This window comes from Lactococcus sp. LG606 (assembly GCF_017309645.1).
GTDB lineage: Bacteria > Bacillota > Bacilli > Lactobacillales > Streptococcaceae > Lactococcus > Lactococcus petauri.
The window spans coordinates 922,745-1,153,430 of the sequence record NZ_CP071301.1; the positions used below are offsets into that span (position 1 = coordinate 922,745).

Below are 230,686 nucleotides of genomic sequence, written 5' to 3' on the forward strand. Positions count from 1 at the left end.
TGGCACAGTAAACTTAAAGCCTTTTTCTGTCCCTTGGTTGCCCATGGATAAGCTTACCACTGGAACTTGGGGGAAACCTGCATCGACAAGTGCCTTACGAAGTAAAGGAATATAGTTTGTTGCGCGACATCCACCACCTGTTTGGGTCATCATGACGGATGTATTGTTTACATCGTATTCGCCAGATTGGAGAGCTTCGATGAGTTGACCAATCGTTATGATTGCAGGGTAGCAAGAATCATTATTCACAAATTTTAGTCCGTTGTTCACCGAGCTTTGGGTTTCTGGCAAAACAACTACATTGTAACCTGAAGCTGCAAAAGCGTTCTCAAGCAAGCCTTCTTGGTGAATTGGCGACAACATTGGCATGAGAAGCGTGTGTTTTTTAGCCATTTCTTTTGTAAAAACCGGATGTGTCTCAACAATTTCTTTGATTTGAATATTTTCTTCAACACCATGTCGATGACGTTCTGAAACTGCTGCCTTGAGAGAACGTAAACGAATACGCACTGCTCCCATATTTGAGCCTTCATCAATCTTAAGGACTGTATAGAGTTTATTATGGTTGCGCATAATTTCTTCGACTTGGTCTGTTGTCACTGCATCCAAACCACAACCAAATGAATTCAATTGTACTAATTCCAAATTTTTATTTTTACACACTACTTGCGCTGCAGCATAAAGGCGTGAGTGGTAAACCCATTGATTAACAACGCGCAGCCCAGCAACTTCTTCAAGATGTGCAATGCTGTCCTCTGTAAGGACGTGGAAACCTTCTTGCGTAATAATGTCAGCAATGCCATGATTAATCTCTGGATCCAAATGATAAGGACGACCTGAGAGAACTATAGCTTTTTCCTTGTTAAGGTTAATCTGCATGAGCAACTCTTCTGCCTTATCCCGAATGTCTTGCTTGAAGTTCTCCATCTCTTCAAAACCGTGGAAAACTGCAGCCTTCACTTCAGATAAATCCACTTTGAAACCCTGCCCAAGCAAAGCTTTATGGACATTGACAGCTACACCTTCCTGATCAGCTAGATTAATAAATGGATGAAGGTATTTAACTTTACCTTCTCGAATTTCATCAATATTGTTACGAATCACTTCGGGATAAGACTGAACAATCGGACAGTTATAATTATTTTCTGCTTGAGCCTGTTCTTTTTGTTCATAAAGCACTGAAGGATAAAAGATAGCCGGAACATCCTTTTGAATCAAGGACATAATGTGTCCATGTGATAGCTTGGCAGGATAACAAACTGTATCAGAAGGAATTGTTTCAATTCCTTTTTCAAAAAGTTCTTTATCAGACTTAGGGGATAATACTACTCTGAAACCTAGATCCGTTAACATGGTATGCCAGAGCGGGTAATTTTCATACATATTTAGGACACGCGGAATCCCTATTTCTCCACGGGTTTGTTTTTTCTTGGTTAAGCTCCGGTATTTGAAAAGTTTCTTGTATTTATAGTCGACAAGATTAACCTTTTTATCACGTTTGTCAACTTTTACTTGTGTTGCTTTTTCTGCGCCTCGCTCACAGCGGTTTCCTGTAACAAACTTACTGCCATCATTAAAGACGGTCAACGTCATTTTACACTGATTTTCGCAAAGGCCACAAACCATAAATTCTTTTTGTGTGCTGAATGCTTCCAAATCGTGCAAGTTCAGAATTCTTGATTTTTGCCCATACTCCTCCTTTTCTAGCGAAATTAAAGCACAGCCATAAGCGCCCATAAGTCCTGCTATAGAGGGACGGACAACTTCACGTTCGGAGATTTTTTCGAAAGCACGAAGTACAGCTTCATTATAGAAAGTCCCACCTTGAACGACAATCTTTGTTCCTAATTCTTCAGGACGTTTAACTTTAATTACTTTATAGAGGGCATTTTTGATGACAGAGTAACTTAAACCAGCAGAGATATCTCCTACAGTCGCACCTTCTTTTTGGACTTGCTTCACTTTCGAATTCATAAAGACTGTGCAACGTGAGCCCAGATTTACAGGATGTTTTGCTAATAGTGCAATTTCAGCAAAGTCACGCACATCGTATTTCAAAGAATGAGCGAAAGTTTCAATGAAAGAACCACAACCAGAAGAACAAGCTTCGTTTAAAGATATTGAACTTAAAGCACCATCGGTGATCCGCATAGCTTTCATGTCTTGGCCACCAATATCTAAAATAAAGTCCACACCGGGATTAAAATAGTCCGCTGCCTTATAGTGCGCCATCGTTTCAACTTCCCCGTAATCGACTCGGAGTGCAGCTTTAATCAGGTGTTCACCATAGCCGGTCACAGTAGATTTGGCAATATAAACATCTTTTGGCAGTAAACGATAGACTTCTTTTAAGACGTCAATGACTGACTCTAAAGGTTCACCATTATTTGAACCATAATGATCAAAAAGAATATGACCCTCACCATCAATGAGCACAATTTTTGTTGTGGTTGATCCAGCATCAATCCCTAAAAAAGTTGCTCCTTGATGTTCAGAGAGCTTTTTATAGCTTGCTTTTGCCTTAGCATGTCGTGCTCGAAAATCTGCTAACTCTTGTTCATTTTCAAAAAGACGATCCAACGTATCCTGTGGAATCAAGCTGTCGCTATTGTCACTTTCTAGATTATCAATTAAAGTACGAATCGTACTTGTTCTTGTTTCCTCAGCAAGAGCAGCACCCATCGCCACAAAAAGTTGAGGATTTTCCGGAAAAATAACATCCTCTTCTGCAATGTCCAAAGTTTCAATAAAACGTTTGCGCAATTCGCTCATAAAATAGAGCGGTCCACCGAGAAAAGCGATTTTTCCCGTAATCTTACGACCGGAAGCTAACCCAGCAATCGTTTGATTCACCACGGCTTGGAAGATTGAAGCAGCTATATCTTCTTTGCGTACTCCTTCATTGAGAAGGGGCTGAACATCTGTTTTGGCAAAAACTCCACAACGGCTAGCAATGGGGTATATTTTCTCATAGTCTTTAGCTAATGTATTGACACCCGCAGCATCTACTTTGAGTAAAGCCGCCATCTGGTCAATAAAAGCTCCTGTCCCACCAGCACAAGTCCCATTCATACGTAGTTCTTGGGTACCTGCGTCAAAAAAGGTCATCTTGGCATCTTCACCCCCAAGTTCAATCATGACATCTGTTTCAGGAATAAATTTCTCGATAGTAATCGAGCTAGCAATAACTTCTTGGATAAAAGGGACATCAATTACATCTGCAAGTCCCATTCCCCCAGAGCCTGTGATTGCTAAGGTAAGTGAACACTCGCCTCTCTCTTCCAACAATTCTTTTAATACTTTTATCGTTGCCGTTTTTACATCTGAAAAATGACGTTCATATCGGCTAAAAAGGAGCTGATATTCCTCATCAAAAACAACGAGTTTTACTGTAGTAGAGCCGACATCAATCCCAGCCTTATAACTTTTCATAGTATTTTTTCCTTCTCTATTTGACAGGCTGTTGCTTATCTTATTCATTGTCTATTTTATCATTTATTCCTCATTTTTCAACCGTCAAGTTACAAGTTAATGTCATTTAAACAACATTTAAAAGTTGCGTGTCGTTTATGTCAAAAATGTTTTACATAGCTTAAATCGGTAGAATTTATCATAAAGGACTATAATAAACAACAGATACTACTATTATGTTGTTTAACCTACAAGTAAAGGGGGAATGTATTAATATGGCTAAAATAAATGATTTACGTGTCTTAAGAACACGAAAAATGATTACACAAGCTTTCTTTTCTTTGTTAAGAAATAAAAAATTTGAAAAAATTTCCATTCAAGAAATTGCAGATGCTGCAATGATAAATCGTGCAACTTTTTATGCACATTATGCCGACAAGCAAGATCTTTATGACAGTTTAATTGATACTTTTATCATGGATTTTATCAAAATTTTAGATGAACAAAATCCTGTAGATGGAACTGATGTTTATGTCAATGATATTGAAGAGATGTTGGCGCGCTTCTACGACTTTGTACGTCAAAATCCAGAAGTAGCACAAATTGTGATGGATAAATCACAGGACCAAACGATTATTAATCGTTTTATCGAGATATTAACCGAACGTTATACCGAACTTTTCGATAAGCTGGAAATTCGGGAACACGATGTATTAGTTCCAAGTGATTTTGTCATCAGCTATATTACTTCTATCTTAGCAGGCACACTTAAATGGTGGGTTTCTTCACCGAGTACCATGAAACCGAGTGATTTTGCACATCTTATCGTTAAATTAATTTCAAATGGTCACTTGACAGTTTTAGGTGTAAATATAAAATCATAATATTCGGCTGTAAGTATTTTTGTTTTATAGTGCAGATATAGTTTTCTCCCTTCTGCTACTTCTGATATAATTAAGATAATGAGAAGTATACAAGGAGCTCTACATGCAAGCAAAATACATTATGTCAATTGACCAAGGGACAACAAGTTCTCGCGCGATAATCTTTAACAAGCAAGGACAGCACGTCGGCAGTTCACAAAAAGAGTTACAGCAGCATTTTCCTCAAGCTGGATGGGTTGAACATGATGCCAATGAGATTTGGAATTCGGTACAATCTGTTGTCTCCGAAGCACTTATCCAATCAGGCATCAAACCTGCAGAAGTCGGAGCGATTGGTATTACCAATCAACGTGAAACTACCGTTGTATGGGATAAAAAAACAGGCATGCCCATTTATAATGCAATCGTCTGGCAATCTAGACAATCGGCGGCCATAGCTGATACTTTGAAAAAAAACGGCCATTCTGAACTTATCCACCAAAAAACTGGTCTTGTTATTGACTCTTACTTTTCAGCCACTAAAATACGTTGGATTTTAGATAGGGTTGACGGCGCGCAGGAACGCGCTGAACGTGGTGAATTGCTCTTTGGTACTATTGACAGTTGGTTAGTCTGGAAATTAACCGATGGTGAAACGCATGTAACAGACTATTCTAATGCAAGCCGGACCATGCTTTTTAACATCCATAATCTCCAATGGGACCAGGATATTCTCGACCTCTTGAATATTCCGGCAGCTATGCTTCCTCGCCCCGTTTCTAATTCTGAATGCTACGGTATGACCAAGCCCTATCATTTCTTTGGCTCAGAAATAGCTATTGCAGGGATGGCTGGAGATCAACAAGCGGCTTTATTTGGCCAAATGGCTTTTGAACCGGGAATGATTAAAAGTACTTATGGTACTGGTGCCTTCATCGTCATGAACACAGGTCAAGAGGCACAACTATCCAATGATCTTTTAACCACGATTGGTTACAGTATTAATGGTCAAGTTACCTACGCTCTTGAAGGGTCCGTTTTTGTTGCTGGCTCTTCTGTCCAATGGCTCCGTGATAGTCTGAAAATGATTGATAACAGTAAAGAATCTGAAGCAGCGGCTTTGGCTTCTAACAATAATGATGAAGTCTATGTTGTACCTGCTTTTGTGGGTTTAGGTGCTCCGTATTGGGATCAGGATGCTCGTGGGGCTATCTTTGGCATTACACGAGGAACCAGCAATAACGATATTATCAAAGCTACCTTACAAGGTATTGCTTATCAAGTCAAGGACATTATTGATGCGATGCAAGAAGATTCAGGAATTGATATTCCATTACTGAAAGTTGACGGAGGTGCAGCTAATAATAGCTATTTAATGCAGTTCCAAGCGGATACCCTTAATATTCCCGTCCAAAAAGCCAAGGATCTTGAAACTACAGCTCTTGGTGCAGCTTTCTTGGCTGGTTTAGCAGTTGGTTTTTGGAAAGACATTGATGAAATAAAAAGCTCTTATTCAGAAGGGCAAAGCTTCCAACCTCAAATGGATGAAAAACGACGACAAACACTTCATCAGGGTTGGAAAAAAGCTGTCGAAGCAACACGTGTTTTTAAATAAAAAAAAGATCCAGAATTCTGGACCTTTTTTTATTTATATTATTTGCTCAACAAGGCCGCTGCTGCTTCATCTGCAATAACAACAACATCAGCATGTTTTTGCAAGATAGATGCTGGCATATCTTCAGTGATTTCACCTTCAACCATTCCTTTAATTGCTTCTGCTTTTGATTCGCCATAAGCCATCAATACGATTGATTTAGCTGCCATGATTGAAGCGATACCCATAGAAATCGCTTGACGTGGCACATCTTCTTCGTTTTCAAAGAAACGTGCATTTGCTTTAATTGTACTTTCTTGGAGATCGACAACGTGTGTTGTTTCTTCAAATGAAGTTCCAGGTTCGTTGAAACCAATGTGTCCGTTTTGACCAATTCCAAGAATTTGGAAATCAATCGGGTGTTCAGCAATGATTTGGTCATAAGCTTTTGTTTCTGCTTCCAAATCTGCCGCCTTACCATTTGGCAAGAAGTTTTCTTTGAACGGTTTTTCATTGAAAAGGTGTTTGCTCATAAAGTAACGGTAAGATTGTTCATCTGAACCATCAAGTCCAACATACTCGTCCAAGTTTACTGAAGTCATATCTGAAAAATCAAGATTTGATTTAACGATTTGGTTGTAGAATTCTACTGGAGTTGAACCTGTAGCAAGTCCAAGTGTTTTTGCTCCATTATCCATTGCTTCTTTGAGTAAGTCAAAGCCGATTTTTGCACCTTCAAGTTGGTTTTTTACTGTGATAACTTTCATAAGAGAGTCTCCTTTTTCAAATTGGTATATACACATTATAACGCTTATTCATTTTCTTGTCAATAGGAAAGTTCAATTTTCACCCAATTTTTATCATGAAATTATAAATAAAAACGGCTAGCTGCCGTCTTTATTTTCCTTATTATTTTAAAGTATTTTCAAATTTATTTTTGACCTTGTGTAGCGTTTCTTGGGTAACAAGTTGGGTCTTGTTTCCTGAGATTTTAGTCGCATGGACGTTTATTTTACTTACTTTAAGCGCCTTTTTATAGTGTTTAACAATATTCATAAAATCTGGAAAGCTGATGTTAGTATTGACAACCTCAGGAAAACTTTTCAGAATCGCTAAAGAGTGTCGCGCAAGGACGGAAGGCTTTTTCAAATTCTCAAATGTAGAAATAGCTACATCTTGTAGTCTATCTGTATAGCCCTTCTGATCGTTAGAGTTAAGCAAGCTGAGATAAGCTGAAACTTCATCTGCTGTTTTTAACTGGACAGAACCTTGCTCAAATTTGAAGCCTTTGGATACAAAAGCTGCTGTATTCTGCACAACGATTCCCCCACTAGCCTCGACCAGTTTTCCCATGTTATCAAAGTTGATTTCCACTACTTTATTAGTTTCTGTACCAAAGGTCTCATTAAACTTCTTACTGACTGCTTCTGCTCCACCCTGAGTATAACTTTGATAGAGCGTTGTTTGATCTGGAAAAACTAAAAGAGGTTGGACATTGATCAGACTTGTTTTTTTGAGCTTCGCATTTGTAGAAGTAAGGCTGGAAGTCATAAGCACTTTCTCATTATCTACATGAGCTGTTCCAAGAATTAAAGTCGTAAATGTTTCTCCTTTCTTTAAGTTTACCGGATGTGCTTCTGCAAGATGCAAAGTATTAGCCTTATCGATAGCTGTTTTTGAACTTTGATAGAAGAATACTCCTAAGCCAGTAAAAATAAATATCAAGACAAGTAAAGTAATACCGATAACTTTAGGAAACTTACTCTTTTTTTTAGTAGTTATTTTTCCCCTTGACCGTCTATAAGTTTCTTCTCCCATAACTCTCTCCTTATTTAAGAATGATAAAATCATTAACTGAGCGTTGATCCTGACTCAGGTATACTACTTCACCTTTAAAGGCCATTTGACTTGATCCGCCGCCATCCATAACAACTGCGTTTTTTAAATCCAATTCTTTAAACTTATCCATAATTTGATCGAATCCTGTACTTGTATCCGAAATAATAAGGTAAAGATTATTGTGAGCATCATTGGCTATGAAAGAGTGAATCATCCAATTCACTGAACCATCATTTTTTTGAATTTCACCATCACGGATTAATACCGAACCAAAACTGAAACTCATTTGCCCACCATTTTCAATGATTGTTGAGGCGGGTACAGAAGAGTCATAGGTTTGACTACTACCGTCGTTATTGATAACAAAGGCAGTGTTAGCTCTCTTATCTGAACCCCAATCCTTAAAAAGTTTTCCATTGTTCATCTGAAAGCCTGTGATGTGCATAGTACTCATATTAAATCCAGAAGCATTCATGATTAAAGCCTCAGGGTATTTTTGCATAATTTCTTGCAAGGTAAAAGCCGGAGCATCAACCGAAGTTGCCGTTTTTAATACTTCGACATTGTTGGCTTTATAAATTTTAAAACTGCCCGATGAAAGATCAGTAAACTTCTTGCACCCCTCTTTCGAGTTTAGTTTTATCGTGCGGGCTTCTCCTGTATCTTTGACAATACTTTCAGAAGACTTGACTGCTTCTTTCGAACTGTTGGAGGCAATATAACCTGACTCTTGATCAGTATGTTGTACACTTTGAGCTTGACCATGGGGTTCTTCTTGTTTTTTAGGAGTCATAATTATAAATGCAGACCAGCCTACAATTAGTAGAAGGCCAAAGCTAATAAACCAACCTAACTTCTTTCGTTTTTTTATCGTTTTCATATCTCTACTTCCCTCATATTTTTCTCTACTGTTTTTTCAGTCATAAGATCTTCAATCACCTTAAGCACACGTTCTGTCGCTTTGCCATCACAATAGTTGTAGGTTTTCTTGAAAAAGAGAGCTCTTTCCTTTTGGTAGGATGTGCTATCCGTTGCCTGGAGCGCTTGGATAAGTTCACCTTCATTAAAAGTAACCTCTCCGGGAAATTCTTGCAAGTAATCGATTGTTAAACCTGGTTTTTTAGAGTAGCTTTTAAAGTCGGGCACATAAGCGATGATGGGTTTATCAAAGACCATCCAATCCACTGCAATAGCCGAATAATCGGTTATCAAAACATCCGTGACGCAGAAAATCGAGGAGATCGGTTCTTCTTCGATGAAAAGGACATGAGGATTATTCTCATAAGCCGAACCCGAAATAAGTGGATGCGCCTTGTAGATAATGACATAATCTTCACCCAAGGCTTGGTGCACGCGCGCCAAATCAATCTTGGCTTCTTTAAAATATGTACTGATCCGTCCACGAAATGTTGGGGCATAAGTAATGACTTTTTTATTAGCCAAAACAGGATACTTTTCAAGAAGTCGTACTTTGGTGTCTTGAACAAAATGGTCATCGAAGATTTTGTCATTGTTAGGAATACCTGTAACAAGGACGTTTTCTTCAGGAAGATTGAAAGCTTGTGCATACACTCTTTTATAAAAATCTGAGTTAGCAATAGCATAATCATAGTTTTTAATTTCATAATCCCTTTGGACACAGTTGCCAAAATTTTTTAGGGCTGCTGTGGCATGCCAAAGCTCTAGAACTTTGACTTCTTTACGATGGGGAAATTTAGAAATGACAAAGTTGTTATAGTCAATAATCACCAGTTTCGAACTTTGAAGGACGAAAAGTTGCTGAATACAAGCCAGTCCATACTGGAGTTGTCCTAGAAAAGTGGGCTGGAACTTGAAAAGCAAAGTTTTTATCTCGTACTCTTGCTTGGTGCTTAACTTATCATGCAAAATTTTGAAATCCTTGGACAGATTTTCATGCTCAAGTGAAATGAAAGTGATACGGTTTTGATGGACACGACAGAGAAAAGTGAAGGGGTAGAAGAGTGCCAAAATGAAGGTTAACACGATGGATTTAAGTTTCATTAAAAACCTCACTTACAATTTTTTCACAAGCACTACCATCATTCCACGGATTAAATCTCTCGTTAAAAGCGCGCAGCCTTTGGTAGTCAAAACAATCATCTTTAATCATTTTTAGAAGTTCTTCTTCTGTTTTTACGACATCATTAGGTAAATCATCAGGGACTCTGAGATAAAATCCTCGTAATTCTTCAGCATAATATTCAAGATCGTACATATAAAAGTAAATCGGTCTTCCAAGTTGTGCATAATCAAAGAACACACTTGAATAGTCTGTAATCAGGGCATCACTCACCAAGTAAGCCTCGTTAATATCCTGATTTGGATCCATGAAAAACACAAAATTATTTAAATAACGAGGGATATGGTAAGTGCTACAAATCAAGTAATGCGGTTTAAACAAAACAATGTAGCCTTCTCCAAGCGCCCTTTTCCATTTGTAAAAATCGACCTTTAATTCAAAGGTGTAGCCTGTATTACTATAAGCATTATCTCGCCATGTTGGAGCATAAAGAATTATTTTTTTATTTGTTGGCAAATGATACTTCCTCTTTAATTCTGCGATCTTTACAGGATCTGGATGCACCAAACAATCAACACGCGGGTAACCAATATGGAGCATTTTTGGCTGCGGAAAAGCGAATGCCGTTTCAAATACCTGAGCCGAGAAGGGACTAGAAGCGATAAGATAATCCCAATGCCTCCGGTCCTTATCATAGGACTTTACCATCTGTTTGTAGCTTTGTTTGCTTCGATAATAAGTTGAACCATTATCTATGATGTCATGCCCTAATCGCTTCAAGGGAACGCCATGCCAAGTTTGTAAGTAAACTTGGTCTGACTTCTTATAATAATAAGGTGCCATTTTGGAGTTGAAGATCCAATATTTGGCTTTAGAAAGATAGTAATAATATTGAAGCGAGTTAAATTTTACCGTTTTTGCTCCTGCTATGACTTGTTTTTTTTGGAAAGCCCAGATGAGTTGATAATCAGAAAACTGTTCCGAATCTCTCATATATTCAAACAGATAGCGTGGATTATCCGAGTAGGATTTCCCATTAAATGAGGTCAACAAAATAATCTTTGAATTTGTCTTAAAAACTACTCCTAAAATAAACAGAAAGGGGTACATTATTGTTCTTATAAAAAATAGTCTTAGTCTCGCTAATAAAATCAATATTGTCCCTTTCATTACATTCTAAATAAATTTTTTACCTACTATTTTAACTAACTGACTCATTGATAAGTTTGTAGAGAAATCTTCTGAAATTCCATCAATTACTTTGTGAAAAGTATCCGCATTTTTTACTTTACTTAAAGCTTTTAATAAAGCATTGATATCTGTTTGTTCCGTTTTTCCTAAAATTGCTAAGCTTTTAGTTATAGATCTTTCACTTAAAGTTATTAAACTACATACCTCAGGTAGTTTTTCTACTTTAGAAAATTTTTTACCTTGAAAAATATACACACTACTATCAATTTTCAAATATAAGTCGGTTGCCTTTCGATCATTAGGATAATTATTTTGGCTTTGCTTGAATAAATAATCAACTTGTTTCAATAGTTTTATTAATTTAAGCGGATTAATAACAAATCCTAACTTTGAGAGAATCTTTTTTATATCGTTCATTTATTCTTTAATATTAGAAATATACATCTTCCCTAAATCTTGTTTGATACTTGAAGATGAAGTTTTACCACGTGGGAAATACATGATTTTCAGCTCAGGAAATTGCTCCTTCAAGAAGTCAAATTTTCCTTTCCAATCATCACCCATGACAAAAATATCCACCTCAAACATATCGATATAGAGCGCTTTGTCCTCCCAAGATTGCTCAGGCACCACAAGGTCAACATAACGGATAGACTCCAAAATATACTTACGGGTTGCATATTCTTGATAAGCTTTTTTCCCTTTTTGAGCATTGAATTCATCTGTCGAAAGCATGACGATAAGCTTATCGCCAAGGTTCTTGGCATTGCGTAACATGTCTACATGGCTTTCGTGGAGAATGTCAAAGGTACCTGCAACGAGGATGCGTTTTTCTTTGTTCATTTCTTTACCTACCATTATTTTGATTTCCGTCTTAATAATTTTTTTAAAAGAGGTATAAATTGAAATTCCTCTTCCCAACTTCTCACTGCTTCGTCAATTCTTTTCGAATTTTCACCATCATAAAAAGTAAAGTATTTCATATGGTAGCTCAATATTTCTGGTGTATCATTCTTAACAATAAAAGCTTTTATTTTTTGTAATAAACTATCTGCGTCAAATACAACTATTTTTGATAAATCTTTCTCCATATTTAGATAACTTCCTTGAAGGTTTAAATACTCCTCTTGGTCAAATTGGAATAAAAGTATTGGAATATTATAATAAAGCGAATCCCACATAATACTACTATAGTCTGTGATAACTAGTTCACTTGATCGTAATTCCTCATCTAATGGATGTTCATCTTGATATAACACTTTTATATGATCACTACTTGATGTAAAATACTTTTCGAATTGAATGAATTTAGGGTGCATCATAAAATGTAAAAAATAATCATATTTACATAAAATATCTTCTAAAATCTCAGAATGAATTAAATTATAATACTCTTTATAAAAATTACTTTTCAAAAATTCTTCGTGTGATAAAAGTTCTAAGTGTGTACGCCACGTGGGCATAATGAATATTTTTTTTTGTTTCTTTATTTGTTTTCCGTTGTCCCAGCGTGCTAAACCTGTAACTGCAACTTGTTTTTCATCGTAACCTAAATGATCTAAAACTATATTCTTTTCAACAAATGAACTGGTAATAAATAAATCTGCATGATTTAGTTTATTATTAGCGAAGAAAGTTCGATCCACTTTCTTTAAGCCTAAAACGCCATGTTGTAAAAACACAAATGGCTTCTTGTTCAAGAAAAAGCGTGCAATACTTTGATTGTGTCTCCATGCATAAGCATGTCCCTTAGACTCTGAAGCAATAAAATATTTTGAAATAACAATCAAAAGAATGTGTTTAACACTCATAAAATAAACTATATTTTTTCTGAATGGAGACAAACTTGATATGTCAGGTGAGTCTTTTTTTATAATATAGAATAGTTTATTTTTTCTATTATTTTGCACATAAGTAAAATAATAGAAGGAATTATCACGCGCGTAATTAGAGAATTTTTCGTATATAAGCTTTGAATCCTTATAATACCAGTAAACAAAGGGCACTAAAAGCAAAGCAACTACTTCTTTTAATTTATACCTAATTGCATCATATTCATCAGTTTCTCGTATCTGTAAAGCTAAATATCCTCCAACTGCAAAATATGCTGTGATTAAATATTTTTTTCTAACATTTATTACTGTTTGATATTTCAAATGTAACCAATTTATCGCTTGACGTTGTAATCTCGAATGATTACAGATCCTCTGATATTGTTGCTCTCCATTTTCATTTTGGTATTCTAGGTAAAGATCATAATAGAGACTAAAAGGAGATATTGCTTTAAGCGGTAACAGAAAAACTACTTCTGTATCCGTTAAGGAACTTGCTGATACAGTAAACGAATATTGTTCATCTTTTCGAGACTTCACATATAATAAAGTTTTGCTTAGTTCTTTGGGCACTTTAACCTTGATTTTAACTTGTGTTTTTAAAACTTTAATAGTTTTTACTGTTATTTTAGTCATTAATAAATATATATTATTTCCTCTACTTTAAAATATCTCTTACAATTTTTGAGTTAAAATATCAGCAATATTTTTTGAGGCATTACCATCTCCATAAGGATTACTTGCATGACTCATCTTTTCATACTCATTTCTGTCTTCAAGCAAAGTTTTAAACTCTCTATAAATCGTTTCTTCTTCAGTACCTACAAGTTTTAAAGTACCTGCTTTAATTCCTTCAGGACGTTCAGTAGTATCACGCATTACTAAAACAGGTTTGCCCAAGGATGGTGCCTCTTCTTGAATTCCACCACTATCAGTCAAAATCATATAACTTCTCGCAAGAAAATTATGAAAGTCAATAACCTCTAAAGGTTCAATCAAACGAATTCTATCATTATCTCCTAAAATATTTTTAGCAGTAGCTCTAACTTTAGGATTTAGATGAATTGGATAAATGACTTTTACATCACCATGTTCTTCAACAATACGACGAATTGCTCGGAACATTTGTTCCATTGGTTTTCCCAAATTTTCTCTACGATGTGCTGTGATCATTATTAACCGACTATTTTCTACCCATTCTAATTGTTGGTGTTTATAATCTTTAATTACTGTTGTGGCTAGGGCATCAATAGCTGTATTTCCGGTCACATAAATATCAGAACTATTTTTTCCTTCTCTAAGTAGATTTTGCCTAGAAATCTCTGTAGGCGCAAAATGGAATTTCGCGGTTAAACCTACAGCTTGGCGATTAAACTCTTCTGGAAATGGAGAATAAATATCGTAAGTTCGTAAACCAGCTTCAACATGGCCAACTGGAATTTGGAGATAAAAGCCAGCTAAAGATGCAGCAAATGTACTGGTTGTATCACCATGTACCAATAATACATCCGGTTTTTCCTCTTCTAAGATTGGTTTTATTTTCATTACAATAGCTGAAGTTACATCAAATAAAGTTTGATTATTTTTCATTATCTCCAAATCATAATCTGGTTTTATATCAAAAACGTGTAAAACTTGATCTAACATCTCCCTATGTTGCCCTGTCACACAGACTTTAACATCAAAATTAGGACGACTTTTTAGCTCATTAACCAAAGGACACATCTTAATTGCTTCGGGTCTTGTGCCAAATATTAGCATTATTTTTTTCATTTTTTCTCCTTATTCTTTATTGTTTTCTACTTTCCTAAATATAAAAATGTCTTAGACTCCAACTGAAAAAGATTTTTATCTTTTGTTCGTTTATTGGAAAGAATACTTTTTAATAAATTTTCAATGAATTCCACATTATCCATTACCATTGGTGAGTGCTTTTTCTTTTCAACATTAATTATTAGAGTAGATGAAACGCCACAATTAACTATTTTTTCTGAAAATTGTTTTGTTTCTTTAAATTGTTCATCTGTCACACCCGTATAAAAGAAAATTGTTTTCTTTCGTATTATATTTAGAGGATGAATAAAATTATTGATATCATTCATAGTGCTCTCATTTATATTGTCCTGATTTTCTGCATAAATGAGCGGTTTAAGCATTGAAAGATGTTTATTAATATATTCTGTAATATTTATTTGAGGGACCAAGCTAAAAATTTTATCTATATAAGGACTTAATAAACCATGAACCAAAGCTCCTGTACCTCCTTTACTACTTCCAAAAGATATCACCATCTGATAATTTTTCTTACTTACAATACTTTTGATTTCTTTTTGTATATCATCTATAATATTTTTTCCAAAATCACTGATGTACCAGCCATATATGCCAGAATAGTGGTCTTCAATATAATAGAAATCTGCCTCTTCTATTTTTTTAGTCCAATTAAACCAATTATGTTTCTCATGGTAGCGTCCAATTTCCTCATCGGTTACCTCTTTATTGATATAAGATGTTATAGCTTCTTGTGGAACTCTTCCAGCAGATTGAAACACTATTATTAATTTATCTGAATCATTATCTACATATTTACCAGACATGATTTCCCTCCAAATCTTAAATAATTTTTTCTGTTTTTAAGTAATCTACAATTCGTTCTGTATTCTTATTATCGGAAAAATTATTTATTTTTTTATATTTATCTATGAAAGCTTCCTCCAATTGAAACCCTCTTCTCTCTGCATTAAGTACTGTTTCAATAAGTCCTTGTTCAGTGTAGGCTATTGGACCTGGAGCTGTATCTTCATTTAAGGACGGCTGTGCCTGATACTTCTCTATCAGCATATCCTTTTCTTTCCACCAAAAAATAGGATAAGCACCACGATTGATAGCATCATAAATCGCACTAGAATAGTCAGATATAAATATTTTTGAAACTGTTAATGCCTCTGAAGGATTCGTACAGATATTTTCTTTATAATTTGGAAAATGATCCACGATATAATCAGCAAATTTATTATGTGGTACAATTAATAGTTTTTCTAGTAAATTATTTTCCTCAAAGGCTCTAATGACTGAGATAATGTCCCGATAATAACTGGTTTCTTCTAACCTATTTTCATAAACTAAATGTTCTTCCCAATATCTATAAGTTGGCATATATGAGTAAAATTTCAGATCATTAATGACTGGATAATCAAAAGTCGCCAACCCACTTAGGAGAAGATCATCAGGTTGATATCCCACTTTATAAAATTCTTTTGCTTCTAATTTCGAACTAATAACAACTTTTTTTAAATTTATCTTTATATTCTTTTTATGAAAACCAGCAGCCATTGGATTTTCAATTGGCTTGGCAAACATAATCCCATGTTGCAAAAATATCAAGGGCGTTTTTGTAATTTTGCTTCTTAGTTTATTAATAAATATTCTGTCGTTAATAAGATGATTTGAAAATTCTGTGCTAATAAAGTGGTCAGCATTATATATCAAGCTGTAGTGCTTTAAAGAATATTTTTTTACTAATTTGTTGCCATATTTCTCTTTAAGCAGTGGGAAGTCTTTACTTCTTTTATCTAATATAAAATAGTTTTTCGAAAGAGTATTCTCTGCCAAGACTTTATCAAAAACCTTAATTGCAGATTCATCTGCTTTTTTTGAGAATTTTTCAAAATATAAATTTATCGGAGCTCTATCTCCTTTTTTTCTTGTAAGACTTGCAATATTCTGTTTCAGTATGTTTGAAAGCGAATATTCTTCTGAAAAAGGTAATATTGTACAACTTGTCCCTTCACCCACATTTCCTCTGAATATTACGATATTGCTATTAATTTTTTTTCGTGCAAAAACTTCAAAATCTTCTTTTAAATAATTCTTCATATAAAGGGGATATAGTTTTTCTACTTCATTACCTAAATAAAGTCCTCTATGAATTTCTTCTGTATCTGTTAAAAATTCTATTGGTATTTTTGCAAAGGCAAAACTTTTTCCTCTACCAGTAGATAATCTTCGAAAACTGGAAATAGGTTTATCATTCCCTTTAATATAAATATAATCGTACTCCCCTGTAAACTGCCTATATGTATTACTATATTTTCCGTATATAATAACTGTATCCTTCACAAAAGATACCTTAAGATCTGATTTGATACCATAAGCCTTCTTTGGACAACAGGTTAAATAGTTTTTTCCTTTATAGGAATATATATAGAAGAATGTTTTGTTGATTTTTAACTTAAGAACTATCCCTATTGGAAGCTTTGCTTTAGAGCCTCTAACTTTTATACCATGGTCTTTTTCAGCTTTTCTAAAATCAAAATTATAATTTTCGTTTTCATACATAAATTCAATATTTGATCTATTATTAATAGTTACCTTTTGAAACCTTGCATCTATCTCTTCAAGAAATATTTTTGATATAGATAACTTCTCTTTATTAGGATAGTAAGTAATAAAAATAGCTTTATTATTATATTTTATTGAACCCAGGATTTTTTTATTTTTTATCGGAAGCTTCATTTTATACCATTCATTTTGCTGCTTCCTTGAAAGGAGTCCGTTCACTCTCTTTCCTAATAATCGCTTTCTACCTTCGTGAATATAAAGCGTCATTGAAGCAATACCTGTTTTATTTATTGTAAGATGTTTATCATAAATTTCAATGTGTCTATCAAAAAAGTGATTTTTATCTCTAATTTTTTGTTGTACAGATATTAATTGTTTTTGTTGTTCAATAACATAAAAAAAGTGAGTAGAGTTAAAGGAAACTTGTGCTATTATTTTTTCATTTTTATAGAGAGGCCCCTCTCTGAAAGGAGCTTCTCTAAATTTAAAATAACTTAAATTACCTTCACTACTAATAATTGATATTCCTTTACCTTCATCTTCTATCTGATAATCATAACCTAATTTGCTATTAATAAATAATACTTCCACTGTTTACTCTTTTCTAATCCTTAGTTTATAAATAATCTGAAATTCTATCTCGAATCTTCATATGCATATTGGCTCCTATTATTAGTAAAATTATTAGCAACAAAATAAAGCCCACATTATACATCCCTTTTTCCCAAAACCACGCTCTCCCAAATGCTATATCCCTAAACCCTTCTATTAGATAATAAAAAGGATTAATCAATTGCGATTGAATCAAAAATTGAGGAATAATTTTAAAATGATCCAATGAAAAAATGACACCTGATCCATACATTAAAAATCTAAAGATATAATTCAAAAAGAATTTAAAATCAGGAAATACAACTTCGATTGAAGAACATAAAAGTGACATTGCTAAGGAAAAAATAATCAACATGGGGAAGTAATATAATAATTGCAACCAATACATGGATGGATAGTAGCCTGAAAACATTGCAATAATTAATCCCATTCCCACCATGATGTATAATTCTGTTAAAAAGCCAAACATTGATGCTGTAGGCATAATACTTACAGGGAATTTCATTTTCGCAGTCGTTTTAAATTGTGTAGAAACACTCTTTGCTCCAGTTACAATAACATGCTGTATAAAAGAGTACACGCCCATACCAATAAACATCCAAGGCAGTGGGGGAAGACCATCTGGAGCTGAGCGGTTCATCAATACACCAAAAATAATATAGTTGATAGCAAGTTGTACTAGAGGATCCAAGATTTCCCATATGCGTCCAAACTTATTTTGCATCGACGTGCTTTTGGTACTGTATTTTGATAAATTGATAGCTATAGGAAAATATTTAATCTGCTCTCTAAGGTAAAGAATTGCATCTTTCATTATTGAATTACCCCTTCATCTGGTTGCTCTGTGGTTGCATCGGCTGCTGTTGTTGGTAAATTTATAGTTTGACCTGGTTGGATAATATTAAAATCAATTCCTGGATTAAGCGCTTGAATTGCATCCACAGTTAAGCCTTTACTTTCAGCGATACTTCCTAGCGATTCCCCCGCTTGAATCATATATGTTGTTTCCTCTGATGAACTTGTCGCTGTGTCTGCCTCGCTTGTACTTGCAACAGTTTCACTTGTGCTTAATTCCGGAGTAGATTGAGAAGTAGCATCTTCATTTTCTGAGCTTGAAGAAACATCTATAGAACTCACTGTTGTTTTATTCCTTTGTTTATTTTTACTAGATACATCCTTCGGTTTAAAAATGTTTTGTGAGAAAAATTTTACGGGGTGTTGGACTGATTTTTTCAATGTCGTGTTACTCAAAGAGACGAGAGTAATCCAGAGAAAAACCAGCATACAAAGTGCCACTACTATTTTTGAGAAGAAAGATAGTTTGTGATTGTCTTTCTTCTTTTGCAAACTTTGGGTCACTTCACGATTAACACGACGACTTTTCGAAGAACTTTGACTAATAATTTCTTTTTTTAACTCCTCAACAGAGTAATCAAATTGGGCTTGACGTTGTTCTTGTTTATAAGCTTCTTGTTCTTTTTTTGATAAGGATTTAAACCAACGGACAAACTTTTCATACTCTGGTATAACTTCCTCTGGTGTTCCATATGCCTTGACTTCTCCGTAATTCAACCAAATAACGCGATCACTCCACTCTTTAACCGTGCGCATATCATGTGAAACCATCAAGATTGTTTTCCCTTGGTCTCGAAATTCAAACATTTTCTTTTTCGATTTGTCCACAAAGGTTTTATCACCAACAGAAAGTCCTTCATCAATAATCATAATGTCAGGATCTTGATGTACCATGATAGAAAAACCCAGTTTTGCCTTCATACCTGAGGAATACGTTTTAACGGGTTGGTCAATAAAAGGTCCAATTTCAGAAAAATCAATAATATCCTGCATTTTGGCTTTTATTTCCTTATTTTTCATACCGACCATCAAGCCCTTCAGACGGATATTTTCACGTCCAGAAAGATTGTTTTGCATGCCTGCATTAGCTGCAATAATCGAAACGTCACCATTAATTTCAACTTGTCCTGTAGTTTGCGCAATTTGACCGCTAATGATATTAGAAAGTGTTGATTTTCCTGCACCATTCAGCCCAATGACTCCGACACATTCTCCTTCATGTATTTCAAAGCTTACATTACGTAAAGCCCAAAAATCTTTCTGACTTTTTTCATTTGCTCCTATTAAAGATTTTGCCTTGTTCCGTGTATCTTTCACCGGCAGCATCTCAAATTTCTTCGACAAATACTCGGCTTTTATTTTGCTGTTCTTCACGTGTACTTTTTTCTCCTTTGACATTTCTGTCCTACAATTTCAAAAACATCTCTTTAAATAGCAGAAATCAAATACGTTAAAAACGTATTTTCTTCGTATAAATTTTAATGATTTTCTGTCTTACCTAAAATAATTTCATCGTAGGTAATATTAAATAATGCGAGAATTCTTTCTAACTTTTTTTTAGAGATCCGAGAAGAATCTTTCTCTAAATCGTCAAGCTCACTGACAGTCAAATTCAATTTACTTGCAAGTAATTCCTTTGACAAACCTTCTTTTTCTCTCCAACCTTTTAAAGAATTCTGTTGCATAAAAACCTCATTTCTTAATTTGAACATAAATGAACACAATTATTTTAATTATAATACGTTATAAATGAATAATCAAGGCAAACCCGCACTATTTTTCTTGATTGCGTTTGTGTTTAACGCTATAATAAATACATGGATACTCAAGAACATCGCGCTATTATCGCAACTAATATTAAAAAGTATCTTCAGATGAGCGGTATAAAGCAGAAAGATTTCGCTTCTAAAATCGGGATAGTTCCTTCTACTTTATCAGATTACCTTAATATGCGAATCACACCTTCACAAGGTGTAATTCAAAAAATGGCCGATATTTTGGGAGTTGAAAAATCTGATATTGATACTACCTACAAAAACAAACTCTCTCTTAACCTTGATCGCCTGATTGACGAGGCTCTTTTCTATAAAAAAGAAATAATTGAAGAGAAAGATCGAGTATTCTTAAAAAGGACACTCGATGCTTATTTTTACTCTAAAAACAAGGATTAAACTGGGGAAATAAAAAACTATCTCAACAGGGTAGCTTTTTTTATTTACACCATTATATAATGTCTCATTAATTTATTTTTGCGGAATAATTGTACAAAGTGATAGAAGTAAATAACTTTACTCTAAAAAGAAGCAAGATTAATCTAAGCTTTTCATTTGTGATATAATATTATTGTTATCTGTTCTCTACTTTTCATAGGAAGAGATTGGAAATCTATATTATAAATTTTTATATTAGGGGTCATCATTACACGATAAAGTTCTTCTTCTTTCGAAAAAGTATCTTTTTCATAGGGATCCAATAATATAGGAAAATTAAAAATTTAAGAAAGCAGTAGAAAATATATTTTGAACATTAATGATTTTGATTTTAACTTACCAGAAGAACTTATCGCCCAAACACCTCTTGAAAAGCGTTCTGAGTCAAAGCTTTTAGTCTTGGATAAAGAAAGCCATTCTATGGAAGATAAACACTTCTATGATATTGTGGATGAGCTTAATCCTGGTGATGCCCTTGTTCTCAATAATACACGTGTCCTTCCTGCACGCCTCTATGGTGTTAAGCCAGAAACTCAAGGACATGTCGAGCTTCTCCTTCTTAAGAACACTGAAGGTGATCGGTGGGAAACTTTAGCTAAGCCAGCAAAACGGATGCGCATTGGTCAAGAACTTTCTTTTGGTGATGGACGTTTAAAAGCAACGGTTGTTGAAGAATTGGAACATGGCGGACGTATCGTTGAATTTAGTTACGATGGTATCTTCCTAGAAGTTTTAGAAAGCTTAGGCGAAATGCCACTTCCACCTTATATTCATGAAAAACTAGAAGATCAAGAACGTTATCAAACCGTCTTTGCAAAAGAAAACGGATCGGCTGCAGCACCAACTGCCGGCTTGCACTACACACCTGAGCTATTAGACAAGATTCGTGCTAAGGGTGTTCATATTGTGGAACTTACTTTACATGTCGGTTTGGGTACTTTCCGACCAGTGAGCGTTGATAATATTGAAGAACATCATATGCATAGTGAGTTCTATCAATTGTCTGAAGAAGCTGCGGCAACACTTCGTGCTGTTAAAGCCTCTGGTCATCGGGTAATTGCTTGTGGTACAACCTCTATCCGTACATTAGAAACGATTGGAACAAAATTTGATGGAGATATTCAAGCAGATTCTGGCTGGACAGATATCTTTATCAAACCTGGCTATCATTGGAAAGTCGTTGATGCTTTCAACACTAACTTCCACTTGCCAAAATCAACACTTGTTATGTTGGTTGCTGCTTTTGCGGGGCAAGATTTTATCCTTGAAGCTTACCAACATGCAATTGATGAGCACTATCGCTTCTTCAGCTTTGGCGATGCGATGTTCGTAAAATAAATGAGTTTTCTTAATTTAGCACTCACTAAGGATTTTATTTCTGTGCTTTCAGATGGGCAAATTACCGAAAATGATCAAGCTATTCGTACGCATTTTAAAAAATTTTATGTGAGTCCCAATGGCTTTTTAGTCGGGATTACAGGTTTTCATAAGATAAGTGAAGAAATTCTGGTGCAAATCCATTATCAACCGCAACTCATGCCCTTAGAAGCTCAGGAATTTCTTCTCAGCGCATTGCTCCGCTATAAGGACAAACGCTACGGTTTAACTAAAAAAGTAGCTTACAATGCTGTAATTGCCTTCTTTAGTAATGGACAGCCACAAGCAAGAACCTATCATATTGAAGAAGGAATACTTTCAACGAAGGACTATCTTGGTTCAAGTTTAATTTCCTTTCCTCCTGATGATATTGACTTTGATCCTAATAAGCTGGTTAGCACTTATCTAAAAGATGGGCAATCTCTCCTACCTAAGATACAGTTGTTGCAGCGTAACGCCCTTTACCGGATTGCAGAAAACTCAAAGACTGTCAATAAAACAGTCTTCCAAGAAGTAATAAAAAAAGAGACTTATAGCTGAGTCTCTTTTTTTATTTTACCCATATCCAAGGGATAATATGCCAAATAAATCCCAATAAGATTGAGAACATAATAATAAACAAGATATAAACAAAATACTCCATACCTTCTTCTACTTTTTTCCAAAACTTTTTCATTTTGTTCGTTCCAATTCTCTATTTACTTCTAGATAAATCCCTGGTCTGTAGCTAGTTCTAACCGTCGGTACTCTCTTGGGAAGAATTGACGTAAATCATCCATGTTATAACCAACTTGGACTTTATTCTCATCTAAAACTATCGGTGAACGAAGTAGGTACGCATTCCGAGATAAGTATTCTAGACCTTCGTCCAGATTCATTTCTAAAAGCATTTCTAAACTATTCTGTGTCTGTGGATTACTCATGCTCGACCGTTTAGTAATCGTCTCAATTCCTCCATCCATATAAGACAAAATTTTTTGCAAGTCTTGCTTAGAAATTTCACCAATTCTTTTCATATCTACATTTATTTTATACTTTTCAAACCACGACTTTGCTTTTTGGCTAGAACCGCAGCCTTGTCTATAGTAAAATTTAATCATACTTTCCTCCTGTATTCTTTAAATAAGAAAATAGGAAGTGACTTATTCTTCTGTACAATGAGACTCTTCCGATATTTTTGAGTTATTTTATTTCTCATAATAAAAATTATATATTAATTCCATGAGAAAATAAGATAAAGCTTGGCAAATACAAAGCACCTTTCTTTATCTAAAAAAAACTTTCCAATAATTTGGAAAGCTTTTTATAAATTATTATTTGGAAAAATAAGGATTGGTTTTAAAAAGAACATCGAGAAGTGCAACACTAACTGCTGCTACAATCATCGCCTTAATAATTGCTCCTAAAATAAAAGGAGCAAAACCAATACCAAAGGCTGTTCCCCAAGGTGCACCAATAAAGAATTTCAGCCATACGGTACCAAGTACAAGAATCAAAAACTGAGCTAGAAGATTTGTCAATAAAATAGAGAAAAATTTGCGTTGAGTCTTCTGTAAAAAGTACGAAAGGAGAGGTGCTACGAGTACAAAGGAGAATAAAAATCCACCTGTTGGACCAAATAAAGCGCCAATTCCTGATGCTCCTCCTGCATAAACGGGCAAACCAACTGCTCCTAAAACGAGGTAAATCAGTAATGCAGAAAAGCTCTCACGAGGCTGTAGCAGCGTTGCAATAAGCCCAATAGCTAAAGTTTGAAGTGTTATGGGTACAATCCCCACAGGTATAGCCAAAGGAGAAAGTACTGCAATAATCGCGGCTCCTAAAGCGATCAGAGTAATAGAATATGTTTTAGAAATTTTCATAAAAATGTCCTTTTTGTTTTATAGATAAAATTATATCAACTTTTATAAAAGAATACAATCTTAAACTTTATGATTTATTAAAAAAACAGCCTTTTCAGCTGTTTTTTAATTTTAATATTTATCCATCATATCCATAAAGTCATCAAATAAATAACTTGCATCATGTGGGCCGGGCGCCGCATCTGGGTGAAATTGTACCGAAAAGGCTGGATAGCGTTTGTGGCGTACTCCTTCAATGGATGCATCGTTTATTTCTACATGTGTAACCAAAAGATCTTCTGGTAGATCATCTGCGGACACAGCATAACCATGGTTTTGGCTCGTAAAGTCAATTCGACCTGTTGCAATTTCTCTGACAGCATGGTTAAAGCCACGATGCCCAAATTTCATCTTGTAAGTTGTTGCGCCATTTGCTAGACTGAAGAGTTGGTGCCCCAAACAAATTCCAAAAATCGGAACTTTACCTTGAATCTGTTGAATCATTGTGACAGCTTGTGGTACATCTGTTGGATCCCCAGGTCCATTAGTGAGCATGACGCCATCTGGATTCATCTCTAAAATTTCTTCTGCAGTCGTACTATGAGGTACGACAGTAATGTCGCAATGTCTTTTTGATAATTCACGTAGAATTGAATGTTTAAGACCAAAGTCAACAACGACTACTTTTCTTCCCGTATTTGGGGAAGAGTATGCTGTTAAAGTGCTGCTTTTTTCCACTTGATTATTAGGTAAAACCGTTGCTTTAAGTTGACTCATTTGGTGCTCTATTTCATCTTTAGCATTAACCAAAGCTGCCTTCATAATGCCATGTTGACGTATAATTTTCGTAAGAGCTCGTGTATCAATACCTGAAATACCTGGGATATTTTTAGCTTCTAAGAATTCATCCAGTGACATCTGCATACGCCAGTTTGATGGACGGCGTGCTGCTTCACTCACCACGACTGCTTTACAGCTTGGATGAATTGATTCGTAGTCGTCTCGATTAACTCCATAATTTCCAACCAATGGATAAGTAAAGGTCAAGATTTGTCCATTATAAGATTGGTCAGTGATGGATTCTTGATAACCGGTCATTCCAGTACTAAAAACAAGTTCTCCAGTGATATCTGTATTGGCACCAATTGCTTGCCCTTCAAAAATGGTTCCATCTTCTAATATTAACAGTCGCTTCATAGATTCCTCCAATAATTCTTCGCTTAGTCGCGTAATACTGCTTCTAAAATAGCCATACGAGTGTAAACACCGTTGGTCATTTGTTGGACGATACGGCTTTTCGCACATTCTACTAAGCTATCCGCAATTTCAACATCACGATTTACTGGCGCAGGGTGCATAATAATAGCTGTATCACGCAGTTTTTCGGCACGATCTACGGTTAAACCATAGCGTTCATGATAATCTTCTTTGGAAATAATATCTCCAGCTGTATGGCGTTCGTATTGAACACGGAGTAACATATGCACATCAAGTTCTGGGAGGATATCATCTAGATGCGCATAACTACCATAAGCACCGAATTCTTCTTCCTTGTACCATTTTTCAGGTCCAGTGAAATAGATTTGAGCCCCTAATTTCTGAAGCATCATCATATTTGATTTGGCAACACGAGAATGAGTTAAATCACCAGAGATGGCAATTTTTAAACCTTCAAATTTCCCAAATTCTTCGTAAATCGTCATCAAATCCAGCAAACATTGGCTTGGATGTTGTCCACTTCCATCACCACCATTTACAATGGCACAATGGATATTATCTGAATTGATCAACTGATCGTAGTAATGTTCCTCAGAAGAGCGAATCACACAAACTTCAACGCCAAGTGCGTCTAAAGTTAAAATTGTATCGTACAGTGTCTCACCTTTGCTCAACGCACTTGTTCCAACATCAAATTCAAGCACATCTAAGCCTAATTTACGTTCAGCGATATGAAAAGAGTTATGTGTTCGTGTGCTGTTTTCAAAGAACAGATTAGAAGTGAAAATTTGACGATTATTTTCAAATTTTGCTGTTCCCTTCTTAAACTCGGAAGCACGTTTAATCAAAGCCATAACTTCTTCTGTTGACAACACTTCCATGCTTGTTAAATGTGACAAGCTTACTAAACCATTTGTTACTGACATTATAGGTCTCCTTTACCCTAATCATGCTCTCTCTGTAGCATGATTTTTAAAAATGTTAATGAACGACTGTGATTTGTCCTTTGATGAGCAAATCGCTATATTAAGCTTCCTCTGGTAAAACCAGATTAAGCACAATACCAATAATTGTTGCAATAGCTACAGATGAAATTTGTAGATTTTGCGTGATATCAAGAACCATACCTCCGATACCAATAACCAGTACGACACTTGAAATTAACAAGTTACGTTTGATATCAAAGTTGATTTTATTTTCAACAATAATTTTCAAACCACTCGCTGCAATAACTCCGAAGAGGGCGATGGAAGCTCCACCGATAACTGGGCTTGGGATTGAAGTTAGCAAGGCTGTCAATTTCCCAATGAAGCTGACTACTACCGCAAGAACAGCGGCGCCAGCGATAACATAGATCGAATGTATCTTCGTAATAGCCATAACACCGATATTTTCACCATATGAAGTTACTGGGGGTGCACCGATGAATGAAGCAATAACTTGTGCTACACCATCACCTGCCAAAGTTCGGTCAAGTCCTGGCTCTTTAAAATAATCCTTGCCGGTCAAGGAATTCAAGACCATGATGTGTCCAAAGTGCTCTGTCATTGTAACAAAGGCAATGGGTGCCATCGTCAAGATTGCTGAAGGATAAAAGGCCCATTTATAACTTAAAAACGGAATTTCCATTGTAGGAAGTGAGAGCCAGCTTGCTTGGGAAACATTTGAAAAGTCCACAATACTTTGACCAGTTACTTTCCCAATGATGATGGCTGCGATATATCCGGTGACAATACCGAGCAAAATCGGAACTACAGATAGGAAGCTTTTACCATAGATACTGAAAATAACGATTGCCATGACAGTAATCATAGAAATAGCTAAGAAAGGCAAACTATATCCTGTCATTGCTCCTGGATTAGTATACATAGAGTCATTGATAGCTACAGGCGCCAAGGAAAGACCGATGACCATAACGATTGGACCCACAACGATAGGTGGTAAAACTCGGTCAATCCAGCCTTGCCCAGCAAAACGAACAATAATGGCAACAAGTAAGTAAACTAAACCACCGGTTAAAGCCCCTTGAGCAATTGCTGGCATTCCACCTTGCTTCATCAGAAGTTGCATTGCCCCAATGTAAGCAAAACTTGAACCCATATAAGCTGGGACTTTAAACCGTGTCACCGACATATGTGCTAAAGTTCCTAAACCAGAACTAAGCAAGGCAATTGCAGGATCAATACCTACGAGGATTGGAACTAAAACCGTTGAGCCAAACATGGCAAAAAGATGTTGGAAAGAAAGGCCAAACCATTGACCGCCTTTCGGTTTTTCGTCAACTTTTAAAAGAATATCTGTATTACTGGACACAATTAAGCCTCTTCTTTCTTAATTAAGATGCTATCTTCACCATCAACTTCTGACATGTTGACGATAATTTCTTCACCTTGGGACGTGGGAATATTTTTTCCAACATAATCCGCACGAATCGGTAATTCACGATGGCCACGATCCACTAAGACTGCTAACTGAACACGCGCAGGGCGTCCACGGTCAACTAGCCCATCAATTGCTGCACGAATCGTACGACCAGTATAGAGTACGTCGTCTACTAAGACAATGTCTTTCCCTGTAATATCAACGTTAATTTCTGTTGTATCTTCTGTCGCTTTCTTATCATCACGGAATGGACGTGTATCAAGTTCGCCTAAAGGCATATCGATATTTTCCAACTGGGCCAAGCGCTCTTGGATTCGTTGAGCCAAGTACACACCGCGTGTCTTAATTCCGATAAGAACAAGTTTATCCAATTCTTTGTTTCGTTCAATAATTTCATAAGTAATACGTGTAATCGCACGTTTCATTGTGATTTCATCAATGATTTCTTTTTTTGCCATAAAACACTCCAATATAGAAAAATTCCCTAGTCCAAGGGCTAGGGAAGGTATCAGAAAATACTCTATAATATACTTTAATTAAGTTCATTCAAGATTCTGACCTTGCCTGCCTCTCTGGACACACTTAAAGGTTATAGTGATTATAGCAAATCCTTGATTTTTTTGCAAGAATTTACGACAGTACCCCCTTTAAAAAATAAAATTATTATCAATATACAGAATATTTCCATACTTCGAGTAAATATTTTTGACAAATTAAAGACTTTAATATATTCTTGTACATAAGCTAAAAAACATTTTAACCCAGTAGGAAATAGTTTTCTTGTTCAGAAAGTCGGTGGTTGCTGCGAACCGATCAGAACTATTTGTTGAATTACACTAAAATGAGCTGAGAAAAAATAATAATTGAAATTATAAAGAAAAACACTCGCTGTTTTAAAAATAAGGTGGTACCGTGGAGAAATTCGCCCTTAGCTTCTTAAGCTGAGGGTGATTTTTTTATTTCAAAAGGAGTAAAGATATGAGCTCACAGAACATAAGTTATTTATCCTGTGGAGGAATTATCCGATATTGTTTAACAAAAGTTCATAAACAATTACAAAACACAAGTTAATCTACAAGGAAAAATATATGAAAAAAATAAAACAACCCAGCATGATGGAAGCCTGTCTCATGCTTACTTTAGTCATCGCAACAATTGCCATTTCCGTAATTGGCTTTAAGATTGCACCAAATATTGCCATTTTGTTTGCTATCGGTATTGTCATGATTTACATGTCTGCGAAACGTATGCCCTTTGATGCAATTCATGATGGCATAATCTCCGGAATAAAACCCGGCATCATTCCAATATTTATCTTTATTTTGGTGGGCTCCTTAATCGCTGTATGGATTCAAGCTGGAATCATACCAACTCTGATGGTTCTTGGTTTTAATATTATCAGTGTCAAATGGTTCGTACCTTCAGTCTTCATTGTCTGTGCGATTGTAGGGAGTGCCGTCGGAAGTGCCTTTACCGTGATGTCAACTATCGGTATTGCTTTCTTTGGTATCGGTGCAACGCTCGGACTCAATCCTGCTCTCATCATAGGGGCTATTGTCTCTGGTGCTGTTTTCGGAGATAAAATGTCTCCACTTTCAGAATCAACAAACCTTACTGCTGCTGTTGTGGATGCGGATTTATTTAAGCACATCAAAAATCTTATGTGGTCGACACTTCCAGCATTTGTGGTTTCTTTAGTCTTATTTGCTATGTTAGGTGTCAGCAATCAAGCAACCAGTTTAGATAAGATTGCTGAAGTCACAAAAGTTCTACATGCTAATTTTTCAATTTCGGGCTGGGCCTTCATTCCTATCCTCCTCATGTTTATTTGTGCTTGGAAAAAAATCCCCGCTATCCTTACTATTCTTTTGAATATTGGTATCGCTTTAGTAATGATATTTATTCAGAATCCACATACAAAAGTTACTGATCTCGGTTTATTGATTGATTCTGGTTTTAAATCAGCAACAGGAAATCAAGAAATTGACCTCCTACTTTCACGTGGCGGAATTGAAAGCATGATGCCAACAGTATCACTCATCATTCTTACCTTATCTCTTGGCGGTCTCCTCATGAAAACAGGACTTGTTTCGACAGTCATGGACCGGGTTGCACATAAGCTTGCCTCATCAAAGAGTTTGATCACAACGACCTTGTTTACTAGTATCGGTGTAAATATCTTTATTGGTGAGCAATTCCTTTCGGTAATTCTTCCTGGTAACGCGTTTAAAGAGGTCTACAAAAAAGCCAATCTTGACCCCGTTGTCTTGGGACGTACGCTTGAGGATGGCGGAACAGTCATCAACTACCTTATTCCTTGGGGAATTGCAGGGAGTTTCGTTGCCAGTACTTTCGGCGTACCAACTCTGACTTACTTACCTTTTGTCTTCTTTAGTTTGTTCTCCCCTGTCTTTTCTCTTATCAGCGCTTTTACTGGCCTTGGGGTTAAAAAGATTTCCAGTATGAAAACAAAAGATGTTGTTTCTACAGCGCAAAGTTTGTAATAAAAAGCCATTAGAGAACTTCTAATGGCTTTTTTTCTTATACAAACACATTTAATATAAGTGCTCCAACGAGCCCAACAATGGCAATTAATGTTTCTAAAAGCGACCATGTTAACAGCGTTTCTTTGACTGTAAGATTGAAATATTCTTTAAACATCCAGAAACCTGCGTCATTGACATGACTAAAGAAAAGTGAGCCTGCTCCTGTAGCGATAACTAACAAAGCCGGATTTGTACCTGTAGCTGCCATTAAAGGTAAAACGAGTCCAGCTGCAGTTAAGGCTGCAACTGTGGCAGAACCCAAAGCTAAACGTAGAACAACAGCAATTAACCAAGCTAAAATCAAGGGTGACAGACGACTACCTTGGAAGATTTGAGCAACTGAGTCACCCACACCACCATCAATAAGGACTTGTTTAAAGGCCCCACCACCACCAATAATTAGGAGCATCATGGCAATCTGTTTAATAGAAGCTTCTGCTGATGCCATTAAACGTTTCATTGGAATCTTACGGAAAATACCCATTGTAAAGATAGCGATAAGTAGTGAAAGAAGCATTGCCACATCCGGGCTACCAATAAAAGCAACTATATTATCTAGCGCACTTGGATTTTTTGGTGTTTTGCCTCCATGTGCCACCATCACGTATAAAGTAGAAATGGCCATTAAAAGAACTGGCATAAGTGAGGTAAGCGTTGCTGACAAGAAAGAGGGTGTTTCTTCAAGTCTGAACTCTTTATATTCTCCAACTGTTGACAGATTGCCTTTTCTTGAAAAAGCATCCGGCACCATCTTTTTCGCAAATTTTGTAAAGAGAGGTCCTGCGATGAGAACTGTAGGTACGGCAATAATAAAGCCATAAAGAAGAACTAAGCCCATATTTGCCCCATAAACACCTGCAATGGCTGTAGGTCCAGGGTGAGGGGGGAGGAATCCATGGGCAACAGACAGAGCTGCAACCATCGGAATACCCAAATAGAGGATTGGAATAGCGAGTTCTGCAGCAATCGCAAAGATAATTGGAATTAAAAGAACCATACCGACTTCAAAGAAAAGTGCGATTCCAATGATAAAGGAAGCTAAAACAACAGCAAGCTGAATCCTTTTATTCCCAAATTTGTCAATCAGCGTGTGCGCAATACGATAGGCACCGCCGGCATCTGAGACCAAGCGGCCAAGCATGGCTCCAAACCCAAAGATAATTCCTAAATGACCGAGCTGCCCGCCAATCCCTGTTTCGATAGAAGTTGGAATCTTTGCTAAATCAATCCCAAGAAGCATCGCAACAATAAAGGAAACGATAACCAGAGAGACAAAAGTATTCAACTTAGCTTTCCCAATCAAGAAAAGCAAGATCAATACTCCGACCAAAACGATAAGTAAATCCATAAAAATCTCCTAACTTTTATTTACGCTGATAGTCAGCTATAGCCTTATAACTTTCTTCAAAACTACGGGCCAATTGTACAAAAATGATTGATAATTCTCTATAAGCTTTAAAATTCTTACTGTTAGGCTTGTAGGTTGCATTAGATCCGATCATTTGCTCAACAACACCCAAATCATCAATCAATCCTAAGGCTTTTTCTGCCATTACCACAGCTGCTAAACAGCCTGCTTCCTTGCTTTCTGGCACATTAATTGGTTGTTCAAAAATATCAGCTAAAATTTGTGTCCATAACTCTGAACTGACAAATCCGCCTGTTGCTTGGATTTGCTTTAAATCTCCTGTCACTTCAATCAAACTTAGAGCCACCATGTAAAGATTGAACATTACACCCTCTAAAACGGCGCGGGCCATATGATCCCGATTATGTCCATGGTTTAAGCCAAAGAAGGAGCCTCTGGCATTAGCATCCCAAAGAGGAGCACGTTCCCCGCCCAAATAAGGATGGAAAAGCAGACCTTCTGCTCCCGCCTCTATCTGCGCGGCAATCTCAGTAATTTCGTCAAAGTTTAATTCCTCATCGAAAATTTGATCCCTCACCCAACGGAAAACATCGCCACCAGAGTTAACTGGACCTCCAACTACCCAATGTTCCTTATCCAAAGCATAGGTAAAAGTCCGTGCTTTAGCATCGACACGTGGCTTATCTGTTACCACACGAATCGCGCCTGAAGTCCCAATAGTAATTGCAGCTACTCCTGGTTTAATGGCGTTAACACCAAGATTAGAAAGTGGACCATCTCCTGCGCCCCAGACAAACTTAGTTGTCTCAGGAATGCCCATCTTCTTGGCAAATTCTGAAGGCATTCCCTCTTCAATCTCATAAGGTTCAACGACTTGTGGAAGTTGCTGTTGGGAAACTTTCACGAGTTTTAGAACTTCCTTGTCCCAGTTCAACTCATGAATATTAAAAATTCCTGTTCCAGTTGCAACCGACAAGTCCATCTTGTTCGTTTTAAAGAGACGATAGAAAATATAACCTTTCAAGTCAAGATAGTGCGTTGCATTTTCAAAAACTTCTGGGCGTTCACTTGCTAGCCATAAAAGTTTTGAGAGTGGCGCCATCGGATGAATCGGTGTTCCTGTTCGTTGATAAATTTCAAAACCTTGTCCTGAAGACTTCAGTTCATCTGTAAAAGCAACTGCTCGTGTATCTGCCCACGTAATCACTCTTGTCAAAGGTTGCCACTCTTGGTCAAAAGCAATAAGCGAGTGCAGTTGTGTACTGAAAGATACAGCTAAGAGCTCATCTTCCTCTTCTAGATGAATTGAAACCTCACGAATAGTAATCAAAACAGCTTCGAAAATGTCTTCCAGGGATTCTTCTGCCATTCCTGTCGAATCCCGATGAAGTTTATAGCCATGACTGCTACTAGCCACGATTTCTCCGTCTTTTTTAAAGAGAACTGCCTTGGTTGCAGTCGTCCCTAGGTCAAGACCAATCAAATATTCCATTTTTTCTCCTTACTTTTCTACTACTGCATGTCCACCAAAGCCATTGCGCAAGGCAGCAACAACTTTCCCTGTCATTGTATCTTCTTGTAAACTACGATTTCGCATCATGAGTGAGAGAGCAATGATTGGGGCAGGGACTTCTAAATCTAGACTTTCTTCCACTGTCCATTTTCCTTCACCCGAAGCTGCAACTTTTCCTGCAATATCTTCTAATTTTGGATCTTGAGCAAACTGTGCTTCAGCCAATTCCATCAACCAGCTACGAATAACCGAACCATGATTCCATAGTTTTGCTACCGCCTCGTAATCATAATCATAAGGTGAAGCTTCCAAAATTTCAAAGCCTTCAGCAATAGCCTGCATCATGCCATATTCAATCCCATTGTGAATCATTTTGAGATAATGCCCGCTCCCTAATTTTCCAGTATAGAGATAACCGTTCTCTTGCGCCAAGGCTTTAAATAGTGGTTCAAGAACTTTCCAAGATGCCTCGTCATCTCCACCAATCATAAAATTTCCGCCAGAACGTGCACCAGCCATTCCTCCCGAAGTTCCAACATCGAAAAAGTGAATCCCCTTCTTTTTAAGTTCTTCATTTTGCTTCAAGTTGTCTTTATAATTAGAATTTCCGCCATCAATAAGAATGTCGCCCGCAGAGAGTTGTTCAGAAAGCTGTTCAATTGTTGAATTTGTCGCTTCTCCGGCTGGCAACATTACCCATACTATCTTAGGACTTGGAAGTTTACTTAAAAGATTTTCCAAGCTATGAGCTGCGGTTATTTTTTCAGAATATTTTTCTGCTTCATGCGCAATCGCTTCATTTTGATCAAAAGCCACCACTTCGATACCATGATCCACAGCATTTTGTACTAAGTTGTAGCCCATTTTTCCAAGACCGATCATTCCAAATTTCATTATATCTACTCTCCTTAAATTATCTGTCAATATTTTGATAACGCTTTCTTTTATTATAAGTAATTATTTTTCATTTGTCAATAATTTAAATGTAAATGTTTTTCTGTTAAAAGATGCACAAAAAAACCTTACTCCGATTGAAGTAAGGTGGTTTGTAATTTATTTAAGTTTAGCAACAAAGGCTTCATAAGGTTTGAGGACAATTTCTTCCACATTATCAATAGCCTCAGAATAGTTATGAATTACTTCCTCTTTTACTTCATATGAGGAAGAAAATTGATTTTCCTTAGTACTGAAATTAGCCACAATTAACCAGTTTTCACCTTTGTAAGATCGAATATAAGCAAAAACTTCTTCTGCTGTATTTTTAATTAGCTTGAACTCGCCCCAGACGATGATCGGGTTTTCTTTACGTAAAGCAACCAACTTTTGATAAGTGTAAAAGATGGAATTTTCATCCTCTAAGGCTGCCTCTACATTAATTTTTTCATAGTTAGGGTTAATGGCTAACCAAGGATGGCCTGCACTAAATCCAGCTGATTTTTCATTGCTCCATTGCATCGGTGTACGTGCATTGTCACGTCCCTTTGCGTTGATTGAATGAAGAATATCCTTCTTACTGTAACCTTCCTCCAATCTCTCAAAATACATATTTCGACTTTCAATATCATCAATTTGTTCAATATCATTTACAGGTTTATTGGTCATGCCAATTTCTTCTCCTTGATAAATGTACGGAGTTCCTTTCATCATATGTAGGAGAATAGCTAGCATTTTAGCCGATTCTACACGGTATTCTTTATCATTACCCCAACGTGAGACAATCCTTGGCAGATCATGGTTATTCCAAAAGAGTGAATTCCAGCCTTCATTTCCTAATTCTGTTTGCCATTTACTAAAGACCTCCTTTAATTTTGGAATCTCTAGTGGCATCAAATCCCACTTGGTTTTTCCTTCAGCTTCATCTAAACCGATATGTTCAAATTGGAATACCATCGAGAGCTCTTTATTGGCTGGGTTAGAATATTGTTTCGCAATTTCAGGTGTTGCGCCCCAAGTTTCTCCTACAGTCAGCAGATTTTTATCACCAAAAGTCGCCTGATTCATCTCCTTCAAATAATCGTGTAATTTTGGTCCATTTCCTGTAATACCTTGATTTGGTTGCTTCCCAATCAAATCGATGACATCCATACGGAAACCTCCGATACCTTTATCTATCCAAAAGTTCATCATCTCATAAATGGCTTGGCGGAGTTTTTCATTTTCCCAATTGAGATCCGGTTGCTTCTTGCTGAACAAATGCAAATAGTATTGCTCTACAACTTCATCCCATTGCCAAGCAGGGCCTCCGAAGATTGACTTCAAATCATTAGGCAAACTGCCATCAGATGGTGCATCTCTCCAGATATAATAGTCGTGGTAGTTATTTTCTTTAGATTTTCTTGCTTCAATAAACCATGGATGCTCATCGCTGGTATGATTAACAACTAGATCCATAATAATTTTGATACCACGTTTATCTGCTTCAGAAATAAGTATTTCCATGTCTCTCATTGTGCCAAATTCGTCCATAATAGACTCATAATCTGAAATATCATAACCATTATCATCATTGGGAGACTGATAAACAGGACTAAGCCAAATACCACCAATACCTAGCTCAGCAAGATAATCTAAACGCGAAATAATACCTTTAATATCGCCTATACCATCTCCATTACTGTCTTGAAAACTTCTCGGATAAATCTGATACATCACAATTTCTTGCCACCAATTTTGTTGATTCATTATTTATTTCCTCTTTTTTCATTTTTTACGCAAGCGGTTGCTTAAAAATATGATAGCATTTTTAAACAAAATGAGCAACAAAAAGGTAAAGAATTTTTTGATCACATGAGGTATCATTTCTTCAAAGCTAATAAATGTGCGTATTCTAAATCATATTTTACTAAATCAAGTCCGAAAATTTTTTCTTGCTTTTCTAAATCATAGACAAGAAGATTTTTCCAAGTTAAAATCCAAACTTTACCATCTTTATCAAAGTCGACATTAATTAGCATATCTTCTGTAGAATAGTTCTCCATGAGTGATTCATCAAGTACTAACCGATGAATTTTTTGGCTATCTATGTCGTAGAAACTTATTATCATTGAGGTATCAAAACTGTCATTCGCATGACTAATGGCTAAAATTTTTTCATCACTGGATACTGCTATTTTATGTGGTTCATCTTGCCCCAAGCTAACTTCCTTGCGTGCCAAACTCTCTTTATCAAGGATAACCAATTTATCTTGTGGAGTGGGTTCATAAGGATTACTCTTCAAGCGATTCCCTCTATTGGTCAGGTAAAATTTATTTCCTATTAGTTTTATATCCATAAAGCCTTCTGAGTTTGCTACGTTAGGACTTGTATTGGTGATTAACCTTTCATCTACTTTCGTTAAATTGTTTTTATCAAAAGTCACAAGATTGTTGTATGTATACTTTTCCCCCTCATTCGTCACATTATTCAAAACATAAAGATATTGCTCATCGGTTGCTGCAGCAGGCATCACGTTGTCAGCTGTATCTGGGAATTTATACTGTTTTTTTAGTGTTTTCGACTTATCATATTTATGAATAGATCCTCCCTTATATTGACTGGTCATAGGATAGTAAAAATTTCCATCAAATCCCGCACCTGTGATTGGCCCTTCAGGATATTCTGCTTTTGATAATCTTCCTTTTTCAAGATCTAAGCTCACGACGTTTTGTGGTCCCCTTGGAAAAGGGCCAGGTGTGAAATCTTCAAAAACGAAGAAATGGTTATTTTTCGAATCTGGTTGGAGATTATGGGTTGCAGTATCTTCTCCTAGCTTTACTTTGTCTTCTGAGCGTTTCTTTGCCCCTTCATCACTCTTCTCAAAACCCACAATCTTTTTAGACGACATAATATAAAAATCAATTTTTTTACTTGTTTTAAAGCTTTGATTACCTTTAGGGATACCTCTATAGACTAAAAAAACGGCACCAAGTGAGAAGAAAACAGCTGCTATAATGAGTAATATTATTTTTTTCATAGTGTGATAGACATCCTTATTTGGCACGATAAATCAACTGAACTTTATTATTATAAAGCAGCTCCGAAGGATGAATGGCTCTAGCACCAGGAATATCGTAAGCAGAGGTATTGAGATTAACCTTAGCAACATCCATATAGGCTGCCCAAACCAGCTGCGAGCAGTAAAAGCTGTTTCTGTTATTGGTACGATAGAAGTTATAGTTATAAGGCTTGCCTACCTATCTTCCCGCCCAATGACCTGCATACCAATCTTGTGAGACAGATGTTGACTTTACACCTGTTTGCCAGACGTTATGGTTGCCTACTTTTCCACGCCCTTCAAAGTTATATTGAAGCTTAACCCCTGTTTTTGGGGAAGATTCTGCAGTAACCCATGATTTTTGTGGCGCTACTATTCCCGCATGCCAGCTTCCAGAAATTCCATTGTTTGTCACAGCGATAACGCCATCACGCCAGGTCCATCTGCCATGTCGCGCACGTGTTCGCTCTGTCTTATCCGGAACTACTGGTAAGTTATCAATTTTTTCCATGATTTTATTTTTCTTCATTTCTTGATCGACCAGCTTCAAATACATTACTTCTAGTTCTTTTTCCATTTTTCTTGTTTCTTGAACATCTGCTGAGCGGCTACTCCTTTCTAATTTTTTGACATGTTCTGCCATCCTTGCTTTCAAGTCTTCCAAGGATTCGGCTTGGACTTGGCCCACTCCCCTAAGGTTAATAAAACAAAACTCATCAGTCCGACTGATACTTGTTTTTTATTTTTCATCATAAATTTCCTCTTTTCCAATAATTTTTTCTTTCATCTTAACATAGATTTAACACCTATAATCTTTCTGTTTTATAAAGAAAAATTAAATCAAAGAAATAAATAGAAAGCTCTCGAAATGCTTTAAGCTTTCGCAATCAACACAAAGAAATCTCAATAAAATAGAAAAACTCCTGAACTATTAAGTTCAGAAGTCAATTTCAAATTGCCAAAAGAAATTTTTATCTAAGATCAAAAAAAGTCGCTTAAGCGACTTTTCTGGAGATTTTCTTACAAATCGTTGATGTCGAAGTCTTCACCAAGGAAGTCTGCGAGTGAGAAACCTTCTTGAGTTTCTGGAAGATCGTAGCTTGGTTTAGCTGCTTTACGTGGAGCACGTGGTTTACGGTCACGTTTTTCGCCATCTTCGTTATTACGAGCTGGGCGAGCTGGAGCTTCTTCCAATGCTTTGATTGAAAGTGAGATACGTTCTTCTTCAGGTTTCACGTCGAGAACTTTTACGTTCACAACTTGACCAACTTTAAGTACGTCTTTTGGATTTTCAACACGTTCCCAAGAGATTTGTGAAACGTGAACAAGTCCTTCAACGCCTGGGAAGAGTTCAACGAATGCACCAAAGTCAGTGAGACGTTTAACAGTTCCTTCAACAGTTGAGCCAACTGGTGCTTTTTCTTCAACTTGTTCCCATGGGCCAGCTTGTGTAGCTTTAAGAGAAAGTGAAAGACGACCAGCTTCTTCATCAAGTTTCAAGATTTTAACTTCAACTTTATCACCAGGTTTTACAACGTCTGATGGACGTTTAACACGGTTGTGGCTAAGTTCTGAAACGTGAACAAGTCCGTCAATACCACCAAGGTCAACGAATGCACCGAAGTTAGTAACACGTGAAACAGTACCTTCAACGATATCGCCTTCGTTCAATTGAGCAAAAGCTTCTTTACGCATTTCGATAGTTTCAGCTTCAACTACAGCACGACGGCTAAGGATGAAGCGGTTTTCAGAAGCGTTGATTTCGATAATTTTAGCTTCAATTTCTTGACCAACAAATTTCTTAGTATCTTTAACGAAGTATGTATCAATCATAGACGCTGGGATAAATCCACGAACACCGTTATAGTCTACTGAAAGTCCGCCCTTAACGTCTTTAGTAACTTTAACTGTAAGGATTTCGCCTTCTTTACCTTCAAGTTCAGTCCAAGCTTTACGAGCTTCAAGACGTTTCAATGAAAGAAGGTATACATTTGCACCTTCAGCATCTTTACCAACGATTTGTTTAATAACAAGCAAATCAAGAATATCACCAGGTTTTACGAATGTATTGATATCAGCATCACGGTCGTTTGTGATTTCGCGAAGTGTAAGGACACCTTCAACACCTGTACCAACGATAGCAACTGTTGCTTGCCCGTTTTCGATAGTAAGGATTTCACCCTTTACGACGTCACGTACTTTAACGTCCTCAACGCTGTTTAACAATGTTTCAAATTCATTCATTTGTAAAAAAATTCCTCCAACAATTTGACTGTCTACAGTCTTATGACTTAGTATATCACAACTATGAGAGAAATGAAAGCTTTTTAATACTTTTTTTCTTCTTTTTTATAAAGAATACCTTTAAATAGTCTAAAAGTTTATTTCGACTTGTCTTTACAGTATTTATCGCTAAAAAAATTAAGCCATTACAGCTTAATTTTCGTGATAGAAAACGTTTTCTTTTATTTGCTCTGAAGGGAGTACTGTTTGCGCAAATAAGAGACGATTTTTACTTGTATCACTCGGATCTGCTATATCTGAAACGACAACCGTGCCATCTTCTTGAAGCGTAGGAATCGGTTTTCCTGCTGGATAAAAATATAGTTTTGCCGAATGCCTATTGTCCGTCATAATATAAGGAATTCCGTAGTCATCATAACCATCTTTTATCATATAATATTCACGCTACCAAAAAGAAATCGTGACCCATCGATTTCGTAATTCACACCACGCTCACTTTCCCATTTACCTTGTATACTTGAGTAATCTCCTTGAGCTATCTGCGCAACGAGTTGATTTGTGGTTCCTTCTTGATCAAAACTTGGTCTCAACCATGGAAGTGTGATATTGTCAGCTAATAGTTTGCTTTGTTCTTTGTAATTTGTACTCCAAATAAATGCGAGACTCGTTAACAATACTAAAGCAAGTAAAACAAGATTTCCTTTTCCAATTTTTTTCATATCCCCACCATTAAATAAGTTTTTGATTATAAATAAATTATAACAAATTTAAAATTTAATAAAAAATAAAACGTGGGTTTCCCCACGTTTCTCTTATTTTATTGGTATTGCATAATTTGGCCGTTTTTATAAGCAAAGTCAATCAAGGCCCCGCCGAGACACTCTTCACCGTCATAAAAAACAACAGCTTGTCCTGGAGTGATAGCACGTACAGGTTCATCAAATTTGACAGCAACTTTATCTCCCTTAACAGAGATTGTTACTCCTGTATCTTCTTGACGATAGCGGAACTTGGCTGTACAATGCATTTCAAATTCTTCTGGCATTGGACGAGTAAAGCTCAATTCACTGGCAGTTAAATTATCAGAATACAAATGTTCATGATGGAAACCTTGTCCAACATAGAGTGTATTTGTACTAAGATCTTTCCCTACTACAAACCACGGATCACTTGTAGTTTGACCATGTTGTCCACCAATTCCCAAACCACCACGTTGACCAATGGTATAATACATGAGACCGGCATGCGTACCCATTTCTACACCATCTAGTGTCATCATTTTACCTGAAGTGGCTGGAAGATAGTTTGTTAAAAATTCTTTAAAATTCTTTTCACCGATGAAACAGATTCCTGTTGAGTCTTTCTTCTTCGCTGTTGCAAGTCCAGCACGTTCGGCAATGGCGCGTACTTCCGGTTTTTCCAAATGACCAAGTGGAAACATTGTTTTCTTCAATTGGTCTTGTGACAATTGGCTTAGGAAATAAGTTTGGTCTTTATTATTATCCACGCCACGAAGCATATGAACTGTGCCATCTTCGTCTGTTGTTACACGCGCATAGTGGCCTGTTGCTACGTAATCAGCCCCGAGTTCCATTGCGTAATCAAGAAATGCTTTAAACTTAATTTCTTTATTACACATAACATCGGGGTTAGGTGTCCGACCTGCACGATATTCCGCCAAGAAATACTCGAATACACGGTCCCAATATTCTTTTTCAAAGTTGACAGAATAGTAAGGAATACCGATTTGATCCGCTACTGCTGCTACATCTTTGTAGTCTTCTGTAGCAGTACATACACCATTTTCGTCAGTATCATCCCAGTTTTTCATGAAAACACCAACGACATCGTAACCTTGTTCTTTCAGCATTAAAGCTGTAACTGAACTATCGACGCCACCAGACATACCGACAACGACTCTTGTTTTTGAATTATCCATTATTTGTTCACCATCTCTTTCTATTTTTATTAGATTTCCTATTTTTCTTTAGAAAAACAAAAAAGCTTACATTCAGTTGAAGGCTGAAGTAAATAATAGGTAACGATTTATTATACCAGTTTTTTCCAGAAATAAATAGACTGTGAAATGCTATAATAGAAATATGATTGAACACACAGATAATCCTTTAATTTTTAACATGGAAATCAATAAAAATAAATACGCAAACCTTGCTGAAACAAAGCGAGTTTGTCCTTTTTGCGATACACCCAATCTCAAAGATATTTTGGACAGACAAGGGCACAAAATTTGGCTTAAAAACAAATTTCCCACTGTCGAAAATTCTTTGATGACTGTGATTATTGAGTCAGATAAACACCTCGGAGATGTCTCTACCTACTCTGTTCAAGAAAATAGAGAAGTCTTTCGGTTTGCTTTTGAATGTTGGCAGAAGCTATTGGATAATCCCCAATATAAATCAGTACTTATGTTTAAAAACTTTGGCTCCCATTCTGGCGGAACATTACGTCATCCACACATGCAGATTGTTGGTTTGGAAGAGGCCGATGGTTATGAACATATCTCTCCTGAAAATTTTGAAGGTGTAACACTTAAAGAAAATAGTGTCGATATTACAATCTCTACTCGTCCGATTATGGGATTTGTAGAATTTAATGTTATCATTTCCCAACTTGAATATATCGATCATTTGGCGGATAAGGTTCAGCTTATTACACAGTATTTACTGAATGACTATATGAACGGACGCTGTGATTCTTACAATCTTTTTTTCTACAAAATGCCGGACAGCCAGCGTTATATTTGTAAGATTGTACCACGGTTTATCACTTCTCCTTACTACATCGGCTATAAAATACCTCAGGTCAACAAAGACAATCGCTTAGAAGAAATCGCAAAAGAGTTAAAAACAAAGCTGGACTAGTCCAGTTTTTCTTTTATAAATAAGAAATTAGGTTATAATAAGTGTATGTTTGATTTTATCAAGAAAAATATTTGGCTAATGCTCGGAAGTTTTATCCTCCCTGCTGGACTACTTGCGGTAGCTTTTGCCTTCCTCGGTATTTATTGGGGAAGTGACACTTCTATCCTCGCTGGTGATGCATATCATCAATATGTTGCTATTCACACGCTTTATCGGGATATTCTTCATAATAGTAACTTAGGCTTTCTCTATACTTTCACGAATGGTTTGGGGCTTAACCTTTATGCTTTCTCTGCTTACTACATGGGAAGTTTCTTCATGCCCCTTACTTATTTTTTCAATGTTCATACTATGCCAGATGCACTTTATCTGATTACACTTTTAAAGTTTGGAACGATTGGTCTCTCAAGTTTTGTTGCATTGAAAAACATGTATAAATCCATCCCCTCTCTTATCACGATGGCATTATCCACATCTTTCACCCTGATGAGCTTCTTAACGAGTCAAGTTGAAATTATCATGTGGCTCGATGTTTTCATCTGGCTTCCTCTCATCATGTGGGGCTTGCACGGACTTCAAGATTTCGGCAAGCGTAAACTGTATTACATCAGCTTAAGCCTTCTATTCATCCAAAATTACTATTTTGGCTTTATGGTTGCAATTTTCTTAGTGTTATATTTTATAGCACGTTCAACATTTACCAAGTGGTCATGGAAAAAGTTTTTTGATTTTGCGATTACTTCTATATTGTCTGCTGTAACAAGTTTAGTTATGCTTCTTCCAATGTATCTTGATTTGAAAGCAAATAATACTCAAGCTGTTTCCCAGATTAATGATTTTTGGACACAAAATTCTGCCGTTTTTGATCTTTTTTCTAAAAACTTTGTGGGAGCCTATGATACAACACAGTATAATGCTGTCCCAATGATTTATTTAGGACTCATCCCCTTCCTTCTTGCTCTTACTTTCTTCTTCCTTCCTCAAGTGAAATGGCGGACCAAAATAGCCTTCGGTGCCCTACTGGGATTTCTGACTGTCTCTTTTTATCTGCAAGTTTTAGATTTGGCGTGGCAAGGGATGCATTCTCCAAACATGTTTTTACATCGTTACGCTTTCCTTTTCTCCCTTCTCATTTTACTTATGGCCTGTGAAGTTCTCACGCGCTTCAAGTCTTTAAAACTTTGGATGACTATAGTCCCCTTTGTGCTGCTTTCCCTTGGTTTTATTGCTGCTGCTTTACTCGGAGATTATGCTTATCTCGATACGCTACAGCTTGCTCTGACTCTGCTCTTTGCCTTGGCTTATTTCTTGGTTCTTCTTACCTTCTTTAAAAAATGGCTCCCTTGGAAAGTTTTAGTTGCCATCCTTGCTTTGTTCATGTGTGCAGAAGCAGGTTTAAATGGATACTACCAGCTTGCAGGAGTTAAGAAAGAATGGAATTTTGCAAGCCGAGCTTACTACAATACCCAAACAAAATTCATTCAACCTCTCGTCCAAAATGTAGTCGAACGTTCTGTAGATACCTTTGTGCGTACAGAAAACACGGTCCCCGATACGGCAAATGATGGTATGAAATATAATTATAATGCCTTATCGCAGTTTTCTTCTGTCCGTAATAGTAATTCAAGCCGGGTCTTAGGACTTTTAGGGTTTCATACAGACAGCACCTTCCTTAATCTCCGCTACCCTGAAAACACGTTACTCATGGATTCGCTTCTTTCCATTAATTATAATATCAATCAATTTCAACCTGAGAAATACGGTTTTAAGCAAATAAAACCTTCTTTATTTGAGAATCACAATGCACAATCGGTTGGAATATTTGTAAAAGATGGTTACCAAGATGCAGCTCTGAGCAGTTCAGAAAGAGCAACAATCAGTAATCAAGAAGCCTTTCTCCATCAATTGACGCATAGTAAAGAAAAATATTTCACGCAGATTTACCCAGACTCAGAAAACAGTAACAGTACGATAAACGGTGGGAAAGAACAAGTTACACTGATTCGTAAAGTCGAAGAAGACGGCGGCGTCTCAGTGACCTATGAGCTTACCGTACCCGCACATAGTCAAGCCTATCTTGAGTTACCTAATGTAAGCTACATTAATGATAATTCAAAAATGACTACGATTACGATTCATTCAGGAAAAAAAGTTCTTCATTCTTATAATGTCAATAGTAAAGATGTTGGTAACTTTTATAATTTGGGAACTTCTGAAAAGGAAACAAAACTAACAGTGAGTGTCTCCTTCCCAGAAAACTCACAAGTTTCCTTTGGCATAACAAGATTTTGGGCTTTGGATAACACCAAATACCAAGCAGCTATGGATACTCTAAAGCAAACACAGGTGAAAACCGAACAAGTAAAAAACGGACTTCGTTTGACTTATAATAGCAACACCTCTGGTGATCTTTTCCTCACATTACCTTATGATAAAGGTTGGTCAGCCAAACTGGATGGACATTCCGTAACATTAGATAAAGCACAAGAAGGTTTCATGAAAGTTACTGCCCCTAAAGGTGAACATATTATCGAACTTACTTTCTTCCCTCAAGGCTTAAAAGCAGGGATATCATGTTTTATAGGTGGAATCGCTCTCTTTGCTCTTTATGATTACTTAAATAGAAAAAAACAGCTTTAAATGCTGTTTTTTTCTATTTAACTTTAATGCTGGCGAATCAAAGTATTCTTGAAAGAATATTTATCCGCACGATAATAAGAAATATCGTATAAGATAGGTCGAGCGTCTAAAGCAAAAGCCGTGGAGTGCACGCGGAAAACTGGACTGTTCACTTTCACTTCCAGTAACTGAGCAAGTTCCTCTGTAGCCAGAATCGCCTCAATTTCTTGGTGCGAATAGCCAATTTCTATTTTTTTCTCAATCATGGAAAACAAGGATCCAGTCAATTCTTTCTCAGTTGCTCCCGTGATTAATTGTTCTGCAAAATAGAGTTTTTCTAAAGTCATGGGTTCATTATCAAGTAAACGCAATCGCTGTAATTCCACCAGTTCTGCTGTGGTGTTCAGTGCTTTTACAACTTCCTCAGGCACTTTCTTCAATTTTTTAAAATTTAGTAAACGTGTTTGCCCAACTTTCCCCATAGCCTCTGCTGCTTCGGTAAAGGACTTCAAACCCATACCTCCACTTTGAATCTTGGGTTGTTCAATCACATAGGCGCCTTTTCCTTTTTTCTTGATTACAATTTGTTTCGTCATCAAATCTTCCATGGCTTTACGTACGGTTAAGCGACTCACGCCAAACTCCAATGCCAAATCGTATTCGGATGGAAGTTTTTGAGCAGATACATAAGTGCCCTGCTCAATTCTTTTTTTTATTTCTTGAGAAACAACTAAAAACTTTGCTTTGCTTTCTTTTCGTTCAGTATTCATTACCTTTATTTTATCACGCTTATCTTCTTTTTAAAAGTTTCTTATTGACCAAGTCTTTCAATACTTTTCATATAAATTTCTATCATTTGTTTTAAATGTTCAATCTTTATATATTCATTTTCCTTATGGGCAATTCCTTTTTCCCCCGGAAAAGATGGCCCAAAAGCTACAATATTTGGCATTGACCGCGCATAAGTCGCTCCTGTAGTTGTGACGGGTTGACCATTTAATCCTGTCACTTCTTCATAAATATTTGATAAATCTTGTATTTCTTGCTTCATCTTGTCAACGTAGGTTCCGGGCAGACTGCGAATAATTTTGAAACTTGTGTCTGGGTAAAGATTTTCGCTTAAAGCATTAATGACTTGCTCCTCTGTCACAGTTACCGGATAACGAATACTAAGTGACAGATGAATAAGATTATTTTCTCTTTTGATTTTGTATGGCGTAAGTATTAAACGCCCACTTTCTTGGTCCGCAAAAGCAATACCTACTCCTTGACCAAAATGTTTTTCATGAAAACTATGGGTGAGCCATGAGAAATAGTGCCTCAGCTCCTTATTTTCTAAATTATTTTGAAGTAAGGCTGCCAAGGCTGTAATTGCATTTTTCCCTAATTCTGGCGCATTGCTTGGCGTCCGCAATCCTTTGGCACTATAAGTTTGACGTCCACCAGAAAGTTGAATGTCATCAGGAACAAAGTCTTTAGCCATTGCACCATGAAAATCGCCCAGTGAATCCAATACACCGTGAGCAAATCTTGTCGTCAACTCAAGAGCAACAACACCTCGCTCCCCGTAAACTACTGGAAATTTGCAATCTGGTGTAAAACCAAAAACCGGTGCCTTTTCTTCTGACAAATAAAGAGGCACATCTGCTGATCCACTTTCTTCATCAGTTCCAAAAATAATGCGTATTGGTAGACGAGGTTTGAATTTTCTTTCCTTTAATAACTTCAAAGCAAATAGACAGGACAGAATTGGTCCCTTATTGTCTAACACACCTCGCCCATAGAAATAGCCTTCACGCTCCTCAAGCTTAAAGGGAGGCGATAACCAGCCTGGGCCCTCTGCAGCAACCACATCAAGATGTCCAACTACTCCAATATAATCCTCACCTTCCCCTAATTGAGCATAACCCATTGCATCTTTGACGATTTGTATTTCTAGACCATAAGATTGTGCTTTTTCCATGACATAAGCTAAAACTTGACGTGGCTCTGCTCCAAAAGGGGCACCAGCTTCGGCTTCGCCTTTGACACTGGGAATCGTAATTGCTCCTTCCAAAAGGGATACATAGTCCTCCCAATTTTGTTCAATTTCTGTCCTATACATTTTTTACCTCTTTAGAATGCTTTGCTGTTTAAAAAACGAACTGTTTATATGCTTCTCGTGACTTATTATTTTCCTTTGCCTGTAAAACTTTACAAATTGCCTTATAAGATTCATTAAGTCCGACACCACCTTTTTTTGGCATTTTTACAATATCAATTACTTCTTTGTAAGCAGAAATTAAAGCCTGGTTTTCTTCAGACATGGCACAAACTACTTTGAGAGATGTATTTTTTTGTATATCTTGAGCAAGCTCCAATGACATTTTGGAAAACTCAGGGTAGTTAAAGGAAGGTCCGCAAATCACGCCCTCAATATTAAGCCGTTGCAACATACCTTTTATCTTTCTTTGAACAACATCTGGTGCTTCCCTATAGGTTTGTTCTCCCATATAAATCGTAACCAGCAAATTTTGTTCATGCTCAGCAAGTAAGGGTTTCAAAGTCACTCCTGGTCCAATCACTTCTTTTGTAGCAGTAAGTGGAACTTTTACATCATCCTTTGTTCCCATTCCCGCTTGAATTTGATTTAAAATCATTACAAGTCTCATTCTATCCTCCTATAGATTATCAAAGCTCAACATTTCCTCTGTAATAGCTTCTAATTCTGCATCAGCAGCTTGTCGTTCTTCATTCATGTATTGTACATCCATAATTTTGATAAAAGGAATGTAGATAAATACACCAATGATAAGCAAAACGAGTTGCAAAAGTGCTCCGGCCCAGTTTGTTGCTAAGAAACCTGAAATAATAATGGGCGTAGTCCACGGAATCAAAACACCGTTGGTGATTGGCACAAGATGAAGGTTCATCATAATATAAGAAACAATAATATTAAAGGTTGGTACTAAGACAAAAGGAATAAAAATGAGAGGATTAAGTACAATAGGAAGACCAAAAATAATCGGCTCATTTATCCCAAATATACCTGGAACCAAAGCAAGCTTACCTAACTCCTTAATTCGTTTTGAACGGCAAACAATTAGCATTGCAATTAATAAAGAAAGTGTTGATCCAGCACCTCCAAAGGTTGCAAATAAGTCTTGAAATTGAGCATTTACAATATGAGGTGCTCCGGTACCATTTTTAAAATACTCTACATTTTCAAGAGAGAGTGTCAGCAGGATAGGATTAAAAACCGCACCCACGACTGAACTTCCGTTGACGCCGAAAAACCAGAAAACATGAAGAAAGATATAAGCAATAATCATCGCCCATACTGTATCTCCGAGATGGAGCAGTGGTATTTGTAAAAAGTTAAAAACTAAGTCAAAAGCATTTGTGCCAAAAATGTTCAATATCAAGTTCAGTGCAAAAAATATTAGCATGACAAAAGCGCCTGGAATCAAAGCAGCGAAGGAATCTTCAACCATTGGTGGTACACCTTCAGGCATTTTGATTACCCATTTTCTGTTCACAGCAAATTGATAAAGATTAACAGAAACAAAGGCACAGATAATCCCGATAAAAATCCCTTTTGCTCCGACCCAAGAAAGTGGGAGAGCTGTTAAAGTAGCTGATACCGGATTTGCCATCCCCTCAACTGTTACCTCTCCAGTCACAGAGTAGGGCATCAGAAGAAACCAAGACATTAAAGTAACTGCCGCTCCAAAAATGGGGTTAGCCTTAATTTCTTTCGCAAAAGAATAACCTATCCCCACAACTGCAAACACGGCCATGATCGTAAAGGTCGCATCTGCAGGCTTAGTAATCATTTCAGCTAAGGTCGTCCCGGTCTTACTGTTAATAACCGTCGTTTCCAAAAAATTAATCCATTGAGGAATAGGGAAATTTGCTAAAAGTAAAAAGAAAGATCCCGCAATCAATAGTGGTGTTGAAACGAGAAAACCATTTCTTATTGCAATAAGATACTTGTTACGTCCTATTTTTTCAGCCAGGGGCAACATAATTTTTTCAAGCTTTGAAAACATCAATTTCTCCTTCTACCTATTCGATAGGTGCTTTAATTCTTGCTTCATAAGCATCTAACCATTCTTGGCTAATGGGCTCGATTTTTGTCTTGTGATTTGCTTCTGGGTGGGCGATAAAGATTCTTGGTTCTTGTTTGTGAGTGGCCACACTAAAAGTAAATTCTACATTAGTTGCAACGCCCCAGTTTCCTTCTTTATCCAGTGCGACAAGTGAAAAAGCTCCTGCTTTACCGTACCTTTCTTTCAATTTATCTTCAAAAGAATACACAGCCTGATCACAAGCTTCTTGTGGTGTAAGCCCTTCAGACATGAGACGAACGATTTCATAGGATAAAATTCCTTTCATCAAATCTTCACCAAGTCCTGTTGCTGTAGCCCCTCCAACCTGACTATCCACATAAAAGCCGGAACCTGAGAGTGGTGAATCACCAACCCGGCCAGATTTTTTCATGAAGAGACCAGAACTTGAAGTTCCTGCCACCATTTTTCTACTACTGTCTAAGGCAACCATACCCACCGTATCATGTCCATCATAAGCCGAAAGACCTGTACGCTTCATTTCTTCTAAACGTCTCTCCCATATTTTTTTGGCGCGCTCTGTTAACATTTTTTTCTGCTTAAAGCCTGCTTCAATAGCATATTGTCTTGCGCCTGGACCAACTCGCATACTATTAAATTTTTCCTCAGATAAGGCTTTTGCTACTGCTATGGGATTAGCAATATCAGTAATGCCTGCCACTGCTCCAATTTTAAAACTATCTCCATCCATATATGCAGCATCCATTTCTAAAATTCCTGCTTCATTTGGTAGTCCACCATATCCGACAGACTTATAAAAAGGATAATCTTCAACTTCTTTTATAGCTTGTTCTAGTGCTTCTCCAGCCTCTCCTCCTTTGCTCAAAAGCTCTTCAGCTTTACAAACCCCATCATGAGCCATTCGCCACGTTGCAATAATTCCCCACATAAACACTCCTTTTTTTATTTTATATACAATCTAGTATATACTAGTTGTATATATTGTAAATTAAACGCTTACATTTGTCAAGGCACAAATAAAAATAGAGAAAGACTCATGCTTCTCTATTTTTATATTATTCTTGATTATAGATGTTTAATGCCTCTAGGAACACATGACCATACTTTTTCAACTTCACTTGACCTACACCGGAAACTTCTAAAAATGTCTCTTCGTCTAAAGGCATAATTCTTGTCATGTCTTTCAATGAAGCATCGGAAAATATCATGAAAGGAGGTACGCCTTCTGACTTGGCAATATCGAGACGTAACGTCCGTAATTCTTCAAATAACTCCAAATTAAATGTACCATTAGCTACAGACTGTTGCTTAGTAGTGCTTAAGGCTGTACGTCGCCAGACTTGCTCTCTACCTTGTAGAACAGCAATCCCACGATCAGAAACCCCAAGTAAGGGGAATTTGCCTGCGGAGACAGCTAAGTAACCTTCCCCCGCTAAAAAATCAATCAGTTCTCCAACTGCTTTTTGCGAATATCCCTTCATTATGCCAAAAGTTGAGAGTTTTTCAAAATTCCAACGTGCTAAGTTTTTATTTTTAGAGCCTACTAAAACTTGTGCGACTGCTGTTTTTCCGAAACGTTGTTCCATCCGAATAACACAAGACATAACTTTTTGTGCATCAAGCGTAACATCTGTACGCTCCCGGTCGTCTAAACAGTTTGAGCACTTATGACAGTCCTCTCCCGCATCACCAAAATACTGTAAAATATAACCCTGCAAGCAAGTTTCTGAGCTTGTATAAGCTTGCATCTGCCTTAGTTTTTCGTATTCTTGCTCCTTATGTTGCTCACTCCCTTCGCCTTGCTCGATCAAGAAGTTTCTGAGACGAACATCATTGGGCGAAAATAATAAGATAGCATCCGAATCAAGTCCATCTCGTCCTGCACGACCTGCTTCTTGATAGTAGGCTTCAATAGTAGCAGGCATCCCATAATGAATTACAAAACGAACATTGCTCTTATTTATCCCCATTCCAAAAGCATTGGTTGCCACCATAATAGGAACTTCATCATAAAGGAAATCTTCTTGGTTTTTTTGGCGCTCTCCCTCAGCTAAACCGGCATGATAACGTTTAGCAGGAAAATTATTTCGGTTTAACCATTCCGTAACTTCTTCTACTTCTTTACGTGTGTTGGCATAGATAATGCCTGATTCGTCAGTATGTTCTTTTAAGTAGGACTTTAAAAAGTCACGTTTATCTTTTCCTTTAACAACTTCAAAGCGTAAGTTTTCGCGTAAAAAACCTGTTTTAACAGTGTTGTCTTCAGAGATTTGTAATAAGTCTTGAATATCTGCAGATACCCGAGGTGTGGCTGTAGCTGTTAGTGCTAAGATTGTTGGTGAAGTAGGCAAATCAGCCAATCGTTTCGCAAAAGTAACATAAGAAGGTCTAAAATCATGTCCCCATTGAGAGATACAGTGTGCTTCATCAATTGCAACCAAATCAATAGGAAGGTGTTGCAAAAAATAGTTAAAAGATTCTAATTCAAACCGTTCAGGAGCAACAAACAAGATTTTAACCTCGCCATTTTCGATCTGTTGCATTCGGAAATAAGCTTCTTGCTCATCTACTGTCGAATTAATAAATGTTGCTGGTATATTTGCAATATTTAGCTGATCCACCTGATCCTTCATCAGGGAAATTAAAGGCGAGACCACAAGAGTAACGCCTTCTTGTAAAAGGGCAGGTAATTGATAGCAAATGGATTTCCCTGCACCTGTCGGCAATATCCCCAGAGTATCTTTTCCCTGTAGAACTTGCTCTATTATTTGTTTTTGACCTTGACGGAAACTTTCGTAGCCAAATATTTCCTTGAGTTTTGCTTCTAAATTCATCTTTTCCTATTATACGTTTAATACTAAAAAAATTCACGAACAAAAGTGAATTTTTTTCTTTTATTTTTAGAGTACCTCAAATTTTTGTTTTAGTCAAAAGTAAGGAATTCAAAATTACGGAAACGCTAGACAAGCTCATTGCCGCTGCAGCAATCATTGGATTGAGTAATCCAAAAGCTGCCAGCGGGATACCAATAATATTGTAAATGAAGGCCCAAAAATAATTTTGTTTGATTTTACTTAAGGTTTTTCGAGATATCTTAAAGAGATCGAGTAATTTATGGATTTTACCACCCATAATGGTCACATCTCCTGCTTCCATCGCAATATCTGAGCCTGTTGCCATGGCAACACCCACAGTACTACTTGCTAATGCAATAGCATCGTTTATTCCGTCGCCTACCATAATGGAATGTGAAGTTTCTTGGACAATTTTAGCTTTGTCTTCAGGTGATAGATTACTTTTTACTTCATCCAATTTGACAATTTCTTGGATTTTTTTAGCAGAATCTTCATTGTCCCCTGTCAACATCACAGTTTTAATGCCGGCTTTTTTCAGTGCAGCTACGGTCTGCACACTTTCTTGCTTAATTGAAGATTTAAAGGTTGCTGTAGCTATATGGCTTACATCATCCGCAAGATAAATAACAGTATCTGTGCTTGATGTGACATCGTACCCATGCTCTTCCATAAGTTTTGCATTTCCTGCATAATATTGACGGCCATTTATTTCTCCTGAAAGTCCACGACCAGCAATTTCTTTAAGGTTTTCTACGGGGTAGATTTCCGCAGCTTTTACGGCTTGAGCTAACGGATGGTGCGAATGACTTTCTAAACTTGCTAAAATTTTAAATGATTCATCGTTGCCCTCAAATTGAGACAACTCAAATTCACCTGTCGTAATCGTCCCTGTCTTATCAAAGAAAACTGTTGTCACGCTATTTGTCAGTTCTAAAGCATTGGCATTTTTCAACAGCAAGCCATTCTTAGCAGCAAGTCCTGTTCCTGAAATAATCGCGGTTGGTGTCGCTAAACCAAGCGCACATGGGCAAGCAATAACCAATGTTGCCACAGCATGCATAATGGCAGTCAATAATGTCCCAGTAATAGCCCATGTTGCTACAAAAGTCACAAGTGAAATGACCAAAACAATTGGAACAAAGACATTTGAGATTTTATCCGCGAATTTTTGAATATCAGGTTTTGAGGCTTGCGCTTCTTCCATCATTTCAACCATCCGAGAAATAGTCGAATCGTTAACATCTCGAACAACAACAGCTTTAATGGAACCGTCTAAATTCACAGCCCCTTCAAATAGTGTATCATCGTCTGCTTTGACAACAGGTAAAGATTCGCCAGTCAAGTGACTTTCGTCAAAAGATGCTTTACCTTTAAGGATCATTGCATCCAAAGGTACCTTCTCTCCCGGATAAATTTGAATAACATCCCCGATTTGGACTTCTTCAAGCGGGCGCTCACCTTCTTCTGTGTGAACCATTTTAACCCTACTACTCATCAAGCTCGTGATTGCCTGACTTGTTTTTTCTTTAGCATTGTGCTCAAGTACTTTTCCTAAAACAACCAAGGTAATAATAACCATAGCTGATTCAAAATTCAAAGCATTCTCTTGTCCTAAAAATACCGCTAAAATTAAACTCGAAAAATATGCAACGCTAGTTCCGAGTGCTACTAGAACATCCATATTTGCATTTCCATTTTTCAATGCATGATAAGCGCCGACGTAAAAGCGCCAACCGATAATAAACTGAACAGGTGTTGCGAGAATAAGTTGTAAAACAGGATTGTGTAGAAACATCAAATAGTGTGTGCCCAATACTCCTTCAAACATAGCAAGTACTAAAGGCAGAGTCAAAATTACTGACACGATCAATGACAATCGTAAATTACGATTCCTTCTACGCGCTTGAGCTGCAATTTTTTCTTGATGTGCTTTATCGTTTACAATAGCACCATAGCCCACCTTTTCAACTATATTGATCACATCTTGATCATTAATGCTATCATCAAAAATGACTTTTGCTTTTTCAGTTGCCAAGTTAACTGTTGCTTCTTGGATTTTATTCGAGTTATTCAATGCTTTGGATACGGTATTCACACAGTTTGCACAGGTCATACCCGTGATGACAAAGTTTTGACTTCTCATTTTCTACTCCTTCATTAGATTTACAAATGTAAACATTGTGTTCCAGAGAAAACTGCCCCTAAGGACAGCCTTCTTATTTTACTAATTCGTAGCCAGCTTCTTTAACAGCCATTGCTAAATCATCTACGGGTGTTGTCGCTGCATCGAATTTCACAAGTGCTTCATTCTTTTTTAAAGAGACTTTTGCGGATTTCACACCAGTAAGCCCTTCGAGTGCTGAAGTCACATGCATTGCACAGTGATCACAAGTCATACCTTTGATTACGAATTTTTCTTTTTCCATTATCTCTCCTCCATATTAGCTGACGTGTTGGCAGCTGCAAGAATTAAAATTTTCTAAACAAGTACAAGTTGTTTCTTGAACTGTTTCTTTATTTTTTAACGCTTCTTGCAAACTTGCTACATCTTCTGAAGTCAAGTTTGACAAGGCGATCATATCGGCTAAGAGCTTCACTTGTTTTGTTTCACAAACTTTTTCAAGTAAAGACTGTCCCATCATTTGAATAGCTGTACATTCTGCCATTAAAGGGCGATAAACAAACTTACGACCTTCTTTTTCAGTACTTAGCATTCCCTTTTTCACGAGGCGCCCCAGCAAAGTTTTAACTGTTGCTAGAGACCAATCCAAATCGGGCGAAATTTGACAAGAAATCTCATCAACTCGTGCTTCGCCGAGCGACCATATAACACGCATAACAATCAATTCTGCATTTGATATATTAAATTCTGTTTCGTTCATTGGCGCTCCTTACTTTATTTTTACTACAACTACAGTTTACAACTGTAAACTATAAATGTCAAGTCACAACTCTGTATTATAAATAAAAAAACCCTTTAAGGCAAGTATAGACTTTCAAAAAGGGTCGTTTATTTTCAATATTATTATTTTCCGTCACCAAAGATGCGTTCCATAATTTCACGTCCTGTTGGCGTTGCAGCAAGCCCACCTTCACCAGTTTCACGGTGAGCAGAAGGCAGTGAGCGTCCTACATTGTACATACATGTAATCACTTCATCAACCGGTATAACTGTTTTAACACCAGCTAAAGCCATATCGGCAGAAATCATCGCCTGAGAAGCCCCCATAGCGTTACGATGGACACAAGGAATTTCTACTAAACCTGCGACAGGGTCACAAATCAGGCCCAACATATTTTGGAGTGTCAAGGCTAAAGCTATTCCGGCTTGCTCGCCCGTACCTCCAGCCATGATAACCAAAGCGGCTGCGGACATGGCCGATGCCGACCCAACTTCTGCTTGACATCCTCCTTCAGCACCTGCAATCGTTGCATTGTTTGCGATTGCTAAACCAAAAGCACCAGCTGTAAAGATAAATTCTACCTGCTGCTCATGTGTAAGCCCTAACTTCTTCGTTGCTGCAGAGAGCACACCAGGTAGACATCCAGCTGACCCAGCTGTCGGTGTCGCACAGATGAGTCCCATCTGAGCATTGACTTCATTTACAGCTACGCCATCACGCGCTGCTCCTAAAATAACATCACCTGATATCGCTTTTCCTGATTTAATGTATTCATCCATCTTCTTGGCATCGCCACCTGTAAGTCCTGTTGTTGATTTATTTCCAAGTAGTCCTTCCTCAATTGATGACATCATTGTTGCCAAGTTATGTTCCATCATCTCAATGATTTGTTCACGGCTCGCACCGGTTTGTTCTATTTCTTCTGCAATCATCAATTCAGCAATTGATGGATATGCTTTTGCATCTTCAAGCAGTTCTTGTACATTTGAAAACATAATTACCCCTTATTTAAAGAAATTTACAGCAGAAAGTTTCGGAATGTGTTTCATTTCCTCAAAAGCTTCTTCGACATCGAAACTGTCTACTTCCATAATCATGATTGCTTTTTCACCTTTAGCTTCACGTGTCAAATTCATTTGTGCCACGTTAATATCATGCTTTTCAAAAATAGCTCCGAGACGCGCCAAAATACCTGGTGCATCTTGATGGACAATAACAAAAGTTGGCATCCCTGCTGAAATAGAAATATCGAAACCATTGAGTTCGGTCACTTGAATCAAGCCCCCGCCAATAGAAATCCCTGTGACGCTCATGTCACGGTCCCCTTTTTTCAAAATCAGACGCGCTGTGTTAGGATGGTCTGCCTTATCTTCTGGATGAGGCACATATGTCACTTCCATCCCTTCTTCGTGAGCAATGCGCGGTGCATCTCGTAAGCGAGGATCATCAGGATCCATACCTAAAACACCAGCAACCAAAGCAACATCTGTTCCATGTCCACGATAAGTTTTGGCAAAACTCTCATACAAATGAATCTCAACCTTCTCGGGCAATTCGCCAAAAATTGAACGAATAATCTTTCCTATACGGGCAGCACCGGCAGTGTGAGAACTACTGGGACCAACCATTACAGGACCAATAATGTCAAATACACTTTTGTAACGTAAATTTTCCATATTTCCTCCGCAACTTTGCTCAGCAAAGCTTTTCGTTCGAATTTTTTATATTCCAACGAAACAATTTATTCTTAAAATCATTATAACACTAATACGCTTTCATATCTATATAAAACTGGGGCTGTAGCAAAAAGATAAGTTTGCTAATTTTCCCATTTTACGTGGACTTTTCAGACTATTCTTTAATGATTAAAAATGCAAAAAGGACATTTTTTTCTCAATTCTCGCTGATAGTTTGTGATATAATAAACTTTAGAAAAATAGAAAGAGAGATTTCAATGAAATTCAATCACAAACCTCTGAATCTTTATGTAAATTTCAAAGAATCTGCTGAAAAGTTCCCCAAAAGTCGTTTTATTTTCGATAAAAAGTTAAACGCTTTCCCGGAATTAGAGCTTGAAACAAATTATCAAAGCGTTCACGAAGCAGTCTTGCAAAAAGCTTATAATTTGTCAGCCTTGGGAATAAAAAAAGAAGACAAGGTCATCATTTTTAAATCAAGTGCTTTTGACACTTATCTTCTTGCCGTTGCTGTGTCCTATCTGGGTGCTGTGCCTGCAATGATTTCCCATCACTTTTCTACACCAGTAATGGATACTCTTGCTGCACGCCTTGAAACTCCTTGGCTCATTTTTGATGAAGATACAGATGCTGTCGTTCAGGAATTAAAAAATGTAAACGAAGATCACAAACTCTTTGTTTCTGACTTTGCTTCAATCACTAATAGTCCTGAGGTAAGCAATCAACAATTAGCTACGGATGAGATTGCTTATCTCACACATACCTCAGGTACTACTGGAATTCCGAAACTGATTGCACACTCAGCTCAATCTATGGGCTGGCGTTGGGTCTTGCAACGTACAGTAATGGATTGGATGCCAGACAAATCTTCACTGTTGGCATTCCATATTTCACCTGTTCATTCCCGCTTTAACATTGGTATATCATCAGCCATGACCTTTGGCTTTGATCTTATGCCACTTTCTAATTTAGAAAAAAATACTGTGCTTAGCATGTTTGAAAAATATCGCCCTACAGCTTTTGAAACACACCCAAACCATTTTGTTCGTCTAGCAAATGTTGTAAAGGAAACACCCGAGGCCTTTGCTTCTATTTGCTATCTCCACTCTACTTTTGATGCAATTAACAAAGATACGATGCATACTTTCCTTGCGGCTTCTAAAGAGGAAAATCCTGTTTTCTTGCAAATCTACGGTCAGTCTGAATGCGGTCCAATGATTTGGAAAAAACACCGCCTTAGTACCTTACCAAGTACGAATGCTCGTGAAATGGGCATCGGCATGCCTGGACTTTCCCAAGCGCGCGTAACAGATGCTGACGGAAATGTTGTTCCTGCTGGTACACCTGGTCATATTCATTTCCTCTCTAAAGGACGTGCTCTTACTTACTATAAAGAGGATAGTCGTTTTGCTGAAGAAGTTTATGGCGACTGGTGGGATACAGGCGACTGGGGGATTATGGATGAAAATGGTGTGCTCTTCCTCTATGATCGTCAAGTTGATCTCATTGATAAGGTGGAGTCAAACTTAGCCATTGAAGATCTCCTCCTCGATCAACACGACTTTCTTGACGAAGTAATAATTATCCGCGATGCTTCTGGACATCCTCAACCTATTTTGGCGCTTGCCGAAGGTAAAGAAATGGACTGGAAAGCTTGGTGGTCTTCTATCATTGACATGCCATTCCTAAATGAGCCGCTTCTCATGGACTATGATGCAATACCTCGTACAGCCACAATGAAAGTTCAAAGATTAGCTCTTGAGCGTGAACTTGCAGCAGCTAAAAAATAAATATCATATACAAAAAGGTAGTTCCCAAGAGGAAACTACCTTTTTTAAATTATTTTGCTACTGCTTGCCACAGAAGCGATAAAAGGAGAGAGAAAGCATAAGAGCTATTAAATAAAACCATATTTTTTAAAGAATAAACAAAGCTATAAGGCGCAGGAACTTCTGCTGCATGGTGTTTCAAGTTCTTCTGAATTATCGGAAAGGAAAGAACAGTCAATAATGTTGGCCATTCAAAAATTCCAATGAAAAAACCTAAAATAATGAAGAAATATGCACTGTACATAAGCAGTTGAAAAAGCTGAATACCTTGTTTACGTCCAATATAATAAACTAAAGTATAACGATGGTTTTTAATATCTGTATCCAAATCACGCAAGTTGTTAGCCAGCATAATATTTGCAATCGTAAAGACTAACGGTAAACTCGCAATTACCATTGCTATAGCACCAACTATATCTCCAGAAAGCGCAAAAGAGTTTGCCGCAAAGTTGAGATCAAGTTTAAAAATAGGATTTTCTGCACTATTGATGAGAATCACCATTGCAAAGATTCCAAATCCCATTGTTCCACCGGAAAAGATTTCACCCAATGGCATACGAGAAAGAGGTATCGGACCATAAGTATAAAAAACGCCGATAAAGAAGACGATGCCTCCCAGCACCAAAAAGAGCCAGCCCGTAAAATAAGCCAAAAGGAAACCCAAACCCAGGCTGACAAGAACCATGAATACTATCAAATTTCTAACAAAATGTGGTGACAGATTAGCTTTACCAATAATATTTTCTTGTTTTTGATAAATTTCATCTTTAGCTTTTTGAAAATCTTGATAATTGTTAATCGCTGTTACCGTCATATCAAAAATAAGCATAGCCAATAAAAAAAGAAACGATAGGCCAGCGTTAAATGTTTTAAAATAACTCAGACTGAAAAGTAAGCCAATAATATAAGGAAATATACTGGCAATTTTGGTTTTAATTTCAACAAGTTCTAAAAATGTTTTAAATGTCATAAAGCGTTTGGGATATCCTTCACTATATTTTCTTTGGTTTTCAAACAATCAAACTTCCTAGATGTTTAATTCTTCTTAGGATGCTCATCTTTTCCAGACAGCATGAACACTCTATATTATAGCTGATAAATGCTCCAGAATCAATTTCCGAAGGAATTTCTCAGAAATAAAAAATAGCTCTAATGAGCTATTTTTTAATTAACGTCCTTTATAAATTGAACGAGATTTACCATACCATACTTGGGTAAGTATTTTTTGAATCCAAGGTTGAACCCATTTATCTAAACCAAATGCGCGGCCTGAACCGTTCATTAAGGCAATTGCTACTGGAATAAACCAGATGTTTACCCAGAAGAACATACCAGATAGTGCGAACATCACTGTCAATGCTGCAGTTACAGCTGATGCAATCCAAGTAAAGAGACCAAAGATAATAGCAAGAGCAAGTAAAACTTCAACGATAGACATGAATTTTTGCATGAACAATGCAACATCACGATTTGGAATCATGAACTTAAAGATAGGTTCCATCCAATGTGGTACTTTTTCAAGTACTGGCATTGGCTCTGTACCATAAGCATATGAGAGACCCCATTCTGTCGCTTTGTGTGCAGCTTCTGCTCCACCACTAGCAGCAGCGCCAGTTGCACCAGCAGCAGCATCTGCAGCTTTAGTTGCAGCTTCACCTGTTGCGCCAGCAGCAGCATCTGCATGTTTAGGCACTTCTTGCAACCAAGCAAATGGGAATTTAAGATCGTCTGTGAACCAAGAACCTTTACCAAACCAAGTTGTAGGATTAAAGAGTTGACCTTCACCAACAATTTTCTTCATTGCTTCTGTCAACCAAACAAGACCATAGAAGATACGAAGTGGTACAGCCCAGAGTACGTTACCTAAACGTGAAGTGTGACCACGCATGAAGTTACGATCATCTTTTGTACGGAAAACTTCATCCAAAGCATAACGCCAGAAATAATGAGCGGAACGAATTTGCAATGTGTAGATAAAGTAAACAATGTTTTTCATCACCATTGCCCAGAAACCTGTCAAACGCATGTTCCCGACTTTAGCAACACCCCAAGTTGAACCGATAGAAACCATTGTTCCTTGGTATTTGCTTTCGTGTTTATGTTTGCTTCCACCGTTAATATCTGCGATGATATTTGAAGCTGCTGTGTGCGCTGTTTGCTCTGCCGCTTCAACGATTTGTGGTGTTGGACGACCTGTATCAGGTTCGATATAACCTGAAACGTCTCCTGCTACATAGATACCTTTATCTTCAAAACCAACTGCTTCCATAAATTCATTGGCTTGGAGACGATGTCCACGTTCTGTTTCGTTAAGATTAGTCTGTGCTGCTGTATTCCCTTGAACACCTGTAGTCCAAATCAATGTGTGTGTTGGGATTTCTTTTGAAACTTTTTCTTCGTCTCGTCCACCAACATTTACTTTGATGTGATCTTCTGCAACTTCAACGATACCGTGATTTGTCAATACATTGACATTTTTCTTTTCAAGATATGCGTGTGCACGGTCTGCTTGTTTGCGGTCCAATGTGTTCAAGATTGTTGGCATCATTTCAACAACGTTGATTGTGATTTCTTCCTCAGGAATTTTCCAATCTGTTGAAACCTTCTTACGCCAGTCAATCAATTCACCAGCCATTTCAATCCCTGTGAAACCTGATCCTGCAACAGAGATAGTCAAAAGTGCACGGCGTTTTTCATCGTCAACTTCTGTTGAACCATATTGAACAACAGTTTCAAGTTGACGTTTGATACGCATAGCATCTTCGAGTGACCAAAGAGTAAAACCGTGTTCTTTAACACCAGGTACCCCAAAGTCGTTAGGTTCACCACCAAGAGCAACTACAACATAGTCATAGTCGTAGCTTCCTTGTTCAGTGATAACCTTTTTGTTATCTTTATCAAGACTGACAACAGCATCAGTTACAAGGCTCACATTTTTACGTTTTCCCAAAAGTTTTTGGAAGTCATATTGAACTGTTGTGAATGGCACACGTCCTGCTGCAACTTCATGAAGTTGCGTCATAGATGTATGATAACTGTGTTTGTCAATCAAAGTGATGTCAGCATTCGCTTTAAGCTTTTTCGAAAGCTCACGTGTTGCATGAACCCCAGCAACACCACCACCGATGACTACGATTTTTTTCTTAGTCATTTAAAATCGGTCTCCTACTAGTAATATAATAATGAAAAAAATTTCCATCTAACATTATATCGCTTTCATGCTGCTTTGTAAAGTCCGACATTGTGCTTCTACTAAGTAAGCGGACAAATAAAAGTTAGTTGACGAATTTATACATACCCTATCCTCTTTTTAAAGTCAAAATTAAAAAATTTATAAGAGTACGTAGCTTCTTTTTTCAAGCTGAATTGCTGCATATTCCCCTAGCTATGTAGTACAATAATTTTATGAAGCTTACATTTGATGATACTATCACCAAGCGCCTATTAGCGCTTATTGAAGATGAGCCTGCTGACTTTGTCTTAGACTTTGATCATACTTTAAGTAATGAGACACTCCCAAGCAGCTGTTGTGGCATTACACGTTATCGTATTGTTGCCGTTAATAAAGGAGAAGTTCCTAAAGTTTTTGATGGGAAAATCAGCTCACCTTTAGGTGATTTCTACTGCAAGGCTTGGGGGATGATGTATTTTGATGAAAATATGCGTGTCCGTATTACGGCCAATCATTTGATTGAGATTATGGGCGATGGCGAAAAGATAGCCCCACATATTGAAATTGTTGACTATCGTCACCAATAAATAGTTATCCTATTTTTGTCCAAACTACAGAAATTTTCTGTGGTTTTTTCTTAAAATAATTGACAGAGTTTTCTAATGATATTACAATAAAAGGAACTACTTTATATCAAGTTACCCGAAAGGACATCTCGCCCATGGGAAAAATAAAAATCAACTGGAACCTTTGGCTTAACGGACTACTTTTTTTCGTTGTGCTTTTCTTACTTTTTAATGTCATTTCAAACATTACCCCAATTACAAAAAGCATTGGCAATTTTTTACAAATTCTCTCTCCTCTGTTTCTCGGAGCAATCGTTGCATACTTTTTAGATAAACCTATTCATAAACTTAGCTTGCTTTTTAGACGTTTGAATGTAAAATTTATCCAACATCATGCAAGAAAATTTAGTATTTTTGTCACTTATATGATTTTCTTACTTCTCCTCTTTTTTGTTATTTATTATCTCTTTCCCATTGTGGTTCGTAACTTACTCGAGTTTCTACGCTTATTACCTACGATTTACCAAAACATTTATCAATGGCTCAGCAGTAATCAATTTCAAGAGTTAGATAATTTTTTACAAATCGAAGACTCTATTCGCTCTTTTGTCAATGCGTTTAGTGCACAGGACGCCGCACGCTACATTACCAGCGGCATTGAATCTCTGAGTACCTTTACTTTCACACTTGCTTCACAGCTTTTCCGTATTGTTGTTGGCATTATCATTTCAATTTATCTTTTGTTATATAAAGAAAGTATCTTACAGATTCTCTCCCGCTTTGGGAAGATTTCTGCTAAGCAGGAGCATCTCCAAGCAATAAAATATTATCTTCGCCAAACAGATATTATCTTCTATAAATTTATTTCCACACAATTCATTGATGCATGCATCATGTGGATTTCATCCACGTTCTTACTATTTATCCTCCACATAACGGGCGTTGCTCATAATCCCTTCTCAGTGGCCTTAGGTTTGCTTATTGGTATTTGCAACATGATTCCTTATTTTGGTTCAATCTTTGCTTCGATTGTCGCAATGATTATCGCTTTTTTTACCGGCGGTTGGGAAGCAGGGCTTGTTACGATTATTATGCTCATCATCCTTCAGCAAATTGATGGAAATATCATCGGACCAAAACTAATGAGTGGTGCTTTGAATGTTAACCCCATTATCGTTATTATCTCTATCTCGATTGGCGGCGCTTATTTTGGTATATTAGGCATGTTCGTCGCTGTACCTGTCGCAGCCTTACTTAAAATTATTTTTATGGAGTATTTAGAGGCTAAGGAAAGTAAACTTTCTCTCACTCCTCACGAAAAATAAAAAAGAGTTATTTCTAACTCTTTTTTTCTTGGACTTTTTGAATAAAATTAAGGAGTTTTTGGTTAAAAGCCTCAATATTTTCCACATGAAGAATATGACCACAATCTGCAAAAATACTTACCTCTGATTGTGCGTTATGCTGTAGGTTCCGTGCTGCCTGAGCATGTTCTGGAGGAAAAATAGGCGAACACCCACCAGCAAAGAACAAATGGGGAACCGTTTCGCGCGTAAGATTCTGACGCCAATCTTGAGTAATCACATTTTGAAGCAAGGCTTGGTGCTTTTGAAAATTAAATGGCAACATCCCTTTACCTAACACACGTTTTACTTGATCTGTCAATTGACGATGAGTTAATTTTGTGCGCGGAAAATCTTTAATAAAATCAGATAATTCACCAAGAGTTTTACCTGTTTGTCCATCTAACCAGTCTGGCGCTCTCATAAATGTAGGTGCTTGATCCTCTGTTACGATTGCTGTTAACTTTCCGTCTGTAAAAAGCTCTTCATATGCCATAATGGTCGCTGCTCCCATCGAGTGTCCAACCAATATAGGTCGAGAAAGTTGCAGAGCATTCATCAACTCTTCTAAATCAGTCGCCAAACGATGTAAGGTCATCCCATAATCTACTTCTTGGCTTTGTCCATGACTCCGGTGATCATAAGTGACTACACGATAACCTGCAGCAACAAAATAATCGACTTGAAAAGCCCAAGTAACTTCGCTCGCCGAATAGCCGTTAATAAAAACTATTGCTTGATTTTCTGTTGCTCCATAGCTATGATAATTGATCTGAACTCCATCATTTGTTGTATAAAAAGGCATTGTTTCTTCTTTCTATTGCTCAATCTTTTACTGTACATTTCTGACAGCAAAACTATTCATATTGTAGCAAAAAAGACAAGGAAAGCCTGATTTTTTGCTTTAATGTTTGGTGAGGAATAGAAAAAGAGCGAAATTTGCTCGCTCTTTTTAGATTATTTAACAACAATATTTACCAATTTATTCGGAATCGCAATAACTTTAACGATATTTCCTTCCACTTCGACTGCTTCTAAAGCTACTTTTTCAAGTTGGTCTTTTGGTAAATCTTTTTCAATCATGACTTTAGCTTTTAACTTACCGTTGATTTGAACGACAATTTCTATTTCATCTTCAACAAGTTTGCTTTCATCAAATGATGGCCACGCAACATACGAAATACCTGCTTCATTACCGAGTTCAACCCAAAGTTCTTCTGAAAGGTGAGGTGCAAACGGAGCTAAAAGTTGAACAAAGCCTTTTGCATATTCAAGCGGTAATGTTTTAGCCTTATTGGCTGCATTTACAAAGATCATCAATTGAGAAATTGCTGTATTAAACAACATGTGATCCAAGCGCTCGGTAACGTTTTTAACTGTTTCATTATAAACTTTATCTAGGCTACCATCATTTTCTTCAGTGATTGTACTATTGCTGAGCAAACGGACCACACGATCCAAGAATTTACGCGCACCTTCCAGTCCTTCTTCTGACCAAGGAATACTTGCATCTAAAGGTCCCATGAACATTTCATAAACGCGTAAAGTATCGGCTCCGTAACGTTTAACGACATCATCGGGATTAACCACATTTTTCAATGATTTAGACATTTTAGCTGGAGCTTGCTCAAGCTCTTCGCCAGTCTCAACATTGTAATAAGAGCCATCACGTTTTTCAACCTTATCTGTAGCAACCAAAGCACCGCGACTATCGCGATAAGAAGTTCCCAAAATCATCCCTTGATTGAAAAGTTTTTGGAAGGGTTCATTTGTTGGAACAACACCCAAGTCAAAGAGAACTTTATGCCAAAATCGTGCATAGAGAAGGTGAAGAACCGCATGTTCGGCTCCGCCGACATAAATATCAACAGGAAGCCATTCTTTAATCAGCTCTGGATCAGCAATAGCTTGGCTATTTTTAGGATCAATGTAGCGCAAGTAATACCATGACGAACCGGCCCATTGTGGCATTGTATTTGTTTCACGACGACCTTTTACACCATCTTCGCGTGTCACAGTCAGCCAATCTGTTAAATTCGCCAAAGGTGATTCGCCAGTACCTGACGGTTTAATATTTGAAGTTTTTGGTAAAACTAATGGCAGTTCTTCTTCTGGAACAGCAGTAGTTGTGCCATCTTCCCAATGAATAATTGGGATTGGCTCGCCCCAATAACGTTGACGACTAAAGAGCCAGTCACGTAGACGATAAGTCACTTTACGAGAGCCGATACCTTTTTCTTCCAGATAAGCGACCATTTTTTCAATCGCTTCTTCCTTTTCCATACCATTCAAGAAATCAGAATTTATAATTTTTCCACCTTCTGTATGGCAGACTTCTTGAACATTTCCACCATCAAAAACAGGAACGATTTCTAAGTCATAGACCTTAGCAAATTCCCAATCTCGTTCATCATGCCCAGGTACTGCCATAACGGCACCATGTCCGTAGCTTGCAAGAACGTAATCAGCAATCCAGATAGGCATTTTTTTGCCACTTACTGGATTAATTGCGTATGCACCTGTCCAAACGCCAGTCTTATCCTTTGCCAAGTCTGTACGAGCCAAATCTGACTTAAGGCTGGCTTGGTGTTTATAGTCTTCTACAGCATCAGCTTGTTCAGCAGTAGTAATTTTTTCTACTAATGGGTGCTCTGGTGCAAGAACAGCAAATGTTGAGCCAAAAAGTGTTTCTGGACGCGTTGTGAAAACCGTAAATTCTTCATCAGTGCCCTCAACTTTAAAGTTAATGTCTGCACCGACAGATTTACCAATCCAATTGCGTTGCATTTCTTTGATAGATTCTGGCCAGTCAAGCTCTTCCAAATCATTAAGCAAACGCTCCGCATAGGCTGTAATCTTAAGCATCCATTGGCGCATCGGCTTGCGAACAACGGGATAGCCGCCACGCTCCGAAGTGCCATCAGGGAGGACTTCTTCATTGGCGATAGCTGTTCCTAATTCTTCAACCCAGTTGACAGCTACTTCAGCTTCATAGGCCAAACCTTTTTCATATAACTTCGTAAAAATCCACTGTGTCCATTTATAAAATTCTGGATCTGTTGTATTTACTTCACGTTCCCAGTCATAGCTGAAACCAAGACTATTGATTTGACGTTTAAAAGTAGCGATATTTTTAGCTGTAAATTCGACAGGATCATTACCTGTATCAATCGCGTACTGCTCAGCAGGCAAACCAAAAGCATCCCAACCCATTGGATGAAGGACATTATAACCTTGCGCCCGTTTATAACGGCTCAGAATATCTGTTGCTGTATAACCTTCAGGATGCCCCACGTGAAGACCTGCTCCTGATGGATAAGGAAACATGTCTAGTGCATAAAATTTCGGTTTGTTTTTGTCTGTTCCTGTACGGAAAGTGTTATTGTCCGCCCAGTATTTTTGCCACTTGGCTTCAATGTCAATGTGTTTGTATTCCATATTTCATTCCTTAAAGTTTTTTATAAATTATATTTACAAATCTCAAATTCTATTATATCAAAAAAATCAAAAAAGCAGATCGCTGCTTTTTATCTGGAGCAGAAAATTATTCATGACCAATTAGACTAAATGCTAAAACTAAATCACTGCCTACAAGTTGTAAGCCATATTTCTGTTCATATTTTTTTACTTTATTGAGTAAGGTGTTCCGATGAACATAGAGCAGCTTTGCTGCAGCTGCTTGATTACCGTATGTAGTATAAAGGGCACGCACTAGTTCCTTATCTTCCGGATTTTGCAGAAGCTCTTGTCTGACGTCATTTAATAATAAACTTTCGACATGCATGAGACCCTGAGCCAGAATAGACTCACTAAAGCTGGCTTTTTGCTGAAAAAACTGTGTTTCTTCTTGATAGACTTGCTCGAGCTCTTCGTTGGACACAAAGCTTCCGAGGTAATATTGAAGTTTCTCACCCATATCTTGAGACAAGACTTTTAGACTATCTGTAAGCTCTGATTTACTCAGATTATTTCCAGTATATTCTTCAATAACGAATTGTTTTTCAGCATTTTCTCGTATTACATCAGGCAAGATAAATTTTATATTTTCTACAAGTTCTGAAAAATCCGCAACAGCAAATTGCAAGATACGAAAACGTCCTAGAGGTAAAGACGAAAAGTCAGTAGTCTGCTCTGAAAGTAAGGCTATTAAAGTACGCTCTCGTTGATTAAGCTCTGCTTCTTCCACGTTGCGGTAAAGTTTTTTTATCTTTTCTATTTCCATTTTTCAAAAAAGTGACCTAAAGGTCACTCTGCTCTTAATTTTCCGTAGGGATGTGTAATTCGAAAAGTGGTGACAATGGACGCTTCTCGTGAATACGGATGATGGCATCGGCAAGCAATGGTGCGATTGAAATCTCAACAATCTTATCACTGCGACGTTCATCTGGTATTTCAATAGTATCCAAAACTACCAACTTATTAATTCCTGAACTTTCGATACGTTCAATAGCTGGACCTGATAAAACAGCATGTGTACATGAAGCATAAACTTCAGTAGCACCAAGCTCTTTCAAGGCATTTGCGGCTAAAGTAATTGTACCAGCTGTATCAATCATATCATCAATCAAGATACACTTCTTCCCTTTAACATCACCGATAATATTCATAATTTCAGCAACGTTGGCGCGTGGACGACGTTTATCAATGATTGCGATTGGTGCTTTCAAGAAAGCCGCTAACTTGCGTGCACGGCCCACACCACCATGGTCAGGAGAAACGATTACTAAATCATCGCCATTGGCAAAGCCGTGACGACGGAAGTAATCAGCAATCAATGGTGAGCCCATAAGGTGATCCACAGGAATATTGAAGAAACCTTGAATCTGAGCAGCATGCAAATCAAAGGTAATCAAGCGGTCTGCACCAGCAATTTGAAGCATGTTTGCGACCAATTTTGATGTAATTGGTTCGCGTGCACGTGCTTTACGGTCTTGACGGGCATAACCATAGTAAGGCATTACCACATTGATTGAGGCAGCACTGGCACGTTTTAAGGCATCCATCATAATCAACAGTTCCATTAAGTTTTCATTAACAGGGGCACTTGTTGATTGGAGGATAAAGACGTGTTCTCCACGGATACTTTCATCGATTTTGACTTCGACTTCACCATCATTATAAGTGAGCACGCGTGATTTTCCAACTTGGATACCAATTTCTTTTGCAACTTTATGAGCCAACTTTTGGTTAGATGAAAGTGCAAATAACTTCAAATTTGAATACGACATGATAGCCTTTCTATATAAAACAGTTCTCTAATTAGACCTTTCCATTTTATCGTGAATTGTGTTTTTTTTCAAGTCCCGATAAACTATCCTAAAGCGATGCTTTACCATTTTCATCCTAAAATTGAAAAAATGCCTATCTTTTACAGATAGACATTTTTTACTAGATGAGCTCCTTAAATAAACCACGTACAAAGAATTCTTCATCAAAGTCTGTAAGATCATTAATCCCTTCGCCCAGTCCGACAAGTTTTACCGGAATTTTCAAGCTCTGAACGATAGATAAAACAATTCCCCCTTTTGCGGAACCATCTAACTTGGTCAAAGCAATCCCCGTAATCGGTGTTACTGCGCTAAATTCTTTAGCTTGTTGAATAGCATTTTGACCTGTTGTTGCATCCAAAGCAAGAATCACTTCATGTGGTGCAGCAGGCAACTCACGCTTGATAATTTTTCCTATTTTTTCCAGTTCTTTCATCAAGTTATCTTTGTTTTGAAGACGACCAGCTGTATCAATCAAAAGAATATCATAGTTTTTTTCTTTTGCTTTTACGACAGCATCAAATACTACACTGGCTGGATCTGAACCTGCTGGTTTCGTGACAACAGGAACCTCTGAGCGTTTGCCCCACTCCACGAGTTGATCAATCGCACCAGCACGGAAAGTATCAGCAGCTGCAAGAAGGACTTTTTTACCTTCGTTTTTATAACGATGAGCAAGTTTACCAATTGTTGTTGTCTTACCTACACCATTTACACCAACAAAAAGGAAAACAGTGAGTTCATCTTGGATATTTAACTCAGACGGTACTTTTTCATCATCAAACTTATCTACAATTTTTTCAACAATTAATTGCCGTAATGCTTCTTGTGATTTTGCATTTGCCAATTTAGCTTCGTTTCGCAACTCTTCTGTAACCTCTAAAGCTAAGTCAACACCAACGTCTGACATAATAAGTGTTTCTTCAAGCTCTTCAAAGAATTCTTCGTCCACAGAACGGAAATTAGCTAAAAAGGCATTGAAACGTTGACCAAAAGTCTTACGTGTTTTTTCTAAAGACTTGTCGTATTTTTCTTCAATATTGGTAGTTTCTTCCTCTTGAGCTGGTGAATCTACTGCAACTTCATTCTCTTCTAAGACTTCTTCCTTTGAGGCAATTGCTTCGACTTCAGCTGCTTCAAGCTCTTCAATTTCATCTTCTAGAATATCAGATTCTTCTTGGAATTCTTCTTTTTCTTCGGCTTCTTCAGCTGAAGGTTCATCTGCAGATTCAGCTACAACTTCAGGCATCGTTTCTGTTAAAACTTCTTCATCTGGCTCACTCTGAACAAGTTCTTCAGTTTCTACTTCTTCATCTACGACTTCCCCTGCTTCAACCTCTGGCTGTTCTTTTACTTCAACAACTTCTTCAGGAACATCTTCGATTTCCTTTTTCTTACCAAATAAACGATCAAATAATCCCATATTTCCTCCTACAAAACATATTCTTGAATGACTTCTGCAACTGCATGTTGGTCATTCGTAAAGTTTGAAATAATATTGGCTTCCTTCTTCACAGTCGGTACAGCATTTCCCATTGCAACACCATAACCAGCCCATGAAATCATGCTTAAATCATTTTCTTCATCACCCATCGCCATAACATTCTCAGGTGTGATATCCAATTGTTCAATCAGTTTTGATAAACCAAAGGCCTTGTTTATTCCTTTAGGCATGAATTCTAACAAAATATCACGTGTTTTAAAAATTTCAAACTGGTCAAATAATGTTTTGGGAAATTTAGGAATCTGTGCATCCAGAAAAGCCGCATCTGTACAAGAAACAATCTTATTATAAATTGCATCAGGAGCAAGCTCTTCAAATTTTACGGGGTGAAATTCCAAAAGGCTGTTGATAAAGCCATATTGAGATTGTCGTGCACTCTCCGTGACATAGACAATGTCATCACTTAAAACATCACATGGAATTTCCAAAGCTTGAGTTTCCTGCTTGATGAGGCGAACATCATCATAAGTCAATACTTTCTTTGAAAGAATTTCCCCTGTATTACGTTGCACTAACCCACCATTAAAGGTAATACTAAAGTCATTGAAATCTAGCATCTTCAATGTTTTCAAAAAAGGTTGAATTGCTGCAAGAGGGCGGCCAGTTGTTAAAACTACTTCTACACCGTTCTGACGTGCTTTTTGGATTGCTTCAATATTTGGAGCAGAAATCTCTTTTGCACTGTTCAGCAGTGTTCCATCAAGATCTAAAGCGATCAATTTTACATCATTTGTCATGTTTATATTATAACATACTCTGCCCTACGATAATTGCTCCCTAAGATGCAATTTTTTAGACCAGAAATTAAAAGAGTGAAAGGCATATTCTTTTTACGTATAAGAAATAAGGAAGGTTTTATGAGCTTTAACAGGAAAATTTTTGAAGTCTTTTCCTTGAGATTTTAGCTCTCTAGGTACTTCAGAAGAGAGGAGGAAAAGTCATAAAACTCTAGAAAAACAGTAACATTAAACCATTTTCCATCAAGAACTCTCTAAAGAGAGTTAACCAAGTAATTAGACTGTGGCAAAAGCCACCTCAGTTTTAGTAAAGGAAACAACTATGACAAAAAAACTCTTTGTTCTTACTTCCATTTTATCCCTCACAATGGGTACAGTTCTCGTGGGCTGTGCAAGTGGGGATAGCAAGACGACAGATACTTCAAAAGAAAAAACAAATCAATCTAAAGAAAACATTTCCTCTTTTAATTTTATCTCCAATAAAAATCAACCTGAAACAGTGAAAGATTTTTTACCGCTATTTGTTCAGCAATTAAAAAAATATAATCAAGTCGCTGAAAAAATTTGGCCCAAAAATGCCGTGACGGGCATCCCTGTAGTTTTAGAAGATACAGAAAGTAAAAAAATGTGGAAAATAAATCCAGATGGACAAATCAGTGATTTTTCCGAAAAAGAAGCTAAGGAGCTGAATGTTGAACGCTCTGAAGCACCGGGGACTTGGGGGTATTATGGCAAGCAGTTTGATAAGTTTGGTGTAGATGCTCAATATAGCCTTGAGGGAAAAACTCTTGAAGGTGGTGGAATGTATTTTTCACTAGATAGCGCTGCACTCAAAAATAAAGAGATGTGGAATCGCTATCCACACTTAGGATCATACGACGCTTTGGTCTTTGTCTTACATGAGAATTTCCATATATTTGAACAAACAAAATGGAATAAACTATCAGAAACAGAGATTGCTAAGATAGGTTCAGAAAAAGACCAACATCTAGGACAAACCGAAGCACGTATTCTACGTTACCAATTAATTCAAAACTTGATGAAGGCTGTTACTCATCCAAAGGATAAGACCTTAGTTTTGCAAGCCATCGCAACATATAATGAATATAAAACAAAGCATAAAACTGACTTTGATAATGCACACTATTGGGATCGCACTGAAGGTTCTGCACAATATATGGAAATTATGACGGCTTTATATACCTACTTCCCAGATCAACTTAGCACCGATAAGGATATCACTCATGCAATCCAAACCTTAGGGAAGCAAACTAAAGGATACGGCAGTTCTACTGGAAATGTAGAAGAATCATATGATATTGGTGCTTTCGCAGGTTTATTATTGGATAATTATGATTCATCATGGAAAATGAAACTCATGAAAGATAAAGACACTACACCAATGAGTTTATTAGCTGATTATTTCCAAAATGAAAAACTTCCAGCTTACACCCCACTTAATGAAGAAGATAAAAACAAGCTTTTAGAAAAAATAACAGATAAGAAAAAAGAGCTCGTCACATATCATAAACAATCTTTAGAAGAAATGAAGAAAGAGCTTCAAGCTGCCTCAGATCCCCAGCAAAAAGAGGCATTAGAAAAGGAAATCAAAGCTCTTGAGGCAAAGATCGCCGCATTAGAAAAGTAATATAAAAAATAAACCATATTCACTTATGAATATGGTTTTATACTGTCGTGATTAAAATAAAAATAATAATTTCAGCCCCTTGGTCAGCCGTGACACCTGTTTTCTCAAAAAATTATATAAATAAAAGTATATTAAAAAGCAAACAATCGCTTGACCCATTGTTTTTAATTCATTGAGATGACGAGTAGAACGACAAGAAGCAAAACTAATAATAAAAGTAACTCCCAAACCATTAGTGAAAGTAACGGGTTCAGACCTTTAATGTGTAAACGATCCGCAATCCCATCTAATATATTTTTATTCATATGTATAATATATCAAAAAGTTTAATAGTTTGCAACATGATTTCTTTGTTTTCTTTTAAATTACAAAAAGATTAACTTAAAATTCACTTCCCCAAAAACAATAACTAAAAAGTTATTGTTTTACTTCGCTTTCCATTTTTTCAAATTCTTTTTCAACAAAATATCCCGAGAGCCAAATAGCAAAGAGAATTCCAAGCATTCCTAAAAGCATTGATGCCATATCTGCCATAAGTAATTTAGAGTTTATTATCTCAGCAAAGCTATAATGTAGCCGAACAAACCAAAGAATAAGGCTTAGAGATGATCCTAACAAACCAAAAAAGAGTGTATTTACAGCAGTTCCTAGAATTTGCTGTGAAATTATAAAGCGTTGTTCCTTAAACTGCAGCAATGTCATCTGCTCATCTTGTTCTACAACTTCAGATAAACTAGCAACCAAAGCCATAGCTGCTTCTGCAACTGCACCCAACATTGAAATAACCATGACCACAATTGCAACGTTAGAAAAATTTAACCCTATTGCAAGGGATAATTCTTCTAACTCCTCTGTATCTTCGATTGCAAAACCTTGTAGGTTACCGACATACTGTACAAGCACAGCCAAAATGAGAAGAGAAAATACAACAATGAGACTTGTTTTAAAAGAAATGTTTGTTACCATATTATCATCAGAAGACATATATATGGCAATTGCCAAAATGAGTACTGAAACAACACTTAAGAGAACAAATGTGTTCATTCCCCAAGAAAGCAAGGTTATCATTGCAAAAATCAAAATGAAATTAAGCCCTAGTCCGACGAGATTTCTTATACCTTCAACACCCGAAACTAAAATCAGTAAGCCAGTCAAAATAATAAAGAGAACAATTAAACTATTCATTTCTTGCTTCCTTTCTTAGTCCAAAACTTGTCACTACAGCCGTAATCGGAACTGCAAGTACGATACCGATCGCAGAGATAATGGTTTGTAAAAGTCCAAGATTAAGGGCAGTTCCTGCAATATAATTCCATGTGTTCCCATTTCTTAGCAAGAGCAAAGTCATGGGAATCGTTTCTGCCATAAAAATCATAAAGAGCACATTTGTTAAAGTCCCAATAATCTCTTTTCCAATTTCCATGCCGGACTTAATATAGTCTTTTTGAGACATGTTTATTTCATTAAGCTGATTTTGACGATAAAGTCCAAATAAACCAGCAACGATATCTCCAGTACCATCCATAATTGCACCTAAGACACTGATGATTGCACCTACGAAAAAGAATAAAATCGGGTTTTGAGTCACATAATTCATCATTTCAAAATGAATACCTGAATTACCTGTAAGTTTTAAAACAGAAAAGGTCAGCAGAAATGTCAAAAGGCTAGTGAGAACTGTGGTGAATAGCGTAAATAACATTTGCCGTGTAAATCCTAAAACAAAACCTAGTGAGCTGATCGCAAAGACCAATGCTAAGCAAGAAAAAGTGATAAGCGCATTTACAGAAGTAAACTGAATATCAAAAGCAAGTGCTAAAACAAAGTATAAAAGGTTAAGTAGCAAGGACAATGTAAGGAAGAGTGTTGCACGCCATCGAATAAAGCTTAAGGTTAGTCCGATAAAAAGAACAGCTAAACTCACAATCAATGCATCTCGTTTCTGGCCAACAATCTGCATCGTTCCCGCACTTTCACGCAATAAAATCTTTTGATTTTTACGATAAAGCTGTCCAGTAAGTTGGGACTGATTAGAGATATTTTTTAGATTTAAAACCTGATTTTTTTGCCTAGTATTGAGCAGCCTAACTTTAAGATTTTGCTGCACTTCTGTATCTTTATTATTGAAGTTATCACTTAAAGCTGTCTTTTCCACGGTTTTTACGTCTTCAATAATCCCCAAAGGTTCATGATAAAATCGTGCATTATGATCGACGATAACAAAAGCTGCCACTGCAACCAAGCAGGGCAGAATAATTTTTTTCAGAAAGAATTTAATCATTATTTTTTACCACAGTCAAAATTACAAAATATCCTAAGATATAAATAACCGCAAAGGTGAGAATCAGTCCTAAGGAGAATTTTGTTTTTGGCTCATTTTGTGAAATAGAGAAACCAAAAGAAGCGTACTTGCTGTTGGGTAGCTCAATCAGATACGGATAGTCTAGATTTTCTGTATTGGTCATTAAGGCCAACGTAACAGGAACTTTTTGAATATTTTCTACTCGCAGACGATAATGACCAACTGGCATTTCCGTCTTCAAAACAGTCATCGCATCTTCTGCCAGAATTGGGGTTTCACCAACTTCTTTCCATTGGTCAGCTTCTTTTTTCTCAAGAATCAATTTCATTTCCATATTCGCATAAGAGTTGAAATCAATACGATTGGCTGATGTAGTTAAATCAAATGCTTGAGAAATACTTTTCCCTGCCCCTAAGTCGATACTGCCTTTGCTATAACCAAAGTGATTGACCGAATGTTGCTGCGCATTCACGACAATTGCTTGTTTTGGTTGTTTTTGCATCAATGTTAGCATCAGCCCTAAAGACAACAAAGCCATAATTGGATAAGCTATCTTCAAGAGCTTGCTTCGCCCTTTTTCAGGTCTAAAGACAGTTTTTTCCGAAAAAATTTTATCAAAGCTAAGTGCAGCCGCAAGAATGATTAAAGCAAAGGTCATGAATTGGTAACGAGGTTTAACTTCCCAAAGTAAAGTATGAAAGAGTGTAATTCCCATCGTTGTTAAAATTGCTAGAGAAAAAACTGATATCTCCTCTTTTTTTGTCTTCCAAAGGCGGTAAACAATGGCAAAGAGAAATACGGTCATCAGCGCTTTAGCATAAGTTGAGATAAAGATATTAATAGCACCAATATTATCAATGACCCAACCTGGAGCTTTCGTCCAATTGTAATACCCAGAAAAAAGCTGATAATCAGTAGCCGTTGCAAAAGTTCCACAAGACCAAAGTTGACCAAACTTCGCCAATAAGAGTATTGGAATCATCCATGGATTTTTTCCTAAATGTACTAAACGCTCTTTGATTCCAGCAATATTAGCTTCTTTGGCCGTTTCAAAACCAAAGTGGTTTAGTGTATAGTCACGATCAACAGGTGTCCATTCGCCCATTGATTCTGTATTTAGGCCCTCATAAATCCAGTTTACTGTTGGAAAAACATCTGGTCCTTTTAAGTCATATTGCATAGCACTTGCTAAACCACGAGTTACTCCCATGGCCAAAACAATACCAACACAAGAAGCTAAAATGAGCTTAACTATTGAAAGCCATAATTTTTTATATTTTTTTCGTTGACTAAAGGCCACTAAGCCTAAAATTGCTAAAGCAATCAGAATAATAATCACATTGGGGCGCGCAAGGAAACCAAGAGTAAATAAGATTGCCGTACTGACAAACTGCCAAATACCGAATGAACTTGTACGTTGAGCCTTATCAAAACGCAGTGCAACAATCAATAAAACTAAAATCGCAAATCCATCTGAATATCCTACCCTCAATAAGAAGTCATAATTCATTGGAAGCATAAGCATCAGAAGGGCCACAAAGGTTGCTAACTCTGGTCTTTTTTTCCATAGGAAGCGAACCAGCAATACCCAAATACTTGTATTGATAAGGATATTAAAAGCATAAAAGACGAAGTAGTAAGAGATATGGAGTACTTCTGCAAGCTTCATAAATCCAACATTCAAAGCTACCAGAGGCACGAGGTTAGGATATTGCCTAATCCAAACATCCCAAACCATATCTCCTTGCATAATTCGTGTGGCCTGTGCTTGAATATGCCAAGGGTCTCCGAAAACCATCGTATGAATTTGAGTCACAGATAAAATCTGTAAGAGAAGAAAAACTGCAAAAAAGGCGAAAATAAATATTTTCAAGCCTTTTTTATTCATATTATGAAATTTTCTATAGGCAAAACGGAGGATGAAAAAGAGCAAACCAGCACACAACACAACCGAAATAGGTTCGACAAAACCAGCATCCGTAAAAGGTTGCACAGCCATAATAGCTAGGGCTGCAATAAAGAGCCAAAGCAGAATACGATACATGCTTTTATTCAGAAATTCCATTTTTCCTCCTACTGCGTTGAATAAAGTCTACCAAGCCCATGGTTGCTAGAATAAGCATTATTGGTGCAAAGTTATAAAGGTAACGTGAATTAGCTTCCCAAAGTAATAAGAAGCCTGTCAAACCGGCCATTGAAAGTCCGACAATGAACCATTCTGTTTTATGCTTCTTGAAAATACCTAGGAAGATTTCATACCACATCAAGGGGACGATGGCTAACCAATAGAGTGTTTGTGCTGCTTTAATCAACAACCAGCCCGTAATATTCCCTTCTTCTGGCGCAAAGCTGGTCCAGTCAAAATAACGGAATATAAAGGGATTAGAATGACGATATGTATAGAAGAAATTACTCAAATCACCGTTAAACCACGTATACATGATTTTACGCCACAATTGAACCAGAACACCTGGAACACCCATTTCCTTGAGATTTTCAATAAAACGATGCTTTATCCCTTCTTTCTTTGATGCTACATCTGTAAATGATTGAGAGTAGGCTAAGACATCAGGATTGAAGCCTCCATACTTATTGATAGGATCAAAAGACATTGTTACCCAATGAATCATCGGCAAATTGTAACGGTCATTAGCTTGTTCTGAGAAAGCTGGTTCATTTGCGATAACTGCCTTAACACCTTGATGCACACCCACAAAAAGTAATGCTGCTACAGGAACCATAATGAGCAGTTTTTTCCATTTACGGTTAAGTACAAGGAAACAAAAGACAGCAATCATTGGGATGAAAACAGTAGGTTTTATACTATAGCCAAAGAATACAACAAGGCATGCTGCTATCCACCAGATAATCATCTTGCTGGTCTTCTCTGACTGAAGTGCATAAATCATAAAGAGTAAGCCAAAAATGACAAAAGGTAAAGTTGCTGTATCTGTGTAGAGCTGTGCTCCATAAAGATAGAAGGGTATAAAACCAAAAGCAACTAAATTGTAAATCAAAGCCATTTTAAGATTAGAAATCTTTTTAATGATTAATGAACCACCTAGGACAGAAAGACTTGTCAGAATTGCTGCTACTACAGTTGTCGCAATGATTCTCGATAAGTTGGTTGTGAAAGGAGCAAAAAGAGTGTTATAGACAATACCGAAAAACTGATTATTGGGATAACGTAAAAAATAGAGAAGTTCATCTTCAGTCATTGGAAGATGTGTAAATGAACGACCACCAAGCTGCATGGTATCTCTAAATATTACAAAGAAATCCCAGTCATGTGCTGTATCAGGCACATGAATAATAAAGAAAAAAGGCACAAGCAATACTGCAAGCCCTAAAATCCACATTGACATTTTATAGTAATGCTGGATTTTACTTTCTGTAAGTGTGTCGATTTTCTTAACTGATCGATAAACGAAAACCATGTAAGCTGCTGCGATAAACATACAGATATTCCCGAGGATAAAAGCTGTGATGTACTTTTCATTCCAAACAGGTGTTTCCATGATTACATAGATATTTGTTCCAAGCCAGATGAGGCCAAAGATAAGTGACCAAAAGATCTTACACTTTCGCGGATCTTTTAAGTGTTGATGTAGTGTATTCAACATTATTTTCCTTTAAAACGTTTTGTAGTAGTTGATTGGATTTCCCCAATACAACAAAATGATATTCTTTTCCTATATAGATAAAACGAAGCGTTCTTGGCGTAAGTTTTACTGAGCTCATATAATTGAAGTCAATTTCCAGCATACCTAAACGAAAATCACGAGAAAAATGCAGTGCATTTTCTGCTGCAAAAAAGCGACGTTGTCTCACTAAGAAATAGAAAGCGAGAACCAGAAAGACCAGAATAGTTATTTGAAACCAATTCATTCGAAGATTGTTTTCATAGAAAAGAACTTGTTGGAAAGAAAGGAGAATAACCCACCACATCCAGGCTATTTTATAAATATTACTTAAAGGCTGAAAATATCCTGATTTCATAAAATATTACTTTCCTTTCTCATCTTTTTTGCTGGTGGAAGATGCCTTTTTTGCATCTTCTTTTTCTTTATCTTTTGCTTTTGCTGCTGCTTCAGCTTCTTCTTGAGCTTTTTTCGCTGCCAAGACCGGATCGTTAAAGAGATCAACTGTAGATACTCCTTGGTTTTCGGAAAGAAGAGATGTGGAACGAGCTTTCAAGACATCTTGTTCTTCTTTCAAACGATTCCTTGTTGAAGTGACATTGTAACTATAGTTACCCGGCTGTACCGGCTTAAACCCAGGCGGAGTGTAGAAACGAAGGAGGTCTTCCGTATTGAAGGTATCTGACATGTCTAACATTTTATTAACTTTTTCTTGGATGCTATCCACATACTTCTGTTGACTTTCCGTTAACTTCAGAACTTCTCCGGTCTTTGTGTCATGGTAAACCGAACTTGTCGCACTTGATTTGGTGATTGTTGGTGTGACGAAACCACGATTTCGAAGTGCAACGAATTGTTCGCGTTTTGGTGCAAAGACATCTTGTCCAAACTGGATATAATCTTTTGTTGAAATACCAAGCAAGTGCTCCAAGGTTGGCATAACATCGATTTCACCAATAAATTCATCACTGATGTGTCCAGATGTTTGACCAGGAATATCAATCATGAACGGTGTACGTTGCATCATTGTATTATCATACTCTGTCCAGTTATCTGCACTTTTACCAATGAATGGGGCATAGTATTTTGTATCTGAACCAGAAATTCCGTAGTGATCACCGTAAAGAACAATAACGGATTTTTCATAAAGTCCAGATTTTTTCAAGTAATCAAAGAAATCTTTAACCGATGAATCCAGATAATTAGCGGTAACAAAATAATTGTCAACGACTGAGTTCCCTGAACCACCTTCTAAAAGTTTTGGGTTCATCTCATAATCTTCAAGACCTGTATAAGGCGTATGATTTGTAACCGTCAAATATTTCGCATAAAAAGGTTGCTGTAACTGCTCAAGATATGGAATTGAATCGCTAAAGAAATATTTATCTTTAACGCCCCAAGCAGTAGAGTTCGTTGGCGTGAGATCATAGAAAGATTGGTCAAAGAAGTTTTGATAACCCATATTACGATAAACGTTATTACGACTATAAAATGAGCCAACATTCCCATGAAAAACCGCACTTGAATAGCCTTCTTTTTGTTGCAGAATGGCTGGCATAGCTTGGAAAGTTTGTGTACTTCCTAGACTTGAGAAGAGTGAACCAGATGATAAACCAAACGTTGAAGTTTCAAGCATGGTTTCTGCATCAGAAGTTTTTCCTTGCCCAACTTGGTTAAAGAAATTTGAGAAAGAATAAACAGAAGGATTATTGTTATAAAGTGAATTCAAGAAGGGAGTAACTTCTTCACCGTTTACCTTCATATTAATGACATCTTGTTGCAGTGATTCAAGGTGAATCACAATAACGTTACGGTTTTTCGCAATCCCAAACATCTTGGCATTTGGCGCAAGATAGCGATCTTCTTGAATGTATTTTTGAACTTTTGTAAAGTCTGTTTTAGAAGCCATAGCTCGAGTTTCGTTGGACACATGAGTATACCAGCTATTGGTCGCTAACCATGGGCCTAAGCCCAAATAACGGACAACATAAGTGGCATCGTATTGTGCTTGTCGTGAAACTAAACGATGCTCAGTGAGATCCGCCATCCAAAAGTTTAAGCCAAAAATCATGACAGAGGCACTGAAAACCTTAAAGGCAAAAATATTCGTAGGACGACGTTCATCCATTTTAATCTTCTTGGTAAGAAAAAGCACAAGAATAACAATAATGTCAATCCAGAACACAATGTCCACCCAAGAAATAGCGATTGAACCTAAATCGAAACCTTTTCCGACCATCCCTGCTCCCCCGGTTAAGGTGTTAAGCGTAAGAAAGTCTGAAAACTCACGATAGTAAAGGATATTTCCGTAGACTAACAAGTTCCCAATCAAGTTCATTAATAGCATACCTAGATAGAAAAGCTGCTTTCTTTTAATAAACAGTATTAAGCTAAAGAAGATTGCTGTAAAGCCTATGGGATTCACAATAACCAATAGATAATCTGCAAGATTAGAAGAGTTCAAACCCTTAAAGACAGAAAAGTAAGCAATCATGGTTTTGACCCAAATAAAGAAGGTCGACCAGCATACTAAACCTAGTCGTGTATTAAAACTATTAAGTAATTTTTTCAAGGTAAACCTCAATTTATTTTTTATTTGCACAAGATTAAATTCCTTTTTTTACATTGGGAATAATTCTAACAAATGAGCCTTGAGCTAAGCTTAAGCTTTATATGGCTGACCTGTTTAAACTTCATCCTCTAATCGTACAGAAATGACCTTAGAAACCCCTGCATCAGCCATTGTGACACCATACATGGTACCTGCTGCTGCCATTGTCCCACGACGATGTGTGACAACAATAAATTGATTGGAGTTATCAAAGTGATTCATGTAATCTCCGAAACGTTTAACATTCGCTTCATCTAATGCTGCTTCTACCTCATCCAAGACCACAAATGGAACCGTTCTAACTCGTAAAATAGCAAAAATTAATGCCAGAGCAGTTAAGGCTTTTTCTCCTCCAGACATGAGATTCAAGCTGGCTAATTTTTTACCTGGAGGTTGTACTTTGATTTCGACGCCAGCTTCCAATAGATTAGTGCTGGTTAACTCAAGATTAGCTTCTCCTCCAGCAAACATTTGTGAAAAAGTTAACTGGAAACTTTCTCTAATTTGTTCAAATGTTGTCTTAAAGCGGATTTCTACCTCTTCATTCATCTCTTGAATCGTTTCGAGTAGCATATTTTTAGCTTCCAAGAGGTCATCACGTTGGCCACTCAAAAAGGCGTGACGTTGATATACTTCCTCATACTGAGTGATAGCATCCAAATTAATCGGACCGAGCGCACGGATTTGGCGTTCTAAAAGACTGAGCTGTTGCTCTGATTCAGAAAGATTTTCAAGGATTTTAGCCTTCATTTTAGCTTCATCGAAACTCATTTCATACTCAGTAAAGAGTGTGGTTTGACGATTTTTCAAGAGCTTTTCTGATTGTTCAATCCTTACTTCCAAACGCGCTTTTTGATTATTTAGTACTTGATTTTGTTCCAATAGGTCCCGATTTTGCTCTTCAAATTCTTCTGCTTGAGCTTGAAGATCGTCCCTCTCAAAGCGTAAGCTCACTAACTTCACATTAGCTTCTTGAAGTTTAGCCTCAGCCTCCTTCAATTGGTGAGCATAAAGATTACGACTTGCTTCATCGGTCTGAGCTTCTCCAATTGCTTGCAACTTAGCTTTTTCAGTACCTAAAGCTTCATATTCTTGCCTTAAGCGCTCTTGCTCGGTTTGAGCAAAACGTAATTCATTTTTTAGACTGGACAGGAGTAATTTCGTTTCATGATAAGCACTATTTTTTTGTTCTTTAAGAGCATTGAAACTTTGACTGTTAGATTTAACTTCTTCAAGTTGATTATCTAAGGATTGTTTGTCCTCAGCAATTTTAGACAGCTGCTGTATCAGCATTTCGTTATTCTTTGATAATTCTTGCAGTGCTTGGTGCGCTTCCGTATTTTCGGTATCCGCAACCAAATCTTGCAGATTTGCTTTTTGCTCTGATAATTGCTTAATCTGCAACTGTAAGCTTTGTTCCGCAAGGCGTTTTTCTTGAATATTGGAACGTAAAGCTTCAAGTTGACCACTCAAAGTTTGACGTGAAAGCTGCTGCTTTTGTAATTTGTCTTCGACTGCTTTTAGCTTACTTTCTGCTAAAGCGATAACTTCAGTCAGATGATCAATTTCTGTGCTGGTAAAAGTTGTATTGTTACGTTTTGCTGCACCACCAGAGTAAGAACCACCCGGATTAATCTGCGTACCATCCAAGGTAACGATACGAATAGTGTAGTTCATTGTACGTGCTATTTGACTTGCATGTTCAGCTGTATCAACAATGGCGGTAGTTGCTAACAAACTTGACATTGCTCTTTGCAATCGTGGTTCAAAATTAACCAAATTTAAAGCAGTGTCAATGAACCCCTCCATTGTCACTAGACGTTCGTAATTTCGAAACTCCCGAGGCTTTATTGTTGTGAGCGGGAGAAATGTTGCACGACCCAAGCGTTTTTCTCTTAAATAAGCGATAGCTTTTTTGGCTGAGTTTTCATCTTCTACCACAATATTTTGACTGCCACCACCTAAAGCAATATCAATAGCTGTGGTGTATTTTTTATCAAAAGTTAAAAGATCGGCAACAACGCCAATAACACCACCAAGTGCAGCACTTTGTGTCATAACAGCCCGTACACCCTGATACAGATTACTGTGACTGTCCCGAATATTTTCCATGCTTGCAAGATTGGCCTTGTACTTGCTAAGCTGTTGCATCTGATCGTACATCACATTTTGACTTTGACGCTCTGCTTCAACATATTTTGCTTCTGTCGCGCTCTTTTCTTGTAGTTCCTTTTCAAGTTTTTGAGCAGTTTGAGTGAGCGCGCCTAAAGCAGTTTTTGCTTTTGTAAGATCAGCAGAAATCGTTTGAAACTTTTCTGTGTTTTCTTTTGCGTTTTCATCAGATTCCACTAGGCGACGTGAAATATTTTCATATTCAGCCTTATTTTTAGTTAATTGATTAGAAAACTCTGCCTCTTGTTGCACCAATTGCAAATAGTCTTCGCGAATTCGCTCTGCTAAAGTTTCTGGACTTTCAGCAAAACGTTCCAATTCTTTTTCTAACTGCTCAAGTTGTTCTTGGGCTGCCTTCTCTTTATCTTTGAGTTCCGCTTTTTTCTTTTCTGAAGTTTCTTTCTGTTGCGAAACTTCCTGTAATTTAACATCAAGTTCTTCAATACGCTCTTGACGTTCTGCAGCTGATTTTAGAGAAGAGGACTTTTGCAGATCGAAAACTTCTATTTTATGTTGTAAATCAGACTTAAGTTCTGTTAAGGACAAGCTGTCTTGTTGGACTTTCTCTTGCTCTTGTTCTACTTTCAAACGCGCTTTTTTAAGATTAGTTAGCTGCTCTTCGTAGCTTTCTTGTTGACTTTTTAAAGTACTAAGCTCAGTTTCTACTGCATTTAAGTCATCTTTCGCTTGTTCATACTTTTCCTTCTCCTCAAGAAGTTGAGCCACCAAAACAGAAAGAGCAAGCTCAGAGCGTTGTGCCTCTAAATCTTGAAAACGCAAAGCAACATCACGTTGGGCACGCAATGGTGTTAATTGACCATTAAGCTCAAAGATAATATCTTCGAGACGATCGAGATTATCTTGTGTGGTCTGTAGTTTGCTCTCTGTTTCAGCACGCCGCGTCTTGTACTTCAAAACACCAGCTGCTTCTTCAAAAATTGCTCGACGTTCTTCTGCTTTCGAATTAAAGACTGATTCGATACGCCCTTGGGAAATAATCGAAAGAGAATCACGCCCCAATCCTGTATCTGTGAAAAGTTCATGAATATCTTTCAAGCGGCACTTACGCCCATTAATCAAAAATTCCGAATCACCATTGCGATATAGGCGACGTGTAATAGTTACTTCCACGTCTTCTTCATAACCTGTAAGATACTGGTCTGCATTATCAAAAGTTACAATAACTTCAGTATAGTTTAGTGCCTTACGCTTTGCTGTACCTGAAAAAATAACATCCGGCATTTTCCCTCCACGAAGTGACTTAGCTGATTGCTCTCCTAAAGCCCAGCGTAGTGCTTCAACTATATTTGACTTACCGGAACCATTGGGTCCAACAACAGCTGTAACGCCTTGGTCAAATTCAATTTTCGTGCGTTCAGCAAAAGACTTAAAGCCGACAATTTCCATTTTTTTAAGATACATGAATCTGACCTTTTATTGCATTTTCCGCTGCTTTTTGTTCAGCAACTTTCTTTGATTTACCTCGCCCACGTCCAAGCTCTTTTCCATTATTATAAACTGCTGCGACGAATTCACGCGCGTGTGCTGGGCCTGTTTCTTCTAAAATTTTATATTCGATGATCGTCTCACCATCAACTTGCAGAACCTCTTGCAGGTTTGTTTTATAATCAATAACTTTAAAATAATCGTCAGCTTTTACATGCGGAATAACCACTCGATTTATAAATCGACGAACTTCTTCCATACCTGCATCTAAGAAAAGAGCACCTAGAAAAGCTTCAAAGAGATTTTCTAGGTTGGTATCACGATTACGTCCGCCTGTTTTTTCCTCACCATTACCTAAACGTAGAAAACGTCCAAACTCACACTGACGCGAAAAATTAGCCAAAGATTCTGTGCGGACAATGCTAGAACGCATCTTCGATAATTCACCTTCAAGTTTATCTGGATAAGTACGATAAAGATATTCTGAGATGATTAAAGACAGAGCGACGTCTCCCAAAAACTCCAAACGTTCATTGTTTGCAACCTTTGGGAGGCGTTCTTCATTCGTGTAGCTCGAGTGAGTAAAAGCTATTTTTAACAATTCTTCATCAGCAAATTTTATACCAAATTCATTTTTAAGCTTATTTTGAAGCTCAAACATAAAAATTCCTCCTAAATTTTATTATTAACTTAGTTATTATACCAAATTTTTGTGCCTTTTTGGTGTAGACTACAAAGAAAAGAGCTTGCACAGGCAAACTCTTTTACACACTATCCATACGCGCTAATATAAAGGCTAGAACGAAACAGAGCCCTAATGGTAGAGCCACTACCATCACGTATAAATTTAGCATTGAAATTAAAATATAGAAACTTCCAATAACTAACTGATAAAGTTGCCATATTCCACCTGTTGGTCGATCCATCCGAATAAAGGAGACCCAATTTACAATCATGATTGACATAACGATGACAAACACTAAAGCAAAAAGTTTCAATAGAAAAAGGCCACTATGCCCTGCAATGGTCAGAGTCATTTCCAGATCTTTTTCTTCCCAGTTAATTATGAATCGAATAAAGGCAAACATCATTAATACAGCAATAAGGGTTGTAAAAACACTCCCAATCAAGGCACAAATTTTCGCTCGTTTCATCTTTTCTCCGTTGGTTTGATGACTGTATTTTATAACTATAAGCTTAAATTAACACTAAAGTAGTGCAGATATTCAAAAAGGAAAGCTCTCAAAAAATTTTTAAGTTTTTCGTCCATGATTCCAATCTGACTGTAGGTAGAATGAACGCTACACATTAAAAACAATCAAAGATAATAAAAAACCATAACATTTTGTCATGATTTTTTAAACTCTATATTATTTAAGTGCTTGAGCAGCTGTAATAATAGCAAGTTTATAAACATCTTCTTCGTTACTTCCACGAGAAAGGTCAGAGATTGGTGCGTTCAAACCTTGCAAGATTGGACCAATTGCTTCAAAGTTTCCTAGACGTTGAGCAATTTTGTAGCCAATATTACCAGATTGGATATCTGGGAAGATAAATACATTTGAACGTCCTGCCACTGGGCTATCTGGTGATTTTTGACGGGCAACTGCTGGAGAGAACGCTGCATCAAATTGAAGTTCGCCATCGATATCAAGCTCTGGATGTTCTTCTTTGACCAATGCTGTTGCTTCAACGACTTTAGTCACATCATCTGATTTACCTGAACCTTTAGTTGAGAAAGATAGCATTGCAACTTTTGGATCAATATCAAAGAGTTTTGCTGTTTCCGCTGAAGCCACAGCGATATCCGCCAAGGTATTTGCATCTGGATCAATGTTAATCGCACAATCGGCAAAGATATACTTTTCATTATCGTCACGGCCACGGACCATAATGAATGCACCTGATACGGATTTCACACCTGGTTTAGTTTTAATGATTTGTAGGGCAGGACGGACAGTGTCCGCAGTTGAATGAACTGCACCTGAAACCATACCATCAGCGATACCCATATGTACAAGCATTGTTCCAAAATAGTTTGAATCTTTAAGGATTTCGCGCGCTTGCTCTTCTGTTACTTTACCTTTACGACGTTCAACAAAAATTTCGACCATTTTCTCAAAACGTTCACAGTTCAATGGATCATAGATTTGAAAACCATCTGGATTAATCCCACGTGAGATTAAAGTACCTGTTACTTCAGAGATATTCCCAATAAATACTGGGGTAATCAATTTATCTGCGTACAGACGGTTAGCTGCGCCTAATACACGCGCATCTGTTCCTTCAGGAAAGACAATTTGTAAGCCTTTGCCAGAAATTTTTTGTTTGAGCGATTCAAAGAGTTCCATAATACTTCCTTTTACTATTTTTAGAATTTCAATAATGATTATATCACAATGTCACAAAAAATGCCCACTTATGTAAACGTTTTTTTAATATTATGGATAGAAGAGTTTCTTCTGTACATTCTTTTTTCGAATAAAAAAAACAATCTTGCGATTGCTTCTTACTCTCCATGCAAAATACTGGCGATCTTCGTAGTTAAGATATCTACCCCAACAGTATTTGAAACGCCTTCTGGAATAATGACATCCGCATATCGTTTCGTTGGTTCAATAAATTGATGATACATCGGTTTTACAGCATCCATATATTGTGTAATAACAGAATCTAAAGTACGTCCACGTTCTTCAATATCGCGACGGATACGACGTAAAATGCGTACATCATCATCTGTATCCACGAACACCTTAATATCCATTAAGTTACGCAGTTTTTCGTTTTCTAAAACTAAGATTCCTTCTACAATCAAGACATCTACAGGTTCTTGTCGGTAAGTTTTTTCACTGCGTGTATGGTTGGCATAATCATAGGTTGGGATATCAACAGCACGACCATTTTGCAACTCTTTTAATTGGGCAATCAGGTAGTCTGTATCAAAAGCCAATGGATGGTCGTAGTTTGTCTTTGTACGTTCTTCAAATGTTAATTGTGATTGATCCTTATAGTAACTGTCATGTTCAATCATAGCAATATTTTCATCTTTAAACATAGATAAAATTGCTTGAGACACGCTGGTTTTCCCACTTGCTGAGCCACCTGTTACACCGATAATCAATGGTTTTTTCAAAATTACTTCTCCATATTTTATGTATCCACTATAACTTCAATTTCTTAGGGATATTATGTTATTCTCCCTATTTTATCATAAAACTGAACCAGCTTCAGCTCTAAAAACTATTTCAAACCAATCTTTTTTATCACTTAAAAAATTTAGTGACTTTTATTTTCACAGCTCATGCGTTAGTTTTAAATGAGTTTTACCAAAAAATTTGCTATAATGGTTTTAATAAATTTTTGATAAGAAAAGGGGTGTATGATGCTTAAACTTGGAATTATCGGTACTGGGTGGATTAGTGGATCTTTTGTCGAAGCTGCCCATCTCACCAAAAAATATAGTCTTGAGGCTGTTTACTCACGTAATCTTGAGAGTGCAGTATCTTTTACAGAAGACTTTGACGATATCGAACTTTACGATGATTTAGATGATTTTTTCAAGCATGATTTGGATATCATCTATATTGCCAGCCCAAATGCTATCCATTTTGAACAAGCGAAGGCTGCTATTTTAGCAGGTAACAATATCATCGTTGAAAAACCAGCGTTTTCAAATCCACAAGAATTAGCTGAAATTATCAAGTTAGCGGATGAAAATGACGTTCTCTTTTTCGAGGCTGCCCGAAACATCCATGAGCAAGCCTTTGAGACCATCAATTTATTCTTAGCAGATAAAAAAGTTGTTGGGGCTGATTTTACCTATTCAAAATACTCTTCAAAAATGCCTGCACTATTAGCTGGAAAACTTCCCAATAAATTCAACAGTAAATTTTCTGGTGGCTTGCTCGCTGATTTAGGTGTCTATCTCCTCTATGCAGCTGTTTATTGGTTTGATAAACCTCAATCTGCTTGCTACGATGCAGTCGTTTTGCCAAGTGGTGTGGATATTTCTGGTATTGGAAGCTTGGATTATGGTGATTTCAAAGTTGCAATCAAATGCGCAGGAAACCTCACAAGCTATCTCTCAAGTGAAATTTACACAGATCAAGGTACCTTGATTTTAGATGGTGTCAATGCTATAACCTCTGCAAAATTTATTCGTTTTGATGGAAGCAAGGAAGTTATCAAGGTTACACCGCCAAAACATTCTCTCTTTGATGAAGCTCTCCACTTTGCTGAAATCATTGAAACTATTTCTACTCCTGCTGCTCGCTCACTCTACAAAGACTTACACCAGTTGGCACAAGATGTTTCCGAAACAAGTTATATGATGCGCCAAAGTGCAGGAATTGTCTTTGAAGCTGATAAAAAATAAGATTTAATCATTGACTCCATATCGGAGTCTTCTGATCCCTTAGTTAAATTGGATATAACCCGGACCTCCTAAGTCTGAATCGCCAGTTCGAACCTGGCAGGGATCATTAAAAAAAGCTTCCTTAAGGAAGCTTTTTTTATACTTATTCAATTGAGGCATAAAACCTATAAAGGAGAATATGGGATTCGAACCCATGCGCGGTTTTACCCACCTATACACTTTCCAAGCGTACCTCTTCAGCCTCTTGAGTAATTCTCCAAATGTTAATTATCAATTTTCAAAATATATTATACCATATCCTCTGCCATAAATGCCAATTTATGTGTAGTTTGTGATAACAATAATTAAAAAACTCTTCCACATGACATGGAAGAGTAGGAGTTTTATGAAAAAATTTTATTGGAATAAATGTATTATACTGTTTGCTCCTTAAAAGGAGCTCAAGTCAAAATAAACTGAAACAGAAATATACTTTTACTTCTTTTAAAGTAGTCCTGCATCTTTAAGGATATCTTCAAGATAGGTACCTTTTATCTTCTTCAAACCAAATTTCAAAGATTCTTTTTTCAAAAGAGGCAAATCCATTTCCATCAATTTCTTTTTGTCTGAAAGATAATAAACCGAGCGAGCTAGTGTGCGCAAGTCGTAAGCCGAAGCAAAAACTTCAGGGACACCACGCTCTACATTTAGAAATTGATAAACAGCTTCCATCGCGGTACGTACCGAATACTCGGTTGTGAAGACCGTATCTCTCTCTGTCTCAGCAAAATTCCCAATAAAGGCAAGATTCACAGAATTTTCCGGAATCACTTGAGGACGATCCCCTGGCTCACGTAACATAAAGTAAGAGGTAATAAAGGGCATATAAACTGGAATCGTATTAGTATTTTCTTTAACAAATTCCTCTATTTCTGCTTCAGGCATACCCAAATGATAAAGGAGCTCTTGTGTTATTTCCTCACCGGTACATTTCTCAATTGGTTTTTTAATATAGTTCCCTGGTGTATTAGACAAGAGACCATAAACCCATGTCACAGTTTCACCATCTTTTTGTTCCTTAAAATGAGGTTGACGATGGGTAGTGAAACTCATCAGCCAGTTTGAATCCTTAATAGTGATAATTCCGCCTGTCACAACTTTACCTGAACGTAATTCACGATGAGTTAGTTTTTCAAAATAAGGTTGAATTTTGAGATTCTTCCAAGTCACGGTCGCCGATACAAACCAACTTTCATCAGGTAAGTTGTCATAAAAGACTTTTGGTTTCCCAAATTCGGGTGACTGCGCAGCCAGATTTTTCCAAAGTTTCCAAGAGCCACCTAAATCTTTTGTAATTGGCGCTGCTTCTGTTGGACTTCCTTGTGTTGAACTTTCAGTAATTGAACCATTCGTCACAAAAACAAGGTCATCTTCCGTCAAGTCTTGTACTTTTCCATCTGCAAATATAATCTTCTTAGCTACTTTTTTGTTGTTTGAAAAATCCACTTCAATATTTTCAACTTGTGCTTCATATTGGAAGATTACACCATGGTCTTTCAAAAAGGCAAGCAAGGGTTTTACTAAAGATTCGTATTGATTATACTTTGTAAATTTTAGTGCTGTGAAGTCTGGTAACCCTTTGATGTGATGAATAAATCGCATAATGTAGCGGCGCATTTCAATCGCTGAGTGCCATTTTTCAAAAGCAAACATTGAGCACCAGTAAAGCCAAAAGTTTGATTCAAAAAATTCTTCACTGAAAACATCTTCAATTTTTTTGCCGACCAAACTTTCTTCCTGTGCCATGAAAAGCTTCACAATTTCATCTTGAGCTTGTCGACTTAAGGTAAATTGTCCATCATCAGCAACACGTTCACCACGATTCGCAATAATGCGACAATTAGAAGAGTTAGGATCATCCTTATCTAAATAGTAAAATTCATCTAAAACTGAAGCATTTTCTACTTCCAGACTTGGAATAGAATGAAAAAGATCCCAAAGACACTCAAAATGGTTTTCCATTTCACGTCCTCCACGAATCACAAAGCCATCATGTGGAATAAACGAACCGTCTAAAGAGCCGCCTGAAAGAGAAAGTTCTTCTAAAATATGAATACGACTCCCTGGGACTTGACCATCTCTGATCAGAAAGACAGCCGCAGCCAGTCCTGCAAGACCTGCCCCGACAATATAGGCAGACTTCTTGTCAGCCTCTTGTGGTTTTCTTGGTCGAACAAAAGCTTCATAATTTCCGTTTGTATAACGCATATTCAATCCCTCTTTTCTAATTGTTCTTATAATTTGATTATATTCTTAAAAGAGAGCGATTTCAAATTTCTTCTGGCTCTTTTGGACAAGTCTATATTTTTTGAGTAAAAAAGAAGCTCAAACAAAAACCAGCTCCTTATCTTGATATCACTTGCTTCATTTCACCCTGTATATTACCTTTTTACTAAAATCTTTTCTGTGTTTTCTTTTTATTTTTTGCACAATGTAATGCTCTAAGTTTTTGTCTCTTTTTAGCATGATAGATTGCCAAAGCATGTATGAGAATAGAGACAAAGAAGAGAAGAAAAATCTCTCTAAGTGTTATCCGTTCAGAAAATAAGAGCAAGACAGAGAAATTCACTACAAATATAAAGACGTAATAAGCACGCTCTTTATTATTTTTCATAAGCTCTATGGGATAGATACTGTTCGAGAAAGAGATACTCGTGCAAGGTAAACTCCAACGCTTTTGAATCTGGTTCTTGCTCTACATTCACATTACTCGCTTGAACCATACCAACGGCTGATGGCATTGATGCCGATAATAAAGTTAAACCTGAGATACTCATAATTATAAATTTTTTCAATTTCTTCTCCATAAGATTTTCCCTTTCTTGATCTAACGCTGAAGCACTTCATCCAGCACACTTTATTTGCAGTTTCCTTTTTAAAGTTTTACTCTCCTTTCATCAAAGGCCTTTTTATTTGATTAATAAAAGGTTAACAAGCTTATCTTAAGTCAAACTGAATTTTATATACTATTCTATTAATTTAATGAGCCGTTTTTGGCTCACTTTATTTGAAGACCAAACTAATAAATTTTAAAACAAAAAAACACCCTAAGGAGGCGCTTTTTTATGCTTAATGTGCTACTGGATTGCTAGCAATAATTTCCATATTACCTGAAAGTTGCCATTGCTCAATCCCTGTAGGGAGGATGAAGTGGTCGCCTTTCGATAATGCATACGTTTTATCAGCCACCGTAAGTTGTCCTTTTCCTTCAAGAATAGACACGAGCATATAGTCTGCTGTAGCTTCAAAGTCTTGTGTACCGTGAATTGACCATTTATAAACGTCAAAGAACTCTGATTTTACCAAAGTTGTTAAGTCTGCATTTTCTTCTTTAACAACTTGGACTTTATTTTCTGGTGTTTGATCCCCTGGTATGTGAAGCACATCAATTGATTGTTGTATGTGTAATTCACGAAGATTGCCTTGGTCATCCTTACGGTCGAAATCATATACACGGTAAGTTGTGTCGCTTGATTGTTGCGTTTCCAGAATAACAATGCCCGCACCAATTGCATGCATTGTTCCTGCAGGTACATGGAAGAAATCACCTGCTTTGACTTTAACTTTGCGTAGTAAGTGATCCCAGTCTCCAGAATTAATCATTTCTGCAAGTTCTTCACGTGATTTTGCATTATGTCCATAAATAATCTCAGAACCTTCTTCTGCTGAAATGATATACCAACATTCTGTTTTACCAAGCTCGCCTTCATGCTTCATGCCGTATTCATCATTTGGATGAACTTGCACTGAAAGCCAGTCATTGGCGTCCAAGATTTTTGTTAAGAGAGGAAATACTTCTTCTTTCGTATTGCCGAAAAGCTCACGGTGTTGGTCAAATACCTTGTCTAATTTTTGTCCAGCGAATTTTCCATTTTTAATTGTTGAAACACCATGTGGATGAGCTGAAATTGCCCAGTATTCACCGATTTTATCAGATGGTAATTCATAGCCAAAAGATTTAAGGTGATCACCACCCCAGAGTTTTTCTTGCAATACGGAATCTAAAAATAATGGTTCTATTGACATTTTTTCTCCTCATTTGTTTAATAATACTTCGTTCATTATAGCACAAAAGCGGTTTATTTTTCCTGTACAAGCAATCTTTTTGTATTTTTATAAAATAAAAAAGCTTCCTCTAAGGATTCGCTCTTTTATCTTGTATCAATCTTCTTTTCATAAAATCGCTTTTTAGTGACAGTCAGTATTTAAAATTTATATGAGATAAAACATTCGGTATTTCAGCAACAAATAATGCAATAATCACAAATAAAATTGCAATCAAAGCAATTTCCCACACCATCAAGATAACCAATGGATGAACACCATCAATATATAATTTATCTGCAATTTTGTCCATCCAGTGTTGTTTCATAAACATAATATATCAGATAAATTATAAAAACGCAATCGTTAGTCTCCAATTTATTGATAATTACTCGCTTTAATGCTGATAATTATTATCAAATTCATCGACTTCGATATATATGTAAGACTTTTTGTCCGGCAGTGCTTTTCGAATATCTTTTTCGATTGCATTAATAATTTCATAGCTTTGTGCTTCATACTCTGCTGGAATATCAATCTTTGCCGCAATTAGAATCTCAGTTGGACCGATGTGGATTGTCTTGATATCAATCAACTGTTTAACTGTTTCACGAATAAAGCTACGTGTTATTTTTTCTAAATCTGAAGCAGTGACACTTTCACCAACAATTAAACTATAGAACTCTCGCACCAAAAAGACTGCTGCTGCCATGAGCAATAAACCAATCAAGATTCCGGACAGAGCATCATACATGGGGTTTCCTGTAAGAAAAGTGAGGACTGTTCCTCCAAGGGCTAACATTAAACCAATAATGGCACAGAAATCCTCCGCAAAGATAACTAAAATCTCACTGTGTCGACTCTCATGCAAAAATCTAAACAAGGGTAATTTTTCGGTATTGAGCTCTTTAATTTCTTTAAAAGCAACGCGAAGTGAACTGCCCTCTATAATCATGCCAAAGAGTAAGATAGCAATCAGAAGCAAAGGATTATTGACCTCATGAGCAGGGTGGACCAGCTTGTCATAAGCCTCCATTACACCAATAACGCCACCACCAAAAAACAGGAAAGTAGCGACTAACATGCTAAAAAAGTATTTTGCACGCGCTTCTCCAAAAGGATGGACCTGGCTTTGTGCTCTTTTGGCACGCTTATCACCAAAAAGCAACAAAACTTGATTTCCACAGTCAACTAAACTGTGTATACTTTCGTTGAGCATTGCCGCACTACCACTTAAGGCATAACCTACAAACTTACTTATTGCCACTAGTACATTGGCACCAAGGGCTGCAATAACAGAACCCATGCCGCCAGTATGTTCTTTTTCTACCATAATATTTTTTTCCTTACTAAACTTTATATTTTGATCTTAACACAATAACCTAACCACGCCTTTAAGCGTATCTTTGTGTGCTTTGCCATGAGTATTATAGCACAGTCCCTTCATTTTTGCAGGTTTCTCTATAAAAAAATAAGCACTCACAATTGAGGCTTATTTTTTTATTAATATTCTGGTTTATCCAGATTACGGAGAAGTTCGTCGATTTTTGAACCATATTCAACAGATTCATCTTTGGCAAACTTCAAATCCGGGATACGGTACATGGTCATACGTTGTGCTAACTCACGTTTAACAAGACCTGTAGCTTTTTCCAGACCTTTTTTAGCTTTTTCATTGTCACTGGCAAGGTTAGACAGCAAGCTGTAATAAACTGTTGCTTGACTCAAATCACCTGTCACTTGAACATCTGTAATATTCACATCTTGAACGCGGGGATCTCGAATCTTATGACGCAAAATATCATTGATTTCACGTTGGATTTCGACAGCCACACGGTCACTGCGGAAGGAAGTGCCCATAATCATTCTCCTTTTTTATTTTTTCCTCAAACATTTTAAATTTTAACGCTTGATTTCAACCATTTTATAAACTTCAAATGTATCGTCAACAAGAATGTCGTTGTAGTTTTCTACCATCAAACCACCTTCTTGTGCATTACCGACTTCTTTAACATCATCTTTGTAATGTTTCAAGCTAGCGATAGCTCCATCATGGATAACTACACCGTCACGAATAACTCGAACGCTGGCATCACGTTGAACTTTACCACGGATAACCATAAATCCGGCAATTGTACCAACTTTAGAAACGTTGAATGTTTCACGGACAATCGCTTCACCGATAATTTCTTCTTTGTATTCTGGATCCAGCATACCACGCATGGCTGTTTCGATTTCTTCAATAACTTTATAGATGATGCTGTGAAGACGAATATCTACATCTTCATGTTCCGCTTGCTCACGTGCAAGTCCCGTTGGACGAACATTGAAACCGATAATAATCGCATTTGAAGCTGCTGCTAATGAAACGTCTGATTCACTAATCGCACCAACTGCCGCGTGAACGATATCAACTTTTACACCTTCAACATCAATTTTTTGTAAGGAAGCAGCCATCGCTTCAGCTGTACCTTGTACATCAGCCTTGATGATGATGTTAACTGTTTTAACTTGACCTTCTTTAAGTGTATCAAAGAGGTTATCAAGACTTACACGGCGAGTACTTTGACGTTTAATCAATTGGGCACGTTTGGCACGTTCTTCACCAGCTGCACGTGCAGATTTTTCATCTTCAAAGACGGCGAAATGATCACCAGCTTGAGGCACATCAGAGAGACCTGTCAATTCGACTGGTGTTGATGGCAAAGCTTCTTTAATACGACGACCCAAGTCATTTGTCATCGTACGTACACGACCATATGTGTTACCAACAACGATTGGGTCTTGAACGTGAAGTGTACCTTGTTGTACCAAGAGTGTGGCAATAGCACCACGTCCTTGGTCAAGACGTGCTTCAACAACTGTACCAATAGCACGGACAGTTGGGTCTGCTTTAAGTTCTTGCATTTCAGCAACAAGCAAAACAGTTTCCAAAAGAGCATCAAGATTTTGATTGAATTTAGCTGAGATTTCAACAAATTCAGATTCACCGCCCCAAGCTTGTGACATAACACCGTGTTCAGCTAATTCTTGAATTACACGCTGTGGGTTTGCACCTGGTTTATCAATTTTGTTAATGGCAACGATGATTGGTACACCAGCAGCTTTTGAGTGATTGATAGCTTCAATCGTTTGTGGCATAACACCATCATCAGCAGCAACAACCAAGATTGTAATATCGGTTACTGAGGCACCACGTGCACGCATGCTTGTGAATGCTTCGTGCCCTGGTGTGTCCAAGAAAGTGATTTTCTTATCTCCAGTTTTGATTTGATAAGCACCGATATGTTGTGTGATACCACCAGCTTCACCTTCAGTGACACGAGATTCACGGAAACGGTCAAGCAAGGTTGTTTTACCATGGTCAACGTGACCCATGATTGTAACAACAGCTGGACGTTCTACCATGTTTTCTTCGTTAAGGTAACCTTCTTCAACGAAAAGACGTTCAATATCAGATTGGTCTTCTTCCACTTTTTTAACTGGAATAATACCATAATCCATAAGGATTAATTCCAAAGTATCTTCATCAAGAGATTGGTTTTGATTAACCATTGTTCCCATCATGAAAAGTTTTTTGATGATCTCAGCTGGTTCACGTTTGATTGCTTTTGCAATATCTTGAACGTTCATTCCTTCAGCATATTCCACTGATTCTGGTAATTCATGATATTTACGAGTAGACACTGGTGCGGCAGATTGTTGGTTTTTACCTCCACGGCGACCTTTTTGATTCCAGTTTGAGTTACGTGCATTACGTACTTGATTACGGTTATCATTTACACGCAATGGTCCGCCTGGGCGACGACCATCTGAAGATTTGTCGTGTTCGTTTTTCTTGCGGTCACGATCACGGCGGTTATTGTTTTTACCTGAAGTAGCAGGTGCTGTAAATACTTCTGTTGAGGGTTTACTCTCAAATTTATTGCCGCCACGATTTTGGTTATCATTATTGCGACGATTGTCATTTTGATTGCGACCTTGTCCACCGCGACGATTGTCATTGTTACGGCGATCATTTTGACGACGTTCTTGACGAGCAGCATCTTTTTTCGCTGCTTCTTTTTTGATATCTTCTGCGCGTTTTACGACTTTGATTTGAATCCTTGGTTTTTTATCCAATGCTTTTTTAGGTTCTTCTTTCACTGGCTCAGTAGTTTTTTCTTCTTGCTTTTTCGCTGCTGGAGCTGGAGCTTCTGATTTCTTCTCTACTTTTGGCGCTGTTTTTTCTTGTTTTACTGTTTTAACTTCTTCCACTTTTGGTTCAGCCTTTACTTCAGCTTCAACCTTTGCGGCTTTTTCTGCTTCTTCTTTAGCTTTAATACGTGCCAAGATGGCAGGATCTTCAACCACTGCTTTTCCTGCAAAGGTACGTGGCGCGTCATCTTTTTTCTTTGATGTTTTCGCTTTTGACTGGGTATCTTTTGCTGGAGTAGCTGTTTTTTCTGTTGCAGTAGTTCCTGATTTCACACGTGCAATGATTTTTTCTGCTTCAGCATCTGTGACTGAACTTGAGTGAGCTTTAACAGCCAAGCCCAATTCTTGTGCAGCTGACACAAGATCAGCATTTTTCAATCCTGTTTCTTTCGCGATTTGATTAATTCGTTTTTTATCAGACAATGTTGTCCTCCTTATTTTTTAGTTAGTCATAAGGCTCTCCATTTTCTTTGCAAATCCATCATCAGCAATGGCTAACACTTTTCGATTAGCACCAATTGCTACTGAAAGTTCATTTACTGAGAACGTTTGTAAGACGCTTACCTCATAGTAACTCGATTTATCGGTGATTTTTTTGATCAAATTCTCTGACGCATCATGGGCAACAAAAACTAAACTGGCTTTGCCATTTTGAATGGCTTTAACCACAAGTTCTTCACCTGTGATGACTTTTCCTGCACGTTTAGCAAGACCGAGTAAATTCAATACTTTTTTTGTATTATTCATATTAGTCTTAGTCCGGTGCCAAGTCTGCCGAATAAGTAGCTTCTGCTAATTCACGGCGTGCAACTTGGTGTTCAACATAACTGATCAGTTCGTCATAAAATTCGTCTGAGATTTTTGTACTGAAAGTACGATCAAAGACATGTCTCTTCTTAGCGAGCTGTGCTTCTTCATTTGATAAGGCAATATAAGCACCACGGCCATGTGCCTTACCTGTTGGGTCAATGGAGATTTGCCCCTCTTTGTTAAAAGCAATACGTAAAAGATCACGTTTAGCGATTTGCTCACCAGAAACTACAGACTTTCTCATGGGAGTCTTTTTTTGTTTCATAGGCCTATTCTTCAGTTGTTGCTTCTTCTGAAACAGTTTCAGCAACTTCTTCTACAATTTCATCTACTTCTTCAACAAGTGCATCAAGCTCCGCCATTTCCTTTTGGAAATCTTCTTCGGACTTGATATCAATCTTACAGTTTGTAACGTGTGCAGCAAGACGTACATTTTGTCCACGTTTACCGATTGCTAAGGATAATTGATCTTGAGCAACAACTGCAATTGCTGAACCGTCTTCACGGATAGCCACTTGCTCGATACGAGCTGGTTTAAGTGCGTTGGCAATCAAGGTTGCTTTGTCGGCATTATATTCGATGATATCCATCTTTTCACCAGCAAGCTCACGGATAATACCTTGAATACGTGCACCTTTTGCACCAACCATTGTACCGATAGCATCGACGTTTTCATCATGACTTTCGACAATGACTTTCGCACGATCACCTGCATCACGCGCAACAGATTTGATTTCTACTGTTCCATCGTAAACTTCAGGGATTTCTTTTTCAAACATACGTTTAAGCATATCTGGCGCTGTACGGCTGATGAAGACACGTGTCCCTTTTGGTGTCAAAAGTACGTCAGTCACATAAACTTTCACTTTGTCACCAACGTGATAATTTTCTTGACTGATACGATCTTTGGCTGTCAAAAGTGCATCCACACGGCCCAAGTTAACGTAAACTGCACGCGCATCAACTTTTTCAACGGTACCCATGATGATTTCATCTTTATAACGGCTGTATTCATTGTAAATGATTGTACGTTCTTCTTCACGCATTTTTTGCATGATAACTTGTTTAGCTGCTCCCGCTGCTGTACGTGCAAAATCTTTTGGTTTTTCTTCAAACATGATTTTGTCGCCAATTTCATAATGCGGGTTTAATTCTTGGGCATCTTCAAGTGAGATTTCAAGACGGCTATCAAAGACTTCATCCACAATTTCACGTGTTGAGTAAACATTGAAGTTTCCTTTTTTCTCATCGAAAATAACTTTCACATTTTGTGCTTGACCATATTGGCGCTTGTAAGCAGCTGTGATTGCTTGCTCAATTGCTTCGATAACAATCTCTTGTTTAATGCCTTTTTCTTCTTCTAGCATTGTAAAGGCGTTAAGCATTTCCTTGCTCATTTTGTTTTTTCCTCTTTCTTGAGTTTTTTGGAAAATATTTTCTTTTTATTATTTCGGTTGAGAGACTTACTCTCAGAGCATTTAGAATTTCTTACAACTTCACTAAAGTTGTTGCTTTTGAAATCTTATCTGCTGGAATTTCAACTGTTTTCTTACGGGCTTTATCCATATATTCTACAGTTAAGGTGTTGTCCTCAAACTTCACCAAATCTCCAACAAATTCTTTTTCGCCTTCAATTTTTTGATAAAGTTTTACAAGAATGTACTCACCAATGGCACTTTGAAAATGTTCAGCTTTTTTAAGCGGACGTTCTGCACCAGGGCTTGCAACTTCAAGCATATAACCTTCGGTTGGAAATGGATCTGGCGAAATTGTGTCTAGCAAAGGTGAAAGAATTTCACTTAAATCGGCTGTGTCTTGAATCGTAATGCCATCTGCCTTATCCACCAAAAGTCGCAAAACCATATCTCCGCCAAGTTTTTCCCACTCAACATCAATCAATTCAAACTCTTCTGGTAGGTGAGGCAAGATGAAATCTTCTACTGTTTTTACAAGTATTTCTGACATCTCTTCTCCTTTCAGAAAACAACACAGAAGGAGCGTCCTCACGAACGCTCCTTTCTAGTAGTTTTTTATTTAAAACTATTATAGCACATTTTTGCGGTTTGTCAAGAGGCATGATTGCGCAGGGTGTACCGTTTAAATTTCCTAACTCGCACATAAAATTTCTTTGAAAATTCTTGAAAATCTAGCATTAAAGGGCTATGATAAAAAGAGTGTAATTTATAGGAGATGTTTATGAAAATTTATTTTCAGTTACTTATTATTTTTGGTTTTTCTTTCGTAGGAGATACGCTGTCAAACAGTTTGCATCTTCCTGTTCCCGGGAGTATTTTAGGAATGATTTTTTTATTCCTCGCGTTGCAATTTAAAGTTTTAAAATTCACTGATGTAGATGAGGTTGGGAGTTTCTTAATCAATAACATGACGATTTTATTTTTACCTGCTGGTGTGGGAATCATGGCCAAATGGTCCTTGATTTCCGATTTTTGGTGGCAAATAGCTTTGATTGTTCTTCTTGCTCTTATTGTGAATGTCTTTGTTTTAGGTCATTTGGTTCAATTTATTAAAGTCAAATATGAAGGAGATTACCTCGAACCAGAATCGTTAAAAAATAAAAGAGAGGTAAACTGATGGATGCCATTACTTCTAGCCCGTTATTTGGTTTAACACTTACTATTTTAATATTTATTATTGGTGTACGTATCAATGAAAATATACGTAAGCCTTGGACGAATCCCTTACTTTTTGCAACCCTCGTTATTATTTTGATTTTGGTTGTAGCTAAAATACCTTATGAGAATTATTACAAAGGAGGCGCGATACTAAACGACTTGATTGGTCCTTCAACTGTTGCCTTAGGTATTCCTTTGTATAAAACCTTCCAGCTCATGAAGCATCATGCAAGATCAATTTTAATCAGTATCGCTGCTGCTGCTCTTATTAATACAGTTATTACGGCCTTATTGTTAAAATTTTTCGGTTTATCAAAATTAGCTTCATTGTCCCTTTTCCCAAAATCTGTAACTACTGCGATGGCTATTGGTATCACAGAAAAAATGCAAGGTGTGACAACGATTACGGTTGTCGTGGTCGTGGCTACCGGAATCTTGACCAGTGTCCTTGGCGTGCCATTGATGAAACTTTTTAAAATTAAAGACCCTGTGGCCCAAGGTGTGGTGCTCGGCGGCACTGGACATGCCGTTGGTACAGGAACTGCTATTGAACTAGGAAAAGTTCAAGGCGCCATGGGAGCTTTAGCGATTGGCGTAACCGGGATTATGTACGTGATTTTTGCACCTTTAGTGGCACATATTATTCTGGGCTATTGAGTCTAACTGTCTGAAATTCTAACCAGTTATAATAAAAAGCTTGAAGATTAACTTCAAGCTTTTTATTATTTACGTTTACGTGCAATCAAATGAATTGGTGTACCTTCAAAGACAAAGGCTTTACGGATTTGATTTTCTAAGAAGCGCATATAAGAGAAATGCATCAGTTCCTCTTCATTAACGAAGACCACAAATGTTGGTGGTTTAACAGCAACTTGGGTTGCATAGAAAATCTTCAAACGTTTCCCTTTATCTGTCGGTGTTGGATTAATTGCTACTGCATCCATAATAACATCATTCAAGACAGAACTTGAAATACGAAGGTTTTGTGAATGATGAATTTCCTTAATCATATCTGGAAGCTTATGAAGACGTTGACCTGTTTTAGCCGAAACATAAACAATCGGTGCATAATCAAGGAATTTAAATTTCCAACGAATATCGTCTTCGAATTTTTTCATAGTGTAATTGTCTTTTTCAAGTGTATCCCACTTATTTACTACGAGAAGAATTCCCTTACCTGCATCATGAGCGAAGCCAGCAATCCGCATATCGTATTCACGAATTCCCTCTTCTGCATTGATGACCATAAGCACAATGTCGCTCCGATCAATAGCACGCATAGCACGCATTACAGAATATTTTTCTGTATTTTCGTAGATTTTCCCAGATTTACGCATCCCTGCTGTATCAATCATGAGGAATTCTTGCCCTTCTGCATCAGTAAAGCTTGTATCAATCGCATCACGTGTCGTACCTGCGACAGGGCTGGCAATGACACGATCTTCTCCAAGAATAGCGTTAATCAAACTTGATTTACCAACGTTTGGACGACCAATCAAACTAAATTTGATGACATCTGGGTTTTCTTCTTCTGTTTCTGTTGGCAGGTTTTCAATGATTGCATCAAGAACGTCCCCTGTCCCTAAGCCGTGTACAGCGGATACAGGATAAGGTTCTCCCAGACCAAGTGAATAGAAGTCGAAGATTTCCATTCGGCGCTCAGGGTTATCTACTTTATTGACAACGAGGATAACTGGTTTATCTGTACGGTAGAGAATTTGTGCTACATGTTCATCAGCATCAGTAATTCCTGTTTCTCCATCCACAACAGCTACGATAACATCCGCTTCTTCCATCGCTATCTCTGCTTGGGCACGGATCTGTGTCATGAAGGGCTCATCCGAAAGTTCAATCCCTCCGGTATCAATAAGCGAGAATTTTTTGTTCAACCATTCGCCTGTGGCATAAATACGGTCACGTGTTACTCCAGGAATATCTTCAACAATCGAGATACGTTCTCCAGCAATACGGTTAAAAATCGTCGATTTTCCGACATTTGGTCGGCCGACAATGGCTACTGTAGGTAGTGTCATTTATTTTTTATCCTTTTCTTATCAGTAATATCAGTAATAAGTTTACTTCTCTTATTCCTCATCTTCTTCTTTTCATCTAAAAGAGAAAAAGTATGCATTGTAATTATAACATTTTACTGGCTATTTTTATAGCTCTGCCTTTTCAGATTAAAAGTGAGCCCGGAATTCTTGCTCACTTTTGATTATTTTTTAAGTTTTTTAAAGGGAATCTCCTTCACACCGAGAATATCTAGGGCAAAGTTAAAGATTGGAATTCCCACGATAAGGCCCCAAACACCGAAGAAATGTTCTCCTAAGAAAAGAATCACGAAAGTGTAAAACATAGGCAGTTTTGTCTTATGGGCCATCAGATGCGGGTTGAGGACATAAGACTCAAGAGCATGGATTAAAGCAACCATCAGTAACACAAAGATGACATCCCTAATCCCGCCGATAGAATAACCGATGATGGATAAAGGAATACAAGAGACAAGTACACCAGCAACGGGAACAAGGCTCAGTAAGAAAATCATTACGCCCAAACTCAATAACTCTGGAAAGCCCATGAAGCTTAACGCAATAAGTGTCAAAGCGGTATTAACGAGAGCAATAATAAATTGCGTTTCCAAGACAACACCAAAGCCTGTAAAGAATTTGCTTGCCAGATAATAGACGTCTTCAAAGAACCAAGCAAAGTCACTTTCCAAGAAAAGAGCTGAGAATTTATTGGTTTCTTTACGATCAATAGTGAAGAAGAAACTCATTAAGAAGGCGAAAACGACAATGAGTAACCCTTTCCCAAAGCTCGTTACATAATCAACCAAAGTCCCCAAACTGCTTTGCAGTTTATCTGCCAAGTTGTATTCTTTAAAAAGATTATATATCGAATCCATCAGCGCACTCTCGCCATTGCTGTTGTTCTGGTAAAACTTACTTACTGCATTGATGAGGTGCGTGAGCTGATTGACCAATACGGGAATATATTCCGTAATGCCTAAGTAGATTAAAAAAAGAATGACACCATATAGGATAAAACCACTTATTTTACCAGGAAGTTTAATTTTTCGCTCGATAAAGCTGACAAAACGATAGGCGAGGTAGCTGAAGACGAAAGTCAAGAGCATCAGTGGGAGAATGCTTCGTACAAAATAGAGTACAGCAATGAGAAACGCCAAAACGACCCATCTTCTAAGTTTTTCATTTTTTATAAAATTTTGGTAGTATTCCATTAATTCCCATCCTTCAATTTTTATAGATTAAAAAATTGTATTTTCACATTTTCAAGCTTCTAAATTATATCATGTTTAGCATGCAAAAAGATACATCTTAAGATGTATCTTTTATATTTTATTTCTTTTTGCCTTTTTTCATTTTTTTCTGCGCCCGTTTCATGGCTTGTTTCATGGCAAATTGTGTAGCTTTACCTTTGAGCCCACCACCGAACATAGAGCTCATATCAGGTGTTCCGGAAGATGCTCCTCCTCCCATAAGACCTTGCAAGTCTCCTAGAGAGGACATATCTGGCATGCCTCCAGGCATATTTTTCATGTTTGGCATTTTACCGCCAGCGCCGCCCATCATTTGCTGCATCATTGAATTCATGTCGCCATTCATAATGCCTTGCATCATGTCTTTAGACTGATTGAATTGCTTGATGAACTTGTTAACCTCGATAAAACTATTTCCTGAACCAGCAGCAATACGTCGACGACGAGCGGGTGAAAGTTCGACTTCCAATTGACGCTCAGCTGGTGTCATAGATAGCACAATAGCACGTTTACGTGCAATGTCTTTCGGATCAACCTTAACATTTTCAATTCCTGGCATTTGTGACATGCCTGGAATCATCTTCATAATGTCTTCCATTGGTCCCATGTTTGTCACTTGGTCAAGCTGTTCCACAAAGTCGCTGTAATCAAAACGGTTTTCCGCCATCTTTTCAGCCATCTTCATCGATTGTTCTTCATCAAACTGTGCTTGAGCCTTTTCAATCAAGGTCAACATGTCCCCCATACCGAGGATACGAGAGCTCATACGATCAGGATAGAAAGTTTCCAAGTCGGTCAGTTTCTCACCTGTACCAGTAAATTTGATGGGTTTTCCTGTAATTTCTCGAATAGATAAAGCCGCACCACCACGGGTATCACCATCAAGTTTGGTAATAATAACACCACTGATATCTAATTTTTCATCAAAAGTTTTCGCTACTTGAGCAGCAACTTGACCTGTCATGGCATCAACAACCAACAGAATTTCGGTTGGTTGTGCGAGGTCTTTAATCTCTTGCAACTCGTTCATGAGCTTATCGTCAATTTCGAGACGACCTGCCGTATCAATCAAGACATAGTCTTTACGCTCCTCACGTGCTTGAGCAAGACCATTTTTAACAATATTTACCGGACTTTCGGCTGTTCCCTCATCATAGACAGGAATATCAAGCTGTTCACCTAATGTTTTTAATTGATCAATGGCTGCTGGACGATAAACGTCAGCCGCAATCATCATTGGGCGTGCATTTTGTTCTTCTTTAAGTTTTTTAGCAAGTTTACCAGCAAAGGTTGTTTTACCTGCCCCTTGCAAACCAACCATCATGATGATTGTTGGAATTTTAGGTGATTTGAGCAGCTCAGCTTCGCCGCCACCCAAAATCGCAGTTAATTCTTCGTTAACAATCGAAATAATTTGTTGCGCAGGATTCAGTGCTTCTGAGACTTCCGTCCCAATCGCACGTTCGCGAATTGCTTTGATAAACTTTTTCACTACAGGAAGAGCAACGTCGGCTTCAAGAAGGGCCACACGTATTTCTTTCGTAATTTCTGTTACATCTTGTTCTGTAATTTTCTTTTTGCCACGCAAATTTTTAAAGACATTTTGCAAACGTTCAGTTAAATTTTCAAAAGCCATATTTATATTCCAGTTCTATTATTTTATTCAGATAGTTTTATTATACCATATTCTGTCGAGGCTTAAATCCACCAGAAGTTGGAAAAATTCTAATTTTGTTCAGAAAGTTTTTGGATATCTTCAGGACGACCAATGACAAAGAGTGAATCCCCAATCATGAGTCGAGTGTCTCCTGAGGCTATTTCAACTTTTCCATTAATATGCTTAACATAGCTGATGTTTAAGTCGTAATGATTAAAATCATCAATTTCAGAAATAACCCGATTATTCATTTTACGTGAACATACTTTTACTTCTGCGAACTCAATATTCTCAGCAATGTCCACGACATTACTGATATTCTCAAAGATTAAACTTTCGGCAATCTTACGTCCCATTTCTACCTCAGGAAGAACCACACGATCAGCGCCAATTTTTTCCAAAAGACGATAATGATTTTTATCTACAGCCTTGGTTATTACTTGAGGCACTCCAGCATCTTTTGCCAGCATAGTAACTAGCACAGAAGACTGGATGTCTTCACCTATTGCTACAATAGCAACGTCAAAATCTTGAATGCCTATCTCGTCCAAGACACGTTCATCTTTTGCATCGGCAATGATGGCATTAGGAACCATATCCTTAAAAAGATTGACACGATCTTCGTTCTGGTCAATCACGAGCAAATCTGCTTCCGTTTCGGCGATCGTTTTCGCAACCGCTGAGCCAAAACGTCCCAGACCTATAACAACAAATGATTTCATATTAACCTACCATTACCTTTTCTTCAGGGTATTTATAAAGCGACTCATGACTGTCTTTGGCATTCAGAGAATAAATAATCGTAAAGACACCAACGCGTCCGATAAACATAAGAATTCCTACGATAATTTTACCTGGGATATTGAGTCCTGGAGTTACTCCCATACTTAAACCCACGGTCGATAGTGCAGAAATAACTTCGAACAAGAGCTGATCCACACGGAATTTTGGATTGGTTAAGAGCAAGGCAAAAGTTGCAATAACCATCATAAAGAAATAAAGAAAAACAGACTCATAAGCTTGTTTGACAACACTTTGAGGAATAGTTCTATTTTTAAAACTTGTATGTTTGTCACGTTTAATGATTGAACGAACATTGAGTGCTAGAACACCGATTGTTGTCGTCTTCAAACCGCCTGCTGTAGACCCAGATGTACCACCGATAATCATCAACATAATTGTCAAAAAGATACTGGCCTGACTAAACAGAGTGTATTCTTGAATAGAAAAGCCCGCGGTTCTCTGAGAAATCGATAAGAATAAACTCTGCATGGTAAAAATTGCTGGGTTATTACTTACACTTTCAAAATCAGAGATTAAAAAGAGTATCATGCCACCAAAGATGAGAAAAGTTGTTGTTGTCAATGCCAAACGTGTATGTAAAGACAATTTTCTTTGCTTTTTGTAGTTAAGCAGGTCCATCATAACGATAAAACCTAAACTGCCGCATACAATCATCGAGGCGATGACCATTAAGACATAAGGAGAATGTTCATAAAGCATGAGCGAATTACCAAACAAATCAAAGCCGGCATTACAATAAGCCGAAATAGCATGGAACACACTGTACCATAAACCTTTAACCAATCCAAACTTTGGCACAAAAGCAAAGGACAAGAGAACACTTCCGCAAAATTGAATAAGAAAAGAAATGATTAAAACATTGATAACAACACGAACACCCGAGCTAATATCAGATAGGCTGTATGATTCTTGAATAATCAAGCGGGACTTAAGCGACATCTTCTGGTTGAGCAATAAAAAGATACTGACAACCAAAGTCATAAATCCTAATCCACCAATTTCAATCAATAAAAGTAAGATAACTTGACCAAAAAGCGACCAGTGAGCGCTTGTATCAATAACGGTTAAACCTGTAACACAGGTTGCTGATACAGCTGTAAAGAGCGCATCGACAGGATGAGTAAATTGTCCTGTTTTGGAGGAAATCGGTAAACTCAACAGTGTCCCGCCCACAATGACAAGAGTCAAAAAGGCGATAAAAATAATCTGCAAAGCTGTTAATTTTTTTAAATTTTTCTGCATAAGTCGCTTGCTTACTCTCCTCTAGTTCTGTGCCCTGGGAACTTGCCATTATCAAAAAAATATAGCAAAAGACAGGCCTTTACTATATGATAATTTTTCAACGTTCTTGAACAAACCCTGTCCTAGAAGTCTTATTCAGACTTTTCAGTGGGTTTATTTGCTTTCTTTTTGTTGCTCTTGTAACGACGTGTTAATTCTTGTGGGGCACGCGCTTCCATCACGACAGGAAGAACAACTGGTTTACGACGTGTTTGGTTGTAGAGGAATTTACCAAGAGCATCACGAATAGCGCCCTTAAGTTCTGACCAATCGAAAGTTGTTCCTGCAAGATATTTTTCAACGGTTTCATTAACCAAATTTCCTGCATCTTTCATCAAATCACGTGATGTTTTGACATAGACAAAGCCACGCGTATGTACACGTGTTTGACTGATAATTTTACGGTCGCTCTTACTGATAGTGATAACAGCAATGAAAATACCGTCTTCTGACAAAACTTTACGGTCTCGTAAAACGACAGAACCAATGTCCCCAATACCTGAACCATCAATCATTACGTTTTCTGCTGGTACAACACCTGCAGGAATCATTTCGTCTTTTTTGTTGAATGAAACAGATTCCCCTTTTTTCGCAATAAAGATGTGCTCTGGAAGCATGCCCATTTCCATGGCTAATTCAGCATGTGCACGTAACTCACGGTATTCACCTTGAATAGGGATAAGATTTTTAGGTCGTAAGATATCAATCATAAATTGCAAATCACGCGCATTGGCATGACCTGAAACTTTTAAATCTCCACCCAACATCTTCATCACACCACCTGCACGATAAACGTCATTTTCAATGCGTGCCACTAATGTTTCATAAGCTACTGAAGGGGTTGTTACAGCAAATGCAACATCGCCTTCTTTGATTTTCACCCATTTGTGACGTTTGTGCGCCATGTCACCGAGAACTTTTAAGGGTTCACCCATACGTCCTGTTTCAATGATAACAAGCTCATCATCAGCATATTTACTGATTTCATTTGGTTTAATGATTGCTTTTTTATCTTCAATTTGCAACTTCTTCAAACGTGTTGCTGTTTCGACGATTTGGTCCATATCTTGACCAGTAAAGACGATATGGCGTCCGAGCTTGATTGCTGCATCAACGACTTGTTGGATGCGCCCGAGATTCCCTGCGTTACAAGCAATGATCACACGACCTTGTGCTTCATCAATTGTGTCAAATATTTTTTCGTAGATTTCATGTTCACTTGCAGATTGAGCCGTTGACAAAGCATTTGGTGAGCTTGAAAGTAAAGCAAGGACTTTACTGCTTCCAATTTCAGCAAGGCGTCGCATGTTTGTACGATAGCCAGGCGCAACTGCTGGATCAAAACGGAAATCTCCTGTATAAACAATATTTCCGGAGTCAGTTCCAATGACAATCCCCATTGATTCTGGAATTGTATGTGTTGTTGAAAAGAAGGAAATTACAGCTTGACCAAAATCAATTTCTGTTTCTTCGTTGACCACGTGGAAATCCTTAAACTTCTTGCTGCCATCATAATTGCGCACATTAATCTTCGCAAGTTCAATCGTCAACTCACTCCCAAATACAGGAACACGTAATTCAGAAACGATATAAGGTAATGCGCCAATCGAATCGGCATGACCATGCGTCAAGAAAATCCCTGCAACACGATCAGCATTTTCAACTAAATAGTCAATGTCTGGAATAACAAAGTCAATTCCTAACATGTCACTGTCCGCATATTTCAGACCAGCATCGAGAACGAATATTTGTTCGTTCACCTCTGCTAAGTACATATTTTTACCAAATTCGCGTACACCGCCTAAGGGTGTAATTTTTATATCTGCCATTTATTTATTAATTAAAACCTTTCTTATTTCGTAATAAAAGGGATTGGCATTCCAATCCCTACCGAGAATACTTACTATAAGTATAACTCAAAGCAAGCAAAAAATCAATCAAATATTCGTCAATCCCTCATATCATGCGGTTTATCGTTACTTAACATTTTTAAGCTTTCCCGTATATCTTCTTCGTATTTTGCGAAAAACTTTTGATTTTTAATCCGCAAACAACCTCGTCCTATAACTGACTTTGGAAATCGCTCCTGTAAAGTCATATTACTTCCATAAAAATAGAGCGCAACATAATTTTTTTGAGCAGAAATATTAAGCATACCCGCTTCTTCATATCCTGGACTTGGATGAGGATTTGCTCCCAAAGCGAGAGCGGAAAAAGTTCTTCCATTATCAAAATAACGCAAGTTTTCATCTGGAAACACTGTCTTAACCAACTGCGTAACTTGTCTTAAAAGTTGTGGATTAGGCGACTGTGCTATGTAGTCCTCTATTTCCTCTGCGCTTATGTACATAGCACCTCCTTGATTTTCTTTCAATTAAAAATAAGTCTTTAAAAAGTTTGCTACTACTTCGCGATATTTTTCTTTATCTATTTCGTAAGACCGCACATGTCGACCTCCTTTTGCAATATAGATTTCCTTTGGCCCTTTTGTTGCTTCATAGTTTCGATGCACCATTTCCATGGGAACAAAAGTATCCTGATCTCCGTGGATAAAGAGGAACGGCTTCGTATTTTTATTTAATTGCGTAATTGACGAGGCTTCCTTCCAATCGTATCCCGCAAAAAGTTTAGACCAAAAAGAAAGGAGGTGAATCAGCGGAAATTGTGGCAAATGATAATCATGCTTTGCTTTATGAGCCAACTCGTTCCAAACCGTATCGTAACCACAGTCTTCAATAAAACACTTAACATGTTCAGGCAAGTCTTCCCCCGAAAGCATCATTGTTGCAGAGGCACCCATCGAAATACCAAACATTGTGATTTCACTTTTAGGATTTTTCTCAATAATCTGTTTAATCCAGCCTAGGTTATCTTTACGGTCTAACCAGCCAAAACCAATGAATTTTCCTGGACTTTTTGCACCTGCACGATAATCCGGCATGAGGACATTGTAGCCCAGTTCATGAAAGAGCCACCCAAAAGCACCATATCTATCTCGGACAGATTTATACCCATTAGCCAACAAGATAGTCTTATCTGTCGGCTTTGTCGCTGGTAAATACCAGGCCTTAAGCGTTAAATTATCGTGTGTCTGTAAACACCATTCTTCTTTTTTAGCTTGCATAAAAGCGTACCATTCGGGATAAAGAGGATCATTGCTTTGGGGTTGTTGAATCCAAATGCTACGATTTTTATTTTCAATAAATATAAACAGACCAAAGCTAACAATAAGAACTAAAAAAATGAGAGCCAACACTAGTATTAAAAAAGTTAACATGAGCCTATTATAACACGTCTTGCGTAACAACTTTACTTGTTTTCTTCTCCATAAAAAAAAAGAGATTTAAAATCTCCTTTTTCCTTCTATTTATTACCTGGAACATCAGACAATGTCCATGTCAGTTCTCCTTGATATTTTGCTGCATATTGTTGGGTCACAGGTACATCAAGATAGAGCCCTTTTTTCGTTGTACTTCCCCAATTTTGGCTGAGATTAAAGGTTCCACCATTCGTGCCACTTGGCTGACTTTGTACTTGAGCATTACTTGATGAAAGTACGGTATGGTTGCTGCCATCAGCACTAAAGAATAAAGTCCCAGCTAGTGAATGACCACCAGTAATTGGTGTACCCGTAGCATCAACTTCGACTAAGGGCTGACTTTCTTTTACAAACATTGTCCATCCTGTATTCTTGCTGCTTTGTCTTGTATCGGTAACTACAAGATCCTGATCATAGGCAGGAAAATCAACCACATTATTATTTTTAACTTTTAGCTGTCCAAAATCCATTGTAGATGGTGCACTAGTAAAATTTAGACTCCCTGTAAAGATAGATATGGCAACAGTTTTGGAAATGCTTTTATCTGAGCTCGAAAAATTGTAAGTCACATCGATATTGTCATTAGATTGAGCATTCTTCAAGGCCGTAAAATATGCAGCAGAATCCTCTAAAGCTGCTGAACTAACTGTTCCGTCAGAATGATAAGCTTTTGCTTGCGTATAATAATCAAGTGTTGTCTGATCACTGTTAGCTCCAATCGTATTAGCGATATCCTGCCCTAAAGTTACCGGGTATGCATTGATCGCTTTCTGACGATCAGAGGAGATGATTGCATCATCAGAAACAACGACAAGATGCGCTTGTGCTGTTTCATTTGTCGTTGACCACGTAACTGGAATGTCAATATAATCTTTACCATTTAGCCCGCCATTGGCAGTCGCTAAAGTATTTCCGTCAAGCTTTAGGCCTGTTAAGTCTTGCCCCTTTACTTCCATCAAAGATTGAAGTTGGCTTTCAGTGAGCGTTTTTGCCATACTTTCTGAGAGAATAATATTTCCTGCTGTAAGCTTTTGAGTAATCGTTATTGTTGCCTTAGGTGCAATAACTGGCACTGCTGCTGATACCCTATTAACTGCAAGCATACTTGGAAGAGCAACAGACAGAACTGCGCCCATTATAAAAAATCGTTTCATTTTTCTCCTCTCCTCCTATGCTGGTCCATCTGCGATGGTATATTTAAAGATACCAGATGGTGTTCCTGTTTGTGTCAGTAGTGTATTTTTAGCTTTAATTTTTATTCCCGAAGTTTGTGGAGCAGTCAATGTGTAATTTTGCCCTGCATTCGCCATTGAAATAAAAGAAGGTAAACTTGTATCTGAAGTTACTGAGGCGATAGACACAGCCAAGCCCGTACCTAAAGTTTTGTTATCAGCTGGGTTGGCAGGATTACTCCAATAATAGTCGATATTATCTGCAAAATTATTTTGCATCATTGTTACCGAAAGATTAAAGTTTGGCGCTTGTCCTCGATCATCCCCTACTACCAATGTTTGTGTCTCATTTCCATTGATTAAATTTGACCAAGAGCTATCAGCTGGTGTACCATTGCTATCATTTGGATTTAAAGAGATATTAAAACTTCTTGCTATGGATGATTTAGCTGCAACCATCCAATAACCGGTGGGTTGGTACCATGATATATATTTGGCATTTTTTAAAGCATTCAAATCTGCCGCAGTATAGTTATTTGGAGTTAAAGCCGAGCTTGCCGTCGCTCCCAGTCCAGTAATTGTTCCTGTGTTTTGTCTGTACCAGATATCATTACTTGCTAGGTTATTCTGATTGGGCGTTATTAAGTCCAATTGATTTGGGTCTAATGGTGCCGTTACTGTTGAAGCGTGTGTTCTTAATCCATTCCCTGATATTGTAAGCGGAAAATTGTTATTCCTATTAACAGTCGAATCAAATACCACACCTCCTTGCGTATTCAAAACAAAAGCTTTAGGATCATTAAGCGTGATGCCACTTCCGGCACCTGGTTCCCCTGTAACAAGGCTGCCAGATGTTCTTAGATTATTCAAAAGTACCGTTGCATCTTGTCCAATATTCCACCGAATAACTTTCGTACCTTGAAACTCGTTAAGATTGATACTCCCTCCTCCTGTTGAGACAGCAAGCCTTGCATTATTTCCCACATTTACAGTCCACGAATTATTTGCAATCCACATAAACCAACCACCACTGTATCGTGAAGCTGTAGCCGCCGTTCCTCGAATATCAAAGGAAGCATCATTGCCAATATCCCAAACCATTGGCCCACTATTTCCATCATCATAATACATGGTATAGGTGTCATTCAGATTCCAAACCATATGCGCCCCATCTGCTACCTTCATTGTATGAGAATTATTATTATATGTATAGAAAGGCTGATCATAGCCCCAGGTTTGATTAAGTGTTGTTGTTCCTGTAACAACTTCAACCCATTTTCCACCTTGTATTCATTCGCCTTGGTTATCAGCACCTAAAAGTCCAACACTGTTCATACTATGATCTTGCTGTATATTAAACTCATTTGTACCATAAAATAATATTCTTCCATTATCATTACGAATCGGTTGAGCAGCATAACGTGCTGTTCCATTACTTACTTTTACATCCTCATAGATAAAAGTTGGTGCTGAACCGCCTGTGCCAACGGATTGAAAGATGCCACCAGTTATATTATTTGTAATCGATGCATTTTTGATTTGTAGAACTGTTGCTTCACTTACCCCTGCATTGGGGACACGAAATGGGCCGCGGATAGTTCCTCCACCAGCACCACTTCCTGAACCAGGAGTTGTATAGTTCGTATCAGAATCCAAATAAAGTGTGTGACCATTACCATTTATGGATAAGCTTTTCCCATTTACAATGGAAACTCCGTTATTGGTATTGCCAGTATTTGAATAGCCGTATCCACCAATAGAGGATTCACCTTGAACATCGCCAACAATGTTAAAGAAGACCGTATTATTGGAAGCAGCTGTTGGAGTGACAGACTGATAGGTATCCAGCATGTCCTTCCAGCTATTCGTACTGTAATATGTTGCACCGGCCGTCCCTGTAACTGCACCAGAAGTATCCACATTGCCCGTCAATACTGCCGCATCTGCCTTTTCTCCTACTACTGTTAAGGTCAAAATCGTACCCGCTATCAAGAGTGGAGTGATATATTTTTTATTTATTTTCATAAAATTATTTCCTTATAAACCTTGTACGAGTGTATTAGTAAGCGTAGCTTGGTAAGCGCCGGGTTTTATGGTTTGAGTTGTATCCAACTGAATTTCAGCAGTTGCAGCTCCACTGCTTTGATTTCCTTGAGCATTTGTTTGCCCTGTCAAAATACGACCTGCTTGCCCCAAAATGTTGACCGCATTACTCCCTTTTATCGTACCCGAAGAATTGTCAGCAACAGTAATTTTGAAGAATTTTAGTGGTAACGTTGTTGCTTGACCATCAATAGTTCCTGTGAAATCACTAATTTTCTGTTGCAAATTATATCCGTTTGCATTCCCCGTGATATTAACTATACTATAAGGAACTGTACCTCCTGTCGTTATAGAACCTTTTGTAGAAGCTTCCGTATTTGCAAAGTTAAAGTCTGGAGCTTGTGTAAGGTAGAGATTATCAGTTGTGGGTGCAGTAACAGTAATATAGGTATTTGCAGTGCCACTATCCTTGTCTATCTCTGTATCTGCCTGAGTACTGTGTTGTTGCCAAATAGCACTAGTCATCAAGAACATTAGGATGAGGATTCTCATTTTCCCTTTCATTTTTTTACCTTTCTTTTCTTTGTTACATAAATTATTATTCCTGCTCCACCTATTACTAAAGCAGCTAGACTAAGCATTATTAATGGAAAGCTTTTATTTTTTTGCGGTGTAAGCTCTGATGTAACCTGGACCTTTCCTTTATCGTCAACTTTGAGAAGATAGGTCTCCTTTAAAGTTTTATCTTCTTTGGTCGCCCTAATACTCAGTTCATACTCATTCCCTTTTTTTAATTCTTTTTTTACATTTAGCGGTAAGTCAATTTTGGCATAGGGAACAATTGTTCCTGAGCTATAATCTAAACTTGAGTATAATATGCCTTTTTGATCTTTTATCGTTGCCTGAAGTTTTGTTTTTTCTTGCAGAGTATCTTTGTAATTTTGAAGCCGAATAGACTGTTCATCCGTTTTCAAATCAGCTGCAGATAAGGAAACTGAAAAGGAATCGTCTTGCCTGCCCGATTGAAGAATCAACGCAAAAGCTGAGCTATAAATATTCACTAAACTTTGCCCTTTCTCTTCCTCTGTGGCCCGGCGGGTAACATTGATTCCTCCTATCGAAATATTGTTCTTCCAAGAATCAGGGATCTTAATTTTGATTGGTATTTTCTTAGATTCTCCCGCTTGTAAAACAATGGTTTTACTGCCAGGTTTCTTACTATCACCAATGAATACATTATTATAAAAATCGAACAGTTTCGTACTAGAGAGATACTTATGAGCTTCCTCTTTTTTTAAACTATAGTCTATCACGAAGTTCGGATTGGTAACAGCTTGATTTGAAGTAATGTCAAAAGTATTTTTCTGCTTGCCATTATTTATCTGAATTTCTAAATTAATTTCTTCGCCAGGTTGGACATCAAGCCACCAGTAGCCTGTCTTATCATTTGTCTGGTGTTTTTCAAGTATCGGGCGGGCAGAAAAATCTGCACCACCAATATCTTGAGCAAGGACATTTTTTCCACTTGTTATCATGCACAGAAATGTTACAAAAAACAAAAGTGAATGTGTGATGATTTTTTTTTGCATTTATTTCACCTCTCTTCTTACATCCCAGCTAGACTATCAAGCATCGAAAACTGCCAATATTTTTTAGTTATTATTTTCTTTTTCATTTAATTTTTGCTCAAGCTCAGCAATACGAGCCGCTTTTTCGTCTTCTTCTTTCTTACGACGTTTCCAAAGGATAAAGAAAAGAATAAAGATCAAAAGTAAGAGAATCAAGGCAAGGATTAACCATTTCATCCAAGAATTATCTTCTTTTATGGTCACATCTTTTTTATTAAGCTCACGCGCTTTGTCCGCTGCGATTTCGAAATCTTTTGTGAAAGTCCATTCATATCTATATCTTGTTTCATTTCCTTTATCGTCTTTAACAAGATATTTGCCGTTCTCGTCTTTTTGACCATGTACCAGCATTTTGATTTGATATTTTCCTGCTTGTAATTTCTCACCATTTAGAGAAATAGGATAGTCAAAGTTAGAATTTGGCGCCATCTGCATCATTTCTTTGCTTGATTTATACTCAATCTTCGGATTATCCAGTCCCTTAACAGTTGCGGATAACTGCATTTGATTGAGATAGCCCATTGTTGGGTTTTGCAAGTTAGCATTGATGACATTACGATAGTTGACTTGATCAGGAGAAACTTTTGTCAGTTTCAAATCTGGTTTTACTTTATCTTGAGATTGACTCATTAAAAGTGCAACTACATAAGCATATTCATTTTGAATACTAATTCCCTTAGTGTCTGTTGTTTTGTCCTCACTCGACTTTTCCTTATAAGTCAATCCGCCAGCCATATAGCCTTTAAAAGCTGAATTGGGCATCTTCGCATTGATTTTTACAGTTTTTGTCGTTTTGGGAGCTAGGACAATTTCTTGATCAAGTTTGACATAGTCCTTCATATTATATTTTAATGAAGCATCGGGCTTGATTTTATTTGGCGAATATTCTACGACCCCGTTTAGATTGGTAGTTGCACTTGCTAAACCTTGCTCAACAGTAACTGTTTTGTCCGTTGAATTGCTCAATTCTACAGAAAGTGTCTGTTCTTGCCCTGGTGCCATAAGAATATCGAAATACGATGCCTTGCTTGCCTGATTTTCCGGAAGAATTGCTTTTACGCTAAAGTTAAACTGATTGGCAAAAGCTGGTTTCCCAAAGGCAACCATTCCTGTTAGTGCAACTGTAAGAGCGACCCATTTTTTTAAGTTTTTCATTTTTGTATAACCTCGATTATGATATTTTGAAGATAAATAATAATTGTATAAATAATGCCTTATTTCCCTCTCTTGCGAGAGGGAAATATAATTCTTTGAAAAATTTACAATGCTGTGAGTTTCGCTTTTACTTGATATGTATTTTCCCTTTGTGCTTTCACATAAAAGCTGCTCATATAGTTAAAAAACTTAATTTGCTGGAGTATCTGTCAATGTCCACGTTAGGGTTGATTTATAAGTATCAGCTAATTTTGTTGTTTTACCTGGGACTGCTAATGAAACAGAAGAAGCCTTAGTTGTATCATCTCCCCACACAAGTAAGTTTGTACCTGCCCCTTTACCGGCAGTAGCGCCAAGGATTGTCCCTGATGAAGTTCCAGGTGTTAAGGTTACAGAAGCTACCGATTGGTCTGCTGCTGCATCGGAAGCTGAAACAATATGACCATTTTCAAGTTTCAAAGTAGCACCACTCAATACAGAACCTGTACCTGTTTTTCCGTTTGTGAATTCTGAGGCTTGAAGAGAAAGGGACCAGCCAGCAAGTGTTCCACGATTATCTGTAACTTGGACCCAGTTTGGACGTGTTGTTTTATCCGTGAGTGTTGTTGGTGCTGCAAAATATGTTTTATCAGCAGAAGTGATTTCTTGCGTACCAAAATTAAAATTCGACGCATAATCAATTGAGAGAGGACCATCGGTACCAGGTTTTTTTGGTCCTTCAGGATCAACTGTAATTCCTGGGTTACCTGGATCAACTGGATCAGTTGGACCACTTGCCGGAGTATAAGTAATTGTACTGTCAGAGTTATACACTCCGCCGTCAGCCGCAAAGACTGTTGATGCTCCAGTAGATGAAGCAATTAGAGCAAGTGCTGCGAGAGAAATAATCTTTTTAGTTTTCATTTTTATTTTTCCTTATTATTTATTTTTGTATGATTTTCAACCATTCTGAGGAAGTTCAGAAAGAATCCAATTCAGTTGTGTGGTGTAAGAAGCCGCATCCTTAACCGTTTTTCCCGGAACAAAAAGCTGAACATCCTTACTAAAGTTCTCTTTTACACGTTGTTCCGCTTGGTTCAGTGTATCTTGCACTACAAGTTCACTGCCCCATCGTATAATCCATGTACCGGCACCAGCACCTTTTACGGCTGTTGCCACTACTGTTTCTTTTTCAGGAACAAGATCAAGCACTTCTTGTGCAGTTGGCGGTGTATCCTCGTTCAAGGAAACTGTTTTGGGATTCACTAAAGAAAGCATTGCGCCTTCTAAAACTGGATGTTTTGCAGCTGTATTTTCTTGGTGAAATTGGGCTACTTCTCGAACTTTTAAAGTCCATCCCGCTGTCGTTCCGCGATTATCGGTAATTTGGATATAATTTGGTGTTTCCAATGTCGAATCTGCATACTTTTGCGACTTTGCATAGTATATTTTATCTTGAGTGGAAATATTATTAATTCCAAAATCAAACGATGAAGCATAATCTATGGATAGAGGCCCCGGTGTTCCGGGTGGAGGCGTAACTCCTCCAGGCCATACAGGAGAAACGGGCTTGCCTGGTTCTTCTGGTCCTGGACTGACAGGAGGCGTTATCTCGTTTCCAGCAACAAAACCAACTTGACCAAACGATGAGTAATTTACAGATTCAGCTATAATACTTTCTGAAGAAATAGCGCAGACTATTGCAGCCAGAATCAAGCTTGTACTATATACGAGTTCTTTTTTCATTCTACCTGCCTTTCATCAACCAGTTTTTAGTTTCCTGGTGTATCCGAAAGTTTCCAGATAAGGTTTGTTGTATAGCCTGAAGCTTTTTTAGCTGTACTTCCCGGAACAGTTAGTGTGATTGGTGATTGAGTAGCAACGGCATCTTTTGCTGTTGCAGATGCATCATAATCCGCTGTAGCTCCTAATGCATAGGTCCAAGTTCCCATACCTTCATTAGCCTTAGCTGACATGATTACTTGATCTGAAGTACTTAAAGCGAATGTTGAAGCATTAACATTTGAAGGCTTTGCCCCAGTAACTGTTCCGTTTGATACGCCTTTACTGAACTTAAGTTGTGCACCAGTCAAGTATGTTCCAAGAGGAGCGCCCGCTTCAGGTGTTGCAGTCATATCTGTACCTTTTTCTCTGAATTGTCCATCTGTCGCTACAGAGAGTGTCCATCCTGCAAAAGTTCCCCGTACATCAGTTACTTGAGCGTAGTTCGGAACAATACCACTGACCGTACCGCTTCCATCAAGAACTTTCTGTCCATGTGCATAGTAAATTTCATCTGTTGAACTAATTTTTTGTTGTCCAAATGAAAGACTTGATGCAAAGTCCAAGCTCAAACCTTTTGTTACTTCTACAGGTGGCAATACTGGAATATTTGGATCTGGGTTTTCTGGATCTACTGTTGCTCCTGGATTTTCGGGGTCCACAGGTTTTGTGCCTGTATCGCCTGTGACAAATTCTACATCTCCTGGAGTAGAATAGTTTGCATCTGCCGCAAATACTGATGTGGCAGCGATTGGAGCAATAGCCATCAAAGTAGCTAATGTGGCTGTTGATTTCAATATAATTTTGTTCATAATGTGTACGCCTACTAAAATCTTTCTAGATCTTTTTTTCTAAGTTATGTTGGTAATTATTTTTGATTATACTTCTTGTACTAAGTATGATGAGCAGTCCTCCTAGAGCAGAGAACACGAGATAGGGCAAAGAGTTTGAATCCCCAGCATTGGGAATTGTATTTCCAATTTGACTATTTTCAGATGAAGTTAAACCGTTATTTTTATCTTGGTTATCTTTCTGTTGATCCTTAAAATCATATTCCCCGACAAAGCCGATACTGTCACGATTGCTGTATGTCACATCTTCTGCTTGAGCTTGAGCCCCCAGAGAACCTGTAACCGTCAGGAGAATAATAACACATAAAATTTTCTTTAACATTTCACCTCCAACTCTTTTAGCTTTGTTTAATTTGAGGTCATGAAGTTAGACGTCACTCACTTCAAACCACACTCTTATTTAATCACATGGCTTGTTCTTAAGTCAATCTTATTTTACTGTCTTTTTTCTTTTATATTTTTTTAACAAAAAAAAATAAAAAATAATGCTCTAATCCCTGATAAATCAAAGGATTACAACTTCTATATCTTTGAAAAAATACTGCATTCAAATTCAAAATAAAAGAGGATATTTACAAAAGATTTTCATTTTGCTATGATTAAAAAAATATGAAAGGAACAAAAATGAAGAAAAAACGTTTAAAATTATTGATTACTCTGCTCTTAATTCTAATGCTGGGCATACTTTCTATTCCTTTCTCAAAATATTTTAGTATAGCTACCCATTCTCAACTTATGAAAATAGAAACCATAAGAACAGATTTGCCAAAAGATGTAGCTGATCCTGAGCCAATTCAGGCTCCTCGCTTAAAAGATGTACTTAAAGCCTCAGTGAATCAAAACAAAAGTGCTCTCGGACAAATTGTTGCACCAAGCGTAGCCGTGAGTCAACCCATCTTTGTAGGACTGACACAAGAAAATATGGCTCAGGGAACTGTAAGCCTCTTTCCAGATCGTAACCCTGAATCCCATAGCTTGACGATTATTGGTCATCATGTACAGTACGACTCTAGTCTTCTTTTCGGAGGCATTCAAGAGCTAGAAAACGGTGCCGATGTATACGTTCGCTACTTCGATAATTATTATGCTTATAAAGTTGAGTCCAACCGTATCATTAGAGAAACTGATCTTTCAGAACTGCAAGATAAAGGCCCGAATTATCTCTACTTAATCACTTGTAACAGCGCCACCGAAACACCTTATCGTGTACTCGTTACTGCTAAAAAAGTAACTGAGTCACCCGTAAAAAAAGTCCAAGCTGCCTTCCACGAGAAGCAAAATACTATCCAAAAAAACCAAACAAAAATTTACTGGTTGAAATTTCTCCTACCACTTTTGGTTGTTCTAATACTTGCTCTAGTCTTTCTTATTTATATCTGGAGACTATGACAAATAATAAAAAAATCACCTGATGTGATTTTTTTATTTATTATTATTACTTACTTCCAAAGAGCAAACGACCTGACATAATGGACAGAACCTTTCCCGTAGTCGTTGATGTAGATGTATCTCCATCTAAGATTCTAATCTTTTGTGATTGTTCAAGTGCAACTGTTGTGTCTGGTGCAAAAAAGATTTTCTTCTTTTTTTCTTGCTTTTTCTGTCTTTCTTCTTTTCTGTCACCTTGTGCTTCAGACTTTTTAGGTGGTGTTTGAGCTTTTTCCTCTTCTGAAGCCGGCGGTACTGTAATGGGTTCTGGTTCTTGAGGTATAACCTTATCGTCAGGTGAGAGCGGATTCATAATTTCAGCTGCTTCAGAAACAGTCTGAGCCCTTGGCCCTGCTAAACTAAAAGATAACAATACAAACCCGCAAACAAACAAATAAGTAATCTTAGATGCTCGTTTATTTGCTTTTTTCATCAGGGTTACTCCTTTTTAATTTTATTGGTTATCTGGTAGTTCACTTAATATCCATGTTAAGTTTGTGCGATAAGTTGTAGCCTCTTTTGGTGTATCGCCTGGAACATAAAGACTAACGGATGAAGTGAAATATTTTTGGATATCTTTAGCACCCGTAGAAAACTTTCTTGAAAAGAGATCTTCCTTATTTCCCCAACGAATTATCCAAGTGCCCGCACCTTCCCCAACTTTGGCTTGAGCCACTAGCGTTTCAACTCCCGGCACCAAGTTTCCTACCTCATAAGCTTGAGGCTGTTGGGCATTGTTATTCGTCACTAAAATAGGTTTGTGAAAAGAGAGAGCAGCGCCTTTTAACTCTTGATATTGAGAATACTCTTCTGCTTTAAATTGTTCCTTTTCGTAAACTTTAAGTGTCCAGCCTTTTAATGTGCCACGATTATCTGTTATTTGAATAAAGTTAGGCGTAACAAGTGTCGATTTATAATAACGTTGAGCTTGTGCAAAATAAACTTGATTTTGGTTAGAAATTTCATTCGTCCCAAAATCCAGACTGCTGACAAAGTCAATTGAAAATTCACCCATCGAATACTGGATGGCTGCATCATTTCCATAGTTAACTTTAGCTTCTTCTGCCTCTCCTAGCTCTGTCAACTGCACAGAAGACAAGAGCCACAGCATAACAATAAAGGTTTTCATTACTTCTCCCTCCTTTCCTTGAAGTTTATCTATTGCTTAGTGTTAACGTGCTTCAATGTGAAGCCGTTTAAAATATAGGAACACGAATAATAATCCTACCATACTTCTTATCCTTTGCTTCATCTTTTTACTCTTCTCATTTGCTTAGTTATGGTAATTTTAACATTTAAGCGTACAGAAGTCATTTTTTATTTTATTTTGAAAAAAAAAATAAAAAAAAACAACTAGGCATTAAAGTTGTCTTTTTTTACTTTAACTACTGTATTGCCAAAAAATTCCCAGTCATAAGATGTGGGTGGTGATGCCCAAATAATTTGTTCTGCTTCAACTTCTCGTGAAGGAAGATTAGAAAGATAGATGTCAATATCTTCTTTATTTTTTCCTTCACTGGCTTCAATATTCAAAAATCCTAATGACTTGATATTCTCAAGAATATATCTGTTATAAGAGATACCGTATGAAAAGTCCACACAAATCTTTACTGAACGTCTCGTACGATAAGCAGTGGTATGACACAAAATTAAAAACATATATTCACGAACAAGGGCTTGGTGTTTTTCTTGAAATAAAGCCGCATACCGCGTATCCAATAACATTTTGTCTGCAAAGTTATTACAAAAGAGCTCAATATCTTCATAATTTTCACCCATGAAGTTAAAATCATTCAAACTGGATACATCAAAGTTTGCTCTTAGAGAAACCAATAAGCGAAGATGGATGTTGTTTAACTCTACTTGTACTTCTGCTTGGTTTAGTTCGTTTTGGTGTTCTTTAAATTTAGCATTGAAACTCTCTGTAAAAGCTAGTGTTAACTCTCTTACATTCGTTGGAATTTGAAAATCACAATGTGCCGTAATGCTCTCACTTGAAAGAAAATAAAGAAGCTCATAGGTCTCTTCCAAGACGTCTTCATTAGAACCATCGAGATAATGCCGTAAAATCTGGGCTATGGGCTCAATAAACCGACTGTCAATCTTCATGAAATCTTGCGCTGAAGCCTTATTTCCTAAATAATTTCTCGTATAGATAACAAAGAGACGATACAACAATTTTGTTCTATCTGTTAAACTTAGGCCCCGGATAAAAAGCCCCTCTATCTCCTCTAAAGCTTTTATCATTTGTTCAAGGTCCGTCGCTACATCTTCCGAAAAACTCTTATAAAGATCGCCATACAAGGTATGATAGAAATTATAGAGAAACTCTCTAATCTTCCATTCTTCACCAGCAAAGCGCATGTTTTTATCAATAGTTACATCATATTCCTTGGTTAAATCCGTAAATTTTTTGACCAGTTTATAGGTGGCTGACTTTGATAAAAAGACGACATCTTCGAGTTCAGCAATTTTGTTCACTTCTTCAGTAAAGATTGCCCGAATCAAGGCTTGCATCTGTGATCTCTTAACGTAATGGTTTAAGAGCAGCATAATGTTTCCTTGGGTTCTTCTTTCGTAACGTACGAAACTTTTCTGCGTCTGGAGATCAATGAGGTAATAATTCTCTAATTTCCAAGATTTAATTTCTGCTTGTATCTCAGATAAGAGCTTCTTAACTTGATAATTATTAAGGTGCAATTCTTCAATTAAGTCATCAAAAAGTACCGTAGAGAGATGATGATTTTCTAAATAATATAAAATTTGAAGTTTTTTAAAATCATCTTCGTCTAAATATTTTAACACAATACCGTCTCCTCCATTTACCTCGTCAATTTTTTTCTATTATATAACATTAGACAATATTGCACAAATGTAACTTAATTTAACAAAAAATCACTAAAGTATATTTTAGTGATTTTTATGTCTCATATCCTTTAATGTCAACGTTACATTTTGATGTTATTCAGCCTTCAAAGCAGCAACAGTCATATAGTTATAAGGACTGTTAAAGTGAGGCAAGAAGAACAAATCGAGAAGCGCAAGTTCATCAATTGTTTTTTGATCTTGGATAGCCAAGCTGAACATATTGATATTTCCCGCGATAATCTCCCCATAGCTCGCCATTTGCGCACCTACGATGCGTCTGCTTGATTTTTCATAAACAATACGAATTTTCACGCTATCATTATTTTCATGCAGGAACCAAGCTTTTTGCTTATCTTCAAAATCAGTATAAGCAACATCTAAACCAAATTTTTGAGCGGCCTTAACAGAGTAACCTGTAGAAGTCATATTATAGCCGAAGATTGAGATACCATTTGACCCTTGAACACCAGCTGATTCTAGGGCTGTTCCGCCAATGTTGTGTCCAGCGACAATCCCTGAGCGTACCGCATTAGAAGCAAGAGCAATATATGTAAAATCTTGTAGAGCATTTGAATAAATCGTAGCTACATCTCCAACTGCATAGACATCGGGATTACTTGTCTGTTGATGTTTATCTACCTCCACTGCTCCATTTCGAAGTGTGTCGAGTTTGTCTCCCACAAGAGCGCTGTTTGCTGTAAAACCGATACAGTTGATTACCATATCCACATCGTAAGTCTCTTTATTGGTCACAATTTGAGAAACCCGACCATTTGTACCTTTAAAAGCTTCAGCAGTTTCACCAAAATGAAGCTCTATTCCATGATTTGAAAGGTTTTCGTCCATTCCTTTCGCAAAGTCCTCGTCATAATATGAAGCTAAAGATGTGCTTTCCGCATCAAACAATAAAACTTCTTTTCCACGGCGTTTTGCTGCTTCAGCTATTTCTGTACCAATGTACCCAGCCCCAATAACTGCAATACGTTTCACTTCTTCCTTAGCAAATTCCTCATCTACTGCTTGTCCTTCTTGAAAGAGTTTGAGAAAATGAATACCTTCTAATTCATTACCTGTAATTTGGGGAATGATTGGTCTTGAACCCATCGCAAGAATAAGTTTGTCATAATCTTCCACACGCTCTTCTCCGGATTTTGTTGTAGCATACACTTTTTTATGCTCGAAATCAATAGACGAAACTTCAGTTTCAGTCAACACCTTCGCACCTTTTGCTTCAAAATCATCTGGTCGTGCATAGAAAAGTTCATTCGGTTGATCAATTTGACGACCCACCCATAAAGCTGTACCACAGCCCAAGTAACTCATATTACTATTACGGTCTATCATGGTAATTTCATGACCAGGATAGTTGTCTAATAATGTATTTGCCGCAGCAATACCTGCGTGATTTGTGCCTATAATAACGATTTTCATGTTGGAAAATCTCCTTTTTTTATTGTAAAAGCTTGTAAATATTTTTACAATATAAGTTTAGCACACTTCTTTCGCATTTCTTTTGTAAGCGCTTGTGAAGCTTGTGAATTCACGAACTTCACAAATTCAGTGGCTTAGAAACCTTATTTTTCCTACATTTTAGATTCTTTCAGGACATTATTATTTTTCTATCAAAAAAGCGAGTATTTTTGAAATACTCTACTTTTTACTTACTCTATATGTTTCACTTCTTGGCGGGTGTGCATCCCATTCAACTCATCCAACATACTCACAGATACACTGACAAGTCCGGGATAATCACTGTTTTCAACTTCAGATTTATACAATTCTATTTCTTCTGAAGTTTTTCCTTCTTTTTTCATCGCATTTTCTGTATAAGATATTATCGCTTCTGCATTACCCTCTACATCAAAAAGGCTGTACATCATTACGCTCAATAGTCTCTCCTAAAATATAATAGATAGATTTACACCCCTCTATTATATCATTAATTCCAAAGGAAACAACTGGTCTTTCCCCGCTTTATTTCACAAAAAAAAGACCTCTCAAAAGAGAGAGCTTTCAGGCAACTTTCATTGTGTCAGAGCGGTTCACACGCGCTAACAAGTTCTCATGCTTCCTGCACGAACAACCAAATGTTCCAGAACTCCTGTGCTTCAATAATCTACTAAAGTAGAAGATCGACTCATCGCATGAACTTATTATAGCATAATCTGCAAGTCTCAGTGCAACAAAAGCTTTTTTACCGCATGATTTTCGATTAGCAGCAATCTTTAGGGCAGTTGTCTTTCATTTCTTTATATGTTTTAACAACATTTTCTACTGTAAAGCCATATTCTGGTAAAACGATATTGGCAGGTGCTGAAGCGCCCCATTTATCTACTGTGACTGTAGCTCCTGCTAAACCAATATATTTCGCCCAACCGAAGCTTGTTCCTGCTTCGACAGCCAAACGGCAGCAGACATTTTTCGGAAGAATTTCTTCTTTATACTCTGCAGATTGTTCGTCAAAGATATTCATTGAAGGCATAGAAACGACACGTACGCCTTTTCCTAATTCTTTTTTAGCTTCAAGCGCAAGTGCTACTTCTGAACCTGTCGCGATGATAATTCCTTCAAGCTCACCTTCTTCTTTAGAGAGAATGTAGGCACCACGATTGAGGCCTTCTTCAGCCAATTGTGCTGTTCCTTCAAGAACTGGCAAGTTTTGACGTGTCAAAACAAGCGCTGTTGGACGTTTTTTGCTTGAAGCTGCACGACGCCATGCGGCAACCACTTCATTACCATCTGCAGGGCGGATAGTATCTAAGTTTGGCATAGAACGTACTGAAGCCAATTGTTCAACAGGCTCGTGTGTTGGACCATCTTCACCAACCGCGATTGAATCATGGGTCCAAACATAGGTAACAGGCAATTCTTGAAGTGCAGCCATACGTACTGCTGGAAGCATGTAATTACTGAAGACGAAGAATGTACCACCATAAACACGTGTACCGCCGTGAAGGGCAATCCCGTTCATAATTGCACCCATAGCAAATTCACGGACACCAAACCAAATGTTACGACCAGCATAGTTATCCGGCATAAAGTCTGTATCATTTTTAGCCATTGTATTGTTTGATGCTGATAAGTCAGCTGAGCCACCCCAAAGGTTTGGCATTTGTGCTGAGAGTTCTTGGATAGCTTCTTGTGAAGTTACACGTGAAGCTTTGCTTGAACCAAGTTCATGCTTGCTTAAATCAAGTTCAGGAGTTTCATTTTCAAATGCTTTTACATATTGTTCAGCAAGTTCTGGATATTTTTCAGCATAAGCCTTGAAAGTATCATTCCATACTTGTTCCATGGCTTCGCCACGTGTATTCAATGTTTGACGGAAACGCTCAGTCACTTCTTCAGGAACAGTGAATTCTGGATAGTCCCAGCCGTAAGCTTTCTTCGCAAATTCTATGCCTTCTGCACCAAGAGGAGCACCGTGTACTGCTGAAGTGCCTTGTTTTTCAGCACCAAATCCAATAACAGTCTTAACTTCAATAATTGTTGGTTTTTCAGTTTCAGCTTTTGCTTGCTCTACAGCTGCTGCAATTTCAGTCAAATCGTTGCCGTCTTTAACCAAGATATGTTGCCAACCGTAGCTTTCAAAACGCATTTTAATATCATCAATAAATGATTTATCCAAATCACCATCAAGAGAGATATTATTTGAATCATAGAAAAGCACAAGTTTTCCGAGTTTTAATTTACCAGCGAGTGAAGCTGCTTCTTGAGAAACACCTTCCATAAGGTCACCGTCACCATTTAAGGCATAAGTATAGTGATCTACAATATCAAAATCTGGTTTATTGTAAGTAGCAGCTAAATGAGCTTCGGCCATTGCCATACCGACAGCATTGGCGATACCTTGTCCTAAAGGACCTGTAGTCGCTTCTACACCATCTGTCCAGTCTACTTCAGGATGCCCTGGAGTTTTTGAGCCCCATTGGCGGAAGTTTTTCAAGTCATCCATTGATACTTTATAGCCTGCCAAGTGTAAAAGACTGTAAAGCATTGCCGAACCGTGTCCTGCAGAGAGGACAAAGCGGTCGCGGTTAGACCATTTACGCCCTGTTTGTGGGTTCACATTCAAAAACTTGCTCCAAAGAACATAAGCCATTGGTGCCGCACCCATTGGCAATCCTGGATGTCCAGAATTTGCTTTTTGGATAGCATCCATTGACAAAGTACGGATTGAATTTACAGCTAACTGATCGGTGTTGTCAAACATATTTTTCTCCATTTAATCTTTTGATAATACATTTTATTATAACATAATTGAAAACGTTTTTTATTTTCATCTTACTAAAAAATCAGATTTCCTGAGCGAAAACTGATTTTTGTAAACATTGACATTGACTTAAACTTTGGCTTTATCTCTGGTATTTAAGACTGCACTAAGAATCAGGACAACAGCGAGAAATCCTAGGATCAGAGCGGCAATTGCACCAGATCCCATTTCACCAACTCGGCCAACAATGATACCTGGAATCAGGTAATCTGTATCCGCAAATGTGGCTGAAGCATCTGCTCCGAAAGCACCTAAAGATGGAATAATGAAAAGAGGTAACCAAGATAAGAGGAGCCCATTAGCAATTGCTCCAATCACTGCTCCACGTCGTCCGCCATTGGCATTACCGAATATTGCTGCTGCTGCACCGCAGAAGAAATGCCCGACAACACCCGGAATGATAACCGTTGTCCCCATAACAAGCATCGCAACCATCGATAAACATCCTGTGATAAATGAAACGAAGAAACCAATCAATACCGCATTTGGTGCATAAGGAAAGACGATTGGTACATCCAAAGCCGGTTTTGAGTTGGGAACCAATTTCTGGGCAATCCCTTGAAAAGCCGGTACGATTTCGGCTAAAATCATACGCACCCCTTGTAGAACAACGACAAATCCTGCTGCAAAAGTTCCTGCTTGAACAAGAGAGAAAATCACAAAGTTTGTACCGCTAGAAAGCTCTGTTTCGACATAAGATGGACCTGCGGCTATAGCTAAAAGGATATAGACTGCAGCCATCAGTAAGGAAATGGATACTGTCGAATCTCGTAAAAAGCCCAATGATTTAGGAATGTTCAACTTTTCTGTTGATTTTTCAGGATCAGGATCACCAAAAGTTTTACCGAGCCATCCTGCAAGAGCATATCCAATATTACCTGTATGTCCCATCGCTACATTATCAGTTCCTGTGATTTTACGCATAAATGGCTGACAAATAGCAGGTGTGACTGTTAAAAGCGTTCCTTCAAAGATACCGCCAAGAAGAATGGTTATCCAAGTTTCGCCCATTCCAGCAGAAACAAGAATCACCGCCGCCATACAAGAAACATAGAGCATGGCTTGACCTGTCAAGAAGATGTATTTAAATCGTGTAAAGCGAGCAAGCAGAATATTCACAATCATCCCGACAAGCATAATCAAGGCCGTCGGTGTCCCGTACTCAACGAGTGCTAAGGCAACCACACCTTCATTGGTTGGGACAATACCTTTCACATGAAAGGCATGTTGGAACATATCGGCAAAAGGTGCAAGCGCACCCACCAAGATACCAGCTCCTCCAACCAAGACCAAGAATCCAGCAAAGGTCTTCACTGACCCTTGAATAACTGCTGTTGCTGGTTTCTTTTGTAAGATTAGTCCAAGCATGGCAATTAAACCAACAAGTAGGGCAGGCGTCGTCGCAACAGAGACAATAAAGTTTAAAACTCCATTCATTTTTTTGTTCTCCTAAGTTTATTTTCGATTCTTTTTAATTACTTTTTTTGCTTAGTTGTGGGCAATCCCTCTTTCATCTAAGACTTTAACCAGTGCTTCACGCGCAGCATCTCGATCAATAATTGAAGACAAAGGCACAATCTTTTCTGTTGGAATATTAGGCAAAGCTGTTGTTAATGTGGACTCCACAAAGAAATAATCCGCAGAATCTGGTGTAGCTGATCCCACATCCATATGATCAAGTTCAAAGTCATTAACATCTAAGCCCATTTCTTGTAAAAGGGCTTGAAGATTCATTTGTACCATAAAACTTGTTCCTAATCCTGATTGACATACACATGCGATTTTCATATTATTCTCCTTCTTTTTCTGCAAAAATTTGTTCGAGTTCTGCTACTGTTTCTACAGTTAGCATTTTGTTGAGTTCATCTTTATTTGATAATATTTGGGTTAAAGTAGATAATGCGCGAAGATGCGTTTCATTATCAATTGCTGCGAGGACAATGAAGATTTTTATCTCGTGTTTGGGATCATCTTGAAGATATACCGGTTGTTCACATCTAAGAAATGACATCCCAAGCTTTTTCACCCCATCTTCAGGACGCGCATGCGGCAACGCAATGCCCATACCTAAATCAATATAAGGGCCAAATTCCTCTACACGATTAATAATAGCTGAAATATAAGAGGGTTCGATTTCTCCTTGATTCAATAATGGCTGAGCTGCAAGCTCAATTGCGCTCCGCCAGTCAAGTTTCTCATCTGTAAAATGAATCTTTTCTTTAGTTAATAAATCTGAAAGCATTACACCTAATGCCTCACTTTCTGTCTTTTTGTTGTTTAGCTTGCGGTCAATAATCCGCGTCAGTTGCTTCTTGGTCGCATTACTTTTAATGTCGACGTAAGGTTCGATAGCACGTAAGATAGCTCTAGCATTTGGTTTATAAAAGCCAGGTAAATTAAAATCTTGTGCTAAGCGATTGTAAAGTCTTGTCTCTTCTTCACTGTCTGGAAAAGCTGACATAACATAGAGTTTTTTATCAGTCATCACAGGTACTGTCGAAAAGATAATATCATAAGAAAAAGCAGGAATTTTGTCCAAATCAGAGACGGTTGTACTCAGGATAAAAGTCATGCTGGGAAACATATTTTCCAATCGTTTACGCATAATTAAACTTGAGCTTATACCGTTTACACATAAGACAATAGCACGAAGACTTTGTGTATACTTTTTTTTATAAATTTCTCCACCAAAGAGAATGACAAAGTAGGCGCGTTCCGCTTCGGAAATTTCTCCACAAGCTTCGTGTAATGGTGATAAAGCAAGGTCCATTAATTCAAACAGAGAGGAATAATCTGTTTTTATTTTGTCCAAAAGAACATTCTCTATTTCGAAGTGGTATTTCAGTCGAAAATAGGCAGGAACCAGATGGGCACGTAAGGCAGCGAAGGTTTTTGTAAAATCTTCAAACTGAACTGCTGCAAGCTTCATTACATTTTCCATAATCTCAAAGCCAATACGATAAAGAAAATCAAAACCAGACTTTTCAAAGTTGCCATCACTCATGCCAATCAGTAATGCTTCAACTTCCAGTACATCTTCCTGAAATATATCTGTTTCTCCAAGATGTGATTGAAGTAAAGCAAGGTATATCAGCATCGGAAGATATCGACTATGGATAACCTGTACACTTAATTCAGCAATTAAGCGGCTGATCTGCTGTCCTACTTGGTGTATAAAGAGGGGATTTTTAAGATTGAGATGCTTCGACAAAACATAGTAATCACTCTCTTCATGGAGTTCTTGTAAGAAACGCCAGGTCGTTTTACGTAATTCTTTCGATGCCCCTTGGAGGTAAAAGCCTAACTTGCGTGAGTATTCTAGACGTATGTTTTCTTTATCTAGCTGCTGACGCAACTTTTTAATATCAGATAAGACAGTGTTTCGACTTACATTTAAAAGGGTCTGAAAATCACTGATGGCTAATACTGAACGTTTAGAAAAGCAAAGTAAATAAATCAGGAATTGACGTTTCTCTTCGCTCAATGTTAGTTCATATTCTTCGATATTAAAGCGGATTTCTTCGAAACTTTCTAGTTTTTCAGGAATCGCTAATACATTATTGGTAAATTCTAGCGGTCTTTGATTTTTATCTTGCAATATTTGATTTAATTCGACGAGTTGTCTCTGAAATTCAGGGCTTTTGAGTCCAGTAACTTCGAGTATTTTATCGAGTTTCCAGAAACGTCTTTCTGAAAATAGTAGGATATCTAAGTTATAACTAAGCATCTTTTTTCCTCACAATTAAATTATAGCCTAATTTTTGCTTCGAAATTAAGCTGTTGGGTCCAAAACAAGAAAACGTTTTCTTTAGTAATTGGACTCTTCTTTAAAAATTTTTTTAATTTAAAAACCGCTTTAGCTCAAAGCGGTTTTTAAATTAAATGGTCAATTCTGATAGGCTATTTTAAAATAAAAAGTCTTGAATCTTCCAAGACTTAGACAATCTCAATTCCATGTAAAGCAGCAAAGAAAGCTGCTTGACTTAGATTAACTTTAATGTTTTTAGCCAGTTCAGGACTCACGTCAAGGCGCTCAAAGGTGTTACTTGAAAAATCAATCCCGGATAAAGCAGTTTCCCAGAAATTCGTAAGCTCCAAGTCGTTCCCTTCAAAGCGTACCTGCTTAAATTGACTAGCAATAAATAGACTTTCTTTCATCATACTGTCTGCAAAGAGCACATTCTTCAAGCGCGCACTTGAAAAATTAATGTAATTAAGCAAACAATCCTGAAATTGGACATCCTGCAAAAAAGCATTGGTAAATTCAGTACCTAGCAATTTACAATCTTTAAAAATACAACGATAAAAACCAAATTTAGAAAAGATAAGGTTAGAAAAATCACACTTTTCAAAAACACAATCCGTAAATTCTAAATCGGCAGTCACATCTAACTCAAAATTGATATTTTGTAGACGACAACCACTGAAAAGTTGTCGTTCCTCTAAATAGATTTCTTGATTTTTCAACTCTACTTGGTAGGCTTCATTATCTTCAAGGGCAGTAAAATCGACAACTTCTAACTCAGTAGGAAGCTTTGGTGAAAGAATTTTCTTCATAAAAGTCCTTTTTCTTTCAGATTTTCTGTAGATGCTTTTTTTTCTGGTTGTCCCCATTGATCAACCATTCGACTTGACCATGTGGAATTGAGACGACGTGAACCAGCATAATCATCTTGAACTTTATCATAGGCGCGCAGTACTTCTTCATCTTGTGGAATATACTTCTCAGGAAATACAACAGCTTCATAAGGTAATCTAGGTTTTACTGGATTTACACGTGCAGGTTTTCCAAGAGCCACAGCAAAAATCGGATAAGTGTAATCAGGCAAGTTTAATATCTCAGAAATTTCTCGTGCTTGATCACGAATTAAGCCGACCATTACACCGCCATAACCAAGAGACTGAGCAGCAAGTAATGTATTTTGACCAGCTACTGCAGCATCGACTGAAGTAATAAGGAGCGATTCTACACCTTCTGGTTGAAACTCACCACCGTTCATTTCAACTGCTATTTTAGCTCGATTAAGATCTCCAACAAAAACCAAAAAAGCAGCACAATTTTTAATTGCTTTTTGGGGCTGTTGGGCAAAAATAGCATCTTTTTGTTCCTGAGATTGCACAAGAATCACCGAATAAGATTGAAAGTTTTTCCAGTTTGGTGCTGCACGTCCCGCATCAACAATCGTTTTTAATACATGTTCTGGAATTTTTTCATCCGTAAAATTACGTACTGAACTATGTTGCATCATCAGATCAATTGTCTCATTCATGTCGGCGATTTACTCCTTCTAAACGAACTTCAGACGCTAAATACTTCACACGCTCCATGACACGTTTTGCTGGCCAGATTTCATCTGCTTTTTTAGTCTCAGCCAAATGTAACTCAAGCTCTGTCATATTTAAATTTGATGTGAAAAATGTCGGAAGATTTTCTTGCATACGATGCTGTAAAATAACTTGCAGAATACTATCGCGTACCCAGGCATTATTGAGTTCGGCACCAATATCATCTAAAACCAAGACTTCAACTTTTTTAATTTCATTGACCCAATATTTCGCATTGTCAAAATCAAGGTCAGAAATAAAGGTTGGATAGTGTAATAAAGTAGTGGAAATGCCTTTTTTCGAGAGCTCATTTGCCATTGCGGCCATAATAAAGGACTTCCCTACGCCAAAGTCACCATAAATATAAATCCCTTTTTCTTGGGGAAAGTTGTCGATAAAGTTTTCCACTTTCCGAAACAAGTCAAATTGATTTTGATTGTCTGTGAAGACATCTGCATAAAAATCTATTTGCTTCATCTCTTTAGGTAAACCAATGATTTGAACACGACGCAATTGATTGCTGACTTCTTGACGATGAGCTAATTCTGCTGTGGTTTGATAGGAAACATCTGCGTAACCATGATTCATAATCAAGACAGGTTCATAGCCATCAGCTGCCCTTTTTTCATGTTCTTCAAATTTTTTTCGCTCTTTAACAAATTCATAAAACTTTGAATAACTACGCTGTACTTCATCTTCAGTCATTTGATTTTCAGAAATAAAAGCTTGAACTTGTTCATTTTTCATCACTTCAGCAACGAGCTTGTCAAAATTTCCACGTACATCTGGGCGCTTACTCAAAAGTTCTCCAATTGATTCCATGCTCAATTCTCCTTCTTATCCTTACGGCGGGAAGCCTTATATTGCTCGAACTTGGCAATATCTTCTGCACTGGTCGTGTTTACATAGCTGGCATTGGACCATTGAGGCGCTTTTTTGACCAGCTTACCTGAATTTTTATAATTTTTATTACTTTTTTGCTTTTGTTCTGCTTGCTGCTGACGTTCCAGTATTCTTTTCACTGCGGTTTCCGCATTGTATACTTTATGGCGCAGCCAATCATTTGCCAGAGTATTGACAAATCGAGCATTGAGACTCGCATTCCCTTGTTGAATCAAGACATAGTGTATCAAAATATTTTGTACTTGATCAGTAATATTTTGCTTGTCTAAATTATTCAAAATCTTCAGTTCTTCTTGCGAAGCAAAACCACCAGCTTGTTGTTTAAGCTTGTTTAAAAAATCACGCGGGGAAACTTCTTTACTAATAACAATCAAATCTTGAAAACCTTTAGGAAATTCCGATAAGGCAGGCAAAGGTTCCGATTTCCCAGCAAGCATTCTTGTTAAGTTAGCTGTATTTAAAGTCTTATCAGCATTGGCAGTTTGCTCAGCTGCTTTAAATAATTCATACCAGTTAAGATCAAATTTTTCCGCCAAACCATAGAGGGTCAAGATATCCTGATTTTCATTTGCAAAAGTCAAATGTTGGTTTTCCATAATGCTCTTAAAAGAGTTCAAGTCAAATTTTTCTGCTTGAACGACTGTCTGAGTCGGTTCAAATTTCACAGCATAAACTTCATGAAATTTTTTTGTAATTTCCAAAGCATCCGGTTCATGTTTTTTTGCCAAAGCTTTAACTTTATTTTCCCCAATACGTGAAATCAATAATTGCTTATAAAATTCGTCTGCTAAAAATTCTTCAAAAGTTAAAGGACTTTTTACCTCCATAAGATAGCCCGGTTGTTGGTCAAATACCCGCACGAGCCCAATCCCTGAAAGTTTATCTAAAGCTTCAATAAAAGGATTGAGACCAAAATCAAGATACTCTAAAAAATGAGAAATCTTGCCCGTCGAAAAAACGCGCAAGAGTTGATAAAGCCCAAAAGCATCTCGCCCAATAATGGGCAAGTAAAGTAGCGAAAAAGTATCAGCATCAAAGCTGATTTTTCCTCGATTTAGAATAGAAAATGAATCGCCTGGTCTCATAGTTCATCCTTTTATTTCTCTTTTATAGAACCGTTAGTCTTTTTTTGTAATCTTTTTAAGTAAATCTTCGATTTCACTCACATCTTTGAAGGAACGGTACACACTTGCAAAACGAACATAGGTAATATCATCCAAATCCATTAATTCTTCCATAACAAATTCGCCGATAACTTCGGTACGTACTTCATTTTTCTCTAAGCGGCGTACTCTCTGTTCGACACGATCAACCAATTTTTCAATAGATTCACTCGTCACTGGTCGCTTACGGGCACTGCGCACTATTCCAGTAATAATTTTATCACGATTAAAAACTTCACGGGTTTCGTCACGTTTTATGACCAAAAGTGGCATTTCTTCAATCCGCTCAAAAGTTGTGAAACGGTTTCCACAATTTTCACATTCACGTCGACGACGAATCATATTATCAGCTTGACGTGAATCTACTACTCGTGACGATTCAGATTGACATTTTGGACATCTCATAGCTTAACCTCTCTTTGGGAATTTTGCTTCTAAACGGTAAATCACTTGCCCCTTGCTTGAGAATTTTGCTTCATACTCTGTCATTACATTGACTTTGGCAAATTCTTCATCTGCGTGCAAGTCTAACCAGACTTTTTCTAAAATCATACCATATTGACTCATACTTGCCAATGAATATTCAAATAGACCACGGTTATCTGTTTTAAAGTGGACTTCACCTTCTGGTGGCAGGATTTGTTCATAAGTTTCTAAAAATGACTTATAAGTCAAACGGCGTTTTTCATGGCGTGTTTTTGGCCAAGGATCACTGAAGTTCAGATAAACACGCGAAACTTCAGCATCCTCGAAGTATTCGGTTAATGCTGCGCCATCAACCAACATCATTTGTACATTAGGTAGGTTGGCTTCCAAAGCCTTGTCTAAAGCGTGAGATAAGACGGATAGTTGCATATCAATTGCAATATAATTAATCTCTGGGTTTTGAGCAGCCATGCCTGTGATAAAACCGCCCTTACCACATCCAACTTCAATATGAATGGGATGATCATTTCCAAAACGCTCTGCCCAACGTCCTTTAAAGTCTGCTGGATTTTCTACAACAACATGTGCGTTACTTTCTAAGTGTTCCGCAGCGCCTTTACGATTTCTTACGCGCATTTTTTCTCCTATTTTTGAAAAAATAAGAAGGCAAGCCTCCTATTTTTATTTTCTAAGTTTTAAAATAAACGGCAAAAATTTTGAAAACGCGCAATTTCTTGCTCTGTTTCCTTAATTTGCTCTCTTGCCATATATTCTGAAATCTGACGTAGGAAAGAAAGTTTTCCATACCAGATTAATTCATGTTCTATATTTTTAGCTGTTTTATAGCCTGCTTGATGGAGCCACTCTTCCCAGTTTTCTGGTTTGATATAGTGTGTTAGAACATGTGCTATATCCACTAAAGGGCTACTTAAAAGAACAGTATCCCAATCTACGAGATAAACTTTATCACTTTCGTCGTCAACCAACCAGTTTTTATGGTTCACATCACCATGAACAACTGTGATATCATCTTCCTTTAATTCTGGAAGATTTTCTGAGAGTTCCACAACGACATTTGAGAGAAAACCATTGGTTTCAAAGATTGAACTTTTACTCAGTACTTGTTCCAAAAGATCAGCCGGAAGCATGACCTCGTTATCTAACTTTTTACAGGCTTCAATAAGCTTTTCGCTTTGATGCAAATGCCGCAAAATTTCACCAATACGTGAATCATTCATTTCATATGGTTTCAACGTATGGCCATTAATCCAAGGTTGAGCAGCTAACATGTCACCTTCTGCTGTACGCTTCGTCCATAAGACTTGTGGCGTAATACCTTCAAGATACACACTTGTCAAAAAAGGGCTACAATTTTTTTTAATAAAAACACGCTTATTGTCGCTTTCGCCAACAAAAGCATTTCCTGAACCACCTTTGACAGGCATCATTGATAGGCTTGAAGATGTCATATTTACTCCTTTCTTTGGATTTTTATATTCTTATGTTTGAGAAGCTTTTTATGTAACCCTATTTGGTGAATGCAACGGCTCCGTAGAAGACCAAGCAAACACTAGATATTGTTGCAGTTAGTTACATGAGCACTCACTACTAGAAAACTTCACAAATAAACAATTTATTTATTTGGATAGTGAATCAAAATTGTTTGAGTCAAGATGTCAGCATATTGATAAGACTCTGTTGTTTTTGGACCACGTGCTGGAATATTTTCAATAACAAAGTGTGTGCCATAAGTCTCAATCAAGTTGACTTTATGACGATTTTCACGTTTACGTCCAAATTGTGATGTAATTTCAATGGTTTGACCAACATGTTCTTCAACTTGTTTTCTGATATCTACGATTTTTCCTACTTCTTGGCTTTGATTTTGGTTATCCATTTTACTCTCCAATTTTTCTCTAGAAATGCAAAGACAGGCGTTTTCCGCCTAGCTTACCATTTTAAATTTTAAATCTTATCCATTATAACATGAATACCCCTAGAAATGCTAGTCTTCATATCTGTTATCGATACTAGCAAATTTGTTGTATTCTTTCAGGAAGAGTAACTCGACAGTTCCCCGACTTCCTGAACGGTTTTTTTCAATAATAACTTCGACTTTATTGTCTACTTCTGGGACATCGTTAAAGCCATCATCCTCGTCATCTGCTCCGGCACGGTCATAATAATCGTCCCGATAAAGAAAGGCGACAATATCAGCATCTTGCTCAATTGACCCAGATTCACGAATGTCTGATAAGACAGGACGCTTATCCTGACGTTGCTCTACTCCACGTGAAAGCTGACTCAAAGCAATGACAGGAACTTTTAACTCTTTAGCCAGAATCTTCAACTGACGTGAAATTTCTGAAACTTCTTGTTGGCGATTTTCTCGTCCTGTCCCCGAAATCAACTGCAAATAATCAATAACGATTAGGCCAAGATTGCCTGTTTCCTGTGCGAGTTTACGAGAGCGTGCCCGTATTTCTGTAATCTTGATCCCTGGAGTATCATCAATGTAAATACTTGCTTTCGAAAGTGTCCCCATAGCAATAAAATACTGGTTCCACTCTTCGTCATTAAGCTGACCGGTACGTAAGTTATGCGATTCAATCGTTCCTTCAGCTGCAAGCATCCGGTTAACAAGGCTTTCTGCACCCATTTCCAATGAAAAGATAGCCACCGTTTTATCTTGTTTTGTCCCAATATTTTGTGCAATATTTAAAGCAAAAGCAGTCTTACCCACGGCTGGACGTGCAGCAAGAATAATAAGTTCCTCCTCATGGAGACCAGTCGTCATGGCATCCAAGGCCGGATAACCTGTCGCGATACCTGTAATCGTTGATTTTTGTTTAGCCCGTTCTTCCAGATCGTCTAGGTTCATCGACAAGACGTCTGAAATCCGACGAAAGCTTGATGTATTACGCCCTTGCTGCACATCAATCAATGACTTTTCAGCTTCCGCAAGAACATCCTCGGCTGGATCTTCCTGACTATAAGCTTTCTCTACACTTTGTGTTAATTTATTAATCAACTGACGCAGTAAAGATTTTTCAGCAACAATTTTTGCGTAATAGGAGGCATTAGCAGCCGTTGGTGTTGCAGTAGCAAGCTCAGCAATGTAAGCAATGCCCCCGATAGTCTCTAAGTCGTTTTGATTTTCTAAAAGCGAGCGGACAGTTAACACATCAATCGCTTCACGATTGTCCGACAAGTGTTCCATGGCTCGGAAAATAATCTTGTGTGCGTTTTTGTAAAAGTCATCCGTAGAAAGAAATTCTTTCACTTCAATCAAGCGGTCACTATCAAGGAAAATAGCCCCCAAAACGGCTTGTTCGGCGGCTAAATCTTGTGGTGGTGCTTTGATAATATCAATATCAGGCATGTTATCTCTCGCTTACTTTGACCTTGACTGTAGCTGTTACATCACGGTGCAATTTGATTGGAACATCTTTAATTCCAAGCGCTTGAATCTTATTAATCAATTGAATTTTACGTTTGTCTACTTTAACATCCAATTGACTTTGAAGTGCTTTCGCGATATCTGCTTTATCCACAGCACCGAAGGTGTGACCTGTCGTTCCAACCTTCATCTTGATTTCAACCATTACATCATCTTGTTCAAGACGTTCTTTCAATGCTTTAGCTGCTGCGAGCTCTTCAGCTTCTTCTTTTTCTTTAGCTTTTGTTTTACCTTGAAGTTCTGCTACAGCAGCACTTGTTGCAACTTTTGCTAAATTTTTCTTAAGGAGAAAGTTATTTGCATAACCTGTTGGTACTTCTTTGATTTCGCCTTTTTTTCCTTGTCCTTTTACATCTGCTAAAAATACTACTTTCATTGTTCGTTCTCTCTTTCCTTAATTAATGCGATGAGGTCCTTTTTGACTTCATCGATATTTCGTTCGTATATTTGTGTTGCGGCGGCATTAAAGTGTCCGCCACCTCCCATGGCTTCCATGATCGTTTGGACGTTATAGTCTTTAAATGAACGCGCCGAGATGGAAATATAACCATTTTGATGATTTGTAATAGAGAATGCTGCTTGAACATCTGCCATATCTAGCAGAGTGTCTGCAGCTTTAGCTGTCGCAACATTGTCATATTTTTGGTTGGGTTTACCTAAGGCAACCACAACTCCTGGGGCAACATATTCTGAGTTGAGAATAATTTCATTAATTTTTTTATATTTTTCAAACTCAGTAGCCAAAATTCCTTTAATCAGGTTATTGTCAGCACCTTGCGAGCGTAGATAAGCAGCCACTTCAAAAGTACGGGAAGTTGTTGCTTTGGTGAAATGTTTCGTGTCCAACTCAATCCCAGCTAGTGCAATACTAGCATCAGTTACCGTCATTTTCGAGTTATATTCATGAAATTGTAAAAGCTCGACTGCTAACTCACTGGCTGAACTTGCGCTTGATTCAATATAAGAAAGCAGGGCATGCTCAGGGAAATCATCATCTCGACGATGATGGTCAATAACAACTAGTTTACTAAAGGACTTATAGAAATCAAGACTGAGTGTTTGTGTCGTCTTCGAGTGATCAACCATGATAAGCAAGGAGTTTTCAGTCTTCATATCAAAAGCTGTTTCAAGTTTAATAATATGTGCGAAGCCTTCTTCAGTTTCGTTTACTAGATCAATAGCTCGGCTCACCTCTGGCATCAATTGCTCCGGATCATAAACCACATAAGCTTCTTTTCCTGACATGTTGACAAAGTTTTTCATCGTAATTGCCGCCCCTAAGGCATCCATATCTGGGAAGCGATGCCCAACGATAAAGACATCTTCACTTTCACTAATGATAGTTTGCAATGCTGTTGAGATGGCCCGCGCACGCGTTCTTGATTTTTGAGTACGGCTTTCAGAATTACCACCGAAATAAATTGTTTTGGCTTGCGGTGTGTTCTCCCGAAGGACTGCTTGGTCCCCACCGCGAACTAAAGCTAACTCAAGGTTGTTGAGGGAGGTTTTACCAATACTTGGGAAATCATTCCAGCCATAGGATACCCCCACAGATAAGGTAAGGGGAATCTTGCTTTCAGCTGAATTTTTCCGAAAATCTTTCAGTAAAGAAAACTTATCCTCAATCATTCGGTTCAAAATGCCATAATCACAAAAGAAATAGTAACGGCTGCTTGATACACGACGCAAATAAACACCGTACTTGCTTGCGAAACTTTCCAAATTGCTGGCAATCAAACTATTAACCTTAGTTCGTTCACTGTCCGCAATCAAATCGGTGACATCATCATAGTTATCAACCGAAATACTTCCAATAACAGCACGACTTTCCTGCAAGCTCTCACGACTGTTAGCCTCAGAAGTTGCATCTGCTAAATAAATAAGATTTTTTTCATCATCTAAGGTGATAAAATATTTTTTCTTCTCAATCGTGAAAAATTGGTTTCTTTCTTCATGATACTTTTGAATAATTGCCTTAACTTCTTCTTTATCAAGGACACGATCATCCCCATGGTAAATCAAATCGATAAAGGGATTGAACCACTCCGGTTCATAGGTCTCTTTATTGTAGCGAATGACACCGATAGGCATATTGTCCAAGGTTGCATTGAGTGAGTTTTCTGCTTCATCATTTATTTTTCTGATGAATTCCACTCTTCTTAAACGATAATTTCGAGCTTGAAGTAAGATGCCGACTGTGATAAGGATGTTCATCAAAAACAGATAGAACACAGCCATCATTCGTGAGCCCGAAAAGATAAGCAAGAAACTTTCCAGAGCTTGCACGATAACCATGACTAACACAATTGTTATTGGTGAAAATCTCTGTACACTTTTCATTTCCTTCTCCTTTTATGCGTCTATTTACACATTGGCTATATTTTTGAATGCGCAAGGCTGTTAGTTTGTTGAAAGACTTTCTAGCTTTTCTTTAACAGCCGTGAGATTGGGGAACCATGCATCTGCTGCAGCCTGATTCATTCCAAAACGCGTATCTTCAATAGCCCAGACTGTAGCTCCAGCTGCCTTACCTGCGGCAATCCCTTTTTCGGAATCCTCAATGATTAAGGTTTCCTCAGGCTTTACATTGAGCGCCTTCATGCTCAGCTGATAAATCTCTGGATGCGGTTTGGTTGCTTTCAAGTCATTACCAGAAAGAATCGACTTAAAGTAGGGACGTAAACCATGTACATTAAGCATTTCGTCAATATCTTGCATGGCCGAACTTGAAGCTAAACCGATTTTATAGTTATCTTTTTCTAAGGCTTCTAAAACGGCCTTAACATCTGGGAAAAGCAATTCTTTGTAAGGAAGTGGATTATTGTCTTTTAGTTTTAAATATGCTGCGTGTAGCTTGGCTGCTTCGTCTTGGTCAAAATCTACACCTAAGATTTGCGGCCAGATTTCTCGCATGTTTCCTCCAATAAAATCAGAGTATTTCATATGTTGAATTGAAATATTATGATTGCTAAAGAATTCTTCACGTCTTTGAGCATAGAATTGTTCCGTGTCAACGAGAACACCGTCCATGTCAAAAATTACCGCTTTAAACTTATTCATTTTCACCTAAAACTCCCTAATTGTCTGCTTATATCTGCTTTATTATAACATATTTTGGGGCGGAGTTTGTGACTCTGATGTGAAAAGCATAAAAACCGCCTTACAGCGATTTCTTTTTTATTTTTTCTTGTTGTCTTCTTCACGCACACGCGCTTTTCGCAAGGCAATTCTCTTTTGTCTTTCAAGCTCACGCTCTATTTTTCCTTCTGGGGCATATTTTTCTTCCCAATCATCAGGTTTCAAAATTTTATGTGTTTCTGGATCAAAATGCGGTTGCCCATCTGGGAAAATTTTACCCATATTTGCTGCATGGACAAAGTTGAAAATATCATAAGGATCAACACCAGCAAGCACTAAACTTCCATAAGTAAAGTAAAGCAAATCAATCAATGCATCGACTTCACCAATCAGCGGCGCTTCTTCTTTTGCTTTGCGTTTAACCTTGCGGACTGCCTTATCCACATCTGCATGCAGATTTGCTGTCAGTTCGTCAAACTTATCACTATCCCCATTTGCTGAAGCATAGAGAAATTCCACAATTTCTTCGACCTTAAATCCGGCACGATAACCCGCTTCCAGCGGTGGAAAAGCACGCGGAATCTCTTGGCTTCGCCCGTCCATCATTTTATGGAATTCTTTTACTTTATTAAAGTTTTGATCACGTGAAATAAAATTATTACTGGTTGAGAAATCAATCAGACCATAATGCGCAAGTGCCTTAGCAATCCCATCATGATTGTTACTTGTCGTGACATGTGTCGCTTTTTGCTTCACAAGGTCAGAAGCATTACCCATCGCGATACCATATTCGACATGTGTTAACATTTCTAAATCATTTTCCGAATCACCAAAGGCCATGACTTGATGTTCATTGAAACCATAACGCTCACCAATCATCTTGATACCACGAAGCTTGCCAGAATCACATGGAATCATATCCACAGAGTAGGGGTTGCTGCGCGTAATCATCAAATTAGGAAATTCTTTTTCAAGCATTTCCGTTTCTGATTGAGTTGCGACCATCATGACTTGATAAATGGGCTCACGCAAGATATTCAGAAAATTGGACTGTGGAACCACACGACGTACGACATGCTTGAAACTGTTTCGCGCAATGTCCGAAGTGCCTGATGGTAAAATACCTGAAATAATCCCTGCCATCCGTGTTTCACCAAATTTCAAAAGTTTAGAGCCGTTAACACCATGAGCTGCTCCTAAAGAGATATCTCGATGATTATCTTTGGCAAAACGAACGATTTTGCGTAAGGTCCTCTTATCAATCTCTTCTGCATGTAAAACAGCTTTCGGTGTAAAAATGTATTGTCCATTATAAGTTACCGCAAAATCTAAATGAAGTTCCTCCATCAAAGGCAAAGCAAAAGCAGGGCCTCGTCCTGTAGCGATCCCGACTAATATATCTTTACGTTTTAATTCATCGATAGCAACGCGCGTACTCGGAGCCACTGATCTTGTCCCCGTAAAAAGAGTGCCGTCTAAATCGAAAAATACTGCTTTTATATCCATTTCCATGCCTTATACTCATAAATTCTTCATGTGTTTATTGCTTATCGGCTAAATTCACCCCGTCGTTAAGCTTTCTTATCCTATTAATTATACAGGTTTTTTTCCAAAATTCCACGAATAATGGCTGTTCCCCAAATTTAAAATGCTACTCTTTTTAATTATTTTCTAAATGGTTGAGGACTTAGCTTTGTCGCTGTTTATTCCCTCCTATAATATGCTATAATAAATTTACTTTATTGACGTTTGAAAGGAAATTGACTAATGAAAAAGATTTTAGTGTTGCATACTGGAGGGACCATTTCTATGGCAGAAGATGCCAGTGGTCGCGTGGCGCCAAACGCGGTTAACCCTATGAATTCGGTAGATATGCACCTTGATTCGATTCACATGGTCGCTGAAGATATTTTTAACCTTCCTAGTCCGCACATCACCCCAAAAGAAATGCTCTTGATCAAAAAACGTATCAACAGAGCCTTCGACCAAGAAGAATTTGACGGTGTTGTCATCACTCACGGCACGGATACACTTGAAGAAACAGCCTTCTTTTTGGATTCAACAATTCCACGTGGTATGCCAATTGTATTGACAGGCGCAATGCGCTCAAGCAACGAATTAGGAACAGATGGTATCTATAATTTCCTCAGTGCACTCCGTGTTGCTGCTGATGATGCTTCTCATGATCGCGGTGTTCTTGTAGTAATGAATGATGAAATTCATTCAGCACGATATGTAACAAAAACACATACGACCAATGTTTCGACTTTCCAGACACCAACGCACGGACCAGTTGGCTTAGCCACAAAGCACAAACTCTTTTATTTCCATACTGATGGCGAAAATCAACATCTTGATATTTCTTCTGTTAAAGGAAAAGTCCCGATTGTTAAAGCTTATGCCGGAATGACCGGTGAAGTCTTTGACTTATTTGATTTGAGTAGTTTAGATGGCCTGGTTATTGAAGCGTTGGGGGCAGGTAATCTCCCCCCTACAGCCGCACAAAAATTAATGAATATTATCAAGCTTGGTATTCCTGTGGTACTCGTTTCCCGTTGTTTCAATGGTATAGCGGAACCAGTCTACGCCTATGAAGGTGGTGGTTCTAAACTGGCAGAAGCTGGTGTGATGTTTGCTCCTGAAGTAAATTCTCAAAAAGCACGCATCAAACTCTTGATTGGCTTGAATGGTGGCTTGGAAGGGCACGCACTTAAGAAATTTGTCGAAAATTAAAAAAACAGCCGAGACAAGTTCTCGGCTGTTTTTTTCTCAATCTAAGTTCCAAAATATATAGTTTAATGAGCAATCATTTCTTGTGCTATTTCTTGTGGTGATAAATCACTTGGATAAAATGTTGGCCAATTTTCAAGCTCCTCAAGTACTTTTTCCTGACTGTCTGAACCATAAAAAATATGGAAATGTGCTGCCTTCATCGGTGAAATCGCATGATCACTAAACTGTACATATTTGAACTCGCCAGCATTATTATCATCGGTTTCAAAAAGATACCTCACTCCACGATTACCTTTTTCGTAATTTAAAATTTTAAATCCTTTGTACTCATAGTGATATTTATGTTTTACATTATTTTTCGTAAAGGTCATTGTATGGCTATCAATCAAAATATTACTCACATCACTCTCATATCCCTTTGCATAGTACTTCTTATATGCAGAAGGCGACTTATCTCCCTTAATTTTTGATTTATAATCAAACACCTGATCTAAAGTGCCATTTTGGAGCAAAGGGTACACTGACTGCCAATTTCCTGCGTAGTCAGTCAATGAACGATCTTTGACATCAGTATCCGAAAAATATCCATTTTCTACATTTTTTTCACTTTCAGGAGAGTGTTCTGCTTTTATTTCTTTACCTTTAACAGAGGCCGTTTTCTTAAGGGATTCCAAATTCTCCTCCATTACAGAGACGTAGTTTTCCCCCTCCTTAATTTGTTTTGCTGTAAGACTTTCTAATGGATTTAGGACAGCCATTTTTACTTTGGCTTCACTCGCTAAAGTTTTTGCGAATTTATTGTTTGAATTATTTTCAAAATAAATATATTCTATGCCATTATTCTCTACATATTTTTTTAATTCCGCTAAGCGTGCGGCAGAAGGTTCTTGATCAGGATTAAGTCCTGATATGGGAATTTGTTTTAAACCATAGTCTAGAGCTAAGTAACGAAAAGCTGCATGCTGGGTTACAAAGCTTTTCTGATTTGCATTTTTTAATTCTGAACTAAATTTTTCATCCAATTTTTTTAACTTACTCAGATATTTTGCAGAATTAGTTCCAAATGCCTTAGCTTTTTGTGGGTATATTTTTTTCAGCTGCTTCTCAATTACTTCAACTTCTTTTATTGCCATTTTAGGAGATAACCATGTATGTGGGTCATAATCATGATGATGCCCTTCTTCCTCATGGTTATGCTCATGCTCTTCTTCCATTCCAGGAAGTAAAAGAAGTCCTTGAGTTCCTTCAATAATTTTGGGGTTATCCTTCTTCCATGAAGCTTTAGATTTATTGACCCATGTCTCCATATTTTCATTATGGTACACAAAGACATCTGAGTTGCTAATTGTTGTCATATCTTTTGCTGAGGGTTCATAATCATGTGGCTCGGCCCCTGCCGGAACTAGCAGCTTAACTTCACCTTCATCTCCCACAATATTCTTTGTAAATTCATAGACGGGATAAAAGCTCGTAACAATAGACAGTTTTTCGCCATTTGTGTTTGTTCTGGCTTTATTTTGAGTTGTGTGACAAGCAGTGAGTAAGCTGAGTGAGACGACTCCTAATAAAGCAGCTCCTATTTTTTTCTTATGATTAAACGCTCTTTTTTTCTTTTCCTTATAAAATATTACCACCTAAAATCTCCTTTTTTAGTTTGTTTTTTAGTTTACCGGTTTAGTATATCTTATTCTTTTTATTATGTCAACCAGTTAACTAATTTTTAAATTTTGTACTAAAAAACAGCTGAAGGAAGAGGCCCCTTCAGCTGTTTTTTTATAAAAGTTTTTTAACAAAGTACTTCTACTATTTCTTCTCCAAATTATCTTGCAACTCCTGCCAAATTTGCTCATTTTCTTCCAAAGAATAAGAGTTAGCGCCAGAAGCTAAAGCATGTCCACCTCCATCGTGCTTTTTAGCAATTTCGTTGATAGGTACAGTTTTTGAACGCATCCGAACACGATAGTGTCCGTCTGCTTGTTCCACAAAAATCGCCCATGATTGTACATCGCGGATACTTCCTGGGGTGCCAACGATACTTGATGTTTCGGCATCCCGTAAATTGAATTTTTCCAAAACCTCTTTACTTAAAAGCACACGTCCTGCACCATTTTCGGAAATTTCAAGATTTTCGTAAACATATCCTTGCAAACGCGCGACTTTCATATCAAATGAGGTCATTTCTCGTCCTAAAGCTGGACGGTCAAAGTCAAACTCTGCAAGCTTACTTGCTAAATAAAGGGTTTGAGCTGAGGTTGCTGGATATAGGAAACGTCCAGTATCACCAACAATCCCTCCATAAAGAAGACGCGCTGCTTCTTCATTCAAAGCTAGCCCATGGTTCAATGCAAAATCCGTGATAATCTCGGAAGCCGAACTGCGATCGGGCTCAACCAGACGTAAATCTCCGTAAGCATCATCATTTGGATGGTGGTCTATTTTAATGACATAGTCTGCTTGCATCCATCTGTCATCATCAATCCGTGGTGTATTTGCTGTATCACAGACGATACTAAGGTATCTTGTCCCCGACTCCAGCTCCACCTGATCCATCTCGGCCAAATAAGTAAGTGTTGGTTCATCATAACCCACAGCATAAATTTTCTTTTCGGGGAAATTTGCTCTTAAAATGGCACGCAAACCGCACTGAGAGCCTAGCGCATCTGGATCTGGATTTTTATGACGATGAATGAGAATCGTGTCGTATTCTTTGATTTTTGTAAGTATTTCTTTCATTATTTTTTTCCTTATGTAATTTGTAGATTCACAACCGCTTTGGCGATGATATTGTTGACATAATAAATTTCAATATCTACAACCGCGCCTAAACGGGTCTCGTTGATGACTTTAGGATAAATTTCCAAGAGATTATCAATCGCGACCGTGCCCATCACGTTGAGATTCATTGACTCTAGGATAACATTTCTGCGCCGTCTTTTGTCAAGCGTTCTTTGAACGACGATTGCGACAATCTCACTCAGAGCAGCACTTGAAATATTTCCGACATTATTGACCATGAGCGGTTCAACCATCACAGTATATGCAGAGCCTTTTTCACTGATCTTACTGGACATGTCTTCACTAAAGGTATGTGTCACTTGGCTTTCTTCTTGGCTTCTTTGAAGACTTTCTAGCACTTCAGACTTGGTCACCACACCAGCATAGGTGTAATCCTTATTCACGATCGGCATGATGTCATAACCTTCATGAATCATCTTTTGTGAAATGCTCGCCACCGTCATTTTTTGCTTGGCAACAGCGGGATAGTTCATCAGCTTGTTAATCTGCGTATCTAGACTTTTATGAGCAATATCGCGCATGCTGACAACGCCAACAACTACACGATGTGGATTAACTACTACAAAACGACTTAAATTTGTCCGCTTCATTAGTTCCATAAAGTCTTTTACCGTATCTTCTTCACGTAATGCAGGGCGATGATCGTGGGAAATTTCAGCTACTGTGATGATATCTTTTTTTATCAATTCATTTGCTAAAGCATGACTGATACGATTTGCAACTGTAAAGGTGTCGTAAGTCGCGCGCATAAGCGGAATCCCCATCTCATTTGCATAATCAATAACATCTTGATCAACATCGAACCCCCCTGTAACAAGCACAGCGCTTTGACCATGCAAAGCCATACTCTGAATGTCTTTACGGTCACCGACAATCATCAAACTGTTTTTCATCAAAAACTTTTTCACACTTTCCGGCTGCATGGCACCGATGGAAAAACGACTAAATTCAACCTCAAGTCCAGCATGTCCACCCAAGATTTCAGCACTGGCAATTTCAGCAATTTTTCCGAAAGTCAACTTATGGTTACGTTTTTGTCCTTTCACCGATACTCGAACAGTACCTGAGCGGTCATTTACAGCAACTAAACCACGATTTTCTGCTTCTTTAATGGCACGATAAGCTGTGCCATCTGCCACTTTTAAACGATTAGCGATACTACGGACACTGACTTGCTTACCAATGTCAAGTTTTTCTATATAATTAAGAATTTCTTCGTGTTTAGACATGAGATACTCCTAAGACTTGATTTCCTTTTTTAATAGCAAACTCCTCGAATTCAGAGATGCGTCCTTTATTGTATTGTGTGCTACCTTTAAAACGGCCAATTCGCTTATAGCCTACTTTTTGAGCCACCCGTATCGAGCTGAGATTTTCCCGATCACAATTAAGCACAAGTTGCTTCAGTCCAATCTCTTTAAGACAAACTTGGGTTACCGCAGCGAGCGCTTCAGTCATCAGACCTTGATTCCAATATTTTTTGTGAAGTACATAGGATAATTCTGCTGTACCCTTTTGCTCAACCAGCTTTGAAAACTGAATCAAACCAATCATTTTTTGCTCTGATTTTAGTTCGATTGCCCATTTACCTAAGGGTTCTTTCATGAAATGATTGGCTATGACAAAGCTGGTATGTGCAAGATTTGGATGGGGATTAAAGACAAATTGAAGATTACTTGCATCAGAGCTATATTCAAACATATCGGCTGCATCAGACATGACAAAAGGACGAAGCCATAGCCTGTTGGTTTCAATCTTTTGGTGTTCCGCAAGTTTTACATTGATATTCATTCTCACTGTTCCAGATTCTTATTTTTAATAAGCCTATTATATCACGTTACTTCTGCTATCTGTGATATAATTTCATTACTATGAACTATAGACGGATAAATCTCAAATTAGAGCACCCGCTTGCCTTTTGGTCTGCTTTCCCTGACCCTAGTGAGCGTTTTTTTTGGTACGATAGCCAAAAGCAAACTTTGATTATTGCCAGTCAACGCTTGCAAGCTGTGCAAGAACAAGATATCGCAAACTATCCTTACGTTTTTTACAGCCAGAGTTTTTTTGATGAAGTAAATGATGAGCTTTGGCAAGATTTCGGAAACGAGATTGTCGCTTTTAAGCATTACTTTGTACAAACACCTACAGAGTCTTATGTTTTGTCCTGTGATTCTCTCCCAGAAATTACGGACGAAAAGGGAAGTAAACTGTCCAACAGCTATACAGAAGAAGCTTCGGATTATCAAGAATGGCAAAGTCTTTACCAAAAGTTACAGGAAAATATTGCGCAGGGTAAAACAATCAAAATCGTAGCTTCTCGTCAAATTAAATTTACGAGTGAGCAGACTTTTAAGATTGAGCCAATTCTTGAGCGGTTGATAGAAAATAACCCTTCAGCTTTTATTTTTGCTTATCATAAAGCTGGTAAAACATTTCTTGGTGCTTCACCTGAAATTTTGGTCCAGAAAGAAGGTAATCATATTCTGAGCTATGCTTTAGCTGGAACCTTTCCCCGTTCCCTTGCTCATGGCGATACCCGCTTACTTCAAGACCCGAAAAATCTTCATGAACACCAAATTGTTGTCCAAAAGATTAAGGACAAGATGTTAGAGAAGTCACCCCATGTTCAGATAGGGGAAACGGGGATAATGGCTTTGAAGAATGTCTTTCATCTTCGAACACTCTTATCGACGGTTGATACGTCCCATTCCTTAATTGATTGGGCCAAGCACCTTCATCCTACACCAGCACTGGGCGGACAACCTAGTAAAGCGGCGCTTGACTTCCTCCGTGCCAATGAAAAACATGAACGCGGACTTTATGCGGCACCTTTAGGTCTAATCGATGCTCAAGGAGATGGAACACTCATCGTCGCCATTCGTTCAGCACTATTTGATGGGAAAACATGTTACGCCTATGCCGGTTGCGGCATTGTTGCCGCTTCAGACTGTCAAGCTGAATTTGATGAAACAAAGATAAAATTAAAAACAATACTCGAGGCACTTTAAAAATGAACAATGAATATTTAGCACCACTTGTTGATGAATTTTTCAATCTAGGCGTACGTGAAGCTGTATTTAGCCCGGGTTCACGTTCAACAGCTCTTGCCATGCTTTTTGAAGAGTACGGCAAATATGACACTTATGTCAATATTGATGAGCGCTCGGCTGCTTTTTTTGCCCTTGGTATAGCCAAAGCTCAACAACGTCCGGTAGTTCTTATCTGTACTTCTGGTTCTGCTGCTGCTCACTATCTCCCCGCCATTACTGAAGCGAAACACAGTCGTGTACCTCTGATTATTTTGAGCGCGGATCGGCCCAATGACTTGCAATTTGTGGGCGCTGCACAAACTGTAAATCAGGCGGATTACTTTGGCAAATTCGTTAACCATTATGAAGAGTTAAGTCATCCCAATGCTAATAATTTCTGGACTTATCCACGTAAGGTCGCACAACGTGCCTATATGGCATCTACCAATGTTCCCGCTGCTGCCGTACAAATCAATGTGCCTATCGGTGAGCCTTTGATTCCAGAACTCAACCCGGAACATTACCAAAAAGGTCACAAGCCTTTCTCTCTCAGTCAAGGGAAAATTCAGCCGCAGCTTGTTCCTGAATTAAGCGGCAATGTGATTATTCTCGCAGGACCTGATAGTAACTCGGATTATCAAAAAGCACTTTTAGACCTGTCAGAAAAGATTCACGCACCTATCTTGGCAGATCCTTTGTCTAATTTACGTAATTTTAGTCATCCCAATATTATTGATGCTTATGATGCTTTTCTCACGCAGGCAGAAATCCTCAATACACTTAAAGTTGACTGTTTTCTTCAGTTTGGTCAAATTCCTGTATCAAAACGCGTTTTACAATTAATTGCTCGCAATCCTGAGGCAGAATATATCCAAGTTGATTCGGCACTTGATTATCGCAATCCAAGTCAAACCACGACACAGGTTATTCAGGCTGAACCAGCACTTTTTTGTGAAGCAGTTCAACCTTCAACTTCTGGTAAAAGGGCACTCAAGCAGTGGCAAGACTATCAGCACTCCATGCGCCAAAAACTCGATACAGTTAAAGATGAAACTGCACCTTTTGAAGGACGTTATGTTCAAAGTCTGCAAGACCTTCTTCCGGAACAAGCACAGCTTCTGATTTCTAACTCGATGGCCATACGCGATGTTGATTACTTTTGGCGCAGTCGTCAAGCCACTGTTCGTCTTTTAGGAAACCGCGGTACCAATGGTATTGACGGACAAGAGTCAACCGCGTTAGGTATATCTACGAGCGGACAACCTACGGTCCTCTTAACCGGTGATCTCTCTATGCTTCACGATATCAATGGCTTAATCGTAGGCAAAACCCATCAGCTCAACTTGACTATCGTCCTTTTCAACAATGACGGTGGCGGAATCTTCCACCATTTGGCGCAAAAGGGGCAACCACATTTTGACTATCTGTTCTCAACGCCACACGGTTTAGATTTTGGAGGCTTAGCACAATTGGTGGGGCTAGATTATCATCTCGTGGGAGATTATCAGGACTTTGAAAGACAATTCAGTCAAAGCTTTACTCAAACAGGTATTCATCTTCTGGAAATAAAAACAGACAAGGATGTGAGCTTAGACTTGCACAAAAAATATACGACTTATGCTATTTGAAGATAAATATATCCAGATTGATTCCCTTACCTTTCATGTCAGGATACATGGTCAAGGTAAGCCCCTTTTAGCCTTACATGGTTTTAGCCAGTCTGCTTCGACTTGGGATGCTTTAGATATATCAGGCTACCAAATCTTTGCTTTAGACCTTGTGGGACATGGAAAGTCCAGCAAGCCGGAACAACTTGATGCTTACCGTTTGGCAAGCATTTGTGCGCAGCTCCGACAAATCATTCAAAACCTTTTTCAAGAAAAAAGCTACAGCTTATTGGGCTATTCCATGGGTGGACGGATTGCACTGCAATTTGCACTGAACTTTCCTGAACAGCCCATTGAACAACTTATCATTGAATCAGCTGCCCCTGGCATAGCTGACAGTAATCAACGTGAAAAACGTCTCCAAGCTGATCTTCACTTGGCTGAACAAATCGAGGAAAATGGTGCTGTCTGGTTTGCAAATTATTGGGGCGCACTTCCCATCTTCAAAAGTCAACAAAATCTTTCTCAGGAAGAGCAATATAAAATTTGGTCCAGTCGCGCCCTAAATGCACCTCATGCCCTGGCCCAAACTTTACGCGCTACCAGCCAAGGAAAGCTTCCAGACATTTCAGAGAAGCTCCCAGATTTAAACTTACCCCTAATCTATATCACTGGAGCTCTGGATCAAAAATATAAACGAATCGCTGAACAAATCGGTACTTATCCAAAAGCGCAAAGTCTGATTGTGGAGGGCGCAGGGCATAATGTACATCTGGAACTACCTCAACATTTTAATTTAATCTTAAAGACACATTTGCATGACTCAGCCATGCTATAATGAATAAATAAACAAAAAAGGAGACAAATTATGTCAAAATATAACTGGCTTGCTTTAGACCGCAAGTACGAAGATGTCATTTACGAAACTTATAACGGTATTGCGAAAATTACGATCAATCGTCCTGAAGTACGTAATGCGTTTCGCCCTAAAACAGTGGTGGAACTTATTGATGCCTTTACTGTAGCACGTGATGACACTTCGATTGGTGTCATTGTTTTGACAGGTGCTAATCACGGCCAAGGCGAAGACAAAGAAGCTTTCTGTTCTGGCGGCGACCAAAAAGTCCGTGGCGACGGTGGCTATGTTGGTGAAGATCAAATCCCTCGTCTTAACGTCTTAGACTTGCAACACTTGATCCGTATCACACCAAAACCTGTTATTGCTATGGTCAACGGTTTTGCTATCGGTGGTGGGCACGTTCTCCACATCGTTTGTGACTTAACGATTGCTTCTGAAAATGCTAAGTTTGGTCAAACAGGCCCACGTGTTGGTTCTTTTGATGCTGGTTATGGTGCTGGACTCTTGGCTGCTATGGTTGGTCAAAAGAAAGCACGTGAAATCTGGTTCCTCTGCCGTCAATACACTGCACAAGAAGCAATGGATATGGGCATGGTAAACACTGTTGTACCTTTTGATCAACTTGAAGACGAAACAGTTAAATGGGCCGAAGAAATGCTTGCCTTGTCACCAATGGCACTTCGTATGCTTAAAGGCTCAATGAATGCTGCAACTGATGGACTTGCTGGCTTGCAACAATTTGCTGGTGATGCAACGCTCATGTACTACCTCAGCGATGAAGCCAAAGAAGGGCGCGATGCTTTCAAAGAAAAACGCAAACCCGACTTTGATCAATTCCCTAAATTCCCATAAGCTATGAAATGGTTAAAAGAACAGGCTGAAAAATCGCCAAATAAACTTTTCTTAAATCAACTGACTTTTAAAGAAGTCTACGATAAAACTGTTCAGACAGCCCAACATTTAAACAAAGAAACAGCTAGGCACAACCGCCTAGCTCTTCTTTCAGAAAATTCGCCAGAGATGGCAATTGTGCTCTTTGCGCTGTTGGCTTTGGATAAGGAAGTCCTCTTGCTCAACACCCATCTTACAGCTAATGAAATCCGAGAGCAACTGACTGAACTTGATGTGGAACTGCTGATTGCTTCGGACCAGCAAACCTATCCAGCAGACTTGTCTTTCTCTGATATCCATTCTTTAGAAACCAGCAGAGCTGTGCTCAATTGGCAGCCAGCGCCAGAGAAAATTGCTGTAATCATGAACACCAGTGCGACAACTGGAAAGTTCAAATCAGTACCTATCACTTGGAAAATGCTTGCGGCACATGTGGCTGCTTCTGCAATAACCATGGGCGTTCTTCCAGAAGACAACTGGCTTGTCGTTCTCCCCATGTTTCATGTCAGTGGTCTATCCATCATCATGCGCAGCCTCTATAATGCCACTCAGGCCACCATACGTGCTTCTTTCGATGAGGAAGAGTTGATTAAACTAATTAATAACAGCTCGATCAATATGGTTTCCATGGTACCGACCATGCTTAAACGTGTTCATGAAAAAATTGCTGCCAAAAGTCTTCGCGTCCTCTTGTTAGGGGGGGAATTTATTCCCCAACCTTTGATACAGGCATGTTTTGCACAAGGTCTACCTGTCTACAAAACTTACGGGATGACCGAAACTTTTTCCCAATCTGTTACCTTCAACATTTTGGAACATCCGGACAAGCTAACTTCTGTCGGTCAAGCACTTCCTGGCGTGGAGATTAAAATTTTAAACCCTGATGCTGATCAGGCTGGCGAAATACATCTAAAATCGCCAATGCTCATGAAAGGTTATCTTAATCAAGAGGACGTTCATCTATTCAACACTGGAGATATTGGCTATCTTGATAAGGACAATTTCCTTTATATTCTCAATCGTCGTAAAGATATCATTATTTCCGGTGGAGAAAATATTTATCCCAAAGAGATTGAGGATTTACTCTATAGCTTAGAGGGAATTATCGAATGTGCGCTTGTCCCGCAGGAAGATCAGACTTGGGGTCAAGTGCCACTTCTTTTCTACGCTGGGACGCCCGATATACAAGAAATTACAAGCTTTTTGCGTCAACATCTGGCCAAGTATAAACTTCCCCGTCAGATTATCAAAATGAATGCTCTACCCAAAAATGCCTCAGGCAAAATCCTTAGGAAAAATTTAAAACATGAAGCTTAGATCGATTAGTTTGAATCACGTCCAACTTCCGATGAAGTTTAACTTCAAGACAGCCAAAGGTGAGCTGAAGCAGCGTGACACCATTATTATCATTGTCGAAGACGAAACCGGCCATCAAGGGTATGGTGAATGCGTAAGCTTCACCACACCTTTCTACACGCAAGAAACATTTGACAGCTCATGGGAATGCTTGTCGCAGACTTACATTCCAAAAGTAATGACAGCAAACTTCACACATCCCTTTGAGATTCATGAGTTTTTTGAGCAACCCTTACCGATGGCAATGGCAGGTTTGGAGAATGCCTTGCTGGACCTTTATTACAAAACTCAAGGAAAAAATACAATCGCTGCCCTTTTTCCTGAGCCATTGACAGAAGCTTTATCCCGTGGGGCCGTCTTGGGCGATGTGCCTTTTGAGCAGCTTCCTGAAAAAATCGAAGCCTTAATCGCCCAAGGTGTGGAAAGAATAAAGCTTAAAATTAAGCCCACAGATGGTTTTGAACGCATCCAATATGCTGTGGAGCATTATCCTCAGCTCCAATGGGCTGTTGATGCCAACCGTTCTTATGCCCTTGAAAATATCGAAGCGCTGATAAAGCTCGATCAATTTGGACTTGTCTGCATTGAAGAGCCTTTTGCTACTGATAATCTCGAAGATTATAAAGACATTCTTCCGCAGCTTTCAACACCTATCTGTTTTGATGAAAATGTCCAAAGTTGGAGTGATTTACAGACCCTTTCTCAACTTAAGGAAAAAACCATGCTCAATATCAAAATTGGCCGCTTAGGTGGACTTTATCAAACAAAAGAAGCTATCACCTTTTGCCGGAAAAATAACATTTCCTTCTGGATTGGCAGTATGGTCGAAAGTGGTATTTCCAAGATATTGCATACACAACTGGCCACTTTAAGCGACAATATCATGCCAGGGGATTTGTCAGATTCGTCCTATTATTTTACGGAAGATTTAATCGTACCAGAGATTAAATTTATTGAAGGCAAGATGAATAGACCGCGTGGCAAGGGCTTGGGTGTATCTATCAATCAAGCAGCACTTGAATATTACACCGTGAAAAAGGAGATTTTTACATGAATTTAATTGAACAACTGGGTATTCAAAAGCTGGTTTTAACCCCAACAGGTTTTACCGCTCAAATGCCTTTAGAGGACTTTCATGCGCAACCTCAAGGTTTCTTAAATGGTGGTGCAACGCTGGCCTTTGCTGAGGTTGCTGCTGGTATGGCAAGTAATCTCTTGCTTGACGATAAACATTTTGCTGTCGGCCAAGCGGTCAATGGCAATCATTTAAACCCAACTAAAGCAACAGGAATACTCTTTGCTCAAGGTCTTCTTCTGCACAAAGGTGGGCGTACACATGTGTGGGAGCTGAAGTTTACAGATGCGCGTGAGGTTTTAGTAGCACAAGTCACTGTAACCAACGCTATTGTGGCAAAAAGATATGAATAAAGACAACATAATATTTACAGAATTGGTGGATATAGATGAAGCCGAACTTGCGGATATCAATCAATTAATTATCGACACTTGGGCTTATCAAGAGTGGAATAAACAAGAAAATGTCTTGCCTATGGCTGATTTTTTTCTTGAAACAATCCTCTTGACCTCCACAAAAGTCTTTGTCGCTAAAGATAAGGGGAAAATTATCGGCGTCGTCGCTGCTGCTCTCACTCCTGATTTACTTCCCAAAAGTCGGATAAGGTACCGCCAACTTGAAGCTCTGAGTTTAATTATCAACCAAGGAAAACCAGAAACCGTTTTTGACTTTTACTTGGAAACCATGAAGCTCAATGAGGAACTTATACAGCAAAGCAAGGAAACCTTTGATGCTGCCTTAAACCTCTTAATCTTAAATGAGAACTACAAAGGCTTAGGTCTTGGAAGCACACTCTATCAGCTTTTCCTTGATTACTTAAAAGAAAATAAAGCAAAAACCTTCTTCCTACTTACAGACAGCTATTCCAACTATCCTTTTTACGAGAAGAAAGGCTTAAAAAGAATCGCCGCACAGCGTTTCTCTTGGAGTAATGATGCGGAAGTTTCAGAAGAGGATGTTGAGGAATATTATGTTTATGCGGGGCGAGTGGGTTGACTCATTTACTAATATTACTCCGGAAATCATCGCATCAACACATTAGAATTTTCTTAGCTTCACAAAGTAATCCCGCTGTTATATTGTTAGCTCCCTCCATATTTGTAGAATAATTTTCTTCATCTTTCAATGAATTTTTAAAAATTAAAACACTTAAAATGTGATAATATTTTAGATAAATATATTTTATCTTGAGAAAAAAGCTTGATAGAGAGGAAAAACAACAATGACAAGAGTAAAATTAAATACAGATAGGCTAAAGGATAATCAATGACTGAATTATTTACAATCCTATCCGAAATCGCAAATTTTTTCTTAGCTCTTGGGGTTTTGTCATTAGCACTTGACCAAAGCCGCACTAAAAGAGAGCTTCGGGAGATTAAACGGATTCTTTTAGAAAAGGAATGAAAGTAAAAAGCTTATATCAAAACGATATAAGCTTTTCATTTATTTTCCTACGGCTTCATAGGCCCGCATAAACTTCTCAGCATTCACTTTAACACCTGCAAAATCACCCGTTAAGGCCGGTGCTGTCACACCACCTCCTGCACTGACAGCAGTCGCTCCGACTTTAAACCATTCTGCCACATTTGATTCATTAACACCACCAGATGGCATCACATTGATGTAAGGGAAAGGACCTTTGAGGTCCTTAATCATCGCAGCTCCTGCAATATCTCCTGGGAAAAGCTTGATGAGTTCAGAGCCATATTCCATCGCTGTTTGTGCTTCTAATGGGGTCATCACTCCTGGAATATAAGGGATTTGATACAGGTTACAGATTTTAGCAACTTCTTTGTTAAAAGTTGGACTCACAATAAATTGAGCACCGGCAATAATTGCTAAACGTGCTGAGGTCGCTTCTAAAACAGTCCCTGCACCAATCATCACATCAGTTCCTGCATATGTGGCTACAAGATCAGCAATTACATCGTTTGCACGAGGTACCGAATAAGTCAGCTCAATACTTTTAATCCCACCGTCTACAACTGCTTCTACTATTTTGACGGCATCTTCGGCACTATCTGCGCGTACCACTGAAACAACACCCGACTTAATCACCTTTTCCAATAATTCTGCTCTTTGCATTATAAATCTCCTTGATAATTCTGACTCTTATAGAAATCCATAAGTTCCTGACGTGTCGGATATCCTTCACTATCCCCCGCACTTTGAACTGCCAAAGCGCCAATAGCACACGCACGATGTACAGCAACTTCCAGCGTTTTACCTTCAAGTAAAGCAGATTCTAAGCCGACAGCAAAGCCATCGCCTGCGCCTACTGTATCAACGACCTTGTCCACTTTAAAGCCAGAAACGGTATAAGTAGCACCAGCTTTCGTTTTGACAAATGCGCCTTCAGCGCCCAGTTTCACTACAACACTTTCGGTTAGACTGCTTTGGCTCAAATAAAAATCAGCAATTTTTTCTGGTTGGCTTGAACCCATCAGTATCTGGCCTTCATTAATACCCGGTAAAACGATTTGGCTGTTCTTCGCTAAGTTGTTGAGAGTATCTACCATTTCTTTTTGATTTTTCCAAAGCGCTGGACGAAGGTTTGGGTCAAATACCGTGAAGACTTTATTTTCCTGCAGCTTATCATTAAACGCTCTAAAAGTTTGAAGTGTTCTGGGCGATAATGCTGGAAAGATCCCTGAAAGATGAGCAATCTGAACATCTGCTAAAGTAGATAAATCAATCTCATCTATCTTCAAGTTTGAAGCAGCTGAATTTTTACGAAAATATGAAGTAACCGGATCCCCCATACTCACACATTGTTTCAAATAAACGCCTGTCAAAAAGTTTTCATCGTAAATCAAGTTTTGCGTATCCAGCTCTGCCTCTTGTGCAGCCTCAGTAATAAACCGTCCAAAAGTATCTGCCCCAACTTTGGATACATAGCCCGCACTGTGACCTAAACGTTTGATACCAAATGCAACATTAAATTCTGCTCCTGCGAGGTATTTCTTGAAATGTACTGCTTCATCTAAGCTGACATCCACATCTTGTGAGGCCATCACGACTAGAGGCTCGCCTATTGTTATAAATTTTGGCATAATTCTTTCTCCAAGGTTCAGCTCTTTATTTTATGGTTGCTTACCAATGTAGGCTAAGATTCCGCCATCTACGTAGAGAATATGACCGTTGACAAAGTCAGAAGCCTTCGAAGCCAAGAAGACTGCTGGGCCTTCAAGATCTTCTGGTTCTCCCCAACGCTCTGCTGGCGTTTTGGCAATGATAAAGGAATCAAAAGGATGACGTGAACCATCTTCTTGTAATTCACGTAAGGGCGCTGTTTGGGGTGTCGCAATGTAGCCAGGGCCAATACCATTGCATTGGATATTGTATTTTCCGTATTCTGAGGCAATGTTCTTCGTCAACATCTTCAAACCACCTTTAGCAGCAGCATAGGCTGAAACTGTTTCACGACCAAGCTCTGACATCATTGAACAGATGTTGATGATTTTACCGCCACCTTTCTTCATCATACCTGGAATAACTGCTTTCGAAACGATAAATGGACCATTCAAATCAATATCAATCACTTGACGGAAATCAGCGGCTGACATGTCAATCATCGGTGTACGTTTGATAATACCGGCATTGTTGACCAAGATGTCAATAATGCCGACTTCTTTTTCAATTTGCTCAACCATTGCATCAATTCCTGCTTCATCAGTCACATCACAAACATAACCGTGCGCTGTAATGCCTGCTTCTTGGTAAGCTGCCATACCGCGATCAACTGCTTCTTGGTTGATGTCATTAAATACAATCGTTGCTCCTGCTTTGGCATAGCTTGATGCCAAGGCAAAGCCGATACCGTAAGTCGCTCCTGTTACAAGGGCGATTTTTCCTTCCAGTGAAAAGGCGTTTAAAATATTCTCAGTCATAATCTTCTCTTTCTGCTTTCGTTTATTTTTTATTATTTAAGTTCGTTCATTGGAACAATATCCATATCGTCATAAGTGATATTTTCACCACACATTGCCCAAATAAAAGAGTAATTACTTGTGGCTACACCTGTGTGGATGGACCAACTTGGACTGATTGCCGCTTGTTCGTTTTGCAGCACTAAGTGTTTTGTTTCCTCGGGTTTACCCATGAAGTGGAAAATGGCATTGTCTTCTGGCAATTCAAAGTACAGATAAGCTTCCATACGACGTTCATGTGTGTGACAAGGCATAGTGTTCCATGCAGAACCAGGAGCAAGTGATGTTAAACCCATTTGGAGTTGGCAAGATTCGACTTGGTTTGGGTGAACATATTGGTTGATTTTGCGTTTATTCATATGTTCATCATCACCCGGTGTTAAAGGATTAATATTTGCCAGAGCGATTTTTTTATTCGGGTATTTTTGGTGAGCTGGAGCTGAAGCCACGTAGAATTTTGCTGGGTTTTGCGGATCTTTAGATTTGAAGATAACTTCCTTTGTCCCTTTTCCAATATAGTAGCCATCACGGTGTAAAACTTCATCTTCTTGGCCGTCGATGATAATACTGCCATCACCACCAATATTAATGACACCAAGTTCACGACGTTCTAAGAAATATTCAACTCCAAGAACTTTATCCAGAACAATTTCCAAAGGTTTTTCTGTCGGTTCAACTCCGCCAAAAATCAAGCGGTCATTGTGCGAATAAACCAAATGAATAAAGTTAGGTTCGAAGATGGTTTCTACTGCAAATTCTTCGCGCAGCTCTTGTGTCGTAAATTTCGCAATATCCTTTGGTGAGTGTGTGTAACGGGTATCCATTGTTTGATTGTTCATCTGATGCTCCTTTTTTATTTGTTATTTATAGAATTAATGAACCGATTTACTAAACCGATTTACTAACATCTATTGTATTCGCTTTCAGTTGTTTTGTCAAGTAAAAAAAATAAAAAAATACCAAAGGATATTTTTCCTTTGATATTTTTATAGTGAATGTCTGATTTTTAGATCTGAGTCAACGACTGTAAGTTCTGCTTTTTGCGCTTTGGCTTCAATATTTTTGACCAAAAGATCCGCAGATGTGTAGCCTATCTTTACGGGATCCTGAACGATAGCAGTCAATCCTGGACTAATCAGCTCTCCCAAAGCTCCATCATCATAACCTACCACTCCCACTTGTTCTGGCACAGCAATTTGCTTATCTTTCAGAATTTTAATAGCACCATAAAGCAGACCGCCGTTGAAGGCATAGATGGCTGTCTTTTTATCGTCTTTACAGAAAGGCTCAATTTTTTCCCAAATCATTGGATCACTAGTAAAGAGGTCTTTAACTTCTTCAGTAAATACTTCTTCCAGTTCAATATCCGTATCTTTTATTGCTTCGGTAATTCCTTCATAGCGTTTGAGACGAGTTGAAGAATTCTGTATTGGCGGTGTTAAGATGACAATCCTTTGATAACCTTCTTTGACAATCTTTTCCGCTAATTTTTTTGATTGCTCACCATTATCAGAAATAACAGCTGGCCAAATAAGGGGTTGAAGATAGCGGTCAACTTGGACTAAAGGCAAGTCTGAATCAATCGTCTTGTAATCCGTCGCTGCAGCTTTAAGAGGTTGAAGGATGATACCGTCAACTTTCTCGTCTAGTAATTTTTCGATATTGTATTGTTCATACTCTTCATCGAGGTCCGAGTTCATGATAAGCGTATGGTACTTGGTGTTTTGCAATCTTTCCATCATCCCTTTTAATAAACGTGATGTATAAAGATTGGAAATGTCGGTTACTGAAATCCCGATAAGTGAAGAGTAACTTGACTTTAAAGCACGCGCTTGACGGTTCGGACGATAGTCGAGCTCTTCAATTTTATCTTGAATCCGTTGCCGTGTCTCTTCTGACATCCCTGCAAATTTACCATTTAAAAAATTGGATATAGTTGATTTTGATACCCCAGTTAACTTTGCGATATCGTTGATCGTTACTTTTTTAGTCATATGCCCTTATTATACGATACTTTGAAAAAAATAATAAGAAAAAAGTTATTTTTCACTTACTGTGCTCCATTTTGAATCTTGCTCCTGCATCACTGCTCCAGTTATGAGACTTATCAAGCGATGTTGACCGGGCTGAATCTTCCCCTGAAGACAAGGAAAAATACTGCGTGGATACAACACATTGGTATTCACTTCTGGCCGAACAATGTCTGCCTCGTCATAGCCTTTGATTGCTCTGATACTACTGCTCCCTAATGGCGTGTCTATTTGGGCAAATTTATTATCAGAAAAAGTTGAGCTTTCCTCAATCGTTGTGGAAAAACCGCCTTCTGCTACACACAATACTTTGTCTGTTTGGATATCGTGGATACGCAGATGCGCTTGACCTAAAGGGATAATCGTACTTTTGATGTGAACGGCTGGCATGGGTGACCAGTAATGCACCACACGATCTTCGAAGATTTCAAAAGAATCATCTTGGGCATGTGCTCGAAAGTACAGCCCGTCTTCACTCAGCGCTAAGGTATTATCAAAAGCGCCTTCAGCGTAAAAATAAGCGCCTTTGGGTACACTAAAACCAAACTGTGTCGAATAGACAAACTTACCATATTTGGCTGGTGCATGACTCTGATTTTCGATGAACTGCCCAGCTGGATAAAACATAACCTGCTCCGAATGGGCACTGTGTTCAATCAAGGCTCGCATTTCTTTAGAGGCGATTCGTTTACGTGATAAGCGTGCTAACTGTTTGTCGGCTTGCCAAAAAGGATGTTTACGATCAACTGCCAAGAGTAAAAATGCTTTAAAAGCCCAGTAAGGTGAACCTGCTGCGTTATAATTTTCAGCCATATTGAGATTGGGATAAGCGTAACCAACATTTAAAATGCCATTTTCAGTAAAAATAGCCTCACGAAACCAGGATTGCATATGATTTGAAAAGAGTGCTTTAATATTTGACCAAGGCAAAGCTTCCAAATCCGCAAAAACTAAGGCTGACCAAAAAGCGCCCTGTGCAAAACGATAAGTCAAGCTTCGGCCAAAAGGCACTGCTCGTCCTTTTCGGTCAAACCAATACTGATAATCTTGCGCAAATAAAGTTGCCCTTTCCCTAATCTTTTTAAGCCGTTCAGCATCATCATGAGGATTTAAAAATTTTGAGATGAGCAAGCTATAGTAATGAAATGCCCACGGAATATAATAATCCACCTGACTTGCCTTACCGTCACAATACCATCCCTTCCCTTGATAGCAGCTGTCAATGAAGGCAAACTCTTGCTCGATTATTTCTTGAGAATAAGGCATCTCCAAGTTTTTCATGGTGACATTGACCAAGATACGGAAAAAACGCCAGTTATTTTTGGGGATTTTTCGTTGGTTGATTTGAAGGAACCAGTTGACTATATTTTCTTTTTCTTGCAGACTAAAGTCCTGCCAGATGGTCTCCTTATTGAGTAGCAAACAGGTCGCTAAAGCTGCCATTTCGACAAATTTTTGGTCATAGTTGGCGAGCACGCCAAAATAATGCTTGCTTGTAGGATCTGTTCCCGCTACAAAGGAAGCACGCATTTCTTCTGTGAGAAAAACATCTTCATTTTGACTAAGATAAGGACCAATCGCCCAGACCAAACGGCTAAAGGTTTCCATATGACTTGTCTCTTCATCATAGATAGCACCGTGATTGTGTCCCAAGTCGATATGACCAGAACCATTCATTTTTACTTTGAGCGGTTCAAGCATAAGTTTGACCCCCTGCGTGATCTCTTCATAAGAATCCCATTTTAAAGCTTTTAATTTCTTTTCTCGCATTTTATCTCTTTTCTGATGAAAATATCCCATGACTTTGCAAGGGATAGGTATAGTCTTATTGAACAGGCTTGTTTTTTCCAAAAACTTCAATCTGGGTTAGCGCAGGGAAGGGCGAATCATCTTGTGCCTTGTTTAAATGATCCAGTTTGATAAAAGTGGTCTGCTGTGTCGGAAATTTAAAGTTTTGAAACTCTGCCTGCTTTTCTGTGTCAAAGCTCATACAATTACCATTTGAAAATGTAACTTCAACACTTTGCCAATAACTATCATGTGGAAAATCACAGCGGAAAAGTAAGCTCAGCTGATCCACTTCAACATATCGACCAAAATCAATGGTTAATTCCGCATCGGCCTGCTGATTAATTCCCCATGAGGCAAAAGGATATGAACCATGTGATAGGTTAGCGCATTTACCATCTATGGCATTTTTCGCGAAAAAAACTGATTCATCACGTGTTTCGACATTGGCCGAAGCATGCGGATACACGCCTGTGTTTTCTTTTTGATCATGCGCATTAAAAGAAAGATTTTGATAGTTTGAAATTTCAAAAGGATGGGCTTTGCGCACGGTCAAGCTATGGCGTGCGGATTTGAATGCCGTCTCCACAGAAGACTTTCGCAGATTTTCTGTTAAAGGGATTTCATATAACCATTCTTCTTGAGTAAAATAAAGGAATGATGGCGCAAGAGTTTCATCCATCTGAACCATATAATAGCCCGGAACATCATCTACTGTCACACGAATCTTATCTCCCATCTGATACACATATTCCTTGATTCCTAGTGTACAAAGCTGGTTTCCTTGAGCCATAAATGGCGCATGCTCTTTCTCATGGTCAAATTTCCCAGAGATATTTTCTTTGTCCTTATTAAGCAGTTCAATTTTCATCATTTTTTTGGTTCTCATTTCTTTATTCGGGTTGTTTGCCAATATAGGCAAGGATACCGCCATCGACATATAGGATATGCCCATTTACAAAGTTGGAAGCATCTGAAGCAAGGAAGACAGCTGCACCTTGTAAATCCTCCGGTTTACCCCAACGTTCAGCCGGGGTTTTCGCAATAATAAAGGCATCAAAAGGATGACGAGAACCATCTGTTTGTCGTTCTCGCAGTGGTTTCGTTTGTTCGGTAGCAATATATCCTGGGCCGATACCATTACACTGAATATTATATTCACCATACTCAGAGGCGATATTTTTAGTCAGCATTTTCAAACCGCCCTTGGCTGCGGCATATGCCGAAACAGTTTCACGGCCTAGCTCGGACATCATGGAGCAAATATTGATAATCTTGCCGCCTCCTTTTTTAATCATCGCAGGAAGAACGGCTTTCGCCATAATGAAAGGACCTGTGAGATCAACATCTACAACCTTTCGGAAATCGCTCGCTGTCATGTCAAGCATTGGTAGTCGTGAGATAATGCCCGCGTTATTCACCAGAACATCTACACTTCCGACTTCTGCTTCAATCTGTTGCATCATAGTCGCAACTGCTGTTTCATCTGTGACATCACAGACGTAGCCATATGCCTTAATGCCTTCTTTTTCATAAGCTGCTAAACCCGTTTCTACTCCCGCTTGATGTCTGGCATTAAAAACAATCTTTGCACCTACTTGGGCATAAGCAATACCAAGAGAATATCCAATCCCATGTGCCCCTCCAGTGATGAGGACTATTTTTCCCTTCATGCTGAATAATTTTAAAATATTATCTGTCATTTTTTATTCCTTTTCTTATTAAAAAGCAGGTCCATATGCAATATGAACCTTCTGTTCTTATACGGTCTATGAAAAATTTTCCAATGACTCGGAATTGTGTAAGTGAGGTAAGTCATCCGAAAATTCTTCACACACCGTGCAAGACGAATGCCTTATACAATGTGTGTGGTGTTTTATTTTGCTGGTGGCACAGGTAAACCTAGAATGCCAAGTGCACTGAGAACAATCGTGAAAATTAAAACCAACCAGATAACACGTGTAGAGTTCAATTTCTTTTGGCCCAACATCCAGTAAGTTAACAATGTGAGCAAAACTGGGATTAAGGCTGGCAAGATTCCATCTAATGTTGCTTGCATTTCTAACTTGACACCGTTATTTGTGTAAACCAGTGGCGTAGCTACCTTGATAACCGTTGGAATCAAGGCACCAATAACAGTCACACCCAGAACAGTTGCCGCATTAGTAAAAGCAGAGAGTTTATCTTTTAATGTGGTTACTAATTTTACCCCTTGTTTATACCCTAGTGGAAGTAAAGCAGCGCGACCAAAGAGCAAGGCAATATTTGCAGCAATCCAAAGGAGACAGCCGACAGTCGAACCTTGCTGAGCTAAAGTTCCTGCAACAGAACCAAAGATTGTTCCCCAAATAACATGGAAAAGTGAATCTCCGACACCTGCAAGTGATCCCATGAGGGCCGTTTTCAAAGCCGCCACAGTTTCCTTCGCTTTATAACCTTCTTTTTCTTCAATGGCTACATCAATCCCCATAATCAAATTACCAAAAATAGCATTGGTATTGAAGAATTGGTTATGCGTTTTAGCCATATCTTTGAGTTCTTTATCGTCTTTGTAAAGCTTTTTCAGAACAGGCATGATGCCATAAAGATAACCTGAACTCATCATACGTTCATAGTTCCAGTTGAGCTGACTTCCCAAGATATAACGCCAGCTAATTTTATTTAAATCTTTTTTTGTAATTACTTCTTTATTGTTATTCATCACCGTCAAAGCCTCCTTCAAAGTTTTGGCCATTTGTTGTGCCTGCCTCAGCTGGTGCAGGCTTTGCGCTGTCACGTTTGAACACCAAGAGTGCTGCGACTACTCCGACAATCGCAATCCCCATCATCGGAACTTGTAAATATGCTGCAAGGAAGAAACCGACCATAAGATAGGGAATATATTGTTTCGTTGGCAAATAACGCAAGAGTATCGCCACACCGACAACAGGCAATGTGCCCCCAGCAACTTGAAGACCAGTCATCAACCATTCAGGCATTGCATTGGTCAAGGTTGTTACAGCAGCATCACCAACGATCAGCATGAGTAAGATGGGAATAGCACGAGATAGTCCCCAAAGAAATGAACCAGAGAGAACCAAACGTGGAATACGGCCGTATTGTTCTTTATCAATAGCTTTGTCAACTCTGTGAAGCAGGAAGACATTACAGAAACGTGCCACAACATCAAGTTGGAGCATCAGAAGTGACACAGGAACAGCTAAACCAATACCATAAGCTGCACCTTTTCCTGAAATAATAGCGAATGCTGTACCAAGGACGGCACCTGTGAAATAGTCAGGTACAGAAGCTCCACCAAATGCTGCAATACCTAAGCGCATAAGTTGAAGGGTACCACCAACCATTAAACCAGTTTTCAAATCTCCCATAATTAAACCAGAAATCATACCGGCAATAGCTGGCTGAGTCAACGAATTCGAAATCAATGAATCATTGATAGCAATAAAGGCAAAAATTGTAATTAAAATGATTTGTAGGACTGTTAAATGCATTTTATCGTTCTCCTATTTTGTTAAGTTTTTCCATAAAGTCAATGGCGGGCTCACTTGGAACCAATTGGGCTGTGATTTTAACGCCACCAGCAGCAATTTCTTGGAAGATACCTTCTTCTTCTGGCATGACTTTGATGCTCTTTGTGACTTCTTTTGAACCTTCTTTATAGCTCATATTCCCTACATTAAGACTTTCAAGTTTCCCCCCTGCTTGAATAAATTTTAAAACATCGGCAGGTTTTTTAAAGAGAAGAAAAATCCGTTGTAAGCCATATTTCCCCGCATTGATATTTTCTGCTGCTTGGGCTACGGGAATAACTGAGAGTCGCATTGCTGATGGGCAAGCCATGCGTAAAGATGATTTTTGCAAGTCATCGGCAGCTGCCTCATCATTTGCAACAATGATGCGTTGTGTCCCCAAACTTGAAGACCAAATCCCAGCCACTTGTCCATGAATCAAGCGTTCATCAATGCGCGTGTTAACAATCTTTGCTTTACCTTGGTACTCAGAATAATCTGCCATATTAAGCGTTACTGCTTCTTGTGCCTTTGCTTCATTCAGCAAGTTTTTCGCATTAACCAGCGTTGTTCTGCTCGAAGTAACCAAATCATCAGCGGACGCAGTATCACTCACTGCTGCTTCTAAAACAAGAGAGAGGTTCATCCCAGCGATGATAGAAACATCATCATTATCGGTAAAATGCTTTAACGCCACGTTACAAGGTGTTCCTCCAAGTAAATCAGCAATAATTAAAGTTTCACCCTCTAAGGTCTGCATTTTTTCTAGTAACTCTTGTTCAAACTGGATATTATCACTATCCTCGGGCATACATACCACATGCATCTGTTCTTGCCGTCCGATGATCATCTCGAGACTTTCTTTCACCCCGGCAGCCATCGAACCATGGCTAATCAATACTATGTTTCTCATTTGACTCCTTATCAATCACGCAAGCGCTCTTTTATTTAACATGTTATCTTCTTGCATTATCAGTATATAACATATTAAGTAGCTTGTCAAGAGAAAATGTACACGGTTACATATTTTTTTGTAAAAAGCTCCCTAAAGCGCACTCTAAAGCCTTGTATATACAGCTTGCATATTCTAACTTAACATGTTATCATTCTAATATAAGTTATATAGATAGGAGTATTTCTATTGATTCCAAAGTATGAACAAATCAAACAAGACTTATTATCTGAAATCAAAAATCATAAATTTATCCCTGGGGATAAATTTTATTCAGAAGCCGATATTAAACGAAAATATGAAGTAAGTTCTATCACTGCGGTGAAAGCCTTAAACCAATTAACAAGTGCAGGTTACCTCTACCGTGTTCAAGGAAAAGGTACCTACGTTTCTAAATCGAAAATTTCCCAAAATGTTAAATTCTCAGATATCGAATTGCATTCTCAAGATCACGAAACTGTCAAAGTTCTGTCAATAAAAGAGGAAAGTGAACCTTCAATCTTAAAAGAGCTTGGACTTAGTCCAGACCAAAGTTATTATAAGATTGTTCGGGTACGTTATTTTGATGGAACCCCCTTTCTCTTACACTTTACACACCTTCCAAAAACTTTAGTCAAGGAGCCTGTATCAGATCATTTAGAAGACTATTCGAGTGTCTATGAGCGAGTGAACAAAGACTTTGGTATCGATCTTTATTCCATGTCCTCTGTTGAAACAAATGAAATTATTTTTCCAGATGAAAGTGAGTTGCTCAATGCGCTCAACTTAAGCTTCCGCGAACCTGTGGTCAAGCAGGTTAAACACACCTATCTTGTAGATAAGAGTGTTGCTGAATATATCGTCAGCTACAAACATTGGAAATACTTCAAAACAAAAATAGAAGTGGATGCCGAATAGCATCCACTTTTACTTTGTTTTATTTTTACTTTAGAGTATCAAATACTGGCTGACTTGAAAAGTTTAAGCTGGTAATTTCTACAGCTTCTGTTTCAAAGACAAGAATTTCATTCTCTCCTTCATGAAGAAAGTCCTTCGGACAATATAAACTGTACACAGGCCCTTGGTTCCAATAACGACCAAGATTCTTACCATTCACAATGATAACACCTTTGCCATAGTTCGAGCAATCGATGAAAGTATCTGCCACCTTATCCAAGCTCATATTAAAGCGATAAAAAGAAGGCTGTGCTGGATTTTTACCTGCACTAAAGTCAATTCCACTTAACTGCTCCGCAGAGAAATCTAAAGGATATTGTGTATAACCTTGGTGAAAATGTATGTCATGCATCATGCCACCACGTATACCTTTTTGCTGACTTGGATGATTAAACTTAAAACCATAATTGACACGACCTAAGTTCTCTACCAAACAGTCCACTTGAATCTCTTCTTGATTTTCCGCTACATCCAGCAATATTTCTTGCCCAATTTCTTCTTGGTATTGTGTGTGTTTATGTTGACCATCAAGATAGATTTGGAGACGGTCGCTAGCTTCAACAATCTTAAGTTTAGTCTCTTTACCATAATTTTTTAAGACAGTAGAATAAAGCATATAACCATAGCCTGTACCTGCTGCTTCTAAAGTGAGAGGATAAGCGGTTGTTAAAGCCTTCATCATGTTATCTTTAGTCTTAAATAAAGACACACTCTCTGAAACTTTAAAAGAACCAAGATTTGCAATTTTTTTGACACGGGGCTGCGCTTGCCAAACATCTGGGCACACTTCTTTGATCGCTTTTTGAACAGCATAATATTTGGCGGTAGGCTCTCCTGCCTCTGTGAGCAAGGCATCATAATCATAGCTAGTAATTTGCGGTAAATTTCCCGTGTCACGCGCAGAGCAACCATTATAAAAGCCAAAATTGGTCCCACCGTGGAACATATAAAGATTAAGCGAACCAAGCTTCAGCATGGCTTTAACTTCATCTGCTAAATCTTGCGGATCACGCTTAATAATCGGTTCTCCCCAACGATTGAACCAACCATCCCAATATTCCATACACATAAGCGGCCATTTTTTACCATGTTCTTTCATAAATCCTGCGAGCACTGCTGCGTTTTCTTTCGAACGGCTTCCGAAGTTTCCTGTAACCAAAACATTATCTTCGATCAAAGAACCCGCATCAAGCGCTGCTTGCCAAGTACCATCTGAAGTAAACAAGGGTACATTAACCCCATATTTTTTCATAAGTGCCATCGTTTGGCGAAGATAATCCTTCTCCATCCCATAAGAACCATATTCGTTTTCAACTTGCATCATGATAACAGGACCACCTGCAGTGATTTGTAAAGGTGAAAGATATGGAAGTAATACCTTAAAATAGTTTTCCACCTTGGTCATAAAGCGTGAGTCTGTGGAACGAAGACGCATTTCTGATTCCTTCAGCAACCAGGCTGGAAGTCCGCCAAATTCCCATTCGGCACAGATATAAACTGAAGGTCGTAAAATAACCATGAGCCCTAAACTTTCAGCCAATTTAACGAAAGCACGAATATCTTTCATGCCTTCAAAATCAAATACTCCTTCTTCAGGCTCATGAATATTCCAAGGAATATAAGTTTCTACAGTATTTGCACCAAGTGCTTTCAGGTTATAAAGACTGTCTTCCCACTGACTTTGGGGAATTCTAAAGTAATGAATAGCACCACTTATTATTTTAACTGGCTTATTATCCAGCATAAATTCTTCTTTTATTTGAAATGTTTTCACTACTTCTCCTTACCAATATCGGTTCCATTTGTCATTCGCTAAGCGCATGAGCGCTTCAAAATAGAAATAATCGCCCCAGAGGTTAGGTTCATCAATACCTTTGCCTTCTGCAAAAGCATATACCCCATGTTGCAACAAGCCTTCATTTCCATCTGCTGCCTCAGTATAAAATTCTCCCAACTGATAAATGAGTCCCTTAGCCATACCCTCTGCTTCTGGATAAGCTTTTTGCTGTGCAGCTTCTAAGAAGCCACACGCTGCAATAGCTGCTGCTGAACTGTCTTTAGCAGATGGTTCTGCATCTGTATAATCAAAATCCCAATATGGAATAAGATCCTGAGGCAAATGCTTCAAGAAAACTTCTACCACAGAAGGGTATACCTCAGGAAAAATAGCGGAATGAATATAACTTTCATTAAGCGGAATTCCTAAAATAGCCCATGCCTGCCCACGTGCCCAAGTTGACGTATCGCTATGTCCTTGATGTGTAGCTCCATATGCTGGTTGTCCTGTTTCGATATCAAAATAATAAGTATGATAAGTACTTGCATTGTCACGGAAAACTGTTTTGAGCAAAGTCGCATAATGCTTCAGCGCTACTTCTTTGTAAATTGCTTTGCCAGAATATTCTGTTGCTGCAAAGAGTAAGGGAAGATTGATGAATGAATCAATAATGACACGATATTCTTTAGGATCGCCATACTTGCCCCAAGCTTGAATAAAATTACCTTTTTCTTGAAAACGGTGAAGCAAGACATCCGCAGCTTGAAGTAAAGTCGCTTTATAAGTTTCATTTCCGGTTAACTTATAAGCCGCCCCCGCTGACAGACTATATAGAAACCCGATATCATGATGATCTAACACAAAATGATCGTCTAATCTCTTTTGGAAACTTTCCATGTTGGCTTCGACACGATGTAAGAATTTTGCATTCCCTGTATATTCATAAGCCAAAGCTATCATTCCTGTCCAAAATCCATTGGTCCAGTCGTCATTTCCCTTGATACGATATTTCCCATCTGTAGCACAAGCCGAAGGAAAACCATCACCAAAACGCTCCATGTTTCTTTCAATTTTTACAATTATTTTCTTTATTTGATTGTCCAGCCAAGCTTGGTCGATATTCTGACCGAGCTGAATTAATTTTTTCTTATTCGTATTCATAACTTAACCCCTCTTAATATATTAACATGTTATATTATAACTTTTACTTGACAAAATAGCAAGAAATTTTTGATGGTCCAAGAAAAAACTACAGCCGAGATATTTATTACCTAAAAATTTATTATCCCTCAATAGTGCGCAAGTAAGCGTTATCTTAATAAGTTGACAATCTTCTTAACATACTATATACTTACTCATAGATAATATAACATGTTAAATTATACTGCTTATCATAAAGAAAAGGAGCGACTAAAAGTAAATATTGAAAAGATTTAGATTAACTGTTCTAAGTCTCTTTTATTGTACTTTAAAACAAGCATTGGGAATATAAATAAATACACGGAGAATATGAAATGACAAAAAAACTATTTTATTTTATTGCTTTCTTACTTGTGAGCATTTCGGTAAATTTCACATTCAGTCAACGAGCTACAGCGGAGAGCTATACTTCTGATTTCAGTAATCAGCTTGGGACTTGGAAAGATTTGGTTGGCCAAGCAGATAAAAGAATCTCTCAAGGACAGCTGAATATAGCTAATCAAAAGCTAAGTACAGGTTATGAGAGTATTTCGCTTAATACAGATGCAGGAAACCGTAGTTCTGGTGATGTTCAAATAACTTTTGTATACAAGGGACAAACAAATTTTGGACTTGTCTTTCGTGCTGGCGCAGGAAACACCAAAAATTATCAGTCCTTTGCTTATATGAGTAACGGAAACTGGCAGCTTGGTCAGCCAGGAGGCAAATGGATAACAGATATCCATAGTCAAAGTCTTGAGATCGGACAGACCTATAAGCTACTTCTACGTTATCAGGGCACGAGTGTTAAAGCTTACCTTAACGCCAAGATAATCTATGATAATCCCCATGTTACTTACAGCGATGGGTCAACCATCGATGGGGACTGGACCGGAGCCACAGGTTTACGTCTTTTTGGTAATCTGAGTCAGCTGTCGCTCTTATCACTGAAAGCTGGCGAAGTGAACAGTATCCCTGAAGTTTTAGATACGCAGCAATTTATAAGCTTACGTGACAAGTGGAAGCAACAACTAATCACTGAAAATTATGATTCTAACAATGCTCCACTTGTCAAATATATGAATAATTTGTCCAAGAATGCTCAAAACCTTTACCAAAGTATGAATCGTAGCCCTGATCGAAAAGAGCTGTGGCCTTTGAAAGCTGGGGACACACCTTCTGCAAATCTGACGACCCAATTCTCTAATCTCTACCTTCTCTCACAGGCTTATGGCACTAAGGGGACAGATTACTATCTTAATTCCGAACTGCTCGCTGATATTCAGTCTGGACTTGATTTTATGGTAAGTCAAAAGGGCTACAATGGTCAGAAATACTATGGCAATTGGTGGGATTGGCAGGTTGGTATTCCTCAAAAATTTATTGGTAGCTTAATGATCCTTGGTGATAAGCTACCATCAGATAAAATACAAGAGTATAGCAAGGCAATCCAGTCCTATGTTCCCAATCCTTATCAGCAACTCTATACGAAATCACAGGATGTATTTGTTGATCTGGCTTTCATTCCTAATTTTTCAACCACTGGAGCAAATCAAATAGAACAGACTTGGCCTTATCTGTGCTTGGTTTAGGAATTTTACAAGAAAATGAAAGTAAGATCGAGCTGGCATCAAACAGTATTAAAGAAGTTTTTCAAACAGTAACCAAGGGAGACGGCTTTTATCCTGATGGCTCTTTTATTCAGCACAATAACATCCCTTATACCGGTTCTTACGGCAATGTTCTTGTGAAAGGTGTCGGACAAATCCTCGCTACCACCAAAGGTTCAAGCTTTGAAATGGACAGTCAAACTGTTTCAAACTTTGTCTCTACTGTTGAACAATCATTTATCCCTCTCATCTATCAAGGAACGATGCTTCCAGGTGTCAATGGACGCTCAATCTCACGCGCTCCGAAAGATACACAGGTCGGCTACGGTTCAACCACGATGTATAATTTGCTTATCGTTGCTAACTTAGTATCCGAAGAAAGTCAAAAGAAGCTGCAAGAAGCAGTGAAATACTGGATGCAAACCAATCCTGATTATTATCTCAATAACACGAGGGACTATAATGACTTACAGCTGACACTTTCTTTAATGGCAAATACTGCAATCACTGGAGATATGCTCCCCTTTACGGGAACAAAAGTCTTCGCCTCAATGGATCGTTTTGTTCAAAGTAATCCAAATTACATGACAAGCCTGAGTCTATACTCCAACCTCACCTCTTCTTTTGAAGCAGGAAATGGTGAAAATAAACGTGGCTGGCATACAGCTGATGGCATGTTTTATCTCTATAATAACGACGGTGTCCAATTTGGTAATAGTTACTGGCCAACGGTTGATCCTTATCGTTTACCTGGGACAACCGTAGATACTGTAGCGCTTCAAGATGAAAACTCATCCTTTACTACCGTAACTTCTCCCGAAACATGGGTCGGTGGAGCAGCTGCAGAAAATCAAGCCGTTATGGGTATGGCGCTTAATAAGCAAGGCACTAAAAACAACGGTACCGTCCTTCCCATGAATCTTCGTGCTAAAAAATCATGGTTTGTTCTTGAAGACCAGACCATTGCCTTAGGTGCGGGAATTAGTGGTGACACAACTGCTTCCATCGAAACGGTCGTGGACAACCGTCTTCTTAATGACGCATATCACTATCAAGTGATTTCAAATAAGGGGAATATCACTGATGCTTCTGAAGAAAGTAAAAAAGATTGGCTCCTCTTGCAGTCTGACTATCAAAATGCTTCGATTGGTTATTACTTTCCAACTTCTTTAGACGTCACTGTGCAAAGTGAAAAAAGAACAGGAACTTACGCCGCTATCAATAGTGCCTTTCCAAGTGACAAAACTTATAGTGGCGAATATCGCAAATTCCTGATAAACCACGGGCAGCATCCTCAAAATGCAAACTATGCTTATGTTATTCTTCCTGAAGCAACGCAAGAAAAGATTAAACATTATACCCAAGATAATACTCTTAAAATTCTTGCAAACACCGAAAGTATCCAAGCTGTGCAAATGGAAACCGCTGGCTATTTAGGAATTAATTTCTGGGCTACCACAGGAGGAAGCATAGCAGACATCACTACAGACAAGCCGATTACCTTGTTAAAACAAACCAAGCAAACCCAAACCACATACACAATCGTAAATCCCACGCAAACCAATGAAACTGCTCATATCCAATTGCCAAAAGATTTCAAGCATATCCTTTCGATGAGTGACGGCGTAAGTTTTGATGAAGCTACAAACACTCTAAGCATTGACTTTTCGGGCAGTGCGGGGAGTGCTAAACAAATTGTTGTGGAGTGATTTTCTTTATTTAATAGGTGCTCTCTTCCTTAATTTATATAACTCCCAATCCTAATCTACCTTCAAATAAAAAAGCATCAGAAATTTCTGATGTCTTTTTATTTTATATTACTTTTTTTCCTTATTTTTTAACATAAATTTTCTTACAAATACGAAAATCAATGTGAGGATAATGAAAAACAAACCAACTAGAGCTGTCTTTGTAACTTTTTCTCCAGCATTTGGCAAATGCTTCGAATCTCTCTTCGTATCTTCATTTGAAGTTGAGTTTGTTATCTCTGATGAAGATCCTGTTGTAGTTGAGGACTCTGTCGTTGGGGGTTCCGTGGTTGTTGGAGGTTCTGTGGTTGTTGGGGGTTCTGTGGTTGTTGGGGGTTCTGTGGTTGTTCCAATAAATGTATTCTTTATTGTGAAATTATTTCCATTTTGAGTAACTGTACTTTGAAACTCATCTGGTACTTTTATTTCTTCAACTTGGTAAGTAAAGTCATCACCATTATTATTATACAGCGGTAAGTCAACATTTTGAGCATTAACCTCTAAAGTTTTATATTCTTGCTTAAAGCCTTCTTCCTTTGTGAGTTTAATGATATCACTTGATGTCCATGTCTCAGAAGTTACCTGTTGACGTGTAACAATAAATTCTATAGAATCAGGTGTTTGATTTTTATCTATATTTTCCCAAACTTTTTCAACATCTAAAGAAATCTTTGGTGCTTTTATTGATGGTATCGGAAAATCTAATTCCTCGCCTGATTTGTTAGGATCTAAAGTCGTTCTCCCGTTACACAGATACCAGCTATCTCCCTTAAAATCAGAATTTTCGGTATCAATACGTACCTGATAGCTCAAAGTAATACGTTCATCGCTTCCAAGTGCAATTGAAGAAACTGAAATTGTTTGATTTGCTTCTGTAACTTTTATATCCTGAACCCTGTAGGAGGATACCTTCCCCCATCGGATCTGTAATCGTTCCATTAGGGATAGTTTTTAAAATATTATTTTGCAGGTTCTTAAAGACTTCTGCTAATCCTTCTAGATTTTCATCAATTGTATAATATCCTGAAGGATTAGAGGAAATATTTTTCGCTATATACTCTCCTCTTCCAGAAGGTGCTACGCCGACTGAATAACAAATTACCCCACTCTTTTTAAGCTTCATCACACTTCCCAAAGTGTCATCATTAATAACATTTTTACTCGCTACAATCCCATTTGTATCTGAACCAGCACTTGTGGTGTGGTACAAAGGTGAGTCCGTCTGAAAATCTTCATGATATGTTGAGGTATGGTAGCCATTATAGTCGATAAGTTCTCCATTATTAGGATACTCAACAGCATCTGGAGCAGGAATATAACTGCGGTTAGCACTTCCATCCCCGATATGAACCAACATATGCTCCGCATCTCCACGCCCATCTTCCGTAAACATACGTTCTGCTTCAATAAGTCCTTTTTGAGTAAAGGTTCCAGATTGACTCTTTGCTCCATTAACCAAGAAATCATCTAAATAGTTGACATCTGTGGAGAATGTTTGTGTGGAGTAAAGATTTCTATTATAACAAACCAATCCTACACGAACATGTCCTTCTTGCAAAACTTCAGCAATACTGGTTAAAAATTGATGCACTGCATTTTGTGTATTTTAGAGTTTTTCGCCAGACATTGTAGATGAAAAGTCGATAACTAAAACCAAATCTATATCACGTGGCGGATTAATATCATTTCCCTTCACATCAAGGGTGACATCAAATAAACCTTGTTTTTCAGCATTTTCCTTTACGCTTTTTTTAACGTAAGCTTTATTATCGTAATTAACATAACCTTCACTATCAAAAGAAACGCCTGCTACATTACCATAATCATAATTATGTGTATTACCATTTGTAACACCATCTTTAATATATTTTCCTTGTTGGTCGTTCATATAGGGGAAATCTATTGTCTCAGCCTTAGCCAAAACTGCCCCTCCTCCAACAAAAATTAAAATCAAAAATAGTAAAAATAATTTAAATATTCTCTTCAATTTTTCTCCCTTTATTACAACTACTACTTAAAAATTATTTTTTACAGCAAAATTTTAAATACTGTCCACCTTCTTTCATGCTGCTTTTTCAGTTTATTAAAAATATATAGTAGAGTCAAGGCACTTTTCTTGGCTTACTGTGGCACTTCCACTTTATAGACAAGAAAAAAGTGTTCTCACCTTTTTAATTTTCACAATAATAAAATATGCTTCAACACTTGATATATATGAGTTAAGATTAGTTTTTGAATTTTAAAAACCAACACAAAAAAATAAAATATAAAGAAAATATAATAAAAAAGAGCCCTTGGTAACCTCTTTTTTATATATAAAATCCATATTTATTTTTTACTGCTTAAACAAAAAAAGAGCACATAAGCTCCATACTTAGTGCTGCTACCGTCAGGTCCTGACACGCTTCGTAAGAAACTTATTGCTCCGAAATTTATTATAACATACTTCTTCTTGTTTTGACAAGCTTTGACTTTATCAAAAGAATTTTATCATTTACTTGAAAATTTCCGTCCCTTATAAACTTCCACAGCACGTTCATAATCTTCTTTCATGGTTGGAAATTGTTTCTTGATAGCATTTGCTCCAATAAAATAAAAGACAATCACCAAAATCAATACAAGGAAATTAATCAAAGAAAGAATAGCTACAAGCATACTTCCTTGCGGTTGCGCGATGAGAGTCATCACATAAAACATTGACAGTACATTGTAAAAATAATAAAGAATAGGTGCTACATGACAGATTTTAGGTGCGGAAGCCGTACATAACCAATATGGGTAATAATAGCAAACACAACAAGAATTACTCCTGCTGCATTGATCGTAAATCCAAGGAAAACAGCAATAAAAAGTACAATCAATCCAATAGGAATACTGATACTATTGAGCCAGGCGCGGTAAGGTGCTGTTTCTTCTTTGTAGCGCTGTTCGGGAGTTTTTTCGGCGACCATGGGTTGACCTCTTTTTTCTATTTTATCCTTTGTCTATGGTAACAAAAACTTACAGAAATTTCCTCTAAAAAAGAACAGTTACACCTGTTCTTTTTTTTCTTTATTTCTCTTTCTTCGATGTTGGAAAAAATCTTTCATGATATCGGCGCACTCAGTTTCTAAAATGCCACTTTCTACAGTGACACGATGATTGAGCCGTTTATCTTCCAAGATTTGATACAAACTTACCGCTGCTCCAAACTTGGGATTTGTTGCACCAAAGTATACTTGTGGAATACGGGCTAAACCAATGGCTCCAGCACACATAACACAAGGTTCAATAGTAACAAATAAAGCACAGTCTAATAAACGCCAGTTCCCCACAGCTTCATTAGCAGCCTCAATGGCGCAAATTTCTGCATGGTGAGTAGCACGGCCATCAAGTTCACGGCGGTTAAAGCCGCGGCCAATTACTTCACCATCGTGTACAATGACCACGCCGATGGGCACTTCTTCATTTTCTGCTGCCTTTTGGGCTTCAAGCAGTGCTTGCTGCATGAAATATTCTTTTTCTTGCTGACTAAACTCCATTATACCGTCCATTTCATATGGGGTTGAGCCAAGTCAACCGGTATATTTCCTGCTGCTTCTTGCGCTTCCTCACGTAATACTTGTAAATCACCAACTTGTGGCAGATGTGTGAGGATTAGTTTTTTCACATTGGCTTGTGCTGCAATTTCTCCTGCTTCTACACTGGACAAGTGGTTAGGCATTTTGGCCTTATCCTTGAAGAAATAAACGTCAGCCAGCAAGATATCCGCATCTTTGGAAAAATCAACAAGTTCTGCAAAATAGCCCGTATCTCCTGTATAAATTAAGACCTGTCCTGTCGCTCTCTCAACAATACGCATCGCGTAGCAAATAACAGGATGCACTGTTTTTAAGAACTGAATATCAAAGGGGCCGACAGATGTGCCCTTTTCGACATCATAAGCAATTCCCTCACTGACATTTTCCAAAGATAATTTTGAAAATTCGTATTCATTTTCCTGATGACCATAAATAGGCAACATCTCTGGTTTCACTGTTTGTAGCTGACGATATTGACGTAAAGCGCCCAAGTCTGCTATGTGGTCTTCGTGGTAGTGGCTCAAGATGATTGCATCCAAATCATTGGGTGAAAGCTCATGCTCAAGTTCCGTCACGGCACGTGATCCAGCATCCAATAAAAGATTAAATCCCTCTTCACTTTGTAATAAATAAGAAGTTGTTCCTGCATCCCGTGTGGGGTAACCGCCCCATACACCAAGTGCTGTTAATTTCATATTGTCTCCTCTCTTTCAAACCTTAACATAAAGTAAACGATAATTAAAAATGTGCTGGATACAAGCAAAGTCCAGTTGCCAAAGATATCGGCACTATAAGTACCTAAAATAGTCCCTATGAAGAAGGCGCTGACCAGACTAGCGAAGACACGGAAGTTTTGTAAGTAGCGTTGTTCGTGTGTCAGTGCGTAATTCGTTAAGTTGACCATGGTTGATTTCAAATTTCCGGTCATCATGATACTTCCGTAAGGAAGTCCTCTTGTTTTACTGAAAGTATCGTGCTGAATGGCCATGAAGAATGATAAAAAGCCAACAAAAATGGAAACGGGTAATTTTAAAACCGTAGCATAGAGTAAGGTAAATACGGTCACGCCTGTCCACTGTAACAAAAGCAGATAAACCGTATCTGGCTTGTTCTTCTTTCTTAAGTAATAAGAATAAATGTTTTTAAAAATTACCCCACAAGAAAAGAAGAGAACAGGAATGATAAAATCTGCTACACGTACAAAATCTCCTTTGGCTAAATAAACCGCTGCCTGTATCATGTTCCCCGTTTGCATTCCGATGAAGCGCCCATCAAAATGGAAAAAGGAAAAAGCATCCATAAATCCAGCGTTCATCGCTAAGAGCGAGGCTACTCTTAGTTTTTCTCTCATTTCAGTATTCATATTCTTATTATAGCATTCTAAAATCCTTTTGGCACAGTTATGTTTCGCTGATTTCCTATAGGCCACTTTTGCCCCTTTGAGCTGCATCAAAAAGAATTTTAAACGTAAATGATTTTTAAACAAAATACGCTGTCAAACTCTTTTGACACCTCCTTTTTTTGAAAATATAAAAAAATCGGCTTATAATGAAAGAGCATACATATCTAAAAAATGTCGAATTTTTAATAAAGATTTAAAAATATTAAGGAGAGCTTATGAAAGTTTCAATATTTTCCACTTGTGTGATGGACCTTATGTTTCCACAAGTTGGAATTGCAATGGTTGAAGTCCTCGAACGTTTGGGAATTGAAACAGACCTAGCTGAACAACAAATTTGTTGTGGACAACCTACTTATAACTCAGGATTAGCTAAGGAATCCATGCCTACCATCAAAAACCAGATTGATGCTTTTGAATCTTCTGATTATGTGGTTGGTATAGCCGGTTCTTGTTCAGGGATGTTCACTGAGTATCCACATATGTTCGATGAAGGTGATCCTTATAAACAAAAAGCAATTGATTTAGCAAATAAATCCTATGAATTCACTCAATTTCTTTATCGAGTATTAGGACTTGAAGATCTTGGTGCCACATTTAATGGCGAGAAGGCAACTTACCATCGTTCTTGTCACATGACCCGCATTTTAGGTGAACGAGAAGCTCCTTTTATCCTATTAGATAAGGTCAAGGGACTTGAGCTTCTTCCGCTGCCTCATTTAGAAAATTGTTGCGGTTTTGGTGGAACGTTCTCCGTTAAATCTCCTGAAATCTCTGAAATGATGGTTGCTGAAAAAACAAGGGATATCTTATCAACGGGTGCCGAAATCTTAATTTCTGCTGATTTAGGTTGTTTAATGAATATCGGTGGAAAATTGAATCGTGATGGCAAAAAGGTTAAAGTCATGCATATTGCTGAAATTTTAAACACAAATGTTGATTTAGAAAGAATAGATGCAATCAAAAATCCAGCATTTATAAAATAAAAAGGAGGAGAAAATGGGCCTTTCAACAAGTACAAAAACTTTCGCTGAACGTTTAGAAGAAAGTAAAAAAGATCAGTTTGCAAAAGCTGCGGTTGCACAAGCACAAGATGCTCAATGGGACAAACGAGAATCTGCACGTGATGAACTAGGAAATTGGCAAGAATGGCGTGATATTGCTGAATCAATCCGTCAACATACTTTAAAATATTTGCCACACTATTTAACTGAATTTTCGGATAATGTAGCCGCTCGTGGCGGACATGTCTTCTTTGCGGCTGATGCTAAGGAAGCTAATGAGTATGTGAAACGTATTATTCTTGAAAAAAATGCTAAAAAGATTGTCAAATCAAAATCAATGGTATCCACTGAAGTAGACATTGATCCTATGCTTGTCTCACTCGGCGATGATATGGAAATTTTGGAGACGGACTTGGCCGAATTTATATTACAAGTTGCTGACTGGGATGAGCCATCGCATATTGTTTTTCCAGCTTTACATAAAAATCGTGACCAGATTCGTGAAATTTTTGCTCAAAAACTTGGATATAAGGGAGATAATGACCCTGTTAATCTTGCACGCTGTGCGCGTGATACCATGCGTAAACTTTTCTTGAAGTCGGAAGTAGGCATCACTGGGTGTAACTTTGCCATCGCCAATACTGGCGACATTAATTTATCGACCAATGAAGGTAATGCTGATTTAACGATTTCTATTCCTAAAACACAGATTGTGTTAATGGGAATGGAACGTATCGTTCCCTCTATTAAAGAAGCTGAAATTTTGGACAATATGCTTGCGCGTTCAGCTGTTGGGCAAAAGTTAACAACTTATGTCACTTTCGCTGGTCAAAAAGCCGAGGACGAATCTGATGGGCCGGAGGATTTTCATGTTGTGATTATTGATAACGGCCGTTCAAATGCGATTGGAACTGCTTTTGAATCCGTCTTACAGTGTATCCGCTGCGGCGCTTGCTTAAATGTTTGCCCTGTCTATCGTCAAATTGGAGGTCATGCTTACGGCTCTATTTACCCTGGTCCGATCGGCTCGGTTCTCTCTCCTGTGCTAGGAGGTTATGAACAATATGGTGATTTACCATACACTTCCACCTTATGCGGGGCTTGTACGGAAACCTGTCCCGTAAAAATCCCTTTGCATGAACTTTTAATTGAACATCGTAAAGTCATGGAAGACGATTTGTCAATGCATCACGACGGTTCTTTTGTCAATTTTGAAATGAATGCGATTGGAAAAGGCACAAGTAGTCCCGCAATGTTTGGAATGGCAATGAAGATGGCCCATACTGGTCTCAATATGTTACCCAAAAATAAGGAAGTAAGCGTTGGAGGTTCTTTGTTTAAGTACGGCGCAGTTAGCAAAGCACCTGCTCTAGCCAAAGGTTGGACGGATGTTCGCGACTTACCTATAGCTCCTCCACACAAAGAACAGTTTCGTCACTGGTATAAAAAACATAAGGCAGGTAAATAAAAATGACAGGAACTATTGAAAATCGAACTCAATTTTTAGACATATTGTTAAAAAAACGTGGTGGTGTAGAACTGCCATTTGAACCATATACTCTCATTTCAGACCTTCCCCAAACACATTTGGCAGATTTAAGCACTGACGAATTACTCGAACTTGCCAAGGAACAAGCGCGTCGCGTTTCAGCGAACCTAGTGGAAACAACGTCGTCACAAATGAATGAAATAATACAAGGTTTAATTGAAAAATCTGGTGGTGGGCAGGTCATAGTTCCTTCAACAGATGAGCTAGAAAAGCTAGGGGTTAATATTATTTCGGATCAACTGGTCAAATGGAAAATTGGTAAAGAAAAACGGGAAGAAAATATTAATGCTGCTCAAAATTCAAATGTTGTTGTAGCCGTCCCTAAATTTTTCCTTGCCGAATCAGCCACAATTGTGGTGGAATCAGAAGCTGGTCAAGGGCGTTCTTTGCACTTTTTACCTACTCATTATATTTCTGTGATTCCCCTTAGCCGTATGGTTCCACGCTCTACACAAGCTGCAACTTGGCTGGATGAAAATAAAAAGCCTGGTTCAACACTGCATTTTATTTCGGGCCCATCAAATTCTGGTGATATTGAAATGCAGCTTGTAGTTGGGCTTCACGGTCCTTTGGAAATTAATTACGTTATCGTTAAAGATTTATAGGAGTTGATAAAAATACAAAAAAGCTTACTGACTGACTATGACACCAGTTAGTGAGCTTTTTTATTTCTTTTTATTTTCTCTGTTTTTATATGCGAGATACCCTTCAGGAACTATAATGATTGCTATTATTATTCCGGGTAGAGCACTGTATCTCCCCTGAACTAAATCATATAATACGAAAAGGATACAAACGACTAGAATTATTTGTTTTGTTAATTTAAAAATACTGCACCTTCCCCTCTATATACAATGTAACACCCTTGAAAAATTGCAGGACAAATTTCGCACATCACTCTGCTACTCCTACGATAATAGTTCTTTTGTCATTTTAGCACAATAATATGGAATAAAACATCATCTGCTAGATACAACTTCTTCTGATAGTGCAATGTCTTCCCAGGTACTGAGTTTAAATATAATTTACATCTTCTTTATGAATAAATTTTTTTGAAGTGGAGTATCAATAACTTTTGACTAAACTACTATTATTTTATGGAAAAAACTTATTTATTTGTTTGTAAAGATCGTATACAGTTATAAGTTGATTTTACAATTTAATTAACTTAAAATAAACTTAACTTAACTTGTTTTCATTAGATATTACGAAATTCCCCCTCTAATCTCTCAGATTAAAAATAGTTCCGTTAACATGTATAAGAGTTTGACTTTTTTCTTCAGATGACGAAAGAAAGAGAGAATATAACTACTTAGATCTATATACACGATTATTAACATAAAAAAACAAATGGAAAGATGGTGTGCAAAGTATAAAAATCCCAATATTTTTAACAATCAATGCACTATTAATTAGCGCTATTAACATTTACTGCTCCTTCTATTCAAAAAACAGTTTTGATGGGAACTCTAAGATTCCATTGAGCTCATTTTTACTTCCCTTCTTTTTAGGGACAGTGTTTTTTATGGTTATTATGCCTCTTATCTTCAATCATCCAAATTTTAAATATAATATCTTCTATTTAATCCTTTATTTAAATACTCATTTTTCGGATTAGGTTAGATCATCCTCTATTTTCTTCTTTTGGGCCGTTTTAATAATCTTACAATTCCTTTTTCTCGTCTGTCTAGAACTTCATATTAAATCCTTTAAAGAATTAAAGATATATGTAAACAATGAGAGAAAAAATCAAAAACGAGAAGAACAATTAAGGATAGAAAGTCAGGACAAGCAGGAATTAATGAAACTAAAAAAGAAGAGAGATAAAAAATTCAAATAAAGAAATTTACTTGAGTACTTCGAATCCCAAAAACATACATATATTATTAGTTATTATATGTATGTTTTTAATTTCCTAAAATTTCCCTCAATATCTTTTATATAAGGTATTTATTAATTCGTAACAATAAATATATTTTAGCTTTCGTAAAAACCAAAATATTATTGAAAAATATAATAGTCTTACACTTCCTAGTGAATTATATATATTTTTTACTACTTTTTCATACTAGTATATTTCCTTAAAGAATCATGCCAGGCTCATCCTCACGTTAATGTAGTTTGTTATAATATTAGTGAACACATTAGAAAGCGAGATATAATTTACAAATGGAAGAAGCTAGCACAGACTTAAATAAAGAATACTTACTGATTAAGAATGAAATTGATAGAAACATAGTTGATATTAGAACAAAAATATTACAATGTAATCCTCTTCAATTATTACATTATGCCTTTACTCAAAGAAATAGTATATCTATTTTATCTTCCATGACTTGGGAAAAAGATAATGACTCTACATTTTCCAGTATCGGTGATGCTGAAGATCTAGATGATATTGCTATCCAAAGACTTCCTGAATATATCCAAAGTGTCCTCGCTTCTAGTACTCCGCTCCCTTCATTTTCTAATATTAATAATGAATCACTTTTTGAAGAAATTTCATCAGACTTCTATCATATAATGGAATTAATATTTCGCTTTTACTATATTTGGAGCATGAATTTAGAAAATCTAAATCCTGATTTAACTTTTGATGAAAGAAAATTCTTAGTTGAAACCCAATTGTTATATTTAGTGAGAGGTAAACGCCATCAAATCCATGAAATCGAGTATTTAAAAGAACTACTTCTTCCACATGAAGACATTTTTCAAATATTATTTAAAATGTCTGTTGATGACATTACTGAAGGAATTAAAAATTTAGAATATTCACTGAATCAAGGTGGTATCGAGTCATTCAAAGAAATTATAGATATATTTGAAAAAAGGGAAGAGGGTACAGAAAATAAAGATTATTCTTCTAAGGTTGTGGATAATGCCTTTGGAGTTGGTCTAAAAAATGTCGCAAATGTTACACACTGGCCTATAAAATTCATTGAAGCACTTTCTTGGAATATTGGTGAGGATAAGAGCTTTTTTGATAATAAAGATTTTTCTGGCTGGCCTATTATTGATCTACCAACATCAAAACGCCCCTTTATTACTATTGATGATGTATCTTACTGCTTCGATTACTATTCTTTACTTGATAACTTCTACAGAGCATTACAAAAAATGATTAGAAGAATAGATAAAAATTACAATTGGTCTGATAATCAACAAATTGCAAGTGAGAATATGGTCGAAAAAATGTTTCAAAATATTTTACCAAATTGTACAACTTTCAAATCGAATTATTACTATCCTAACAATCAAAAAGATTATGCAGAAAATGATTTATTAGTATTATATGATGATACTTTATTTATAGTAGAAGTTAAGGCTGGATCATTTGTATATACAGCTCCAATGCTTGATTATAATGCCCATGTAAACTCATATCAAGCTCTCATAGAGAAAGCTGACCAACAATGCTCTAGATTCAAGAAATATTTAATGAAAAATAGCTCATCATTAATCTATGACTCTCATAAAAACATTAAATCTAGTATTAATATGAATAATTTTTCAAAGATTTATACTATAACAGTGACTATGGATAATATCAATAGTATTGCAACAAAAGCTGAAAAAATGTCTTTTTTAAATTTAGAAGGAGAGAGTGTTAGTTTGGCAATAGATGATTTAATGATTTATCGTGATTATTTTAACTCTCCATTAAAATTTTTACATTTCTTAAAAGAACGTGTCCTTGTTACAAAAGAGCCCAAATTCCAATTTAATGACGAAATGGAACATCTCGGATTATATAAAAATCATAATTGTTATCATCTAATAGCAAATGATATTCCTGATGATACGGTAGCAACTTTTAACCAGTATAGAATAGAAATTGACAATTACTTTAGTCAGCTTTACCATAAATCTTTGAATCCCCTTAAACCTGAACAGAGTATTCCTGACCTCATTAATCAAATACTAACGTATTTGGAAAAAAATGAAATAAGAAATAGGTCAGAATTTGCTAACTACTTATTAGACTTGTCTACTACTGCTAAAGAAGAATTTTGTACTCGAATTTATGCTTTAATTGAAAAACAGAAAAAATTGAAACGGGAATTGCTTTTAAAGTCAAATGAAAGAACTGACGGAGCACCAGGATATACTTGCTTTGTACATCAAAAATCTATTCCCTTAACTCTTTATAAAGATCGCAGAGATTCAACGTTAGCTTCGCTAGTTTGGAATGAAGAACATCGCCGGTATTTAATCGACATATTTTTCAATGAGGATAAGATATTTGAAAAGATAGAATTCATAAAATTTAATAAAAACTCTATTTTAGATGATGAATTATGTGGTCTTAAAAAAATTGGAGAAGACAGCGCTCGAAGACTGGTCCAAAGAGCAAAACAAATCAACAAAACTGTTGGCCGTAACGATTTATGTCCTTGTGGGACTGGCAAAAAATTTAAAAATTGTTGTCTCAAAAGAAAATTTATATAAATAGCACTAGTTTTATATGAATTCCTAACTCTATTGTTCCATAGAATTAGGAACATCTACTGTAGTTACATATTTAATATCCAAATTTAATATCCAAAGGAGAATAGTCTAACAAATTTTATAAAAAGTAATTATGATGATTTAAAAAAAGAGCAAGATATACTTATTTCGAAAAAAATTTCTCAGTTAACTAAAGCCGCATATAATGATTCTAAGCCAGAATATTGTTTGATTTGCGGAAACAATCAAAAAAGCTACTGTAACTCTCACTCAATACCCCAATTCTCCCTAAAACAACTTTCTAAAAATGGACAGTTAATTACTTCTCTTTCACTAGTAAAGAAAGAAATGCCCAATCTTAGAAAAGGGATTAAAAATGCTGGAGTTTTTCACACAATTTGTAATTCATGTGATCAAAATTTCTTTAAAGATTACGAAAATATTGAAAAAATAAAAAAGAAGCCAACTGATATAATGTTGGGAGAAATAGCAGTTAAAAACATACTTTTACAAATTAGCAAAAGGCTCATAGAAGCAAATCTTTACAGTAAACAATTAAAAAAGGTTAGTTCCTCAATTGTTTTAGATGAAAAAGCTTCTATTAGTAGGTTAGATTTAAGAGATTATTTGATAGAATTGGAATTTCAAAAAGACATTGTTTTAAATAATAAAACAAATGGTTATAACATTCTATTTTGGGATATTTTACCATATAAAATACCAATTGCTTGTCAAACTGGGCTAGCATTAGAGCATGATTATGAGGGCTTTCCAATAAATCATATCTATAATTTTTCTCCTGATATTAATATGCAATATATGCATATCATAGTTCTTCCTTTAGAAGAAACTTCTATTGTATTGGCATTCTACCATAAGAAAGATAAAGCATATAGTCAACTTCGTCATCAGTTAAATAGTATTACTAAAGAAAATGCTCTCAAATATATAAACTATTTGATTATTTCAGAATCAGAAAATTTTTATTTATCACCAGATCTAGATGATAAAATATTAAATGATCAAAAACTCATTTCATTAACTTCTGAAAATAGAGGACATCCTAATTTTGGACAAGCTACAATAACAGAATTAATAAATTATACTCGTATAAATATGAATGAGATTCCAAATTTTCTATCTTCTGAATTTGCCATTTAACAATATCTCTATTTTCATTTAAATCATTTATACATTGTATATATTCTTAATACATAATATAAACAATGTATGGTACAATACTATACGGCGCACCTTTCTGATGTAATCTAGCCTTAGAAAGGAGGTGAGTTTATGCTTAGCTTACTATTCGTATCACTAGTCGCTCCTATTGTGGTTGGGGTAATCCTTGAGCTGGTCAAGGATTGGTTGAAAAACCGACGATAAGCGCCATTTCCCACAAATCCCCCTTTGGCAGAGGGGGATTTTTTTGTAAATAAAAAAACCGAGAGTTTTTGGCAGTCTCTCGGTCTAAGTGGTGAGCAATGCTTACCTACTATTCGTTAACTTAATTATATCACTATAGGACTATTTGTCAATAGCATTTACTCTTTAAGCATAAGTTTACTGAATCTTCTTTTTTGCGTTGCAATGCTTATCCCAGTTTTTCGCTCAATCATTTTATAAGTCATCCCCTGCTTCTTCAGTTCAAAAGCAAAAGTAATTTGTTCTTCAGTAAACTTTTGAGGCCGTCCTTCTTTAAATGATGGGTCGTTATCTCTGGCATATTTTTTCCCCTCACCCGTACGATTGACAATCATATCTCGCTCAAATTGTGCAAATGCACTAAAAATCGTAAAGATAAGCTGACCTGTGGGAGTGTTATCAATAATACCCATATTTAGAATATGCACTTTTATATCATTCTGGAACAAATGCTGAATGATTTCTAACGCTTCACGAGTATTTCTTGCAAATCGATCCAATTTCGTCACAATAAGCATATCATCTTTTTGAAGTTGATTGAGCAGCTTTTGAAATTCTGGTCTCTCAGTTGTAGTTCCAGTAAATTTTTCTTGATAAATTTTTTCTGCCCCTGCAGCTTTTAAATTTTCAATTTGACTTTCTAATTTTTGATCAGTTGTACTCACTCGAGCGTATCCAAATTTCATAATTCTCCCTTCACTTATAACCCTTAGTTATGAGCTGCTAAAATGTCTTTATTTATAGTATACACAAAAAGAGCTCAAAACTGTAAGTTATGACTAGTAAAAACCATAAAAAAATTAGAAACTAGAAATTAGTTAATTAATATGATAATTTTATAGAGACATAAAAACAATATACGGTCGGTATTCCGTAGCACTTTTTGTGTAAGTAACCTTCCCTCGGGTTGTCCATTGTCAATTTTTAAATGGAGGGCTTATCATGACTTTAACTATTTATTTCGATAGTGGTTTTTGGTATGGGTTAGTTGAGTATGAAAATATAGCTGGTGATTATAGAGCATTTAAATATTGTTTTGGGCAGCAAGCTACCACATTGTAATACAAAGCACTTCGTTCTTGTATTACAATGTGGCTTGAAAAGGGGGAAGTTTCACTTTCCCCTTTTATCCCCTTTGGATTGTGTCGATTTGCTTAAAGCAAACGCCACCTACCCATTTTATAAAAGGCAGATTGTAAAATTAAACCGAACACCTTGCATAAAAAAACTGCAGAGACTTTAATGGTAATTGACTAAAATCAACCATAAAGGATCTGCAGCTTATGTCTTCTAGTTTATCAGCTCACGAACGTTCTGTCATTGAAACAATGATCAAACTTAATCATTCAACTCGAGAAATAGCCCGTTTCTTAAAGCGTTCTCCTGCAACTATTACCTACGAGTTAAATCGAATTAAACCATACAATGCACAACAGGCTCATCATTTAGCCCAGTGTAATCGGCACAAACACGGTCGCCATCCGACCCTAACACCTGAAATATCAGCTTTTTTGAACCATCACATTGGTATCTTGAAGTGGTCACCAGAAACGGCTGCTCATGTATTGGGTATTGCTTTCAAGACCATCTACAACTGGATTCATCATGGTTTGCTTAAAATTAAGTTATCAGATTTACCTGATAAAGGTATTCGACGTAAACGTCAATCTGACGGCCGTAGACGTGTTTTTGCTCATGGCCGTTCAATTGAAAAACGACCAAAAGCTGTCCAATTAAGACAAGAATTTGGTCATTTTGAAGTTGATACGATGCAATCTGGTAAAACACGTGGCGATGTTTTAGTGACCATCACAGAACGATTGAGTCGACAACATATCATGAGACATGTCAGTGGGCGCAATAGTCAGGCAGTGACACCAGCTATTATTAGGTTTTTCAAGGGTATAAAAAATGCTAAATCAATTACAGTTGATCACGGTCGAGAGTTTGCAAAATATGATGAAATAGAAGAACAGCTAGGCATACCGATGTATTTTGCACACCCATATTCACCAGAAGAACGTGGTAGTAATGAAGTGCTAAATCGATATGTCCGTCGTTTTATCCCAAAAGAACGCAAAATTGAAACCATCAGTCAGAAAGAATTAGATCAAATTAATCATTGGATTAATGCCAGGCCAATGAAAACGCTCAACTGGCAATCACCACGAAAAGTCTTTCAGAAACATGCGGTGTTCGGATGATTCTTGCAATCTGCCAAAAATAAAATAGGCAAAAGATCTTTCTTTTTGTCATACAAAAAGAAGAAAAAAAGAGACGATTTTCGTCTTCCGAAATCGTCCCTCTTTTTTCTAAAACCATGGATGAACGAACAAAAAATCTCTCGTATTTTGTTTGTTCATTCACTAAAAATATGCGAACAGTATGGCTTCATTCAATCCTGTTCTTACAAGTCAAACGCAAAAATGGGTTCTGTTGCAAAGTTTCAATACTGAGTACAAAAGTCCCATTCTGATACTTTGACTATGCTGGTATACCCATCAAAACTTTAATTTCAGTAGATGCCGAAAAGCCGAAGAGCGTTCCATTTCTTCGGTTCTTTTTGTATATGCCTCTCAATGCTTCTATGCCCTTAATCGTAGTTGATGCAGTACGAAGACTTTGATAAAGTTTATTTCGACGTTTAACAGGTCTATGATCTTGCTCAATTAAGTTATTGAGATACTTGACTGTCCGGTGCTCAGTTTCGCTGTATAGCCCCTGCTTTTGTAACTTCCTAAAAGCACTAGCAATTGATGGTGCTTTATCTGTCACGATAACTTTCGGTTCCCCAAACTGCTTGTATAGTCGTTTAAAGAAAGCATAAGCAGACTGAGTATTTCTCTTTCGTCTTAGCCAAATATCCAGTGTCATGCCTTCTGAGTCGATTGCACGATAGAGATAATGCCACTTCCCTTTAATTTTAATATAAGTTTCGTCCATTTTCCACGAATAAAAGGACTGTCTATTTTTCTTTTTCCAGATTTGATAGATCAGCTTACCATATTCTTGAACCCAACGGTAAATTGTTGTGTGAGAAACGTTAATGCCACGATCATATAACATCTCTTGAACATCACGATAACTCAAATTATAGCGAAGATAATACCCAACAGAGATAATAATCACGTCTTTTTGGAATTGTTTGCCCTTAAAATGATTCATCTATTGTCCTCGCATTCTTTTTTATTACATTTTACAATAAATCAGGTGTTATGGGGAACTTTGCAACAGAACCCAATCGGCAATTGACGAAACTGCAAAATATCCTGTAAAGGATACGGATTTTATGACCGATGATGAAGAAAAGAATTTGAAACGTTTGTCTGATTTGGAGGAAGGTTTACACCGTAAAAGGTTAATCTCCTATGGTGGTTTGTTAAAAGAAATACATAAAAAATTAAACCTTGATGACACAGAAGAAGGCGATTTGATTCATACAGATGATGACGAAAAAGCCGATGAAGATGGATTTTCTATTATTGCAATGTGGAATTGGGAACGGAAAAATTATTTTATTAAAGAGTAGTTCAACAAACGGGCCATATTGTTGTATAAGTGATGAAATACTGAATTTAAAACTTAGTTTATATGGATTTGAGTCAATATCTTGGACATATTTTAGTAGAGACTGCTAAGACATTTTCTCTGTTTCTAAATCTTCAAACTCCTGAGGAGTTAAGTAATGAATCGAACTATGGATTCGATTACGATTATAAAATCCTTCAATGTAGCTAAATAAAGATCGATTCGCTTCTTCGAAGTCTGAGTAAGTCGTCGTGTATACTTCTTCTTTTTTCAATGATGCATGGAAGGACTCAATTCCTGCATTATCATATGGTGTTCCTTTGCGACTATAGGAATGCCTTATTTTATTATTTTCAAGCCAATTTTCCACTTCGATTGCTGTATATTGACTACCTAAATCAGTGTGTAGAATCATTCCTTCTGGGATGTGGTACCGTTGCTTTGCTTGATTGAATGTTTGTAACACACAATCGACAGTCATTCGTTTAGAAAATGTATAGCTAATAATCTTTTTCGTGTGTAAATCCATAATCGAAGATAAGTAACACCAACCATTTTTCTTAGTTGGAATGTAGGTGATATCAGCTACCCATTTTTCACAGATAGTTTTAGTAGAAAAGTCCTGATTTAAGATGTTCTCTTTTAAAACAACCGGCTGAACAGGCCGTTGAGGTCTGTATTTCTTAACCACAATTGACCTTAGATTTAATTGTTTCATCAGTTTTTGTACATGCTTAAGAGATACTGAAATTCCTTCTTTTAGCAACACTTGATGGATTTTTGTTGCACCATATCTCTGTTTATGATCAAAAAAGATCGTTGAAATCTTCTTTTTCAATTGGTTATTTCTGACTTCTGTAGCTGTTAACGATTTATTTTTATAAAAATAGTAGACGCTTCTAGGAATTTCTAATAACCGACACAACAAAGAAACAGTGTACTCCTTACACCATTTTTCAATGAATCGAACAAGTGACTTTAGGTCTTTCGAGAGAATATGGCTGCGGCTTTTTTTAATATTTCAAGTTCCTCTTTCAAACGAGCATTTTCTTTTCTCAAATCAGCCGCTTCTTTTCCGGTCAGTCCTGTGGACTGATTTGGTAAATATAAATTTTTCCATTTGTAAATCGTTGCTTCAGATAAGCCATATTCTTTCGCCAATCCTCGAACAGAACGTCCAGTTTGATTCAGCTCAACAATCATCTGTTTGAAATTTTCTTCGTATCGGGTCATAAAATCCATCCTCTCGTAGATAAGTTTAATTTATTTCTGTCTCTACGAAAAGTTGTCTAAGATTTGATACTAACACCAATATGTGGTAAAATGTTTTAATCAAGTTTAGGAGGAATTAATTATGTAGTGTAATGAATGTAACAGGGTTCAATTAAAAGAGGGAAGCGTATCATTAACCCTATAAACTACGTCTGCCCTCATTATTGGAGGGTGAAAGGTGAATACATCCTATTCACAATCGAATTTACGACACAACCAAATTTTAATTTGGCTTTGCATTTTATCTTTTTTTAGCGTATTAAATGAAATGGTTTTGAACGTCTCATTACCTGATATTGCAAATGATTTTAATAAAACACCTGCGAGTACAAACTGGGTGAACACAGCCTTTATGTTAACCTTTTCCATTGGAACAGCTGTATATGGAAAGCTATCTGATCAATTAGGCATCAAAAGGTTACTCCTATTTGGAATTATAATAAATTGTTTCGGGTCGGTAATTGGGTTTGTTGGCCATTCTTTCTTTTCCTTACTTATTATGGCTCGTTTTATTCAAGGGGCTGGTGCAGCTGCATTTCCAGCACTCGTAATGGTTGTAGTTGCGCGCTATATTCCAAAGGAAAATAGGGGTAAAGCATTTGGTCTTATTGGATCGATAGTAGCCATGGGAGAAGGAGTCGGTCCAGCGATTGGTGGAATGATAGCCCATTATATTCATTGGTCCTATCTTCTACTCATTCCTATGATAACAATTATCACTGTTCCGTTTCTTATGAAATTATTAAAGAAAGAAGTAAGGATAAAAGGTCATTTTGATATCAAAGGAATTATACTAATGTCTGTAGGCATTGTATTTTTTATGTTGTTTACAACATCATATAGCATTTCTTTTCTTATCGTTAGCGTGCTGTCATTCCTGATATTTGTAAAACATATCAGGAAAGTAACAGATCCTTTTGTTGATCCCGGATTAGGGAAAAATATACCTTTTATGATTGGAGTTCTTTGTGGGGGAATTATATTTGGAACAGTAGCAGGGTTTGTCTCTATGGTTCCTTATATGATGAAAGATGTTCACCAGCTAAGTACTGCCGAAATCGGAAGTGTAATTATTTTCCCTGGAACAATGAGTGTCATTATTTTCGGCTACATTGGTGGGATACTTGTTGATAGAAGAGGTCCTTTATACGTGTTAAACATCGGAGTTACATTTCTTTCTGTTAGCTTTTTAACTGCTTCCTTTCTTTTAGAAACAACATCATGGTTCATGACAATTATAATCGTATTTGTTTTAGGTGGGCTTTCGTTCACCAAAACAGTTATATCAACAATTGTTTCAAGTAGCTTGAAACAGCAGGAAGCTGGTGCTGGAATGAGTTTGCTTAACTTTACCAGCTTTTTATCAGAGGGAACAGGTATTGCAATTGTAGGTGGTTTATTATCCATACCCTTACTTGATCAAAGGTTGTTACCTATGGAAGTTGATCAGTCAACTTATCTGTATAGTAATTTGTTATTACTTTTTTCAGGAATCATTGTCATTAGTTGGCTGGTTACCTTGAATGTATATAAACATTCTCAAAGGGATTTCTAAATCGTTAAGGGATCAACTTTGGGAGAGAGTTCAAAATTGATCCTTTTTTTATAACAGGAATTCAAATCTTTTTGTTCCATTAAAGGGCGCGATTGCTGAATAAAAGATACGAGAGACCTCTCTTGTATCTTTTTTATTTTGAGTGGTTTTGTCCGTTACACTAGAAAACCGAAAGACAATAAAAATTTTATTCTTGCTGAGTCTGGCTTTCGGTAAGCTAGACAAAACGGACAAAATAAAAATTGGCAAGGGTTTAAAGGTGGAGATTTTTTGAGTGATCTTCTCAAAAAATACTACCTGTCCCTTGCTGATTTTTAAACGAGCACGAGAGCAAAACCCCCCTTTGCTGAGGTGGCAGAGGGCAGGTTTTTTTGTTTCTTTTTTCTCGTAAAAAAAAGAAAGGTCTTAAAGGTTTTATGGTTTTGGTCGGCACTGCCGACAGCCTCGCAGAGCACACACTTTATGAATATAAAGTATAGTGTGTTATACTTTACTTGGAAGTGGTTGCCGGAAAGAGCGAAAATGCCTCACATTTGTGCCACCTAAAAAGGAGCGATTTACATATGAGTTATGCAGTTTGTAGAATGCAAAAAGTGAAATCAGCTGGACTAAAAGGCATGCAATTTCATAATCAAAGAGAGCGAAAAAGTAGAACGAATGATGATATTGACCATGAGCGAACACGTGAAAATTATGATTTGAAAAATGATAAAAATATTGATTACAACGAACGTGTCAAAGAAATTATTGAATCACAAAAAACAGGTACAAGAAAAACGAGGAAAGATGCTGTTCTTGTAAATGAGTTGCTAGTAACATCTGACCGAGATTTTTTTGAGCAACTGGATCCAGGAGAACAAAAACGATTTTTTGAGGAAAGTTATAAATTATTTTCCGAACGATATGGCAAGCAAAATATTGCTTATGCAACAGTTCATAATGATGAGCAAACCCCTCACATGCATTTAGGTGTTGTGCCTATGCGTGATGGAAAACTGCAAGGAAAAAATGTGTTTAATCGTCAAGAACTGTTATGGCTACAAGATAAATTCCCCGAGCATATGAAAAAACAGGGTTTTGAGTTGAAGCGTGGTGAACGTGGCTCTGACCGTAAACATATTGAGACAGCTAAATTTAAAAAACAAACTTTGGAAAAAGAGATTGATTTTCTAGAAAAAAATTTAGCAGTTAAAAAAGATGAATGGACTGCTTATAGCGATAAAGTTAAATCAGATTTAGAAGTACCAGCGAAACGACACATGAAAAGTGTTGAAGTGCCAACGGGTGAAAAGTCCATGTTTGGTTTGGGAAAAGAAATAATGAAAACAGAAAAGAAACCAACCAAAAATGTTGTTATATCGGAGCGTGATTATAAAAACTTAGTGACTGCTGCGAGAGATAACGATAGGTTAAAACAGCATGTTAGAAATCTCATGAGTACTGATATGGCGAGAGAATATAAAAAATTAAGTAAAGAACATGGGCAAGTTAAAGAAAAATATAGTGGTCTTGTAGAGCGATTTAATGAAAATGTAAATGATTATAATGAGTTGCTTGAAGAAAACAAGTCTTTAAAGTCTAAAATAAGCGATTTAAAGCGTGATGTGAGTTTAATCTATGAAAGCACTAAGGAATTCCTTAAGGAACGTACAGACGGCTTAAAAGCCTTTAAAAACGTTTTTAAGGGGTTTGTAGACAAGGTAAAGGATAAAACAGCACAATTCCAAGAAAAACACGATTTAGAACCTAAAAAGAACGAATTTGAACTAACTCATAACCGAGAGGTAAAAAAAGAACGAAGTCGAGATCAGGGAATGAGTTTATAAAATAAAAAAAGCACCTGAAAAGGTGTCTTTTTTTGATGGTTTTGAACTTGTTCTTTCTTATCTTGATACATATAGAAATAACGTCATTTTTATTTTAGTTGCTGAAAGGTGCGTTGAAGTGTTGGTATGTATGTGTTTTAAAGTATTGAAAACCCTTAAAATTGGTTGCACAGAAAAACCCCATCTGTTAAAGTTATAAGTGACCAAACAAATAACTAAATAGATGGGGGTTTCTTTTAATATTATGTGTCCTAATAGTAGCATTTATTCAGATGAAAAATCAAGGGTTTTAGTGGACAAGACAAAAAGTGGAAAAGTGAGACCATGGAGAGAAAAGAAAATCGCTAATGTTGATTACTTTGAACTTCTGCATATTCTTGAATTTAAAAAGGCTGAAAGAGTAAAAGATTGTGCTGAAATATTAGAGTATAAACAAAATCGTGAAACAGGCGAAAGAAAGTTGTATCGAGTGTGGTTTTGTAAATCCAGGCTTTGTCCAATGTGCAACTGGAGGAGAGCAATGAAACATGGCATTCAGTCACAAAAGGTTGTTGCTGAAGTTATTAAACAAAAGCCAACAGTTCGTTGGTTGTTTCTCACATTAACAGTTAAAAATGTTTATGATGGCGAAGAATTAAATAAGAGTTTGTCAGATATGGCTCAAGGATTTCGCCGAATGATGCAATATGGTTCTGTTGCAAAGTTTTAAATAAAGAATAAAATCCCTTACGGTATCTATGATTTAAGCTGGGATTCCCAATAATACCTTGATTTCAGTACAGACCGAAAACCCGAAGAGAGTGCCTTCTTTTCGGGTTTTCTTATATAATCCTCGGATGGCTTCCATACCTTTAATCGTGGTAGAGGCAGTGCGTAAACTTCGATAGAATTTATTGCGTCTCTTTACTGGACGATGGTCTTGTTCAATCAAATTATTCAGGTATTTAATGGTACGATGTTCTGTCCCTTGATAAAAGCCGTATTCTTTTAGTTTCTTAAAGGCACTTGTAATAGAGGGGGCTTTATCTGTGACTACAACCTTCGGTTCATCAAACTGCTTCACTAACCGCTTAAGAAAAGCATAGGCTGCTTGTGTGTCCCGTTTTTTACGTAACCAAATATCCAAGGTTAAACCATCTGCATCGATGGCTCGATACAAATAATGCCATTTTCCTTTAATTTTGATGTACGTTTCATCCATTTTCCATGAATAAAAGGATTTTTTATTTTTCTTTTTCCAAATTTGATAGAGTAGTTTGCCATATTCTTGCACCCAACGATAAATCGTCGTATGAGAAACGTTAATGCCACGATCATATAAGATTTCTTGAACTTCACGATAGCTAAGGTTATAACGAAGATAGTAGCCCACGGCTACAATAATCACATCCTGCTGAAATTGCTTTCCTTTAAAATGATTCATCGTCATTCCTCCTGCTATCTTTTTCTATTATTCTACCTTATTTGATAGTAGATTTAAAACTTTGCAACAGAACCATTTGGTTCATTCGGAATCAAGTCAACTACTAAGGTTGAATTAGTCAGTTTTGCTATTCGTTGTAATGTTGTAATTGAAGCATTGGTTCTTCCTAATTCTATTTTAGAATAATTTGATTTTGTCATGCCTAGTTCTTCAGCAAATTTAGTAACTGTCTTTGTACCCCTCATTTTTTTCAATCGCTCTCTATAAGCTAAGTCCATATAATCACCCTTTTTTTGTGTCATAAAATTCACGCTTTATTTTAAATTATAGCTTTTAATATCTTAATAAACAAGTGATTAATCACTTGTGATTTGTGATTAATCACTTGTGATTTGTGATTATTCCAAAAGTAGGTAATTTCACCAACCTTTTTCAAAAATTTTTATCGACGATTATTGGACTGGATCGTGTTTCCTAAAGCGATTCTAAGCGCATGTTTAACTTTAAAGTGGGCAATTATCTTTAAAATGTCCTACAATGATTCAATAAAAGCATGGCTGCTAGTGAAACTTGCGACCATGCTTTTAAAAATACTTAATGGGGTCCCGAGCGCTTTAGCTCCTTGGAAGCTGTCAGTAGTATACCTAATAATTTATCTACATTCCCTTTAGTAACGTGTAACTTTCCAAATTTACAAAAGCGACTCATAGAATTATTTCCTCCCGTTAAATAATAGATAACTATTAAAAATAGACAATACTTGCTCATAAGTAACGGTACTTAAATTGTTTACTTTGGCGTGTTTCATTGCTTGATGAAACTGATTTTTAGTAAACAGTTGACGATATTCTCGATTGACCCATTTTGAAACAAAGTACGTATATAGCTTCCAATATTTATCTGGAACATCTGTGGTATGGCGGGTAAGTTTTATTAAGACACTGTTTACTTTTGGTTTAGGATGAAAGCATTCCGCTGGCAGCTTAAGCAATTGCTGAATCGAGACTTGAGTGTGCAAGAGCAACCCTAGTGTTCGGTGAATATCCAAGGTACGCTTGTAGAATCCTTCTTCAACAATCAGATAGATGTCAGACGCATGGCTTTCAAAAACCACTTTTTTAATAATTTGTGTGCTTAAATGGTAAGGAATATTCCCAACAATTTTATACCTCTGTTTGTTAGGGAATTGAAACTGTAGAATATCTTGGTGAATTAAAGTGACACGAATGTTCAGTTTTAATTTTTCTGACGATAAGTTGAATAGATGACTGTCTAATTCAATAGACGTTACCTGTTTACTTATTTTAGCCAGTTTCGTCGTTAAATGCCCTTTACCTGTTCCAATTTCGTAAACGGTATCGGTTTCTTTTAAATTCAATTGTTTTATTATTTGGTTGAGTACTTTTTCACTCGTTAAAAAGTTTTGAGAATATTTTATATTTTTGTTCATGTAATCACTCCTGAAGTGATTACATCTATAAATAAATACAGAAGTTAAACGATTTGTTTGTAATTTTAGTTATCTGTTTAAAAAGTCATAAGATTAGTCACTGGTAGGAATTAATCTAACGTATTTATTTATCTACGTAATCACTGTTTTTAGTCTGTTTCAAAACAGTAGATGTTTTATCTACATTACGCATTTGGAATACCAACATGACGAATCCCTCCTTCTTAATTACAAATTTTTAGCATCTAATTTAACTTCAATTCCTATTATACAAAATTTTAAGATAATGCACTATCAACACACTCTTAAGTTTGCTTCTAAGTCTTATTTCCATAACTTTAGGGTTAACCATACGCAAGACCAATCACTCTCGGACAATACTCATGATTTTAATGATAAAATCCATGTTAAACCCATAGATAAGAAATACACCTGCAATAACCGTTACCTGTTTGTGCCAATTTAAAAATGCACCACTTTTTTATAATTAAAACGGTTGAAAACTGTACCACTAATAACTCACAATAGAGAGATGTCACCGTCAAGTTAAATGTACAAAATAACAGCGAAATTTTTAAATCTATTTCTTATCGATACAAATTCCTCGTAGGCGCTCGGGACCCCTATCTAGCGAACTTTTAGAAAAGATATAAAACATCAGAGTATGGACAGTTGCGGATGTACTTCAGAAAAGATTAGATGTCTAAAAAGCTTGTAGTTAAAGCTTTTTAGACATCTAAATCTAGGTACTAAAACAATTCATCCAGTAAAATATAATATTTTATTTTCTCCCAATCAGGCTTGATCCCCAGTAAGTCAAAAAATAGCTCGACATACTGTTCTTCCCCGATATCCTCCCTGATCGACCGGACGCAGAAGGCAATGTCATACCACTTGTCCGCCCTGCCGCTTCTCCCAAGATCAATAAAGCCACTTACTTTGCCATCTTTCACAAAGATGTTGCTGTCTCCCAGGTCGCCGTGGGAAAAGACAAGTTCCTCTTCGGGCTTTTCCGTCTTTAAAAAATCATACAGCTCGCGCGGATCTTTAAATGGAGTGTCTTCTTCCCAGTTTTCGCAATCCACATCGGCCAGATCGTTATTCAGTAAGTAATCCAATTCGGCTAAGCGGCTGTCTAAGCTATTCGTATAGGGACAATCCGATATGTCGATGGAGTGAAAGAGCCTGATGCACTCCGCATACAGCTCGATAATCTTTTCAGGGCTTTGTTCATCTTCATACTCTTCCGAGCAAAGGACGCCATCGGCCTCACTCATGAGCAGATTGCTCCAGCCATCATGCCGTTCAAAGTGCAGGACCTTTGGAACAGGCAGCTTTCCTTCCAGCCATAGCATCATGTCCTTTTCCCGTTCCACATCATAGGTGGTCCCTTTATACCGGCTGTCCGTCATTTTTAAATATAGGTTTTCATTTTCTCCCACCAGCTTATATACCTTAGCAGGAGACATTCCTTCCGTATCTTTTACGCAGCGGTATTTTTCGATCAGTTTTTTCAATTCCGGTGATATTCTCATTTTAGCCATTTATTATTTCCTTCCTCTTTTCTACAGTATTTAAAGATACCCCAAGAAGCTAATTATAACAAGACGAACTCCAATTCACTGTTCCTTGCATTCTAAAACCTTAAATACCAGAAAACAGCTTTTTCAAAGTTGTTTTCAAAGTTGGCGTATAACATAGTATCGACGGAGCCGATTTTGAAACCACAATTATGATAGAATTTACAAGCTATAAGGTTATTGTCCTGGGTTTCAAGCATTAGTCCATGCAAGTTTTTATGCTTTGCCCATTCTATAGATATATTGATAAGCGCGCTGCCTATGCCTTGCCCCCTGAAATCCTTACATACGGCGATATCTTCTATATAAAAGATATATTATCTTATCAGTATTGTCAATATATTCAAGGCAATCTGCCTCCTCATCCTCTTCATCCTCTTCGTCTTGGTAGCTTTTTAAATATGGCGCTTCATAGAGTAATTCTGTAAAGGTCCAATTCTCGTTTTCATACCTCGGTATAATCTTACCTATCACCTCAAATGGTTCGCTGGGTTTATCGATATCTTTCAGGTGCCCTGCTTTCATTTCTGTAATCACTGTTCCCGCCTCTCTTCTATATCAGCGGCATATGTGCTATCCAGGCAGCCGGTTTTACCAGTGTATTTTTTATACATGTCCCTGGTATATTTTGTTATATTCCTATCATACTCCGGATAGGCATAATGAAGCCTTTCCGCCACCTCACCGGATACCGCCCTGAACAATTGATGGCATAGAAATAATGCTTCCCATATGTTTTCATAGGAATCCATCCGGTAGGTGGACAAAAGTTTCTCCCACAAATCCTCGGATATATACCTTTCAATAAACTTATAGTTCTTGCCTACACTTAATTTAAAGCCTGTTTCGATGCCGACCTTCCATGATATCATTCTCAGCAGCTCATGGCGAACAATCTGATTAAAATGATCAATAGCAAATAAAATTTCCTTACGGCACAATCCTTTAATAACATAAGGTGTTACATTCCAAAATTCATTGCAGCAATCATCATACTCCCTTGCGCTTGGCTTTCTTACATGATAATCTATATCAGTCGGAACTATGTCCCTTTTAATTCTACAATCTTTATCAATTAGAACCTTTATTAATTTATCGCCCTTTAGGTAATTATCTAACTCTTCCAAGGGCAATAAGGTAAGATCAATTTTATTGTAATCATCAAATAGCATAAGATAGGAAAATCCCTTTTCTTCAGGTGGGAATAATTCCATATCCTCCGGCTTTTGCATCATTATTATATTCCCAAATTGATTAAGCCAGTCATCATTAGATATAAACGGTTCTATATCACTTACAAAATATGTAATATCATAATCCTGAAATTCATCTTTAGGTATATTAATATTTGCGCGTGACCCCTCAAGGGTCACAATTCGAATACGTTCATCCTGTTCTGCTAAAGAAAGTACTAAATCCATCATTTCTTTTTCTGATCTCATTTACATACTCCTCGTTTATTTTTTCTATATTATTACATCTTCTTTTTTGCCGATACAATCAGCATCATTGGGCGTCGCATTTCATCCGCCATCCCCGGAATATCCATCATGTTCTCTGGCGGCTGTGGCTCCACAATCTGATTTATTATAAAACTATTTGAAAGCAGTGTATTTAGATATGTGGTCAGTGTTCTATGATATTTTGTAACCTTTTCTTCCAAAAACATAGCTGTCCGTTTGCCCTCATAATAATAATTGTCCACCGGGAAATGCAGTATTTCTCCTTTTTCGTTATAATACCAGTCTTGTGTTCCATGAGCAGTAAAAACAGGATGTTCAACTGTAAAAACTAAATTGCCACCAGCCTTCAGCATCCTATATATCTTTTTTATTAAATTCTCATAGTCTGCTACATAATGAAACGCAAGCGAACTTAGTATTACATCAAAGCTCTCCTCTGGGAAATCCACATCTTCTATGGCACAGCATTCATATTCAATCTGTGGAAAATGGGTTTTTCCTTTTGCTACTTCGAGCATTTTATGAGAAATATCAACACCTACTACAGAGGAAGCACCGTTTTCCATCGCATATATACAGTGCCATCCATAGCCGCATCCTAAATCAAGCACACGCTTACCCTTAAAATCAGGTAGCATCTTTTTCAAAGTCTCCCATTCTCCCGCACCAGCCAGTCCTTTCTGCGAGCGACTCATTTGACTGTATTTTTGAAAAAATATATTATCATCATATTTGTTTTCTTTCATCTGAACTCTCCTCGTTTAAAAAGTTATTTATCTCCGATACAATTTCATTCACTTCATTATAAAGCTTCTCGGTCATGTCGTAGCATTCAAAAAGTGAGATACCGAGTACTTCAAAAATATGATTTACCTTCTCGGTATATTTTTCAGGTTTATGTTCAAAAGTTTCAAGCAGTTTTATAGCTTTCTTTTCGTTGATACAATAAGCATTATTACATGCAAATAACACTTGATTTAAACATGAAACTATACGAAAAACATGACCCGCAATATAATATTTATCGTCTGTTCCCGAATTTGCTTTTACAAACATTAAAGAGAACCCTGCTTCAAACATAAAAAAGTTAACTAAACTTTTCTGCAAAGCATTGGGATAAGTTTCTGCCTGTTTTTTTAATTCGCATAAGCTTTCATTCTTAGCATATAGTATTTTGCTAATCGCTAATTCTCCTCGATACATTGCACTAATATAACCATGGGGATGCCCAGTCTGATAATTGGCAGTAACAATTCCGTGCTCTGTATCTTTCATTATTTGTTCCACACGTTTAATATCACGTAAAATTAAATCCACATGATACCCATTTATAAATAACCATCCGCCGCCATTAATCCAATCACCCCACGCTCCGGGAGGCACAACAAGGTTGTTTCTATTTTTATCATCCAATTCTGTAGCAATTTGATTAATCGCTGTCAGGTCAAATGAGTCTGAATTGTAATAGATTCCGATATCTATATCAGAATTTTCTGTATGGGTGCCTCTTGCACGTGAGCCCCCTAATACGATGCCTTCTATAAAAGGCAAAGATGATAATTTCTCTGTTACTATTTGAATAACATTACCTACCATATAAACATCCTCCTTTATTCGTTAGATATTTTTATTTCTTCTCCATCTGGTAAAATAAATGCCTGCACAAACTTGACACCTAGCACATCAGCAATGGCCTTCAACTCATCCAAGGTTACTGTTTCTCGTTGTAATTTTTTATTGAAATTCTGTGGAGTCTGGCCAATACGTCTAGCAAGTTCGGAAACACTTATATTCATTTGCTCACACAGTTCTTTAATCATTTCTGCCGTAGTCATACAGCACCTCCAAGTTTACGCTAAGAATATTATAAACCATTTGGTTGATAAACACAATAGTTATTAAAATATTATTATAATCAGCAAGCAAAAGAAAACCCACAACTCTACTGTAGAGTCATGGGCTATTTACTTCTGGTTTTCATATTTCCATTTCGATGCCAGATTTGAAGGCTATGACGAAGTGGCCTTCATAGACTGTAACGCTCTGGATTATCTTCCTTACAAGCTTATCATCATATTCTAAGGTGCGGAATTTGTTCTTGCGGATAAATTCAATCAGCTCATTGATTCGCTCGTTCTCGCCACTGAGGGAGGCATCTTCTACTAAAAGGATCTGTCGCTTGTCTCTCAGCTCATCAATCTCATCTGCTAAGTGGTCATAGTCTTGACCCTTGTTCGCCAGCTTGATTAGTTCTTTTTGTTTTTCCTCTAGTGAGTTGTTAATCTCTGAAATTTGGTATTCTGTGGTTTCGCCAATCACAGCATGAATATTCTCTTCCAGTGTCTTTATCATATTGTTCCCACTTGCAAGTAGCTTATTAATCGCAGTCATTACTGCACCATAAAGTTCATCTTCTTTTACGGTTCGGTTCTTACAAACTTCAGGACCTTGCTCGATTCTAGTCACGCATCGCCAGACAAATTCTTTTCTTCCGTGGATATTCCAATAGACCCGTCTATAAATATCGCCACAATCTCCACAGAAGGTGATGGCACTTAAAGCGTACTTGCTACTGTAAATTCTTTTGTTCTTGCCTTCTCCTGTGTAGATATTGCTTCTCCGATGAATTTCTTCTTGCGCCTGCAAAAATAACTCTTTAGGAATAATCGCTTCATGGCTATTTTCAACATAATATTGGGGAACATGCCCTTCATTTTTCACTCGTTTCTTGGTCAGAAAATCTACTGTGACAGTCTTTTGCAGAAGGGCATCTCCGATGTATTTTTCGTTTTGAAGTATCTTCTTAACTGATTCTGGTCGCCATCTTGGTTTTCCCGCTGCTGTTAAAATACCATCCTTTTCAAGGGCTCGACCAATGCCCACTAGACTCTGACCCTCAAGGTATTCTCGGTAGATGCGTTTGATAATCTCAGCTTCTTCGGGGACAATAGTTAAATTTCCATCTTCATCTTTCGTGTAGCCCATAAATCGCTTATGGTTGACCTGCACCTTTCCTTGTTGGTATCGGTACTGTAGCCCAAGCTTAACGTTTTGTGAAAGGCTCTGGCTTTCCTGCTGTGCCAAAGATGCCATAATAGTCAGCAAAACCTCACCTTTGGCATCCGTGGTGTTGATGTTCTCTTTCTCAAAATAAACTGATATGTTCTTATCCTTGAGCTGTCTAATGTATTGAAGGCAGTCTAGGGTGTTACGCGCAAATCGGCTGATGGATTTTGTAATAACCATGTCGATGTTACCGTCCATACACTCTGCAATCATGCGATTAAATTCGTCACGCTTTTTAGTGTTCGTACCAGAGATACCATCATCTGCAAAGATGCCAGCAAACTCCCATTCATTATTTTTCTTTATAAACTCTGTATAGTGTGAGACCTGAACCTCATAGCTAGAATTTTGTTCTTCTGTTTCTGTAGAAACACGGCAATAGGCAGCAACACGAAGTTTCTTTATCTTTTCTTTTGCGGCTGTACTTCCTACTCTTTTACGAGCAGGAATAACCATTATATTTTTCTCTGTCACTTTATTCCTCGCTTTCTATCAGACTGTATAAGTATTCTGCTCGTTCAAAAGGATCCACTGGCATCTTATTATCTGCCTTTTTCATTTTGAATCGTTCTTTGGGAGGGGGAGAGGTGAAAGCGGCAAGCTCTACCACTCGTCCTAAATCCTTTGCACGTTTATCTCTAACTTCTTCAGCTTTATCAAATATCTCTTTATCAATAATTGCTGGATACGTATCATTTCCAAGGTAGTTGACGTTTTTCAAAATGCGCCCCATCACAGAATGTGTCTTTTCAATACCTGCCTGTTCGCCAGCCACTGTAAGGGATAGTCCTGATATGTATTTCTCAAAGAATACCTTTACTTGACCTGCTGCCTTTTCATCGACAGTAACCACTCCATCTTGAATTTTGTATCCATATGGAATATATGCCATTTATCTCACCACCTTTTCTTTCAGGGAAAGACCGCATTTCAAATTGAATGTCAGCTCATCCCTGGAATTTACAATGATGTTCACTACAAATTCTTCAAATAGTTCTTCCGTGTAGTCACCATTAAAATTATCTGCTGACACATAATTAATGAGGTCCTTTATCTCGTTTGCTCGCAAAACCCCACTCGCAGAGTTCGTTACCAGGTTTGTTTTTTCGGTAGTAAGATTTTTAATCTCACTATCTAAAACATTTCGTTCCTGATTAAAAAGAGCAGGTTCTAGGAAACCTTTGGACATCAGTGCAATAAAGGGTATTGCGTTCTTCCAATAGTTGCTCCATTAGCTTATCAATAGCGTCCATTCTTTCACGGTCGCTTTCTTCATCGATTTGGCTAACTGACTTGAAAAGTGGTTCTAGGATTAGCTTATGACTGAAAGCAAGCTTATTCATCATGGTTGTCAATGTGGCTTTGATTTCCCCATCTCGCAAAAACAACATGGAGCAACTTTCTTTATCTTCGATACTATCTCAACATGTGTCGTGGATAAGGTAAGTATGTAAAATGGTATGTGGAACATAGTGATTTGCTGTAAATGATTTGCTAACTACTTTAGTTCTTTATACAAAGTATAAATCGGATATTTTATTATTTTTTCTTTTATATCTTCTGAGATTAGGTCAAAGTATTTGTCCGCTAAATCAGAAAGGGGTTCTTTTTTCATCACCTAATGGGTGATGAAGCAGAATACTTTAAAGACTATTAAATCAATGTTAGGAAAGACTATTAGTAAAACTATGAATTATTCAGGAAAAAAGGTTCTTTTTTAAAGTTTTCTATTGCTTCCTGGCGTTGATAAATGAGATATAAAGTCGGTGTTTGTACACGTCCTAATGAAAATGTACCTTGTACGCCTTTTTGTTGTAAATTCAAGGTATATAAAGGGCTTGCGTTCATGCCGATCAACCAATCGGCAATTTGGCGTGTTTGCGCTTCTTGATAAAAGGGATAGTAATTCATTCCTGGTTGCAAATTTTGAAAACCGCTTCGGATCACATCTTTTTCTAAGCTATTGATCCATAATCTTTTATACGTTTTATCTTTAGAAAAGGCATTTGCTTTATGGATAATCGACCAGGCGATATTTTCACCTTCTCTGTCGCTATCTGTTGCGACAATAATTGTATTTGCCTTTTTGAGAAGTTCAGCAACAATTTTAAACTGCTTTCCCTTATCTTTTGCAACTTCAAAATCGTATCGATCAGGAAAAATCGGCAAAGATTCAAGTTTCCAGTTCTGCCACTTTTCGTTATAATGACCTGGTTCTGCTAATTCGACTAAATGCCCAAAACCAAAGGTGATAAACGTTTCATCTGTAAATAGTGGGTCTTTGATCTCAAAATAACCGTCTTTTTTGGTGCTTTGTTTTAAAGCACTTGCGTAGGCTAATGCCTGGCTTGGTTTTTCAGCTAAAATAACCGTACTCATTAACTATCCCTCTTTTCATTGTTTTTTTCTTTGATCTACTGTCACGTTGTATCTTGATCGATACCTTCTAAACGTTCGGCGATTAATTCCAGTTTGTTCTTCAACTTCTTTATCGGAACAACCATTCAAAAATAAATCGAAAGCGTGTTGTAAACGTGGATCATTTTCTTTGAATTTAGGTTGTCGCCCTTTGAATTTTCCTTTTTTCTTAGCAATTTCAATTCCTTGGGCTTGGCGTTCTTTAATTCGTTTGCGTTCAGATTCCGCTTGGTACTTATACAATTCAATCACTAAATTATTAATCAGCCGTCTTAAATTTTCATCTTCAATACCATTCATTGAGGGTAAATTTAAGACTTCCAGGGTTGCCCCCTTAATTTGAATTTGATTCATCAATTCTGTTAATTCTTTATTATTTCGTCCTAATCGATCTAATTCAGTAACAACAACTATATCCCCTTCACGAATATAGTTAAGCATAGCTTGTAATTGTGGGCGTTCGACCGATTGACCGCTTAATTTGTCTGAAAAGACCTTAGAAACGCCCTCTAACGCTTTCAGTTGTCTATCTAAGTTCTGTTCTTTGCTACTGACACGTGCATAACCAATTTTAGCCATTTTCAACCAACCTCTAAAATTCTCTCGGTTGCAATAACCAATCAGCTATATCTACTTTTTCAATTTCAAATTGCTTATCAGAAATTGTCTTTTCGTAAGCGATAAAATCTTGCGCATATTGTTGCTCATTAAAAATAGCCACCACTTCGTCATTTTCTAAAACTCGATAAATAAATTTTTTCATTTTACTCCTCCTATTATGCCCAACTTAAATGACCTATTCACCAAGTCAATTATACTGCTAAAACCATATTAGGACAAATAAGTATACTCTGATGGACGATTTTATTATACCAATAGATACATAAAATGAAATAACCTCAAAACTTATAAAGTTATGAGGTGTTAGTATCGACGCATTAAATACCATATGTTAATTAATTTGAATTTTCTAAAGTTAATAATAGCAGAATAATTAGAATTGTACTAAAATATAATTGTTTAGTTAATCACAATGATTTCTAGAAGGAAATTTTATGGAAAAGAAAAAATTTAAAATTACATTATCATGTGTAACATTATTACTTCTTAGCAGTGGTACTTATGCATATACTACTGCTCAAAATCATCAAGAAAACAATTATAAGCCCCAAGTTAGTACTACTCAACAAAGTCAAAATTTAGTAGCTTTGGATACTGTTATCGATGAAAAAAGTGTTCCAGTGGAACCTGTTGAAGATGGGAAAGTGAATGATGAATTTGTTAATCGTTTTGATAACGCAGTAAGCTTAAATGATAAAACTGGACAATTTGAAATTAATAAATCAAAAATACCCGTCAATGCTTCAGAAGATGAAATTTCTTCTCTAAATGACATAGTTGACAAAAGTAATGAATCTTTGAAAAAAATCATTGCTTCTACTCCTAAGGAAAATACTGTTCAAACTGGAGATTCTGTAGTTGTAGCAAATGATGAAAAAACGGCTAAAGAAGAAGCTAAAGAATCTCAAATTTCGACTATGGGAAAATATCATAATGGTTCTACTTATTTACATGTTTATTGGTGGGGACTTCGTATTGGTATAAATAAAGCACAGACTCAATATGCAGCTAGTGCTGGATTAGTAATTGCTGGTGTTTATGTTCCAGCTCGAGCTGCTCAAGCAGCATTAGGTGTTTTAGGATTATCTGTAGGTAAATTTATCCCTGGAGGAATTGTGTTTAATTCTTCTCCTCAATTTATTCCTATCGCTGGAAGCAATGCTATTGTATGGGGAGTTGGTTGGCAATGAAAACAAATAAATATCAAATTGCAATGACAACTTTGGCTATAATTGGTCTCATTATTACATTCTTTACTGGCCTTGAGAGTCTTGGAAAATTAATCATTAAAATTTTATTGGTTATTATTCTAATTGTATCAGTTACAGGGTTAATCAAAGATTTTTCTAAATAAGAAATTGGAAATAAGCAAAAAAAAACTCAAAACTCCTAAGTTTTGAGTTTTTCCTATTTTTAAAATAGCGTTTGAAGATGTCCTTCTAGTATTATATCTTTTTCATCGGTAGAACATACATTATCATTAATCCTTACATATGGGAAATCTTCATTTACAAACTCCTTCCCTGTTAAGTCAATTCCTGAAATTTCAGCACCTTCAAAAAAAGTATTGTCAATGGTTGTTCCTTTTAGTTTTGCGCTTGTAAAATTAGTATTTTTCAGTATTGCACCACGTAAATCTGCATTTTCCAAGTTTGCACTTTTAAATTTAACACTCGGTAAATAACCTTCTCTGAAATCTGTTTCAATAAATTCACTATTATTGAGATTTGTAACATTTAGTATTTTTTTCTAGGATAAAGATACAAAATAAAACCCTGTTAAGATATTTTTTCCTTAACAGAGCTTTGTTTTAAAATTTTTATTCACCTATCATATATTTAAGCTTGAGTGCATCAAGTTAATCAAAACTACAAAATAGTTATATTATCTAATTTCAACAATCCTCAACATCTTAGTCAAGCAGAGGTCCTACTTTGAGTCCAAAACATTGTTGGAATCCTAATATTTAAATATTCTCTGTATTTTAATTTTAAGTATGATAAAATGTTAGAGTTGACTTTTTATAAGTATATAGAAATAGGAGGAAAGAGTGAACACTTTTAAATATATTAAACCAAAACTGTTTAGTGTTCTTAAAGATTATTCAAGAGAGCAATTTGCCAAAGATCTTATTGCTGGTATTATCGTCGCAATCATTGCTTTACCGCTATCCATCGCTTTAGCAATTGCATCAGGAGTGAAACCAGAGCAGGGACTTTATACAGCTGTTGTTGCAGGTTTTTTTATTTCATTTTTAGGAGGAAGTCGCGTTCAAATCGGAGGGCCGACTGCTGCATTTGTTGTTATTATTTATGGTATTATTGCTCAATATGGAATGAGTGGGTTAACAATTGCAACCTTTTTAGCAGGTATTATGATGATTCTGATGGGGGTTCTCCGCTTCGGAAACTTGATTAAATTTATTCCTAAAACAATTACCGTAGGATTTACACTGGGTATTGCAATAGGAATTTTTTCAGGACAGCTAAAAGATTTGTTCGGACTTGATATGGGAGCAGTTCCAGCTGAATTTGTTGAAAAATGGGTAAGCTATGTACAGCACTTCCATACAATTCAGTGGCCAACTTTAATGATTGGGATGCTTGCTTTACTTATTCAGATTTTCTGGCCACATGTGTCTCAAAAAATACCCGGTTCACTTGTTGCTATTATAGTGACAACAGCTATTGTCAGTTTCGGACATTTACCAGTGGCTACGATTGGTGATTTGTATACCATCAAGGCAGGATTACCCACACTCACAATGCCAAACCTATCCTTTTCTTTAATTCGCCAAATGATTTCCCCTGCTTTTACTATTGCGATTTTAGCTTCTATTGAATCACTTCTTTCATGCGTGGTTTCAGATGGTATGATTGGGAGTCGGCATCGCTCAAATGCTGAATTGGTGGGGCAAGGAGTGGGAAATATGATGTCTGCGCTGTTTGGCGGTATTCCTGCTACAGGTGCTATTGCACGTACAGCAGCTAATGTAAAAAATGGAGGACGTACACCAATAGCTGGCATAGTTCATACATTAACTTTACTTTTAATTCTCTTATTCTTAATGCCTTATGCTTCACTTATACCTATGAGTTGTTTAGCCTCAATTTTGGTTATAGTTGCTTATAATATGAGTGGTTGGCGCACCTTTATTTACATGCTGCGTAAAGCACCAAAGAGTGACATTGCAGTTTTATTAATTACACTTTTCTTAACAGTATTTTTTGATCTGGTTGTTGCCATTGAATTCGGAATGATTTTAGCAGCCTTCTTGTTTTTGAAACGTATGTCAGATGTTGCTACAGTTCGTCAATGGGTAGATAAAGATAACCTAGACAATGAAGAAATTTCTGAAGATATTGATTTAAAACGGGTTCCCAAACATACCGTTGTCTATGAAATATTTGGTTCTTTATTTTTTGGCGCTACAACTGAATTTCTTAATTTTACACATGAGGAAGGAAAAAGGGTCTTGATCCTACGGATGCGTAATGTACCTGCGATGGATATTTCAGGACTTGAAGCTCTTGAAGAAACTTTTGAAATTTGCAAAAAGAAGAAAATGACATTAATCCTTTCTCATGTCAATGAACAACCCTATCATGTTATGGAAAAAGCTGGTTTTATTGAAAAAATAGGTCGAGACAACATTTGTAAAAATATTGATGCATCGCTTGAACGTGCAGAAAGCTTTGCTTAATTATTAAAAGTAGTCTTGGAAGAAACAATGATATTTTAGTGCGACAGTTTGTTTTAATACAGAACAGCTGTCGTTATAGTGCAAACACATATAGTCTAAAGTCTCTCGAATAAGATTTCGTGAGACTTTTTCATCACAATCAAAGATATCGCAAAATTTATCCAGTGGTGTATTCAAGGTGATGAGACATTAAACGAACACCTCGTTTTTATGAGAGAACATAAGAAACAACTCGAAGAAAAAATAAAAAACTTTAGAAACTAATCTAAAGTTTGTACGCTGGAAAAATGGTATTACAGAAAAACTGCCAAGGCAGGGACTGAAAGTAGACACTTTCTCCCCGAAACATCTCCTGTTGCCCCTGAAATAAAACAGACATTTTATGATTGTTCTGACATATAAAGTCAGAAGTATTAAGCACACATCATCACACTCTATTTTTTAAAAGAGCTACTCAGCAAGAGAAATATTTTTATTGTAATTGTTCTAAAGCATTCTTGGGGATTTCACTTCTATCACGTCCTACCCAATCGACACTTCCATTTTCTTCGTTGTAAAAAATTTCTAAATAAGAATATGGTTTTATTTTATAAAAAGTACTGAACTTTAATATTTGACTGTCTCCCTTTTCATCAAACCCTTGTACTGTGTAAGTATACTGGATTACTTTTTTACCTTTTTTATAAACTTCTTTTTCACTAGGTTTATACGCATCATAAATCCTTACATAATAATTATCTCCCTTATATTGGGACTTGTACCATGAATAAGCACTACCACCAATGATTAGGAAAACAGCAGAATATAGCAAAATAATTTTTTTCACTTTATCATCCTTAATCTTTTCATTATCTTGATTATATCATGTTCTGATGACTCGGTTTTAATAAAATGAATATGAAAAGTAGCTTTTAAGCACTGCATGTAATTTTAGATAATAAAAACCGAAAAGATTATATGCTTCTCGGTATTTTTGCGCCGCAATTTTCAGTTAGAAAGAGAACAGCATTCTGAAATTCCTGCTAAACCCAGTCTTGCTTCAAGACAAAGTACGACCCACGTATCTCACCCGCAAGTTTTGAACGCTGACGCGCAAACTTGAATTTCCCATCCAGCTCTTGTGGTATTTCCATACCGACTGAAAGTTTGAAGCCAACCGCACGTTTCGGCTTCTTCCCTTCCTCAGCCGTTTTCTCATAGAGGACATTAATGACCATGCCATCTTCAAAGTAAAACTCTGGCCAGTAGATGTCTTCATCTTCATAAATCGCTACTTCCAAGATAGGAGATGCAAACTCAAGATCACGCTCCTCTTTCAACAATTTTTTCAGCCAAGCGACTTCTTTTTCCTTTTCCACAGCAGGAAAAGTGATGTATTCGAATTTATATTTGTTCCAGAAATAACGGGCTTCATTGGCACGTAATCCCGCTAAGCTTTCTGCTACAGTTGAGCTTTCCAGTCCTGTCATTTCCACCTGTCCTTCTTTAAAATTAATCTTATATGCCATAAAGACCTCCTGCTTCTTTTTTCTTCATTATAGCAGAAATTTATGGGTACTTAGGGAGGTTTCACTTGTTAATTTTAGTTAGGGTTGATGATGATTAAGGCAGGACAGACTCCTCCAGCGGTAACGCGATTCGTGGAATGATGGCTAACCAAATGACCTCTAGGGCTGCTATTGCTCACATACCAAACATGGCTCCCACTAACAGGGGTACGTGTCCACCACCAGCTATCGTTAGCGTCTACACGTTGTGCTAGATTAGGAAGACCTAAGCCTGTTCCAGACAGACGGTTAACATCTGCAAGAGAAAAGGCAAAGGCGCGACGCATCCCTCCCGAAACCCCTTGAGTAATATCTGGAGCAACCTCCTCTATTTCTAAGATATGCGCAGAGGATAATTGAGCAACAAAAAAAGCCCTACTTCTTCGTAGAACTTCTTCTTATATATTAATCAGCAGCCAAGGCTTCGATAGTGTTCAAGCGTGCTGCACGTGCTGCAGGTGCAAGGCTTGAAAGTAAAGCGATAATCAGCGCAATGATAACGGCAAAGATAATATGTCCCGAAGTAATCTGAACGATATTTCCGCCGACTAAGCTATGCAAAGCTTTGTTAATGATACTTTGTCCCGCAAAGGCAAGAGCAATCGCAATAACTGCAGATGACAAGCCAAGGATAACACTTTCGGCTGTGAACATGCGAGAAACATCTTTACGACGTCCACCTAAGGCACGGAGGACCCCAATTTCTTTAGTACGTTCGGCAACGGACATATAAGTTGTTACCACAATCATAAAGATTGAAACAATCAAGCTAATACCAGCAATGGCAGCCAAGACAGTTGAGACAATCCCTGTAATATCTGTGATTGTATCCAACATACTACCGATATTTGTTGAGGCAAACACAAGTTTGTCATTATCTTTGATATCATTGATAGCTTTGGTTACATCTTTAACTTTATCTGTATCTGTCACAGTGACGTAGGCTGTGTTTGGCATCGCATCGATATTATTTGCCGTAAGCATTTCTTTCAATGCCTCTGTTGAAGTCAAAGTACCAACCATTGGCATGTCTTGCAAGACGCCTGAGATTTCCATATCTTCTGTGATAGTCACAGGAGTATTGTTTTTATCCACAGTTTGGAAGCTTACCTTGACTGTTTTACCAATCACAGCTTTCCAGTCTTTTGCTTCATATGCTTTTTGATCAAACTTCTTCATGTCTGCTTCAGAGATAACGATTTGTTTACCTTTTGGTTCTGAACCCGCGTGTAATGTTGAAGACTGAATCATCGGCGTCCAAGACATAATCGCTTGGCTACTTGTTGTTTGCCCCTTATAGTCAAGAGTCACAGCACCTGCTTTTGTAATCCCTGCATCTACTGTTTTAACATTATCCAAGTCCTTCAACTTGTTGATGTTTTTATCAGAGATCCCAAGCATTGTTTGCTGCGCAATTGAGAAGGCTTCATCATTATCTTTACCCTGATTATTTGCAGAGTCACGTTGAACCACAGTAATAATATTTGGATTTGCCAAGCTTGTGACCTGATCGTTCATGTATTTTGTTGCCCCAGTACCTAAACCGAGGAAGAAAATAACTGAGAATAAGCCAATGGCTGTACCTATAGCAATGAGAAGATTGATTTTCCAAGTGTTTGTAAAGTGCTTAAAGGCTGTTTTAACCACATCACCATAAGAAAGTGCCTTTGTCTTGAAGGATTTTGCTTCATCTGGCACAGGATAAGCTGGCTTGTCACGCTCATCTCCGATAATCTGTCCGTCTGCCAGACGAATCGTACGTGTCCCATAGTCAGCAACTTCTTGAGAGTGAGTGACGACAATCACTGTCTTACCAGACTGTGCGATTTGGCGGAGAAGGGCCAATACTTCTTTCGTATTTTGCGAATCAAGCGCTCCTGTAGGCTCATCAGCAAGGATAATCTCAGGATCACTGGCCAAAGCACGCGCAATGGCTACACGTTGTTTTTGTCCGCCTGACAACTGTGCAGGTTTTTTCTTACGGTGCTCGTAAAGGCCAACTTGTTTGGTTAACTCAACCGCACGTTCGACACGTTCTTTTTCTGATAGGCTTGTCATTTTCAAGCTAATCAAGATATTGTCAAGCACACTTAAGTAGTTGATTAAGTTGAAAGACTGGAAGATAAAGCCGATAGTATCACGGCGATAGGCATCCATATCTTTTTCTTTCTTCGCCTTTTGCGCGACACCATCGATGATAACATCACCATCATATTCACGGTCCAAGCCACCGATGATATTCATCAGGGTTGATTTACCACCACCGGACTCACCGAGTAAACTGACAAAGTCTCCACGCTCAAACTCAAGGTCAATCCCCTTGAGCACCGGAAATTCATCTTTACCTAAAAAGTATGATTTCCTAATGTTTTTTAATTCTAATACGGGCATAATTTCTTCTTTCTAATAATAAAGATATTTCTATTATACCTTAAATTGTAACAAAGAACTTAAGACCTTAGACTGATTTAAGCTTATTTTAAAAATCGTCCCAATTATCGTCTCTTCTGCTGCGTGGATTATGGCCAAAATTCCAGGGGTTATGAGCATCTCGCATCTGACGGCGCATTTCTTTTCTCATTTTTGCTTCCATTTCTCTACCCATATGATGCATCATTCGTGGGTCAAAGCCGCCAGGACGCATGCCACCACCAAAGCGGAAATCACATTCCTCATCAGCTGGATTAGCTTCTTCAAGTTTTTCCAAAATATTAATCAGTTGAACTTGTTCTTCTTCTGTAAGATTACCAAAGATGCCTTCTGATAAGTCATCTTGACTTTCTTTACGTTCAACTTGAGCTTGCTTGCCCTCTTCCGTCAAGAAAACACGGCTCACTCGCTTATCATTTTCGTCTGTAACACGTTTAACTAAGCCACGTTGCTCTAAGCTCTTCACTTGAGCAGTTACGCTTGAAGGTCGGATATCCAAGATTTCAGCGATTTCAGCATTAGTCAGCCCATCAGCCTTCCAGAGTTCAACCAGAAGCCCTTGTGCGCCTGTACGCGATTTTTTTTCTCCGAGTCGACTTGTCATTCTTTCCATATGCAAAGCCATGAGAAGTTGAGGATTATGAAGTAGTTTTGAAAAGAGGTGTAATAATTTATTTGTTTCTGCTGACACAGTTATTCTCCTTGATATTTAGTTTAGCTCATATATAAGCTAACAAAATACATTTTAATACTTTTATTTCGTTTTGTCAATATAAAAACTAACGACTCTTAATCGTCGTTAGTTCCTAAGTCCATTTGATAAAGCTTACGGAAGTCTTCATTGTGTTCAAGAAGGTATTCCGGTTGATCATCAAGCTTGATTTTACCTTTTTCTAAAAAGATAACACGATCCATGTGTTGTACACCCAACAGATGGTGAGTGATAAAGATAATCGTTTTGTCTTTTAAGCGCTCAAAGAAGAGACGCAACAGTTGATTTTCGGTAATCGGGTCTAGCGAAACCGTCGGTTCATCCAAGATAACCATATCGACATCGGACAGCAAAATACGTGCTAAGGCTAAACGCTGGCGTTCCCCCCCTGAGAAACGTAGTCCTGCTTCATCCACGACCTCGTTGAGTTGATCAGGCAGGGAAGCCACCATTTTTTTCAAGCCTACAAGCTCTAAAGCATTCCAAATTTCTTCGTCACTGGCATCAAGCCGAGCCAAGCTAAGATTGGAACGGATGCTGGCATTGAAAATATATGGGCTTTGGTTAATGACACCAATCTTTTCTTCAACATTATTGGCATAAGCTGGTGCAATTCCGGACAAATCCAAAGTCCCTTGCTGTGCAATAAGATCCCCACGGATAAGGCTTGCTAAGGTTGATTTACCTACTCCTGAGCGACCTAAAATCGCGACATGCTCTCCTTTTTTGATATGGAGATTTAAGTCATCAAAGATAAGCTTGTCATCAAAAGCAAAACTTAAATTAGAAATTTGTAAGTCTGTCTCCGTAATCGTTTCTTGTCGCACATCTTCCTTAACATCAGGTAAATCATTGAGACGCTGAACAGAATCACCATAACGTTGTGTCTCAACAACAGCGTCAGACAAAGGTGCAAAGGCATCAAACAAAGGAAAGGCAGCTAGAGAAACAGCGGCAATGTAGTTCGGTGCATCTCCCGCATTTAAGGTTGAACCTGACCAAACAATCAGATAGACCACAAGTAAAGCAAAGATGAGCTGCAACACAAGGTTACGTTTCCGTACATAACTCAGTAATTTTTCTTGAATCTGACGTGCTGCTTTTTCTGAGGTTTGATAATCAAGCAAGAAATCTTCTTTTCTGCCTGATAAAACCCAGTCTTGCAAACCTAAAACATCATCTGTCAAGTCTGAAAAGAGTTGATTCCGGTAATTTTTCAAATCTCGGTCATATTTGGCTGACACTTTGAGTGATACGTAAGGAAGAACAATAACCATCAAGCCTAAGAAAAAGGCAACCACAAGAGCCAGGGTTATCGAGAAAACACCTGAAGCGATGATGAGAGCTACAGATAAAGAACCCACAATCATCAAAGGGAAAAGAGTCCGTAAGAACAAGTCTTGAATATTCGCTATATCTTCATTAAGCAGACCAAGAAGGTCACCTAACTTGTAACGTTCAGACAAACCAATCGCCGATTTTTCCAATCGAAGATAAAGCTTACGACGAAGATTACTGGTGATGCGTAAAATCCAGTTGTGGGATGTTAAGCGTTCAATATAGCGCACCACAGGCCGTGAAATACCAAAGACACGTACCATCAGAACAGGCACATAGATAATCAAAATGTTTTCGGGTTTAGTTGCTGATTTTGAAATCACGTAGCCCGCTGAAAACATAAGCAGGCCAGCGCAAAACATCGTTATTGTTCCTAAAATAATCGCAAGAATCATTCCGAAACGATATTTACGCAGAAAAGGTGTGATCCAATCATTATTGAAAAGAATCTTCTTCATTTTTTCTCCATTGTTTTTACAATCATGCTGTTTAACCTCTCATCTCACGCAAGAGCTCTTGATAGTATGTATTAGTCGTTAAGAGTTCTTTATGTGAACCTGCAGCTTCGAGCTTACCTTCATTGAGGACGAGAATTAAGTCCATCTGAGGCAGCCAATGCAAGCGGTGAGTCGCCAAAAAGACGAGCTTGTCCTCAAAGAGTGGCAGAATATTTTCCTTTATCTCCAGTTCCGTTTCTACATCAAGGTGCGCCGTTGGCTCGTCAAGGAAAAGAATATTTCTTTCTTGAGAGAGAAATGCTCGTGTGAGTGCCACACGTTGCATTTGCCCCCCAGATAAGGTACGACCTCCTGCACCAATATTTGCATCCAACCCGATTTCTTCTAGCAAATTTTTCAAACCGGCAAGCTCAGCTGCATGAATGATGGCTTCATCTGTAGCTTCTGGCTGATAAAAGGCTAAATTAGCACGTAAAGTTCCTGCAAAAATATAAGTGTTTTGAGGGATAAATTGTAAAGACTGGCGGAATTTTTCATCGTTAAGTGAGGTCAGCTGAAATTCATTGAGCTGGATTTCGCCCGCACTGGGCTTAAGAAACCCTGAAAGCATACTTAACAATGTCGATTTACCTGACCCCGATTCGCCGACAATGGCTACCTTGGTAAAGCCTTGCAGTTCCAAATTGATATCTGAGACACCACGTCCTGTTTCAAAAACTTTACTCAAATTATGGAGCTTCAGTTGTGACTGCTCTGTCCAACGGATAGGCTCTGGTAAAACTTCTGTTAGATAATCTTCTGTTTGCAACACTTCATTAACACTGGCGTAAGCATTTTTACCATTTAGCGTTGCGTGGTAGTCCGAGGCAAAGTCACGCAAAGGTAAGAAATATTCCGGAGCTAAAATCAAAGCAGCCAGGGCTGGGAACAAGAGAATTGCACCGTTCATCAAGCGAAGACCTAAAAACAAAGCTACTGTAGCAACAGACAAGGTTGCAAAGAAATCAAGTGCAAAGGTCGATAGAATTGCGACACGTAACGTAGCCATTGTTGCTTTACGGAAACGTTCTGACGTTTGATAAATGGAATTGGCATATGTTTTTGATAAGCCAAAATATTTTAAGGTCGAAATCCCGCGGAGCGAATCTAAGAAGTGATTGGATAAAAGTTGGAAACTCTTATACTGTCTGTCTGCCTGCCCTTGTGCAGCATATCCCAACAAAATCATGAAGATTATGGCAAAGGGAAAGGCAATCGCCAATACAATCGCCGTCTGCAAATCCAAAAAGGCAATCGCAATCAGCAAGAGAATTGGAATAATCATCATGTTCAAAACTTTAGAAAGAACCAATTTGATATAAGTTTCGACCTCATCAATACCAGAAATAACTGTCGATGTCAGATTCCCTGTTCCCATTTCACGTGAGACAGAAGGTCCAAGTTTAAAGGCTTTTTCAAGAATCTGTCCACGCATATCTGCTGCTAAACGGTAAGAAACCTTATCAAGCATATATTGACGTAAAAAGTTTACTACTTCTCGCCCAAAAAAGCTCAGGAAAAAGCCAATAATATAGATCAGAACCTGCATGAGTTCTTGACCTTGCCACAATCCTGTTATCGCTTGAGACAGAAATAAAGCCTGTCCTAAAATACAAAGCGCTTGAAGTAGGGCGAGCCCTCCAAGAGCGGGAAGAATCTTACGTACTCCTGGAAGAGTAAATAGAGTTCTGTCAATCATTTTTTAATTACCTATTCTTATTCATATGATAACTTTTATTATAACAAAATATGAGTATCAAGCCTTTGAAACTGCTTATAAATTCATGCTCTTCTTCACTTTTGTCTAATAAAAAATTCCTTTAAAAAAGGAATTTTAGAATCAATTATTCACTGATACGTTTTCTGAAAATGTAGTAAGTCCAAGCCATATAAGCAAGCACAAATGGCAAGATTGCTATTGTGATGTAGGACATGGTTGTCAAAGTATAGTGTGTTGAGCTTGCGTCCTTAATCAAGATGCTGTAAGCCGGATTTTCAGCGATCATTACACGTGGGAACAACCCTTGGAAAAGTAAAGCAACCAATGCAAGGAAAGTCAAACCAGAAGATAAGAATGCTGACATTTCACGTTTTTTAGCAACCGAAACATGTGCAAAAACAGTCAAGAGAACGATAACGGCTAACAAGCCAATTGTTAAAGCTGCATGTTTTTCAATAAAATCTGTCTTCATAGCAATCAAGAGAGCAAAGACAATTTCACCTGCATAAAGCACAAAGTAAAGTTTGTTTGCAAGGTCATTCGCACGTTTGCGCATGTTTCCTTCTGTCTTCAAAGCAATGTAGTTCAAACCATGCAAGAAACTCATCAAGGCTACTGCAACACCACCAACAAGTGAAAGTGGGTTTACGTATGTTGTGAAGCTGGCATAGATATCACCGCGTGCATCCATTGGAACACCTTGAATCATGCTGGTAAACATCAAACCGAACAAGAAAGGAATAAAGAAGCTTGTCACTCCTAAAATAATTTCCCAGCCACGCTCTACTTTTTCTGATTCGCTACGGTGACGGAACTCAAAGGTTACCCCGCGTAAAATCAAGCAGGCGAGAATTAACAACAAGATGTTGTAATAACCAGAGAAAAGGGAAGCATACCAATAAGGGAAGCTGGCAAACATGGCACCGCCGGCTGTCAAGAGCCATACTTCGTTCATATCCCAGAAAGGACCGATGGTCGCAATTGCTTGGTTGACTTCACGTTTATTGCGTGCCAAAGCCAAAACGCTCATTCCTACACCAAAGTCGAAGCCTTCGAGGAAGAAGAATCCCCCAAAGAGCACTGCAATTAAGATAAACCAAAATAATTGTAATCCGCTCATTTCAAAGCCTCCTCTTCTTTTTCTTCTGATTTAGAATGCTTGTCCTTACCAAGATTATGGCTGCTGAATGGATCTAAATCAACATAAGCTGTTTCTGCCTTATGTGCACTGTCACGCATAATACGGCGTGTCAAGATAATCATGATTGTACCTAAGACACAGAAAAGAAGGAAGTAAACGATATTTGAGAAGAGTAAACTTCCTACTGAAACGTTAGGTGAAACAGAGTCTTTGATGGTAAAGAGTCCATATACAGTCCATGGATAACGTCCCAACTCAGTTACCAACCAACCAGAAGTGATGGCAAGGAATGGTAAGAACATTGACCAACCATAAAGACGCATCATTCCAGGTTTTTCATACATCCAAGGTTTCTTACGGCGTGTCCAGAAGAGCCCAAGAGCTGAAATTAACATGAAGTACATGCTCAAACCAGCCATAATACGGAATGTATAGAAGAGAACTGTAACTGGTGGATAGTAATTCAGATGATCACCATATTTAGCTTCCAGTTCCTTGTTGATTTGATTCATCCCCTCAACTGAACCTGAAGGACGGTGGTAGGTCAAGATTGACAGCACGTACGGTATGCGCACACCGAAAACAGACTTATGATCAGCTTCGTTAAAGAAAGCAATCATGTCCCAAGCTGCTGGGTCCTCTGTTGTTTCATAAACACCCTCTGTCGCTGAGAATTTCATCGGTTGAGTGTTTTTAACTTCCAACATTTGTTGGTCACCAGCCACGAAGTTCCCCATCGCACCGATCAAAGCAACTAAGAGTCCTAAACGCAAAGCTGGTTTAAAGAAATCAGCTTCACGTTTTTTAAGGATTTGGAATGCAGAGATACCGGCAACCGCAAATCCACCAGTTAAGAATGACCCTGTGATAACGTGGGTAAATTCTAAGGTTGTTTGTGGGTTTGTCAATAAAGCTGAGAAACTGGTCAATGTTGCACGACCATCAATAACTTCATAGCCCACTGGATTTTGCATGAAGCTGTTCGCTGCCAAAATCCAAAGTGAAGAAAGCCAAGTTCCAACCATAACTAAGCCAAGTGCCGCCAAGTGCAACTTTTTGCCTATACGGTCCCAACCAAACATCCAAACACCCAAGAATGTTGATTCCATAAAGAATGCAAGCAGTGCTTCTACAGCAAGTGGTGCTCCAAAGATATCACCGACAAATCGTGAATAGTCTGACCAGTTCATCCCAAATTGGAATTCCTGAATAATACCAGTCACGACTCCGACGGCAAAAGATAATAGCATGATTGCACCAAAGAATTTGGTACGTGTTTTCCATTTCTCATCGCCCGTTTTAACATACAATGCTTCCATAATAAAGGTCATCAATGTTAACCCTATCGAAAGGGGAACAAAGAAAAAGTGGAAGATTGTGGTCATGCCAAACTGGAAACGCGCGAGAGTTTCAATTGTCAACATAAAGCCTCCTATTGCTCGAATAAAGGTAAAAGTACACAATTTTCGAGACTAACAAAAAATTAATTACAATTCATTGTAACACTATGAAAGCGTATCGAAAAGGAATTTGTTTATAAATTTAAGATTCTGATACATTTCTTATACAGCATCATCTTTAGTGTTCAAATTGACACGAAAAAACACTGCTTTTGACAGCAGTATTTCTTTTTAAATCTTATTTTCTACTTTGATTATCTTAAAATCCTGCCCTGATTTTGCTGGAAGGATAAGTTCATCAAGACAGTCCGCCAGTCGCTCAGTGAAAGAAACTTTTTGCAGAAAATGAATTTCTTTAAATGTTAGCTTGACTTCTGCATCTGTTGGATTAATAACGTAGACAAAAGCTTCGCAATCTGTGTAGCGTAAAATTCCTAAAACATCTCCTTGGAAAAACGTAGTAAATTTTCCTTGAGTGAGTGTCTTTTCTGAATGACGCTTGGCAATCCACTGATGGTACAAATCATAAGTCAGCTCATGGATATTATCCCACGGGAAATATTTTCTGTTTTTTGGATCCTTACGGCCGGTTAGCCCAGCTTCATCACCATAATAGACACAAGGTACACCAGGAAGACTAAAGAGCATTCCTACAGCTAAATCATTTGCTTCATCACCGACCATCGTCAAGATACGTTCCGTGTCGTGTGTACCAAGGTTATTAAAATTATTATAAAAAATATCGTGCGGATAGTTTTCACTCAAAACCAGCATTTGATAGGCAAGCTCTTGAGCAGTTTTAGTCATTGTAAGATAAGCAATAATTAAGTCACGAAAGGGATAATTCATCACGGCTTGCAAACTGTCACCCAAAATATAGTTACGTCGTTGCCCATAGGAAATCTTATTAGAGGCATCTTCCCAAACTTCACCGATAAGAATCGTCTCTGGATAGCGGGACAAATTTTTGCGGATGCCCCGAATAAAACTGTCTGGAAGTTCATCCGCCACATCCAAACGCCAGCCATCTATGCCAAACTGATTCCACTTGGCTAAGACCGAATGTGTATCCCCATAGATAAAATCCCGAAATGAAGGGTTGTCTTTATCCACTTCTGGAAGATCTTTAATCCCCCACCATGATTTATAATTCATCGGATATTCTGTAAATTTAAACCAATCCATGTAACGACTGTCCGGATTTTTAGCTGCACCTACATCGCTTCCATATTGACCCGAGAGATTAAAATAGCGTGAGTCCTTACCCACATGGGAAAAAACACCATCCAGAACGATACGCATATTTTCTGTGTGAAGAACGTCCACTAATTCTTGAAAATCTTCTTCTGTTCCTAGCATGCTATCTATTTGCAGATAGTCATTGGTATCATAACGATGATTGCTGGTTGCTGAAAAAATAGGATTAAGATAAAGTGCATTTATCCCCAGTTCTTTCAAGTAAGGTATCTTTTCGATAATGCCGCGAATATTGCCACCAAAGAAATCCCACCGTACAACGTCACCTGCTTCATCCTTGACATAAAGCGGCGTGTCTTCTTTAGTCGCATAAATGAAGGAATTAGGTTTGGGATGATTAATTTTACCTTCTGGATTGCCATTATGAAAACGATCCGGAAATATTTGATAAAAGACGGCTTCCCGATACCATGCTGGTGCGACATCCTTTGAGGAGAAAATAGTGGCTTGATAGGGGCGTACATCATTTTCATTCATATAAAGTACGCCTTCACCACCAAGACCGCTACAGCCATAGTAAAACTTTTTGATGCCCCAATCCGTTGGTTCACTGATTTCAAAATAATAGTAGTAAAGCCCTTGCCCAACATCGAACTTGACAGAAGCACTAAAAATTCCTCCCTCTAACTTTTGCATATCAAACTCCGAGCGGGCACCGAAGTCACGTCGAATGATAAACTTGGCAGTAACATTTTCCTTGTCGGTTTGCAGATTTACCTTCATAATCTGCCCCACTTGAATTGCCCCGAAAGGTTGTTTGAAGTCTGCATCCCAAGAATTATAATAATACATTTTTACCCTCCCTTCATTTGTTTGCATGATATGCTCTCTTCTATGCGTAAAAAAGGAAAGAGTATTTTTCTTTCCTTTTTTACTGGCACAGTCTTACAGCTTTACTCACTTTTTTCTTTAATAAACCAAATATCTTCGGCATACTGGCGTATAGTACGGTCAGAGGAGAAAATACCGGAAGTCCCAATGTTCATCAAACTTGCCTGTGCCCAAGCTTTAGGCTCACGATAAAGTGCTTCAAGTTCCTTCTGAGCGCGGACATAATCATTAAAATCGCGCAATAAGAAATATTCATCATTAAAGGCTGTGAGTGAATCAAATATTTCAGGCCCTTCATTCGTAATATTAGGAATAGTTCCGTCAATGAAAGCGTTGAGGATACGATGTACTACTGGATTTTGTTCGTAAATATCACGCGCATTGTAGTTGCCATTTTTGTAGTACTCATAAACTTTATCTTTGGTTAGCCCAAAGATGAAGATATTTTCATCTCCACAAGCTTCTTTAATCTCAATATTTGCCCCGTCTAAGGTCGCCATTGTGAGAGCACCATTGAGCATAAACTTCATATTTGAAGTGCCCGAGGCTTCTTTTGATGCTAATGAGATTTGTTCCCCCACATCTGCTGCTGGAATGATACTTTCGGCAAGACTCACATTGTAGTTTTCCATAAAGATTACTTTGATTCGGTCCTTAACTACTGGATCTGAATTAATCATATCAGCTATTTCATTGATCGCTTTGATAATGCTTTTGGCATAATGATAACCGGGCGCAGCTTTTGCACCAAAAATAAAGACACGTGGAACCATTTCTAAGTCCGGCTGATCTTTGATATCAAAATAGAGTTTTAGGATGTGAAGCAAATTTAAAAGTTGGCGTTTATAAGCATGCAGCCGCTTGACCTGTACATCGAAAATCGCTTCAGGATTTACTTCAACACCATTTTTTTCTTTAATTAACACAGCTAAGTCTTTTTTATTTTGAAGCTTGACCGCTAAAAGCTCTTTTAGCGTTGCTTCATCCTCATAAAAAGCCTTTAATGCCTCTAGTTTTGTCAAATCGTGACGCCATGCTTTGCCAATCTTTTCATCAATCAAGTTTGCCAAGCCTTCGTTGGCAATTTGGAGCCAACGTCGATCTGCTATACCGTTGGTTTTATTATTAAAACGCTCTGGGTATAATTTATAAAAGTTATGTAGCTCCACATCTTTAAGAATATCCGAGTGTAATTTAGCCACACCATTTGTCGAGTGCGAACCAATAATCGCCAAGCTCGCCATATGAATTTGCCCATCTTTCACGATACTCGTTTTTTGTACTAATTCTGCACCTACACGTGGTGTCAATTCTTCTGTCCGTCGACGGTCAATTTCTTTGATGATCTGATAAAGCCTTGGTAAAAGCATCTGTACCATATCTTCTGGCCACTTTTCTAAGGCTTCCGACAGGATTGTGTGATTGGTATAACTCATTACCTTGACGGTAATTTCCCAGGCTTGTTTCCATGACAGACCATTCTCATCAAGGAGGAGACGCATGAACTCCGGGACGCAAAGCGCAGGATGCGTATCGTTGATATGCACCGCTACATAGTCTGCAATCTGCGTCAATGGTGCTTCATTATTGACCTTATAATGTCGCAGGATTCTTTGAAGCCCTGCGGATACAAAGAAATATTCCTGTTTAAGGCGAAGCAAGCGGCCATCGTAATTCGAATCATCAGGATATAGCTCAGCAGAGAGCATTGAGGTTTGGTGCATATATTCCATGTTTTGAAACTTCACATCCAAATCTTGTGGCACTTCAGAATGCCACAGACACATATTGTTTACGCGCGTATTCTCAAAACCAACCATGGGCGTATCGTAAGGTATGGCTAACACACGCTCTTGATTACGATAACGCGGGATGAGATGGCCTGATTCATCTTCTTCTAGCCAAGCTTCACCACCAAAAGTAACTTCAATGGCCTTATCTGCACGCCTCACCTCCCAAGGATTCACATTATTAAGCCACGAATCTGGCAACTCTACTTGATAACCATCAATTACTTTTTGTTTGAAGAGGCCATAACGGTAGCGTATCCCATTACCATTCACCGGCAAACCTGTAGAAGCTGCCGAATCCATAAAACAACTTGCCAAACGGCCCAAGCCACCATTACCGATGGCCATATCTGGCTCTATTTGGGCGACCTTTTCCAAATCAATGCCCAAATCTGCTAAACCTTCGCGAACCGTTGCTAGAATACCCAGATTAAGAAGGTTGCTTTTCAGCAGTTTCCCAGGTAAAAATTCTATAGAAAAATAATAGGTCTGCTTCTGTTGCACTTCATCTTTATACTGATTATCAGCTTGCCAAATCTGTGTATAATATTGCTTTACAACAGATGATAAAGTTGCAAAGGTTTCTGTGACTCCTGCTTTACTTACATCAGTAGCAAACTTGGACGTCAAACTTTTTTCAAAGTCTTTTTTAAATTGCGTTTTTGAAAGCTTCAATATATCTTACTCCGCTTTTTGATTTCTATTCCTACTTTAGGAAAGGTTTTCTGAGAGACAAACACGCATTCTTTAGATTATTTCTTGATAAAGATGAATGTATTGCTCAGCCTTTGTCTTCCACGAAAAATCTTGCTTCATCGCACGAACTCTCAACTTCTGAATAATATCTGGTTCACTCGCATATAGATTTAATGCTTGATTAATGGTATTCACTAAAACTTGTCCCGTAAAATCCACAAAGCCAAATCCTGTTCCTTCGGCTGTATAAGGATTATAAGGTTGAACTGTATCCTTGAGCCCACCAATTTCATGGACTATGGGAAGAGTACCGTAACGCATGGCAATCATTTGCGAAAGGCCACAAGGCTCAAATGCCGAGGGCATCAGGAAGAAATCGCTGGCTGCATAGATTTCCTGAGCGAGCTTCAAGTCAAAGCTAATGATTGCCGCACATTTTTCAGGATATTTTTCTGAAAAGTGGCGGAAACCTTGCTCAATATCCGTATAGCCTGTTCCTAATATAACGACTTGTACATCTTGACTTAAAATGTCATCCATGCGCTCCAAAACAAGATCAAAACCTTTTTGAGTGGTCAAGCGACTGACAATACCTATCAAGGGCTTATCTACGGCTTTAGGAAGACCTACACGTTCTTGTAAAGCCTGTTTCATTTTGGCTTTACTCTTCAAGTCAGAGCTTGAAAAATGATGTTCAATCCGTTTATCTGTGGCTGGATTATAAACATCATAGTCAATACCGTTGACAATACCGACAAGCTTATCAGAGACATACCTTAAAATCGGATCTAAACCACAGCCAAACTCAGGTGTTTGAATTTCCTGGGCATATGTCGGCGAAACAGTATTGACACGATCCGCATAGAGAATCCCTGTTTTGAGACTGTTAAGCATATCATTGTGACGTACGACACCTTCATGATAACGCTCCATCCCCATACCAAAAAGTTCTGACAAAGCTGAACCTTGCATAATTCCTTGAAACTCAATATTGTGGATGGTCAGTACTGTTTTTATATTACGATAAGCATTAATCCATTGATATTTTTCTTTCAAGAGAAAAGGCAACATAGCTGTATGGCAATCATTGACATGAAGAATATCAGGAATAAAAGCTAAGCGTTCCATCAGTTGCGCAATAGCCAAGCAGAAAAAGGCCCAACGTTCTCCATCATCACCATAACCATAAATTTCATCACGACCAAAATAATTCTCGTTGTCTAGGAAATAATAAGTGATTTTATCCTGAGTTAAACGCTTCACACCGACATATTCGTGACGCCAGCCGACATTAACATAATCCCAAAATTCATCTTTTATTTGGGCTTTATAGTGCTCAGCAATACCATATTTATAGTAAGGTAAGATGACAGCCACCTGCATATCGGGATTTTTGGCAAGTTCTTTAGGAAGGGCACCTGTGACATCTCCTAAACCACCTGTCTTAAAAAATGGTGCACACTCACTTGATGCAAATAATACTTTCATGTTTTCTCCTTATTTTCCTGGGATTATTGACTCCTCTTGCCATTAAAGGGACTACTTTTGGATAATGTCTTCCGTCACAACCGTATGTTTCGGAATAACCACAGGATGTTCTGGCGTTCCTTCAACTTTCACACCACTTTCAATAATTACATGCTTATCCACAATCGCATAGGCCACTTTAGCTTCGCTTCTAATTTCACTATCGGTAAAGACCATCGTTTTTTCGACTGAGGCATTTTTTTCAATTTTTGAAC

The 230,686-nt window shown here is 37.7% G+C and carries 205 protein-coding genes, 2 tRNA genes, 1 other RNA gene and 8 pseudogenes (2 of these 216 cut by a window edge); 45 read left to right on the forward strand and 171 right to left on the reverse strand.

What is annotated here, in order from left to right:
• Window positions 1-3,432 carry the 5' portion of a 2-hydroxyacyl-CoA dehydratase gene (locus tag J0J35_RS04545; protein ID WP_206917986.1) on the reverse strand. It extends 828 nt beyond the left edge of the window, so only the first 3,432 of its 4,260 coding nucleotides appear in the window; it begins with the start codon at window positions 3,430-3,432; the stop codon falls past the left edge of the window.
• Window positions 3,433-3,686: 254 nt separating this feature from the next.
• Between J0J35_RS04545 and J0J35_RS04550 the strand changes: the two genes are divergently transcribed.
• Window positions 3,687-4,295 carry a TetR/AcrR family transcriptional regulator gene (locus tag J0J35_RS04550; RefSeq protein WP_117517321.1) on the forward strand — a complete coding sequence of 203 codons (609 nt, stop codon included), beginning with the start codon at window positions 3,687-3,689 and terminating at the stop codon, window positions 4,293-4,295.
• A gap of 103 nt (window positions 4,296-4,398) precedes the next feature.
• A complete protein-coding gene (glpK, locus tag J0J35_RS04555) occupies window positions 4,399-5,889 on the forward strand; it encodes a glycerol kinase GlpK (RefSeq protein ID WP_206917991.1) in 1,491 nt (496 codons plus the stop codon).
• 38 nt (window positions 5,890-5,927) lie between these two features.
• Here the strand turns inward: glpK and nagB are convergent, their stop codons facing one another.
• From nagB to J0J35_RS04625, 14 genes are all read right to left on the reverse strand, one after another.
• The gene (gene nagB, locus J0J35_RS04560; RefSeq protein WP_117517317.1) at window positions 5,928-6,635 is read right to left on the reverse strand and encodes a glucosamine-6-phosphate deaminase; all 708 of its coding nucleotides are present in this window, start codon (window positions 6,633-6,635) and stop codon (window positions 5,928-5,930) included.
• Window positions 6,636-6,777: 142 nt separating this feature from the next.
• Entirely contained in the window at window positions 6,778-7,686 is a 909-nt protein-coding gene (locus J0J35_RS04565) for an LCP family protein (protein WP_206917993.1), read from the reverse strand.
• A gap of 10 nt (window positions 7,687-7,696) precedes the next feature.
• The gene (locus J0J35_RS04570; protein ID WP_206917997.1) at window positions 7,697-8,587 is read right to left on the reverse strand and encodes a phosphodiester glycosidase family protein; all 891 of its coding nucleotides are present in this window, start codon (window positions 8,585-8,587) and stop codon (window positions 7,697-7,699) included.
• Window positions 8,584-9,729, reverse strand: coding sequence for a CDP-glycerol glycerophosphotransferase family protein (locus J0J35_RS04575; RefSeq protein ID WP_206918000.1), 1,146 nt, complete (start codon window positions 9,727-9,729; stop codon window positions 8,584-8,586). The genes J0J35_RS04570 and J0J35_RS04575 overlap by 4 nt, the downstream gene beginning before the upstream one ends.
• On the reverse strand, window positions 9,719-10,918 hold the full coding sequence (locus J0J35_RS04580) for a CDP-glycerol glycerophosphotransferase family protein (protein ID WP_206918002.1): 1,200 nt from the start codon (window positions 10,916-10,918) through the stop codon (window positions 9,719-9,721). Before J0J35_RS04580 ends, J0J35_RS04575 begins: the two co-directional genes overlap by 11 nt.
• Window positions 10,919-10,924: 6 nt before the next feature.
• On the reverse strand, window positions 10,925-11,356 hold the full coding sequence (locus J0J35_RS04585; protein WP_117517307.1) for a hypothetical protein: 432 nt from the start codon (window positions 11,354-11,356) through the stop codon (window positions 10,925-10,927).
• The gene (tagD, locus tag J0J35_RS04590; RefSeq protein WP_029346251.1) at window positions 11,357-11,782 is read right to left on the reverse strand and encodes a glycerol-3-phosphate cytidylyltransferase; all 426 of its coding nucleotides are present in this window, start codon (window positions 11,780-11,782) and stop codon (window positions 11,357-11,359) included. It abuts the gene before it with no gap.
• A 14-nt stretch (window positions 11,783-11,796) separates the two neighbouring features.
• Complete coding sequence (locus J0J35_RS04595) at window positions 11,797-13,407, reverse strand: CDP-glycerol glycerophosphotransferase family protein (protein WP_086582917.1); 1,611 nt, start codon at window positions 13,405-13,407, stop codon at window positions 11,797-11,799.
• A 39-nt stretch (window positions 13,408-13,446) separates the two neighbouring features.
• Window positions 13,447-14,544, reverse strand: a complete 1,098-nt coding sequence (gene wecB, locus J0J35_RS04600) for a non-hydrolyzing UDP-N-acetylglucosamine 2-epimerase (protein WP_086582916.1) — start codon at window positions 14,542-14,544, stop codon at window positions 13,447-13,449.
• A gap of 26 nt (window positions 14,545-14,570) precedes the next feature.
• Window positions 14,571-15,368, reverse strand: a complete 798-nt coding sequence (locus tag J0J35_RS04605; RefSeq protein ID WP_206918003.1) for a hypothetical protein — start codon at window positions 15,366-15,368, stop codon at window positions 14,571-14,573.
• Window positions 15,369-15,384: 16 nt separating this feature from the next.
• Window positions 15,385-17,703: a CDP-glycerol glycerophosphotransferase family protein gene (locus tag J0J35_RS04610; RefSeq protein WP_206918006.1), complete on the reverse strand. Its 2,319-nt coding sequence runs from the start codon at window positions 17,701-17,703 to the stop codon at window positions 15,385-15,387.
• 25 nt (window positions 17,704-17,728) lie between these two features.
• Window positions 17,729-18,538: an ABC transporter permease gene (locus tag J0J35_RS04615; protein ID WP_206918009.1), complete on the reverse strand. Its 810-nt coding sequence runs from the start codon at window positions 18,536-18,538 to the stop codon at window positions 17,729-17,731.
• Complete coding sequence (locus J0J35_RS04620) at window positions 18,538-19,953, reverse strand: ATP-binding cassette domain-containing protein (protein ID WP_206918014.1); 1,416 nt, start codon at window positions 19,951-19,953, stop codon at window positions 18,538-18,540. The genes J0J35_RS04615 and J0J35_RS04620 overlap by 1 nt, the downstream gene beginning before the upstream one ends.
• Before the next feature lie 104 nt (window positions 19,954-20,057).
• The gene (locus J0J35_RS04625) at window positions 20,058-20,264 is read right to left on the reverse strand and encodes a helix-turn-helix transcriptional regulator (protein WP_074750195.1); all 207 of its coding nucleotides are present in this window, start codon (window positions 20,262-20,264) and stop codon (window positions 20,058-20,060) included.
• 132 nt (window positions 20,265-20,396) lie between these two features.
• On the opposite strand from J0J35_RS04625, the gene J0J35_RS04630 reads away from it, so the two are divergent.
• The 3 genes from J0J35_RS04630 (at window position 20,397) to J0J35_RS04640 (ending at window position 22,706) form a co-directional block, all read left to right on the forward strand.
• Window positions 20,397-20,750, forward strand: a complete 354-nt coding sequence (locus J0J35_RS04630; protein ID WP_017370431.1) for a helix-turn-helix transcriptional regulator — start codon at window positions 20,397-20,399, stop codon at window positions 20,748-20,750.
• Window positions 20,751-21,098: 348 nt separating this feature from the next.
• Window positions 21,099-22,127 (forward strand): tRNA preQ1(34) S-adenosylmethionine ribosyltransferase-isomerase QueA, encoded by a 1,029-nt coding sequence (gene queA, locus J0J35_RS04635; protein WP_206918017.1) that lies wholly within the window; start codon window positions 21,099-21,101, stop codon window positions 22,125-22,127.
• Window positions 22,128-22,706, forward strand: coding sequence for a hypothetical protein (locus J0J35_RS04640; protein WP_165706823.1), 579 nt, complete (start codon window positions 22,128-22,130; stop codon window positions 22,704-22,706).
• Window positions 22,707-22,870: 164 nt separating this feature from the next.
• On the opposite strand, the gene J0J35_RS04645 is transcribed toward J0J35_RS04640, so the two are convergent.
• From J0J35_RS04645 to pyrR, 6 genes are all read right to left on the reverse strand, one after another.
• Window positions 22,871-23,266, reverse strand: coding sequence for an ArsC/Spx/MgsR family protein (locus J0J35_RS04645; RefSeq protein WP_019293126.1), 396 nt, complete (start codon window positions 23,264-23,266; stop codon window positions 22,871-22,873).
• Between the two features lie 213 nt (window positions 23,267-23,479).
• Window positions 23,480-24,028: a biotin transporter BioY gene (locus J0J35_RS04650; RefSeq protein WP_206918019.1), complete on the reverse strand. Its 549-nt coding sequence runs from the start codon at window positions 24,026-24,028 to the stop codon at window positions 23,480-23,482.
• 111 nt (window positions 24,029-24,139) lie between these two features.
• Window positions 24,140-25,204 carry a carbamoyl phosphate synthase small subunit gene (locus J0J35_RS04655; protein ID WP_206918022.1) on the reverse strand — a complete coding sequence of 355 codons (1,065 nt, stop codon included), beginning with the start codon at window positions 25,202-25,204 and terminating at the stop codon, window positions 24,140-24,142.
• Window positions 25,205-25,227: 23 nt separating this feature from the next.
• Complete coding sequence (locus J0J35_RS04660) at window positions 25,228-26,151, reverse strand: aspartate carbamoyltransferase catalytic subunit (RefSeq protein WP_019293123.1); 924 nt, start codon at window positions 26,149-26,151, stop codon at window positions 25,228-25,230.
• 100 nt (window positions 26,152-26,251) lie between these two features.
• Window positions 26,252-27,538 carry a uracil-xanthine permease family protein gene (locus tag J0J35_RS04665; protein WP_370569332.1) on the reverse strand — a complete coding sequence of 429 codons (1,287 nt, stop codon included), beginning with the start codon at window positions 27,536-27,538 and terminating at the stop codon, window positions 26,252-26,254.
• A gap of 2 nt (window positions 27,539-27,540) precedes the next feature.
• Entirely contained in the window at window positions 27,541-28,065 is a 525-nt protein-coding gene (gene pyrR, locus J0J35_RS04670; protein WP_004256286.1) for a bifunctional pyr operon transcriptional regulator/uracil phosphoribosyltransferase PyrR, read from the reverse strand.
• 630 nt (window positions 28,066-28,695) lie between these two features.
• Here pyrR and nhaC point away from each other — a divergent pair.
• Window positions 28,696-30,111 carry a Na+/H+ antiporter NhaC gene (nhaC, locus tag J0J35_RS04675; RefSeq protein ID WP_206918024.1) on the forward strand — a complete coding sequence of 472 codons (1,416 nt, stop codon included), beginning with the start codon at window positions 28,696-28,698 and terminating at the stop codon, window positions 30,109-30,111.
• A 37-nt stretch (window positions 30,112-30,148) separates the two neighbouring features.
• On the opposite strand, the gene J0J35_RS04680 is transcribed toward nhaC, so the two are convergent.
• The 10 genes and pseudogenes from J0J35_RS04680 to mnmA all read right to left on the reverse strand — a co-directional run bounded on the left by J0J35_RS04680 (window position 30,149) and on the right by mnmA (window position 41,195).
• Window positions 30,149-31,501: a gluconate:H+ symporter gene (locus J0J35_RS04680; RefSeq protein WP_004256283.1), complete on the reverse strand. Its 1,353-nt coding sequence runs from the start codon at window positions 31,499-31,501 to the stop codon at window positions 30,149-30,151.
• Window positions 31,502-31,517: 16 nt separating this feature from the next.
• Window positions 31,518-33,014: a gluconokinase gene (gene gntK / locus J0J35_RS04685; RefSeq protein ID WP_165706819.1), complete on the reverse strand. Its 1,497-nt coding sequence runs from the start codon at window positions 33,012-33,014 to the stop codon at window positions 31,518-31,520.
• Between the two features lie 9 nt (window positions 33,015-33,023).
• Entirely contained in the window at window positions 33,024-33,929 is a 906-nt protein-coding gene (gene gnd, locus J0J35_RS04690; protein WP_019293120.1) for a phosphogluconate dehydrogenase (NAD(+)-dependent, decarboxylating), read from the reverse strand.
• A 159-nt stretch (window positions 33,930-34,088) separates the two neighbouring features.
• On the reverse strand, window positions 34,089-35,717 hold the full coding sequence (locus tag J0J35_RS04695) for an alpha-glucosidase (RefSeq protein ID WP_206918025.1): 1,629 nt from the start codon (window positions 35,715-35,717) through the stop codon (window positions 34,089-34,091).
• Window positions 35,718-35,830: 113 nt separating this feature from the next.
• Complete coding sequence (locus J0J35_RS04700; protein ID WP_206918026.1) at window positions 35,831-36,988, reverse strand: hypothetical protein; 1,158 nt, start codon at window positions 36,986-36,988, stop codon at window positions 35,831-35,833.
• Window positions 36,989-37,004: 16 nt separating this feature from the next.
• Window positions 37,005-37,124, reverse strand: coding sequence for a hypothetical protein (locus J0J35_RS04705; protein ID WP_019292756.1), 120 nt, complete (start codon window positions 37,122-37,124; stop codon window positions 37,005-37,007).
• Between the two features lie 84 nt (window positions 37,125-37,208).
• Window positions 37,209-37,697, reverse strand: coding sequence for a hypothetical protein (locus tag J0J35_RS11610; RefSeq protein WP_242534094.1), 489 nt, complete (start codon window positions 37,695-37,697; stop codon window positions 37,209-37,211).
• A 332-nt stretch (window positions 37,698-38,029) separates the two neighbouring features.
• Window positions 38,030-39,253 carry a 30S ribosomal protein S1 gene (rpsA, locus tag J0J35_RS04715; protein WP_004256275.1) on the reverse strand — a complete coding sequence of 408 codons (1,224 nt, stop codon included), beginning with the start codon at window positions 39,251-39,253 and terminating at the stop codon, window positions 38,030-38,032.
• A gap of 192 nt (window positions 39,254-39,445) precedes the next feature.
• Window positions 39,446-39,972 (reverse strand): annotated as a pseudogene (locus J0J35_RS11790) (hypothetical protein).
• 98 nt (window positions 39,973-40,070) lie between these two features.
• Complete coding sequence (gene mnmA / locus J0J35_RS04725) at window positions 40,071-41,195, reverse strand: tRNA 2-thiouridine(34) synthase MnmA (RefSeq protein WP_029345661.1); 1,125 nt, start codon at window positions 41,193-41,195, stop codon at window positions 40,071-40,073.
• A 160-nt stretch (window positions 41,196-41,355) separates the two neighbouring features.
• Here mnmA and J0J35_RS04730 point away from each other — a divergent pair, with 160 nt between their 5' ends.
• Window positions 41,356-42,135, forward strand: coding sequence for a DUF4931 domain-containing protein (locus J0J35_RS04730; RefSeq protein WP_206918027.1), 780 nt, complete (start codon window positions 41,356-41,358; stop codon window positions 42,133-42,135).
• 45 nt (window positions 42,136-42,180) lie between these two features.
• On the forward strand, window positions 42,181-44,775 hold the full coding sequence (locus J0J35_RS04735; protein ID WP_206918028.1) for a YfhO family protein: 2,595 nt from the start codon (window positions 42,181-42,183) through the stop codon (window positions 44,773-44,775).
• Window positions 44,776-44,798: 23 nt separating this feature from the next.
• On the opposite strand, the gene J0J35_RS04740 is transcribed toward J0J35_RS04735, so the two are convergent.
• The 11 genes from J0J35_RS04740 to sdaAB all read right to left on the reverse strand — a co-directional run bounded on the left by J0J35_RS04740 (window position 44,799) and on the right by sdaAB (window position 56,258).
• Window positions 44,799-45,524, reverse strand: coding sequence for a GntR family transcriptional regulator, LSA1692 subfamily (locus J0J35_RS04740; protein WP_206918029.1), 726 nt, complete (start codon window positions 45,522-45,524; stop codon window positions 44,799-44,801).
• Between the two features lie 41 nt (window positions 45,525-45,565).
• The gene (locus J0J35_RS04745; RefSeq protein ID WP_206918030.1) at window positions 45,566-46,858 is read right to left on the reverse strand and encodes a Sapep family Mn(2+)-dependent dipeptidase; all 1,293 of its coding nucleotides are present in this window, start codon (window positions 46,856-46,858) and stop codon (window positions 45,566-45,568) included.
• 28 nt (window positions 46,859-46,886) lie between these two features.
• Window positions 46,887-47,405 (reverse strand): GrdB-related putative oxidoreductase, encoded by a 519-nt coding sequence (locus J0J35_RS04750; protein ID WP_004256263.1) that lies wholly within the window; start codon window positions 47,403-47,405, stop codon window positions 46,887-46,889.
• 9 nt (window positions 47,406-47,414) lie between these two features.
• The gene (locus tag J0J35_RS04755) at window positions 47,415-48,785 is read right to left on the reverse strand and encodes a PTS sugar transporter subunit IIC (RefSeq protein ID WP_016170963.1); all 1,371 of its coding nucleotides are present in this window, start codon (window positions 48,783-48,785) and stop codon (window positions 47,415-47,417) included.
• 16 nt (window positions 48,786-48,801) lie between these two features.
• On the reverse strand, window positions 48,802-49,752 hold the full coding sequence (locus tag J0J35_RS04760) for a N(4)-(beta-N-acetylglucosaminyl)-L-asparaginase (RefSeq protein WP_206918032.1): 951 nt from the start codon (window positions 49,750-49,752) through the stop codon (window positions 48,802-48,804).
• Between the two features lie 127 nt (window positions 49,753-49,879).
• Entirely contained in the window at window positions 49,880-51,658 is a 1,779-nt protein-coding gene (recQ, locus tag J0J35_RS04765) for a DNA helicase RecQ (RefSeq protein WP_004256255.1), read from the reverse strand.
• A 76-nt stretch (window positions 51,659-51,734) separates the two neighbouring features.
• Window positions 51,735-53,822, reverse strand: coding sequence for a cation-translocating P-type ATPase (locus J0J35_RS04770; protein ID WP_206918035.1), 2,088 nt, complete (start codon window positions 53,820-53,822; stop codon window positions 51,735-51,737).
• A gap of 73 nt (window positions 53,823-53,895) precedes the next feature.
• The gene (locus tag J0J35_RS04775; RefSeq protein ID WP_046400976.1) at window positions 53,896-54,105 is read right to left on the reverse strand and encodes a heavy-metal-associated domain-containing protein; all 210 of its coding nucleotides are present in this window, start codon (window positions 54,103-54,105) and stop codon (window positions 53,896-53,898) included.
• A 15-nt stretch (window positions 54,106-54,120) separates the two neighbouring features.
• A complete protein-coding gene (locus tag J0J35_RS04780) occupies window positions 54,121-54,561 on the reverse strand; it encodes a CopY/TcrY family copper transport repressor (protein ID WP_004256249.1) in 441 nt (146 codons plus the stop codon).
• Window positions 54,562-54,704: 143 nt separating this feature from the next.
• Entirely contained in the window at window positions 54,705-55,577 is an 873-nt protein-coding gene (gene sdaAA / locus J0J35_RS04785) for an L-serine ammonia-lyase, iron-sulfur-dependent, subunit alpha (RefSeq protein WP_004256247.1), read from the reverse strand.
• A gap of 9 nt (window positions 55,578-55,586) precedes the next feature.
• Window positions 55,587-56,258, reverse strand: coding sequence for an L-serine ammonia-lyase, iron-sulfur-dependent subunit beta (gene sdaAB, locus J0J35_RS04790; RefSeq protein ID WP_004256246.1), 672 nt, complete (start codon window positions 56,256-56,258; stop codon window positions 55,587-55,589).
• Between the two features lie 278 nt (window positions 56,259-56,536).
• Here sdaAB and J0J35_RS04795 point away from each other — a divergent pair, with 278 nt between their 5' ends.
• A complete protein-coding gene (locus J0J35_RS04795; protein ID WP_206918039.1) occupies window positions 56,537-58,069 on the forward strand; it encodes a class I adenylate-forming enzyme family protein in 1,533 nt (510 codons plus the stop codon).
• A gap of 49 nt (window positions 58,070-58,118) precedes the next feature.
• On the opposite strand, the gene menA is transcribed toward J0J35_RS04795, so the two are convergent.
• Window positions 58,119-59,078, reverse strand: coding sequence for a 1,4-dihydroxy-2-naphthoate polyprenyltransferase (gene menA / locus J0J35_RS04800; RefSeq protein WP_206918040.1), 960 nt, complete (start codon window positions 59,076-59,078; stop codon window positions 58,119-58,121).
• 198 nt (window positions 59,079-59,276) lie between these two features.
• Window positions 59,277-61,259 carry an FAD-dependent oxidoreductase gene (locus J0J35_RS04805; protein WP_206918044.1) on the reverse strand — a complete coding sequence of 661 codons (1,983 nt, stop codon included), beginning with the start codon at window positions 61,257-61,259 and terminating at the stop codon, window positions 59,277-59,279.
• Window positions 61,260-61,513: 254 nt separating this feature from the next.
• Here J0J35_RS04805 and J0J35_RS04810 point away from each other — a divergent pair, with 254 nt between their 5' ends.
• Entirely contained in the window at window positions 61,514-61,867 is a 354-nt protein-coding gene (locus J0J35_RS04810; protein WP_206918046.1) for an iron-sulfur cluster biosynthesis family protein, read from the forward strand.
• A 134-nt stretch (window positions 61,868-62,001) separates the two neighbouring features.
• Window positions 62,002-63,171 carry an AI-2E family transporter gene (locus J0J35_RS04815; protein ID WP_195917229.1) on the forward strand — a complete coding sequence of 390 codons (1,170 nt, stop codon included), beginning with the start codon at window positions 62,002-62,004 and terminating at the stop codon, window positions 63,169-63,171.
• A gap of 13 nt (window positions 63,172-63,184) precedes the next feature.
• Here the strand turns inward: J0J35_RS04815 and J0J35_RS04820 are convergent, their stop codons facing one another.
• The 6 genes from J0J35_RS04820 to J0J35_RS04845 form a co-directional block, all read right to left on the reverse strand.
• On the reverse strand, window positions 63,185-63,994 hold the full coding sequence (locus tag J0J35_RS04820; RefSeq protein ID WP_046400970.1) for an alpha/beta fold hydrolase: 810 nt from the start codon (window positions 63,992-63,994) through the stop codon (window positions 63,185-63,187).
• 152 nt (window positions 63,995-64,146) lie between these two features.
• On the reverse strand, window positions 64,147-66,627 hold the full coding sequence (leuS, locus tag J0J35_RS04825; RefSeq protein WP_206918048.1) for a leucine--tRNA ligase: 2,481 nt from the start codon (window positions 66,625-66,627) through the stop codon (window positions 64,147-64,149).
• A 106-nt stretch (window positions 66,628-66,733) separates the two neighbouring features.
• Entirely contained in the window at window positions 66,734-67,411 is a 678-nt protein-coding gene (locus J0J35_RS04830) for a helix-turn-helix domain-containing protein (RefSeq protein WP_206918049.1), read from the reverse strand.
• A gap of 34 nt (window positions 67,412-67,445) precedes the next feature.
• The gene (locus J0J35_RS04835; RefSeq protein ID WP_004256224.1) at window positions 67,446-68,417 is read right to left on the reverse strand and encodes a ribose-phosphate diphosphokinase; all 972 of its coding nucleotides are present in this window, start codon (window positions 68,415-68,417) and stop codon (window positions 67,446-67,448) included.
• 160 nt (window positions 68,418-68,577) lie between these two features.
• Window positions 68,578-69,879: a signal recognition particle-docking protein FtsY gene (ftsY, locus tag J0J35_RS04840; protein ID WP_206918055.1), complete on the reverse strand. Its 1,302-nt coding sequence runs from the start codon at window positions 69,877-69,879 to the stop codon at window positions 68,578-68,580.
• Window positions 69,880-69,887: 8 nt separating this feature from the next.
• Entirely contained in the window at window positions 69,888-70,697 is an 810-nt protein-coding gene (locus J0J35_RS04845) for a Cof-type HAD-IIB family hydrolase (protein ID WP_004256220.1), read from the reverse strand.
• 322 nt (window positions 70,698-71,019) lie between these two features.
• Here J0J35_RS04845 and J0J35_RS04850 point away from each other — a divergent pair, with 322 nt between their 5' ends.
• The gene (locus tag J0J35_RS04850) at window positions 71,020-72,345 is read left to right on the forward strand and encodes a hypothetical protein (protein WP_206918056.1); all 1,326 of its coding nucleotides are present in this window, start codon (window positions 71,020-71,022) and stop codon (window positions 72,343-72,345) included.
• A gap of 417 nt (window positions 72,346-72,762) precedes the next feature.
• On the opposite strand, the gene J0J35_RS04855 is transcribed toward J0J35_RS04850, so the two are convergent.
• From J0J35_RS04855 to udk, 11 genes are all read right to left on the reverse strand, one after another.
• A complete protein-coding gene (locus tag J0J35_RS04855) occupies window positions 72,763-73,530 on the reverse strand; it encodes a YibE/F family protein (RefSeq protein WP_165706798.1) in 768 nt (255 codons plus the stop codon).
• Complete coding sequence (locus J0J35_RS04860; protein ID WP_004256215.1) at window positions 73,523-74,626, reverse strand: YibE/F family protein; 1,104 nt, start codon at window positions 74,624-74,626, stop codon at window positions 73,523-73,525. Before J0J35_RS04860 ends, J0J35_RS04855 begins: the two co-directional genes overlap by 8 nt.
• Window positions 74,619-76,712 (reverse strand): hypothetical protein, encoded by a 2,094-nt coding sequence (locus J0J35_RS04865; protein ID WP_206918057.1) that lies wholly within the window; start codon window positions 76,710-76,712, stop codon window positions 74,619-74,621. Before J0J35_RS04865 ends, J0J35_RS04860 begins: the two co-directional genes overlap by 8 nt.
• On the reverse strand, window positions 76,696-78,270 hold the full coding sequence (locus tag J0J35_RS04870) for a glycosyltransferase family 39 protein (RefSeq protein ID WP_019293682.1): 1,575 nt from the start codon (window positions 78,268-78,270) through the stop codon (window positions 76,696-76,698). The genes J0J35_RS04865 and J0J35_RS04870 overlap by 17 nt, the downstream gene beginning before the upstream one ends.
• Entirely contained in the window at window positions 78,224-78,646 is a 423-nt protein-coding gene (locus J0J35_RS04875) for an EbsA family protein (RefSeq protein ID WP_004256207.1), read from the reverse strand. Before J0J35_RS04875 ends, J0J35_RS04870 begins: the two co-directional genes overlap by 47 nt.
• Window positions 78,647-78,652: 6 nt before the next feature.
• Window positions 78,653-80,890, reverse strand: a complete 2,238-nt coding sequence (locus tag J0J35_RS04880; protein ID WP_206918058.1) for an LTA synthase family protein — start codon at window positions 80,888-80,890, stop codon at window positions 78,653-78,655.
• Window positions 80,891-80,974: 84 nt separating this feature from the next.
• On the reverse strand, window positions 80,975-84,493 hold the full coding sequence (gene smc / locus J0J35_RS04885; RefSeq protein ID WP_206918061.1) for a chromosome segregation protein SMC: 3,519 nt from the start codon (window positions 84,491-84,493) through the stop codon (window positions 80,975-80,977).
• On the reverse strand, window positions 84,483-85,178 hold the full coding sequence (rnc, locus tag J0J35_RS04890; protein WP_004256199.1) for a ribonuclease III: 696 nt from the start codon (window positions 85,176-85,178) through the stop codon (window positions 84,483-84,485). Before rnc ends, smc begins: the two co-directional genes overlap by 11 nt.
• Window positions 85,179-85,281: 103 nt before the next feature.
• Complete coding sequence (locus J0J35_RS04895) at window positions 85,282-85,671, reverse strand: hypothetical protein (protein WP_004256197.1); 390 nt, start codon at window positions 85,669-85,671, stop codon at window positions 85,282-85,284.
• A gap of 216 nt (window positions 85,672-85,887) precedes the next feature.
• A complete protein-coding gene (pta, locus tag J0J35_RS04900) occupies window positions 85,888-86,868 on the reverse strand; it encodes a phosphate acetyltransferase (RefSeq protein WP_004256194.1) in 981 nt (326 codons plus the stop codon).
• Window positions 86,869-87,026: 158 nt separating this feature from the next.
• Complete coding sequence (udk, locus tag J0J35_RS04905) at window positions 87,027-87,650, reverse strand: uridine kinase (protein WP_003135541.1); 624 nt, start codon at window positions 87,648-87,650, stop codon at window positions 87,027-87,029.
• Between the two features lie 249 nt (window positions 87,651-87,899).
• On the opposite strand from udk, the gene J0J35_RS04910 reads away from it, so the two are divergent.
• Both J0J35_RS04910 and J0J35_RS04915 read left to right on the forward strand, forming a co-directional pair.
• Entirely contained in the window at window positions 87,900-88,892 is a 993-nt protein-coding gene (locus J0J35_RS04910) for a Gfo/Idh/MocA family protein (protein ID WP_206918062.1), read from the forward strand.
• Window positions 88,893-88,925: 33 nt separating this feature from the next.
• Window positions 88,926-88,998, forward strand: a tRNA-Arg gene (locus tag J0J35_RS04915).
• A gap of 64 nt (window positions 88,999-89,062) precedes the next feature.
• On the opposite strand, the gene J0J35_RS04920 is transcribed toward J0J35_RS04915, so the two are convergent.
• From J0J35_RS04920 to rimP, 12 genes are all read right to left on the reverse strand, one after another.
• Window positions 89,063-89,150, reverse strand: a tRNA-Ser gene (locus J0J35_RS04920).
• 225 nt (window positions 89,151-89,375) lie between these two features.
• Window positions 89,376-91,139 carry an oleate hydratase gene (locus tag J0J35_RS04925; protein WP_206918063.1) on the reverse strand — a complete coding sequence of 588 codons (1,764 nt, stop codon included), beginning with the start codon at window positions 91,137-91,139 and terminating at the stop codon, window positions 89,376-89,378.
• Window positions 91,140-91,534: 395 nt separating this feature from the next.
• Complete coding sequence (locus J0J35_RS04930) at window positions 91,535-91,738, reverse strand: hypothetical protein (protein WP_019291795.1); 204 nt, start codon at window positions 91,736-91,738, stop codon at window positions 91,535-91,537.
• Window positions 91,739-92,000: 262 nt separating this feature from the next.
• Entirely contained in the window at window positions 92,001-92,957 is a 957-nt protein-coding gene (gene manA / locus J0J35_RS04935) for a mannose-6-phosphate isomerase, class I (RefSeq protein WP_019335467.1), read from the reverse strand.
• A 172-nt stretch (window positions 92,958-93,129) separates the two neighbouring features.
• Window positions 93,130-93,303, reverse strand: coding sequence for a hypothetical protein (locus J0J35_RS04940; protein ID WP_153925191.1), 174 nt, complete (start codon window positions 93,301-93,303; stop codon window positions 93,130-93,132).
• A 69-nt stretch (window positions 93,304-93,372) separates the two neighbouring features.
• A complete protein-coding gene (locus J0J35_RS04945) occupies window positions 93,373-94,308 on the reverse strand; it encodes a cation diffusion facilitator family transporter (protein WP_206918064.1) in 936 nt (311 codons plus the stop codon).
• 170 nt (window positions 94,309-94,478) lie between these two features.
• Window positions 94,479-94,835 carry a 30S ribosome-binding factor RbfA gene (gene rbfA, locus J0J35_RS04950; protein ID WP_003135548.1) on the reverse strand — a complete coding sequence of 119 codons (357 nt, stop codon included), beginning with the start codon at window positions 94,833-94,835 and terminating at the stop codon, window positions 94,479-94,481.
• Window positions 94,836-94,877: 42 nt separating this feature from the next.
• Entirely contained in the window at window positions 94,878-97,595 is a 2,718-nt protein-coding gene (gene infB / locus J0J35_RS04955) for a translation initiation factor IF-2 (protein WP_206918065.1), read from the reverse strand.
• Between the two features lie 18 nt (window positions 97,596-97,613).
• Entirely contained in the window at window positions 97,614-97,919 is a 306-nt protein-coding gene (locus tag J0J35_RS04960; RefSeq protein WP_004256177.1) for a YlxQ-related RNA-binding protein, read from the reverse strand.
• A 7-nt stretch (window positions 97,920-97,926) separates the two neighbouring features.
• Window positions 97,927-98,247 carry an RNase P modulator RnpM gene (rnpM, locus tag J0J35_RS04965; protein ID WP_004256176.1) on the reverse strand — a complete coding sequence of 107 codons (321 nt, stop codon included), beginning with the start codon at window positions 98,245-98,247 and terminating at the stop codon, window positions 97,927-97,929.
• 4 nt (window positions 98,248-98,251) lie between these two features.
• Window positions 98,252-99,379, reverse strand: a complete 1,128-nt coding sequence (gene nusA, locus J0J35_RS04970) for a transcription termination factor NusA (protein WP_004256172.1) — start codon at window positions 99,377-99,379, stop codon at window positions 98,252-98,254.
• Between the two features lie 91 nt (window positions 99,380-99,470).
• A complete protein-coding gene (gene rimP / locus J0J35_RS04975; protein ID WP_206918066.1) occupies window positions 99,471-99,947 on the reverse strand; it encodes a ribosome maturation factor RimP in 477 nt (158 codons plus the stop codon).
• A gap of 231 nt (window positions 99,948-100,178) precedes the next feature.
• Here rimP and J0J35_RS04980 point away from each other — a divergent pair, with 231 nt between their 5' ends.
• Window positions 100,179-100,574, forward strand: coding sequence for a CidA/LrgA family protein (locus J0J35_RS04980; protein ID WP_206918067.1), 396 nt, complete (start codon window positions 100,179-100,181; stop codon window positions 100,572-100,574).
• Complete coding sequence (locus J0J35_RS04985; protein ID WP_004256157.1) at window positions 100,574-101,272, forward strand: LrgB family protein; 699 nt, start codon at window positions 100,574-100,576, stop codon at window positions 101,270-101,272. The genes J0J35_RS04980 and J0J35_RS04985 overlap by 1 nt, the downstream gene beginning before the upstream one ends.
• A 65-nt stretch (window positions 101,273-101,337) precedes the next feature.
• On the opposite strand, the gene der is transcribed toward J0J35_RS04985, so the two are convergent.
• From der to J0J35_RS05070, 17 genes and pseudogenes are all read right to left on the reverse strand, one after another.
• Window positions 101,338-102,648 carry a ribosome biogenesis GTPase Der gene (gene der / locus J0J35_RS04990; protein WP_004256153.1) on the reverse strand — a complete coding sequence of 437 codons (1,311 nt, stop codon included), beginning with the start codon at window positions 102,646-102,648 and terminating at the stop codon, window positions 101,338-101,340.
• 182 nt (window positions 102,649-102,830) lie between these two features.
• A complete protein-coding gene (locus J0J35_RS04995; protein WP_019293354.1) occupies window positions 102,831-103,856 on the reverse strand; it encodes an AI-2E family transporter in 1,026 nt (341 codons plus the stop codon).
• A gap of 118 nt (window positions 103,857-103,974) precedes the next feature.
• Window positions 103,975-105,531, reverse strand: a complete 1,557-nt coding sequence (gene ffh, locus J0J35_RS05000; RefSeq protein ID WP_046400953.1) for a signal recognition particle protein — start codon at window positions 105,529-105,531, stop codon at window positions 103,975-103,977.
• Window positions 105,532-105,620: 89 nt separating this feature from the next.
• Window positions 105,621-106,274 carry a TrkA family potassium uptake protein gene (locus tag J0J35_RS05005; RefSeq protein WP_017369238.1) on the reverse strand — a complete coding sequence of 218 codons (654 nt, stop codon included), beginning with the start codon at window positions 106,272-106,274 and terminating at the stop codon, window positions 105,621-105,623.
• Between the two features lies 1 nt (window position 106,275).
• Window positions 106,276-107,598, reverse strand: a complete 1,323-nt coding sequence (locus J0J35_RS05010; protein ID WP_003134230.1) for a TrkH family potassium uptake protein — start codon at window positions 107,596-107,598, stop codon at window positions 106,276-106,278.
• 131 nt (window positions 107,599-107,729) lie between these two features.
• Entirely contained in the window at window positions 107,730-109,466 is a 1,737-nt protein-coding gene (locus J0J35_RS05015) for a ribonuclease J (protein ID WP_019293356.1), read from the reverse strand.
• Between the two features lie 119 nt (window positions 109,467-109,585).
• Window positions 109,586-109,987 (reverse strand): hypothetical protein, encoded by a 402-nt coding sequence (locus J0J35_RS05020; RefSeq protein ID WP_206918158.1) that lies wholly within the window; start codon window positions 109,985-109,987, stop codon window positions 109,586-109,588.
• A 24-nt stretch (window positions 109,988-110,011) separates the two neighbouring features.
• Entirely contained in the window at window positions 110,012-110,914 is a 903-nt protein-coding gene (locus J0J35_RS05025) for an alpha/beta hydrolase (RefSeq protein WP_242534100.1), read from the reverse strand.
• Window positions 110,915-111,000: 86 nt separating this feature from the next.
• Window positions 111,001-112,092: a WxL domain-containing protein gene (locus J0J35_RS05030; protein WP_165706827.1), complete on the reverse strand. Its 1,092-nt coding sequence runs from the start codon at window positions 112,090-112,092 to the stop codon at window positions 111,001-111,003.
• Between the two features lie 33 nt (window positions 112,093-112,125).
• Window positions 112,126-114,153, reverse strand: a pseudogene (locus tag J0J35_RS05035) (RTX toxin).
• A gap of 12 nt (window positions 114,154-114,165) precedes the next feature.
• Window positions 114,166-114,735, reverse strand: a complete 570-nt coding sequence (locus tag J0J35_RS05040; protein ID WP_019293361.1) for a hypothetical protein — start codon at window positions 114,733-114,735, stop codon at window positions 114,166-114,168.
• Window positions 114,732-115,760, reverse strand: coding sequence for a WxL protein peptidoglycan domain-containing protein (locus J0J35_RS05045; protein WP_019293362.1), 1,029 nt, complete (start codon window positions 115,758-115,760; stop codon window positions 114,732-114,734). The genes J0J35_RS05040 and J0J35_RS05045 overlap by 4 nt, the downstream gene beginning before the upstream one ends.
• A gap of 63 nt (window positions 115,761-115,823) precedes the next feature.
• Complete coding sequence (locus tag J0J35_RS05050) at window positions 115,824-116,954, reverse strand: DUF916 and DUF3324 domain-containing protein (RefSeq protein ID WP_019335461.1); 1,131 nt, start codon at window positions 116,952-116,954, stop codon at window positions 115,824-115,826.
• Window positions 116,955-117,143: 189 nt separating this feature from the next.
• Window positions 117,144-117,857 carry a WxL domain-containing protein gene (locus J0J35_RS05055; RefSeq protein WP_206918069.1) on the reverse strand — a complete coding sequence of 238 codons (714 nt, stop codon included), beginning with the start codon at window positions 117,855-117,857 and terminating at the stop codon, window positions 117,144-117,146.
• Window positions 117,858-117,893: 36 nt separating this feature from the next.
• Window positions 117,894-118,679, reverse strand: a complete 786-nt coding sequence (locus J0J35_RS05060) for a WxL domain-containing protein (RefSeq protein WP_206887604.1) — start codon at window positions 118,677-118,679, stop codon at window positions 117,894-117,896.
• Window positions 118,680-118,705: 26 nt separating this feature from the next.
• Window positions 118,706-119,527: a WxL domain-containing protein gene (locus J0J35_RS05065; protein ID WP_019293367.1), complete on the reverse strand. Its 822-nt coding sequence runs from the start codon at window positions 119,525-119,527 to the stop codon at window positions 118,706-118,708.
• Window positions 119,528-119,552: 25 nt separating this feature from the next.
• Window positions 119,553-119,888: a hypothetical protein gene (locus tag J0J35_RS05070; RefSeq protein ID WP_206918072.1), complete on the reverse strand. Its 336-nt coding sequence runs from the start codon at window positions 119,886-119,888 to the stop codon at window positions 119,553-119,555.
• A gap of 287 nt (window positions 119,889-120,175) precedes the next feature.
• Here J0J35_RS05070 and J0J35_RS05075 point away from each other — a divergent pair, with 287 nt between their 5' ends.
• On the forward strand, window positions 120,176-120,955 hold the full coding sequence (locus J0J35_RS05075; protein ID WP_242534102.1) for a class A sortase: 780 nt from the start codon (window positions 120,176-120,178) through the stop codon (window positions 120,953-120,955).
• A 46-nt stretch (window positions 120,956-121,001) separates the two neighbouring features.
• Here the strand turns inward: J0J35_RS05075 and J0J35_RS05080 are convergent, their stop codons facing one another.
• From J0J35_RS05080 to J0J35_RS05185, 22 genes are all read right to left on the reverse strand, one after another.
• Window positions 121,002-121,427: a hypothetical protein gene (locus J0J35_RS05080; RefSeq protein WP_117518070.1), complete on the reverse strand. Its 426-nt coding sequence runs from the start codon at window positions 121,425-121,427 to the stop codon at window positions 121,002-121,004.
• Between the two features lie 21 nt (window positions 121,428-121,448).
• Window positions 121,449-122,123: a WxL domain-containing protein gene (locus tag J0J35_RS05085; protein ID WP_165706779.1), complete on the reverse strand. Its 675-nt coding sequence runs from the start codon at window positions 122,121-122,123 to the stop codon at window positions 121,449-121,451.
• A 224-nt stretch (window positions 122,124-122,347) separates the two neighbouring features.
• Window positions 122,348-123,799: a helix-turn-helix domain-containing protein gene (locus tag J0J35_RS05090; protein ID WP_200553920.1), complete on the reverse strand. Its 1,452-nt coding sequence runs from the start codon at window positions 123,797-123,799 to the stop codon at window positions 122,348-122,350.
• A 156-nt stretch (window positions 123,800-123,955) separates the two neighbouring features.
• The gene (gene nox / locus J0J35_RS05095; RefSeq protein WP_206918075.1) at window positions 123,956-125,293 is read right to left on the reverse strand and encodes a H2O-forming NADH oxidase; all 1,338 of its coding nucleotides are present in this window, start codon (window positions 125,291-125,293) and stop codon (window positions 123,956-123,958) included.
• A 230-nt stretch (window positions 125,294-125,523) separates the two neighbouring features.
• A complete protein-coding gene (locus J0J35_RS05100; protein WP_019293194.1) occupies window positions 125,524-125,739 on the reverse strand; it encodes a hypothetical protein in 216 nt (71 codons plus the stop codon).
• A gap of 335 nt (window positions 125,740-126,074) precedes the next feature.
• On the reverse strand, window positions 126,075-128,075 hold the full coding sequence (gene tkt, locus J0J35_RS05105; protein ID WP_019293195.1) for a transketolase: 2,001 nt from the start codon (window positions 128,073-128,075) through the stop codon (window positions 126,075-126,077).
• Window positions 128,076-128,204: 129 nt separating this feature from the next.
• Window positions 128,205-129,572: a PTS ascorbate transporter subunit IIC gene (locus J0J35_RS05110; RefSeq protein ID WP_206918077.1), complete on the reverse strand. Its 1,368-nt coding sequence runs from the start codon at window positions 129,570-129,572 to the stop codon at window positions 128,205-128,207.
• Between the two features lie 51 nt (window positions 129,573-129,623).
• Entirely contained in the window at window positions 129,624-129,923 is a 300-nt protein-coding gene (locus J0J35_RS05115; protein WP_019293197.1) for a PTS sugar transporter subunit IIB, read from the reverse strand.
• Window position 129,924: 1 nt separating this feature from the next.
• A complete protein-coding gene (locus tag J0J35_RS05120; protein WP_206918079.1) occupies window positions 129,925-131,862 on the reverse strand; it encodes a PTS sugar transporter subunit IIA in 1,938 nt (645 codons plus the stop codon).
• A gap of 209 nt (window positions 131,863-132,071) precedes the next feature.
• Complete coding sequence (locus J0J35_RS05125; protein WP_206918082.1) at window positions 132,072-132,692, reverse strand: pentapeptide repeat-containing protein; 621 nt, start codon at window positions 132,690-132,692, stop codon at window positions 132,072-132,074.
• Entirely contained in the window at window positions 132,689-133,405 is a 717-nt protein-coding gene (locus J0J35_RS05130) for an NADPH-dependent oxidoreductase (RefSeq protein WP_165706774.1), read from the reverse strand. Before J0J35_RS05130 ends, J0J35_RS05125 begins: the two co-directional genes overlap by 4 nt.
• Window positions 133,398-134,282 carry a primosomal protein DnaI gene (dnaI, locus tag J0J35_RS05135; RefSeq protein ID WP_165716956.1) on the reverse strand — a complete coding sequence of 295 codons (885 nt, stop codon included), beginning with the start codon at window positions 134,280-134,282 and terminating at the stop codon, window positions 133,398-133,400. Before dnaI ends, J0J35_RS05130 begins: the two co-directional genes overlap by 8 nt.
• Before the next feature lie 2 nt (window positions 134,283-134,284).
• Window positions 134,285-135,448 (reverse strand): DnaD domain protein, encoded by a 1,164-nt coding sequence (locus J0J35_RS05140; RefSeq protein WP_086582862.1) that lies wholly within the window; start codon window positions 135,446-135,448, stop codon window positions 134,285-134,287.
• Between the two features lie 33 nt (window positions 135,449-135,481).
• The gene (nrdR, locus tag J0J35_RS05145) at window positions 135,482-135,931 is read right to left on the reverse strand and encodes a transcriptional regulator NrdR (RefSeq protein ID WP_003134132.1); all 450 of its coding nucleotides are present in this window, start codon (window positions 135,929-135,931) and stop codon (window positions 135,482-135,484) included.
• A 3-nt stretch (window positions 135,932-135,934) separates the two neighbouring features.
• Window positions 135,935-136,588, reverse strand: a complete 654-nt coding sequence (trmB, locus tag J0J35_RS05150; protein WP_019293203.1) for a tRNA (guanosine(46)-N7)-methyltransferase TrmB — start codon at window positions 136,586-136,588, stop codon at window positions 135,935-135,937.
• A gap of 59 nt (window positions 136,589-136,647) precedes the next feature.
• Complete coding sequence (locus J0J35_RS05155; RefSeq protein ID WP_019293204.1) at window positions 136,648-137,421, reverse strand: phosphotransferase family protein; 774 nt, start codon at window positions 137,419-137,421, stop codon at window positions 136,648-136,650.
• Between the two features lie 164 nt (window positions 137,422-137,585).
• Complete coding sequence (locus J0J35_RS05160; protein ID WP_206918085.1) at window positions 137,586-137,849, reverse strand: Veg family protein; 264 nt, start codon at window positions 137,847-137,849, stop codon at window positions 137,586-137,588.
• Window positions 137,850-137,957: 108 nt separating this feature from the next.
• Window positions 137,958-139,334 (reverse strand): replicative DNA helicase, encoded by a 1,377-nt coding sequence (gene dnaB, locus J0J35_RS05165; protein WP_019293205.1) that lies wholly within the window; start codon window positions 139,332-139,334, stop codon window positions 137,958-137,960.
• 1 nt (window position 139,335) lies between these two features.
• Window positions 139,336-139,788, reverse strand: coding sequence for a 50S ribosomal protein L9 (rplI, locus tag J0J35_RS05170; RefSeq protein ID WP_014024508.1), 453 nt, complete (start codon window positions 139,786-139,788; stop codon window positions 139,336-139,338).
• Window positions 139,785-141,752 carry a DHH family phosphoesterase gene (locus tag J0J35_RS05175; RefSeq protein ID WP_206918089.1) on the reverse strand — a complete coding sequence of 656 codons (1,968 nt, stop codon included), beginning with the start codon at window positions 141,750-141,752 and terminating at the stop codon, window positions 139,785-139,787. Before J0J35_RS05175 ends, rplI begins: the two co-directional genes overlap by 4 nt.
• Before the next feature lie 60 nt (window positions 141,753-141,812).
• Window positions 141,813-142,472, reverse strand: coding sequence for an HAD family phosphatase (locus tag J0J35_RS05180; protein WP_019293207.1), 660 nt, complete (start codon window positions 142,470-142,472; stop codon window positions 141,813-141,815).
• A 117-nt stretch (window positions 142,473-142,589) separates the two neighbouring features.
• Window positions 142,590-143,996, reverse strand: a complete 1,407-nt coding sequence (locus J0J35_RS05185; protein WP_206918165.1) for a Cof-type HAD-IIB family hydrolase — start codon at window positions 143,994-143,996, stop codon at window positions 142,590-142,592.
• A 261-nt stretch (window positions 143,997-144,257) separates the two neighbouring features.
• On the opposite strand from J0J35_RS05185, the gene J0J35_RS05190 reads away from it, so the two are divergent.
• Window positions 144,258-145,223, forward strand: a complete 966-nt coding sequence (locus tag J0J35_RS05190; RefSeq protein ID WP_019293209.1) for an asparaginase — start codon at window positions 144,258-144,260, stop codon at window positions 145,221-145,223.
• Between the two features lie 62 nt (window positions 145,224-145,285).
• On the opposite strand, the gene J0J35_RS05195 is transcribed toward J0J35_RS05190, so the two are convergent.
• From J0J35_RS05195 to J0J35_RS05210, 4 genes are all read right to left on the reverse strand, one after another.
• The gene (locus J0J35_RS05195; RefSeq protein WP_305067160.1) at window positions 145,286-146,857 is read right to left on the reverse strand and encodes a zinc ABC transporter substrate-binding protein AdcA; all 1,572 of its coding nucleotides are present in this window, start codon (window positions 146,855-146,857) and stop codon (window positions 145,286-145,288) included.
• A gap of 169 nt (window positions 146,858-147,026) precedes the next feature.
• Window positions 147,027-147,956 (reverse strand): bifunctional oligoribonuclease/PAP phosphatase NrnA, encoded by a 930-nt coding sequence (locus J0J35_RS05200; RefSeq protein ID WP_191672779.1) that lies wholly within the window; start codon window positions 147,954-147,956, stop codon window positions 147,027-147,029.
• A gap of 11 nt (window positions 147,957-147,967) precedes the next feature.
• Window positions 147,968-149,248 carry a DRTGG domain-containing protein gene (locus tag J0J35_RS05205; protein ID WP_019293212.1) on the reverse strand — a complete coding sequence of 427 codons (1,281 nt, stop codon included), beginning with the start codon at window positions 149,246-149,248 and terminating at the stop codon, window positions 147,968-147,970.
• On the reverse strand, window positions 149,241-149,810 hold the full coding sequence (locus J0J35_RS05210) for a GNAT family N-acetyltransferase (protein ID WP_019335442.1): 570 nt from the start codon (window positions 149,808-149,810) through the stop codon (window positions 149,241-149,243). Before J0J35_RS05210 ends, J0J35_RS05205 begins: the two co-directional genes overlap by 8 nt.
• A gap of 80 nt (window positions 149,811-149,890) precedes the next feature.
• Between J0J35_RS05210 and J0J35_RS05215 the strand changes: the two genes are divergently transcribed.
• The 9 genes from J0J35_RS05215 to J0J35_RS05255 all read left to right on the forward strand — a co-directional run bounded on the left by J0J35_RS05215 (window position 149,891) and on the right by J0J35_RS05255 (window position 158,240).
• Window positions 149,891-151,027 (forward strand): isochorismate synthase, encoded by a 1,137-nt coding sequence (locus tag J0J35_RS05215; RefSeq protein ID WP_206918090.1) that lies wholly within the window; start codon window positions 149,891-149,893, stop codon window positions 151,025-151,027.
• Window positions 151,028-151,029: 2 nt separating this feature from the next.
• Window positions 151,030-152,676, forward strand: a complete 1,647-nt coding sequence (gene menD / locus J0J35_RS05220) for a 2-succinyl-5-enolpyruvyl-6-hydroxy-3-cyclohexene-1-carboxylic-acid synthase (protein WP_206918095.1) — start codon at window positions 151,030-151,032, stop codon at window positions 152,674-152,676.
• Window positions 152,666-153,493 carry a 2-succinyl-6-hydroxy-2,4-cyclohexadiene-1-carboxylate synthase gene (gene menH, locus J0J35_RS05225; RefSeq protein WP_141920862.1) on the forward strand — a complete coding sequence of 276 codons (828 nt, stop codon included), beginning with the start codon at window positions 152,666-152,668 and terminating at the stop codon, window positions 153,491-153,493. The genes menD and menH overlap by 11 nt, the downstream gene beginning before the upstream one ends.
• A gap of 30 nt (window positions 153,494-153,523) precedes the next feature.
• Complete coding sequence (gene menB, locus J0J35_RS05230; RefSeq protein WP_003134096.1) at window positions 153,524-154,366, forward strand: 1,4-dihydroxy-2-naphthoyl-CoA synthase; 843 nt, start codon at window positions 153,524-153,526, stop codon at window positions 154,364-154,366.
• Window positions 154,367-154,369: 3 nt separating this feature from the next.
• Complete coding sequence (menE, locus tag J0J35_RS05235) at window positions 154,370-155,722, forward strand: o-succinylbenzoate--CoA ligase (RefSeq protein ID WP_206918098.1); 1,353 nt, start codon at window positions 154,370-154,372, stop codon at window positions 155,720-155,722.
• Window positions 155,712-156,815, forward strand: a complete 1,104-nt coding sequence (menC, locus tag J0J35_RS05240; protein ID WP_206918110.1) for an o-succinylbenzoate synthase — start codon at window positions 155,712-155,714, stop codon at window positions 156,813-156,815. The genes menE and menC overlap by 11 nt, the downstream gene beginning before the upstream one ends.
• Entirely contained in the window at window positions 156,812-157,189 is a 378-nt protein-coding gene (locus J0J35_RS05245; RefSeq protein WP_019335436.1) for a PaaI family thioesterase, read from the forward strand. Before menC ends, J0J35_RS05245 begins: the two co-directional genes overlap by 4 nt.
• Window positions 157,182-157,832, forward strand: a complete 651-nt coding sequence (locus J0J35_RS05250) for a GNAT family N-acetyltransferase (RefSeq protein WP_117518098.1) — start codon at window positions 157,182-157,184, stop codon at window positions 157,830-157,832. Before J0J35_RS05245 ends, J0J35_RS05250 begins: the two co-directional genes overlap by 8 nt.
• 270 nt (window positions 157,833-158,102) lie before the next feature.
• The gene (locus tag J0J35_RS05255; RefSeq protein ID WP_019294124.1) at window positions 158,103-158,240 is read left to right on the forward strand and encodes a hypothetical protein; all 138 of its coding nucleotides are present in this window, start codon (window positions 158,103-158,105) and stop codon (window positions 158,238-158,240) included.
• Between the two features lie 39 nt (window positions 158,241-158,279).
• On the opposite strand, the gene J0J35_RS05260 is transcribed toward J0J35_RS05255, so the two are convergent.
• The 11 genes from J0J35_RS05260 to J0J35_RS05310 all read right to left on the reverse strand — a co-directional run bounded on the left by J0J35_RS05260 (window position 158,280) and on the right by J0J35_RS05310 (window position 169,005).
• Window positions 158,280-158,921, reverse strand: coding sequence for a bifunctional 4-hydroxy-2-oxoglutarate aldolase/2-dehydro-3-deoxy-phosphogluconate aldolase (locus J0J35_RS05260; RefSeq protein WP_019335434.1), 642 nt, complete (start codon window positions 158,919-158,921; stop codon window positions 158,280-158,282).
• Window positions 158,921-159,889, reverse strand: coding sequence for a sugar kinase (locus J0J35_RS05265; RefSeq protein WP_206918112.1), 969 nt, complete (start codon window positions 159,887-159,889; stop codon window positions 158,921-158,923). The genes J0J35_RS05260 and J0J35_RS05265 overlap by 1 nt, the downstream gene beginning before the upstream one ends.
• Window positions 159,890-159,919: 30 nt before the next feature.
• Window positions 159,920-160,726: a gluconate 5-dehydrogenase gene (locus J0J35_RS05270; RefSeq protein ID WP_061412431.1), complete on the reverse strand. Its 807-nt coding sequence runs from the start codon at window positions 160,724-160,726 to the stop codon at window positions 159,920-159,922.
• Between the two features lie 32 nt (window positions 160,727-160,758).
• The gene (gene kduI, locus J0J35_RS05275) at window positions 160,759-161,604 is read right to left on the reverse strand and encodes a 5-dehydro-4-deoxy-D-glucuronate isomerase (RefSeq protein WP_165719832.1); all 846 of its coding nucleotides are present in this window, start codon (window positions 161,602-161,604) and stop codon (window positions 160,759-160,761) included.
• A gap of 147 nt (window positions 161,605-161,751) precedes the next feature.
• Entirely contained in the window at window positions 161,752-162,759 is a 1,008-nt protein-coding gene (locus J0J35_RS05280; RefSeq protein WP_206918114.1) for a LacI family DNA-binding transcriptional regulator, read from the reverse strand.
• Window positions 162,760-162,804: 45 nt separating this feature from the next.
• On the reverse strand, window positions 162,805-164,565 hold the full coding sequence (locus tag J0J35_RS05285) for a DUF2264 domain-containing protein (protein ID WP_206918116.1): 1,761 nt from the start codon (window positions 164,563-164,565) through the stop codon (window positions 162,805-162,807).
• 55 nt (window positions 164,566-164,620) lie between these two features.
• Window positions 164,621-165,457, reverse strand: a complete 837-nt coding sequence (locus J0J35_RS05290; RefSeq protein ID WP_206918118.1) for a hypothetical protein — start codon at window positions 165,455-165,457, stop codon at window positions 164,621-164,623.
• Window positions 165,458-165,476: 19 nt separating this feature from the next.
• Complete coding sequence (locus J0J35_RS05295) at window positions 165,477-166,286, reverse strand: gluconate 5-dehydrogenase (RefSeq protein ID WP_206918121.1); 810 nt, start codon at window positions 166,284-166,286, stop codon at window positions 165,477-165,479.
• A 173-nt stretch (window positions 166,287-166,459) separates the two neighbouring features.
• Entirely contained in the window at window positions 166,460-167,284 is an 825-nt protein-coding gene (locus J0J35_RS05300; RefSeq protein ID WP_019294115.1) for a PTS system mannose/fructose/sorbose family transporter subunit IID, read from the reverse strand.
• Window positions 167,277-168,074, reverse strand: a complete 798-nt coding sequence (locus J0J35_RS05305) for a PTS sugar transporter subunit IIC (protein WP_019294114.1) — start codon at window positions 168,072-168,074, stop codon at window positions 167,277-167,279. Before J0J35_RS05305 ends, J0J35_RS05300 begins: the two co-directional genes overlap by 8 nt.
• 1 nt (window position 168,075) lies before the next feature.
• A complete protein-coding gene (locus tag J0J35_RS05310) occupies window positions 168,076-169,005 on the reverse strand; it encodes a PTS mannose/fructose/sorbose transporter subunit IIAB (protein WP_206915966.1) in 930 nt (309 codons plus the stop codon).
• A 228-nt stretch (window positions 169,006-169,233) separates the two neighbouring features.
• Here J0J35_RS05310 and J0J35_RS05315 point away from each other — a divergent pair, with 228 nt between their 5' ends.
• Entirely contained in the window at window positions 169,234-169,941 is a 708-nt protein-coding gene (locus J0J35_RS05315; protein WP_117518118.1) for a GntR family transcriptional regulator, read from the forward strand.
• Between the two features lie 25 nt (window positions 169,942-169,966).
• On the opposite strand, the gene J0J35_RS05320 is transcribed toward J0J35_RS05315, so the two are convergent.
• Entirely contained in the window at window positions 169,967-171,754 is a 1,788-nt protein-coding gene (locus tag J0J35_RS05320; RefSeq protein ID WP_206915969.1) for a beta-galactosidase family protein, read from the reverse strand.
• Between the two features lie 9 nt (window positions 171,755-171,763).
• Window positions 171,764-172,918, reverse strand: a complete 1,155-nt coding sequence (locus J0J35_RS05325; RefSeq protein ID WP_117518122.1) for a glycoside hydrolase family 88 protein — start codon at window positions 172,916-172,918, stop codon at window positions 171,764-171,766.
• Between the two features lie 353 nt (window positions 172,919-173,271).
• Between J0J35_RS05325 and J0J35_RS11795 the strand changes: the two are divergent.
• Window positions 173,272-176,255: pseudogene (locus J0J35_RS11795) on the forward strand (polysaccharide lyase 8 family protein).
• 108 nt (window positions 176,256-176,363) lie between these two features.
• On the opposite strand, the gene J0J35_RS11625 reads toward J0J35_RS11795, so the two are convergent.
• The 8 genes and pseudogenes from J0J35_RS11625 to J0J35_RS05360 all read right to left on the reverse strand — a co-directional run bounded on the left by J0J35_RS11625 (window position 176,364) and on the right by J0J35_RS05360 (window position 181,217).
• Entirely contained in the window at window positions 176,364-177,233 is an 870-nt protein-coding gene (locus tag J0J35_RS11625; protein ID WP_242533998.1) for a Cna B-type domain-containing protein, read from the reverse strand.
• A complete protein-coding gene (locus J0J35_RS11630) occupies window positions 177,118-177,885 on the reverse strand; it encodes a hypothetical protein (protein WP_242533999.1) in 768 nt (255 codons plus the stop codon). The genes J0J35_RS11625 and J0J35_RS11630 overlap by 116 nt, the downstream gene beginning before the upstream one ends.
• A gap of 15 nt (window positions 177,886-177,900) precedes the next feature.
• On the reverse strand, window positions 177,901-178,281 hold the full coding sequence (locus J0J35_RS11635) for a hypothetical protein (protein ID WP_242534000.1): 381 nt from the start codon (window positions 178,279-178,281) through the stop codon (window positions 177,901-177,903).
• Between the two features lie 351 nt (window positions 178,282-178,632).
• An RNA gene (gene ffs / locus J0J35_RS05340) (signal recognition particle sRNA small type) lies at window positions 178,633-178,731 on the reverse strand.
• Window positions 178,732-178,784: 53 nt separating this feature from the next.
• A pseudogene (locus J0J35_RS05345) lies at window positions 178,785-179,245 on the reverse strand (hypothetical protein).
• 78 nt (window positions 179,246-179,323) lie between these two features.
• Window positions 179,324-179,815 (reverse strand): tRNA adenosine(34) deaminase TadA, encoded by a 492-nt coding sequence (tadA, locus tag J0J35_RS05350; protein ID WP_086583383.1) that lies wholly within the window; start codon window positions 179,813-179,815, stop codon window positions 179,324-179,326.
• Window positions 179,815-180,549, reverse strand: coding sequence for an MBL fold metallo-hydrolase (locus J0J35_RS05355; RefSeq protein WP_206915970.1), 735 nt, complete (start codon window positions 180,547-180,549; stop codon window positions 179,815-179,817). The genes tadA and J0J35_RS05355 overlap by 1 nt, the downstream gene beginning before the upstream one ends.
• On the reverse strand, window positions 180,546-181,217 hold the full coding sequence (locus J0J35_RS05360; protein WP_206915972.1) for a YoaK family protein: 672 nt from the start codon (window positions 181,215-181,217) through the stop codon (window positions 180,546-180,548). The genes J0J35_RS05355 and J0J35_RS05360 overlap by 4 nt, the downstream gene beginning before the upstream one ends.
• Window positions 181,218-181,471: 254 nt before the next feature.
• Between J0J35_RS05360 and J0J35_RS05365 the strand changes: the two genes are divergently transcribed.
• The 6 genes from J0J35_RS05365 to J0J35_RS05390 all read left to right on the forward strand — a co-directional run bounded on the left by J0J35_RS05365 (window position 181,472) and on the right by J0J35_RS05390 (window position 189,641).
• Window positions 181,472-182,239, forward strand: coding sequence for a (Fe-S)-binding protein (locus J0J35_RS05365; protein ID WP_206915975.1), 768 nt, complete (start codon window positions 181,472-181,474; stop codon window positions 182,237-182,239).
• Window positions 182,240-182,252: 13 nt separating this feature from the next.
• Window positions 182,253-183,725, forward strand: coding sequence for a LutB/LldF family L-lactate oxidation iron-sulfur protein (locus J0J35_RS05370; protein ID WP_206915976.1), 1,473 nt, complete (start codon window positions 182,253-182,255; stop codon window positions 183,723-183,725).
• Between the two features lie 2 nt (window positions 183,726-183,727).
• Entirely contained in the window at window positions 183,728-184,411 is a 684-nt protein-coding gene (locus J0J35_RS05375; RefSeq protein ID WP_206915978.1) for a lactate utilization protein C, read from the forward strand.
• 1,564 nt (window positions 184,412-185,975) lie between these two features.
• Window positions 185,976-188,255 (forward strand): YecA family protein, encoded by a 2,280-nt coding sequence (locus J0J35_RS05380; protein WP_206915980.1) that lies wholly within the window; start codon window positions 185,976-185,978, stop codon window positions 188,253-188,255.
• 348 nt (window positions 188,256-188,603) lie between these two features.
• Window positions 188,604-189,416, forward strand: coding sequence for a hypothetical protein (locus tag J0J35_RS05385; RefSeq protein ID WP_206915982.1), 813 nt, complete (start codon window positions 188,604-188,606; stop codon window positions 189,414-189,416).
• A 132-nt stretch (window positions 189,417-189,548) separates the two neighbouring features.
• Window positions 189,549-189,641 carry a type I toxin-antitoxin system Fst family toxin gene (locus J0J35_RS05390; protein ID WP_206915984.1) on the forward strand — a complete coding sequence of 31 codons (93 nt, stop codon included), beginning with the start codon at window positions 189,549-189,551 and terminating at the stop codon, window positions 189,639-189,641.
• Between the two features lie 158 nt (window positions 189,642-189,799).
• On the opposite strand, the gene J0J35_RS05395 is transcribed toward J0J35_RS05390, so the two are convergent.
• A complete protein-coding gene (locus tag J0J35_RS05395) occupies window positions 189,800-190,366 on the reverse strand; it encodes a recombinase family protein (protein WP_206915995.1) in 567 nt (188 codons plus the stop codon).
• Between the two features lie 256 nt (window positions 190,367-190,622).
• Here J0J35_RS05395 and J0J35_RS05400 point away from each other — a divergent pair, with 256 nt between their 5' ends.
• Both J0J35_RS05400 and J0J35_RS05405 read left to right on the forward strand, forming a co-directional pair.
• Window positions 190,623-190,742: a DUF2992 family protein gene (locus tag J0J35_RS05400; protein ID WP_206915998.1), complete on the forward strand. Its 120-nt coding sequence runs from the start codon at window positions 190,623-190,625 to the stop codon at window positions 190,740-190,742.
• 221 nt (window positions 190,743-190,963) lie between these two features.
• The gene (locus tag J0J35_RS05405) at window positions 190,964-191,884 is read left to right on the forward strand and encodes an IS30 family transposase (protein WP_012268558.1); all 921 of its coding nucleotides are present in this window, start codon (window positions 190,964-190,966) and stop codon (window positions 191,882-191,884) included.
• 280 nt (window positions 191,885-192,164) lie between these two features.
• Here J0J35_RS05405 and J0J35_RS05410 read toward each other — a convergent pair whose 3' ends face one another.
• A complete protein-coding gene (locus tag J0J35_RS05410; protein WP_003106709.1) occupies window positions 192,165-192,845 on the reverse strand; it encodes an IS6-like element ISTeha2 family transposase in 681 nt (226 codons plus the stop codon).
• Window positions 192,846-192,969: 124 nt separating this feature from the next.
• On the opposite strand from J0J35_RS05410, the gene J0J35_RS05415 reads away from it, so the two are divergent.
• Window positions 192,970-193,209: a protein rep gene (locus tag J0J35_RS05415; RefSeq protein WP_010725612.1), complete on the forward strand. Its 240-nt coding sequence runs from the start codon at window positions 192,970-192,972 to the stop codon at window positions 193,207-193,209.
• Between the two features lie 105 nt (window positions 193,210-193,314).
• Here the strand turns inward: J0J35_RS05415 and J0J35_RS05420 are convergent.
• A protein-coding gene (locus J0J35_RS05420) for an IS3 family transposase (RefSeq protein ID WP_102578318.1) occupies window positions 193,315-194,441 on the reverse strand; the annotation gives its coding sequence in 2 pieces (ribosomal slippage) (window positions 193,315-194,213 and window positions 194,213-194,441; 1,128 coding nt in all).
• Between the two features lie 217 nt (window positions 194,442-194,658).
• Here J0J35_RS05420 and tet(L) point away from each other — a divergent pair.
• The 3 genes and pseudogenes from tet(L) to J0J35_RS05440 all read left to right on the forward strand — a co-directional run.
• A complete protein-coding gene (gene tet(L) / locus J0J35_RS05430; protein WP_206916001.1) occupies window positions 194,659-196,035 on the forward strand; it encodes a tetracycline efflux MFS transporter Tet(L) in 1,377 nt (458 codons plus the stop codon).
• 563 nt (window positions 196,036-196,598) lie between these two features.
• Window positions 196,599-197,861 (forward strand): MobV family relaxase, encoded by a 1,263-nt coding sequence (gene mobV, locus J0J35_RS05435; protein WP_000119405.1) that lies wholly within the window; start codon window positions 196,599-196,601, stop codon window positions 197,859-197,861.
• Window positions 197,862-198,105: 244 nt separating this feature from the next.
• Window positions 198,106-198,564 (forward strand): annotated as a pseudogene (locus J0J35_RS05440) (protein rep); the annotation flags it as partial.
• Window positions 198,565-198,603: 39 nt separating this feature from the next.
• On the opposite strand, the gene J0J35_RS05445 reads toward J0J35_RS05440, so the two are convergent.
• From J0J35_RS05445 to J0J35_RS05515, 14 genes and pseudogenes are all read right to left on the reverse strand, one after another.
• A complete protein-coding gene (locus J0J35_RS05445; protein ID WP_001015311.1) occupies window positions 198,604-199,284 on the reverse strand; it encodes an IS6-like element IS1216 family transposase in 681 nt (226 codons plus the stop codon).
• Between the two features lie 53 nt (window positions 199,285-199,337).
• Entirely contained in the window at window positions 199,338-199,529 is a 192-nt protein-coding gene (locus J0J35_RS05450; RefSeq protein ID WP_370569276.1) for a helix-turn-helix domain-containing protein, read from the reverse strand.
• 467 nt (window positions 199,530-199,996) lie between these two features.
• The gene (erm(B), locus tag J0J35_RS05460) at window positions 199,997-200,734 is read right to left on the reverse strand and encodes a 23S rRNA (adenine(2058)-N(6))-methyltransferase Erm(B) (protein WP_001038790.1); all 738 of its coding nucleotides are present in this window, start codon (window positions 200,732-200,734) and stop codon (window positions 199,997-199,999) included.
• A 124-nt stretch (window positions 200,735-200,858) separates the two neighbouring features.
• The gene (locus J0J35_RS05465; protein ID WP_032501549.1) at window positions 200,859-200,942 is read right to left on the reverse strand and encodes a 23S rRNA methyltransferase attenuator leader peptide ErmL; all 84 of its coding nucleotides are present in this window, start codon (window positions 200,940-200,942) and stop codon (window positions 200,859-200,861) included.
• 48 nt (window positions 200,943-200,990) lie between these two features.
• Window positions 200,991-201,074: pseudogene (locus J0J35_RS11760) on the reverse strand (MLS leader peptide); the annotation flags it as partial.
• Window positions 201,075-201,483: 409 nt separating this feature from the next.
• The gene (gene aph(3')-IIIa / locus J0J35_RS05475) at window positions 201,484-202,278 is read right to left on the reverse strand and encodes an aminoglycoside O-phosphotransferase APH(3')-IIIa (protein ID WP_001096887.1); all 795 of its coding nucleotides are present in this window, start codon (window positions 202,276-202,278) and stop codon (window positions 201,484-201,486) included.
• Between the two features lie 92 nt (window positions 202,279-202,370).
• Window positions 202,371-202,851 (reverse strand): annotated as a pseudogene (locus J0J35_RS05480) (GNAT family N-acetyltransferase).
• Window positions 202,848-203,756, reverse strand: a complete 909-nt coding sequence (locus J0J35_RS05485) for an aminoglycoside nucleotidyltransferase ANT(6)-Ia (RefSeq protein ID WP_001255866.1) — start codon at window positions 203,754-203,756, stop codon at window positions 202,848-202,850. Before J0J35_RS05485 ends, J0J35_RS05480 begins: the two are co-directional and overlap by 4 nt.
• A gap of 32 nt (window positions 203,757-203,788) precedes the next feature.
• On the reverse strand, window positions 203,789-204,523 hold the full coding sequence (locus tag J0J35_RS05490; protein WP_000662263.1) for a bifunctional 2-polyprenyl-6-hydroxyphenol methylase/3-demethylubiquinol 3-O-methyltransferase UbiG: 735 nt from the start codon (window positions 204,521-204,523) through the stop codon (window positions 203,789-203,791).
• On the reverse strand, window positions 204,504-205,373 hold the full coding sequence (locus tag J0J35_RS05495) for a nucleotidyltransferase domain-containing protein (protein ID WP_029170889.1): 870 nt from the start codon (window positions 205,371-205,373) through the stop codon (window positions 204,504-204,506). The genes J0J35_RS05490 and J0J35_RS05495 overlap by 20 nt, the downstream gene beginning before the upstream one ends.
• A gap of 14 nt (window positions 205,374-205,387) precedes the next feature.
• Window positions 205,388-205,612, reverse strand: coding sequence for a helix-turn-helix transcriptional regulator (locus J0J35_RS05500; protein ID WP_000205227.1), 225 nt, complete (start codon window positions 205,610-205,612; stop codon window positions 205,388-205,390).
• A gap of 142 nt (window positions 205,613-205,754) precedes the next feature.
• Window positions 205,755-207,299 (reverse strand): recombinase family protein, encoded by a 1,545-nt coding sequence (locus tag J0J35_RS05505; protein ID WP_206918171.1) that lies wholly within the window; start codon window positions 207,297-207,299, stop codon window positions 205,755-205,757.
• A 19-nt stretch (window positions 207,300-207,318) separates the two neighbouring features.
• Window positions 207,319-207,735, reverse strand: a complete 417-nt coding sequence (locus J0J35_RS05510) for a recombinase (RefSeq protein ID WP_000323438.1) — start codon at window positions 207,733-207,735, stop codon at window positions 207,319-207,321.
• The gene (locus tag J0J35_RS05515) at window positions 207,736-208,032 is read right to left on the reverse strand and encodes a hypothetical protein (protein WP_002360685.1); all 297 of its coding nucleotides are present in this window, start codon (window positions 208,030-208,032) and stop codon (window positions 207,736-207,738) included. It abuts the gene before it with no gap.
• A 130-nt stretch (window positions 208,033-208,162) separates the two neighbouring features.
• On the opposite strand from J0J35_RS05515, the gene J0J35_RS11740 reads away from it, so the two are divergent.
• A complete protein-coding gene (locus tag J0J35_RS11740) occupies window positions 208,163-208,297 on the forward strand; it encodes a hypothetical protein (RefSeq protein WP_255538600.1) in 135 nt (44 codons plus the stop codon).
• A gap of 247 nt (window positions 208,298-208,544) precedes the next feature.
• Here the strand turns inward: J0J35_RS11740 and J0J35_RS05520 are convergent.
• The 3 genes and pseudogenes from J0J35_RS05520 to J0J35_RS05530 form a co-directional block, all read right to left on the reverse strand.
• Window positions 208,545-209,222: pseudogene (locus tag J0J35_RS05520) on the reverse strand (DNA topoisomerase); the annotation flags it as partial.
• Window positions 209,223-209,237: 15 nt separating this feature from the next.
• Window positions 209,238-209,840, reverse strand: a complete 603-nt coding sequence (locus J0J35_RS05525; RefSeq protein WP_001062586.1) for a recombinase family protein — start codon at window positions 209,838-209,840, stop codon at window positions 209,238-209,240.
• 13 nt (window positions 209,841-209,853) lie between these two features.
• Window positions 209,854-210,024 (reverse strand): hypothetical protein, encoded by a 171-nt coding sequence (locus J0J35_RS05530; protein ID WP_000713595.1) that lies wholly within the window; start codon window positions 210,022-210,024, stop codon window positions 209,854-209,856.
• A gap of 292 nt (window positions 210,025-210,316) precedes the next feature.
• Here J0J35_RS05530 and J0J35_RS05535 point away from each other — a divergent pair, with 292 nt between their 5' ends.
• Together J0J35_RS05535 and J0J35_RS05540 are read left to right on the forward strand one after the other, a co-directional pair.
• A complete protein-coding gene (locus tag J0J35_RS05535) occupies window positions 210,317-211,072 on the forward strand; it encodes a hypothetical protein (protein ID WP_206916004.1) in 756 nt (251 codons plus the stop codon).
• A complete protein-coding gene (locus tag J0J35_RS05540) occupies window positions 211,069-211,236 on the forward strand; it encodes a hypothetical protein (protein ID WP_016170871.1) in 168 nt (55 codons plus the stop codon). Before J0J35_RS05535 ends, J0J35_RS05540 begins: the two co-directional genes overlap by 4 nt.
• A gap of 59 nt (window positions 211,237-211,295) precedes the next feature.
• Here the strand turns inward: J0J35_RS05540 and J0J35_RS05545 are convergent, their stop codons facing one another.
• A complete protein-coding gene (locus tag J0J35_RS05545) occupies window positions 211,296-211,625 on the reverse strand; it encodes a pentapeptide repeat-containing protein (protein WP_206918173.1) in 330 nt (109 codons plus the stop codon).
• A gap of 307 nt (window positions 211,626-211,932) precedes the next feature.
• Here J0J35_RS05545 and J0J35_RS05550 point away from each other — a divergent pair, with 307 nt between their 5' ends.
• Window positions 211,933-213,585, forward strand: a complete 1,653-nt coding sequence (locus J0J35_RS05550) for a SulP family inorganic anion transporter (RefSeq protein ID WP_206916006.1) — start codon at window positions 211,933-211,935, stop codon at window positions 213,583-213,585.
• A 472-nt stretch (window positions 213,586-214,057) separates the two neighbouring features.
• On the opposite strand, the gene J0J35_RS05555 is transcribed toward J0J35_RS05550, so the two are convergent.
• The 13 genes from J0J35_RS05555 to glgD form a co-directional block, all read right to left on the reverse strand.
• The gene (locus J0J35_RS05555; RefSeq protein ID WP_165714111.1) at window positions 214,058-214,411 is read right to left on the reverse strand and encodes a YxeA family protein; all 354 of its coding nucleotides are present in this window, start codon (window positions 214,409-214,411) and stop codon (window positions 214,058-214,060) included.
• Between the two features lie 196 nt (window positions 214,412-214,607).
• Window positions 214,608-215,093, reverse strand: a complete 486-nt coding sequence (locus tag J0J35_RS05560) for a phage tail protein (RefSeq protein WP_206916008.1) — start codon at window positions 215,091-215,093, stop codon at window positions 214,608-214,610.
• Window positions 215,094-215,167: 74 nt separating this feature from the next.
• The gene (locus J0J35_RS05565) at window positions 215,168-215,419 is read right to left on the reverse strand and encodes a hypothetical protein (RefSeq protein ID WP_206916010.1); all 252 of its coding nucleotides are present in this window, start codon (window positions 215,417-215,419) and stop codon (window positions 215,168-215,170) included.
• A gap of 118 nt (window positions 215,420-215,537) precedes the next feature.
• Window positions 215,538-217,523, reverse strand: coding sequence for an ATP-binding cassette domain-containing protein (locus tag J0J35_RS05570; RefSeq protein ID WP_206916015.1), 1,986 nt, complete (start codon window positions 217,521-217,523; stop codon window positions 215,538-215,540).
• A gap of 88 nt (window positions 217,524-217,611) precedes the next feature.
• Window positions 217,612-218,253, reverse strand: coding sequence for a MarR family winged helix-turn-helix transcriptional regulator (locus J0J35_RS05575; protein ID WP_019294284.1), 642 nt, complete (start codon window positions 218,251-218,253; stop codon window positions 217,612-217,614).
• A 98-nt stretch (window positions 218,254-218,351) separates the two neighbouring features.
• Window positions 218,352-220,070: a thiol reductant ABC exporter subunit CydC gene (gene cydC / locus J0J35_RS05580; protein ID WP_046401112.1), complete on the reverse strand. Its 1,719-nt coding sequence runs from the start codon at window positions 220,068-220,070 to the stop codon at window positions 218,352-218,354.
• 31 nt (window positions 220,071-220,101) lie between these two features.
• A complete protein-coding gene (cydD, locus tag J0J35_RS05585) occupies window positions 220,102-221,808 on the reverse strand; it encodes a thiol reductant ABC exporter subunit CydD (protein WP_165707131.1) in 1,707 nt (568 codons plus the stop codon).
• A gap of 145 nt (window positions 221,809-221,953) precedes the next feature.
• On the reverse strand, window positions 221,954-222,949 hold the full coding sequence (cydB, locus tag J0J35_RS05590) for a cytochrome d ubiquinol oxidase subunit II (RefSeq protein WP_165707130.1): 996 nt from the start codon (window positions 222,947-222,949) through the stop codon (window positions 221,954-221,956).
• Complete coding sequence (locus tag J0J35_RS05595; RefSeq protein ID WP_019291587.1) at window positions 222,946-224,394, reverse strand: cytochrome ubiquinol oxidase subunit I; 1,449 nt, start codon at window positions 224,392-224,394, stop codon at window positions 222,946-222,948. The genes cydB and J0J35_RS05595 overlap by 4 nt, the downstream gene beginning before the upstream one ends.
• Window positions 224,395-224,601: 207 nt before the next feature.
• Entirely contained in the window at window positions 224,602-226,419 is a 1,818-nt protein-coding gene (locus J0J35_RS05600) for a glycoside hydrolase family 13 protein (RefSeq protein ID WP_206916018.1), read from the reverse strand.
• Window positions 226,420-226,520: 101 nt separating this feature from the next.
• Window positions 226,521-228,923, reverse strand: a complete 2,403-nt coding sequence (locus J0J35_RS05605) for a glycogen/starch/alpha-glucan phosphorylase (protein ID WP_206916019.1) — start codon at window positions 228,921-228,923, stop codon at window positions 226,521-226,523.
• Between the two features lie 72 nt (window positions 228,924-228,995).
• A complete protein-coding gene (gene glgA / locus J0J35_RS05610) occupies window positions 228,996-230,432 on the reverse strand; it encodes a glycogen synthase GlgA (protein WP_206916021.1) in 1,437 nt (478 codons plus the stop codon).
• A 51-nt stretch (window positions 230,433-230,483) separates the two neighbouring features.
• Window positions 230,484-230,686: the 3' end of a glucose-1-phosphate adenylyltransferase subunit GlgD gene (glgD, locus tag J0J35_RS05615; RefSeq protein ID WP_086583174.1), read on the reverse strand. Its footprint extends 943 nt past the window's final position; the window shows 203 of its 1,146 coding nt (coding positions 944-1,146); its start codon lies beyond the right edge, outside the window; its stop codon occupies window positions 230,484-230,486.

Coding starts and splice junctions, on each gene's coding strand:
- J0J35_RS05385 (WP_206915982.1), top strand. CDS start 188,604: ATGCCCAATCTTAGAAAAGGGATTAAAAATGCTGGAGTTTTTCACACA.
- J0J35_RS05115 (WP_019293197.1), bottom strand. CDS start 129,923: ATGAAAATCGCATGTGTATGTCAATCAGGATTAGGAACAAGTTTTATG.
- J0J35_RS04755 (WP_016170963.1), bottom strand. CDS start 48,785: ATGTTTTCAAAGCTTGAAAAAATTATGTTGCCCCTGGCTGAAAAAATA.
- cydD (WP_165707131.1), bottom strand. CDS start 221,808: ATGATTGACAGAACTCTATTTACTCTTCCAGGAGTACGTAAGATTCTT.
- J0J35_RS04945 (WP_206918064.1), bottom strand. CDS start 94,308: ATGGTAGAAAAAGAACATACTGGCGGCATGGGTTCTGTTATTGCAGCC.
- rimP (WP_206918066.1), bottom strand. CDS start 99,947: ATGTCAGAAATACTTGTAAAAACAGTAGAAGATTTCATCTTGCCTCAC.
- gnd (WP_019293120.1), bottom strand. CDS start 33,929: ATGAAATTTGGAATGATCGGTCTTGGAAAAATGGGCTACAACTTAGTA.
- J0J35_RS05290 (WP_206918118.1), bottom strand. CDS start 165,457: ATGATGAAAATTGAACTGCTTAATAAGGACAAAGAAAATATCTCTGGG.
- J0J35_RS05025 (WP_242534100.1), bottom strand. CDS start 110,914: ATGTTAACTTTTTTAATACTAGTGTTGGCTCTCATTTTTTTAGTTCTT.
- J0J35_RS05380 (WP_206915980.1), top strand. CDS start 185,976: ATGGAAGAAGCTAGCACAGACTTAAATAAAGAATACTTACTGATTAAG.
- J0J35_RS05045 (WP_019293362.1), bottom strand. CDS start 115,760: ATGCAAAAAAAAATCATCACACATTCACTTTTGTTTTTTGTAACATTT.
- menE (WP_206918098.1), top strand. CDS start 154,370: ATGAAATGGTTAAAAGAACAGGCTGAAAAATCGCCAAATAAACTTTTC.
- J0J35_RS04745 (WP_206918030.1), bottom strand. CDS start 46,858: ATGTATAGGACAGAAATTGAACAAAATTGGGAGGACTATGTATCCCTT.
- J0J35_RS04820 (WP_046400970.1), bottom strand. CDS start 63,994: ATGCCTTTTTATACAACAAATGATGGAGTTCAGATCAATTATCATAGC.
- J0J35_RS05595 (WP_019291587.1), bottom strand. CDS start 224,394: ATGTTGACAATTGAAACTCTCGCGCGTTTCCAGTTTGGCATGACCACA.
- J0J35_RS05270 (WP_061412431.1), bottom strand. CDS start 160,726: ATGACTGAGAATATTTTAAACGCCTTTTCACTGGAAGGAAAAATCGCC.
- nagB (WP_117517317.1), bottom strand. CDS start 6,635: ATGAAAGTTATCACAGTAAAAAACCAACTTGAAGGTGCAAAAATCGGC.
- J0J35_RS05245 (WP_019335436.1), top strand. CDS start 156,812: ATGAATTTAATTGAACAACTGGGTATTCAAAAGCTGGTTTTAACCCCA.
- J0J35_RS05005 (WP_017369238.1), bottom strand. CDS start 106,274: ATGAAATCATTTGTTGTTATAGGTCTGGGACGTTTTGGCTCAGCGGTT.
- J0J35_RS04860 (WP_004256215.1), bottom strand. CDS start 74,626: ATGATTAAATTCTTTCTGAAAAAAATTATTCTGCCCTGCTTGGTTGCA.
- J0J35_RS05525 (WP_001062586.1), bottom strand. CDS start 209,840: ATGGCTAAAATTGGTTATGCACGTGTCAGTAGCAAAGAACAGAACTTA.
- J0J35_RS05070 (WP_206918072.1), bottom strand. CDS start 119,888: ATGTTAAAGAAAATTTTATGTGTTATTATTCTCCTGACGGTTACAGGT.
- J0J35_RS05490 (WP_000662263.1), bottom strand. CDS start 204,523: ATGAAAGAAAACAAATATGATGATAATATATTTTTTCAAAAATACAGT.
- J0J35_RS05180 (WP_019293207.1), bottom strand. CDS start 142,472: ATGAATAAGTTTAAAGCGGTAATTTTTGACATGGACGGTGTTCTCGTT.
- menH (WP_141920862.1), top strand. CDS start 152,666: ATGCTATTTGAAGATAAATATATCCAGATTGATTCCCTTACCTTTCAT.
- J0J35_RS05375 (WP_206915978.1), top strand. CDS start 183,728: ATGACAGGAACTATTGAAAATCGAACTCAATTTTTAGACATATTGTTA.
- J0J35_RS04695 (WP_206918025.1), bottom strand. CDS start 35,717: ATGAATCAACAAAATTGGTGGCAAGAAATTGTGATGTATCAGATTTAT.
- rplI (WP_014024508.1), bottom strand. CDS start 139,788: ATGAAAGTAGTATTTTTAGCAGATGTAAAAGGACAAGGAAAAAAAGGC.
- J0J35_RS04815 (WP_195917229.1), top strand. CDS start 62,002: ATGGGAAAAATAAAAATCAACTGGAACCTTTGGCTTAACGGACTACTT.
- cydC (WP_046401112.1), bottom strand. CDS start 220,070: ATGAAGAAGATTCTTTTCAATAATGATTGGATCACACCTTTTCTGCGT.
- pyrR (WP_004256286.1), bottom strand. CDS start 28,065: ATGGCAAAAAAAGAAATCATTGATGAAATCACAATGAAACGTGCGATT.
- menB (WP_003134096.1), top strand. CDS start 153,524: ATGTCAAAATATAACTGGCTTGCTTTAGACCGCAAGTACGAAGATGTC.
- J0J35_RS05400 (WP_206915998.1), top strand. CDS start 190,623: ATGACTTTAACTATTTATTTCGATAGTGGTTTTTGGTATGGGTTAGTT.
- J0J35_RS04630 (WP_017370431.1), top strand. CDS start 20,397: ATGGATACTCAAGAACATCGCGCTATTATCGCAACTAATATTAAAAAG.
- J0J35_RS04680 (WP_004256283.1), bottom strand. CDS start 31,501: ATGGATTTACTTATCGTTTTGGTCGGAGTATTGATCTTGCTTTTCTTG.
- J0J35_RS05295 (WP_206918121.1), bottom strand. CDS start 166,286: ATGACAGATAATATTTTAAAATTATTCAGCATGAAGGGAAAAATAGTC.
- J0J35_RS05535 (WP_206916004.1), top strand. CDS start 210,317: ATGGAAAAGAAAAAATTTAAAATTACATTATCATGTGTAACATTATTA.
- J0J35_RS04770 (WP_206918035.1), bottom strand. CDS start 53,822: ATGAGAAGTCAAAACTTTGTCATCACGGGTATGACCTGTGCAAACTGT.
- J0J35_RS11740 (WP_255538600.1), top strand. CDS start 208,163: ATGACTGAAAGCAAGCTTATTCATCATGGTTGTCAATGTGGCTTTGAT.
- J0J35_RS04750 (WP_004256263.1), bottom strand. CDS start 47,405: ATGAGACTTGTAATGATTTTAAATCAAATTCAAGCGGGAATGGGAACA.
- J0J35_RS04930 (WP_019291795.1), bottom strand. CDS start 91,738: ATGGAGAAGAAATTGAAAAAATTTATAATTATGAGTATCTCAGGTTTA.
- ftsY (WP_206918055.1), bottom strand. CDS start 69,879: ATGGGATTATTTGATCGTTTATTTGGTAAGAAAAAGGAAATCGAAGAT.
- J0J35_RS05175 (WP_206918089.1), bottom strand. CDS start 141,752: ATGAAAAGTGTACAGAGATTTTCACCAATAACAATTGTGTTAGTCATG.
- J0J35_RS04735 (WP_206918028.1), top strand. CDS start 42,181: ATGTTTGATTTTATCAAGAAAAATATTTGGCTAATGCTCGGAAGTTTT.
- J0J35_RS05160 (WP_206918085.1), bottom strand. CDS start 137,849: ATGGATAACCAAAATCAAAGCCAAGAAGTAGGAAAAATCGTAGATATC.
- J0J35_RS05140 (WP_086582862.1), bottom strand. CDS start 135,448: ATGAGACCAGGCGATTCATTTTCTATTCTAAATCGAGGAAAAATCAGC.
- J0J35_RS04595 (WP_086582917.1), bottom strand. CDS start 13,407: ATGACTAAAATAACAGTAAAAACTATTAAAGTTTTAAAAACACAAGTT.
- J0J35_RS05050 (WP_019335461.1), bottom strand. CDS start 116,954: ATGAAAAACTTAAAAAAATGGGTCGCTCTTACAGTTGCACTAACAGGA.
- J0J35_RS05370 (WP_206915976.1), top strand. CDS start 182,253: ATGGGCCTTTCAACAAGTACAAAAACTTTCGCTGAACGTTTAGAAGAA.
- J0J35_RS05360 (WP_206915972.1), bottom strand. CDS start 181,217: ATGAATACTGAAATGAGAGAAAAACTAAGAGTAGCCTCGCTCTTAGCG.
- J0J35_RS05265 (WP_206918112.1), bottom strand. CDS start 159,889: ATGCCAAAATTTATAACAATAGGCGAGCCTCTAGTCGTGATGGCCTCA.
- cydB (WP_165707130.1), bottom strand. CDS start 222,949: ATGAGCGGATTACAATTATTTTGGTTTATCTTAATTGCAGTGCTCTTT.
- J0J35_RS05570 (WP_206916015.1), bottom strand. CDS start 217,523: ATGCCCGTATTAGAATTAAAAAACATTAGGAAATCATACTTTTTAGGT.
- nox (WP_206918075.1), bottom strand. CDS start 125,293: ATGAAAATCGTTATTATAGGCACAAATCACGCAGGTATTGCTGCGGCA.
- nhaC (WP_206918024.1), top strand. CDS start 28,696: ATGAAAAAAATAAAACAACCCAGCATGATGGAAGCCTGTCTCATGCTT.
- J0J35_RS05120 (WP_206918079.1), bottom strand. CDS start 131,862: ATGCTTAGTTATAACTTAGATATCCTACTATTTTCAGAAAGACGTTTC.
- sdaAB (WP_004256246.1), bottom strand. CDS start 56,258: ATGGAAAATTTACGTTACAAAAGTGTATTTGACATTATTGGTCCTGTA.
- J0J35_RS04740 (WP_206918029.1), bottom strand. CDS start 45,524: ATGAATACTGAACGAAAAGAAAGCAAAGCAAAGTTTTTAGTTGTTTCT.
- J0J35_RS05560 (WP_206916008.1), bottom strand. CDS start 215,093: ATGGCATATAAGATTAATTTTAAAGAAGGACAGGTGGAAATGACAGGA.
- J0J35_RS04960 (WP_004256177.1), bottom strand. CDS start 97,919: ATGAATAATACAAAAAAAGTATTGAATTTACTCGGTCTTGCTAAACGT.
- menD (WP_206918095.1), top strand. CDS start 151,030: ATGAACAATGAATATTTAGCACCACTTGTTGATGAATTTTTCAATCTA.
- J0J35_RS05085 (WP_165706779.1), bottom strand. CDS start 122,123: ATGAAAACCTTTATTGTTATGCTGTGGCTCTTGTCTTCTGTGCAGTTG.
- der (WP_004256153.1), bottom strand. CDS start 102,648: ATGACACTACCTACAGTAGCCATTGTCGGCCGACCAAATGTCGGAAAA.
- J0J35_RS05110 (WP_206918077.1), bottom strand. CDS start 129,572: ATGAATGGAGTTTTAAACTTTATTGTCTCTGTTGCGACGACGCCTGCC.
- J0J35_RS04980 (WP_206918067.1), top strand. CDS start 100,179: ATGAAAATTTATTTTCAGTTACTTATTATTTTTGGTTTTTCTTTCGTA.
- J0J35_RS04640 (WP_165706823.1), top strand. CDS start 22,128: ATGAGTTTTCTTAATTTAGCACTCACTAAGGATTTTATTTCTGTGCTT.
- J0J35_RS04650 (WP_206918019.1), bottom strand. CDS start 24,028: ATGAAAATTTCTAAAACATATTCTATTACTCTGATCGCTTTAGGAGCC.
- J0J35_RS04870 (WP_019293682.1), bottom strand. CDS start 78,270: ATGTTGAATACACTACATCAACACTTAAAAGATCCGCGAAAGTGTAAG.
- J0J35_RS05210 (WP_019335442.1), bottom strand. CDS start 149,810: ATGAATATCAATGTAAAACTTGCGGAACACCAAAAGATTGAAACCAAC.
- rnc (WP_004256199.1), bottom strand. CDS start 85,178: ATGTTTGAGCTTCAAAATAAGCTTAAAAATGAATTTGGTATAAAATTT.
- J0J35_RS04645 (WP_019293126.1), bottom strand. CDS start 23,266: ATGATTAAATTTTACTATAGACAAGGCTGCGGTTCTAGCCAAAAAGCA.
- J0J35_RS05030 (WP_165706827.1), bottom strand. CDS start 112,092: ATGGGCGCAGTTCTGTCTGTTGCTCTTCCAAGTATGCTTGCAGTTAAT.
- J0J35_RS05365 (WP_206915975.1), top strand. CDS start 181,472: ATGAAAGTTTCAATATTTTCCACTTGTGTGATGGACCTTATGTTTCCA.
- kduI (WP_165719832.1), bottom strand. CDS start 161,604: ATGAACAATCAAACAATGGATACCCGTTACACACACTCACCAAAGGAT.
- J0J35_RS05510 (WP_000323438.1), bottom strand. CDS start 207,735: ATGGCATATATTCCATATGGATACAAAATTCAAGATGGAGTGGTTACT.
- J0J35_RS04845 (WP_004256220.1), bottom strand. CDS start 70,697: ATGACAAATGATGTAAAATTGATCGCTTTAGATCTTGATGGAACACTG.
- J0J35_RS04850 (WP_206918056.1), top strand. CDS start 71,020: ATGACAAAAAAACTCTTTGTTCTTACTTCCATTTTATCCCTCACAATG.
- J0J35_RS04550 (WP_117517321.1), top strand. CDS start 3,687: ATGGCTAAAATAAATGATTTACGTGTCTTAAGAACACGAAAAATGATT.
- J0J35_RS05355 (WP_206915970.1), bottom strand. CDS start 180,549: ATGAAATTAACAGCACTTGGTGTATGGGGCGGTTACCCCACACGGGAT.
- J0J35_RS04575 (WP_206918000.1), bottom strand. CDS start 9,729: ATGAAACTTAAATCCATCGTGTTAACCTTCATTTTGGCACTCTTCTAC.
- J0J35_RS05250 (WP_117518098.1), top strand. CDS start 157,182: ATGAATAAAGACAACATAATATTTACAGAATTGGTGGATATAGATGAA.
- J0J35_RS04565 (WP_206917993.1), bottom strand. CDS start 7,686: ATGGGAGAAGAAACTTATAGACGGTCAAGGGGAAAAATAACTACTAAA.
- J0J35_RS05260 (WP_019335434.1), bottom strand. CDS start 158,921: ATGCAAAGAGCAGAATTATTGGAAAAGGTGATTAAGTCGGGTGTTGTT.
- J0J35_RS04625 (WP_074750195.1), bottom strand. CDS start 20,264: ATGCAACAGAATTCTTTAAAAGGTTGGAGAGAAAAAGAAGGTTTGTCA.
- J0J35_RS05285 (WP_206918116.1), bottom strand. CDS start 164,565: ATGCGAGAAAAGAAATTAAAAGCTTTAAAATGGGATTCTTATGAAGAG.
- J0J35_RS04605 (WP_206918003.1), bottom strand. CDS start 15,368: ATGTCTGGTAAATATGTAGATAATGATTCAGATAAATTAATAATAGTG.
- J0J35_RS04615 (WP_206918009.1), bottom strand. CDS start 18,538: ATGAAAGATGCAATTCTTTACCTTAGAGAGCAGATTAAATATTTTCCT.
- J0J35_RS05040 (WP_019293361.1), bottom strand. CDS start 114,735: ATGAAAGGGAAAATGAGAATCCTCATCCTAATGTTCTTGATGACTAGT.
- menA (WP_206918040.1), bottom strand. CDS start 59,078: ATGACATTTAAAACATTTTTAGAACTTGTTGAAATTAAAACCAAAATT.
- J0J35_RS05415 (WP_010725612.1), top strand. CDS start 192,970: ATGACCGATGATGAAGAAAAGAATTTGAAACGTTTGTCTGATTTGGAG.
- wecB (WP_086582916.1), bottom strand. CDS start 14,544: ATGAAAAAAATAATGCTAATATTTGGCACAAGACCCGAAGCAATTAAG.
- J0J35_RS04700 (WP_206918026.1), bottom strand. CDS start 36,988: ATGAAAAAAATAATATTACTCATTATAGCAGCTGTTTTCTTCTCACTT.
- J0J35_RS04940 (WP_153925191.1), bottom strand. CDS start 93,303: ATGAAACAACACTGGATGGACAAAATTGCAGATAAATTATATATTGAT.
- J0J35_RS04780 (WP_004256249.1), bottom strand. CDS start 54,561: ATGAACGAAACAGAATTTAATATATCAAATGCAGAATTGATTGTTATG.
- J0J35_RS05565 (WP_206916010.1), bottom strand. CDS start 215,419: ATGCGTCGCGCCTTTGCCTTTTCTCTTGCAGATGTTAACCGTCTGTCT.
- J0J35_RS05020 (WP_206918158.1), bottom strand. CDS start 109,987: ATGTACATAAGCGCAGAGGAAATAGAGGACTACATAGCACAGTCGCCT.
- J0J35_RS05445 (WP_001015311.1), bottom strand. CDS start 199,284: ATGAATCATTTTAAAGGAAAGCAATTTCAGCAGGATGTGATTATTGTA.
- J0J35_RS05015 (WP_019293356.1), bottom strand. CDS start 109,466: ATGGCAGATATAAAAATTACACCCTTAGGCGGTGTACGCGAATTTGGT.
- J0J35_RS05280 (WP_206918114.1), bottom strand. CDS start 162,759: ATGACTAAAAAAGTAACGATCAACGATATCGCAAAGTTAACTGGGGTA.
- J0J35_RS05125 (WP_206918082.1), bottom strand. CDS start 132,692: ATGAAGAAAATTCTTTCACCAAAGCTTCCTACTGAGTTAGAAGTTGTC.
- J0J35_RS05215 (WP_206918090.1), top strand. CDS start 149,891: ATGAACTATAGACGGATAAATCTCAAATTAGAGCACCCGCTTGCCTTT.
- J0J35_RS04925 (WP_206918063.1), bottom strand. CDS start 91,139: ATGCGTTATACAAACGGAAATTATGAAGCTTTTGTTCGACCAAGAAAA.
- J0J35_RS05485 (WP_001255866.1), bottom strand. CDS start 203,756: ATGAGATCAGAAAAAGAAATGATGGATTTAGTACTTTCTTTAGCAGAA.
- J0J35_RS04580 (WP_206918002.1), bottom strand. CDS start 10,918: ATGAAAGGGACAATATTGATTTTATTAGCGAGACTAAGACTATTTTTT.
- manA (WP_019335467.1), bottom strand. CDS start 92,957: ATGTCAATAGAACCATTATTTTTAGATTCCGTATTGCAAGAAAAACTC.
- gntK (WP_165706819.1), bottom strand. CDS start 33,014: ATGGAATATTTGATTGGTCTTGACCTAGGGACGACTGCAACCAAGGCA.
- tadA (WP_086583383.1), bottom strand. CDS start 179,815: ATGGAGTTTAGTCAGCAAGAAAAAGAATATTTCATGCAGCAAGCACTG.
- J0J35_RS04985 (WP_004256157.1), top strand. CDS start 100,574: ATGGATGCCATTACTTCTAGCCCGTTATTTGGTTTAACACTTACTATT.
- menC (WP_206918110.1), top strand. CDS start 155,712: ATGAAGCTTAGATCGATTAGTTTGAATCACGTCCAACTTCCGATGAAG.
- J0J35_RS04810 (WP_206918046.1), top strand. CDS start 61,514: ATGAAGCTTACATTTGATGATACTATCACCAAGCGCCTATTAGCGCTT.
- ffh (WP_046400953.1), bottom strand. CDS start 105,531: ATGGCTTTTGAAAATTTAACTGAACGTTTGCAAAATGTCTTTAAAAAT.
- recQ (WP_004256255.1), bottom strand. CDS start 51,658: ATGAATTTAGAAGCAAAACTCAAGGAAATATTTGGCTACGAAAGTTTC.
- dnaB (WP_019293205.1), bottom strand. CDS start 139,334: ATGCCTGATATTGATATTATCAAAGCACCACCACAAGATTTAGCCGCC.
- J0J35_RS05100 (WP_019293194.1), bottom strand. CDS start 125,739: ATGTACAGCCTTTTTGATGTAGAGGGTAATGCAGAAGCGATAATATCT.
- J0J35_RS05515 (WP_002360685.1), bottom strand. CDS start 208,032: ATGTCCAAAGGTTTCCTAGAACCTGCTCTTTTTAATCAGGAACGAAAT.
- tkt (WP_019293195.1), bottom strand. CDS start 128,075: ATGTTTGACAACACCGATCAGTTAGCTGTAAATTCAATCCGTACTTTG.
- J0J35_RS05325 (WP_117518122.1), bottom strand. CDS start 172,918: ATGAATACGAATAAGAAAAAATTAATTCAGCTCGGTCAGAATATCGAC.
- J0J35_RS04910 (WP_206918062.1), top strand. CDS start 87,900: ATGCTTAAACTTGGAATTATCGGTACTGGGTGGATTAGTGGATCTTTT.
- J0J35_RS05310 (WP_206915966.1), bottom strand. CDS start 169,005: ATGAGAAACATAGTATTGATTAGCCATGGTTCGATGGCTGCCGGGGTG.
- nusA (WP_004256172.1), bottom strand. CDS start 99,379: ATGAGCAAGGAAATGCTTAACGCCTTTACAATGCTAGAAGAAGAAAAA.
- J0J35_RS04805 (WP_206918044.1), bottom strand. CDS start 61,259: ATGACTAAGAAAAAAATCGTAGTCATCGGTGGTGGTGTTGCTGGGGTT.
- J0J35_RS04775 (WP_046400976.1), bottom strand. CDS start 54,105: ATGGAAAAAGAAAAATTCGTAATCAAAGGTATGACTTGTGATCACTGT.
- J0J35_RS05405 (WP_012268558.1), top strand. CDS start 190,964: ATGTCTTCTAGTTTATCAGCTCACGAACGTTCTGTCATTGAAACAATG.
- J0J35_RS05130 (WP_165706774.1), bottom strand. CDS start 133,405: ATGAATGAGACAATTGATCTGATGATGCAACATAGTTCAGTACGTAAT.
- J0J35_RS04855 (WP_165706798.1), bottom strand. CDS start 73,530: ATGAATAGTTTAATTGTTCTCTTTATTATTTTGACTGGCTTACTGATT.
- J0J35_RS05075 (WP_242534102.1), top strand. CDS start 120,176: ATGAAAGGAACAAAAATGAAGAAAAAACGTTTAAAATTATTGATTACT.
- J0J35_RS05450 (WP_370569276.1), bottom strand. CDS start 199,529: ATGAGGGGTACAAAGACAGTTACTAAATTTGCTGAAGAACTAGGCATG.
- rbfA (WP_003135548.1), bottom strand. CDS start 94,835: ATGGGCACTTCCTTCCGCAGTGACCGTGTGGCTGTCGAAATCCAACGT.
- trmB (WP_019293203.1), bottom strand. CDS start 136,588: ATGCGCGTAAGAAATCGTAAAGGCGCTGCGGAACACTTAGAAAGTAAC.
- J0J35_RS05410 (WP_003106709.1), bottom strand. CDS start 192,845: ATGAATCATTTTAAGGGCAAACAATTCCAAAAAGACGTGATTATTATC.
- J0J35_RS04655 (WP_206918022.1), bottom strand. CDS start 25,204: ATGAAGCGACTGTTAATATTAGAAGATGGAACCATTTTTGAAGGGCAA.
- glpK (WP_206917991.1), top strand. CDS start 4,399: ATGCAAGCAAAATACATTATGTCAATTGACCAAGGGACAACAAGTTCT.
- J0J35_RS05305 (WP_019294114.1), bottom strand. CDS start 168,074: ATGCATTTAACAGTCCTACAAATCATTTTAATTACAATTTTTGCCTTT.
- J0J35_RS05065 (WP_019293367.1), bottom strand. CDS start 119,527: ATGAACAAAATTATATTGAAATCAACAGCCACATTAGCTACTTTGATG.
- J0J35_RS05255 (WP_019294124.1), top strand. CDS start 158,103: ATGACTGAATTATTTACAATCCTATCCGAAATCGCAAATTTTTTCTTA.
- J0J35_RS05060 (WP_206887604.1), bottom strand. CDS start 118,679: ATGAAAAAAGAACTCGTATATAGTACAAGCTTGATTCTGGCTGCAATA.
- J0J35_RS05190 (WP_019293209.1), top strand. CDS start 144,258: ATGAAAAAGATTTTAGTGTTGCATACTGGAGGGACCATTTCTATGGCA.
- mobV (WP_000119405.1), top strand. CDS start 196,599: ATGAGTTATGCAGTTTGTAGAATGCAAAAAGTGAAATCAGCTGGACTA.
- J0J35_RS04995 (WP_019293354.1), bottom strand. CDS start 103,856: ATGGAATACTACCAAAATTTTATAAAAAATGAAAAACTTAGAAGATGG.
- J0J35_RS04570 (WP_206917997.1), bottom strand. CDS start 8,587: ATGAAAACGATAAAAAAACGAAAGAAGTTAGGTTGGTTTATTAGCTTT.
- J0J35_RS04705 (WP_019292756.1), bottom strand. CDS start 37,124: ATGGATGTTGCTAAGGTTAATCTCAATACCTCTGCTTACGATATTCCT.
- J0J35_RS04895 (WP_004256197.1), bottom strand. CDS start 85,671: ATGAAACGAGCGAAAATTTGTGCCTTGATTGGGAGTGTTTTTACAACC.
- J0J35_RS04585 (WP_117517307.1), bottom strand. CDS start 11,356: ATGAACGATATAAAAAAGATTCTCTCAAAGTTAGGATTTGTTATTAAT.
- dnaI (WP_165716956.1), bottom strand. CDS start 134,282: ATGGAATCAATTGGAGAACTTTTGAGTAAGCGCCCAGATGTACGTGGA.
- smc (WP_206918061.1), bottom strand. CDS start 84,493: ATGTATCTTAAAAAAATGGAAATTGTCGGCTTTAAGTCTTTTGCTGAA.
- J0J35_RS05390 (WP_206915984.1), top strand. CDS start 189,549: ATGCTTAGCTTACTATTCGTATCACTAGTCGCTCCTATTGTGGTTGGG.
- J0J35_RS04875 (WP_004256207.1), bottom strand. CDS start 78,646: ATGAAATCAGGATATTTTCAGCCTTTAAGTAATATTTATAAAATAGCC.
- J0J35_RS05300 (WP_019294115.1), bottom strand. CDS start 167,284: ATGAATAACAATAAAGAAGTAATTACAAAAAAAGATTTAAATAAAATT.
- glgA (WP_206916021.1), bottom strand. CDS start 230,432: ATGAAAGTATTATTTGCATCAAGTGAGTGTGCACCATTTTTTAAGACA.
- J0J35_RS05505 (WP_206918171.1), bottom strand. CDS start 207,299: ATGGTTATTCCTGCTCGTAAAAGAGTAGGAAGTACAGCCGCAAAAGAA.
- pta (WP_004256194.1), bottom strand. CDS start 86,868: ATGGAACTCTTTGAATCGCTCAAACAAAAAATTTCTGGCAAAGGCTTA.
- J0J35_RS05465 (WP_032501549.1), bottom strand. CDS start 200,942: ATGTTGGTATTCCAAATGCGTAATGTAGATAAAACATCTACTGTTTTG.
- tagD (WP_029346251.1), bottom strand. CDS start 11,782: ATGAACAAAGAAAAACGCATCCTCGTTGCAGGTACCTTTGACATTCTC.
- J0J35_RS04865 (WP_206918057.1), bottom strand. CDS start 76,712: ATGGAATTTCTGAATAAAAGCATGTATCGTATTCTGCTTTGGCTCTTT.
- leuS (WP_206918048.1), bottom strand. CDS start 66,627: ATGGAATACAAACACATTGACATTGAAGCCAAGTGGCAAAAATACTGG.
- J0J35_RS04760 (WP_206918032.1), bottom strand. CDS start 49,752: ATGTGGGGAATTATTGCAACGTGGCGAATGGCTCATGATGGGGTTTGT.
- sdaAA (WP_004256247.1), bottom strand. CDS start 55,577: ATGTTTTCAAATGTACAAGAACTGCTTGAAGATGCAAAAGCATATCCA.
- J0J35_RS04730 (WP_206918027.1), top strand. CDS start 41,356: ATGATTGAACACACAGATAATCCTTTAATTTTTAACATGGAAATCAAT.
- J0J35_RS05600 (WP_206916018.1), bottom strand. CDS start 226,419: ATGTATTATTATAATTCTTGGGATGCAGACTTCAAACAACCTTTCGGG.
- J0J35_RS04835 (WP_004256224.1), bottom strand. CDS start 68,417: ATGTCGTATTCAAATTTGAAGTTATTTGCACTTTCATCTAACCAAAAG.
- J0J35_RS05530 (WP_000713595.1), bottom strand. CDS start 210,024: ATGAAAAAATTTATTTATCGAGTTTTAGAAAATGACGAAGTGGTGGCT.
- J0J35_RS04795 (WP_206918039.1), top strand. CDS start 56,537: ATGAAATTCAATCACAAACCTCTGAATCTTTATGTAAATTTCAAAGAA.
- rpsA (WP_004256275.1), bottom strand. CDS start 39,253: ATGAATGAATTTGAAACATTGTTAAACAGCGTTGAGGACGTTAAAGTA.
- J0J35_RS04660 (WP_019293123.1), bottom strand. CDS start 26,151: ATGTCAGTAACAAATGGTTTAGTAAGCTTGTCACATTTAACAAGCATG.
- J0J35_RS05055 (WP_206918069.1), bottom strand. CDS start 117,857: ATGAAAACTAAAAAGATTATTTCTCTCGCAGCACTTGCTCTAATTGCT.
- J0J35_RS05540 (WP_016170871.1), top strand. CDS start 211,069: ATGAAAACAAATAAATATCAAATTGCAATGACAACTTTGGCTATAATT.
- J0J35_RS05200 (WP_191672779.1), bottom strand. CDS start 147,956: ATGAAAGAAATACTTACAAAAATCAAAGAATACGACACGATTCTCATT.
- J0J35_RS11625 (WP_242533998.1), bottom strand. CDS start 177,233: ATGGAACGATTACAGATCCGATGGGGGAAGGTATCCTCCTACAGGGTT.
- J0J35_RS05010 (WP_003134230.1), bottom strand. CDS start 107,598: ATGCAGAAAAATTTAAAAAAATTAACAGCTTTGCAGATTATTTTTATC.
- J0J35_RS05395 (WP_206915995.1), bottom strand. CDS start 190,366: ATGAAATTTGGATACGCTCGAGTGAGTACAACTGATCAAAAATTAGAA.
- J0J35_RS04830 (WP_206918049.1), bottom strand. CDS start 67,411: ATGGAAATAGAAAAGATAAAAAAACTTTACCGCAACGTGGAAGAAGCA.
- rnpM (WP_004256176.1), bottom strand. CDS start 98,247: ATGAAACAAAAAAAGACTCCCATGAGAAAGTCTGTAGTTTCTGGTGAG.
- J0J35_RS05205 (WP_019293212.1), bottom strand. CDS start 149,248: ATGTCTAAACACGAAGAAATTCTTAATTATATAGAAAAACTTGACATT.
- J0J35_RS05185 (WP_206918165.1), bottom strand. CDS start 143,996: ATGGATATAAAAGCAGTATTTTTCGATTTAGACGGCACTCTTTTTACG.
- nrdR (WP_003134132.1), bottom strand. CDS start 135,931: ATGAGATGTCCAAAATGTCAATCTGAATCGTCACGAGTAGTAGATTCA.
- J0J35_RS05500 (WP_000205227.1), bottom strand. CDS start 205,612: ATGACTACGGCAGAAATGATTAAAGAACTGTGTGAGCAAATGAATATA.
- J0J35_RS05080 (WP_117518070.1), bottom strand. CDS start 121,427: ATGAAAAAAGCAAATAAACGAGCATCTAAGATTACTTATTTGTTTGTT.
- J0J35_RS05155 (WP_019293204.1), bottom strand. CDS start 137,421: ATGACATCTTCAAGCCTATCAATGATGCCTGTCAAAGGTGGTTCAGGA.
- J0J35_RS05495 (WP_029170889.1), bottom strand. CDS start 205,373: ATGGTAGGTAATGTTATTCAAATAGTAACAGAGAAATTATCATCTTTG.